The organism is Spirulina major PCC 6313, from assembly GCF_001890765.1.
Classification (GTDB): domain Bacteria; phylum Cyanobacteriota; class Cyanobacteriia; order Cyanobacteriales; family Spirulinaceae; genus Spirulina; species Spirulina major.
Genome location: NZ_KV878783.1, coordinates 116371 through 347056 on the forward strand (window position 1 = coordinate 116371; position 230686 = coordinate 347056).

Here is a 230686-nt window from a genome sequence, read left to right on the forward strand (position 1 = left end):
CACCTTGCCCACCCTCACATTGCAATCCGTCACCGTCAGCGGCCCGCCCCGCCCGTAGGCTGCTGGCCCCGGATTCGCCCCGGCAGAATCGGGCCCAACGCGATAGCGAGCACCGTCATACTGCACAATCGAGCCGCCCCCCGCCGCCACGGTATGAATCGCAAGCATGGGCGATCGCAACCGCACCCCCGCAATTTCCGTCTCTAAACTGCGCTCATACTCCCCGGCATAATGGCTGACATCCGTGGACGTGCCGCCCATATCAAAGCCAATCACCCGGTCAAACCCCGCCACCGCGCAGGTTTTCACCGCCCCGACGATGCCCCCCGCTGGCCCCGACAAAATACTATCCTTGCCCTGAAACTGCTGCGCCGCAGTCAGCCCGCCGTTGGACTGCATGAACATTAAACGCGGCATTGCTTGATCCGTCTCGGTGTGCAATTGCGCCGCAATCCGATCCACATAGCGGCGCAAAATCGGCGACAAATAGGCATCTACCACCGTCGTATCGCCCCGACTGACGAGCTTCATCAACGGACTGACTTGATGGGACAGGGAAATATGGGTAAAGCCAATTTCACGAGCGATCGCACCGATGCGCTGCTCATGTGCCGGGTTGCGGTAACCATGGAGGAGGGCAACGGCACAACTGCGAATGTTGCGATCGTAGGCCGTCTGTAAATCCTGGCGAATCTGGGCTTCGTTTAACGGGATCAATTCTCGCCCCTGGGCATCGTGACGCGCTGCTACCTCGATCACCTGTGCATACAACATCGACGGCCGCACAATCTGCCGCGCAAAAATATCCGGGCGGTTCTGATAGCCAATCCGCAGCACATCTTTAAACCCCTGGGTCGTGACGAAGAGGGTGCGATCGCCTTTCCGCTCCAGCAGCGCATTGGTCGCCACCGTCGTCCCCATCTTAATCGCGTCAATCTGCTCAATGGGCAGCGGCTCATCCGCCCCCAACCCCAGCACCTCCCGCATTCCCTGGATCGGCGCATCCGCATACCGTTCCGGATTCTCCGACAGCAACTTATGCACCACCCGCCGCCCATCGGGCCGCTGCGCCACAATATCCGTAAACGTCCCCCCCCGATCAATCCAAAACTGCCAACCCGTCTGCCTTGGAGTCATCGCTGCGATCGCCCTCATACCAACTCTCTACCGCCACATTATGCCAGCTTGATAGCTCCCCAAACGTTACCCTGGATGGCTTCAACGGCTCAAGCTGTCAGAAATGACAACGGAATCCAACGCTCCCGCCGTTATGATCGTTAATTTAACGGTGAGCGTGTCAACTAATCTGCCCCTATCAATCCCCTGCCCCTGTGGGAGTGGTCAATTATTCTCAGACTGCTGTGCCCCATACCTCCAAGGGCAACGGCCTGCACCCACGGCTGAAACGTTAATGCGATCGCGCTACAGTGCCTACTGCACCAAAAATATTGATTACCTCGTCAAAACCCATCATCCCCAGCACCGCGAACCCCATAGCCGCCACCAAATCACAGCAACGGCAAACAGTGTGACCTGGCTGGGTTTAACGGTCATTGCCACGGAGCAGGGACAAGGGGGCGATCAAACGGGAATCGTTGAGTTTGTGGCGGTGTTTCAAGACGGGAAAAAGGCGGCGCAACTCCATGAGCGATCGCGTTTCCGTCAGGAAATGGGTCAATGGTTTTACCTCGACGGGGATATTTTACCGCCCTTGCAACCCCCAAAAAATGAACCCTGTTGGTGTAAAAGTGGCAAAACGTTCAAACAATGCCACGGCAAGAAACGTTAGAAAACTGACCTGTTACCGTGCCCAGTGATCCACTCTTTTAGTCATGTCATGGCGCTACATTCCCGCCGCAGCATTGCCCCCGCTGTCTTCGGGAGGAGCCGCCTTGTGACATCGGCAGATAGGGTGTGGGTCGCGAAAGGTTATGACATCATATAGCGATCCTCAATCAATCGTAAATCTATAATCCCCGCCAACAAGGGGCTTAAGCCCCTTGCCTGTTCATGAATCAAATAGGATTGTTATGGACTCCAAACCGTCACGAAAATCCGTATGAGTGGGATTGATCGCAAAATCATCCTCGATCGCCGGCACATTGCGAAGCATCTGCCCAATACAGCACAGAGTAATCGGCTTTTGCGGCGAGGGCGATCAGCCCATGTGTTCAATGATGAAAAAACTCTGCTTCGAGTTGCACAGGCTATCATAGTGGGCGGTATTCACACGGGTTTTGCCAGGGGCTACGATCGTTATGGCTTGATGTTCACCGAGGCGATTGGTGTTCGCCTTGACCCTGATGGTTCAACGCTCCTGTTATTCTATGGCGAGGTCAAGATTGATGCAGACAACCAATACCACCCCATCCCCCGCACTCGACCCAGCGAAGCATAAATGGAACTTTTTGGAAGTTTGGGTTGACCCCATGCAGTCACCACCCTACCTTCTGCTGCTTCTGGGTGATGAGTCGGGTGATTGTCAGGTGCTTGATCCTGCTGAGCAATACAAGTTGATCAAACAATGTAGTAGTTACGAACAAGCTCAGCTATGGTTGCTTGAGGATGAGTATGAACCACTCGAAGGTCGCTTATCGGAAGCCGAGTTTTCATAAATCATCAGGTGGACAAAATCTATGGTTTCAAAACCAAAATCACCAGTCATCAGTATTTGCTCACTCCGCCTTACCAAAGCCCGTACTTACGACCACTTGCCCAACAAACCGCAAACCAGTCAAACTGACCTATCTGCACGCATCTAAAACAACATCTTCATTTTAGTTGCGATCGCATTAAGCCTGAGATTGAGTCACTACAGCGATGGTGGCTTACAGCGATCGCACCCTACAGCGATGGTGGCTTACAGCGATCGCGCAAAGTCTAAATATTGCTGACAGACTCCGAGATAATCCAAGGCTTGGGCGCGGGCGTGGCCCTTGGCGCGATAGTCGTGGTAGGTCTCAGGGTTTACTAATACATCCCGGAGGGTTTTCGTTAGGGTGGCGCGATCACCCATGGGGATTAAGAGACCCGCATCGCCGTAGTCGATTAATTCCTTCGCGCCGCCGGGGGCATCGGTGGTGAGTACCAAGGTTCCGCAGGCGAGGGCTTCGGAGAGGGCGAGGGGGCAGCCTTCCCAGGCTGAGGCGAGGACGAAGAGATCGCAGGCGGCCATGTAGGGGTAGGGGTTGACGGTGAATCCGGCGAGATCAACGCGATCGCTCACCCCCAACTGTTCGCACAGATGGGTAAGTTCCTCGCGTAATTGCCCTTCGCCGAAAATGAGGAGGCGGGCGGGAAGGTCGGGGGTGGCAGCGGCAAAGGCTTCAATGAGTAGATCGAGTTGTTTTTGTTTGGCGAGACGGGCAACAGTGAGGATGACGGGCTGGGTTTTGGGGGTGAACCAGGGATGCTGGGGGGATTGTTGGGCTTGGGTTTGGACGCGGCTGAGATGGATCGGGTTGGCGATCGCCACTTGTGGAATCGGTGGGTTGATGTGAAGGGTGTCGTGTAAGTCGGTGAGGGTATCTGTGCAGACGGCGATCAACCCTGCCGCGAAGGGGTAGGTGTGGCGCATCAAAAACGGCATTAGTTGCATCCGCCGTTCCCGGTTGAGTTCAATGCCGGATTCAAGGCTGATGATGTTGTGTTCGGTGATGATCACGCGGGTGGGGACGAAGGCGATGAGTTTTGCCCAGACGGCGACGACATTGAAATACCACGGCATCGAAATCAACACATCGGGACGGGCGCGACGCAGATAGTTCCGCAATGCCCCAATGGAAGCGATCGCCCTCGGCACATCCAATGAAATAACATTCACGTCAGGATAGCGGGCCTTTTCCTCAGCAGTGGCACGCAGGACGACGAGATCGCAGGGATAGCCTAATTCCGTGAAGCCCCGTGCGAGGGTTGTGCCGAGGTTGGTAAACGCGCCGCCTTCGAGGCCGTGGGTAAAAATTGCCAGTCGTTTAATGTTCATGGGGGGATGCTGTGGGGTCGCAGTCGTAGCCGAGGCTGTGGAAAATGGTGGCGGCGAAGCGATCGCCGTGATTGAGATCCGCGAAGGTTTGCATCTGGGTGCGATCGCCGATTGTTTCGGGATCTTGGCTTAAAAATTGCCGGAATCCAGAGGCGATCGCTTCTGGTTGCGTCGAATCCACCGCCAGCCCCAACTGATAGCGCCGCACCAATTCCCCCATCAGGCCATAATCCGAACTCAACACCGGTTTTTGCACCATTGCCGCCCAGACGAGAATGCCGCTCATCCCCACATGACGCTGATAGGGAGCCAGCAACACATCTGCACTTTGTAAGTATCCCTGCAACTCACCCAGGGGCAAAAATCGATAATCACCGACAATTTGCAACATCGGTTTTGCCTGTTGCACCTCGGCAATTTTGGCCTGTAATGCGGCGGCATCGTTCTGGCTCGCCTCCCCGGCAAAGACGATCGCAACTCGTTCGCAGTCTTGATCCGACAGTTGCAACAGGGAATCCAAGAGCGGAAAGATCCCTTTACGGCTGGTTAATGCGCCGAAGAGTAAGAAGACTTGCCGCTCTGGGGCGATCGCTAACTGGGCGAGGAGTTGCTCGCGGGTTAAATCCGACGGGGGTAGGGGTTTGACGGGATCGGCGAGGGGGATAATTTGGGTGTTAGGGCGCAAGGTTTGGAGGCCGTCCACGGCGTAGCGATCGAGGGAAAAAACGGCCGCTAAGCGGGGATGACGCAAGATGCGCCGCAACAGGGTTGTTTCCCGTAGGGTTTGGATTGTTGCCTTGGTGCTGGGGATGTAGCCGGAAAAGTTGCGGTAGTGGAAGGTGGGGCGAAAGTAGATGCCGGAGAGGGGCGCGGCGGCGGTTTTGCCAAAGAAGAGGGGCAGGATGCAGGTGTCAAAATAGAGGATGAGGCAATGATCGGGCTGGAGGCGATCGCAATAGTTCGCGAGCAATGCCCATTCATCAAAATTCCGCTTTGCCCTTGTCCAGCCGTTGGTGCGGGGGCTGAGGGCGGCTTCTTCGGCGGCGGTGATCGGGTGGAAGTGAATGCGATCGCTTGCCAATGATTGCGCGAGGGCGATCGTCTCCTGATGCACCTCCGGAAAACGCGACGACACAACAAAATCGAGATCACCAGGTAATCGCTGCTGGTGCCAATAGTTGATCAGCGTTTCCATATAGGAGGGATGATGACCAAAGACTGACAGGTCAAACAGCATGAGGCGGGGGGCCGGTTTCATAGCACTCGTGGTCACTAAAAACAGGGGATCAAGGGTGCGAAGTCTGAGCGGAGTCGAAGTCTGAGCGATCGGGTTTCGACTCCGCTCAACCCTCGGTTAATGGTCTCAAGCTTCGGCTTCTCATTGTAGCCCTGGGAACGCAGTGGAGCGATCAGAGTGCGGGCTGTGGGGGCGTGAGTACGGTAAACACTACCCCGAAACGAGTTGCCAGGGGATCACGCCGTTCGTTAAATTAGCACTCGTGTGGTGAGAGTGCTAACGCTAAACACAACCACCCCACACCTCAACTATCTCAATCTCTTATGGAGGCTTTTACATGGCTGCTTTAACCATCAATGTTTCTACTGTTAATCCTTTGGGCGATCGCGTTTTCATCAAAGTTAGCCCCAGCGAAGAACAAACCTCTGGCGGTATTTATCTCCCCGACACCGCCAAAGAAAAGCCCCAAGTGGGAACCGTTGCTGCTGTGGGCCCCGGCAAACTCGACAAAGATGGGAACCGCGTTGCAGTGGAAGTGAAAGTGGGTGATAGCGTCCTCTACTCCAAATACGCTGGCACCGACATCAAACTCAACGGCGAAGAATACGTGCTGTTGTCGGAAAAAGACATCCTCGCTTCGGTTGCGTAAGCTTTTCTCTTCAGCAATTTCCACCGACTTCAACAACACTTACAAGGATTTAGAGCACTATGGCTAAGAGCATCATTTATAACGAAGAAGCGCGTCGCGCTCTCGAAAAAGGCATTGACCTGTTGGCGGAAGCCGTGGCCGTCACCCTCGGCCCCAAAGGTCGGAACGTGGTTCTCGAAAAGAAATTTGGCGCACCTCAGATCGTCAATGACGGGATCACAATCGCGAAAGAAATCGAACTGGAAGACCACATCGAAAACACCGGGGTCTCCTTGATTCGCCAAGCCGCCTCGAAAACCAACGATGTGGCTGGGGACGGCACTACCACCGCGACAGTGTTGGCCCACGCCATGGTCAAAGAAGGCCTGCGCAACGTGGCGGCGGGTGCAAACCCCATCGCCCTCAAACGCGGTGTGGATCGCGCTACGGAATTCCTCGTGGGTCGGATTAAGGATCAAGCTCGCGAAATTTCGGACACGAAAGCGATCGCGCAAGTGGGTTCCATCTCCGCCGGGAACGACGAAGAAGTGGGCGACATGATTGCCCAAGCAATGGAAAAAGTCGGTAAAGAGGGTGTGATTTCCCTCGAAGAAGGTAAATCGATGATCACCGAACTGGAGATCACCGAAGGGATGCGCTTCGACAAAGGCTATATCTCCCCCTACTTCGTCACCGACACTGAACGCATGGAAGCGGTGCTCGAAGACCCCTACATCTTGATCACCGATAAGAAAATCGCCCTCGTTCAAGACCTCGTGCCCGTCCTCGAACAGGTGGCCCGCTCCGGCAAGCCCCTGATGATCGTTGCCGAAGACATCGAAAAAGAAGCCCTCGCCACCTTGGTGGTGAACCGTCTGCGCGGTATCCTCAACGTCGCAGCAGTGAAAGCGCCTGGGTTTGGCGATCGCCGTAAGCAAATGCTCGAAGACATCGCTGTCCTCACCGGCGGCACCCTAATCACCGAAGATGCGGGCCTCAAACTCGATGCCACCAAGCTCGAAATGCTCGGCACCTCCCGCCGGATCACGATCACCAAAGAAACCACCACCATCGTCGCCGACGGCAACGAAGCCGCAGTGAAAACCCGCTGCGACCAAATTCGCCGCCAAATTGAGGAAACCGAATCCTCCTACGACAAGGAAAAACTCCAAGAGCGGTTGGCGAAACTCTCCGGTGGTGTGGCTGTGGTCAAAGTCGGTGCCGCCACGGAAACCGAAATGAAAGACCGCAAGCTGCGTCTCGAAGATGCGATCAACGCCACCAAAGCAGCGGTAGAAGAAGGCATCGTCCCCGGTGGTGGGACGACCCTCGCTCACCTCGCGCCTCAACTCGAAACCTGGGCCACGGAAACCCTGAAAAATGAAGAGTTGACCGGTGCGATGCTCGTGGCTCGTGCTCTGTTGGCTCCCCTGAAGCGGATCGCTGAAAATGCCGGTCAAAACGGTGCGGTGATTGCCGAACGTGTCAAGGAAAAAGACTTTAACGTGGGCTACAACGCCGCCACGGGCGAGTTTGTCGATATGTTCGATGCGGGTGTGGTTGACCCGGCTAAAGTGACCCGCAGTGCGCTGCAAAATGCGGCTTCCATCGCGGGCATGGTCTTGACCACCGAGTGCATCGTTGTGGACAAGCCGGAAAAAGAAAAAGCAGCGGCAGGCCCCGGCGGCGGTGACTTCGATTACTAAACCGTAAGGTCTGCGGGAGTGCGATCGCACCTGCTGCGTTCGTCTCCCTAACCTGACTTGATCAAAAAAAGAAGCTGGCCGGGCCAGCTTCTTTTTTTGGGAAATTGCAGAAAATTTGAATTGTGTGCTACAGTTGTTAAGCGCAATTAGAATATTGCCAACGGGGCGTAGCGCAGCTTGGTAGCGCACCACTTTGGGGTAGTGGGGGTCGTGGGTTCAAATCCCGCCGCTCCGATTTTTAAACCAATCGACAACTTCAACTGAAATCACCTATACCTCCAAAAACTCCAGCCGGAACTGGAGTTTTTTTTATGGACCATTGGACTCTAGTGTCTTGTCTCGCTTAAAAAGGTGAGTGGTTATCCAGAGGGGTGAGCGGAGTCGAACCCCGGAGCACCAGACTTCGACTGCGCTCAGTCTTCAAGGTACTTGCCATCTGAGGCTAGACAGTCCACTAGCCACCCCTGTTTTTTGAGGCGAGTCCAGGCTTTTTTGAGGTGTTGGGGCTTGAAAATCTGCTGCTTACGTTCACTCCAGGTTTGGACTGCCATGATCGCAACATCTGGATCTAGCTTTGCTTGAGCTATGGACGACAGCCCCGCGTTGTACCGCTTGCGGTCAACGTCGGGAAGGATAGTCCGCCAAAGCAACGAAGTGAAATTGGCAAGTTCTCAGGTGGGATGTCTACTGAAGAGCGTGGCAAACATTGAGCTGATTTCCCTTCTACGCCTCTCTTTCGGGCAATGCACAGAGTAGACACCCATCGCTGGAATACGTTTTCTGGAAAAGCAAAAAACGAAAGTCAAAAAACAAGTCCTCTAATTGATACAGAGAGAGAGAATTAAAAAGTGGGGCTGAGCATCTTCCTCACTCTAAAAAGCTCAAATCCTACGCTCTAGAAATAGAGATCGTTACCGATGCAGTAGATGAGAGAAGCCAGAAGCGTATACTTGTATCGCTGTCTGGAGTATGTCACGGTTTTCCTGAGCAACCCAGTGAACGGTTGCTAACATTTCCAATCCATAGGGGGTTTCATAGCCTTCGATGAGTTGGCTAACTCAGTTTATGCTAACTGTCGCCCTTGGGATAAGACCGCCATGGAAGAACGTTGAGAGCCATCACCTCAAAAACGTAGCCAGTTAAGGCTTAGGCTGGTCAGCTAACCAAAGCTAGAGGCATGAAGCCCCGTCACTTTAGTGCGGGGTGCTGACCCTTAATGGTGGGGAAGTTGACCGAGTAGGTGTCCCCGACTTTTGCCACGTTCCAATTCTGCTTGTTGGCCTCAGGCAGCATGACGCGATACCGCTTAACCTTTTTGGCAGTCTTGGCTGTAGCATTCCGGATCACCTGGTTGGCTAGGGCCGAAGAGAGTGGAGTGACAACCTTTGCCGTAGTGAGTTTGCGCCGCTCAGTCAAGGGCAACTCAAGCAACCTGTTCGCCAGAGCTGTGCATTCCGCCGTTGTCTGGGCAAACAGTTCAGCCTTGACCTGGTTCAGGTCAAGGAACTTGAGCTTGAGCGTGGTAGTGACTTTTGGCATACGTCCATTATGGCGAGCTATTACCTATCTGGGTAAAGGCGAATACATGCGCCGTTGCTTTTCATCCCTGCGGTTTTAACCCAGGGATGAAAAGCTATCGGGATATTCCGTAATGTTTTCGGTAGGGGTTTGGTCTCCATGCCCCTATTCCTGCTTTAATCCAGCGACTGTGAGCAAAGGTCGTTTTTGCCGTCGTTGAGGGGAGAGGGCGGGTCAAGGGGGGCAGTGGTGAGAGGGGGGGCGAGTGTAGAGTCCTCTGGTTCCGCTGGCTCCGAGATGGGGGATTCCTGAGCGGCGCGGCGGCGTTTGAGGAACAGCGAGATCGCGATCGCCACCACCACAACAGCCAGCACCCCAAACCCAAATTGCGTCATCCAGGCCACCACCTGGGCCAAGGGCACTAGTCGCCCCGCAAAAAATGAAAATGTCACCGTAATCACCGCCCACACTGTCGCCCCACCCAAATTACAGAGCAAAAACTGACGGTAGGGCATTTCCGCAATCCCCGCCATCGGCCCCGCAAAAATCCGCAGCAACGCCACAAACCGCCCAAAAAACACCGCCCGCGCAGCGTTCTCGCTAAATTGGCGACGGCTCTCGATTAACTGAGCCTCAGAAATCCGAAACAGACGACCCACCCGCAACAGCATCGGCCAGCCGCCCCATTTCCCAATCCAATAGCCAAAATTATCCCCCAGCACTGCGCCACTAATCCCACAGAGCAGCACCCCCCAATAACTGAGGTCGTGCATTCCTGCCAAAAAACCACCCACGATGATGATGGTTTCACCGGGAAGTGGAATCCCCGTATTTTCGAGCGCAATCCCCAAAAAAACAACCCAATAACCGTAGCGTTGGGCGAGTTCTTGGATGGCATCAAGGGGCAAAAATTCCAAGGACATCCCTTTTTTACAAATGTTTACGCATCCTCCTTATCTTGACGCGCTAGCCTCGCCTCTGTCAATTGCCCATCGCCTTTCATGGCACGGCAAGCGGGGAATTAGGGTTGAGTTAATCGAGGGTTAATCACCCCTTATGCCAGGGATAACAAGCCCCCCTCAACAGAGATCGCGCAAAATGTTCGCCAGATGGGCGGCACTGTCGCGGCTGGCGAGGGTGGCGGCATTGCGAGCCATGGCGGCGAGGCGATCGCGCTCCTTCAGGAGAGCTAAGACTTCGGCTTGCAGCGTGGCGGCGGTGAGCCTCTCTTGGCGCAGGACGATCGCCGCCCCCGCATCGACGAAGGCTTTGGCGTTGAAATATTGATGATCTTCAGCGGCAAAGGGGTAGGGAATCAGCACCGCTGGGGTTTGGGTAATCGCCAATTCCGTTAACGTCCCTGCCCCAGAGCGACCGATCGCTAAATCCGCCCGCTGCAAGAGACCCGCCATATTGTGGTGAAAGGGTTGAGCGAAGTAATGGGGATGGGTAAAGGTGTCGGCATCGGGGTCGCGATCGCCCGTCAAATGCAGAATATAGGCCCCCGCCGCCAACCAGGCTGGGGCACAGTCGCGCACCAACTGATTCACCGCCACCGCCCCCTGGGAACCGCCCACAATCACCAACAGCGGCGCACCGTCCGGCACTTCAAACTCCAAGGGCTGCGGACTCAAAAACGCCTCCCGCACGGGGGTGCTCGTCCACCGGGTTTTCTGGCGCGGCAGGTAGGCGATCGCCACCTCAAACCCAACCGCCACCTGGGTACAGAGCCGCGCTAACAGCCGCGTCACCTTGCCGGGAATCGCGTTAGACTCATGCAAGACCACCGGAATTCCTGCCCACCGCGCCGCTAAAATTGCCGGAGCCGCAATATAGCCCCCTGTGGTAAACACCACATCAATGTTTTGGCGGCGAATTAATTGCTTCACCTTGAGGGTGGCAGTGATTAAACGTTGGAGAATTTTGAGCCAATGGAGACCCGGTCGCCCTTGAAAACCACTGACCGTAATCGTGTGGAGCGGGTAGTGCGACGAAATTAAGGTTTGTTCGAGGCGATCGGGCACACCGAGCCAATCAATCTTAGCCTCGGTCAGACATTGGGCGACGGCAAGGGCAGGGAAAATATGGCCCCCCGTTCCACTAGCAGCAATCAGAACATGCATGAGTTATAGTGAGTTTGTCTAAACTCCAGTAATTCAACCTATCATCAATGGGTAACTTTGCTCTGAAACCTGTTCTCCTCTCCGGCCTCTTAAGCGCAGGTCTCCTTGGCGTTTTTACCCCGGCTCTCTACGCTCAAACCACCGAATCGCCACAGTCGGATCTTGAAACAACCCTTGATAACCTCGAAGCCGCGGCCAATCGCAAAGACCTCGATGCGGTGATGGGATTTTATAGCCCGACCTTTAAAACCAACGATGACCTCGCCACCAACGGGCTACAAGATGGACTGCGCACCCTATGGCGGGATTATCGGACGTTAAGTTATGACATCGAATTGGAAGATTGGCGCGTTGAAGGGGATGAATGGATCGCTGAAACGGTGACCCGTGTGTCCGGGACTCGCTACGATGGCCGGAAGCCGGTGCGCTTGAGTTCTGTGGTGCGATCGCGCCAACATATCAACCGCCAAACCCAACGCATCCAACACCAAGACATCCTCGCCGAGCGCACCCTCGTTTTCCTGGGCGACAGCCCCCCGGAAGTCGATGTTCATCTGCCGGAACGGGTACAGCGGGGCGAATCCTTTGATTTTGACGTGGTGGTGCAAGAACCCCTCAACGGCGATCTCCTCCTCGGTGCAGCCTTAGAAGAACCCGTCACCACCGCCTACCTCAGCGAGGCGGATTTTGAGTTGGAATTGCTTCAAGCCGGCGGCATTTTTAAACGCGGCCAAATTGACCGCCGGGATGGCGATCAATGGTTTTCCGCGATTTTGATTCGGGGCGGCGGCATTACCCTCGTCACCCAACGAGTCCGCGTCGATTAAGCCTCTTCCCGTTGGGCAGGTGAACCGCATCCGTTACGACGATCGCTTCACCGCATTCAGGAGCGATCGCACCCCCTGATGTAACCAAGGTGTACGGTAAATCCACTGCTTTAATTGAAACTGCAACGCCCGCAGCGGCGTGTAGTCCGAATAGGTGGCGTGGTAGCGCATCCCTTGATACATCTGATAATGGGCCGGGCGGGTCTTAAATAAATTACCAAACTCAAACTGAGCCGGTAAATAATGCGCCGTCAAAGACTTCCGCGAAAAGCGAGGATCTTGGGTCGGCAGGGAACCATGAATCACTTTGGAATTAAAAAACAGCACATCCCCTTTACGCAGATCCGGCGCAATCACCCGGTCTGGGTTCGCATCCACATAATCCCGAATTCGCTGCGCCCATTCACCATGGGATAGCTCAGGATTATCCCCCCGAAAATCCTGATTATCGTCAGCCTCCGCCATCACGTAAAATCGCCCTGCTTCGGCCGCAATATCTTCGAGGGCAATCCAGGCGATCGTTAAATAACCGTGGGGAATGCTGTCAAGATACCACCACTCCTGATGGGGAAACGTGGCAGTATTGGCATCAAAGAGCATCCCTTGCATCAAGTTAAAGGTCTCAAATCCGGAAATTTCGCTAAGGGTATTGCGCATTTCCAAGCTACAGAGCACATCTTTAATGCTATTGCTAAAATTAGGATATTTTTTGTAATTGTGAACGTCTAAAAAAGATTCTTTGATATGTCCATATTTATCAAGGGTGCTTTTTTCATAGGTATAGGTATTTTGGCGAAAAAAGGGATGGCGGGCGGTGACAATATCGTTTTTGTAATAGTGCAGAACATGATCTAAACGCGAGTGTGGAATTAAATTTCTCACCACAACATAGCCATTTTTTTGATAAAACGATTGAAATTCTGACGGAGAAAGTTCTTGTAGCATTGTAATGATTTTCCTCTGTAGAAATGTTTGTAGAGTGACTGGCGAAAGGATGAGAACACCACCTCTCCCTTGAAAACTACTGCTGATATAGCGATCCTAAATCAATCGAAGATCTTATCTCCTCATCAACAAGGGGCTTAAGCTCCTTGCCTGTTCATAAATCAAATAGGATTGCTATACACAACCTGCCAATGGTGACCTACCCTGCGATTGATCCCCTCGCTCCGTCAGGGCAGCGAGCTAGAAGCTCGCACTACATCGGATTCCAGGGTAGTGTGAGCCTCTGGCTCACGTATACCCGCTCTAGACTAGCAACGTGGCGCATGTATCAGCAGTAGCTCTTGATAAGGGGGCTTGAGAGGGGGCTTGATCCCTTATCTTCTAAGAACAACCGCTATAGATAGCGACTCGCCATTTTCATTGCATCAGCGAGATCTACATCGCCATCGCCATCGGTATCGAGGAAGGAATTAAGGACGGCATTATTCGCACCGCCATCGGTGGGTGTGCCGCTTTGGAGAAACTGCAAAACCAAGGGGATCAAACTGGGCAACAAACCCTGAATTGTGGCGGCAGGAAGTCCGGTTTTCTGAGCCACTTCGCTGATTAGGTTTTGGACTTGTTCTTGATTGAGGAGTAGGTTAACTACTTGGGCGTTGGGTTGCGTGCCGCTGTATTGGTTGACAAGATCTTGGGCGGCGGCAGCACCTTGGGTATTTTTCGTTTCCTGAAGACCCGATCGCACATATTTACCGACGATGCCCATGGCGGTTTGCATTGCGTCGGGGTTGGCTTGGGTGGTTTGGCTCAACTGTTGGACGGTGTTTAAAATGCCGCCGAGTTGATTCGGACTGGCTTGGGCGTTGGGGTCTTGGATTGCGCCTAAGAGGGCATTAACTAGACTCATTACATTTGCTGAATAAGGGGTTGAATCTAGGGTAACGAGGGATGGTGGGGGATTGGCGGATTGATTATAAAAAGTAAGGATTTGACCGTCACAAGGAAGGAGGTCGAAACTTCTAGACGGGATGAACGTCGAACCATTACGGAAATGTTAATTTGGAAGGGGTTCAGGGTGTCCCTTGAATGGCTCAACATGGGATTCAGGATTTTCTACGGGGTTTTTATGTTGCGACGATCGCTTGTTCTTGGCCTCAGTACTGTGTTACTCAGCATTGCTATGGAGACTCAGGGGGTTACCGTGCCATCCTTAGAGCAACGGCCAAGTGATGCAGCGATCGCACAAATTCGGCGCGATCGCGGTGCGCCTGATCATACCGAAAGCCATGGCGGCCAAGCGATTCCTGCCCCCCCGGAGGCCAACCAAACCCAACGACGCGATCGCGGCGCACCCGAACGTACCGACAGCCTCGGCGGCCAAGTCTTTACGCCCCCCGATATTTTCGTTCCGGGTGACACCACGCGAGGCGGCGAAACCTTAGAACCCATCCCATCCAAAACTTGCACCACTGACCCCGATGCCACCGTGCAAGTCCTCGCCTCCATCAACGAGTACGGCCAAGCCCACGGCCTGACCAGCACACCCTTTCCCACTCTCTATGCCTACATTCCCCCCAGCACTGCCCCCACGGGTTTCCTTACCCTGATCAACGCAGACTTGGAAACCATCGCGCAAATCCCGATCGACCTACCCGCCCAAGGGGGAATCGTTGCGGTGAACACCGCCGAGGTGGAACCGCCCCTGTCGCCTTTGGTCACGGCTGAATGGTACGAATGGCACGTCACGCTGATCTGTGATGCTGAGATCAGGATCGAAAGTGAACCGGCGTTCTTGATGCGCGTCGAACCTGATTCCACCTTCACAGACCAACAGGCAGCGGCGACGGCCAAAGCGTTACCGGTGCTCTTTGGTCAAGAGGGACTGTGGTACGATGCCCTCGCTGCATCGTTTGAATACCATGGACAAGTGCCGGAGGATGAAGAGTGGCTCCCGGAATGGCAGCAGCTTCTCCTGGATGGGAATCTAGACTCTGTGTTAGAGGCGCTGGATTTGATGCCGGCACTAACCCCAGAGCCGCTTGTCCCCCCCACGTCTCCCGCTCGCTGATTCAGCCTGGGGTTAATCTTGGCCCGCAGCCGGTGGGTTAAACTTGAAGCGAATTAAGCACTATCCAGGCTGACTCTTATGATTTTATCCACCACTGACACGCTTCAAAACCAACCTGTACGGGAATATCTCGGCGTTGTTACGGCTGAGGTGGTTTATGGCAGTAATGCGCTGCGGGACTTTTTTGCGGGGATTCGGGATATTATCGGCGGCCGCACGGGAGCCTATGAGCAGGTGTTTGAGAAGGGCCAAAAAAGTGCGATCGCTGAACTCGAAGAACGGGCCAAAAAAATGGGCGCTGACGCAGTGATCGGCATTGAAATCGACACCGGCACCATCAATCTTGACTCTTCGGGTGTTCTGCTCTTGATCACTGCCACGGGGACGGCGGTTAAATTCTAGGCCAGGGAAACAGGATAATGCAAAGCAGCAGAGAGCGATCGCGATCGCTCCCTACGTTTTTAACGTTAACAACGTCTTAAGGGGTGATGCGTGACGTTACTTTTTCAGCACCACCCGATAGCGAGCCTTGCCCGCTTCGAGATGGGCGATCGCATCATTCACTTGGCTAAACTCAAACACCTCCGTCACAGGTTCGAGCTTGTGACGAGCGACAAACTCCAGCATGGTCGCCGTCGTTGCCGGACTGCCCAGGGGACTCCCAGAAACGGATTTTTGGCCCAAAATCAGCGGAAACGCCCCCAACTGAATCGGACGGGGAACCGCCCCGACAAAATGCAGCCGTCCCCTTGCCCGCAACGCCGTCACATAGGCCCCCCAATCGAGATCCACATTCACCGTCGAGAGGATGAAATCAAAGGAATCGGCCACGGCGGCGATCGCATCGGGATCGCGGGAATTGACGATGTGATCCGCCCCTAGCTCGCGGATTTCCGCCGCTTTCGCCGGATTACTAGAAAACGCCGTTACCTCACAGCCCCAAGCCTTGAGGAACTGCACCGCCATGTGACCCAAACCACCAATCCCAATCACGCCCACCCGATCCGTTGGTTTAACCCCACATTGCACAATCGGGTTAAACACCGTAATGCCGCCACAAAACAGCGGTCCGGCTTTAGCTGGATCAATCCCATCCGGAATCGGAATCACCCATTCCGCTTGGGCACGAACGCGATCGGCAAAACCGCCATACCGCCCCACAATCGTCCCTTCTGCTGTGGCACAGAGGTTTTGATCGCCAGACAGACAGGGGTTGCAATGGAGACAAGACCGGGAAAACCAACCCAAGCCGACCCGCTGGCCAACGCTTAGGGTCGTGACGCGATCGCCCACCGCCACCACCGTTCCCACCACCTCATGCCCCGGCACGAGGGGATAGGCACTCATGCCCCAATCATTTTTAATCATGCTCAAGTCGCTGTGACACAGGCCGCAATACTCCACCTGAATTTCGACTTCTTCGCCAGGCAATGCCCCAGGGTCGTATGCAAACGACTCTAGGGTTCCGCCGGCGGTTGTGGCTGCGTAGGCTTGAATCATGCGATCGCTTTCCTGAATGAAAATCTAATGGTGTTGAACGGGTACAGGAGTCGGACAGCCCCCCACTGCACCCTAATCGATCGAAATGGATTGCGGCCCAGATCCTGCCTCCGTGGCAGCCGCATCGTCGCTACCCTCTGTGGCCATACCGTTTTTCGCGAGCCAGGTTTTCACCGGATCTTCGTTGAGATTGAGCCGGAGCGCACCCGCACAAAAGCCACCGAGAAATGCGACCGGGTTCTTGAGGACTTCTTGACCGAGGGGGGTTAGTTCATCAAACACAGTTCTTTTTTTCCATTAATCGACGCTTGCCTGTTCGCATCTTAGCTTAGAAAAGTTTGCGAGCGTCACAAATCTTAATAGAATCAGAACTGGTAATCATTCCGTTCAGTCCTTAAATCCTATGAATATTCGTGCTTTGCTTGGCCTTGTGGTCGGCCTATTGTGCTGTAGTTTTCTCTGGTTTTCCCCTCTAGCCCAGGCGGGGAGTTCATCATTAATTCGGGCCTATGACGATGTGCGCGTCACCACGAAAGACTTTCATGGTGCAACTCTCAATGAAGCTGAATTTGCCAACACGAGTTTAGATGAGGCGGATTTTGGCGATGCAAAGCTGATTGGGGCGGTCTTCAATGGCTGTAGCCTCCGGGGTGCGACGTTAAAAAACGCCGATTTTCGCACTGGGATCGCTTATCTGAGCGACTTCAAAGGAGCCGACCTCACCAATGCGCGTTTTTCCGAAGCGATGCTCCTGCGCACGATTTTCACCGATGCCACCATCACGGGGGTTGATTTCACCGATGCCGTCCTCGATCGCGACCAAAAAAAGCAGTTGTGTGAACGGGCGACGGGGGTGAATCCGGTGACGGGGGCGGATACCTACGAATCCTTGGGCTGTTATTAACGGCATCGGCATCCGTAGGCGCGATCGCACCTCGAACGACCCAGGGAGAGAACCCGATATCCTAAACCGAGGAATCATTGCTAATGTTGAGCAGGATATGGATCTGTTGACCCTCTGGCTTGATCGTTAATTCCCCTGCCATGCTTCTCGCGACGCTCAATCGATCGGTTAAACGCTACGGATTCCCGTTGGCCCTGGGGGCTATTTTCGGATTTGCGATCGCGCTTCGGTTTTGGCGGTTGGGGCAGTTTAATACCCTGGTGTTTGATGAGATCTATTACCCGGTGTTCGCCAATCGCTATTTAATCGGTGAGCCGGTGTTTAACTCCCATCCGCCCCTGAGCCAAACCCTGATGGCGATCGCGATGTGGATTGGGTCATGGTGGCCCGCGCCGCCGGACATGATCAACGGTTTAACGGGATCGATGCGTTCGACCTTGAGTTATCGATGGTTAAATGCGATCGCCGGGGCTTGGGTTCCGATCATCGCGGCATTAATCACCTATCACCTCAGCCAGCGGCGCAGCTTTGCGATCACCACCGCCCTGCTCTTGTCTCTCGATGGCCTGCTGTTGGTGGAATCCCGCTACGGTCTCAACAATATCTATCTAGTCTTGTTCGGCCTGTTAGGCCATCTCTACCTGATCCGGGGGCTGCGAACCCCGCCCCTGCCCCGGATTCCCGCCCAGCCCAAACGTCAGGTGCGCTGGTTTCGGGACTATCGCGGCACCCGCTTTGCCACCCTGCGCCAGGTGAGCGATTGGGTGAGCGATCGCCTCCATTCCCGCCGTCCGCCCCAACCGTGGCAACAGTTCAGCCTCGCGGGGGTGTGGTTTGGCTGTGCGGCGGCGGTGAAGTGGAACGGGTTGGGGTATCTTTTCGCGATCGCCCTGCTGTGGATCGTCGCGATCGCCCTAGCGTGGATCGTTCCCCACCGGCTCCGCACCGCCCACGCCTTCCCCCTCAATGCCCTCGCCCAGATTCGTCCCCTCCCCGCCCTCCTGTATTTCGCCCTCATCCCCCTCCTCACCTATTGCCTGCTGTGGATTCCTCACCTCTGGCTCAACCCCACCCCCAACTTCTGGCAAGTGCATCGCCAAATCCTCGCCTTTCACCACGCCGTCGGCAGCGGCAGCGCGGTGCATCCCTACTGTTCCCCCTGGTATAGCTGGCTCCTGATGTGGCGACCCGTGGCCTACTTCTACGCCACCGCCCGCAGCCTCGATGAAACCGTCCCTGCCTACCCCCCCCTGCCCAGCAACGCCAGCACCCTGATCTACGATGTCCACGCCATGGGCAACCCGATCCTCTGGTGGGGAGCCACGGGTGCGATCGCTCTCCTTCTTCTTCTTTTTTTTCTCCCCTCCCCCGCCCGACTCTTTCCCGTCCCCTTACCCTGGGGCATCTCTCTCTATCTGCTGATTAGCTACGCCGCCAACCTGCTCCCCTGGGCCCAGGTCAGCCGCTGCACCTTCCTCTACCACTACATGGCCGCCCTCATCTTCGCAGAGATCGCCCTCGCCTACGGGGTGGACCGGTGGTGTTGGCAGCGATCGTGGTGGCGGTGGGCCTGTGGGGGTGTCGTGCTGGGGGTCAGTATCCTGGCATTTTGGTTTTGGTTGCCGATTTATTTAGGGTTACCCCTGTCGCCGGATGCCTATCAACTGCGAATGTGGTTTGCCAATTGGATTTAACTCGTTTACAAGGCTGCGATCGCTCCCCCATCCGCTCCAGCCTTACGAATGTAAAGCGTAAAGCCCCCGTTTTCCAAACGGGGGATATAAGCGAAGGGCTGAATTTATTCAGCCGTGATACCGAGGTATCATAGCAACCATGAAAACGCTCAAGTTCAAGCTCTACCAGCATAAGCGGAATAGATACCTCAAGCGGACAATCAATGCCGCAGGGCGTATCTACAACCATTGTGTTGCCCTCCACAAACGGTACTACCGAATGTGGGGCAAGCACTTGAACTGTGCCCGACTGCAAAAACACATCGCCAAGCTTCGGAAACGGAACCCCTGGTGGTTGCAGGTGGGTTCTCAAGCCGTACAGGATATCTGCCAACGAATTGAGAAAGCGTATCAACTGTTCTTCAAACACAACAAAAAAGGCGTTCGCCTGCCAAACTTTAAGAAGACCCGAAAGTACAAATCGGTAGTGCATTAGATTATTGTGGGGAAGGAGAGGATATCCTGCCAACTCCAGCGATGGTCAGTCAATCCTGCTCGTTGTGCCGCCGTGCTCTTGTAGCGACTGTGCTGCCAGATCCAGTTGAAATAACTCACCACTAAACGCACCGTCACCTTTGCCTGCTGCCACAGTTTGCCAAACTTGTTCTGTCGTCGATGCCACCTACCCGTCTGCTGCCTGATAATTCCATTGGTACGCTCCAACCGTTGCGTTTGGTCTTTGCCAATGTAGTGCTCAATTTCCAGCGGCAGTACCCGCTCATATCCTCCCCAGTTGTCACTATTCCATTGCTGGCAATGGGTCTTTCCCTCCGTGCTCACCACCAGTTCTTCAATCAGTTCATCGGTGTGTTTCCCCACTCGTGCTGTCAAGATTAACCCGCTCGAATCTGCCAAACTCATCGCAATCCAGCAATCGCCTACTTCAACTTCTTCGGGCAAGCATTGTTGTTTTTTTTTTCACGAATGACCACATCTCATCAGCACTCACGTCCTCCGTTTCCACGCCCTGCACTTGGTCGTTATGAACCAGCAAAGCTTTAGCACTGGCGGCACGAATAATACTGACCACGGTGTTATAGGCTAATCCGCTGATGCGGCTGACTCCTCGCAAGCTAGTGCCTTCACTGTGGGCTTGAAGTACTTGCTCAATCTGCTCCGGAGTAACATGGCGATAGTAGTAGAGGGTGTCAAAACTCTCGGCAAAGGTTTGCTGGCAGTGAGGGCAGAAGTAGCGTTGATGACCCATTGGGCATTTTGCCGTGTTGGTGGGTTTTGGATGGACGCAGAAGCCGGCATTCCATGTTTTTAGTGCAGTGGTAAGGATTCCTTTTACTTACCAAACCCACATCATTTTGACGCACTACCTACAAATCCTTCACCCTCAAGCAAGCTGGGTACAAATTCCTCGGTGGCAACCGGGTCAGGATTGGGAACAAAGTCTATCAATATTGGAACTCTCGCCCCATTGAGGGCAAGGTCAAGACCGTGACGATTAAACGAACTCCCTTGGGAGAACTGTTCATGATTGTCACGGTAGATACCCTGTCAGAGCCTGAAGTCAAAACCGAGACAGGTAACATTGCTGGTTTTGATTTTGGACTTAAGACGTTTCTGACCTGTTCGGAGGGATTCAAGATTGATGCCCCCTTGTTCTTCAAGCAGTCACTTAACTCGGTTCGCAAAGCGAGTCGAGAGTTGTCCCGTAAGCAAAAGGGTTCAGCGAATCGAGAACGTGCCCGATTGAACTTAGCCCGCAAGCATGAAGATATTGCCCATCGACGGCGGGACTGGTTTTGGAAGTTAGCCCATCAACTGACGAATCAGTTTGATGTGCTGTGTTTTGAAACCTTGAACCTCAAGGCGATGCAGCGGCTCTGGGGGCGTAAGGTGAGTGATTTGGCGTTTCGGGAGTTTCTGCAAATCCTGGAGTGGGTGGCGACGAAGAAGGGGAAGCGGGTGGTCTATGTTGACCGCTGGTTCCCTTCGAGCAAGACCTGTTCAAGTTGTGGTCATATTTTGGAGCATCTGGATTTAGAGACTCGCCATTGGCGGTGTCCCAGTTGCTCGACAGAGAATGACCGGGATGAGAATGCGGCGATGAATATTAAAGTGGCTGGGGCTTCAGCCATTGGGTTAGGTGATGTCAGACAGGCGTTGCCTGCTATTGCTGTTTGATCCCAGAATCCCCCGTTTTCTAAACGGGGGAGTAAGTCAACCCGATATAGAGCAGAATCATCCTACTGAAACAGCAACAAAGATTGGGGGACGCACCTTAACCGACGGCCAGCAACGTTTGTCCGATGCTGAGACGTTTCCGGCACAATCGATCGTTTAGAACTCTTGACGTTAGGACTTGATGATCTTGACCCAAACTCAATGGATCGCACTAGCCAGAGCGGTTAGGACATTCAGAGACTTTGGAACAAGGGGCTTAAGCCCCTTGTCTGTCCTAATGTTCTTGTTGATTGCTATATCTTTACAAAAGTATTAACTTCTCAATCATCACGCAATTGAGCATTACCTATTCTTTAAGAATGCTTTAAGCTACGATGATCATTCCCATCGTCAATTCATTAAAATTGCTCCCGTTGCTCCCTTTACCTTGAGTGCATCAGACATTGAAACCTTTGCTGCTCTAGAATGACGCACTTCGGCATTCAAAATCAGATCCCCTCAATCCGATCAAACAACAGCCAATCCCCCTGAGATTCCCATGCAAAAAATAGGGGATTTCGGGACACGGAACAGAATCACCAGATCCCCTCAACCTCTTTATTGACAGGGGCTTAGGGATTTTTTGACTCCATTTAGGGGGACAGATTTTGTAAGGATTCAGGTACTTGAAACGCAGTCACAGCAAGGCTTGCACAGTCGAGGTAAGTTCTAAACTAATAACTCATTCTCAATAAGCACGTAAAAGAGGGATTACAGCCTTTTTATTGAGAATAGAGAAATGGCTCAAAATAACTAAACCCTATACTGAGTAGGGCTTATAGCCAAATTCCTGCGACCTGAATGCTTACCAGATTTTCTCTATTCAGGGTTAAAAAAATCACACTGGTTTTCCTGAGGAGCCGGCAAAAGTGGGCAGGGTCAAAAGACCCAACCCGCTTGATTATGTGTAAAAGATCACAATTCTCTGCACGATTCAAAAAAAAATCTTGAGATTCTTTGAGAAAGCTTAAAAAAGAAGCATTGCTGAGATTTTGATTGTAATCTTTGATTTAAGAGGAAACAGTCCACATTTTTTGAATATTCACTGCCCTTGTATGAAAAATTCCTCATCTTAATTAGTTCAGAATCATTGGTTCAAAAATTTGGGCTTGGAAGTCATGCAAAATATTCAACCAATTTCCGAGTGTGTCGGAATTTACGAAAATCAATCGGGAGTGCAGTTCTTGGCATTACTAGAGCCGAATCAAAATCCCCTGAATCCGCCTCAAATGTTATTTGCAATTCAAATTTTAGGGCGTAAGACTCATCAGAATTTGGAAATATAGTGATCTGGCGGTGCAGTGGACAGACAGGATTAGCGCCCATTGGATTAGACTGTGCTGCTGAGCCGGCTCCTTCAAGGGCGGAACTGAAACCGGGTGCAGTCTTGATCGGGATCATGGGACTCCGGCAGCAGAAGGCGGGTGGAGAAAAATCGGTTGTTTTGAGATGGTGATATGAGCAGTCAGTTTTGGGGTCGCAGCGTGGCCCGGTCGGTGGTTTTGAGTTTGGTGCTGTGGGGAGCGTTCCAAATCCCTGCACTGGCTCAACCTTCATCTAACTCCTACCTAGAGCAACTGACAACGACGTACCAACAGATGCTCGATGGGTTTCCGGCGCAACGGGCGGCAGCAGAGGCGGCCCAGAATCCGAGGGAGTTGGGTCGCTTGTGGATGATGTACGGGATTGCGCATCAGTATTTTGGGCGGTTTGAGGCGGCGCAGCAGGGGCTAGAGCGGGCGCTGGTGTTGATGCGGGAGACGGGGGATGTGAGTGAGGCGGCGGTGGTGCAGCAGTTGGCGGCGGTGCATGCCCAGCAGGGTGATGCTTATGGGATTGCGTTTTTGGAGGGGCAGTTACGGCAACCGTTGGCGGTGGCGAGTCGGCGGGCGGTGTTGTATCAGTTGGGGATTGCCTATCTGAGTTTGGGCGATCGCGCCCGGTTGCCCCGTGGTATTGCGGTGATGGAGGAGTACCTAGCCGGGCTGGATGTGGAGGCGGAACCGGACTATTGGATCGGGGCGGTGACGATTTTGGCGGCGCTGCAATATTTGGTGAATCCTGGGGAGGCGATCGCTACGCTGCAAGGGGCGATCGCCTCCCATCAATCTCTCCTGTCCCAACGCGCCCAATGGACGAGTTTCACCAGTCAACTGGCCCACTATCTCCATCAACAACAACGGGGCCTAGAGGCGATCGCGGTCGTCCAAGCAGCCCTCGCGGCCCTGCCGACCGATGCTAACCCCCATGTCCCACAAGCCCGGTGGCAACTTTTGGGCCTGTTAGCCGATTTGCAGGCGGATCAAGAACAGTTTGCGGCGGCCCATCGGTTGCACCGCGAACGTTTAACCCTGGCTCAGTCCCTCGCCCCCCACAACGCCACGCATCTGAGCCTGACGTGGGCGGCGTTGGCACAAACAGCCTTTTGGCAGGGGAATCTTGCCGAGGCGTTGCAATTTCAAACCGAGGCCTATGGGCAATACGACCTTAGCCCCGACCCGCTACAGTGGCGTGAGACAGATTTAACCGCGTTAGTGCAGGGGAGCGATCGCCTCCAACATTTGGGTTTTTTGCAGTGGCAGGCGGGCCAATTGGCCCAAGCTGAAGCGACGTTACGGCAGGGGCTGGCGATGGATCGCGAGGCGCGGCAGATGTTGCTAGACAACACCAACTTCTACGCGATGACACGGGACGAGTTGACGGTGACGAACTACGGGCCGAGCACCGATGGTTATCGGACGTTGCAACAGGTGTTGGTGGCCCAGGGGCAGCCTGAAGCCGCCCTCGTCGCAGCAGAAGCGGGGCGGGCGCGGGCATTGTTGCAGTTGTTGATCAATCGTCAGGCGAATACGAACCAGTACATTGATGTGCAGACCCTCACCTTGGCGCAGATTAAAGCGATCGCCCGTCGCGAAAAGACCACCCTCGTCCAATACAGCGTCGTCTATGATGCCCCGTTTACCTACCGGATTGCCTTTGCTGATCAAAATCCTGACGTTGTCACGAGCACAATCTTAATTTGGGTGATCACGCCCGATGGGGAGATTCATCACCGCACGGTTCCCCTCGATCAGAGTTTATCCCTGCTGGTGGAACGTGCCCGTAATCGGATCATTTCCAGCGATCGCGCCAATCGAGCGGGGCCCCCACTCCAAGACCTCCATCGCCTGCTCATTGATCCCATCGCCCCCCTCCTGCCCACCGATCCGACGGCCCGCGTCACCTTCATTCCCCAAGATATGCTCTTTTTTGTGCCCTTTCCGGCCCTCCAAGATGCCAACGGGGTGGAGTTGATCGATCGCCATACGATCTTGACGGCTCCCTCGATTCAGGTGTTGGATGTGGCCCGCCGCACGAAAGAACGCTCGCCGCCGCAGGATCAGGCGTTGGTGGTGGGCAATCCGACAATGCCCCCATTTCCGGGGGGAACCGGGACAACACGCAACGCCTTAGCTCCCTTACCGGGGGCGGAAGCGGAGGCTAAGGCGATCGCGGCCCTGTTCCAAACGGAGCCACTGATCGGGGATCAAGCCACGGAAGCCGAGGCGATCGCCGGGATGCAAAACGCCCGGATCATCCACCTTGCCACCCATGGCCTGCTCGATTCTGATCTGCGTTACGGTAGCTCCCTCGCCCTTGCCCCCACCCGCGATACTGACGGCTTTCTCACCCTCCGTGAGATTAATCAATTGGACTTGAAGGCCGATTTAGCGGTGCTCAGTGCCTGCGATACGGGGCGGGGCTGGATCGGGGCCGGGGATGGGGTGATCGGGCTGTCGCGATCGTTCATTGGGGCGGGGGCGGCCAGTGTGATGGTGTCGCTGTGGGCGATTCCGGATCAACCCACGGCCACCCTGATGACCGAGTTTTACCGCAATCTCAACGCGGGCCAAGATGGAGCTAAAGCCCTGCGGGAGGCGATGCTAACAACGCGCGATCGCTACCCCAGCCCCAGCGCTTGGGCCGCCTTCACCCTCACCGGAGCCGTAGATTAGCGCCCCATTTATCCAGAACTCATGACCCGCCTTAAACGGTTGTTCAGATATTCGGTTGCGCCCCCCTTTGCCCCTTAACCTAGGAAAGATTTATCAGAGTCGCAGTCCAGAATTTTTCTACGCTGACCCGTGCGATCGCAGTCGCAACCCTGCCCGCCCTTTTTCCTGAATGCATTTGGAGTGAAGCCTAATCCTATGACTCGATTTTTAACCCGTATGGTGCATGGCCTGCACTTCAAAAACATTCGCGGCGACTGCTTTGGCGGCTTGACGGCGGCGATCGTGGCCCTGCCCCTCGCCCTGGCCTTTGGGGTATCCTCCGGTGTCGGCCCCATTGCCGGACTCTACGGCGCAGTATGCGTGGGCTTTTTCGCCGCCCTCTTTGGGGGGACTCCCTCCCAGATTTCCGGGCCCACCGGGCCCATGACCGTGGTGATGGCCTCCACCCTCGTCTCCCTCACTGCCCGTTATCCCGACACCGGCCTCGCCATGGCCTTCACGGTGATCATGCTGGGGGGGATTTTTCAGATTCTCCTAGGGGTCTTCAGCCTCGGTAAATACCTCACCCTGATGCCCTACACCGTGATTTCCGGCTTCATGTCCGGGATTGGGGTGATTATTATCCTGCTGCAAATCGGGCCGCTATTGGGCCACGCCGGCAGTGGCAATGTGGTGGACAATGTGATGAAATTGCCGAGCCTGATCAGTCACCTTGACCCGATCGCTGCCGGATTAGGGGCCTTAACCTTGGTGATTGTGTTTGCTGCGCCGCCCCGGTTGAATCGGATTTTACCCGCTCCCTTGATTGCCTTGGTGGTGGGTACTGTGGTGTCGGTGGTTGTCTTTCCCGATGCGGCGATTCCGCGCATTGGCACGATCCCCTCTGGTTTACCCACCCTCCACCTGCCAACGATGGAGTGGGCCACCCTCAAGGATATGCTCGGTTACAGTGTGATGCTGGCGATGTTGGGGGCGATCGATTCCCTGCTCACCTCTCTGGTGGCGGACAATATTACCCGCACCCAACATGATTCCAATCGCGAATTGATTGGCCAAGGGATTGGTAATCTCGTCTCTGGCCTCTGTGGGGGTCTGCCGGGAGCCGGGGCAACGATGCGCACGGTGATCAACGTCCAAGCCGGGGGCAAAACGCCGCTATCGGGGATCGTCCATGCGTTGGTCTTGGCGGTGATTGTGCTCAAAGCCGGCTCCCTGACCGAGCCGATTCCCCATGCGGTGTTAGCGGGGATTTTGATTAAGGTGGGGATCGATATTATTGATTGGGGCTTTTTGCGGCGGGCCCATCGGCTCTCGGCTAAGGGGGCGGGGCTGATGTATCTGGTGTTGGGGTTGACGGTGTTTGTGGATCTGATTACGGCGGTGGCGGTGGGGGCCTTTGTGGCGAATCTGCTGACGGTGAAGCATATGACCGATGTGCAGGAGCGGGAAATGCGGGCGGTGACTGATGGGACGGCGGAGGATTGGTTGTTACCGGAGGAGCGATCGCTCCTGCACCAAGCCCAAGGCCGGATTCTCATGTTCCGCCTCAGTGGCCCGATGAGTTTTGGGGCGGCGAAATCCATTTCGCGGCGGATGGCGATCGTGGGAAATTATGATGTGTTGATTTTGGATTTAATGAATGTGCCGCGCTTGGGGGTGACGGCATTGTTAGCGATCGAAATGATGATCAAAGATGCGATCGAAAAACGGCGAGATGTGTTTGTGGTTGGGGCCCATGGTCAGGTGTATCGACGATTGCATACCCTTGAGGTGATCCAACAATTGCCGCCGACCTGTCGATATTCTGACCGATTATCGGCGTTGCAACAGGCGGTACAGTTAGTCCAGGGCTATTCTGTGGTGGTGGAGCCTGGGGACTCTTTGGTGGCGGACTCTGAGGTGCGATCGCCCTCTCACCATTCCGTTTCTGCGTCAGCCTATGCTGAAGATTGAAATCAGAACAGGCTCTGTCCGTTGTACTTCTACCACGGACTACCCACCAGCATGAACGCGCTCCAATAAAAGGGATGGCTAAAATTAGCCCGCTGGATCGCGTCTAATCCTGCGATCGCATCCCCTACGCCCGCTAACTGACTCTGTTGAATTAACGCCAACTGCGCCCGCCGCAACGCCTCCGCCTTAATCGTCACCTCCGGATCAGTGAGATGCCGATAAAACTCACCCATCAACGCCATTGTCCCCCGATCCGACACTTGCCACAAACTCGCCAACGCCGACTTCACCCCCGCCTGCACCGCCAACCCCGCAAACCCCAATTCAGCATTCACATCTCCCAACGCCGTCTCACAAGCACTCAACACCAAAAGCTCAACCTGCGGATTGTCATACCAGCGCAACTCTCGCAATTCATGGGGCTGCAATTGTTCATCGCCCCACAGTTGAATATACGAATCATCTAAACGACCCGCCTTGAAATCCGCATGGGTCGCTAAATGCACCACATCAAAATCCCGTTCCCGGCTCTGATCTGTCAAATTCTGATAGGTAAATTCTGCATTGAGATGGATTTCGCTGGGGATAACTTGGGATAATACGCTGGCTTCTTGCTCCACCCCCGGCAAAGGATCAAGCGCTTGAAATTCCGACGCACCCATGATCAAGAGATGGGCATCCTGGAGAGATTGATAATCACTATTGGTCAGACTCAGACTCGGAATTTGCCCCAGACTGTACTTTTCAATTAGGAATTGCTCACCGTCATAAAGTGCGGCAAGAGGCACATGGCGCAGTCCTTCCCCCATGGCAAAAATCAGCGTATCCACCGCCAATTCATCCAGGGTGGAAGCCAAGGGAGCGATCATCCATTCATAGAGTTGTTGAGCCGGTTGCACATAGTCAGTGCGGCGACGTTGATTGAGAACACCGCGACGGAATTGGGACACAGTACGCATTAACTCCTCACGGGATGCGGCGGGGATCACATGACGGCGGAACTGGTCATCCGGGGTGATTAAAATCAATTCGAGATAGTCCGGTTGACTGAGGATGTAAACCAATGCCGGATTGGTTCCGGTTTGGGTTTGAATGCGCCTAAAGGTTTCCCGCAGATTGCCAATACTGGATTCTTCACCCTCGTCACTCTCCGATTCGTCAGCCCCATCAACCCCTTCTACATTGACGCTGTTATCCGCTAGGACCGTGAGAGCCGCATAGGCATCTGCCATCGAGTCATCCAGCCTGATCAATTCTTGCAAGACGGCATTATCTTCTAAAGACCCCCCCAATGCTTTTTCACCCGGTAAGCTCCAGGTAAACCCCCCTTCGGCATCAAATCGGGTTTCTCCCCCTAGTTGTCGTCCGACGCGACGCACAAACTCTTCGTTATCTAAAAATTGATTTTTAACATCGGAGCCGGAAACCGCATGCACAATTTCCGGCGGGGTGGCTGGATTTTCCGGCGGGGTGACTGGATTTTCCGGCAAGGTGACTAAATTTTCCGGCGGAGCACTATTGGTGAGGATTGAAATCCCCGGTTGGGTATGACTGGTGAGATAAGCCTGGGTGGGGAGAATGGTAAATCCTGTTCCGGCGGTGATGGCGGCACTGGTGCCGTTTGTTGTCGCATCCCCAATGAGAAAGGGGGTGGATTCGTTTCCGCCATGACGGATCACGATCGCGCCGCCGGAGACTGCACCCGCACTGGCAATACTGGCATTAAAACTATTAAACGAACTATCCGCCGATGCGATCGCCCCTGGAACGCGCACAAAACCATTCACACTTTCGAGGGTAACGGCTCCCCCCGCCCCCGCCGTAGCTTCAGTATTAATCAACCCCACGGCGATGCCCTTGGGGGCTTGGAGGGTAACGGTTCCTGAATTTCCCGTGGGGCTTGTGGTATTAATCGCCCCGGTGCCGCTGAGGGTGTTGATCGTGCCATTGGTGCTAATCAGAGCGACATTGCCCCCGTTGCCCGTCCCTAAGGATGCCGCATTTAAGCTCCGAGTCTGAATCTCTGCTGCGGCGTTCAGAGTAATCACGCCCCCTCCCGTCGCACTGCTGGTATCCAAGGTTAAGGCCGTAGTGTCGATACCCTGGGTAGCGTTAAGGGTTAAGGGGTTCCCCGTGGTTTGGACAGAGCCGGTGAGAGTGATATCACCCAAAGCACTGAGCGCAACAGCACCATTATCAACAAACAGATCTAAATCTAAGTTCCCTGGATGCTCTGTTATCGCTAAACTGCCATTCTGCACCCAAATCCCGCCACCATTGTTACCCGCAACATTCCCCGCAATGGTGGAGTTGATTAGGCTCACATCACCCACGCTCCTGATCCCGCCGCCGTTGCCGCCAACGACCCCCGCCGAATTCCCCGTAATCGTGGAGTTCGTCAGGCTCACATTACCGCTACTGGAAATCCCACCGCCGTTACCGCTGCCGAACCCCGCCGCATTCCCCGTAATCGTGGAGTTCGTCAGGCTCACATCACGATCGCTGTAAATCCCACCGCCGTCGAAGTTACTCGTAAAATTCCCGGAAACGGTGGAGTTGGTTAGGCTCACATTCCCCACGCTCCTAATTCCGCCGCCGCCGCTACTCGCAATATTACCTGAAACGGTGGAGTTGGTCAGGCTCAAATCACTACCGCTAAAAATTCCGCCGCCGCTGCCAGTGACCCCCCCGCCTGCGATCGTGAGGTTGTTGATCGTGGTTGTCCCTAGCGTTGCAATGCTCTCAAAAATCCGAAATGTGTTGTTTCCCTGAACCGTGGAGCCATTGCCATCAATTGTCACTCCGATTTGTGCCCAACTAATCGTTGAGAGGAGGTTTACCGTACCGCTCACACTAAACGTTACCGACTCATTATTTCCCACGAGAGCTAACGCTTGGCGTAGGGAGCCTGCACCAGCATCATTTAAGTTGCTGACGGTTTGATTGGCTAATGTTCCCTCCCAACGGCTCAGGGTTAGGTCAGTGAATGGCGTGACGGCTTCAATGGTTCCAGTCCTGCGTTCTAAGACCCAATCTCCGCCGTAATTGCTGCTCCCGGTCAGATTCGTTGACGCTGCCACATCCGCCCCGGTGATCGCGGCAAGACTCGCCATTAATGCCTCACCCGTGGCCCCCAAGGCCGTGAAGCAACTGTAAAGCAGTAAATCCGCCCCCTCGGTGAGGGAATCTGACCAGGTTTGTAGCTGGGTTTGATAATTCTCGACGTTCTCGCTGTTGATCCATTGATTGCCCAGCCAGAAATTCCCCTGATTTCCTTCGGCAACGATCGCAACTGAATCCAATTTCCCCACCGCAGCACGGATCAGGGATAGCTGTGCGGTGATCGTTGCCATGCCGTTTTGATCACGATCGATAATTTGTGCGATCGTTCCCGCCTCAGCCCCAAACAATAACGCCTCTGGATTGTCCGCCCGTGCATCAATGAACACCGCCTGATCGGGATTGTCCCCCGACTCCGAAAAGCGCACCACCCGCGCATTCCCGCTCACTAAATCCGGCGCATCTACGGTCACCCGCCCCGCCGCGAATAAATCCGCCTGCTCTGCGACCACCTGCCCGATCAGATGCACATCACCCGTCACAATTGACCCTTGTAATTCCACCCCGCCCGCCGTTAGCAAACTGGGTAAATCCATGGGTGAAATGCCGGCGGTTAGAGCCTCTTGGGGTAAATCCAAACTCAGCAACATTCCCGCTTGGGCCACATTCACCAAACGAGACCCCGGTACGGCTGCGAGCGTGACGGTAGGGGCTGCGATCGCCCCCGCTTGAATCACGGTTCCACCCAAAAGCGTGATGTCCTGGTTTGAGGTGAGGGTTCCGGCGTTGATGATCGCGCTGGGTGCTGCACTTAAAAAGGAAAACTGATTGGGGTTGCCGATTAGGGTGGTGTAGTCATTCGCACCCATGGCATTAAACCACCCTCCCTCGAAGCCAATGCGATCGCTCGTTGTCGCCAAGAAATCCCCGCCCACATTCAAACTCGCCCCCACGCCGAACACAATCCCCGCCGGATTCATCAGGTACAGATTCGGGGTAGCTTGAATCAGCCCATTAATCACGGAGGGATCGCCCCCGGTCACTCGCCCCAAAATATTCGTGATCCTGGGATGACTTAAGAACTTGGCAATTTCGCCGCTGCTTAACCCAAATTCTTGAAAGGAGTGAAACAGATTCGCCCCGGCTTGGGTTCCCCCGTCGATGTAATACCTGTTGCTATCGAGGGTGACGATTGTGTCTGTGCCGTCTGGGGCAGGGGCGATCGCTTGGGCGAGGACTGGGTTAGCACAGCAGAGGCTGCTCATGCCAAGCAAAACGGCGCAATGGAGAGTGTTCATGAATCGGGGGGGCGATCGCTTTCGTTTGGGATGAATTCAACAACTCTCCCTCAGTATAAACAGGGGATTTTCTGAACTAATACCCAATCCCAACTAATACCCAATCCCAACTAATACCCAATCCCAACTAATACCCAATCCCACAATCAGAAACCCCAGATCACGGTGGGCAAGATCGGAAAAAACGTGAATCTCGATGATGAGAGAGGGTTACCGAGATTCACGCTTCAGGATATTGCGGTGCGATAGGTGGCTTCGCGATAGGTGGCTTCGCGATAGGTGGCTTCGCGATAGGTGGCTTCGCGATAGGTGGCTTCGCGATAGGTGGCTTCGCGATAGGTGGCTTCGCGATCGCGCCTAATCAGTCCAACTATCGAGACTGAGGGGAACAAGATCGCCGCTCGTGGTGAGGCCGAGGAGCATGGCGGATTGTTCCGGGATGAGGTGGCCGGTGAGGGCGCAATGTTCATCTTTTTCGGCGGTGGCAGGCAGGGAGGCGCGGATATCGTGGCGGGAAAATTGGGGGCGATAGTCGCCGGATTTTTGTTGGACGTAATTCCACAGGATGCTGCGGATCAGGGCTTGATAGCCGGTGTTGCCGGATAGAGTTTTGAGTTTGTCTTTGAGTTCGCGTTCTAAGCGAATGCTCGTGACTTCCATCTCGGTGGTTGAGGTGCGGGTCATTGTTTGCATGGGTGTTGCAAAGCCTCCAAAAAAAGGTGTGGACATTCTAGTATTACAAGTGTAGTATTTAAAGCATGGGTTGATCCAACCCCCAGCGCAAATCTTTAAATTCGAGAAATTCGAGCAATTTTGCTTAAATTCGCGCTGACACTTCGTTTTTTTGAGCCGATCGCCTTTGGCGCGATCGCACCCTTGGAGGCTACATGCGTTCTTTAACCCTTCTACTCCCCAACCTTAACTCCGGCCTGACCTTGACCTCTGGCGGCACGTTTAGCAACGTCGGCCGCGAGCCATGGCAACTGTTGGGATCGAACGCTGATGCCGTCGAGAGAACATTTTCGACCGGGTGTGATCATAGCGATCTCAACGCATCTATGGCGCTGAAGTCGGACTATGGCCGAATTAGCGATCGCCCGAACCCCTCGATTATTATTTCACCCCCCCGAAGCGGGCAAGCGCCCCGAACTGACCCCAGTTCTGCCCCTGGCGCTTAACCTCCAGAGTCTGCCCTTAAGACCCCGCTTCTTCCCCATGAGAAGCGGGGTTTTGGTTTGGATTCTGACCCCGGATCATGACCCGCCCCACCAGAGTAACCAGGACGTTGAGCCATGACTGCCACAGAAGTTTTGAACCGTTCCGTTGTTGTGTTTTCCCAAAACTACTTACCCCTGATGCGGATTACGCTGCGGCGAGCGGTGACGTTGATTTTGACCGGGAAAGCCGAGCCGATTTTACTGTACAACCCCGCTGTGTGGGCGGTGCGATCGCCCTCCGTCAGCCTGCAAATTCCCGCCCATATTCGGCTGATCATTCCCCACCGGGAACGGGGCTGGAAGGTGCCCCCAGTCAGTCGGCGCGAAGTGCTCAAGCGCGATCGCTCCACCTGCCAATATTGCGGCAGTCGGCACCATCTCACCCTTGACCATGTTCTACCCCGATCCAAAGGCGGTCAACATACTTGGAACAACGTCGTTACGGCCTGCGCAACCTGTAATGGTCGCAAGGGCGATCGCACCCCCGAACAGGCCAAAATGCTCCTGCGCACCATTCCCAAAGCCCCCATCCATCCCACGGTGATCTTCGCCGAACAGTTTTGGGACAGCGTTCAAGATCGCCCCACCGGCTAGAACCCCTTAAATCTCCTTTTGATCCCTCTGCCTTCAAAACACCGATGTTGAAACTGATTTACCACGAAGATGGCTTCTGGTTGGAACACTTGACCACCCCACTCGAACGGTGGTTAAACACCCGCCTCATGGTTGCGGTGCGTTCCGCCCACAGCCTCACCCTCGAACCCAGCACCGCATCGTTCATCCTGCCGGACACCGTCCCCCACTGGGATGAACTGGATCGCCTCTCTCGCCAAGAATCCCCCTGTGCCTTACTCGTGGAACCCTGCGATGAAGGCTATGTGGAAGTTTGCCTGCATGGGATTTGGGTGGGCGAAAATCCCGAAGCCGAAGCAGGGGTATTTGTGGCTCGCCTGAGCGATCGCACCGAATTCCTCATCTACAAACTCTGGCAAACCGCCGAATCCCTCGCCCAAGTCAGCGGCGATTTCCTGGATTAACGAGCGATCGCATCCATCATGATCCGATGGGTGGATGCGATCGCCCATGGATTTCCCAAAGCTTGATATCAGTCCAGCCAATCAATAGCTAGAACGCGCTTTCGTGCGACGGTGATCTCGTTCTTTGCCACACGGCTGGGAAACCGACTGTATTGATTCGGATTATTTGCCGTGAACTTGAATCATGATTTCTCGGCGATCTAGCCGCTGTTGAACAAGCCTATCATCTTAGGACTCAGAGCCTCAGTCAACGACAAACTCAGCGCCAATTTCGCGATCCGGATCGGCTTAATTCTGCGCAACAAGAACTGAAACGCGGCAACCCATGCTAAGGCGATCGCGCCCTATTTATCCCTCACCCACAATACATCCCGCAGTGTTCACCTTTTCCTAGCGGGCATCCGCAACTGCAGTGCAGATCTCGTCTAGAGGAGGTCGCGCACGTCTTTGACTTGGCCGTGAATGGCGGCAGCCGTGACCATGGCGGGACTCATGAGCAGGGTGCGGCCTTGGGGGGAACCTTGGCGGCCTTTGAAGTTGCGGTTGGAAGAAGAGGCGCTGATTTGGTTGCCTTGGAGTTTATCCGGGTTCATGGCGAGGCACATGGAGCAACCGGCTTCGCGCCATTCAAATCCGGCGGCTTGGAAGATCGCGTCGAGGCCTTCGGCTTCGGCCTGTTGTTTGACGCGCTCGGAACCGGGGACAACAAAGGCTTTCACCTGGGGGGCAACCTTGTGACCTTCGGCAATTTTGGCGGCTTCGCGGAGGTCGCTGATCCGGCCATTGGTGCAACTGCCGATGAAGCAGACATCGACGGGCGTACCTTGGATCGCTTGGCCGGGTTGGAGGTTCATGTAGCTGTAGGCTTCGTTCATGACGGCGCGATCGCTCTCCGCCACATTGTCCAAACTGGGAATGCATTCATCCACGCCAATCCCCTGACCCGGCGTAATCCCCCAAGTCACCGTCGGGGCAATTTCCGCCGCCTCAAAGGTCACAATATCGTCATACTCGGCATTGGCATCGGAGCGAATGCTCTCCCACCAGGTCACCGCTTGATCCCAGTCCTCACCTTTGGGGGCAAAGTCGCGCCCCTTCAGGTAGTCGTAGGTGATTGAGTCGGGGTTGATATAGCCGCAGCGTGCGCCGCCTTCGATGGACATATTGCACACGGTCATCCGCTCTTCCATGGACATCGCCTCGAAGGTCGTCCCCGCGAATTCGTAGGCATAGCCCACGCCACCCTTCACGCCCAATTTCCGGATGATATGCAAAATCACATCTTTGGCGTAAACTCCAGGGCGCAGCGTGCCGTTCACTTCGACGCGGCGCACGTTCAATTTTGAGAGGGCGAGGGTTTGGGAGGCGAGGACATCGCGGACTTGGGACGTACCAATCCCAAAGGCGATCGCACCAAAAGCCCCATGGGTCGAAGTGTGGGAATCGCCGCAAGCGACGGTCATCCCCGGCTGGGTTAAACCCTGTTCCGGGGCGATGACATGGACGATGCCTTGGTTGCCAGAGCCAACATTATAGAAGCGGATGTCGTGCTCTTGGCAGCTTTGCTCTAGGGCTTGAATCATTTCTTCGGCGAGGACATCGGCAAAGGGGCGGGCTTGGTTTTCCGTGGGGACGATGTGATCGACGGTGGCGACGGTGCGATCGGGAAACAGTACGGACAGGTTGCGATCGCGCATCATCCCAAAGGCTTGGGGGCTGGTGACTTCATGGATCAGATGCAGACCAATGAAGAGTTGGGTTTGCCCGGATGGCAAGGTCCCGACGGTGTGCAAGTCCCAAACTTTATCAAACAGCGTGCCCTTACTCATAGTCCCGTGAAGTTCTCAATGGTGCGCGATCGCAACAGCCCCACCTGTGATGGTTTCTACTGTTGTGGTCATAGACTCCAAATTATATCGCCAGTTCGAGCGATCGTGCTACAATGCGGGACGGTAAGCGGACGTGGCGGAATTGGTAGACGCGCTAGATTTAGGTTCTAGTATCTTTGATGTGAGAGTTCGAGTCTCTCCGTCCGCATTGAATTGAAGAGGAAAAGAAATCATAAATTATAGATTTTGGGTCTTCCGAGTTTAGGGTGGGAGAAAAACGAGTCTAACGAGATATGAAGGGTTTCAGTGATCAAAATCCTGAAATTCTGTATTAGATTACACATTCTGTACCTCAAACCCCGAAGATCCGAGCTTTTTTATAACAAGTTGTTACGCTCATCGCACTTCAAACGGACTCCAGGGGCCAATGACGGCGGCTCCGGCTTTTTCTTGGGCGGCGAGGTGCAGATTCAGGTTTAACAGTTTTTCGAGCAGGTCATCATCGGGGGAGAATCCGTAGGCTTGCAGAACGAGGGCATCAAGTTTTTGATGGAGTTTATACAGTTGGCTGGCGGGTTCGTCGAAGTAGGCGTTGTAGAGTTTGGTGATGCCCCATTGTTTTTGTTCCATTTGTTGGCTGCGGTAGTCATGCAATGCCACGGCAGCGGCGCGAATTTTTTCGACGATTTCCCGTGATGGGGTTTGGGGAAAGGGGAAGGTTTCAAAACAAGTTGTTGGAGTGTATGCAGGAGTATTTCCTAAAGTAGAGTTTTGTGCGCTCATCCATTCACGATGAATAATAGAAATAAGAACGCCTAAAACATAAAAATCCTCAGTTGCTACACTCACAGACTTGTCACCTAGTAACCAGGTTGTGGGTATGGAAATAAATATTGACCATTTTGAAACTCTGGGTAATGCAAAGCAAAATGAAAGTTGTTCAATTGCTTTTCTCATCTTTGGTGCATTTTCTCCATACTTCCACCAGTTAATCCGTCTTGTCTCTCTTCTATTCTTATCTCTGACTGGCTTAACTGTTGTTTTAATTCGATTAAAAGGAATTTTGTAGTTAGCAGCCTCTTCCAAAGTAAAATCATTAAAATCAATTATCCACCGATCTGGCGTTCCATGAGGATTTTTAGCTAGATTTGCCCCCATTGAAAATAATTTTAAGACTTCTGAATTTTTTGGATCTAGCTTTGTCCATTTCAATGCTTCATCTTCGGACACAAAAAAGCCCATTCCGTTAGGTTCAACACCTCTAAAACTAAACTCTTTATTGGCTCTTATTTTTTTTGCTTTCGATACATCAATATGTGTCTTCAAAGATGAAGAAATGAAATTCACTTGAATGTTATCAAGATAATATTCTGGTGGCTTTTTCTTTGCCCAATTAACTATACTGACATATACAGCGGCTTCTCCTGACCATTTTTGAGTAGAGATAGCGTCATGAATATAACCTTTTTTATCTGAAATGTAATCAAGGGCTTCCGTCCTTCCTTTTCCTTGGCTTATAGAATTAGTTGCTACAAGACCCGCACGTCCTAAGTCCTCAAGATTATCATGTGCGAGACGAAACCAGTAAGTTGAAAAATCAACTTGTTGATTTTTGACTTCAGAGAATTTTTGAAATAGTTTTTCTGTGTATTGATCACCTAGTTCTTTTCTAAGCCAATGCCCCCCTAAAAACGGCGGATTACCGATGATGGCGTTTGCTTTCGGCCATTCCGTAAATAACGCATCCTTGCAAACAATATTGTCATCCAACGTATCCAACGGTAACGCAGGCTCCACCAACTCCAACCGATCGATCGCCACCTTTCGCGCAATCATCAACGTCACCCGCGCCAACTCCACCGCAAACCGATTACTATCAATCCCAAAAAACTGTAACGGCGTGACAAACCCGATCTGCTTTTGTCCCGTATTCGACCGCCGCCGCTCCGCAATCTTATCCAGCAAATCCTGCTCAATCCGCTTCACCTCCTGATACGCCAAATACAGGAAATTCCCCGACCCACAAGCCGGATCAAGCACCCGATAATTGCGTAACTCCTCCTGCAACATAGACAACTCTTCCAGCGTCGTCGCCCCCTCGATTTTCTCCTCCCAATAGCGCGAAATCGTCGGCCGGACAATCTTCATAATATCCGCCTCTGATGTGTAGTGAATTCCGTGGGCGTGACGCTCCCCCGCATCAATCGCCGATTCAAAAATATTCCCAAAAATCGCCGGGCGAATCTGACTCCAATCCTCCAACGCCACCGCCTCCAATACATTTAACTCCTCACGAGTTAACTCCACACTGTCAATCGTCGCAAACAACCCCCCATTAAAATAATCCACCCCCTTAAACTCCCCAAACAGCGTCATTCCCGGCTGATTCATCGCCCCAAATAACCCCTGAGAAAGCACATCATAGGAACTCTTGCCCCCAATGCAATCCTGCACACACCGAATAAACAAACTATCCGGCAACAAACCGCGATCTTCCGCGAACATCGCCAGCACACATTGCAACACAAACCGCTGCGCCATCAATGCCGCTTTCGGCTGCGTCAGTTTCTGTTGGCGTTGGATGCGATCGCGCAAATAGGGGTATAAATCTTGACCCAACCGCCGCGCCGCCTTTTCCGTCACCTCCACCTGATTATTACCAAACACCGACACCTGCTCACGGGGAAACATAAACCCGAAGGGACTGGTGCGATCGGGCAATTCTGTTAACAAAACCGTGTCAATCGGCGTATCAATTTGAATATCAAAATCGTAAATCCAAAACTGATCAAAATTGCACAACATCACATAACGCGGCCGGTTTGGAACCGCCCGCTGCCAATAGTCAAACGCCTGAGAATAATGTTTAGATAAATCTGCCCCGCGCCGCTTCATTTCGATCAACACACGCGGCTTCCATACCAGGTCAGCAAACCCCGTTTTTCCCTTCTTACTCCCCTTCTCGATTCGCTTTTCATACACCGCCCCCGCCTCCATCGCCCCCTCATGACCAAACGCCCGAAAGAAGCGATCGAGAAACACCTGAGCCTCGCCCTTTTCATCCCCCGTAATATGAGCCTGGCAAAACTGGACAAACGTTTGCAACTGTTCCGCAATAGACATACTCAAAACCACACAATCCCCGTTGACATCCTCACTATAGCAATCCCACAGCGACGACCCTCAGGGTGCGCTGAATGTCCTAACGATCTACTCGCACTGCTATAAAAGCCTCGTAGGGAGTTGGTCACCAACCCCCTACTTTCGGGAATCTTAATCCGGGAGTTCGTATTGATCAACGATGCGTTGGGCGAATTCGGGGACGTGGTCGGCGAGTTTTTCGGGATGGTTGCGCTTGACGTAGAGATAGTTGCGGGTGAAGTGGGAATCGATGGAGAAGCGGGCGTATTCTAAACCCTTGGGGCCGATGCGTTCGATGACCACGCCCATTAACTGAGCGGCCCACATCGGGAGGGTCACGCCTTGGTCGTAGGCGGGGATGCTTTGTTGGACGGCGGCTTTGCGATCGCCCTTCGACATCACATCCTGAGTTTCGATCTGGTCTTGAATCAGGTCGAGCATTTCCTGACCCGTATCATTACGCACCACAATCCACTGCCAGCCGAAGGGCGCACCCATATACCCCACCACCAAATCCGCCAACCCATTTACATAGTCAAAACAACTCATGCAGGAGGGCGCAAATACATCTTTGAGTTTGTTCGTTTTCAGCCCGAAAAAGGGCACGGTTTCCGTGGAGCCGTCGGAATGTTTGAAATGCACCCGGAAATCCTGCATAAACTCGTAATGCACCACCGTTTCCGGGGAGCGGCTCGTGGTGTCGAGGAATTTTTGTAACCCCTCCCGCGTGACGTTATCAACGCAGGGCGTGCCGAGGACGTAGAGTTTTTCGAGGCCCAATTGTTGCTCCACGGCCCGCAGGGCTTGGATTTGACAACCGACACCAATCACCAGCAGCCGTTTTAACCCCGATTGCTCGATCTGTTCTAAAACCGAAAGATTCGGGGAGAGGGTGGGTTTATTGACACGGGCGGCGAGGACTTCGGCGGGGGTGCGGGCGATGACGGGCATCGGTTGGAAGCGATCGCGCTCCGTATTCTGCACACAGACCACCCCTTCCACGAGGTTTCGGGTCAACATTTCACAAGCGATCGTGCTGACGATGCCTGTCCATTGTGCGCCCTCGATCGGTTCTGTTTTCCGGGCCGCCATCATCTGCTGATGCACGCCAAAATACAATTCATCGGGATTATCGAGATCCCGACTGCGGGCATGGGCGGCGGCTTCCAACGCCGCCATCTGTTGGTTGAGAAAGGCGCAGGCTTCTTTGACGTAGTGGACATAGTAGGTGTCACAGAGACCGCACTCGCTACAGAGTTCTTTGGCGGGGCGACGGCTACCGGGTTTGAGGGCTTTGGCTTTTTTGTGGGGGGCGATCGACGCAGTCATAAGCTCGCAGGTAAGGGGGATGACTCGAAGGGACTCGAAGTTAAATTTTGTCAGATTCTGGGAAGGGACGGGGGGATTTGATGAACGATTGTGACAAAGGCGTTACTGTTTGTGAGGGAATTTGCGGTTAATTCCGGGGGTTTGCTAGCCTGTGGAGGGATTTCGTCACGGTTCCGGATAATGCTCAACGTCTATTTTTAGGGTTTTCAATTATGGCTAAAACGGAAGTAAAACGCCTCTTTCAAGCGGCACAACAAGATCCGAGTTTGCGCGATCGCCTCAACACCGCTGCCAATCCGGAAGCGTTTGCGGCCATGGCTCAGGAACTGGGCTACGATTTTTCGGTGCAGGAATGGGAAGAGGTGACGCGCTTTGCTGTGGAAGAGTTGGAAAGTCACGTCTCGGAAATTCCCGGCGCTTAATTGAAAAGGTCTCATTGATATTTAGGGACATAGCGAGCTAGAAGCTTTAGGGACATAGCGAGCTAGAAGCTTTAGGGACATAGCGAGCTAGAAGCTCGCACTACAGAAGCCCAATGTAGGGGGAGTGTGAGCCTCTGGCTCACTCACACACCATAAAAAATGGGGTGCGATCGCAAACTTAGTCTCATCGCGACAGTAGCCGGGGATTTCAATCCCCGTCTCAGAGCAAAAGTAGGCTTACGCCTACTCATTCCCAACCCGTTTTAACGGGTTTTGGTCATGAGCCAAGAACTTCAGTTCTGGGCGGAATTGGGTTGCCTAACGAACTAAGGTTCAGCGCAGCGTTACGTTGAGCGTCAGGTTACTCATGCCCCACACATCGAAGAATTGATCAAATAAAACTTGGCTGGCTTCGGTCATGCTGCCATCTTCACCGACGGGGCCGCCTTGGACGTGGCGGCCGCCATCGGTTTGTAAATCGAGCCGCCATGCCCCATCCTCGATTGGGGTGAGGATTAACTGTCCACGGGCGAGGACTTGTCCGGCTCGGCTAATGATGGCGCAACGCATGAAGGTTCTAGAATTGAGACTGTTGTTCATCATACCAGCGATGCTTCGAGGGGTTGGGGGGATGGGGTGTTAAATCAGGGCTGGGTGTATCACGATCGCATTCGGGCCCGCCATCAGGGTCAAACGGTGCTGGCGTTCTATACCCAGGCCTATCCCCATTGGAGCGCGGCTCAGTGGCGCGATCGCATCTGGGCGGGTCAAATGCGCCTTGATGATCAACCCGTCACGCCGGATACGGTTCTCACGGCGGGGCAAACCCTGAGCTATCATCGCCCCCCGTGGCAAGAACCCGCCGCCCCCCTGAATTTTGAGATTTTGCAGCGCGATCGCGCCTTTCTCCTGGTGAATAAACCGTCGGGTCTGCCCGTGTTGCCGGGGGGCGGTTTTTTAGACCATACCTTGCTGCATCAGTTGAAACAGATCGAGCCGGAGATCGCGCCGATCCATCGCCTCGGACGGGGCACATCGGGGATCATGCTTTGGGCGCGAACGGCCCACGCACGGGTGCAGTTGAATCAACAAATGCGCGATCGCACGATCACGAAAACCTATCGCGCCCTCGTTCCCCACTGGTCGCACCCCGACACCCTCACAATCACCGATGGGATCGGGAAACTTCCCCACCCCACCCTCGGCACTATCTACGCCGCCACTCCCAGCGGCAAACCCTCCGAAAGTCGTGTGCAGGTGGTGGCGCGTCGCGTTGATGGGGTCTTGCTCGATGTGACGATTCCCACGGGCCGCCCCCACCAAATCCGCATCCATCTCGCTGCTGTGGGCCATCCCCTCCTGGGTGATCCCCTCTACGCGCCTGGCGGTCAGCCCATTTTGACCCCCCATCCCCACACCGGAACCTATCCCGTCCCCGGCGATTGTGGCTACCATCTCCACGCCCACCGCCTCACCTTTACCCACCCGGAAACGGGGGACGCGATCGCCGCCCATTGCCCGCCGCCGCCCCGCCTTTGTGCAGCCACTGAGGGAATCACGGGTTAATCACTGTCTCTTCAGGATTGCAGTCGTTGGCAAAGATCCACACACAAACCGTCAAACATGGACAATGTGAGGCATTTTACCCGCGTACTCTGAACTCAGGCTGATGTTTCCGATCCCCATGGGATTGTTGAGATCCTGAAAGGTGGGGAAGTCTAACCCGATCGGCGTGACTGAAGCCACTGTGCAACGGTGATCCAGGCGCGATCGCAGCACACTATCCCGATCCCCACACAACCATGCACCTCCTACTTGCAGAAGACGATCAACAACTCGCCGCCTCCCTGGTGGAAGTTCTCGCCACCCAACGCTACTGCATCGATGTGGTCAACGATGGTGAACAGGCTTGGTATTCGGTGCAGTCCAGCCAATATGACCTGCTCCTGCTGGACTTGACCTTACCCAAACTTGATGGCCTGAGCCTTTGTCGCCGTCTCCGGGCTTCCGGCTACCAATTCCCGATCATGATGCTGACGGCACGAGACACCACCGAGGATAAAATTTTGGGACTGGATGCGGGGGCGGATGTGTACATGGTGAAGCCCTTCGCGGTGCAGGAAGTGCAGGCGCAGTTACGGGCCTTGTTGCGGCGGGGTCTTGCACCGTTGCCGCCGAGTTTAGCCTGGGGGGCAGTGAGTTTAAATCCGCAGACCTACGAGGTGCATTACCGCGATCGCCCGATTCACCTCACCCCAAAAGAATTCGCCATCCTCGACCTCCTCCTGCGCCACCGCCCCCAGGTGGTGAATCGCGATCGCCTCCGCAATAGTCTTTGGTCGGTGACCGACTATCCCAGTGATGCCACGATCAAAGTCCATATTAAAAGCCTACGCCAAAAACTCCGGGCCGCCGGTGCGCCCCGCGATTGGCTCCAAACCGTCCACGGCGTGGGCTATCGCCTCAACTCCACCCCCCCCTAAGCCGCCAAGGGCAACATGATCCGCACGATCGTGCCTTGATTCGGCACACTGTCAAGAGCGATCGCCCCTTGATGGAGATCCACACAGGTTTTCACCACCGCCAACCCCAGCCCCGTACCGAGGATCATCTCTGCATTGCTGCCGCGATAAAACGGCTCAAACACCTGCGTTTGTTCCGCTTCACTCATGCCAACCCCTTGGTCTTGCACCACAATTTGTAATTCTTCCGAATGGCCGGTAATCACCAGACTAATCACGGGGTCAGCGGGGGAATATTTAATCGCATTACTGAGTAAATTCATCAAAATCCATTTCACCAACTTTGGATCAATAAACACGTGATCATAGGGATAATAATTATGGTAAAAGATACAATTTTCATGATCAAAATTATGATCCACTTCGTCTAGAATGGCCTGGCAAAATGAATTTAACTCAACAATTTTTGGATGAAAGACTAAATGCCCCGCTTCAGCCCGTGAGAGCATTAAAATATCTTCGAGAATTTGGCTCATGTAGCGGGCCACGGACTGAATCCGTTGATAAATACTGAGCCGTTTCCGGTCGGATAATTCCGGGGCATGGGTGATTAGAAATTGACTGGAAATCAAAATCGTACTGAGGGGATTGCGAAATTCATGGGAGGTCATGGCAAAAAACTTGAGTTTGGCCTCACCCATGGCGCGGGTTTGCTTGAGTTGTGTGTCCCAATGCCACCCCAATAACCCGACGATCGCGGTTAACAATAGCCCAATGATGAAAGTGGCTCCCATCGCCCAGGGTGTGGTGAATGGGTAGGTGGGGGCGGGGAAAAAATGTAGTTGCCATTGACGCTGGCCAACGGCGAGGGGTTGGGTACATGGTTGGGGGCAGAGGTAGGCGGATTCCGGTCGGGGCGGGAGGCTGGGGGTGCTGTTGAACTGTTGGGTTTCGGCGTGATAGAAGCCAAGCGGCTGGGGAGGGGTGGCAGCGGTGCGATCGCGAATCACCACATCAATGGGGATCTGCAACGATCGCCAGGCTTCTTCAACGAGATCATTGACCTGAAACACGCCGAGCAAGACCCCGCCCGGCTCCTGCGGCACTGGCAAAAAAACCAGAAACCCCCATTGATTTTCAGGCTCTTGGACGAGACGAATCGGGGCGGTGGCGGTGAGTCTGCCCGTGCGGCGGGATTGTTGGAGGGCTTGCGATCGCACCCGATCGGAGAGCAAATCAAACCCCAAGGCCACCTCATTCCCCGGCCAGGGTTCAATATAGGTGACCGGAAAATATTCCGGCCGTTGACCCGCCGGAATCAGTTGCCCCGCCCCGTTTTGTTCCGTGATCTGCCTTGCCCCTAATCGTTGGGCTTGTAACTCGCCCTCGTAGGCGGTGCGATCGCGCTCCAACACCTGCGGGGCCCACTCCAACGCCTGAATCCCAGGGTAGGAAGTCGTGACGCGCTGCACAAACTGGCTAAACTCCATCGCCGTCACCTCCGGGCCCGAGGCGGCATAGAAATCACTCAAAGCCAGCAATGTTTCCGTGTATTGATTTAAACGGCCGGCGAGGGCAATGGTTAAATTCAGCGTCTGACGCTCAAACTCTAGCTGACGCAGCGATCGCTCCCAACGCCCCACCCACCAACCCGCGCCCCCCGACACCGCCACCCCCACCACCCCAATCACCAGCAACAACCAAGGGCGCGATCGGCGCACCATCCCCCCCGACTCCGCCACAATCAGGGGAGAGCGTTGACCCATTTTCAATCGATTGGAACCCATCACACGGGCCGCCAAGAGCTTGAGCCAATGACCATGTTGATTCATGCTTAGAAACTGATTCGAGCACAGTTAATGAATACAGCGACCTCAACCATTGCTGAACCAAGGAGAGGTCTGAGGACATTTCGTTTAAATGCAGAACATTCAAACCCAGATGTCAAAAATTTAACGCATTGCAGCGACGTAAATTGTTTATCTTTGAGAAACTCTCACATCCTTTCGGACATCATCAAGGGGAGATCTACCCGAAATCTTTACCAAGATTACCCAAAATACTTTACGTCTTTTTGGTAATCTACCAACCAATAGTTTGTGGTTGCGAACCATAAAAGTCTAAAAATTGTAGCCATTTTAACAATTCATTGATCAATAATCCACAATGAAACGACGCGATTTACTCAAGACCGGCACTGCATTTTCCCTCGGACTTTCCCTGGCTGCCACCCTCAAAGGTTGCACCCCAAACACCACCGATAGCGCCGACACTCCCTCGGACTCCAGCACCGAGGATGGCGACAAGATAGTCTTAACCATCGTCCAAGGGGGAGGCTTTCCCAACAGTCTCGACCTCCATCGTCCCGGCACCAACCGCCCCGCCTACGGGATTTCCTGGAGTATTTACGATCGCCTCATGACGTTTGGAACCAAAACCCTCGACGACGGCACGCTCTCCTACGACTACACCGACCTCCAGCCAGAACTCGCCGAATCCTGGGACATCGCCGAAGACGGGATGTCCGTCACCTTCACCCTCCGTTCTGATGCGGTGTTTCACGACGGAACCCCCGTCACCGCCAATGATGTGAAGTGGTCCTTTGATCGTGCTGTGAGCATCGGCGGATTTCCCACCTTTCAAATGAAAGCCGGAGCCTTAGAAAACCCCGAACAATTCAGCGTCGTTGATGATCAAACCTTTAAAATCGACTTCCTGCGCCCGGATAAATTGACCATGATTGACTTGGCCGTCCCCATCCCGGTCATTCTCAATTCCGAACTCGTTAAGCAACATCTCACCGACGAAGACCCCTGGGGCGCGGAGTGGGTGAATAATAACGACGCGGGCGGTGGAGCCTATCAAATTGCTAGTTTTGAACCGGGCGAGCGGCTCACGTTAGAACGGTTTGAAGATTGGAAATCGGGACCCTTACCGGCGATCGCAGAAGTGATTGTTTTAGATGTGCCAGAATCGGGCAATCGTCGGGCCTTGTTAGAACGAGGCGATATTGATATTAACTTTGAGGTGTCCGAAAAAGACACCGAAGAACTCACCGCCACCGGTGATTTCACCATCGTCTCAACCCCCATTGAAAACTGTGTCTATTCCATCGATATGCACAGCAATCCAGAGTTAGGCGGTGAACCGAATCCCTTTGGTGATGTGAAGGTGCGGCAAGCGATCGCCTACGCCATCCCCTACGAGGAAATCATGCAAACCGCCTTCTACGGCCAAGCCATTCCCCTCTATGGTGCAGAATCTGAAACGGTGACAGACACCGCTTGGCCCCAGCCCAGCCCCTACAGCACCGACCTGGAGCAAGCCAAAACCCTCCTCGCGGAATCCAGCTACCCCGACGGCTTTAGCACCACCCTCGCCTTCGACCTCGGCACTCAAGAATGGGCCGAACCCCTCTGTGTTCTCGTCCAAGAATCCCTCGCGGAACTTGGCATCACCGTCACCCTTGAAAAAGTCCCCACCGCCAATTTCCGCAGCGTGTTAACCGAGAAAACTCGCCCGATGATCGTCAATAACTTTGGCGGTTGGTTGAATTTCCCCGACTATTTCTTCTTCTATGCCTACCATGGTCAAGATGCCACCTTTAACGGTAGCTCCTATAAAAATCCTGAGATGGATGCGCTGATTGAAACAGCCTTAGAATCCGAACCAGGGGACGCAGAATATGAACAAGCAGTGAAAGATTTCATCACCTTAGCCTGGGAAGAAATGCCCCGGATTCCGATTGTTCAACCCACCCTATCCGTAGCCATGCAAACCAATGTCGAAGGCTATCAATATTGGTTCCACCGTCAACTGGATTTCCGCCAACTCATGAAGGCTTAAAGTGAGTCAATAATTCGTAGCCCTCACCCCAAACCCCTCTCCCCAAGAGGGCGAGGGGATTCAGGATATAGCCTATGGATTGAGAAAGCACTATCCCACCATCAAAGAGTAGATACCTCAGTCATTCATCGTGACAGATTAGCGATCGCACAACCCGATCATTAATGGGCAATATCTGCTCGAAAAATGACTCATTTTGAGAGTTGCATGATTCGTGCTTGTTTCCCATTTCCTGAGAAGATCATGGCCCAACAGTCTAAACTGCGCTTTATTATTCAACGCTTACTAGCTGCGATTCCAAGCATTATCGGGGTTGTGGTGGTGACGTTTATTTTGACCCGCGCCCTACCGGGTGATCCAGCCGTATTTTTCGCCGGGCCTTCCGCCACCCAAGAAGCGATCGATCAAGTTCGTGCCAGTCTGGGCCTTGATCAAAGCCTGCCCGTCCAGTTTTTGCGCTACATCCAAGACCTGCTCAAAGGCGATTTTGGCGAGTCGATCACCACGGGGCAAACGGTTTTATATGACCTCACCACGCGCCTCCCAGCTTCTCTGGAATTAACGATCGCTGCCTTAATCTTTGCCCTTGCGATCGCGCTTCCCCTCGGTATCGTTGCCGCCCTTTATCCCAACTCCAAATGGGATCACCTGATTCGCTTTTTAATGACAGCGGGTGTATCGTTGCCCACCTTTTTCACCGGGCTATTTTTACTCTATGTCTTCTACTATCGTCTTAACATTGCCCCCGCCCCCACGGGACGTTTAGATCTCCTCACCTCTCCCCCGGATCGAATTACTGGCTTATTCTTAATTGATAGCCTCGTGACGGGAGATTTTGAAGTATTTATTCAGGCATTTCGCCAATTAGTCATGCCTGCCATTACCCTCGGAATTTTCGCCCTTGCCCCCGTCGCACGGGTGACACGAGCCTCCATGTTAGCGGTACTCAGTAGCGACTACATTCGCACCGCCCGCAGCCATGGATTAGCCCCGCTGAAAATTCTGTGGAGCTATGCGTTTCGCAATGCGTTGCTCTCGATTTTAACCACAATGGGGGTGGTATTTTCGTTTCTATTGGGGTCGAATGTTTTAGTCGAAAAAGTGTTCGCCTGGCCGGGGATTGGTTCCTATGCAGTGGAGGCGTTGATTTCCTCAGACTATGCTGCTGTCCAAGGTTTTGTCTTGACGATGGCGTTGCTTTATATCGTGCTGAATTTAAGCATTGATATTATCTACGGCATGATTGATCCGCGAGCAGGTCAGTGATGATTAGTGATGATTATTCACCACATTAACAAGGGGTTTAAGCCCCTTGCCCGTTGCAAAGTTTGAGAACGTTGAGCGACTAATTTTATAGCTGAGGAAGAGTAGAAACATGACACTTTCATTACGCCATACCCGCTATGTGATTGGAGAAAATGCGATTACGTTTGGGGCGTTTCTCCTGTTTTTGGGGTTCGTGTTGTTGGCAATTTTCGGTGATGCGATCGCACCCTATGATCCCCTCGCCAGTAATGCCAGTATGGCCCTCAATCCCCCCTCGGCGGCCCATTGGTTTGGCACTGATGCCCTGGGGCGCGATATTTTGAGCCGGGTTTTAGTGGCGACGCGGTTAGATTTGGGGATTGCGATCGCGGCGGTGGCGGCATCCTTTGCGGCGGGGAGTGCGTTGGGAATTTTGGCGGGATATTGGGGCGGCTGGGTGGATGCGATCGCAGGCCGTGTGATCGACACAATTATGGCGTTTCCGTTGTTTGTCCTAGCGATGGGGATTATGGCCGCCCTGGGAAATTCTGTCGAAAATATTATTTATGCCACGGCGATTATTAATCTCCCCCTCTATGCGCGGGTGATTCGTTCGGAGGTGTTGGTGATTAAAACAGCGGGTTATATTGAAGCCGCCAAATTATCCGGCAATACCGATATACAAATTATGTTGCGCTATCTTTTCCCCAATGCCTTACCCGTGATGATGGTGCATATTTCCCTCAATATGGGCTGGGCGATTCTCAATGCGGCGGGTCTATCTTTCATTGGTTTAGGGGTGCAACCCCCAACGCCAGAATGGGGAATTATGGTAGCCGAAGGAGCGACCTATATTATTTCGGGAGAATGGTGGCTGGCAATGTTTCCCGGCTTGATGTTGATGATCGCGGTGCTTTGTTTTAACCTCCTCGGTGATGGCTTGCGCGATTTGGTTGATCCTCGTAAACGCACCTAAAACGTAGGTGGGCAATGCCCACCATTCCCCGTAAATCATGATTATGCGTCTCAATCAAACAGGTTTAATATTTATTGGAGAATGCTAAGCGGTTTTCATAAAATTGCGGTACAAAGATCCCCCTCAATCCCCCTTAAAAAGGAGGAAGTAGCGTTCTCATCTTTTCGCAATTCGCTATAGTAATTCTAGACGGTTAAAGCTTTAAAACGGTGAGTTATAGAAATAGTGGGTAATGCTCACCCTACAGATTCAACTATTAACCAAAAGTTGTGAGTTTTTGAACAATGACTGTAGCAACGATTCCAAAAACGCAATTATTAACGATTGAAAATTTAGCGGTGGAATTTCGGACGCGCTCCGGAATTGTGCAGGCATTAGATCAGGTGAGTTTTGCCGTGGCGGCGGGGGAAACCGTGGGTTTGGTGGGGGAAAGTGGGTCGGGGAAATCGGTGCTGTCCTTGGCGATTTTGGGGATTTTGGATGCGGCGGCCCGGATTACGTCGGGAACGATCGCATTTAACGGCGAAAATTTACTCACCATGCCGCGATCGCAACTGCGGGCCAAACGCGGCACAGGAATCGCGATGATTTTCCAAAATCCCCGTGTGGCCCTGAATCCGATCCGCCGGATTGGCCAACAGTTGCGGGATGTGTTGATCGCCCATGGTGGCCTCAGTAAAGCCCAATGCCAAGCGCGAGCCTTGGAACTGTTGACCCAGGTGCGGATTCCGGACCCCAACCAACGAATTAACGCCTATCCCTACGAATTGTCGGGGGGGATGTGTCAGCGGGTGATGATTGCCCTGGCGTTGGCGGGGAAGCCCAAGGTGTTGATCGCCGATGAGCCGACGACGGGGCTGGATGTGACCACCCAGGCGGCGGTGATGGAGTTGATCCGTGACTTGGGGCGCGAGGGGCAGATGGGGACGATTTTGATTACCCATGATTTGGATTTGGCGGCGCAATATTGCGATCGCATCCTCGTCATGCACGCTGGGCATATTGTCGAAACCGCCCCCACCCGCACGATCTTGACTCAACCCCGCCACCCTTACACCGCCAAACTCCTCGCCGCCACCCCTGACCCCCACAAAAGCCTCGCCGAACTGACCCCGATCGCGGGCCATCTCCCGGATTTACGGGGCACATTGCCGCCCTGTCGCTTCCGGTCGCGGTGCGATCGCGCCATTCCCGACTGCGATCGCGCCCCGTTAAACCGCCAAGCGATCGCCCCTGATCACACCGTTGCCTGCTGGCATCCCTTACCTTCTGGAGTTGAATCATGATCAGCCTTGACCCGCCTCCCCTCCTCACGGTTCACCAATTGCGCAAATATTTCCCCACGGCCCGCCGTTCCTTCCTCAACCGTGACGCAGCCCCCCGCCTCCTCCATGCGGTGGATGATGTGTCGTTTACTGTGCAAGCCGGGGAAAGTGTCGGCCTGGTGGGGGAATCGGGTTGCGGTAAATCGACGCTGGTGCGGTTGTTGACCCGCCTGCTTGACCCGACGAGCGGCGAGATTCGCTTTGAGGGGCGCGAGATTGGCGCGATCGCAGCTCCGAAATTTGCCCGGCATCCCTTGCGATCGCAATTACAACTGGTGTTTCAAGACCCCCACGACAGCCTCAATCCTCGCCATACCGCCTTTGATAGTATTGCCGCCCCCCTCAAACAGTTGGGCGGGTTTCAACCCTCGCCCCTGCTCAATGCCCGCGTTGAGGAATTAGCCGAACTTGTGGGACTCCCCGCCGCCCTGCTGTCCCGATTTCCCCATCAACTGTCCGGCGGCCAAAAAGCGCGGGTGGGCATTGCGCGAGCGATCGCCCTCCATCCCAAACTATTAATCCTCGATGAACCCACCTCCGCCCTAGATGTCTCGGTGCAGGCGGTGATTTTGCATCTGTTGCAGGATCTCCAAGCACGGCTAGGGATGAGTTATCTCTTTGTGTCCCATGATTTGAATGTGGTGCGGCTGCTGTGCGATCGCATCATTGTCATGTATTTGGGGCAAATCATCGAAATGGGCCCCACAGATGCTATTTTTGACAACCCCCGCCACCCCTACACCCAAGCCCTGATCGCCGCCATCCCCGACCCCGGCACACCGCCCCAACCCCTCCAACTCCAAGGCGAACCCCGCAGCCCCATCGACCCCGACCCCCAGGTCTGTCGCCTCTACGGCCGCTGTCCCCACGGTGTCGAAGCCTGCACCACCACCACCCCCCACCTCGAACCCATGGGCCCCGATCATGTGGCCGCCTGCCATCGCGCCGATGTGCTCAACCCGGCTCAATTGCGCTAAAGCGATCGCCCTCTTTCCCGGATTGCTTCGCAGTTCCGCGCAGGTCAGAGGGTTATACTTTAGCGAGTCGCAGGATCTAGCCCGTAGCGGGCAAGATGCCCGCACTACAGCCCGGAACGGAGCCTAATGCGTGTTTTAGTGCAACGAGTCACAGCCTCAGCCGTTGCGATCGCCGGCCAAGAAGTGGGCCGCATTGGTCGTGGTCTGACGCTGCTTGTGGGCATTGCTCCCACCGACACCGAAACCGAAGTAGCCTGGATGGTGCTTGACTTACTCCCCCGTTTAGAAAACGGGGGATTCTGGGATCAAACAGCAATAGCAGGCAACGCCTGTCTGACATCACCTAACCCAATGGCTGAAGCCCCAGCCACTTTAATATTCATCGCCGCATTCTCATCCCGGTCATTCTCTGCCGAGCAACTGGGACACCTCCAATGGCGAGTCTCTAAATCCAGATGCTCCAAAATATGACCACAACTTGAACAGGTCTTGCTCGAAGGGAACCAGCGGTCAACATAGACCACCCGCTTCCCCTTCTTCGTCGCCACCCACTCCAGGATTTGCAGAAACTCCCGAAACGCCAAATCACTCACCTTACGCCCCCAAAGCCGCTGCATCGCATTGAGGTTTAAGGTTTCAAAACACAGCATATCAAACTGATTCGTCAGTTGATGGGCTAACTTCCAAAACCAGTCCCGCCGTCGATGGGCAATATCTTCATGCTTGCGGGCTAAGTTCAATCGGGCACGTTCTCGATTCGCTGAACCCTTTTGCTTACGGGACAACTCTCGACTTGCTTTGCGAACTGCATTGAGTGACTGCTTGAAGAACAAGGGTGCATCAATATTGAATCCCTCAGAACAGGTCAGAAACGTCTTGAGTCCAAAATCAAAACCAGCAATGTTACCTGTCTCGGTTTTGACTTGGGGTTCTGACAGGGTATCTACCGTGACAATCATGAACAGTTCTCCCAAGGGAGTTCGCTTTAATCGTCACGGTCTTGACCTTGCCCTCAATGGGGCGAGAGTGCCAATATTGATAGACTTTGTTCCCAATCCTGACCCGGTTGCCACCGAGGAATTTGTACCCAGCTTGCTTGAGGGTGAAGGATTTGTTATTTTCGGGTTTTCTTGAAGTTGGGCGGTCGAACGCTTCTATCTTTGTGTTTGAAGAACAGTTGATACGCTTTCTCAATTCGTTGGCAGATATCTTGTACGGCTTGAGAAACCCACTTGCACCCACCAGGGGTTCCGTTTTTAAAGCTTGGCGATGTGTTTTTGCAGTCGGGCGCAGTTCAAGTGCTTGCCCCAGATGCGATAGTACCGCTTGTGGAGGGCAACACAATGGTTGTAGATACGCCCTGCGGCATTGATTGTCCGCTTGAGGTATCTATTCCGCTTATGCTGGTAGAGCTTGAACTTGAGCGTTTTCATGGTTGCTATGATACCTCGGTATCACGGCTGAATAAATTCAGCCCTTCGCTTATATCCCCCGTTTGGAAAACGGGGGCTTTACGCTTTACATTCGTAAATGCCTCAACCTCCGCATCTTTCCCAGCCCAGACGGGCAAGCCTGGGCCCAATCCGTCCAGGAGATCGGCGGTGAATTGTTGGTGATCAGTCAATTTACGCTGTACGGTGATGGGCGCAAAGGGCGGCGGCCGTCTTTTAGTGGGTCAGCCCGTCCGGAGCAGGCTGAAATCCTGTACGATCGCTTCGTTGAACTCCTCCGCGCTGAAGGTATCACCGTCGCCACCGGCCAGTTTGGCGCGATGATGCAGGTGGAGATCCACAACGACGGCCCCGTGACCCTCTGGCTCGAACGGGATGCGGCGACAGCCTAACGATCCCTCCATTCGCGCCCCAAAATCTCAACAAACTCCGTAAAATCACGAGGATTAACCCAGAAGCCGATACAATAAAACGGGTTTTCAAATGCAGCGAGTTGAGGGGAAATTCAGCATGAAAATGCGCCGAGTCGCTTGGGTGCAGCGAATATTAGCATTCCTCTACTTACTGTTAATGGTGTGGGGTTTGGGTGTTGGGACATTGGCTTGGATTGTTCGCGATGGCCTGGGCCCGGTTCCGGTTGCCTCCCAAGGCCGAGATGCCCTGGAGAATTTTTTCTTCACCTTTTCCTGGGGGCCGGTGATGTTTATCCTCTGTGGTGCGATCGCCCTCCTTTACTGGTATCTCACCGAACTGAAGCGAGCCGAATAACCCGATTCCATCCCATTTCGTCCCCTCAACCCAGCCAAAATTCCTGATTTTAAGCCCGATTCAGCCCTCAAACGACCCATTTTCGTCATCTTTCCAAACTTCATCCCGCAAAAGGTGGAAGTTAAATGTGTAGAGATGTAAACTATTCATTAAAAATAAGTTAAACCCTACACAGTTCAACGCGCACCCTTTCGCGTTTACTGTACAAAACAGCGGGCGGGAAACATCCGTAAGCCCGCAACACAACTACACTAAGGTTCTAGAGGTCTGAATTGGATGAAACAGCTTGCTATTGCAGAGCGTTCTTTGCTCGCCGGTCATATTCTATCGATGGTGTTTGGCCTGGCAGGACTGCTGCTCGTCTTGCCGAATGCCGAACTGATTGCGAATCTTCCTGAAATAGGGAAAACCGTTTTTCAATGGTCAATGGCGGGCGGGGGTGTCGCATACATGCTGTTGGGAACCGCAGCCGTTGCCATCTATGTCTTCCGGACAATCGGAACCCGTCAAGGTCTGACGTTTATGCTGCCAGCGGTGTTTCTGTCCTTGGGGAGTGAACTCCTCGGCACGAGCACCGGCTTTCCCTTTGGCCATTACCGCTACCTGAGTGGCCTGGGGTATAAAGTGGCGGGCTTGGTTCCCTTTACCATTCCTCTGTCGTGGTTCTACCTCGGCATTTCAGCCTATCTCTTAGCCCGTGTGGGGTTAGAATCTCGCTTTCAGTGGTCGGCATGGCTGCGGTTGCCGATCGCGATCGCCCTCGGTGCGCTCCTCCTCACCTCCTGGGATTTCGTTCTAGATCCCGCCATGAGTCAAACCAATGTTCCCTTCTGGATTTGGGAACAACCCGGCGCGTTCTTTGGCATGCCCTATCAAAACTTTGTGGGCTGGATGGGAACCGGCATAGTCTTCATGTCCGTCGCTACCCTGCTGTGGCCCAAGCAACCCCTCGCCCTTTCACGCCAGCAACTGGTTTTCCCCCTCGTGGTGTATCTCAGTAACCTGGCATTCTCCACGGTGATGAGCCTTGGGGCTGGGTTTGTGGTTCCGGTGTTGTTGGGCATGGTAACGGGTGTTATTCCAGCGATCGCCCTCTATTGGATGGCTCGCACCCCCGAAGCTGCGATCGAGCAAACCCTCGCCAACACCATGCGCGAAACCGCCGTCGTCAACCCCCCCGCGACGCTTCCCGTTGTTTCAACAAAATAGCCTCAAACACAGCAACGCTCAAAATCCTTAAACAGCACAGCATGGGGGTGTATTCATTGATGAATCATGAATACACCCCCATTTGATCAACCTTTGCTCACAACTCACAGGGACTTATGGAGCAAGATTCGTGGCCCCATAGACTCATGGGCATCGATCTGACCCACGAGGGAGAAACCACCGTTCTGAAACAGCCGTAACGATCCTGTGTTGTCCGGATGGGCAGTCCCAAAAAGGTGCTTTAAACCTTGCGCTTGCGCATAACCCATGTGGAATTGAAATAACGCTGAACCAATGGCGTTTCTCCGATAGGATGCTGCAATGATGATGGAGCGACAGGCCCCACACTGTTCTCGCCGAATCCCAAGATCGTCCAAATAAGACACCCAGATCGCAGGGATGAGTGCCGAAAACCCAAGCAAGGCAAAACCAACTAAGGTTTCACCGATCAACGCGCCTAAAATAGATCCGTCAGATGTCCAGAACTGTTCATAAAACGAAGGTGACCAACACTTCAGGAGTGACTGAGGTTGCTGGGATTCTGCATGAACTAAGGTCAGAATAGTTGGGAAATAAGTAGATTTGTCTTGAAGTGTGAGGGGCCGATATTCAACGTGGCTTGATTGCAATTCGATGCTGTCCATGGTGGGCCGTGGGGAAGGTAGATAACCGATGTTGATTGATTTTCTCACACCTTTACAGCATGGAATGCCTGATCAGGTGATATTTCCAAAGGCCTAAAACTAGGTTTTTTGGGGGTCAAATGGTGTCACGGGCGAGTTTGGTTAGATTATTTTGGGGGATAGTTTTGTTGGTTCCGGAATCAGTAGTGACGGTCTGACCGTACTGTTGTCAAAACCATCACGAAATCAGGGGGCGATCGCACCAGGGCGGGAAACCGAACGCGATCGCCCCCATCACGCCTTAACCTTTCGTTACCTTCAGGACGGTTTTCCCAACATTTAGACCAAAGTCTAATAACCCTCATCGCCATTTATCGGTACGCTGAAATCCGAAGCTTCTCCTTCCAACCTTAGATTGACTCATCAGCAGCTTGTCAGGGTGGAAGATAGTAGCCCCTGATTGGCTTGAACTCAAACCAACCATCCACCTCAGCGCATTGATGTGCATGCCTTGAAACATCGCTAATTCCAGACGGAGGATAGCCCCCTATGGCCTTGGACTATTTTGCACCCGGTGTCTACGTCGAAGAAGTAGACCGTGGCAGTCGCCCTATTGAAGGGGTCAGCATGAGTGTTGCGGGCTTCATTGGGTACACCGAAGACGTTCGCGGCGACGCAGAACTCTTCAAACCCATGATGATCACCAACTTCGATCAATACCTAGAATATTTCGGCAAACCCGGCTCGGACGGCTTCACTGAATTCAAAAAAGCCGCCGACGACGGCAGCGAAGAAACCTACTATCCCTACCTTCCCTTTGCAGTTCAGGGATGGTTTCTCAATGGTGGCGGTCGCTGCTGGATCACCAGCATCGGCACCAAACTGCCGGGCACGCCTGCCCCCCCGCCCGAAGAAGTATCCACCCCCGTCATGACCGCCGGGGGGAAACCCTCCCTCGCCTTTAATGTTGCCACCAGTGAAGAAGATGGGGCTGCGTTGGCTCCCGCTGGCAGCGAAGACGCTCGCCTGCGGGTGGTGATCACAGAAAGCACCCCGAAACCCCCGGAATCCGAGGACGACGAACCGCCCATTGATGACGGTCAATTCTTCCAACTCAAGGTTGTTCTGGGCGAAACCGTCCTCGAAGAGTACGACCACCTGAGCATGAATCCTGAGGTGGAAACCGCTGTGGCAAACTATGCGGTAACAGCGATCGCCGACTCCGAATATGTCACCATCAACGACATTTCCGTCAGTGGTCAAGCCCTCTCCCGCCGCCCCGCCAACGGCGTTTTTGAAATCGCACCGCCCCCCTACATCTCCCCCGTCAACAACGCCACCCGTGACATCACCGGGAACCGTAACGACAAAACCGGGATGCAGGGCATTTTCGAGGTGGATGAGGTCGCCATGATCGCCTTCCCCGACCTGATGCTATTGTTCCAAGCCGGAATTTTAGACTTAGATCAAGTTCATGGCGTGATGGAATTGATGGTGAGCCTCTGTGAAAACTCCTTCCCAGGGCCGCCCTACCGGATGGCAGTGATCGATCCGCCGCCGATTAAACCCGGCAAGAGCAATGATCCAGTAGCCCCCGAAACCCAAAAACCCCAAGATGTGGACGCTTGGCTCACCAGCTTTAACCGTCGCTCCATGTTTGGCGCTCTCTACTATCCCTGGATTAAAGTCGCCAACCCCGCGAATGCCGGTCGTCCTATTATGGTTCCCCCCTCCGGGCACATGATGGGCGTTTGGTGTCGCGTCGATGGCACACGCGGCATCTTCAAGGCTCCCGCCAATGAAGCTCCCCGTGGTGTCTTGGGTCTCGCCTACGAAACCAACACCCGTGAACAAGAACTGCTCAACCCGAAAGGCATCAACTGTATTCGGAACTTCGCCAACTACAACCGAGGCTACCTGATTTGGGGCGCACGGACGTTGGTAGACCCGACGAATATCCAATGGCGTTATATCAGTGTGCGCCGGTTGATGAGCTACGTTGAGAAGTCCATTGAGATTGGAACGCAGTGGGTCGTTTTTGAACCGAACGATGCCGATCTGTGGTCACGGGTGACGCGCACCGTGAGCAACTTCCTCGAAGGGTTGTGGCGTGCGGGTGCGCTCCAAGGTGGTTCACCGGGTGAATCATTCTACGTGAAGTGCGATGCTGAACTGAACACCCACGAAACCATGATGATGGGTCGGCTGTATGTCGAAGTGGGGGTCTGTCCTGTCCGCCCGGCTGAATTTGTGATCTTCCGGGTCAGTCAGTGGGCACCAGGAGCGTAATTGATCACACTGGGAGCCGTTGATGATTCGATGGCTTCCAGTTTCCTTGGCTCCCATGATGGGCTGGGGCCAGATGAAATAGTATGCGGGTTCGTGTTTAGCAGGAGGCTGTAATGGCAGAGTTGAATCCAATTCCAACAAGTCGATTTTATTTAGAGTTTGATGGTCTCACTGAAAAGTTTGTGGCCAGTGTGGCGGAGTTTTCCTTTGAGGGGAAAACCACCGGCCATGAAAAGCCGTTAGCCTCAACGAAGGACGGCAAAACCCTTTGGCAAAGTACCTCGGCTGGGTTTACGGATAACCCAGATTTTGCGGTGGAAACCTATCTCGTCGAAGGGGATATGGATTGGTATAACTGGATGAAGTCCACAATGCCGAAGAGTGAAGGGGGGGATGGCAAGTGGAAGGAAAGCCGCAAAGCCGGAACCCTAACCGCCTACAACAGTATGGATGAGGCGGTGATGGAGTGGAAAATCGTCAATGCTTGGGTGAAGAGCTACAGCGTTTCGGATTTTTCGGCGGATGGGGCTGAATTTGTCAAAGAAACGTTTGAGATCGTCTGTGAAGATGTGAACCGGACGAAGTAAATCGGGATTGAGGGGGAGCGATCGCACCCCGATCTCCCCCCTCATCTCACCCCTATCACTTTTAACTTGGACAGCTTACTGGGAGCAAGATTATGGCAAGCGGAGAGCTTCTAGCCAACTCGAAATTTTACATCACGATTGACGGCTATGATGAACTGATCGTCAAAAGCGTCAGCGGTTTAAGCATTACCCTAGAGGTCGCCGGCTCAGATTCATCCTACGGGGTCACCAAAGACGGCAAAAGTGTCGTCCAAGCCACCGTCACCGGGGTCAGCAACTCCAACATCACGGTCGTTTTTGTCGGCACTGCTGACGATCGCCGCCTCTTCGACTGGTGGGATGCCTCCCACTCACGGGAAATCACCGGGGGCGGTTCCGGCAGCAAAGGGGAACGCAAAACCGCCAGTGTCACCCTCTTCAACCAAGGGGGAGCATCAGCCGCACAGTGGGACATGACCGGGGTGTTTCCCGTGAAATACACCGGCACACAATTCAGCCCCGACAGTGCCGACCTCTACACCGAAACCATCGAATTTGCTTACGAAAACTTGCATCGTATCAAGTAAGCAAACCTGAATCGCAGATCAGGAGGAGGGGGCAACCGGATTGACCCCTCCCATTCGTGTTTTAGACCCCCAAGGGGAGGTTAAGGAGATGGCCAAAAAAAAGAAAAAAACGGGAGAATTGCCCGAAATTCTCAGTAACAGCAAGTTTTACGTGGAATTATCCCTCGACGACAGCGAAGAAATCGATGCCTTTTTCATGGAATGCAGCGGGATGAATCGCGAACTCGACGTGATTGAACTTGCAGAAGTCACCCCGAATAAATGGGGGAAAGGCGGCAAAGGAACCTACGGACGGATTCGTCACACCAAACTCCCCGGCAATGTGAAAAGCAGCAACATCACCTTAAAGCGGGGACTGTGTAACTCCACCACAATTTGGGATTGGTTCACGGCGGTGGCGGTGGGTCGATGGTTTGAAAAATTTCGCGATGGGGATATCACAATCTACGACCAAGGCCATATCGAACAGGCCCGCTTTCGGTTTACGGGGGCTTGGCCGAGTAGCTATACGATTGGGGATTTGTCGGCGGGGGGCAGCGAGTTGGAAATTGAAGAAGTGGAACTAGTGGTGGCGCAGTTTTATCGAGTCAGTAACTAAAACCTGGGAAAACGCCATCAGATTGAGTGCCGCTACTGGGTTGGGCCGCACGGTCCCGTAAGATAGGTATTCCAATTGATTAATCCTGCATAACATTCGACAAGCATTATGATTCAAACCGAGTTTGAATTTACCCTGCCCAAGGGATATCTAGACCCGGAGGGTAATTTGCATCGCACGGGGGTGATGCGTTTAGCGCGGGCCATGGATGAGATTGTGCCGATGCGCGATCCACGGGTGAAGGGTAACCCCGCCTACGCCACGGTGATTATTTTGTCACGGGTGATTGTGCGCTTAGGTGCCTTAGAAGACATTAGCCCTAGTGTGATTGAAGATTTTTTTGCGGCGGATTTGAACTATCTGCAAACGTTTTATCGCCAGATTAATGAACTTGAAGACGAAGCGTAGGATAGGGGTTGATGATGCAACGTGAATTTGAATTCACCCTCCCCAAGGGCTGGCTCACGCCGGACGGGGAACTGCTGCGTTCTGGGATGTTGCGATTGACGACGGGGCAGGATGAGTTAGTGGCGCAAGCTGATCCGCGTGTGCTTGATGATCCGAATTATGTGCCGTTGGTGTTGCTCTCGCAGGTGATTACCCGCTTGGGCCATTGGACGCAGATCACGCCGGAACAGTTAGAAACGCTGTTTTTGCGGGATGTTTATTATTTGCAGTCGGTGTACCAGTTTATTAACCAAGATGATCCGGATGAGGTGATGCCGATGGGGGAATTGTAGGCTACCCCTTGGCGCAGCTTTATCAAGAGGTAGCCTATATTGCCCTGCATTTTCACTGGTCACGGGATGAGATTTTGGCGTTGGATCATCGGGAGCGACGGCTGTGGGTGGCTGAAATTAGCGCGTTGTTGGCGTAAGGTTGTGTGAGCAGAAGTATGCAGGTTTGGTATGACTCGGAATGATTTGCTGGTAGCGGCTCGACGGGGTGAACCGGATGCGATCGCATCCCTGCTCAACCGCCAACTCCGCACCAAAGACATGACCGTGCGCGTCACCGCCCAGGGCAAACAGATCACGCTTCTCGTTGAAGCAGTAACGCCACCACCCCAAGCCCCCCTCGTTAAGTATCTCCGCCACGCTTTTACCCAGCTTGCCGCCCCTGCCATTCATCGCCTCCGCATCTGTGGCACGCAACAGGGAGCCGCAACCGTCGCTTGGACCACTGAACTGGAGCTAACCCCGCCCCCTCCCCCGTCCGTGGAGGAGATCCCCTCACCGCCATCGGAACCCCTCCCCCCTCCCCCCAAGCCGTCCGACTATCCACCCCCGCCCCGCCCCGATTCGCCATCGCCGTCCCTAGATCCCTTACCACCGCCGAAACCCCCCACATCTGCGCCCACCGCATCTGATACCCCTGCGCCTTCCGGCGCAAAAACACCCCGGCTGTTGGTGGAATGGTTTCTGGTGTCCGGTGGGGCGGGGTTGGTGGCGGTGGTGGTGCATTCTGGGTTGGGCGCGATTTTAGAGGGTTTGCCGGGGGCGATCGCACCCTGGCTCGTGGATGCAGTAACTGGCCTCGTGTTGGGCATTGCCCAAAGCTATGCTTTGACGCGCTATCTCGAAAAATCCCATTGGTGGGCGGTGACCTATCTGGTGCTGCCCATATTGGCGATGGTTCCCACCTTGATTGCGATTTTGGGGATTTGGGGCCTGCAAGCGTGGATTTTAGGAACCCAGGTGCGGCGATCCTACTGGTGGATTTTGGGGAATATGGCGATGGTGGTGGTGTTTGCGGGGGTGGCGATCGCTGGCATTATTCTGCTGCGGGCGTTAGTTTTTTTCCTGAGTTTTGCCACGGTGTTTTTATATTGGCTGGCGGGGGTGATTCTCGCGGCCTTGATGCTGTTAATTCAAGGGGCAATTTTAGAACGACTGTTCTACGGTGTGCCGGAGCGATCGCGCCCTGCCCCGGATCAATACCTCCAGCACCTCTATGATCATCTTCAGGAGGACTTGCAACGCCTCATCGCTCGATAGCACCCTAGGGCAGCCATTGGGGATCAAGGCCCGGCGCGAGACGTTCCGGCGGGTCGAGGGTGTCCGCCATGGGCGCATTGAGGAGATTCGGCAGCGGTAAGATCCAGAGGCTGCCGGGGGGGAAGGCGGTGGAGTTGCGATCGCGCTCCGTTTCCTCTGCATTGGCAGCATCAATCACCTGATCAAACACGAGATAACGCCCATCAGGAGCCATATCCATCCGCACATTGAGGTCATCGGTGAGGGCCACCAGGGGCACTTCTCGCCCAGTTTGCAGATTAATCACGGTAATAAACGGGGTCAGGATTGCCTGTTCTGTGTCGAGGCGTTCGGTTTGCAGACAGTAGAGAAAGGTTTGGTGACGGGGTTCAAAATTGCAGGCCAGGATAAATCCGGCAGTGGTGAGGAGTTCCCGTTCTCGCCCTTTGGCATTGAGCAACACCAGCGATCGCGCTGTATCCCCCTGGGGTTTCACCATCACCTTAACCCGATGATCCTGGGGATCAAAGGCGATCACCCCTTCATAGGCGGGGAAAAATTCGCGGGTGTTAGCGGTGGCGGTGAGGGGCAAGATGGTCACCCCATTGCGATCGCTAATCGCCAACACTTGACCATCGGGGGAAATCGTAAACGACTCCCCTTGAATCCCCAAGGGTTGCGCCTCCCCCTCCGGCGGCAGCAGCCACAGCCCCCCATCAGCAGGGTTTTGCCGATTCACCCGTTCGAGGATCACCACCCCGCTTTGAGGGGCGAGATCAAACTGGACATTTTGATACTGTTCCGCATCCAGTAAGCGGGTGATTTGACCCGGCGGCGGCCCATTGTCCCCCAAGCGATCGAAGGCGGTGGTGATGCGATAGAGTTGCTGGGTGCTGAGGCCGTCGGGATCACCCTTTTCAAAGGCAAAAAAGAGGATGCGATCGCCCTGAGCCTCGCTGCTAAAATTCGTCACCACCAAATCCGGCGGCGTGAGGATTTGTTTGCGCTCACGGGTCATGTTGTAAAGCACGAGGCGGCCCGATTCGTTCCCTTCGACACCGATATAGGCCAGGATGCGATCGCGACTGCGCACCGTGGCCGTAAAGGGAACCATGGTACGGGCGGGCTGGCGGGCGGTGCGGGGCTGGTCGGTGGCAGTGTTGAGGGTGATCGTGTATTCCGTACCGTAGGCGGGAATATCATCGAGGGTATAGGCGAACCGTTGCCCCAGGCCCGCCCCTTGGCCCGGCAGTTCGGGGGTAATTTTTAACTGTTGGGCGACCGTGTCCCAATCCATGGTGCGGTTAAAATCCAGTAAAAAATGGTCGTGGTTCGCACTGAGACGTTGCTCGGCCCAACTCCATTGCTGCACTTGGGGGAGGGTGCGATCGCCCACCGTCAACACCCCCCCGACCCCCAACAGCAAGATCCCTAGGGCAATCCCCGCCGCCCGGTCTAGGGGCAAATTAAGGCGATCGCGCCATTGTATCCATTGTCGTTTCATACTCACACCACAAAAACAGCACTTTGCGCCCGTAACGGGATTGCGCCGAGAACGCACCGCAGTCAAACCGATCTTGCCATGACTCTTTCCCGGCTGCGGTTCGGTTTAGCCCACGGGCAGCGCATATTGGGTGAGATCATCAAAGGAAATCCAATCCAAGGCGTTTTCATGGGTAGCGGCTAAAATCACCGGCGGTGCGACTCCGGCCTCTAGGGCCTCTTGCCAGCGAACCGCACAGAGACACCAGCGATCGCCCGGTTTTAACCCCGGAAAATTAAACTCCGGCCGCGGCGTGCTCAGATCATTGCCCTGGGCTTTGGTGAAGTCTAAAAACTCCTCGGTCATTTCCGCACAAACCAAATGCCGCCCGACATCCTCCGGCCCCGTATGGCAAAATCCATCCCGATAAAACCCCGTCCGTGGCGCACCACAACACAACTCTAGCGGTCGGCCCAAAACATTTGTTGCATCTCTCATGAGCGTGAATTCTACCCGTATTCTTCAATTCAACCGTTCTCAATTCTAGAGGGTTGCGGCAGTGCTGAAATGGTTAAGCGGTTGAGGGGCAGTCGTTTAGAAATACCCAGATATTACTCTATAGTAGAAAAGTCAAGTCATTCCACCTGCACCCATGACTCGCGATCGCCCCCCGTTAACCCGCTGGTTGCCAATTTTAGAGTGGGGTCGCCACTACCAGGCTGCTGATTTCACCGGCGACCTCACCGCTGGCCTGATTGTGGCCAGCCTCCTGATTCCCCAGGCCATGGCCTACGCCCTCCTCGCCGGTCTGCCGCCCCAAGTGGGACTCTACGCCAGTATTGCGCCGCTGTTCATCTACGCGATTTTTGGCACGGGGCGGGCCCTGTCGGTGGCTCCAGCGGCCTTAGATTCGATGCTGGTGGCGGCGGGCATTGGCGCGATCGCAGCCAAAGATAGCCCCGATTATCTCTCCCTTGCCATTACCCTCGCCCTCCTCGTCGGGGGATTACAGATCGTGATGGGATTGTTGCGCTTGGGGGTGTTGGTGAACTTCATCAGCGGCAGTGTGATCACCGGGTTTACCAGTGGTGCAGCGGTGATCATCGCCCTGGGTCAACTCAAGCATCTGCTCGGACTTAAAATCCCATCGGCGAGTGTGATCCTGCCACTGCTGCGCGACACGATCCAAGCCCTCCCCCAGACCCAAGCCATAACGATGGCCCTGGGGGGTGGCGCGATCGCTCTCCTCTGGTTAGGCAATCAACCCTTTTCCCGGTGGCTGCAAAAACGCGGGGTGAGGGCGATCGCCCAAATCCCCCTCGTTAAAAGCGTGCCCCTGTTGATCGTCATCCTCAGCACCGTCCTCGTCGCCACCCTCCGCCTCGATCAACAGGGCGTTGCGATCGTCGGCTCCATCCCCCAAGGCCTGCCCCCCCTCACCTTCCCCACCCTCAGCCTCGATCGCATCCAAACCCTCCTCCCCCTCGCCCTCACCCTCAGTTTCATCGGGTTTATGGAAAGTTTCGCCGTCGCTAAATCCCTGGCGAGTCAACGTCGCCAATCCGTGGAAGCGAATCAGGAACTGGTGGCGATCGGTTTAGCCAACATCGGGTCAGCCGTGACCGGGGGCTACTCGATCGCCGGGGGATTGAGTCGCTCGGTGGTTAATTTTTCCGCCGGAGCACAGACGGGGGTTGCGTCAATGATCACGGCGGGGGTGATTGTGTTAACGGTCTTATTTCTCACACCGCTGTTTTTCTATCTGCCCCAAGCCAGTCTCGCCGCGATTATTTTCATGGCGATTTTAAAACTGATTGATCTCAAAACATTACGCAAACTCTGGCAGTACAATCGCGCCGATGGGTTGGCGTTTATGGTGACGTTTTTTGGGGTGTTGGGCCTAGGCGTTCAGGCGGGGATTTTCATCGGGGCCGGATTTGCGATCGCCCTCTACCTCTGGCGCACCAGTCGCCCCCATATTGCGATCGTCGGTCGCCTCGGTGAAACGGAACAATTTCGCAATATCCAACGCCATCAAGTCCTTACCTGTACCGAAGTTCTCGCCATTCGCATTGATGAAAGTCTCTATTTTGCAAACACAAAAGTTTTAGAAGAAAGTCTCCTCCAAGCCGTTGCAGACTATCCCAAAATCGAAAAACTACTCCTCGTCTGTAGCGGCATTAACGCCATTGACGGCAGCGCCCTCGCCACCTTAGAACAGTTGCGCTTAGCCTTAAAATCCTTTGGCGTAGAGTTGTATTTTTCTGACGTGAAAGGCCCGGTGATGGATGGCTTAGAACGGATTGGCTTTGTGGAGGCTGTGGGGCGCGATCGCTTCTTCCTCTCCGCCGCCCAAGCCATGCAACAATTCGATTGTCAATTAGCATGATCCCCAACCTCAGACCCACTCCCCAAGCCGACTTTTTCCCGGAATGGCAAATCAACCCGGACACCATGACCCACAGCGAAGCCCTTGCGCTCGATCGTGTCAAAGAGAATTACCTTGATCTCCTTGAAGACCCGCCGCTCCTGGAAAATACGGTTAAATTAGTTATTCTCGCTCCCCTGCTTGACCTTGCCGGCTTGTATCGCCGCCCCTACCGCATTCAAACTGAAACCAGCATCGCCATTGAACTTGAAAATGAAGGCGCGATTGTCCGGGGCAGAATCGATATTTTAGTGCTAAATCAAGCCCTCTGGTTGGTTGTGATTGAATCGAAACGCAGTGATTTTTCAGTCAGTCGAGCGATCGCCCAAACCCTGTCTTATATGCTCAGTAATTCCACCCAAACCATCACCTTTGGTCTGATCACCAATGGCACAGAATTTCTATTTCTCAAAAGTCAAACCCAGCCCGATCCATCCTATGCCACATCCAGACTTTTTCTCTGATTAACCCAGATAACGAACTCCATCACGTCTTATCAATTCTGAAACATTTAGCCCAACAGGTCATCACAGTTTAAATCGTGAAGATAGAAAAATAAATTAGTTTAATTTGATAAAATTGGGTGTTAACGTTGATGAATTCATAATTGATTAACACAGCGAAATGGCCCTTGAGATGATGCAGCAACGTAATTTGATCTCGATGAGTTGTGTGGGTCTAGGCAGTGCGATCGCACTCTTCACTCTCGCTCCAGCCCTGGCACAACTCACCCCCGACCAAACCCTAGGGACTGAATCGTCACGAGTCACACCGCAACACCATCGTGACCTGATCGAAGGCGGTGCAATTCGGGGTCAGAGCCTCTTCCACAGTTTTCAAGATTTCAATGTGGGCGCGGGTCAGGCGGTGTATTTTGCGAATCCGGCCGCGATCGGCACGATTTTCACACGAGTCACTGGGCCGAATTTTTCGAGCATTCTCGGCACGCTGGGGGTTTTGGGGACGGCGGATCTGTTTTTGTTGAATCCCAACGGGATCTATTTTGGCCCCAATGCTCGCCTGGATCTGAAAGGGTCATTTCATGCCAGCACTGCCGACCAATTCATCTTTAATACTGGGGAAACCTTCAGCGCCACTGACCCCAACGCTGCCCCATTGTTAACCGTCAACGTTGCGCCCGGTGTGCAATGGAACGGCCACACGATCGCAGATATCGTCAACGAAGGGGAATTAATTGCCACCGAGGGCGATCTCTCCCTGAGTGGGGGGCGGGTGATTAGTACCGGGCTGGTGGCGGCTCCGGACGGCAACGTCATGATCCAAGCGATCGCAGGGGATGGGGTGGTGAGTGGTGCGATCGCGCAAACCGCCACGATCAGCGCCACCGGAAACCTGATTCTCCCCAGCAGCCAACTGATCACCCAAGGCGACCTCACCCTCCTCGCCGGCGACACCCTCACCGTCCGCGACACAAAAACCTCGCCCTTTCTCGCCCACGCGGGGGGAAACCTTTGGGTGCAGGGGAATCAAGATATTGATATTCTCGCGCTGAATCACCTCCACATCACCCCCTTCGCCAGCTTCGGCGCGATGACCTTCGTGAGTGATGGTGTGGTGTCGGGGGATGCCCATTTCACCAGCGGCGGCAATTTTAATGTGTTGGATCTGGCGGGCAATCCGGGTACTTTTCTCTCGCTCTACGACCCGATTATCAGTTCAGCCGGGGACGTGACGTTTAGTAATTACAGCGGCGCGGCGTTGAAAATTGAAGCCCTCGGCAGCATCACCATTGATAACGTATCGATTACCAGCCCGGATACCGCTCTGACGGGAACTGATCCCGACATCGCCATCCTCACCAGTTACCCCGCCCTCATTCTCCGGGCGGGTCTCGATACACTCCTCAACCCCGTTACCACGGCCACCACCACGACTTTTTACAGCACGAATTTTAACAGCACTGTGGGATCAGAATGGTCAGACAATCGCACCGATACCACTGGGTATGGAATACAGTTTCTCGGTCGGTTTGGCACGGGTCAAAGTAGCACAACATTCACCTTCACGGGATTACCCAGCCATGAACAATTAACCTATAGCTTTACGCTTTTCATTCTGGGGAGTTGGGACGGCAATGGTCCTGATTTTGGGCCGGATTATTGGTCTTATTCTGTGGATGGCACCGAAGTGCTTGACACAACATTTTCATCATCTGGGAATCCGCTGAACACTCAAAACTATCCGACACCGGGTTCAGCCGCTAACGCAGGGGGTGTAGTGGTTGACCTCGGTGAAGACTATTCAACAATTTATGCGTTTAGAAACTCGATCGCCCACACCAGCAATACGATTACGTTTTCGTTCAGTAGTTCAGGACTAGAGACCTTAGATAACGAAAGTTGGGGCATTGGTAATTTTTCCCTCTCAAATGGGCTGTTACCGGCATCGACTACATTTAACTCCACATCCAGTTCCTCGACGGGCAATATTACCGCCTCTAATCTCGCTACCGCTAACGGGCCGATCATCCTGTCTGCCCGCGATCGCATCTCCCTTTCTGATGGTGTCGAATCCAATGGGGGCGATATTTCCTTAAGTGGTGCGGAGATTGATATTGATGGCGCGATCGTGCGGAGTCGAGGCGGCGATATTGCCGTGACCAGTAGCGGCGATCTGGCCTTAAGTAATAACACAGCACTGATCAGTGAGGCGGGGACTATTTCCCTCAGCGGTACGGATATTGACCTGACCAATAACGTCGGTCTACAAAGTACAACGGGCGCGGTATCAGTGCAGGGAAGTGGCGCGTTAACGTTGAACAAGGTGGCTGTGCAAACGCAGTCCGGCAATATTGCTCTAGACGGCGCAACGGTGGCCCTCACAGAAGCAGATTTTGATAGCACAAGCGGCACAATTGCTCTCGATAGCAGCGGTGCGCTCACCTTACAAACCGCAACGTTTGACAGTCAGAATAATATTAATCTCGATGGCGCAACGGTAGCCCTCACGGAAGCAAATCTCGAAAGTGCCAACGGTGCGATCGTAATCGATAGTGACAGTACGCTAACGCTAGACACTACTAGGGTCGGAAGTGTAGTCAGTGACGTTACGTTGAATAGCCAGGGTGATCTGACCGTTAATCGTTCTTTGGTCGGCAGTCGAGGCGGGGCAGTTACAGTACAAACCCCAGCCGATATCTCCGTCACAAACACTCTGATCGGATTACGGGTCAACACCACATCCGCCACCGGAGCCTTGACCGTGTCCGGCAACACCATCACCCTTGAACAACAAGGTCAGTTGGTCACACAGGCCGATGGAGCGGCTGATGCTGCCCCGATTAATGTGACAGCGAATCGATTGGTGATGCGGACTAATGGTTCGATTGGTGCGCTTAGTAATAGTAGCGGGCGGGGGGGCGATGTCACCGTCACGGTGGATCAGCTATTCATGATCGATAACCCAACCCAGATCGGGACACGCGCTCAAAAGAGCGGGGCTGGCGGCAATCTGACGGTGAATGCGCGGACGGTGGAGATTTTGCGTGGGGCGAATGTGGGCAGTAATACCAGCGGCGACAGCACAGGTGCAGGCGGCTCCACCGTGGTCAATGCCAGTGAGTCGATTGTGCTCGATGGGGGTGATCCGGCGGACTATGTGCCTAATCCCCAAAATTTATCTCAGGTGTTAAATGATATAGACACGGGGATGAGTACGTTTACGCGAGGATCAGGTCAAGCGGGTGAGTTGCGGGTGAATACGCCGCGCCTGGATATTCGCAACAGTGCTGGGTTGACGGTTGCAACCTTAGCGGATGGGGATGCGGGGGTGTTGACGGTGAATGCGGATACCGTGCAGATTGAGGGTCGCGGTGGCTTGGCGAGTTTTTCTCTGGCCGGGGGAGACGCGGGCGATATTCGTCTGACGGCAAAGACGGTCAATGTGGATCGGGGGGCGGTGATTAGTGCGGATTCTCTCCAGGCGGGGGATGGGGGGAATTTGACGGTAACGGCGGATACGCTGACGGTGCGACAGGGGGCGCGGATTGGGGCGGCGACCACTGGCGCGGGACAGGGCGGGACAATCACCCTCAACACCCAAGCCCTTGAAGTTACGGGCCGAACGAGCGATCGCACCGTCGCCAGCGCCATCACCGCCTCCACAGCCGGGGCGGGTAATGCGGGACAGATCACGATGAACGGCGAGCAGATCACCATTGCCAACGGTGCAGAGGTGAGTTCGAGCACCTCAGGGCGGGGTGATGCCGGACGGATTATGCTCCAAAGTCGTGGAGGCATTGAGGTGAATAATGCGTCGATCGCGGCTTCCGTGGGAGCCAACGCCACCGGCAACGGCGGCACAATTTCCCTCACCGCACCCAATATCACCCTGGCCAATGGGGCAACGGTGAGTAGCAGTTCCCAAGGCCAAGGGGTGGCGGGGAATATCAACACCGAGGGCGATCGCCTCCGATTGAGCGATCGCGCCGCCATCCGTGCCGAAACGAGCCAAGGGGACGGCGGCAACATCAACATCATCTCCAACCTCTGGGTGATTCTCCGCAATAATGCCAACATTTCCACCACCGCAGGCACGGCTGCATCGGGGGGCAACGGCGGCAATATTCGCATTGCCACGGGGTTTTTATTAGGCGTGCCCATTGAAAACAGCGACATCACCGCCAACGCCTTCACCGGCAACGGGGGACAGATTGACATTGAGGCGACGCAGATTTACGGGTTTAGCACCTTGGGCTACCTGACGCGATTTAGTGATATTACCGCCAGTTCTGAGTTTGGCGCGGCGGGGATTATTGCCCTGGATACGAATTTCGATGCAGCCCAGGGGGTGAATGAACTGCCGACGGATTTGAGCGATCGCACCGACCAAATTTTTGATGCTTGTTCTGTAGTAGGTCAAGACCGCTTCACGATCACCGGACGGGGCGGTGTGAGTGAGTTTCTCCAGCCGACTCTCAATAATTCCGAAGATTGGCAAGACACCCGCACGATCACGCCCGGTTTATTCCCTCAACCCCTCACCCTCGACCCATCCGCAACCGTGCCCCTGCCGCCGACCTTTTTCAGTTTGAGACGCGGATCAGGCTGTGGGACATCGGCTCAGTCGCTTTAGGTGAGGAGGTCTTGCAAGCGTTGGGCCAGTTGCGATTTGCCGAATTTTGCGATCGCTTCTGCCCGTAACCATTCGCCCCGACAGCGAGGATCATCCCCTTGGAGCATGGCGATACAGCCTTGGGCGATCGCGCTCACATTGCGATGTTCCACCTGCCAGCCGACGCGCCCATCCTGCAACGGATCAGCCGAGCCATCCCCCAACCCCGACAGCACCGGAATCCCCGTCACCATCGCCTCTAGATAGACAATGCCAAACCCTTCTTGGGACGGCATCACATAGGCATCGGCCACCCGATAATGATCCGGCAGTTCCGCCGTGGGGACAAACCCCGCAAAGACGACGCGATCGCTCACCCCCGCCTCGGCGGCCAACTGTGCCAAACGCGGTTGATCGCCCCCGCGCCCGATCACCAAATACTTCACCGTCGGCATCGCCGCCGCAATCTCCGGCAGAGCCTGGATCGTCACATCCACGCCTTTATAAATATCCTCCGGCCAGAGTCGCGCCACCGTCATCAACACCGCCGCCCCGTGGAGGTTGTAGCGATCGAGGAGGTGGGGCGGTTTGGGGCCGGGGGTGAATTGGGTTTCATCCACAACACAGGGTAAAAAGTCCACCTGAGCCTGGGGGATATCGTGAGAGGCACAAAGGCGATCGCGGCTATGGCGGCTAATCGTCCAAATCCGCGCCGCGCCTCGCAGGGCGTTAATTTCCCACGGGGATAAATGCTCCCACACCCCCCACACCTCTTTACCGTAGGTCATCACCAGGTAGGGAATCCCCAAGGGGTTACAAATCAACTGCACCAAAGGCGCGAGCTTCACATGACCGCAAATCACCCGCTCCGGTCGGGACAACAGGCAGATTCTGAGGAGGTAGAAGGCAAGGCGAAGGCGTTGGATCAGGCTAGAGCGGTGATGGAGGTACGTGAAGGAGAGGCGATCGCTCACCAACGGATTCACCGAGGGCGGGCGATCGTGAAGCAGCGCCACCGTCCCCCGATGATCATCCTGCTTCGCCCCTTGACTATAGGCCTGCAAGACATCCTTAACATAGGACTGAATCCCACCCTCGCGGGCAAACAATTCCAAAAACACAAAGAGATGGCGCATAAATCTAGCTTAATGGTCTTTGCTCTCCGCAATTATGCAAGCATTCAACCCCAAAAATGATCAGATTGATGTATGGAGAGGTTTTCTCGATCGTGGCAGTCTCTCAACACAACCCCGGATGGATGCTGCTGGAGCGGGCGATCGCAGCCCTTCACAAACCGGCATCCCCACTGGATTTGAGTTCCTGCCCCGCAGGACTCGCTTCGAGTGATATACTGATGAAGTAAACAAAGTAACATTTTTTTACAGTTACTCTAATCGCTGGCCGTTATTGGTTAGCCCAGAGTCTTCCCCTGGTGAAATACGAACCGCCATCTTTTGAACAATGCAGCATAGTTAAATCCTTGCGTTGTTCATTAAGTCGTGCGCTGCAATTCTTTTCCCTAAGCATGATGTTCAGCACACCTCAGTTTTTTGAAGCAGGTGTGTCCATACGTTTGTTATTTCATCATTCGCAAACCTGTGTGAACAGATTCCATGAGTGACCATTTCCCTCGACAGCGGGCCATCATTACCGGAGCCAGTAGTGGCATTGGCAAGGCAACCGCCCTCGCGTTTGCCCATGCCGATATTGATGTTGCCCTTGTCAGCCGTTCTGAATCGAAGTTAAACGCTGTGGTTGATGCGGTTCAAGACATTGGTGTACAAGCCAAAGCCTACTGTTTGGATCTCGCCAATGTGGATCGTGTAAAAGCAGAGTTTGAAGCGATCGTTGCTGATTTTCAACCCATCGATATTCTGGTGAACAATGCTGGTATGGGCTATACGGGCATTCTGGCCGAAACCCCTCTCCAGGATTGGCAACAGGTGATGGCGTTGAACCTCACCAGTGTGTTCCAATGCACCCTAGGGGTTTTAGCGCACATGCGCGATCGCCACAAAGGAACCATCGTTAACGTGGCCTCTGTGGCGGGGAAAACACCCTTTCCAGGCTGGGGAGCCTATAGCGTCAGTAAGGCCGGGCTGATCGCCCTGTCCAAAACGCTCGCCGCAGAAGAACGCGCCCATGGCATCCGTGTGGTGGCATTCTCGCCCGGTGCAGTCAATACCCCCATTTGGGACACCAATACCGTCCAGGCTGATTTCAATCGAGCGGCAATGCTTACGCCTGAAATCGTCGCCCAATCCATTCTTCACACCGTACTGTTGCCAGAACAGGCAGTGGTGGAAGATATCACCCTCATGCCCAGTGCGGGTGCATTGTGATCCCTTAGTGGTCACGTTCTCGTTTCACGTTCACGCTCAAAGTCACACTTTTTGGATTTAGCTTTGTTATGACAATCGCGTCTTCCAACGGTTCTTCTCAATCTTTCACGCTGGACACAAATGGAAATCGGTTACGTACCGAGACTGCCAGCCTCACCTCCCGCCCCGATCGCTCAACCACTGAGCATCCAGCCACAGCACCTCAGCCCACCCCGGAACAAGATACAGAAAACATGATGGATGCGGTGCGCATGATGCTAGAAGGGGTCGGGGAAGATCCAGAACGAGAAGGACTCCTCAAAACGCCGAAGCGAGTTGCTGAAGCGATGCAGTTTTTGACCCAAGGCTATCACCAGTCCTTAGAGCAATTGGTCAATGGGGCAATTTTTGATGAAGGCCATAATGAAATGGTCTTGGTGCGTGATATTGACGTGTTCAGCCTCTGTGAACACCATATGCTGCCGTTTATGGGCAAAATTCACGTCGCCTATATTCCCAATCAAAAGGTGGTGGGCTTAAGTAAGCTGGCCCGGATTGTGGAAATGTATGCCCGTCGTTTGCAAGTGCAAGAACGCTTAACCCGTCAAGTGGCCGAAGCGGTGCAAGAAATTCTCGACCCCCAAGGTGTGGCGGTGGTGATGGAAGCATCGCACATGTGTATGGTGATGCGGGGGGTGCAAAAACCGGGGTCTTGGACGGTCACCAGTGCCATGCTCGGCACATTCCAAGATGACTCGAAAACCCGCGAAGAGTTCTTGAGTTTAATTCGCCACCAACCGAGTTTCCGCTAGCTAGGGATAGGGGGGCGATCGCTCCCCCGTCCTTGCGCTCGAAACCCTAATCGCCCATCGGTTAGGGTTTCACTTTTTAATGTGATGATGTCAACATGGAAAATTGATCTGGATCTGACCCAACGATGACCCCCCCACCCAGCCAAGCGATCTACCGTATTCTCGATGCCAACCTCGACCGGGCCCGCGAAGGGCTGCGAATCGTGGAAGAATGGTGTCGATTCGGGCTTAATAATGCCCACCTCACCCAAGACTGCAAAGCGATGCGCCAAGAGCTAGCCCAATGGCATAGTCTTGAACTCCGCGCCGCCCGCAATACCCCCGACGACCCCGGCACCGCCTTCACCCATCCCCACGAAGAAACCCGCACCGATATCCAAGACCTCCTCCATGCCAACCTCAGCCGCGTTCAAGAGGCGCTGCGTGTGCTCGAAGAATATGCCAAGCTCTATCAGGGGGAGATGTCGGCGGCCTGTAAGCAAATTCGCTACCGGGTCTATACCTTAGAAAGTCAATTGGCCGGTGATAATGGTCTGACGCAACGGCTGAAGGCGGCGAGTTTGTACTTAGTAACGGCTCCATCGCAGCACCTTTTTGCTACGGTTGAAGCGGCGCTACAAGGGGGCTTAACACTGGTGCAGTATCGGGAAAAAAACGCCGATGATCAGGTGCGTCTGGCCCAAGCCCAGAAGCTCCGGGATCTCTGCCATCAATACGGGGCGTTGTTTTTAATTAACGATCGCATCGATCTCGCCCTCGCCGTCGGGGCCGATGGCGTTCACCTCGGTCAACAGGATGCCCCGATCGCCGTCGCCCGCGCTCTCCTCGGTTCCGATCGCATCATTGGCCGCTCCACCCATGATCCAGGGGAAATGGAGCAAGCGATCGCCGAAGGAGCCGACTATATCGGCGTGGGCCCGGTGTATGAAACCCCCACCAAACCCGGCCGCACCGCCGTCGGCCTCGACTACGTGCGCTATGCTGCCCAGCATTGCCCGATTCCCTGGTATGCGATCGGCTCCATTGACCTCGAAACCCTAGGGGATGTGATGCAGGCTGGAGGCCGACGAGTGGCCGTGGTGCGGGCCTTGATGCAAGCCGAAGACCCCACCCTGACGACACGACAGTTTTTAATCGATTTGCAACGGATGGGTTAGGGGGTGACGCATGACTGAAATTCTCTTACAAGTCAATGGCAAACCCGTCACCTGTGCCCCCCACACACCCCTGTTGCAACTCCTTGACCAATTGAGCCTCAACCCGCGCCTGATCGCCATTGAATACAATGGCGAGATTCTCCATCGGCAATTTTGGCCAGAGACCTGGATGGGAGAGGGCGATCGCCTCGAAATTGTTACCATCGTCGGCGGAGGTTAAGCCATGTTCAACGCCCTCAAAACCCACTTTGCCACCGCCACCAACCGCCGCCGCTTTAACCTCGCGGTGTTGGCTGTGCCGGCCACCGTGTGGCTCCTGTTCTTCTTCGTCTTGCCGTTGGTGATTGTGCTGCTCTATTCCGTCCTCGAACGGGGCATCTATGGCGGTGTGGAATGGCAATTCACCCTCGAAAATTATCAACGCCTCTTGAATCCGATCTATTGGGGAATTTTTGGGCGATCGCTTTGGCTGGCCTTCATGACCACCCTCGCCTGTCTCCTCCTCGGCTATCCCCTCGCCTTCTTCATCGCCAGCCGTCCCCCCCAATGGCGCAACACCCTGCTGCTGCTAGTGATTATTCCCTTTTGGACAAACTTTCTCGTGCGCATCTATGCCTGGATCGTCATCCTGCGCCAAGAAGGGGTGATCAACGTGTTGCTGCAAAGTTTTAACCTGATCGATCAGCCATTGGATTTATTATTTAATTCCTTTGCCGTCACCGTGGGCCTGATTTATGGCTATCTCCCGTTTATGATCTTGCCTCTCTACGCCACCCTCGAACGCTTTGACTTTTCCCTGCTCGATGCGGCGCAGGATCTAGGAGCCAATGACCTCAAAACTTTGATTCGGGTCGTGATTCCCTTGACTCTGCGCGGTGTGATTGCCGGATCGCTCCTGGTGTTCATTCCCGCCGTGGGAGAATTTATCACCCCGGATATTTTGGGGGGCGCGAAAACGGTGATGATGGGGAATTTGGTGCAAAGTCAGTTTCTCAGTGCGCGGAATTGGCCCTTTGGGTCGGTGCTGTCGATTGTGATGATTGTGATTGTGCTGATTCCCATCGTGATCTATTTTCGAGTGGCAGAGGAAAAACTCAATGCTTAAGTTGGAGCAAGTCTCGTTAAATCCTCTCGTTTGACGGCGGAGCCGCCCATGGCCATGACCTGTTAGAGCCAGGTCACGAGAAACAAGGAGACCGTCAATGAACCACCCGATTAATTCCCGCAACTTATGAATTCTGCTGCTTCTCCTGACTTCAAACGCACCGTTGATCTGGCGATTCGTCATGTTGGCCGGTTTGGCCTTTGGGTGATCACCCTTGGCGGTTTGGCGTTCCTGTATCTGCCGATCGCAATCTTGGTGGTCTATTCCTTTAACGCTTCGCGGATGAATGCGGTGTGGCGGGGGTTCACCCTGGATTGGTATCGCAGCCTCTTCGCGGGGGTGACGGAAAGTGGCGTAGATGTCACCAATGCGCAGATCTGGGATGCGGTGTGGAATAGCCTCTGGGTGGGGGGCATTTCGACGGTGGTGGCGACGGTGTTGGGGACGTTCGTGGCCTTAGCCTTGGAACGGTTTCGGTTTAAGGGTCGTAATGCCCTCGAAGCGTTGCTCTTTTTGCCGATTATCATCCCCGATATCACCATGGGAATTTCGCTGCTGGTGTTGTTTAGCCTCCTGTTTCAACTGCTGCAAACGGTGCTGGGGGTGCGATTGGTGCTGGACTTAAACACGGTGATGATTGGTCATATTACGTTCAATATTTCCTATGTGGCGGTGACGGTGCGATCGCGCATTGCCGAACTTGACCCCGCCCTCGAAGAAGCCGCCATGGATCTCGGCGCTGACGAACTGCGCACCTTCTGGCGCGTCACCTTACCACTGATCTTCCCCGGCATCCTCAGCGGGGCACTCCTGGCCTTCACCCTCTCCCTCGATGATTTTGTGATTACCTTTTTCACCGCTGGCGTGGGATCAACCACATTGCCCGTATTTGTCTACGGCATGATTAAGCTGGCCGTCACCCCCGCGATTAACGCCATTTCCACCTTGATGTTGCTCGCCTCGTTGCTCATTGTGCTGCTATCCCTCGCGCTCCAACGTCGCTCCACCTAACCTAAAACCAAAATCAAGGCCAGAATCTCTTGACCAACCTGATGGGGTTCGCTGGAGATTGTGTCAAAATGAATTAGCCAAATTGAATACGGTTAATTCACTTGGCGATCGCCTTAGTTGAATCATCCATGAGGGGTTACGGGTTATGAAACGATTGCTTGTCTTTGTGCTCCTATTTTTGTTTGGAGTCACAATGCCCATCGGCTGTGCTGCCAACAGTCCAGATGCTGCTGACAGTGGTAGTGCCGGAAATGGAGCAAGCGAAAATGTTCTCAGCATCTACAACTGGTCTACCTACATTGATCCCGACGTGATCACCCAGTTTGAAAAAGACTTTGATGCAACGGTTCAGTACGACACCTACGAAAGTAATGATGCCCTCTTCGCCAAAATTCAGCCCGGCAATCCCGGTTACGACATCATTGTGCCCACCGGAGATTTTGTCGAAAGCATGGCAGCCGAAGGGTTACTTGAAGAACTCAATCACGAAAATATCCCCAATTTAAAGAACGTTGATCCCCTGTTTCTCGACCAGGATTTTGATCCGGGCAATAAATACAGCGTGCCCTATCAATGGGGAACGATTGGCATCGGCTACGACATTGAAGCGACAGGCGAAGAAATTACCCGTTGGCAGCAGATTTTTGACCCGAAATATGCGGGTAAAGTGTCGCTGATCGAAGATTCTCGCGCCACCTTGGGGGCTGTCTTAATAGCCCTGGGTAAAGACCCCAACACCACCGATCCCGCTGAATTGCAACGGGCGGTAGACTACATTGTTGAACATAAGGAGGTAATCGCGACCTTCGCACCGGATACGGGTCAAGATTTGCTCAACCAGGGCGAAGTTGCGATCGCAGTGGAATGGAGTGGCGACATCTTCCAAGTCATGGAAGAAAACGAAAACATCCGCTACGTGATCCCGGAAGAAGGCACGATCGTCTGGGTGGACAATATGGCCATCCCCAAAGATGCCCCCAACAAAGAACTGGCTGAACAGTTCATTAACTTTGTTCTAGAGCCGGAAATCGGCGCGAAAATCTCGGCCTATGTCCAGTTCGGCAGCCCCAACAAAGCCGCCATTGATCAGGGTCTGATCCCAGCCGAAGATCTCGAAAATCCGGGAATCTATCCTGCTGCGGCAACCTTCGCTCGCTTGCAATATGCCAAGGATCTAGAGGCAGATACCCAACTCTATGATGATGCTTGGACTGATTTAAAAGTGGCCGTCGGCGAGTAATCTCTGCCATCGGATCAGGGGGTTTAGATCACAAATCTCTGCGGCAAAACCCCCTACCATAGACTTGAGTCGAGGCGACAAGCGCGATCGCGCTAACGATGCCGATTGTGCCGCCCCAGGGCGATCACCCCTCCCCACCGAAGGCAACTCTTCGGTCTCTGTTTCTCACTCCATTGCTAACGGTCATCTTCACAATAGCGAGGCAAAAATTGATGAATCATGCAATTGAACTGGTCAACGTGTCGAAAACCTTCCGGGGTCAAAACAACCGAGAATTTCGAGCTATTGAACAGTTAAACTTGCAGATTCACGACGGAGAGTTTTTCTCGCTCCTCGGGCCGTCCGGCTGTGGCAAAACCACCTTGCTCCGGATGATCGCAGGGTTTGAAACCCCCACCGCTGGTGAGGTGGTCATCCATGGCGAGGCCATGCGCGATCGCCCCGCCTTCCACCGCCCCGTCAACACCGTCTTCCAAAACTACGCCCTTTTCCCCCACCTCACCGTCGCCGAAAACGTCGCCTTCGGCCTCGAAATGGACAACCTCCCCAAAGCCCAAATCCGTTCCCGCGTCGGGGATGTCCTCGCCCTCGTCAAGCTCAACGGCCTCGAAAACCGCCGCCCCCGCCAACTCTCCGGCGGCCAACAGCAGCGCGTCGCCCTCGCCCGCGCCCTCGTCAAAAAACCCCAAGTCCTCCTCTTTGACGAACCCCTCGGTGCCCTTGACCTCAAGCTCCGCAAAGCGATGCAGCTTGAACTCAAACACATGCAGCAACAGATAGGCATCACCTTCGTCTACGTCACCCACGACCAAGAAGAAGCCCTCACCATGTCCAACCGCATCGCCGTCATGTCCGACGGTCACATCCTCCAAGTGGGCACACCCACGGAAATTTACGAAGAACCCAACTGCCGCTTTGTCGCCGACTTCATCGGTGAAAGTAATTTCCTCATCGGCCAAGTCATCGAACAATCCATGGGCGGCATTGTCGCCCTCATTGACGGCGAACTCACCCTCTCCGTCCCCTACGAACCAGAAATCCCCGTCGGCAAAATCATCACCCTCGTCATCCGCCCCGAAAAAGTCACCATTCACCCCGACACCAGCGGCGAAAACCTCGGCCTACGCGGCACGGTTAAAGATGTGGTCTACATCGGCACCGACACCCGCTTTGTCATTCAACTCACCTCCCGCAGCGAACTAATCGTGCGCCGCCAAAACATCCACCATGGCAACCTCGACACCTTCACCCTCGGCGAACAAGTTCAAATCCGGGTCGCCCCGAACAGCATTCGCGTCCTCGAAGAAGGCTCCCTCAGCCCCGATCTCGCTCAAGGGGCAGTGAACCTGCCCCCCAAGTCCGCGTGAGGTGATTCATGGGGCGATTCACTCCGAAATCACTTTCCGATCGCCACCGGGTTTTCTAGGGTGATTGCTTGGGGGATTGTGTTCTAGAAAACCCGATGATGTGAGTCTATGCGCCGCCGCGTAATTTATCGAGGACACTGCGATCTTCGAGGGTGGAGGTGTCGCCGGCGATTTCTTGGCCGGAGGCTAAATTCCGGAGCAAGCGCCGCATGATTTTGCCCGATCGCGTCTTCGGCAGCACATCGGTAAAGCGAATATCTCCCGGACGGGCGATCGCGCCGATTTCCTTCGCCACATGCTGCTTTAGTTCATCGATCAACGCATCGCTGCCGGTGTAATCCCCTTCGAGGGTGACAAAGGCAAACACATCTTCACCCTTGAGATCATCGGTGCGCCCCACCACTGCGGCTTCGGCGACGGCTGGATGGGACACAAGGGCCGATTCGATTTCCATCGTGCCGAGGCGATGCCCCGACACATTGATCACATCATCGACGCGACCCATGACCCAAAAATAACCATCCGCATCGCGCCGCGCTCCATCGCCGGCGAAGTAGAAATGCTGGCCCTCTTTGGGTTGGATATGCTCCCAATAGGTGCGACGGAAGCGATCATCATCGCCGTAGACCGTGCGCAGCATACTCGGCCAAGGATGGGTAATCACCAGATAACCCCCTTCGCCATCCTTGACCGGATTGCCTTCGAGATCCACCACATCCGCCAAGATACCGGGGAAGGGCAATGTGGCCGAACCGGGTTTAGTCGGGGTTGCACCGGGTAAAGGCGTGAGCATAAAGCCGCCGGTTTCCGTTTGCCACCAGGTATCGATAATCGGGCAACGCTCACCGCCAATCACCTTGTGATACCACATCCAGGCTTCGGGGTTGATCGGTTCGCCCACGGTTCCCAAGAGGCGCAGGGAGGAGAGGTCGCGGGCGTTGGGGAGGTGTTCGCCCATTTTGATGAAGGCGCGGATGGCTGTGGGGGCAGTGTAGAAAATGGTGACCCCGTATTTTTCGATCACATCCCAAAAACAGCCGGGATTGGAGGGGCGGGGCACGCCTTCATACATCAAGCTCGTTGCTCCGTTGGAGAGGGGGCCGTAGACAATGTAACTGTGGCCGGTGATCCAACCCACATCGGCGGTACACCAATAGACATCGGTGTCTTTGAGATCCAATGTCCATTTACAGGTCATGTGGGTGTAGAGGTTGTAACCGGCGGTGGTGTGGACAACGCCTTTGGGGTTGCCAGTGGTGCCGCTGGTGTAGAGGATGAAGAGGAGGTCTTCGCTATCCATGGGTTCGGCGGGACAGACGGCGCTGGCTCCGGCTTGGAGGTCGTGCCACCAGTGATCGCGCCCTGGTTCCATGGTGATTTTTTCATGGGTGCGTTGAACGACGAGGACGTTTTCGACGCTGGGTACGCCGTCATGGGCGAGGGCTGCATCGACGGCGGGTTTGAGGGGGATGGTTTTATCTTTGCGAAAGCCGCCATCTGCCGTCACCACGAGTTTCGCCTCGGCATCGATGAGGCGGGTTTTGAGGGCTTCGGCACTGAACCCGCCGAAAACGACGCTATGGGGCGCACCGATGCGGGCACAGGCGAGCATGGCGATCGCTGCTTCGGGAACCATGGGCATATAGATGCCGACGCGATCGCCCTTCTTCACCCCTAAGGATTTAAACACGTTGGCCATTTTGCACACTTCGCGATGCAATTGGGCATAGGTGAGGGTGACGCTTTCGCCGGGTTCCCCTTCCCAGATCAACGCCGCTTTATTTTTGCGCCAGGTGGTGAGGTGGCGATCGAGGCAATTGTAGGAAATATTCAGCTTGCCGCCAACGAACCATTGCCCATGGGGCGGTTGCCAATCCAGCACCTGATCCCATTTTTGAAACCAATCGAGTTCGGTTGCCGCGAGTTCTGCCCAGAATGCGGCAGGATCAGCCTTGGCTTTGTCGTAGAGTTCGCGGTACTGCTCCATGCTGCCAATGGTGGCCGCTTGGGAAAATTCCGCAGGCGGGGCAAAGGTGCGATTTTCCTGCAAGATGGACTCAATAGTGGGTTGGGTCATGGCTGCTATTTGTTTCAAAAGTCTGCTGTCATCTACGATACGGCCTGCCCTGCGGTGGCATCCTATTTGTTTCGTTTCTTTAAACAGCAGCGGCCAGGGGGGCGATCGCATCCGCCATCCCCCGCCCATTCCACCTCACCCCCAGGATCGCCCCCTGATGATTTGTCCTATTCTGGGCCGTGATAAGGAGCTTAAGCCCCTTGCCTGTCCTCATGCCCTTGTTGATTGCCATAGATGCGAGTTGGGGCCTCGAAGCCGCAGGATGTGCCGTCGATGTGGATCACCTCATCCTCCCAGGGGAGGCGATAATTACCCTGCACCATGTCCTGCATATAGGTGTAGGGGCAATCCTGCGCCCCGCCCTTGACGGCCACATAACCGCGATGGCCGAACTGATAAATATTGTTTTCCACGCCCCAATGGCGACGGGCTTCCCGGACTAGATCCGGCCGGACTTCTGCGGTGATGATTTCATCGGGGCGATCGCTCCCCATCACCAAGGGCACACCGTCAAAATTAACGATCATCCCCTCACCCATGGAATCAAAAGAGCCATCACTTCCACACATGCAAACCGAAGCCGTGTAGATCAGATTACAAAAGGCGTTGGCTTGGTTGGTAATCCGCCAAGAGTGGCGGATCGGGGCAGTATAGCCAGCGGTGCGAATCATGATCTCCGCACCTTTGTAGGCACATTCGCGGGCCATTTCCGGGAACATCCCGTCATGGCAGATGATCAGGGCGAGGGTGCTGCCGTTGGGGCCCTCACAGACGGGAATGCCGAGGTTGCCCGGTTCCCAGGGTTCGACGGGAACCCAGGGGTGCAGTTTGCGGTAGTAGAGTTTGATCTCGCCCTGGTCGTCGATGATGATGCCGCTGTTGTAGGGGTTGCCCTGGGGGTTGTATTCCATGATCGAGAAGCAGCCCCAGATTTGGTGATCAAGGCAGGCCTGTTTGAAGGCGGCGACTTCGGGGCCGTCGAGGCGGCACATGATATCGGGGTTGGTGTCCATGGAGAGGCCGTGGAGGGCATATTCAGGGAAGACGACCAAATCCATGCCGGGGAGGTTGCGCCGCGCTTTGCCGACGATGTCACAGATGCGTTGGGTTTGCTGGGCGAGGTCGTCGGGGGTGACGACGGTGGGAAGTTGGAGTTGTACCATGCCCAAGACGACACCGTTGGGAGTTTTGTTGAGGCCGCAAAGTCCGCTCATGTGGTTTTGAGAATCAAGGTTTGCAGATTCAGCCTAGGGGAGGGCGATCGCGCCAAACTGTATCAAGCACCACGAAAAAGCGACCCAAGATGGTAATCATCTTGGGCCGTCTGTTCGCCATGAATGGTGGGGATTTAGCCCCGGCATCGGGGAGCCTTGGAACGGAGAGGGAGGGATTCGAACCCTCGGTACGGTCTTGCGATTCGTACAACGGATTAGCAATCCGCCGCTTTCGACCACTCAGCCACCTCTCCAGAGGTTGACGTATCGAACTAACAGTATAGGGGGAATGGTTGAGACTGTGCAAGGGTCACGAGCAATTATTTTTGACATCAGGACTAGGGAGTGCGAGCATCCTGCTCGCTACGGCTCCACCATCAGGACTAGGGAGTGCGAGCATCCTGCTCGCTACGGCTCCACCATCAAGACTAGGGAGTGCGAGCATCCTGCTCGCTACGGCTCCACCATCAAGACTAGGGAGTGCGAGCAGGATGCTCGCTACGGCTCCACCATCAAGACTAGGGAGTGCGAGCAGGATGCTCGCTACGGCTCCACCATCAAGACTAGGGAGTGCGAGCAGGATGCTCGCTACGGCTCCACCATCAAGACTAGGGAGTGCGAGCAGGATGCTCGCTACGGCTCCACCATCAGGACTAGGGAGTGCGAGCATCCTGCTCGCTACGGCTCCACCATCAAGACTAGGGAGTGCGAGCATCCTGCTCGCTACGGCTCCACCCCAGCGGGCACGATGCCCACACTGCGATCGCGCTTGCATCACCGCGATACGCTACGATCCACGGGGCAAATCCTTACTCCCTGTGACGTTATGACCCTTTGGCTCTATCACTATCCGCCGCTCTTGGCGGGACGATTGATTAAACGCTACAAACGCTTTTTTGCGGAGATTGAACTGGATACGGGGGAGGTGATCACGGCCCATTGTCCGAATACGGGGCCGATGACGGGGGTGTATCAACCGGGGCAGCCGGTGCAGGTGTCGCGCAGTGATAACCCGAAACGGAAGCTGGCCTACACCTGGGAGTTGATTCAACTGGCAGACCCGGAGCCGGTTTGGGTGGGGGTAAATACGAATTTGCCGAATCGGATTATTAAGGCGGCGTTATTGAATCAGCAATTGCCGGAGTTGGCGGGGCGGTATTCTCAGGTGCGGCCGGAGGTGGCCTATGGGCGCGATCGCAAGAGTCGGATTGATTTTCTCCTCACCGATGACCAGGGTGAAAATCCGATCTATGTAGAGGTGAAAAATACCACTTGGACGACGGGACGGACGGCGGTTTTTCCCGATACGGTGACGACGCGGGGCCAGAAACATCTGCGGGAATTGATCGCGATCCGGTCGGAGGCGGCGGCGGTGATGCTCTATTTCATTAATCGGGGGGATTGTGGGGATTTTGCACCGGGCGATCGCGCTGATCCCACCTATGGCGAACTGTTTCGGGAGGCGATCGCGGCGGGGGTGGAAATTTTGCCCTATCGGATGCAAGTGAGTCCGGCGGGGGTGGTGTTGGATGCGATCGCACCGATTCAACCCCATCAACCGGCTGAAATTTTGAAACCAGGCTAAGATATGCGGGGGGATCATGAAAAACCCGTTGGGGATCATCCCATTTGACAGTGCCAGACCTGACATTCTTACCGTCGCTCAACTCAATCATGGCTCAATCTCTGCACCCTTTGCTCCTTAGCGTTGGCTTGGCCAGTACGTTGATGGGCTGCCAAACGGCTAAACCCTTGGTTACGGCTGTGTCCACCCACACAACCGAATCGGAAGCCCTCCCAGCCCCGACGGACGCGGAAGCCCTCGCCGCTGGGTTTCACACCGTGGTTGGGGACGGGGTTTCTCTGGCCCTCCCGATGGGCTATGAGGGAGGCAACCCAGAGCAGGATCTCGAAGCTGTGGCGCAGCAGCTTGATCAAGCGGGGGAAGAGCACCATTCCCTCAGTGAAGCGTTACGGGAACGGAAGCAAGCGATCGCCCTGATTGCCTTTGATGAATCCAATGACCCATCCGGCTTTGTCACCAATGTTAATGTGACGCGCCAACGCCTCGATCACGATACCTCCATGGCGGTTTTCTTAGCCGCCGTCGTCACCCAGATCGAAACCTTGGGCTATCGTGTGGCAGCATCGGGGATGACAGATCTTCAGGGTGAAACAGCGGGCCGGCTCGTTGTGGAAATGACCGCCGGGAAGCAAGACATTACCCAATTGGTCTATGCGATCCCCGCCCCGGAAGCCGTGTGGCTGATCACCTATTCCACCCCCCAAACAGAATTTGAGCAACGCCTCGCTCAGTTTCAAACCAGCGCCCAAACCTTTACCGTGCTCCCCTCCGATGCCATGGGTGGAGTGCGCTAGGCAGAAGGGCAGCAGGGCTTAAGCTTCGGCTATCCTGGGGTTAGTGCTGTTGCGATGAATTCCAGTGTGATTGATGCCAATGTCCCGCCGTTCAGCCCTAGGGTTAAAAATTGGTCAAGTGGCTCAAGCCAGTGGCCTATCGGTGAAAACCATCCGGTTTTATACCGAGGCTGATTTATTAAATCCGGTGATGCGGCGATCGCCTTCTGGTTATCGGTTATTTGACCCGGATGTGTTGAATCGGTTGGCGTTTATTAAGCGATCGCAAGCCCTCGGCCTCAGTTTGCGAGATATTCATGATCTGCTGATGGTGCATGATGGGGGAACGCTCCCCTGTGGCGCAATCAAAGAACGCCTGCAGCAAAAACTCGACGACATTCACGCCCAAATCGCCAATTTAGAAATTCTCCGCACCGAACTCGAAGGCATTCTCTCCGGCTGGGAAGATCAACCCCCAGCCCATCTGATTGAACGAACCATTTGCCCCAATTTGCAATCATGATCCAGCGTTGGTGGGTGGCTCCCTTGGCCCTTCTGTGTTGGCTGCATCCCTTGGCCGTCAGTCGTGCTGAGGAGTTCAACGTTGAGCGCACCTTTCAAGCCCAAGACACGGCAGTGAATGCGATCGCCTTTAGTCCCGACGGTCAGGTGTTGATCAGTGGCGGCGGCCATAATGACGGCCGCTTACGGATTTGGAGTCTGAAGTCCGGGAAACTGGTGGAAACGACCCGGAGCCAGAGTTTAGGCGTGGTGGATTTGCTCTTGAGTGCGCGTCAAGGGTTGCTGATCAGTGCGGGGGAAGATAGCGAGGTGCATCTGTGGGCATTTCCCGACGGTGAATTCCAGCAAACCCTCCGCTACCATACCGCCAACGTCCTCGACCTCACCCTCACCCCGGATGAAACGGTGCTGATTAGTGCGGGGCTGGGGGGCGTGCGATTGTGGGATTTAGACCAACAGCGTCCCCTTTATACCTTGGTGCGGTTTCAAGCGATCGCAGCGATCGCGGTGCATCCCAACGGCTACACCCTCGCGGCGGGCACCTTGGACGGCACGGTGCAATTGTGGAATCTGCGCACGGGTTCTCTGCTCACCTCGTTTCCTGCCCACACCGCCGCGATCGCCGCTCTCCAGTTCAGTCCCGACGGCGACACCCTGATCACCGCCAGCGAAGACCGCACCCTCATTCTGTGGGATTTGGCCACGGGGCAGCAACGCGCCACCCTCCGGGGCCATACGGGAGGGGTGAGGGCGATCGCCCTCACCCCCGACGGCGACACCCTGATCAGCGGCAGCCATGACGGGATTCGCCTTTGGTCGATGCTCGATGGGGCTTTGTTGCAGCATTGGAACGGGCATCAGGATTGGGTGATGTCCTTGGCGGTGCATCCCAATGGCCGCCAATTTGCCAGCGGTGATCTTCAGGGTCAGATTAAACTGTGGTCATGGCCCCCTGATCTTCCTAATGTTGCCGCCGATGACCCAAACCAATGACCAACGCCACCCCCAAGAAGGTCGCGATCGCCTCATCCTCGACGCGATCAAACGCGATGGCGAACTGTCGGACTACAACAAAGTCGAACTCGCCCGCCTCATGATTCGCTACCAGAATTTTCCGGGGGCGCGAGCCTTTCAAGCCGAACTCGCCGAACTCCTCAGCTCCTACAGCCTGACCCCGGATGAACTCTTCGCCCAAACCCGCACAATCCACGCCACGGGGCAAATTTACCGCCGCACCAAGGGGGGCGAAGAGTCCCAAGATTGGAGTTAATGCAGGGTGTGGGAGATGGGGATTTTTGAAGGCAGAAGGTTGAATGGTATTTATTGGATGGGAAAGCCGCCATGTTTTTCGATAACCTGATCGATATCGTTCATGAGTTCTTTTGTTCGCTTCAAAATCACGACGATTTGGCTATAGTGTTCAAAGTCATCATCGGTAAATTCTCGTTTTTTGCGGTCTTTTAGCCATTTATTGCAGACTTGATAGCCGCCAATTTGGAAGTTATAAATGTCTGGGGGAACGTTGTCGATGTATTGGGTTTTATTGATGTAGACTCTGCCGTTTTGGTCTTGGGTGGGTTCGGTGTAGCGGAGTTTGTCGATCATATTATCGCCTTCGATCGGGAAGCCTGTGATGGTGTCGAGTTGGCGATTCATGAGGTGAATTTGTACGAGTTCGTCGCCTAGGGTTGCGAGTTGCCAGAAGAGTTTTTTATTGCTGGTGAGGGGAACGCGGGGAAAGTCGATTTTGAGGAATTCGGCGTAACGGCTGCGATAGGTGGGGGAATGGAAGACGGCGTAAATGTAGTTAAAAATATCTTCGGGTGCAAAGGTTTTCTGGGTTTTCTTTTGGTCGCCTTTACCGTCGGGAATAAATTCTAAGTTTAGTTTTTCTGTAAATTCTTGGATGAATTTTTCGTCTAAATTCGGACGGCGACCACCTAAAGCTGAACTTGGAGCAGGATCAAAAAGTGTCGGTTCATCAGATGGATAAAGATACAAAGGGGCGAAAGTAGCATATCCTTTATTGCTTAAAGTCAATCGATTATCGATTATAAAATTACTAACTAAAATATGATTAAATACTCCTTCTGCTACCTGCCGAACCGAGATCAGAGCTAAATTCTTATTCCCAACAATATGTCTCATTACCTGATGTCGTGGCATACTGTGAAAACCTTTTGTTTTTCCCGTGTAATACGTATATTTGACATCAAATGGACGATACAAAATAGGATTTATTTTGTCTTTTAATAATTTTGATTGTTTAATGTCTTTTTGTGCAAGAAGAATTTTCCAATCCCTACTATCTTCCGGTAATTTATACTTGACAGTTGCTTCGTCAATAGAAAGTTCAGAAAAATCCAATATAGTATTCAACACTTGTTCAGAATTATCTTGAATTGTCAAATGATCTCTTGCTGTAACGATACCAGGTGTATTGACCAAAAAGATGTCTTTAATATTCCAAAAATTTTCTATTTCTTTTGATAATTCACTATTTTGATTTTGAAAAAGATGAAAATGTAAATCTGGATTTATTTGATTCCATTCTGTTGATTGAATGTTATGCTCATTTAGAAAATAATATTTTCCTCCTGTTAATATTTTATTTTGCTTTATTTCTCGTATGCCATATAAATCATGATGATAGACAGTTGCAAGATTATTTTTACTATCTTTATATTTTATAAAAAAGCCAATCGCTACACCTTGCTGAATATCAAAGACATTTTGATCAGGTGAGCCATCAGGAGAGACTTCTTTTTTCTTACTATTTCCATGTAAATCTAAAATATAAATTTCATCAAAAGTCTGCATCAAATTTTGACGCATACCCCGAAACGTTGGGTTATCCAAATAACCATGATTCGTAATAAATGCAACAACCCCATAACCCGTTTCTTGGATTCGATGTTGAGCAAACCGAATAAACTTTACATAATCATCCTGTAAACCCTTTGGATTTCTTTCGCCTAACGGTTTACCATCCACTTGATAATAATCCCGCACTAAATTCACAATCCAAGGATCAATATTAGACGACTGATAAGAATAAGGTGGATTACCCAAAACAACCATCACCGGACGTTCCTGTTTGACCTCCTTCGCCGCCTCCGCCTCATCCTTAATCCGAGTCATAAAACCCGACGCTTGAGGAATTTGAAACGCCTCCTGTAACGTATTCGTCAGATAAATCTTTAACCGTTCATCCGAATCAAACTCATAACCCAACTCCTGCAACTGTAAACCCAACTTCATGTGAGCCACCGTATAGGGAGCCATCAACAACTCGAACCCAAACAAACGCGGTAAAAGATGCTGCCCCACATAACTTGACCACATCCCCTTTTTATTTTTAAAACTCTCATAAATATGATCAATCACCCCATGCAAAAATGTCCCCGTCCCCACCGCCGGATCAAGAATTAAAACCTGATGTGATTCAATCATTTTTTGCGGATCTTTCGGGTCAAGAATCGTCACCTTTTGCTTACTCGCCAAACCATCCTTAATCCCAAACTTTTCCTTTAAAATATAATCCACACTCCGCACAATATACGAAACCACAGGCTCCGGCGTATAGTAAACCCCCCGTGATTGCCGCATTTTCGGATCATATTCTGCCAGAAACGTTTCATAAAAATGCACCACCGGATCTTCTCGGCGCGTCCGTTTCCCAAAATCCTGTAAAATCGCCGCCATATCCGTCAGCTTGAGAATATTCGCCAGAATATCCACCGCCCACGCAATACTATCATCCAGATCAATCCCGGCAATCTTATCAAAAATATCCCGTAAAAAAGGATTTGTTTTCGGCAATTCAAAGGCTGCCGTTTTTCGTGAAAAATCTTGAGGCGTTTTTGTATTGCACCGTGCCGCAAATAACCCATAACAAATTGTTTGGGCATACATATCCGCAAAATCAGCCCGCGTTAAACCCGAAATTAAAACCTTTTGGAATGACTCATATTGATCAAACAAAACTCCTTCCGTTGCATCCTTTAACTTGATGGCGATCGCATCCCGAATTAACTGTGCTAAACTTGCCATCTTTTGTGCTAATTCTTTCGGCGTTCTTGCCTGTGAAACTTGCGCTTCTAGAAACCCTTTTAATAAAAGTTCAACCTGTTGTTGACCCTCTGGATCTACCTTAAACTGACCTTTTTTATCAAAACTCCCTAAACTCGCAGCCGAACGAAACACGCCCCCCACATACCACCGAAATTCTACATAATCCGTTAAGATCAAATTTCCCAAAGCCGCCAAATACCGCTTCATTTGATCCGACTTTTCTACTTTTTTTAATGCAATCCCCACATCCTTCGCTTCAAGATAACCAATCTCCTGCAACTTCCGAATAATGACAAAGTCTGGCGCACCACACTGAATCCGCTTCGGCTCATTCGTAACCGTTAACCCAGACTCTAAAGACTCTAATAACCGTTGCAAAGTGGGGCGGTGAGTATGTTCTGTTGCATTACCCTTTTTGACCGCTGCAATTAATTCTTTCAGATAAAGATCAAACACTAGACAATCTCAATATGATGAATTTTTTATTACGGTTTCCGCTCGCTGGAGACCTTCCGCTCTTCCCATCTTAGACGAAACCCGCCCTATCAACCCCCCTCATCCACTACCGGAGACTCTCCCCAAACCCACAGGCGAAAAGGCGGGTTAGAATGCTAAAGCGTACAAATTAACTATTGTGGTGGCTGGAGAACGGAGAACGTTTTATGTTGCGATCGCTGCGTATTGAAAATTTTGCCTTGGTGGATCAGTTGGAACTCGAACTGGGGCCGGGGTTAACGGTGCTGACGGGGGAGACAGGGGCCGGGAAGTCGATTATTCTCGATGCCATTGATGCGGTGTTGGGGGGGAAGGTGACGAGTCGGCTGCTGCGGACGGGGTGCGATCGCGGCTGTGTGGAGGGGACATTTGCCCTGTCAGACGACCTGAGCCTCTGGTTACAAGAGCAGGAAATTGATCTGATTGATGATGATAGTGTGGTGTGTAGTCGGGAATTTTCCGCCACCCAGGGCAGTTTACGATCGCGATCTCGGATTAATGGCGTGTTAGTGAATCGAAAATTGGTGAGCCAATTGCGCGATCGCTTCGTAGAAATGACCGCCCAAGGTCAAACCGCCCAACTCCTGATCGCCAGTCATCAGCGGGAACTCCTCGACAGCTACGGCGGCGCAGCGGTAATCAACACCCGGAGCCAAGTGGCCGAAGCCTTCACCGCCTCTCGCCAAGCCCAACGCGCCCTTGATGCCCACCGCCAATCGGAAAAAGACCGCCTCCAACGCCTCGATTGGCTCCGCTACCAACACCAAGAACTCACCGACGCGGAACTCGATGACCCCGACGAATTGACCCACCTCGAACAGGAGCGCGATCGCCTCTCCCATGTGGTGGAGTTGCAGCAGATGGGCTATCAGGCCTATCAAGACCTCTACCAAAATGAGCACGGCGGTGAAGCGATCGCCGATCGCCTCGGTCAGGTACAGGCCCAAGTGGAAAACATGACCCACTACGACAGCCAACTAGCGGGGGTCTTGGAAATGGTGCAAAGTGCCTTAAACCAAGTGATCGACGCGGGGCAACTGCTCAACCGCTACAGCGACAGCCTCGAATCCGACCCGGAACGCCTCGCCGAAGTCGAACGCCGCCTCACCACCCTGCGGCAGATTTGTCGTAAATATGGCCCCGATCTTCCCGATGTGATCGCCCATGCCGATGCGATCGCATCAGAACTTCATGACTTAACCGACGGCGATCAATCCCTCGATCAATTGGCACAGGCCCAGCAGGAATGTTATCAAATCTTAATGACTGCCTGCGAGCATCTCCACAACCAGCGCGATCGCGCCGCCCACCGCCTCACCAAACAACTCGTCCGCGAACTCAAACCCCTCGCCATGGACAAAGTGCAGTTTGACTGTCGCCTCCTCCCGATTGAACCCACCGCCCACGGCGCGGATCAGGTGGCGTTCTACTTCAGCCCCAACCCCGGCGAACCGCTGCACCCCTTGGCCGAAACGGCATCGGGGGGGGAAATGAGTCGGTTTCTCCTCGCCCTCAAAGCCTGTTTCTCTGGGGATCAGACCCAGGCCGGGAAAACCCTGATTTTTGATGAAATTGATGCGGGGGTGTCCGGGAAAGTGGCCCAGGCGATCGCCGCCAAACTCCACCACCTCAGCCAGAGCCATCAAATCCTCTGTGTTACCCATCAGCCCTTGATCGCCGCCCTGGCCGATGCCCATTTTCGCGTTGATAAACAGGTGGACAAATCCCAAAAATCCGCCCCCCGTACCCTCGTGCGCGTCACCCGCCTCGACCACCACGACAGCCGCAAAGCCGAACTCGCCCAACTCACGGGCGGTCACTCGGCCCAAGATGCGATCGCCTTTGCCGAATCCCTCCTCAGCCAAGCCCATGCAAAACGCACCTAACCGCGCCGCGTCCCCCCAACCCGTGGGATCGCACACCGAGGCGGAAGCTGCGATCGTTCCATGCCTGTGTGAAGATTGATGAAGGATTAAGATCAGGCGTAAACAGGGGGCAATGGGTAGACTAAAGGAAAATTGTCAGTATTATAAAGCTGAGTTGATGATCGCGTCCGAAGTTTAACCGTTAAAATAATCCCAACTCGATCCAAGACCTAGACACTGTAGAGAGCTATGACTGCTGCATCTCAACCGCCCACAAAACTTGAGTATACCGGGCAAACCGTTGACGTTTTTCCTGAACAGGATGTCGATGTAGTGCAGAGCGGCGGGGGAGAAAGTAACGGCTCTAGCAGTGCGTTAGTCACACCCACGGGAACCTTCTCTAACTTCCTGGCTCCGCTGAACAAAGACAGTTTTCAGCAGGTCGTGGTGGAGGTGGAAGACAAGCTGAAAGTGGTGAATCAAACCCTGGGCTTGCTCGATAACATCATCGACAGCCAGGGGTTTGACGCGGTTCTCGATGAAATGTTGCGATCGATCACCCTCAAAACCGGGGAACTCCTCGGCGCAGATCGTACCACCATCTATCTCCTCGACGACGACCAAGACGAACTGTGGTCGATTGTCGCGAAGGGCAGTGATGGCAAACCCATCGAGATTCGGATTCCCGTGGGGCGCGGCATCGCCGGGGAAGTGGCTCAGTTCAGGCATGTCATCAATATTCCCTTTGATTTCTACGATGATCCACGCTCCGAAGCCGCGAAAGAATTTGATAAGCGCAATCACTATCGCACCTACTCCATGTTGGCCCTGCCGCTCCTGAATGAGGACGAGGAATTGGTGGCGGTGGTTCAACTGATCAATAAGCTAGAGCCGGGCTTTGATCCCGATGCGCCCCTAGACGATCGCATCTCCCACACCGGCTTCACCCAAAACGATCTTGATGTTTTCGAGAACTTCGCCCCCTCGATTCGGCTGATTCTGGAATCGTCGCGATCGTTCTATAAAGCCACCCAACGTCAACGCGCCGCCAACGCCCTGATCGAAGCAACCAATTCCCTCAGCAAAGGGAATTTAGACCTCGACACCACCCTCCGCACGGTGATGGACGCGGCGAAAAAACTGATGAACGCCGATCGCAGCACCCTCTGGCTGATCGACGATGAGAAAAATGATCTCTGGACTAAAATTGCCCTGCCCGATGGCAAAACCTTAGAATTGCGAGTTCCCCTAGGGGTCGGGTTTGCCGGTCGAGTGGGCGCAACGGGAGAAGTGCTCAATATTGGCTTTGACCTGTACAATCACCCCGACGCGGAAAACTCGAAGAAAACCGACGCAACGACCAAGTACCGCACCTGTAGCCTGCTTTGTATGCCGGTGTATAACTCCGATAAGCAGTTGATTGGTGTGACCCAACTGGTGAACAAACTCAAGCAGGGCGACCATCCCCCCTACAATCCAGAGAACTGGCCTGAACCGCCGGAATGCTGGAAAGCGAGCTTCAACCGCAGCGACCAAGAATTTATGCGGGCGTTCAACATCCAAGCTGGGGTTGCGCTCCAAAATGCGAAGCTCTTCGCCCGGGTGAAGCAACAGGAACAAATGCAGCGGGATATCCTGCGCAGCTTGACCAATGGCGTGATTTCCACAGATAAAAACGGCATGGTGTTGGCGGCCAATGAACGCGCTAAAGCCCTGCTCGGTTTTTCTGAGGACAATCCCATTGAAGGCAAGATGATGAGCGAATTGCTCGAAATCAAGGGAAAAGAGGTGACGGACAAGGCCGATGTGGCGAAGAAGGGTGAATTCTCGGAATCCTTTGAGCGTGCCCTTGCGCCCAATGACCTCAAAGATCGTCAACAGTATTATCCGGATCAGACCATTATTGCGGCGGGCGGTAATGAACATAGTGTGAACCTGTCGATCAATACGATCGCAGATGCCGCCGACGAGAGCCAAGTCTCTGGGGCGTTGGTGGTGATGGATGACATCAGCGATGAGAAGCGGCTCAAGAGCACGATGTATCGCTACATGAACCAAGAGTTGGCGGAGCAGTTGCTCGATGGTGGCGAGATTCAAATGGGGGGCGATCGCAAAGAAGTGTCCGTCCTCTTCTCCGATATCCGCAGCTACACCAGCCTCACGGAACGCCTCACCGCTGAAGAAGTGGTCAGCATGCTTAACGAATACTTTGAAAGCATGGTGGAAGCGGTGTTTGACCACAAAGGCATTTTGGATAAATACATCGGGGACGCGATGATGGCGGTGTTCGGAACGCCGAACAAGCTCGAAGATCACGCCCTCATGGCCTCCAAAAGTGCCTTGGATATGCGCCGCCGTTTGAAAGTGTATAACAATGAACGGGCTGAAGCCGGCAAAGATATCATCAAAATCGGGATTGGGATTAACTCCGATACGGTCATTAGCGGCAACATTGGTTCGAGTAAGCGGATGGAATTCACCGCGATCGGGGATGGGGTTAACCTCAGTTCCCGCTTAGAGGCGGCTAGTAAGCAATACGGCTGTGACATCGTGATCAGCGAAAACACCTATCGCCAATGTCACGAACACCTGATTGTGCGGGAACTCGACTGCATTCGGGTGAAAGGAAAAACCCAGCCGGTGAGCGTCTTTGAACTCGTCGAAGAAGTGGGGCAGCCCTTGCCCTCCCACCATGAGCAGGTGATCGAACTCTATAGCCGGGGTCGAGACCTGTATAAGTCCCAAAACTTCTCCCTGGCACTGCCCTACTTTGCCACGGTTCTCGAAGTGTTCCCCAATGATAAAGCGTCGTACCTCCATATGGGTCGCTGTCAGCACTTCATCAAAAACCCGCCCGTGAAGGATTGGGATGGGGTTTGGACGATGACAACCAAATAAAATGACTGTGCTCTAAGCGTGCCAGGGCTTAATCTACATCGATCGGTGCTGGCGAGTTGGGACTGTATCCGTTCTCTGGGGGGAATGGGGGAAGTGCGATCGCACCTCCTTTTCCGAAAGGATCTTGATAACTATCCGAATCATCCTGACTTTCTTGAGTAGAGTAGTTATGGAGAGGCGATCCTCTTGATACCCGTTTGGGAGTGGATGAATCTATGGCGGAGAATCTATGGCGGAACTGAAGCTCCGTATTCATATAGACGGCAATCCAGAGCGAGTCTTGAGCCTGAGCCATGGAGAATTAATCGTCGGCCGATTGCCAGAATGCGACCTCTGTTTACCCTTTTCAGAAGTCTCTCGCCACCATAGCCGCATTTATCAAAATCGTGACGGGCAGTGGTTTGTTGAAGATCTCGGCAGTACCAACGGCACCGTGGTGAATCAAGTGCTCCTCCAAGGCCCCCACTGCATTGAACATAATGATGCGATCCAGATCGGCAATGCATTCATCATGGTCTACCTCGTGGAAACCCACGCCGCCCGACGCACCCAAGTCTCGTCCCGCACCCAACACACCATCCTGCGCAGCGCGGAAGAACTCCAACAGCAATGGCTCAATGTCGATTATGCCGACGAAACCTTTAGTACCCAGCAGCGGATGATCGCCCGTCTGCAATATCTTGTGGAAATTTCTAAGGGTTTGAGTTCAGCAGAATCCATTGATGCCATCTTTGAGAAAGTGCAGAGCATTATTTTTAAAGAACTGAACGATATTCAACGCCTCGCCCTCCTCGTGGATGTGGAGGGTGACGGCACGCTGCGCCTCGTGGATGCCGCCGCCCGCCATCAAAGCAACGCCACCGAAACCCATAGCCATAGCTGGATCAGCCGCAGTATTTGCAAGAAAGTGTTTAGCGATAAGGTGGCGATTAAAACCGTCGATGCCCAAGCCGATGAACGATTTGAAGGGGAACAGAGTATTCTGGCTAAGGGCATTCGGGGGGCTTTGGCCGTTCCCCTTTGGGATAAAAACCAAGTGGTGGGGGTCTTGTATGCCGATGCGAATTTACGGCTGATGGAGTCGGGCGATGCAGCCAACGATGAAGAAGACCTCAGTTTTTTCTCGACGGTGGCGAATTTGGTGGCCTACAGTGTGCAGCGGTGGTTGTTGCGCCGTCGTTTGCAGGGGGAAGAACGGATTCGCCAACAATTGGAGCGTTACCATTCTCCGGCGGTGGTGCAGCAGTTGATTGCTCGCGGCAAGATCGATCAGGGGCGTGTTGATCCGATTGAGACGGAAATTAGTATTATTTTCGCGGATATTGTCGGGTTTACGGCGATGGCGGAACGGATGACCCCGTCCCAAATTGCCCAGATGCTGGATCGCTTTTTTGAGGAAATGTTGCAGTTTGTCTTTGCCATGGGCGGGACGTTGGATAAGTTTATTGGCGACTGTATTATGGCGTTTTTTGGTGCGCCTGACCCCCAAGAGGATCATGCGGATCGGGCGGTGCGGGCGGCGTTGGGGATGCTGAAGCGTTTGGATCAACTTAATGCGTCGGGGGCCTGGGCGGAGCCGTTGGAGTTGCATGTGGCGATTAATAGTGGTCGGGCGGTGGTGGGCGATGTGGGCAGTTCTCAACGGGTGGACTATACGGTGTTGGGGGCGACGGTGAATTTGGCGGCACGGATGGAGGGGATTTGTCCGCCGAGTGAATGTGTGATTTCCGCTGATACCTATAACCGCTTGACGAGGCGGGCGGGGTTTTATCTGTTGGGCGATCGCAACTTTAAAGGCATCGATCGCCCCGTCCCCATTTACCAAACCCGCCGCCGTAAAACTACGATGCAGAGCGAAGATCCCTAGAAGGGAATGTGCAAAAATAGGGCGTTAGCTTATCCGCAATCAGCCCCACTGTCCTATGTCCGAAGCGACTCCTATTCAGCGCGATCGCGAACCCCTCATTAGCCTGGCCCTCTTCTCCGGCACGAAATGGTCAATCATCGCCCCAGTCTACAACACCTATTTTCAAGGTCGGATCTACAATGTGGAGCGCGTGCCCCGCTCTGGCCCCCTCGTGGTCGTCTCAAACCATGCCAGTTATTTTGACCCGCCCCTCCTCTCCACCTCCCTAGAACGCCCCGTCGCCTTCATGGCCAAGGAAGAACTGTTTAACGTTCCCATTCTCGGCCCGATGATTCGCCTCTACGGTGCTTATCCTGTCAATCGCCAAGCCGCCGATCGCAGCGCCATCAAAGCCGCGATCCAAGCCAGTCGCGACGGTTGGGCCGTTGGGATCTTTCTCCAAGGTACGCGCACCCCCGATGGTCGCGTCACCGATCCGAAACTGGGGGCGGCACTGCTCGCCGCCAAACTCAACGCCCCCCTTTTGCCCACCAGTTTGTGGGGAACCGAGAAAATTCTCGTTAAAGGGTCGCCCCTACCCCGCCCCACCCCCCTCACCATCCGCGTGGGTGAACTATTGCCCCCCCCCGCCTCCAGCAAGCGGGCCGATCTAGAGGCGACCACCGCCCTCTGTACGGAAAAAATCAATGCTCTCCACGCCTTGGGGCGTTAATCACTCCAGCGTTGAGCGTCTTCAAACTATCCTAACCACCCAGATCATGGGAATACAGAGCCGTGGGATGTGCGATCGCGCCGCTTCGATCAAGCGACAGCAGGCAAACATTGCACAGATTCGGCCTTAACCCAAATCCTCATCAATCGTTTTATCGCGCACCCCCCGCACAATCCGGGAAAGCTCGGTTTTTTCATCCACCATAATGCGAGTCGGTGAACCACTAATTAAACGCTCATAATTCCGGAACGAATCCTTAATATCAGGGCCTTCAGAATTAATGCTATATTCTCGAATCCCCTTATCATGCCACGATCCCCGCATTTTAAAGACGTTGATCGCCCGTGACATTTCACCCCGAATCTCCACATATTGGAGCATGATAATCGTGTCGGTAATCGTTGAAATGTGGGACTCTGTAATGGAGTTTGACCCCATAAATTGATCCGTTGTATTCGTGAAAAATCCGGTAATTTCTTCCTGTTTTGCATAGCCCGTCACGCCAATCACAAACTGACGGAACGCATTATTGGTAACCCCCCGCGCCAATGCCGATAGGGAATCGATCGCAATCCGCGACGGTTTGAATTCCTCAATTTCTGACTTGATCATTTGTAAATGATCCTCTAATCCTGCCGATTCAGGATAGTTACAAAGCAGCTTGAGATACCCTTTCTGCTCCATTTCTTCAAAGTTCACCCCCCAAGAATTCGCATTTCGTGACAGTTGGGCCCGTGATTCTTCATAGGCAAATAAAATCGCCCGCTCACCCTGGTTGCACCCTTCCTGTAAAAACTTACTCACAAGGAGGGTTTTCCCAGTCCCCGTCGCCCCTGTAGCGAGAATAATTGAATCTTTGAAGAAGCCGCCGCCGCACATTTCATCCAAGGTTTTCACCCCGGAAGAAATCCGGACATTCGACGACCGTTGGGTTAAGCGCATCGCACCGAGGGGGAAGATGTTAATCCCATCATTGGTAATGGTGAAGGGGTATTCCCCTTTCATGTGGGTTGTCCCCCGCAATTTTAAAATCTCAATGGTGCGCCGCCGCCGTTCACCTTCTAAAACGTTGCGAATAATGATCACATTATCCGAGACAAATTCTTCAACCCCAAATCGGGCCACCGGCCCATATTCTTCGACGCGCTCCGTGGTCATGATCGAGGTGACCCCAATTTGCTTGAGGCGAGCCACTAATCGAAAGATTTCGCGCCGGACAACCGATGCCCCTTCGTATTGTTGGAAAACGGCTGTGACGGAGTCAATGGAAACCCGCTTGGCTTTATATTTCCGAATCGCATATTGAATCCGTTCAATGAGGGCAGACAGGTCAAAGTTACCCACCACTTCTTGCCCTTCAGGATCGGGGGAGGCATCGAGAATAAAGAGCTTGCCATCATCGACTAGCTCTTGTAAATCCCAGCCAAAACTATAGGCATTGGTGATAATGTCGGCGGGGGATTCTTCAAAGGTGACAAAAACACCGGATTCGCCGAAATGCTTGATGCCGTTATAAAGAAACTGGATCGCCAGTAATGTTTTTCCGGTTCCGGATGTTCCACTGACGAGGGTTGTCCGCTCCACTGGCATGCCACCATGACTAATCTCATCAAATCCTTCAATTAAAGTTTGGATTTTGCGGACACCAACCAGAGTTTTTTCCGATGTCGGTGATTCACTAGAATCAAAATGACTCATTCTTTTTTAGGTGCAGCAATAATGGTTTTAAAAGTGTAATGGTGGGATATGTTTTTCGCCAGAGATCAATCACTACTCATCATTGATCTCTTCATATAGTAAGTCTAGACCAATCAGCACTTTTTCGCGATCTGATAAGTCGCCGATAATTTTACGGACGGGGGGCGGGAGAACTTTTGAAAGTGTTGGTGTGGCTAAAATTTTGTCTTCTTCTGCTAGTTGGGGATTTTTGAGGACATCAATCACCTTCAAGGCGTACACTCCCTGAAAGTCATGCTCAAGGATGCCTTTCAATGTTTTGAGGGCCCGTGCTGAGTTGGGTGTATTTCCGGCAACGTAGAGTTTGAGAACATACGTTTTTTTGGGAGGACTCATAGATCATGTGGTGGGCAATGGGAAACGGAATTTGAGTATAGATAATTCTAAGGGATTAAGGCTAGTTATCCATGGCGAGAGAAGACTTCAAAGGGAATGTCTTCGCGGGGGATGGAGCGGCGGTACATTTCACAGAGGTGGGCGATGATGTCGATGAGGGCAAGGCGATAGTCGAGGAGGATGTCTTCACTGCGGCCTTCGAGCTTGAGTTGTTGGGTGAACTGGTCGATGAGATCCATGTGAATTTCGAGGATTTGGGAGACGGAGAGGTCGGCGAAGAAGGCGCGGTTAACGAGTTGATCGATGAGTTGATTGAGGGGGTAATCGGTATCGAAGTAGTTGAGGATGATGTCGCGATAGTTGGCTTTGAGTTCGGTGATTAGGGTTTGTTTGTCGTGGCGGGAGAGGTTGCGGAAGAAGTCTTGGGGGTTGCGTTTGTAGTAGATGCCGAGGTAGCCGAGGCGTTCTTGGAGTTTTTCGGCGAGGCGGCGTTGTTGGACGATGAGGAAGCTGGGGGGATCCTCTTGGGGGGCTGGGCGGGGGGGGTCGGTGCTGGGGGGACGGGTGGGGGTGAGTTTGAGGAATTGGGCGATCGCCCGATCAATGGTGGTGGCAATCTGGGCGATTTCGCTGCCGAGGAGTCGCACTTCTCCGGTGTGATAGAGGTATTGGGTGGGGTTGAGGAGTCGTCCGTGATCCTTGTGCTCGGTGGCGGTGTTTTGGGATTGAGCGGGTTCGATGATGACGATGGGCAGGAGGATGCCGTGGGCGTAGAGTTCGTTGAGCACGCTAAGATCTGCCTCGGTGTTTTGAATAATGAGGCAATCAATGTCGGTTTTTTGATCTGCGATGAAGCTGAGGAGTTCAGCTTGTTGACTAAAGAGATGGCAGATGTAGCGATCGCTCCCTAGCTGCTGCGAAAGAGACCGAATCAGGGGATCGGCCTTGGCGTAAATACAGATAGAGAGTTGAGCATCCAATGGTATGTTTTAGCGGTGCGATCGTGGGTGGGTCAAGGGCTGGCGGTCTGTGTAAATGATTGTATAGTTTTCTAGGAAACTGTTGCGTTACTTCATAAAAGTTAAATTTAGCACTAATCCTCAAAAAAGTTCATTTTGATACATTCTCCACGGGGGCGATCGCCCGCAAGCCTTGGATCATAGCCGACTGAACCTCAACCCGCCCCAGGGATTGGGGCGATTGAGGATCTGCCCTCAAACCGCTTAGAGCAACAAACTTGAGGGGATTATTGATGCCTCAGCCCGCGTTACGCAGCCAAGGTGCGAAAGAGGTGTTCCCAAGACTGCGGCTGGGCCTCCGGTTGGGCAACAGTTTCAATAACTTTGTACTGGCTATCGTCATAGAACAGAGATTCGACCGCCAACTCAGCCACCTTCCGGCGGGGAATGCGCCCCTCAAATAAGGTATCTGCCTGAGCCACCACCAGCGGATCAGCATTATCTGTATCAAGGAGTCCACCGGGTCGCACGATCGTAAACTTCAGTCCTGTTTTTTGCAGGTACTGTTCCACCTGCTGCTTCCAAAACAACACGAGCCAAAAAAGATTAAGCGGATGGAAGAACTGCGAAACACAGAGGGACGAAATTAAAATAAAGCGTTCGATGCCCTGTTTTTCCGTGGCATCAATGAGGTGTTTTGTGCCAACGTAATCGACTTGGTAGGGTTCTGTGAAGTTTAGGGATGGTGCTGCACCAACGGCACAAAACACCACATCACAATCAGCTAACGCCGCCTGCCAGGATGGGGGGTTAAGGAGATCTCCTTCGACGAGTTCAACCCCTTGAGGTAATTCAGTTTGACCCTTTTCAAGACTGCGCACGAGGGCACAAACGGCGATGTCCTTTTCGAGCAAAACTTGGACAATTTGACGGCCGGTGCGTCCGGTTGCGCCAGCAACAAAAGCTTTCATTCGTTACGTTCCTTACAATTAAATGGGTTGAGTTTAGGATAATAGAGTAAGTTGAAGTCATTCTGCCCTACTCTCAGGTGTCCTATGCAGTTTCCGTGTGCAGACTCATCATCCGTCGATGCAATTCCAGATCCTGTTGCGTTGGGAGAAAACCATTCATCCACCCAGTCCACGGATCACGGCGCTGCGGAACAGGAGCAGGCGGCTGGGGAGGCTGTGTTTGCGTTTAGGACCCAGTTCCGGGGCAATATGGATATGTATGGTGAACCAGAGCGGGTTGAGAATTACCTCAATGCCCATGAACATTGGTTCAAGCACTGCGCCCAGCCAATGACGGCTGAACCGTTGGGGAATAATGGTTATGTGTTGACTGTGGGGCATTTTGGGGCGTTTGGCTATGAGGTTGAGCCTAAAATGGCGGTGGTGTTGGCCCCTCCGGAAGACCGGACGTACACCATGTACAGTATTCCTGTCCCGGACTATACGCCGCCGGGTTATGACGTGGACTATCGGGCGATGATGACGATTGAGGGGGTGAATTCGACGGAGTTGGATTGGCCGGTGAATCAGGCGATCGCATCTCAGGTGACTAAGGTGGAATGGGGATTAACCCTCAATGTCCGCTTGCGGTTTCCCCTGTTTATCGAAAAACTGCCCCGCGATTTAATCCAAAAGACCGGCGATCGCCTCCTCACCCAGATTGTCCGTAAAATTTCGCCCCGCCTCACCCAGACCGTCCAAAAAGACTTTCATGACCGGATGGGCTTACCGTTGCCGCCGAAGCGATCGCGCCGTCTTGTTCACATCACCTCAAACGATGCTGCCGACGGTGAGACCGAAACCACCGACGCTTAGAAGCTCCCCAAAATCCGAGTCACAATATCCATCCCACTAAAGGCCTGCCAGCCAAACAGCCCCAAGAGGAAAATATTCAGGGAAATGTGGGTAATTCGTGCGAGATTATTGCCCTTCTGCATGAACGGCACAAGAGACGCAGAGATCGCAATCATTGCGGTCATGCCCAGACCCGCGATTAAATGGGGGCCAACGAAAAGCTTGCCATTGTTAATGTAGGTCACTGCCATACCGCCCACTGTGCCCGTCACCATCAACGCCAGCAAAATCGAACCGATGCGGTAGTGACGCTCCGTGAATTTTTTGCCAATCATTTCTTTGCGGACTTCTTTATCGGCTTTGCGCAGTTTGCGACTTTGGGAGCCAAGATAAAACGCATAAATGGAGAGTCCGAGTAAGACCCACATCAGAATCGGGTGAAAAAATTGGGAATAGACTTTTACAGATTCCGGTAGTTCAAAGCTCATCATGTCCCCTTATCAGACCTAACAATTATTGAAACTCAAGTTAACATAAACTTGCGAATCTGGGGTGGGAGTGACTTAAGGCAATGTGAGGCAGGCGATGCGAGGGCAATGGATCGCGTTGTGATGGGTCGTGATGGGTTGGGTTTGCAACTCATTACCCGCGCAACCAGTGCAGCAATTCCTGTTGGAGGCGATCAAGATCGCGAGAGACTTCTTGCTTTACCCATTGCCCGATCGCATCGAGGGGGGTAAAGGCTTTACCGGCTTTCCAATTCAAACGTTGGCTGAGGGGGGTGGTGTGGGTTCCGGGCAAGATTTGAAAACGGGTCTGCTCGGCAAAACGGGCTTCAAAAATCGGCGCGAGGTCGTAGGTTTGGTCGATGTCATCGCGGCGAAATTTGATCAACAAGTTACGCTGAACTGGGTAGTCCGTTTTGATCACCGTTAGGGTTTCGGCGGGGGTGGGAGTAAAGTCAAGGTTAAAACTGGTGCGGAGTTGGAGGCGATCGGCAAAGGGGATGGAGCGGTCAATGGGAAAGTTATTAAAGGAGATGAGCGCGTTGCCCACCCGTTCAACGGGGTAACGGCTGTTGATCAGCAAGTGCAGTTTGCAGCCCATGCTGTGACCGATGCCGTAGATGGGCAGATTGGGCGGTAGGAGTTGACGCTGGATGAGGCGATCGCAGGCCGTTTCAAAACGATTCAAGACATTGCGGGCAATGGCTTGATGATCAAGAGTTTCGAGGGTAAAAAAAGGTGTGGCGATAATCCCATAGCCAGCCTGGGCGAGGGCTTCGAGCAAGCTGCGATAGAGCAAATGCGGCGCTGTGGCCACAAACGCCCCGCCCAGAAAATGCACTATCCCCACGGGCTGGGGCGGAATTAACACCCAGTTATTACTCGTTTCCTGCCAATCCATTGCGATCGTTCAGCGTGAAGGTTCCCCATCCTAGGATAACGTTCCCCTTCGCCCAGGCTCGTTCCATCCCAGCAATGATCGCAAAAATCGCCGCTAAGATAAAGAAGCCTCCTGTGATTGATAGACTCAAACAGCGATCGCAGTCAGGCTTGTTGTATGTGAAATCGACCAATTACTATGAACTTAATGCCATCGAACGCCGTTAAATGGGTTCTTCTCTCCAGCCTCTGCCTCAGTGCCCTCAGCGCCTGTAGCCGTTCAGCAGGAACCAATTGGCAAGGCACCTGGGAATTCGTTAACCCCGATACCGGCGAATCGGTGCAGTTTATCCTCAGCGACGATGAAAAAGTGTACTTCATCGCCCCCGAAGGCCTGAGTCCTGAAAAAATTGCCTACGAAATTCCCATCGAGCGCGTGTCCGAAGCAACCGCCGTTCCCGAAGACACCAAAATCATCAGCCTCGCCGAAGAACTCGAAAACAACGCCGCTCGCGCCGCTGCCTCTGAAGGGGTCTTATCCGTCAGTGCGCTGATGAGTGGTCAACAGGCCTACTACGCCGAAAACGAAGCCTTCACCGACAGCTTTGAAGACCTCGGCTTAAGCATCAGTCCCGACAACGAAAACTACGCCTACGAAATGGCTTTAGCCGACAACAGCGTCATGATCACCGGCTCTGCCCAAGGCGACGAGGCCAAGAGCTTCACCGGCTTGGTCTACATTGATGACGAGGGCATCACCCAAGGCATTCTCTGTGAAACGGAAGAAAACAGCACCACCGCCCCCGAAATGCCCGAAGTAACCGCAGACGGCGCAAGCTGTGCAGCGGGTTCTGTGTCGGTGCAGTAGCAGGTATCTGAAACAAAGGTGAAAAAACTGCCTTGTCTACGCTTACCGCCAGACAAGACGGCTTATATAGCGGTTTTCATAAAATTGCGGTACAAAGATCCCCCTCAATCCCCCTTTTAAAGGGGGAAGTCGCGTTCTCATCTTTTCGCAATCCGCTATAAAACTTAAGCCAATAATTCGGTCATTTCGCAGTGCGAGCATCTTGCTCGCTAGAGGTTGAGATCCTTTTCGTTGACCGGATGAAATCGTTAACCTCCATCAGCCCCTGGCTCTTTCGTCAGGATGACCCCAAAAGCAGGTGATAACGCTCCGGGGTTAAGTCCATCACATTCGCCAAAACACAGGCCGCGCCATGGGTTTTGAGGGTGTCCCGGTAGGCGGCGCGATGGTGGGGATCGGTTTGGACGTGGGGCGGTAGGATGCCGATGCCGATGAATGAGCGATCGCGGCTTTGGGCTTGGGCCTGGGCCTGGGCTTGTTGTACGGTTTGTAAATCGCCCACGGTGTCCCCCACGTAGCAGACGGGCTGGGTGCTGCTGGGGTCTAAGTGATTCATCACCGCGAACAGTCCGGTGGGGTCGGGTTTGCCGGGGCCGTCTTCCATGGCAAAGAGGGGGGGATGATCGAGGCCGAGGCGATCGCTGAGGGCGTAGAGTGCTTCGTCTCGCATTGCGCCACTGAAGAAGCCCCAAGGGATTTGAGCGGCGGTGAGGGTGTGGAAATATGCTGGGGTGACGAGGAGGGGTTCGGTGGTGATGTAGCCGTCCCAATTTTGGCCACGGTAGCGGGCTTGGAAAAAGTCGATGAGGGCGGCGTAGTCGAGGGGGTGGGTGGGGCGATCCCACCCATCGCGCCCCTGCCCCTCGTAATATCGATAGATCAGTTCTTGGGACGCTTCCCAGTCATTGTTCCAAGCCCCTTCGCTTTTGAGTTGATCAATATCATGGAGGGTGGGGCGAAAATTGCCCTCGGTGTAATGCTCGACGGTATCTGCGATCGCTCGTCGATAGGATTGAGTCACATCCCGAATCACCCCATCAATATCAAAAATAATCATGCTCGTTTTGTACTGTGCTTCAGACTATCTAGACGACAGTGCCGCCGAATTTTGAAAACTGCGATACAATTGTAAAATTGTGAACTTATAGCTTAACCCTACACAGAACATTAATTTCGGAGGTTTACTTGGAGTCAGCGCGCTTTATTCTGAAAATTTTATGGCTCGATGCCAATGTGGCAATTGCCGTCGATCAAGTTGTGGGCAAAGGAACAAGTCCCCTCACCCCCTATTATTTCTGGCCCCGTAACGATGCCTGGGAACAACTCAAAACCGAACTTGAATCCAAACACTGGATTAACGAATCTGAGCGGATTGCCCTTCTCAACCAAGCCACCGAAGTGATCAACTACTGGCAAGAAGAAGGCAAGCGCACGCCGATGAATGTGGCTCAAGACAAATTCCCGGAAGTGGTCTTCACGGGCAGCAACTAGGCTCAATGCCTGTGGAATGCTGCATCAGTCTAGGCTGAAGGCATGAACCCGCCAAAAAAGAAGACGTTAGAGCATTGCACTCTAGCGTCTTGTTTTTGGCGGGTTCTCTAAAATTGTTTAGCTTTTAGTCATGCCGCCAGCGGCTTGAAACCGCGATCGCGTCCGTCGCAGCGCTTGATTCGCTTGGATTTTGCCTTGGCGATCCTCAGCACCCACCGCATTCACGGCAGCTTGGGCCGCTTCATACTCTTGTTTGGCGGTCTCTTGGTCAATCTTGCTGCCTTGTTCAGCCCCATTGACTAAGATCGTCACTTGATCTTGTTCCACTTCGGCAAACCCACCCATGAGGGCGATCGCCTGCCAATCTTTCTCAGCCCGCACACGCATCACCCCAATATCTAGGGCCGTTAATAGCGGCGCGTGACCACCTAAAATTCCAATTTGCCCCGTAATGCTTGGCAGAATAACCTCTTGGGCTTCTCCCTTCCACACGGTTTTATCCGGGGCAATTACACGCACACTTAATGACATTGCTCTTACTTCACTGCGGATTAGTTCAACCAAATTGAGAACGCTGAACCCTTCTGTTACCGAGCATTGACCCCGGCAACAGAAGGGTTATGGAGTCAACGTTTAGCCTTTTTGCTTCAGTTTCTCGGCTTTTGCGATCGCTTCATCGATGTTACCCACCAAATAAAACGCTTGCTCCGGCAGATCATCCAACTCACCCTTCAGGATCATTTGGAAACCCTTAATCGTTTCATCAAGGGGCACATATTTACCCGGAGAACCGGTGAACACTTCCGCCACAAAGAACGGTTGCGACAAGAAACGCTCAATCTTCCGAGCGCGATCCACCGTGCGGCGATCGTCTTCCGACAATTCATCAAGACCCAGAATCGCAATGATATCTTGCAATTCCTTATAGCGTTGCAGCGTCGATTGCACCGCCCGCGCCGTACCGTAATGCTCATCCCCAACGATATTCGGTTGCAACATCGTCGAGGTCGAACCCAAGGGATCAACCGCCGGATAAATCCCCTTCGAGGCCAAGCCCCGTGACAACACCGTCGTCCCATCCAAGTGAGCGAAGGTGGTCGCCGGAGCCGGGTCAGTCAAGTCATCCGCAGGCACATACACCGCTTGAATCGAGGTGATCGAGCCTTCCTTCGTGGAGGTAATCCGTTCTTGCAGATCCCCCATATCCGTCCCCAAGGTAGGCTGATAGCCCACAGCGGAGGGCATCCGACCCAAGAGCGCCGACACTTCCGCACCCGCTTGCACAAACCGGAAGATATTGTCCACAAACAAGAGCACATCTTGCTTATTGGCATCCCGGAAATGTTCCGCCATCGTCAAGGCCGACAGACCGACCCGCATCCGTGCCCCAGGCGGTTCATTCATTTGCCCGTACACCAAGGCAATTTTAGAATCATTGAGGTTTTCCGCGTTGATTACGCCGGATTCGATCATTTCGTTGTAGAGGTCATTCCCTTCACGGGTTCGTTCCCCCACACCACCGAAGACCGACACCCCACCGTGGTTAATGGCAATGTTATTGATCAATTCCATCATGATCACGGTTTTGCCAACCCCGGCTCCCCCAAACAGACCGATTTTGCCACCCCGACGATAGGGGGTGAGGAGGTCGATCACCTTGATCCCGGTTTCAAACACCGTGGGCTTGGTATCAAGTTCAGTCAGGAGCGGTGCAGAGCGGTGAATCGGGGCGGAGGCTTCCGCGTTCACATCCCCTTTGTTATCGACAGGATCACCTAGAACGTTGAAGATCCGTCCTAGGGTTGCTTTCCCCACCGGTACGCTGATGGCACCGCCGGTGTCCACAGCTTCCATGCCGCGCACGAGTCCATCGGTGCTGCTCATCGCAACGGCACGAACTTGGTGATCGCCCAGCAGTTGTTGAACTTCGCAGGTGACAGCGACTTCATTGCCCGCTGCATTTGTACCGGCGATGCGGAGGGCATTATAAATTTGCGGCATTTGACCGCTGGGGAACTCGACATCGATAACAGGGCCGATTACTCGTGTAATTCTTCCGATGTTTGTCTTTTCTGTTGTGGCTACCATGCTCAGATTTGCTATACAGTCTTTAGGTGAGTCTTAACGGATCTTCAAGGGGTCTGACGTACCGTGCAACTAGGGTTGTAGGGGCAGCGGGTCAGGGGTCTCAAGACGATGAAAACCGAACCATCACCGTCTGTGTTGACAGATCGCGATGATTGCCGACGGGGGGAACGCTCACGGGCTGACCGAGAAATGGGGGCAGGCGAGGCGTGTTCGTCACGGCAGGCTTTCAACGGAGTGAGCAGGATGCTCAGGATGATTGCACAAGGTGTTTTTAGGGTGTGCGACTCCGGAACGGATGACTCACACGTTGTTAAACGAATGTGAAATTTTCCACTCTACAGATTATCATTCTTTCGCCCTCTTCCTCGCATTTGACCTCCAGATCGATTGGGGATAGGAGGGTGGCGGGCTGGGATGAAATTTTAGATTCTCCGTGAAAGCCCCGCACTCTGCCGAAGGCGAGTGACGGGATGAAAGCGGGGCGGGTGCGAGTCCCCCTCGTAGTTATGCCAAGCACTTGCGGGGCGATGGAGAGAGGAGACGAGTAACCGCCAATCTTTTGACGTACTCTCCCGCATAAATGACGGGGGATTCTGGGTTCAGACAGCAATTGCAGGCGTAGCCCGTCTTATCTTGCCTAGCCCAATGGACAACGCCCTGCCCATAAGGTGCTCACCCCGGAATTTTACTTCGCGCTAGCGAACGCTTTTATTGTATCACCACCGAATCAATTCGGTTATTCGCTTATATCCCCCGAATAAAATTCAGGGGGCTTTACGCATCACGCTCGTAAAATTGAATTGGCACGGCAGCAATGCCCATGATGGCCAAGACTAGCGGCAGCTTTTTGTCCCGACACAAACGTACAGGCTTGCCTGGTGAACAGTGCGGCGGATCAGAAATGCATGAGTCCTCAAAAAAGATAATTGAATCATCTGCGGCTGGATAGGTCGTGGATGTCAAAAAAACGCCTGTGAACGGGTTCTGTCGGGGGCTTTGCCTAGACAAGACCGGATGAAGCAGGAACTTCCCAAGATGCCGGGGCAGATGGACTTCTGTCCGTGAGGTGGGAAGCCCGTGCTGTACCCGTAGGGTCAGCGTCGGGAGAATGTCACCTGCTCTGGTCGGGGATACGGATGGATTTTCCCGTCGGGCTGATGCAGCACTAACGTCTACGGCTACTATAGTATGAGAAAACGCTTACTCTGCTCCTGTTGTGGGTGAGGCTGTGGCGTTCTCCTCTATTGCCTGCGCTTGTTGACCGCTTTCGTGCTTGAGTCAGATTGATGAAACAGACGAATCAGCCATTGCACCTCGAATTTGATACCGACCGTGCGTATATTCCAATTATCTATGAGGAGCGGGAAGTGGGGTTTTGTACGCCCGAAATTGCGGCGCGGATTGTGGAGACGCTGAATGAGGATGAGCAACTCCATGAGGATAATGAGACGCTGACGAAGGCGTTGCAGATGGTCTGTCGGGATTTGCTGAAAAAAACGGGGGGGAATCCGGCGAATGTGACGCGGTTGATGGAGCGGTATTTGGAGAATGCGAAGCGGCCGGAGCATGGGACGCGGGCGATCGCATTCCTGCTGCGCGATCGCCAACAGGAACTAGATGTCAGTGATAAAGAGTTTGTCTTTTTTTGTAATTCCTATCGCCTGTCGCCCCAAGAGTTGCGGGATATCTATCGCGGCAAGGATATTACGGATAATCAAATCAAGGTCTTGTCGCGAATTTTGGGGAAATCGGTTGAAGATATCCGCAATATCCGCGATGGCTTTAGCAATAATGAGATGAATACCCTGGCGCGGATTTTGGGGACATCGGCCCAGGAATTAACGGAATTACTGAAGTAGAGACGTGGCGATCGCACCTTTTGCCATCCCATCGATTCGGGGAATATGGCACAATAGGGGACGTTCTCTTGATCCTGACCCCTCAACCTATGGCTAAACGTCTTCCCTTTGACTCTAGTGAAATTACGACCCGCGCTGATGAATTAATGGGCGCAGCGTCGAACCGCTATCGGATTACGGTGCAGGTGGCCAATCGGGCTAAACGGCGGCGGTATGAGGATTTTGAAAATTTGGATGATTCGTTGATGAAGCCGGTGATTCGGGCGGTGATTGAAATGTCCGATGAATTGACGCAGCCGGAAATTATTAGCGATTAATGGGCCGCGACGGAAAATGGGGGCGATCGCGCCACTGCAATGAAGTAACCATGGGGAAACAGATGCGAAAATTCATCCTGATTTGGGTGCTGACGATCGCCGCGATCGTGAGTCTCCCGTCCTGGCAACCCACCCCCCAGCACCTCGCCCTCGCCCAGTCGCCGCGCTTGGTCAATGTGGCGGAGGAGGTCTATCGTCAATTTCCGGATCTTCCCCGCGCCAATGACTACGCCCTCCTCAATGGCACACCCCAACCGGACAACACCCTGCTCTATCGCCTTGTGTACTACCACACCCGGATTAAGCGGCGATCGCCCCGCTATCGCCTCGATTGGAAATTAACCCTCGCGGACTATCTCGGCGACAACGAAGACATCATTCCCGATCAATATCCCGGCAACACGACCCTGACGGAAAATCCCCTCCGGGGCGATCGCACTGCCCTCGATCGCCTCAACCTCCAGCAGCGCACCGCCCTCGTCAACCTCCTCGCCGCGATCCATCGTCCCCCCTCCGATCGCCCCGCCGCCCCGCCCCCACCTCAACCCCAACCCACACCCCCCACACCCCCCACCGCACCCCAACCCCCCGCCCTGCCCCAACCCGGCGACTCCCGCCTCCTGCTGTAAACTGCTGTAAACCGCGTGGATTGCCGCACCCCAACGCCTATGACCACGGTTGCAATTGATTTTGGTACCAGCAACACCCTCGTCAGCCTCCTTGCCCCTGACACCCAACGCCCAGAAAGTATTCAAATCGACGGCATCACCCGTCTGTTTTCCCCCGCCACCGGGCCCCAAATTCCCATCATTCCCAGCCTGGTGTATGTGCAAGACGCTCACACTCAGGTGGTCGGTGAACCGGTGCGTCGCCATCGCCTCGGTGAACGCAATCCCCAACGCCGCTTCCGGGGCTTTAAACGGGATCTGGTCGCTGCCTTCCCAACGCCGCCCCGCAGTCTAGATGGGGTGAGCTACAGCAGTCGGGAGATCGCCGAGCGGTTTTTAACCACGATTTGGCACGGTCTTCAACCCTTTGAACCGTCCAGTCTGATCCTAACCATTCCCGTCGGAGCGTTTGAACGCTATCTCCATTGGTTTAAGGCCTGGGCCATGCAGCACGGGATTGAACAGGTGCAGTTTGTCGATGAATCGACAGCGGCGGCGTTGGGGTATGGGGTGGAGCATCCCAATGCGATCGTTTTGGTGGTGGATTTTGGCGGGGGGACGCTGGATCTAAGTCTGGTGCGGACTCAGCAACACCCGACAGCGGCAACCCTCCAGGCGCAGGTGATTGCCAAAGCCGATGCGGTGCTGGGGGGGGAAGATGTGGATATTTGGATTGCGGAGGACTATCTCCAACGGCGAGGCATGGCGCGGGAATCCTTGACGATGACGGCCTGGCAGCAATTGCTCGAACTGTCGGAACGGTTAAAAATTCAGCTTTCCCAGACGGCGATCGCTTCCGAAACCTGGCTTGATGACGAGACCTTAAGGGCCGATGTGGTGGATTTAGACCGCGATCGCCTCGCCGCCATCCTCGAACGCCATTTCTTCCTTGACCATTTACGCGATGCCCTCGATACCGTGCTCCAACTCGCCCTCAATCAAGGCGTGCATAAAAGCGACATTGAACAGGTGTTACTTGTCGGCGGCAGTTGCTTAATCCCCGCCGTGCAGGACTTGATCACGGCCTATTTTGGGCGATCGCGCCTCAAACAAGACCAACCCTTCACCGCCGTCTGCCATGGTGCCCTCAGCCTTCAGCGCATCCATCACATCGACGACTACCTCCACCACAGCTACGCCATCCGCCTCTGGGAACCCGCCACCCGCACCTACACCTACTTCACCCTCTTCACCCAAGGCCAACGTTATCCCTGTGTCCGTAGCGAAGTCCTCACCCTCCAAGTCGCCAGCACCGGCCAAACAGAAATCCGCCTTGATATTGGCGAACTCGGCAGCAGCGTCGCCGCCACCGTCACCTACGACGACCAGGGGCGCATGGTCAGCCAACAACTCCAGCATCAAGCCCAATACCAAGCCCTCGAACCCCACAGCGCCACCCGAATCGCCACCCTCACCCCACCCGGAGACGTGGGCACTGACCGGATTACCGTCCAGTTTGAAGTCAACGAACAGCGTCTTTTATTGGCCACCGTTTACGATCTCCTCACCCAAACCACCCTCTTGAATCGAGGCGCGATCGCTCAACTGCAATAGCCCCTCTAGTCCCGATCCCTACCAACAGGGATTGCTCCGCAGCAACAATTCCGCCGCCGCCGCCGGCAACGGCCGCGCAAAAAAGTAACCCTGACCATATTCACACCCCAACGCCCGCAAATGTGCCAATTGATGGGCCGTTTCAATCCCTTCAGCAATGGTTTCAATTCCCAAATTATGCCCCAAGGCAATAATCGCCTGCACAATTTCTAAATTCTTCGGAGCCTCCCCAATGCGACTCACAAACGACTGATCAATCTTCAACGTATCCATCGGAAAGCGATGCAAATAACTCAGCGATGAAAACCCCGTCCCAAAATCATCCAAACTTAATTGCAGTTGGCGTAATTTTAGCTCCACTAACAACGACATCACCGATTCTGGCTGTTCAATTAACACGCTTTCCGTCACTTCAAGCTTGAGGCATGAACTATCGACTTGACTGCGATCGAGGGTGGCATCAATCCGACCGAGAAAGTTGGCTTGGGAAAATTGACGCACCGAAAAGTTAACACTCATGATTAACGGTTCCGGCGTAATTCGACTATCATGCCAATGTTTTAATTGATGGCAAGCCGTATGAAACACCCATTCACCAATGGGGACAATTAAGCCGGTTTCTTCAGCCGCAGGAATAAATTCTCCCGGCGAAATGAAACCCTTTTGGGGATGATTCCACCGGATTAAGGCTTCAAATCCAATAATTTTTCCCCGTTGCAGTGAAATAATCGGCTGATAGTGCAGCGTAAATTCATCCTGCTCTAGGGCACGACGTAAATCAGTTTCTAGTTCCAGTAAGTAACGGGCTTGATGATGGAGTTCTGCATTGAAAATTTCATAACATCCTTTACCAACGGCTTTGGCTTGATACATTGCCGTATCAGCATCGCGGAGAATATGCTCCGGATCGGTGTACAGAATCGGTTGGGTCTCTGCTGCGATCGCAGGGTTTAATTCGGTATAAAAGCGATCGCGGTTAAACACAACCCCAATACTGGCATTGATGAAAATTTCATAATCCACCAGATGAAAGGGTTGAGCAAGTTGCAGATTGAGCGAATGCGCTAAGTCGATCACCTCCTGGGCGCGATCGATGCCATCCACAAGAATCGCAAACTCATCCCCACCGAGGCGAGCTAAGGTGTCTTGACTGCGGAGACAGGTAGACAAGCGGTGGGCGATCGCCACCAGCAGACGATCGCCCACGCTATGACCCAGGGAATCATTGACCCGCTTGAAGCGATCGCAATCTAGAAATAAAACGGCAAAGCCATAACTTTCACGATCTTGGCCATACAGCAACATTGCCTGTAATCGCTCCATCAAGAGGGCACGATTTGGTAGTTTTGTGAGGGAATCATGGAGAGCGAGATACAGTAAATCTTGTTGAGCTTGCTTGCGTTCTTGAACTTCACGCTCTAGGGCTTGTGTTCGCTCACTAACCCGCGCTTCAAGTTGTTCATTCAGTTGTTCCAGGGAGGTGCGAAGTTGACGAATGATCAGTTGATTTTTAACCCGTGCTAATACTTCACCGAAATGAAATGGTTTGGTAATGTAATCAACCCCACCAACCGAAAATGCTTTGACTTTATCCAACACCTCATCCAATGCACTGATGAAAATAACCGGGACATTGGCAGTGTGTTGATCCGCCTTGAGATGTTGGCACACTTCATAGCCATCCATCCCTGCCATACAAATATCAAGCAAGATTAAATCAGGCGGCAGAGCTTTTGCGCCCATAATCGCCATCTTGCCATTAATGGCACTCCGAACTTTATAACCGTGCTGGGTTAATGCTGTTGTTAACAGTCGCAGATTTTCGGGTGTATCATCAACCAGTAAAATATCTGCTTTTGCAGTCTTCCCATGTTTCATGCTCATGACAACTTGAAGACAAACGAATCCCGAATACTGAACGGAAAGAACACGGTAATGATCTTGACTGAATTATAGTGCAAATCTAGGGCATTCTGGCGCAGGCTAAATCTCATTTTAAGGGGAGGATGACCAGAAAGTCGGTGATCCTATTTTGCAATACTTTATCTTTGAAGACTGTAGGATGGCAACTATTTCGCCATTACCATGATAGATTGTTACGTCCAGTCAAATGGTGGGAAGGCTAGGCTTAACTCTCTCGCTGCTGTTCTGTTACTGCGTATTCATCACGCTCAATTGTTGGACTCGCTTGTCTTTGATTCCCTTGAATCTTCTTGAAAAAGGGGGAATTGCTAGGTAAGGGCTTTCCGAAATCTGGCTAATGTTGTCAGTCAACCAGGGGGAATTGATCCCCAATCCACAGGGGTTATTTCAACGAGTAACGTCCGGGCAGCGAATGAGGCGATCGCACCCTAGAAGAGTTCAGCCATGGGCGGTAAGTCTCTGGCTCACCCATATCCGATCCAGACTCGCAACTTGGATTGTGTCTCAGCGATCGCTGTTGTAGTGTGAGGTGTGTTGATAACAACTACAGCGCATGCAGGAACGAAAACTAATGTCCACCGGCCCCAGAGGTGCGGCTTGGGCCACCATTATCTTGGTCAGGCTCAAACTTTTTCTGGGTGGAAGGGTTCAGGGGGTGGTCTTGCACAAAGGATATTGAGCCAAAAGCCTCTTGATGAGGTTGCTCTTGCAAATCCCATGCCTTAGCACCGGACGAACCCAACGTAATCTGGAGTCCGACCAGGGTCAAAATGCTAGTGGTGCGCAAAAGAGTCAACATGGCCTTAGATGGGTAATACAGCCTTATGGGAGACTTGTCTATACTCTTCAGTATATTCACGTACTCCGCGAATTGCAATGCGTAAATGTTAAAAAATCACAAATGTTATGGTTTGGGTAAAAATGCAGGCACTGTCACCTATGGCCAGGGTCGCACTTTATGTACCTTTAAGAAAACTTAATGCATTCATTAATAGCTTAGCGTACAACGCGATGGAGGGGAAATGTCAAGCACCGTTGCCATCCACACCAACTTGAGAGATGGATGACGGACGGATCATCGGGGATATGGGGGTTAGGCAGCCGGACGGTTCAGGGATTGCGAGAGGGTTTGGACGGTTTGCAGGATGGGCATCAGGGTTGGGCTGATGGCGGTGAGGGATTCACTGTCTTGACGGCTAAAGCCGCGCCCGGATTCATGGTTTAACAGACGAACGATCGCAACGGGCATGTTGTCAGCATCAAAGACAGGCAATAGTAACACACTTTGCAAACTGCTGAGTTGCGATCGCCGCAATCCGATTCGCACCAGATTATCGGGTAACTGGGCGGCTTTATTACTTTTTTTCGCCTCGGCACTGGCGAGCACCCGCAACGCAATGCCTTGTCGGGCAGACATGCGCAGTTCACGGGGGCATTTCCGCTGCGGATCGATCACCAATGTCCACAATTCTTGGCGGGGGCGATCGATCAGAAAAATATGACTGTGTTCGGCGGCAAATTTCCGCTGGAGGGCCAACCCTAAGCCCCGCAATACACCATAAAACGCATCATATTGGCCATCCCCCGCATCGGGGTCAATGGCGTTACCGAGTAAAATCAACGCTTGTTCGAGGATGTCCTGAGTGTCCCCTTGGGCGTTGGATTCTTTCAGGGTTTCGTGGGTTTTGGCGAATTGAAGAATCGCCCCAACGCGCTCGTTAAAGACCTGCATGGATTGGCGATCGTTGCGGTCGAAGCTGGCTTTAAAGAAGGGGGGGACTTTGGGATATTGGGCTTTTTGGTAGGTTTCGCCTTCGTAGCCAGGTTTCCGTTTGTTGATCAGTTGGCTAACGCCGAGGAATTGTCCATCGGGGCTGAGGATGGGCATACAGAGGAGGCTACAGGTGCGGTAGTGGGTTTGAGCGTCGGTTTTTTTGGCGTTTTCGGCGTTGGGGTCTTCGTAGAGGTCGTAGCCGATCACCATTGGTTCGCGACTTTGGGCCACTTGACCGGCGAACCCGATGCCCACGGGACAGCGGATCACCCCTTCTTTCGGGAGTCGAGTCCAGAGGTCGCCGCGCTTGTCGTCGTAGAGCCAGAGGGTGGAGCGATCGGCGTTGAGGAGTTCTTTGGCGGCATCCATGACCCGTTGCAGGATCATGGAGGTGTCGAGGTTGACTTGATCGAGCGATCGCGTTGCCTTAGCCAGGGCGGCGGAGGCTTGGGCGCGCTTGATCGCTTCGTAGGAGGATTGGCAACTTTCCAGGATGCGCCGAATCGGGATCACGCATTTAGCGAGTTGTTCAAGATCGCGGTGGCTAAAGCCGGTGGCTTCGCCAGTTTTGGTGATTTTGTTGAGGAGTTGGACGACGGCGATCAGGTCGAGGGCATCGTTGAGAATGGGGAAGGCGAGAATGTTGCGGGTGTAGTAGTTGTATTTTTGGTCGGATTCTTGGACGAGGCGCGATCGCGGATCATCATAGACATTATCTGGAATATGAATCACCTGTTTATGCTTCGCCACCGCCCCGGCAATCCCTTCCCCCACCCGCACCCGAATGTCTAATAACTGCCCCGTGGCATCTTCGGCAACCAGGGACCAAAGCTCTGTTCGCTCATCATTTAATAAAAAAATGCTGGTGCGATCGGCTCCCACCAATTCCCCAATTTTTGAGGTCACTTCCCGGAGAACTTCGTGGATCAGTTGATTGGCATTCACCTTTTCCTCGCCGTTTTCAATCCGGGCAATGATCCGGCTCTGGGAGGTGAGGAGGGTGCGCTCTAGTTCTTCAAAGATGCGCAGAAATTCTTCATCATCGGGGCCGAGACTGGTTTCGAGCTTTTTGATCTCGGCGCTCACCCAATCTTCATTGAAGATGGTTTCATAGATCCGGTTATGAACTTGGACGCGGCCCCGTTGTTTGGCCACCAACCCCAGGAGGCGCAGTTCTTTTTGTTCCGGGCTGCTGTCGGCGAAGACTTCTTCTTGGCGGAGAATCTTGAGATAGTACCGTAGGAGACTAAGGCTTTTGCGTTTATCCCGTTGGCTGGTGAGGCGATCGCGCAGCATTTGCAACGGTTTGAGTTGCGGATCGGTGTCCCACACCTTTAACAGGCGCGATCGGATTAAACCATCCACCCACTTTGCCTCTTCCCCGGCAATGGGGGGGCGATCGGTCTCCAGCATCATCTTGAACAGAATCTGCGTCAGCAGCGGCTCTCGCCCCGTCCATTCCAACACAAATCCCAACAACTTTTTATAGTTTTGGGACTGCGACATCAACTGTTCGGTGATTTGGATGTCGTGGTTATCCGTGCCGAACTGGGATGAAGCGGGGAAGGAATCGGTACTCATGAGATCGCACTCAATCAGACGAAAGGGGGAGTTTAAGCCTTCATTTTAGCTCACTCAGTGGAACACCCCTGGTTCTCGTCACCGGATCAAAGACAATAACATCGTAATCTTCGTTACAGCACCGCACGAAAAAATTCGCCACAGTAAACGGATCAAAATTATCAGTCCTTACTTGAAAAGCGAACTTGTGTTATGACTGCTTCCAATGAACCCACCCTTGAAACCGAATCACCTACGGAACCGGTACGGCTAGAATCGGATTTGATCTACAACTTAGAAGATCGCCCTCCTTTAGTCGAGACCGTGTTTGTCGCTCTTCAGCATGTTTTAGCAATTTTTGTCGGGATTATCACCCCCCCGTTTATTATCTGTAATGCGCTTGAACTCGAAGGCCCCGATACGACCTTCATTATTTCCATGTCGTTGATGATTTCGGGGGTTGCCACCTTTATCCAGGCGAAACGGATTGGCCCGATTGGGTCTGGATTACTCAGCATCCAAGGCACAAGTTTTGCCTTCCTCGGCCCGATTTTAGCGGCGGGGTTTGCAGCGATCGCAGCCGGTAAAACGAAAGAAGAAGCCCTCGCGGTGATTTTCGGCCTCTGCTTTTTTGGGGCCTTTGTGGAAATCTTCTTTAGTCGGTTTCTGCACTTAGCGCGTCAAGTGATCACGCCCTTGGTGACGGGGGTGGTGGTGACGACCATCGGGTTAACCCTGATTAAAGTGGGGATCACGAGCGTCGGGGGTGGAGTTCCGGCCCTGGGGACGGAATCCTTCGGCAGTGCCCAAAACTGGGGACTGGCGGCGTTGGTGTTGGTGGTGATTTTGGTGATGAATTCCTTTAATCATCCCTATCTGCGGATGAGTGCGATCGTTGTCGGCTTGGCGGTTGGCTATGCAGTGGCGATTCCGATGGGGTTAGTGGATTTCGGTCGCCTCAGTGGCTTGACAATTTTCACCGTGCCGATTCCCTTTCGCTACGGCCTAGGGTTTAGTTGGAGTGCGTTTATTCCCTTCATTTTTCTCTACCTGATTACCACGATTGAGTCCATTGGCGATTTAACCGCAACTTCAGCGATTTCGGGGGAGCCGATTCAAGGGCCGGTGTATATGCGTCGTCTCAAAGGTGGGGTCTTGGGAGATGGGGTTAATTCTTTGATCGCGGCCTGTTTTTCCACATTCCCGAACACCACATTCAGCCAAAATAACGGTGTGATTCAGTTGACGGGGGTGGGCAGTCGCTATGTGGGCTATTTTATTGCCGGGTTTTTGGTGTTGCTGGGCTTGTTTCCCATTGTGGCCGGGGTGGTGCAAATCATGCCTCAGCCGGTGCTAGGGGGGGCGACGATTTTGATGTTTGCGACGGTAGCGGTGGCAGGGGTGAAGATTCTCTCCTGTGTGAACCTGACGAAGCGTAACTCGATGATTCTGGCGGTGTCCCTGGGGTTGGGGTTAGGGGTCACGTTTGTGCCGGAGATTTTGGATAATGCTCCGGATTTGATCAAAAGTATCTTTGCGTCGGGGATTTCGACGGGGGGTTTGTCGGCGCTGGTGCTGAATCTGGTGATTCCTGGGCCGCGGGAGTGATGGGGGGCGATCGCATCGCTCATTCCTTAACCCCATCATCCAACCTTAAAAAATCGGGGTGGGGTTGAACCACAATCCAGAGCACAGAGGGCTTCAGGTGTTACCCTGAAGCCCTGTCTATTTGCTCAAGTTTCGATATCGTGGAAGCAGGGCCACAGGATGGCTCACTACTGTTGAAGCTTGGAGTTAATGTGATGCCGAAACGCCGCAATATCTTAATCGCGGGGGCTGCCTTTGTCGGTGGGCTAGTGGGCGCGACCCAACTGCCTCGCCTGGGCAAGCAAGAGCCGGATTCATCCCTAGCATTGTCGCCGGACGTGGAATCTTCAACGTCAACAGCCCCATCAACCCTGACCCTACCAGCCGATGCCACGATTCCGGAGCGGGTTTTGGGGAAAACGGGGGTGAGCGTGCCGATTTTGGGACTCGGAGGGGCGGGGCCAACGACTCCAATTAATGAAGCCGGGCGACGGGGGGAAGCGATCGCCCTAGTTGAAGCCGCCCTCGCAGCGGGAGTGCGTTATTTCGACACGGCCGCCAGTTATGGCGCAAGCGAGGAAAATCTAGGGCTGGTGTTGCCGCCGTACCGCGATCGCCTCTTTCTGGCCTCCAAAACCGCCAAGCTCGATCGTGATGGCGCATGGCGTGAACTGGAACAGTCCTTAACACGCCTCAAAACGGACTATCTCGACCTCTGGCAACTCCATCACATTTCCTTCACCGACGAGATCGATCGCTTCACGGGTCGCAACGGAGCCGCCCAAGCCTTCACCGAAGCGAAAGAGCAGGGCATTGTCCGCCATCTGGGTATTACCGGCCACCACGAACCTGATGCGATCATCGCCGGTCTGCGCCGCTACCCCTTTGATACGACCTTAATCCCGGTCAATGCCGCTGATCCGCACCATCCGCGCCCCTTTATTCCGTCGGTGTTGCCCGTTGCCCAGGAGTTAAATGTGGGGGTAATTGCGATGAAAGTGCCCGCCTACGGACGGTTGTTGAAGCCGGGGGTGCTGGCTTCGATCACCCAGGCGTTTGGGTTTTCCCTGTCGCAACCGGGAGTCCATAGCTCGATTATTGCGGCGGATAGCCCGGAACAGTTGCGGGAAAATGTGGCGGCGGCGGCGGCGTTCCAACCCTTAACGGCGGAGGAACAGGGAGCGATCGCAGCCCGCGTCCAAAACCATTGGGAAGATAACAGCTTTTACCGGGCTTGGACTTAGGTTCGGCTGGCTGTGAACTTGAAGACCCATCTGCATGGTTCAATTCGTTTACATTTCTTAGGGAAAACGGGGCATTTGCATGAACAATTGCAACGCTATGTAATGAAAGCCGATGTTTCGAGATAAAACTTGAGCATTACACACTTATTTGAATGACGGTTTTCAGGAGTTTTAGAAATCATGGTTTTATCCCTACTTGCAACGATGCCGACCACAGTGGAATGGACTCCGATGGTGGGTGTCGTGATGATTGTTTGTAATGTGGCTGCGATCGCGATCGGTAAGTTCAAAATTGATCAGCCCAGTGCAGGCCCCACCTTGCCCATGAGCAACATGTTCGGCGGCATGGGCTTCCCGGCATTGTTGGCCACCACCAGCTTTGGCCATGTCCTGGGCATTGGCGTGATCTTGGGCTTGGCCAACATGGGGATCATCTAGTCCCGTTGATTCTGACGTGCCATTGGCGTTGAGCTTGAATTCCATCAGACTATCGTAGGACGCGATAGTCTGTTTTTTTGCAAGCTGCTCGTAGTGCGAGGGTCTAGCTCGCTGACCTCGTTCAGATTCGGAATGAGTGAGCCAGAGGCTCACACTCCCCTCGCTGTCATTCTTTTGAGCTGAATTGTGAATCAATTCAGGGTGAGAAACCGTTCTAATGCTGCGGCCACTCGCGGGGGCCAGCGGCGCACCGTTCGCACCCATTCAATATCGCTGTAGCGGCGATCGAGACCCATGGCCGCCACCCAATTACTTTCGGCCTCGCCCTGCTGATGACTGTCCCACAGCACAGCGGTGAGGGCGGCACGCAGATCGGGGAACATGGGATATTTCCGCACGAGATTCCGCATGGTTTGGATCGCGGTTTGGTCGTCGCCGAGTTCGTAGAGGCTGAGGGCGTTATTGGCTTGGGCGAGGGAAAATTGGGGTTCGAGTTCGATGGCGTGGTTGTAGTCGGCTTGGGCGGCGGCCCAATCGCCCCGGCCCGCTTCGGCGTTGCCACGATTGTTATAGGCGATCGCATCATCGGGATCGAGTTCGAGGACGCGGTTATAGTCCGCGATCGCATCATCCCAGCGGGCTAACCCTTCATAGGCAATCCCCCGGTTTAAATAGGGGTCAGGCGCATCAGGGGCGAGGCGCATCGCTTCATTAAAGTCCGCAATGGCGGCCTCTAACTTATTTTGACTGACCCGCGTGCTGCCGCGATTGCTCCACACAGCGGGATTGGTGGGAAATTGTTGAATTAATTGCGTCCAAATGGCTTCGGCGGCCGTGAGGTCGCCCTGTTGCAACGCCTCGATCGCCTCACCGGCCAAGGATTCCCCGGCGTTGACGGCTTCGGCGGTTAAGGGGGCAGCGATCGCCCCCTCAAAACTCCCTAGGCAAAACAGCAGCACCAACCCCAACCCCGCGATCAGCATCGCCCTGATTGTCTTTGTCCCCCACTGTCTTAATCGTTGCACCGCCCCACTCCTATTGTTGACTGATGATCAATCCTGTTGAAAGCGATCGCGCTCTTGAGCCGGTGCGATCGCCTTCAACATAATAACAAGCGAATTTTCTCGCCTAAGACCTCATCGATAGTTTCAAGAAACTCAAACCGAGGTGACAACTCCGTAATATCAAGCATATAGCGCACCGACTGCTTGACATGGATCAAGTACAGCCGGCAGTGATGTTGACGGGCAGCCCGGCGAATCATCATCAACGCCGTCAAGCCAAAATGATCAATCACATTCACTTCGACGAGATCAATCACCCAAATGGAATGTTCTGCGATCGGCTTCAAATTCACCACCCGCTGTTGCAGCATCGAAGCCCCTTTAATATCTAAATTTCGCTGAGGACGAAGAACCACATTCATCAAAAATGCTCCTAAACAGTATTCTGGTTCAATATCGCTCACCCTGATCCAAACGTTCCACAGGTTGCCCCGCCGCTGCTGCACAGGAACGGTGCTCGACATTATCTCCTCAACATGCCCAGTATGTATAGCACTAGCCAGGGCAGTTAGGACATTCAGAGACTCTGGAACAAGGGGTTTAAGCCCCTTACCTGTCCTAACGAATTTGTCCACTGCTATTAGTCGAGCACTGGGGCGAATCTTGGTTGCGCATCAAGCCGGAACTGACAGGCTTTGTTGATCGCTGCGCTCAGGAACCCGCCCTCAAGATTAGGCCAAAATGAGGTGACGATGACATCTGCGATCGCAATTCCCCACCAATCCATTGATCCATCAACGTGGGAAAACTCCCTTGGTAGTAAACTAAACCCTATTGATACGAGTAGAATCTAAAAAATTAAACCTGTTGAACCAATAGCGGAACTTCCTGTACCTGTGGCTAGTAACACACCCTTTAATAATCCGGGGTTATCCTTGCCCCACTCCAACGAATATCCAACCCCTGAACCTGATCAAACACGGCCAGATACGATCATGCCTACTAACGTTGCTCGCATTAAAGTGATTGGTGTCGGCGGCGGGGGCTGCAATGGCGTCAACCGCATGATCGCCAGTGGGATTACTGGGGTCGAGTTTTGGGCGATTAATACAGACTCCCAAGCCTTAGAAATGTCCTCTGCCTCCAAATGCCTCCAGATCGGTCAGAAGTTGACCAGAGGACTGGGCGCGGGTGGTAATCCGGCCATTGGCCAAAAAGCAGCGGAAGAATCTCGCGATGAAATTGCGGCCGCCCTCGAAGGCACAGATCTCGTCTTTATTACATCTGGGATGGGGGGCGGTAGTGGTACCGGAGCATCGCCAATTGTGGCCGAAGTCGCCAAGGAAATGGGCTGTCTCACGGTGGGCATCGTTACACGTCCCTTTACCTTTGAAGGCCGACGGCGCACCACCCAAGCCGAAGAAGGGATCGCCGCCCTCCAAAGTCGGGTAGATACCCTGATTGTGATTCCCAACAACAAACTGCTGTCGGTGATCTCGCCGGAAACTCCTGTGCAGCAAGCCTTTTTCGTGGCGGATGATATTCTGCGCCAAGGGGTGCAGGGGATTTCCGACATCATCACGATTCCGGGCTTGGTGAATGTGGACTTTGCCGATGTGCGGGCGATTATGGCCGATGCGGGGTCGGCGTTGATGGGGATTGGGGGCGGATCGGGTAAGTCCCGTGCCCGTGAGGCGGCGATCGCTGCCATTTCTTCCCCCCTCTTAGAATCTTCGATCGAAGGGGCCAAGGGAGTCGTCTTCAACATCACCGGGGGGGCAGACATGACCCTCCATGAAGTGAATACCGCCGCTGAAACCATCTACGAAGTGGTTGACCCCAATGCCAATATTATTTTTGGGGCCGTGGTGGATGAAAAAATGCAGGGCGAGTTGCAAATTACAGTGATCGCCACGGGGTTTAACCTGGGTGATGCCCCAAAAACGCCGAGCAGTAGTCGCAGTAGTTCAGCACCCAAAGCCCGCCAAGCCATGAATCCATCGGGGGCTTCATTGCCGAAGCAGCCGCCCGTACCCCCGATGCCGCCGCCCCAAGCGCCGACGATGCCGCCCCCCCCTCAACCGCAACCCGGCGGTGGGGGCTTGGATATTCCGGAGTTTCTGCAACGGCGACGGTTTCCGCGCCGCTAACGAGCCATGACGATCCCGACGGTGTTGACGATCGCAGGGTCTGACAGTGGTGGTGGGGCGGGGATTCAGGCCGATCTCCGCACCCTGGCGATGCATTGTGTCCATGGCATGACGGCGATCACCTGTGTCACGGCTCAAAATACGATGGGGGTGAGTCGCGTCGATGCCCTGCCGCCGGAGGCGGTGGTGGCCCAAATCGACGCGGTGCGATCGGATATCGGCATCACGGCGGCGAAAACGGGCATGCTGTTGAATGGCGAGATTATGGCGGCGGTGGCGGCAGCGTTGACGGCCCATCCGATCGCCAATCTGGTGGTTGATCCGGTGATGGTGTCGCGGGCGGGAGTGCAGTTGATTGAGGATGGGGCGATCGCAATTTTGCGCGAGCAGATTTTTCCCCATGCGGTCTTGCTCACCCCGAATCGCTACGAAGCCCAAATTTTGGCCCAGATCGAGATTCATGACCCCGACACCATGCAGGCTGCCGCCCAGCGAATTTACCATGACAGTCAAATTCCGGTACTCCTGAAAGGGGGCGGTTTTACGGATGAACTGCGGGGGGTGGATCTCTGGTACGACGGGCAACAGTGGGATTGGCTACGGGTTCCGGCGGTGGCGACGACGCACACCCACGGCACGGGCTGCACGCTCTCGGCAGCGATCGCCGCGAACCTCGCCTTGGGGTACGATCGCCTCACCAGTGTGCGCCGCGCCAAACAGTATGTGACCCAAGCCCTCCACCATAGCCTCGCCATCGGTCAAGGCACTGGCCCTGTGGGGCATTTTTACCTGAATAGACGATAGCTTGAAAGCCCTGTGGCTTTAGCCCAGGGATGAAAAGCAACGGCGGCTTTAGCCGCATTCTTACGCCAGATACGCTAGCACAAGGAAATGATTGTACTTGAGTTCAAAGCACGGGTAAAGCCTGACCAGGCTACCACTATAGACGACGCTATCCGGACATCTCAGTTTGTCCGTAATAAGGCGTTGCGCTATTGGATGGATAGCCAAGATGTCGGCAAATACGACCTTAGCAAGCTCTGCAAAGCGTTAGCTGAGGAGTTTCCCTTTGCTAAGAAACTCAACTCTATGTCCCGTCAAGCAGCAGCAGAACGGGCCTGGAGTTCCATCAGTCGCTTCTATGAGCATGGCAAGAAGGGTATTAAGCCCGTAGGATTTCCCAAGTTCAAGAAGCATTCCCGCTCGGTGGAATACAAAACCTCTGGCTGGAAACTACTGGGGCCGAAGCGCATCAAATTCACCGATGGCTTCGGGATTGGGGAATTGCGGTTGATCGGCACCTACGATCTGGCCCGCTATGACGAATCCCTAATTAAGCGGGTTCGTCTCGTTCGTCGTGCCGATGGCTACTATGTTCAGTTCTGCATCCAGGTTAATGTTCAGGTGCAGAGTGAGCCGAGTCAAAAAGCTGTTGGCCTCGACCTCGGTTTGCGCTATTTCATCACTGCCAGCGATGGCACTGTCGTTGAAACACCGCAGTTCTATCGCCAGGCCGAAAAGCGGTTAAACAGAGCCAATCGGCAGAAGTCCAGAAAGTACCGTAAGGGGATAAAACCACAGTCGAGGAACTATCACAAGGCCAGGAACCGATACGCCCGGAGGCATTTAAGGGTAAGTAGGCAACGTAATGAGTGGGCGAAGAGCATCGCCTACTGCGTCATCCAATCTAACGATTTGGTTGCCTATGTTGGCGAAGCCTGCACGAAGTGCATAGATTTGAATGTGAAAGGGTTGGTTCGCAATCGGCATCTGGCTAAGTCGATTAGTGATGCGGGATGGTCAACGTTTCGCTGTTGGTTGGAGTATTTTGGCAGGAAATATGGGAAGGTAACGGTGGCCGTTCCTCCCCACTATACGAGCCAGGATTGCTCAAACTGCGGCGAACGAGTCAATAAGGCACTCTCAGTCAGAACCCATCGCTGTCCGCATTGCGGCGATGAGGCTGACCGAGATGTGAATGCTGCCATCAACATCCTGCGCCTTGGACTCACTACCGTGGGGCACACGGGAAGTTATACGCTTGGGGAGATTGGGCCTCTGGCTGAGTTGGAGCAATCCTGCTGAGTTAAGTCCGGTCGATGAACCAAGAATCCCCGTCGCTGTCTTCGCGGGGAGTGTCAACCCCTCCTCACGGCATCAGACTCACCAGCGGCGTGATGTTTGGTTTGATTTGGTGCGATCGCATCCGTCCCTTTGCTTCAACACCGAACGTTCTAGGGTTATTTGGGCTATGACAAACAAACCGCGTTTTAAATATCAACTCGAACAGCAAAAGCAGGCCCAGTCCCAAGCTGCGCCCGCGGCCAAACCGCGCCCTGAAAAAGGAGGCCCCCTAAAGCTGGCCAACCCGAAAACCCCGCCAGCACCTCCTCCCCCCGAAGACTCCAAAAGCGGCTATCAAGCCGCCGTACCGATCACGGTCTACCGCCAACTGGCCGACGAACTCCAAACCCTCAAAGCCCAACTCCACCACCTCCAAGGCGAAAACCAACAACTCCACCAGCAAAACCAGGTGATGGGCCAGGCACTCCAGCAAATTGCCGGGAGCTTGCAGCCCTTCCAAACCCTGGCAGCACCTCCCGAACCCCCCTACACCCCCGAACCCCTCTACACCCCTGATCCTCCCGTCACATCGGAGGCGATGCCATCCCCCCATGATCCGGTCATGCCCGCCTTTTTTGAAGCCGATCCGGCCCTCGATGATCCCGTCGCCACGATTGCAGAACCCATGCGTCGCTCCCGTTCTGGCCAATCTTCGGCAGAAATGAGCGGGTGGCTGTTGTGGGTGGCCGTGATTTTGATGATCGCCACGGCCCTAGGAGGGGGATTTATTTTTGTAAGATCATTGTTATCAAATCCGACTCAAAACTAAACGGTGGGGGTGCGATCGCATCGAGAGTACCTCTAGAGTGCTCAACGGCCTCGCCCCCACCCCCCCTGCATCGTGCCCGCTGAACCTATCCTGCTCATTTTTCCTGTAAGCACCCGTGATCTCACCCAATTCATCCCTTCCCAATCCCCATCAGTCATGGCATAGTCACCCAGTTGCAGACACTCTGAACACCTTGCAGAGTGACCCAACGAAAGGCCTAACCTCCGCAGAAATTGAACGCCGTCGCCTCCATTACGGCAGCAATGAACTGGTGGAAACCGCCGGTCGCAGCCGCTGGGATATCTTAGTGGATCAATTCAGTAACGTCATGTTGCTGATGTTAATTGCCGTCGCCATCATTTCTGGGGTGCTGGATTTTATCTCCCTCCAGGATGGCACGAGTGAGGGATTGCCCTTCAAAGATACGATCGCCATCCTAGCGATCGTGGTACTCAACGGTCTGCTGGGCTATATCCAGGAAGTCCGCGCCGAGGCAGCCCTCGCCAGCTTGAAGCAGATGTCTTCACCCCAAGTGCGGGTGATCCGCAACGGCCAGACCCAAGAAGTGGAAGCCCATGAACTGGTGCCAGGGGATATTTTCCTAATGGAAGCCGGGGTGCAGTTGGCGGCGGATGGCCAATTGATCGAAATGAGCAATCTACAAATCCGGGAAGCCGCCTTAACCGGGGAATCCACCGCCGTGAATAAGCAGGTGGTGTTGGACTTGGACGAGAATACCCCCTTGGGCGATCGCCTCAACATGGTGTTTGGCGGTACAGAGGTGGTGCAAGGGCGTGGCAAAGCGATCGTCATTGCCACCGGGATGGACACCGAACTCGGCAAGATCGCCACCCTAATCCAAGGCGTGGAGAATGAACCCACCCCCCTCCAAAAACGGATGACCCAACTGGGGAATGTGCTCGTTACCAGTTCCCTGGTGTTGGTGGCTTTGGTGGTGGGCTTTGGCTTTATCCAAGCCGGTAACTTTAGCCGTCTCCAAGAACTGGTAGAGGTGTCCTTGAGTATGGCGGTGGCGGTGGTTCCCGAAGGTTTGCCAGCGGTGATCACGGTCACGTTAGCGATTGGGACGCAACGGATGGTAAAACGCCATGCCCTGATCCGGAAATTGCCCGCCGTGGAAACCCTCGGCAGCGTCAACACCATTTGCTCGGACAAAACCGGGACGCTGACCCAAAACAAAATGGTGGTGCAGATGGTGCAAACCCTGGGCAATCAATTACGAGTGACCGGGGAAGGTTACAGCCCCGACGGTAAATTCTTTGCCCAGGAAGCCCAGGTGGTGGCGACCAAAGCCTATTCCGAAATTCAAGGGGTTTTGGTGGCGGGGGTGCTCTGTAATGATGCCCTGTTGCAACAGGATGAAGCGGGAAACTGGGGGATTTTGGGCGACCCCACCGAGGGGGCATTGCTCACCTTGGCGGGGAAGGCGGGATTGTTTCAATCCCAATTGGATGAGGTGTTTGAGCGGGTGGATGAAATCCCGTTTTCCTCCGAGCGCAAACGGATGAGTGTGATCTGTTGCGATCGCAAAAAAACCGATGCCTATACCCTCTTCTGCAAAGGCTCCCCCGAACTGATCCTTAACTGCTGCGACTACTATCAATTCGGCGACCATGCCCACCGGATCACCGCCAAAGAACGGGACGAAGTCCTCCGCATGAACGCCGAAATGGCCAGCCAAGGCCTGCGGGTCTTAGGGTTTGGCTATCGTTTTCTCGACCACCTGCCCGCCGAGGGCGAAGGTGCGGAGCAGGGGATGGTGTGGCTGGGACTGGTGGGGATGCTCGATGCGCCCCGCCCGGAAGTGGCCGAAGCCGTGCGCCGCTGTAAGGCTGCGGGCATTCGCACGATCATGATTACTGGAGATCATCAACTGACGGCCAGTGCGATCGCCCAGCGTCTCGGCATTGCCGAGGCCAACAGTCACGTCCTCACGGGTCAAACCCTCGAAGCCATGTCCCAAGCGGATCTAGAACTGGAAGTCGAAGCCGTCAGTGTCTACGCCCGCGTTTCCCCTGAACATAAACTCCGCATCGTCAAAGCCCTGCAAAAGCGCGGTAAATTCATCGCCATGACCGGCGACGGGGTCAACGATGCCCCCGCCCTCAAACAGGCCGACATCGGCATCGCCATGGGCATCACCGGCACTGATGTCAGCAAAGAAGCCAGCGACATGATCCTGCTCGATGACAACTTTGCCACCATCGTCGCCGCCACCGAAGAAGGGCGCGTCGTCTATACCAATATTCGCCGCTTTATTAAATACATCCTCGGTAGTAACGTCGGCGAAGTAATCACCATTGCCGCCGCCCCCATTCTCGGCCTGTCCTCTGTGCCCCTCACCCCGCTGCAAATCCTCTGGATGAACCTCGTCACCGATGGTTTACCCGCCCTCGCCCTCGCTGTCGAACCCGCCGAACCCAATGTGATGCAGCGTCCCCCGTTTCATCCCAACGAGAGTATTTTTGCGCGGGGGTTGGGGTCGTATATTGTCCGGATTGGGATTGTCTTTGCGATTTTCTCGATTGTGCTGATGGTGTGGGCGTATGAAAACCATCCCGACAGTTGGCGGACGATGGTGTTTACCACCCTCTGTTTGGCACAAATGGGCCATGCCCTGGCGGCGCGATCGTATACCCAACTCACCATTGAAATGAATCCGTTTTCCAACGTGGCGCTGCTCGCGGCGGTGATTGGCACAACGGCGCTGCAACTGATGCTGGTGTATGTGCCCGTGCTCCGTAATTTCTTCGGGACGAGTGTGCTGACCCAAGAGGAACTGCTGATCTGTTTTGGGTTTAGTAGTTTGATGCTCCTCTGGGTGGAAGGGGAAAAGCTCTTTGTGCGCTTCTTCATGCAGCGACGGATGCGCCCAATGCGCCCCGAATAAGCGTTGGGGTGCGTCATCCGCGATCAGAGAGAAAACAATGTTCTGGGATACTAAATTATGATGCAGCAACCATGGATGATGACAGGTTTGATGGCCCTAGTCTTGTTGTTGAGCAGTTGTGGATCGAGCACCAATACCACAACGCCAGCGGGAGAGCCTGAGGCTGTCACAGAAGAACGTGTTGAAGACGATAGCGAAATCGCCGCGACCCCTGCCGAGACCCCAACCCTCACCCCGGAACAGGAGGCAGAAAACGCCGCCGAAGAAGCCGTGCTCCCTGAAGATCGTGGCTACCCTAGTATTGGCGCGATTACCGCAACCCAAAATGGTGATCTGATGTGCTACACGACGGTGATGGATCGTCAGGGGCAGGTGTTTGAGATTGGGGCGGGGTTTGAGATTTGCGATCGCAATGATGCCCTGATCAATCAAACCGTCCGCTTTGTCTACAGTGACGAAAATGTCGCCGACTGCGAAAGTGCCGAACCCTGCGGCAAAACCCGCGTTGAAACCCTGATCACCGATACGGTGATGTTGGGGGACAGTTGGCAGGTGTTGAGTAATGGTCAATGGACGGTGACGATCGGCCAGTTGGACAGTTGGGACGGGGTGAATGGGACGGGGGGCCTCACCTATTACGGCTGTGATACCCAAGGCAATTGCTTGGCCCTCGATGGGGGCGTGACGATCTGCCGCAATGGGATTTGTAATATGGCTTGGGAAAATGGCGACTATGCCTACACCCTCTCCACGGAATTGACGGAAAACGGGGACGCTCCCACCACGCTCTTAGTCTGGCAGGGGGAAGAGGAAATTCTCAACTCGCCCGGTTTGGAGTTGGTGGATTCCAGCGACTGGTAATCCCGACCCGGTTAAACGTTACAAAACGTTTCAAGCTGAGGCGATCGCAGCCGGGAAGGGATGCGATCGCCCTACACTGTTAACCTTAATGCGATCGAATTAACCAAATTTTTAAAAATTCTCCTATGTTTCCCACCCATCGCCCCCGCCGCCTGCGCCAAACCGACCCCCTCCGCCGGATGGTGCGCGAAAACACCCTCACCGCCGATGATCTCATCTATCCCCTCTTTGCCGTCCCCGGTGAGAGCATCGCCAACGAAGTCACCTCAATGCCGGGGGTCTATCAACTCTCCATCGACAAAATCGTCGAAGAAGCCAAAGAAGTGCGCGACCTGGGCATTCCCGCCGTCATCCTCTTCGGCATCCCCGACAGCAAAGACACCGAAGCCACCGGAGCTTGGCACGATTGCGGCATCGTCCAAAAAGCCGCCACCGCCATCAAAGAAGCCGTCCCAGATCTCACCGTGATCGCCGATACCTGCCTGTGCGAATACACCAGCCACGGCCATTGCGGCTATCTCGAAGTAGGCGACCTCACCGGCCGCGTCCTCAATGACCCCACCCTCGAACTCCTCAAAAAAACCGCCGTCTCCCAAGCCAAGGCCGGAGCCGATATTATCGCCCCGTCTGGGATGATGGATGGGTTTGTCACCGCCATTCGCCAAGGGTTAGACGAGGCGGGCTTTACCCAGATTCCGATCCTGTCCTACGCGGCTAAATATGCCTCGGCCTACTATGGCCCGTTCCGGGATGCCGCCGATTCGTCGCCGCAATTTGGCGATCGCCGCACCTACCAAATGGACCCCGCCAACGGTCGCGAAGCCCTCAAAGAAGTGGAACTCGACATCCAAGAAGGCGCAGATATGCTGATGGTCAAGCCCGCCCTGGCCTACATGGACATCATTTGGCGCGTTAAGGAAATGACGAATCTTCCCGTTGCTGCCTACAACGTTTCGGGGGAATATGCCATGGTCAAAGCCGCCGCCCTCAACGGCTGGGTGGATGAAGAGCGGATGGTGCTCGAAACCCTCACCAGCTTTAAACGCGCCGGGGCTGATTTGATTCTCACCTATCACGCCAAAGATGCCGTGCGCTGGCTGCGGGGCTAAGATTGCCGCGCCGCGATCGCCGGCTGCCCTCCTGACGGCTCAGGGTGGCGGCATGATTAGCCTTGAGCGTTCCTGATCACACCTCCCCCCCGATACCCCATCGTTCATCCGGTATGCTGATGCTCTATTGTGCGATCGCTGTCAACATGAGGGAGGGATAAGGGCGTGGCGTGGTTTCCGCTGAATCGGTATATTTGGGATTTTTGGTTTGCCTGGCAGGGGGAAACCTTGCATTTGTTCTATCTCCAGGCAGATCCGGCGGCCTGTGGGTACAATCCCGATCGCCGTCACGATCGCGCCACTGTCGGCCATGCGGTGCGGACGGCTTGGGGCTGGCACGCCCTCGCAGCACCGGCGTTAACCCCCCACCCTGCGCCCCACCGCTGGGATAATCTCGCGATTTGGACGGGGAGCATCATCCAACATCCCGAAACCGACACCTATTATTTTTTCTACACGAGCCGCTGCCGGGAAACAGAACCGCGCTGGACTCCCCACGGAGCGGAGCGATCGCAACAGATCGGCCTCGCCCTCTCGTCGGATTTGCACGAGTGGAAACGGTGGCAGGCGGAGCCGATCTTACCCAATCCGGGCACGGCGGGCGGGTTTGATGGCGTGGCGTGGCGTGATCCCGATGTGGTGCAGGGGGAAGCTGGGCAGTTTTATAGTTTCATCTGTGGGCGATCGCAATCCCTCACCGCTGGCGGTCGCATCGCCTATCACGTCAGCGATGACCTGATTCACTGGTCGGCCTCCCCCCAACTCCTCTACGAATCGACGGAATTTTATCAGATGGAAGTGCCCCAAGTGTTTTGGCGACGCGAGGGCAAGCAAAAACGGCTCTACGTGATCTTTTGTGCCCAAGCGGGGGATTGTGATCATTCCCGCTACGCTCGCCTCGGTGCGGCTCACTGCGTCACCGGAACCTATTACCTTCATTCCGATCCGGTTCCCCTCGATACCCTCACGTTCCCGCCCCTGCCCACCACGGCCCGCTGTCTCGCCCCCAACCTCTACGCGGGGAAACTCCTCAACCCCACCGCTGCCAACCCGCTCTTTTTCGGGTTCTACTGGGCGGATCAGGGGGGACATTTTGCCAATGGTCTGGCGGAACCCCAGGTCTGTCACTTCGCCCCGGACGGTGCGATCGCGCTTTCTGCTCTCGGTTGATTGCCTCTGTGCAACGCTTGGCTGCTTTTGAGTCTTTAAGCGACTGTGGCACTGTCGGCGGCGTGCCAAGCTTGGATGCCGTCGCTTTCGTGGGCAATCACAAGGCCGAACCATTCTAAGCGTTCGAGGTTTTGGGCGATCGCATCCAATCGTTTCTGTGTAATCTTGCCTTTGAATTGGGCGGCGATTTGGGGGGTTGTCCAGTGGCCGGGGGTGGTGCGGAGGAGGTCACGGATGGCGGTGAGTTGGTCTTTGGGTTGGGTGGGCCATTTTTGGGGTTCGGTGGGTGGGGTGGGGGTTTCGGTTTGCAGGCCTTGGAGTTCGGTTTGTTGGCTTTGGGGTTGGTGGGGGGCTTGGTAGTCGGGGCGGAGCCAGCGGATGAGGCCGTTGCGTTCTTCTTGGGCGCGTTGGGTGTTGAGTTGGACGAGGTTTTCGAGGATTTGTTCGTTGGTGATGGTTTGGGGCCAGCCGTAGGCATCGAGGACGGCGGTGTCTAGGTCGTCGTGGATTTGTTTGAGGGTGGAGACGAGGGCGCGATCGTTGTATTCGCGGTCTTGGTCGGTGAAGGGTTGTCCGGCGCGGAGTTTTTCGAGGAGGTTATACATTCCGGTGATGGTGATGTCGGGATGGGCGGCTTGGACGTTTTTTCGATGGGTGTCGAGCCGTTCGCCCAATTCGCGGATTTTCTGTTTTTGTTCTGGGGTTGGATCGGGGAAAGGGAAGGGATCAAAACAAACTGTTTTGTTATACCGAGGTGTATTGCCACCTAAATTTCCACCTGTTTCAAGTGCCCAACATACATGAGTATGACTTGAGAGAATGCCCAGAAAATATCCATCCTCCAGGGCAATAGTCACAATCATATTATCAGGTAATATTTGTCCATCAAGGAACACAAATACTCTATGTTTTGTGGTTTCAGGTGTTGCAATATAACGCCTCAATTCCTTCAGTGCATCTCGCGTTTTGATCGCATTTTCACCAAATAACCACCAGTTATCTTTTCTACTTTTACGTTCATTCACATCACGTTCTGGCTTTACCTCTTGAAGCACTTTTTGAAAAGGATGGCTGTATTTTGAGGCTTCAAGTATATCTAGACCATAAAAGTCAATCACATATAAATCTCTAGAATTTCTAACCAAATCTTTACCATTTAAATACGGTCTAACAATAGTTTTTGAATATTGTCTACCCCATTCATTAAATTGCTCTTTTGTTAAACAAAAGCCCGCACCATGTAGACATACTCCCCTACCAGTCAGTAGGTTATTGCTTTTTAATTTGCTGGCTTTTATTATGTTAACTCCAGAACGAAGATTAGCTAGAATTTCACTAACATTGTTCCAATTTATTTTGATTTTATCAGCTTGGATCTCTGGGGTTTCAGATTCAACCTCAAAAAATACTGAACCAATACTTGCAAAATTTTTTAAATCTGGTTTATTAATTTCGGCAACAGTCATTGAAATACGTACAGCCGCTTCTCCATCCACCCAAGGATGATCGGGAATAACAAATATTAATCGAATAGACTTCTTTGAATTCAAATGAGATTCAATGACTTTTCTTTGCCATACTTGACAAATACTATTTGTTGTAATAAAACCAAATCTATTTAATTTAGATTCCTTTAATAAGCTTGCTGCTTTGTGCCACCAATACATTACATAATCGACAGTTTCGGATACATCTTTATAGGTGAATCGGAGGATTTCTGTATATCCATCTCCTAGTCTTTCTCGCATATAAAAGTTCCCAATAAATGGCGGATTTCCAAGGATATAATCCGCTTCCGGCCATTCTGCTGGGCGAGGATTCAAATACTTATAAATCACTACCTGATCAGAGGGATCAGGGACATTTTCCCCCGTCACCGGATGCACCATCATCCGCCCACCCCACCGCGTCCTCACCTCCCCCGTCTTCCGATCAATATCCGGCTCCACCCCGTCATAAGCCAAAATCGCATCCCGACATTCAATATTGCCAAACGCCTGCAACACCGGCTCCGGCGGCTCCGTATTCCCAAACCGCTTAAAAAACCACTGCAAATAACCAATCCAAATCACCAACTCCGCGATCGCCGCCGCCCTCGGATTAATCTCAATCCCCAAAAACTGATGGGGCCGCACCTGCGCCAACAAATCCAACTGCACCTCCCCCACCACATCCTCCAACCGCTTCAACACCTCCTGCTCCAACCCCTTCAACAAATCCAACGCCACATAAAGGAAATTCCCCGTCCCACAAGCCGGGTCAAGAATCCGAATCCCCCGCAAATTCCCCAGAAACCCCTCAATACACAGCCCCGCCTGCTTCCGCTTCGCCGCCGTCGGCTCCACCCTCCCCACCGCAGGCTCCAACAACCGCTGCACCTCAAACTCCACCTCATCCCACGCCCCACGTAACGGCTCCATCACCACCGGCCGCACCAACCGCTCCACATACGATCGCGGCGTATAATGCGCCCCCAATCGGCTGCGCTCCCGCTTCTCCAACGCCCGCTCCAACAACGTCCCAAAAATCGCCGGCTCCACCTGACTCCAATCCTTCGCCGCCGCCGCGTAGAGAATTTCTAACTGCGCCTTGGGTAAATCAAACGCTACAGCCTCCTCAAAAAACGACCCATTAAACCGCAAAACCCGCTCAAACCCAAAACTCCCCCCCGTATTCATCGTCTGCCAAAGCTGCTCAATCTCCGCCTTAAACCGCGACGGGTTCGGAATCCAGCGATCGCGCAACGCCACCGTAAACACCTCCCCCTTCAACAGCCCCACATCCTCCGCAAACATCGTAAAAATACAGCGCATCAAAAAATTAGCCGTCGCCTCCGCCTCATAGCCCTGCTCCTCCAACCACCGCGACAACTTCGCCAACTCCGCCGCCACCTCCCGCGTCACCCGCGCCCGATATTTCGCTGGGTTGAGGGATTGCGGATCGGTGAAAATTTTAACGAAGCGATCGAACACCTCCGGCTGGGCCAGGTCTGCTAAATTGACCCGTTGCCGCGCCCCATAACTGCCATACTCCCCACTAAACCCCTCCCACACCTCAAAATGTGACCCAAGATCACACACGATCAAAAACGGCGGCAAATCCCCCAAGGTGCGATTGTAGGCGTAGGTTCTCGCCTGATTAAACGCCTTGTGGAGATTGTCGTGATAGACCTTTGTGCCGCGCTTGCCGTGTCCTTTGCTTGAGGAATCACTACCCTGTTTTGCCTCGATTAAAAAACAGCCTTCTTTATAAAAATCTGCAAACCGCGTCGTTTCCGCTTTCTCGCTACTGTAAAACTTGATATCTTTGTCAAAACAATAGGGATCACCCGCGATCGCGCCCTTCGGCGGCGGACTCTCCACCCCCAACGCCACGCACAGATCCCCGAAAAAGGTTTGATAGTTGGCCCGCTCATTGCCTTCGGAGCCGAGCCATTTCTCTAAAAAGATCTGAATCCGGTCTTGATCGGTGCTGTTCATCATCTCTGCGACTGGCCGTGATGTGTATCGACTTAACGCACCATGCTACCGTGCTGCCTGATTTCCCTCGGTTAATGTAACGAAACATTTGAAAAGATCTGGGTATGAGAAGAACAAATAGACTATCTCTTATGGATTTGTGATGCCTTGGTTCACCGATCGCACCCCACTGCCGCCAAAGGGTTCGCCGTAGCCACTCCAGTTAAAGTCTCCAATCTTGATCTGAAATGCTCCTAAACCCACCACGGGGTTGAATTGGATGGAGATATTGTAGGTGCGGCGGCTATATTCCAGGCTGTAGTTGGTGCTGATTTCTTGATTGGTGTCGAGGTTGATGGCGGATTGAATCCCGATGCGGAAGGGGCCGTAGATTTGCTGAGTGATGCCAAAGGAGAGGGTTTTGGAATCGGCGATCCGATCGAAGAGGAAGGGGGATTGATTATCAAAAACGGTTTGGCCATAGCCGAGGTTAAAGCCGGTGTAGTCAAACCAGGGGCGGGAAAAATGCCCAAATTGACCTTGGAGGCTGACACTGCCACTGATCGACTGTTGGCGATCGCCATTACTATAAAAACTTGACACCGCACTCAGGCCGGTACTCAAGCTCACAAAAGGCTGTACGGGGCGGTTGGTGTAGCGCAAACCTTCTTCGGGGGTGGGGGGTAAGGTGTCCCCTTGCCAGAGGGTGAAGCCCCGACCGAGGAAGGTGGCAGCTTGATAGCGGGTGAGGGTGATGCGGTTATTGCGGCGCACGGGCGCGAGGAGATCGGCGCGATCGCTGTCGGCATTAATGGTTTGAAATCCCCCTTGGTATCGCACCGTCACACCGCTATCACCGAGGACATAGGTGGGAGAGGTGAGGACGAGGCCGAGGCTACTTTGAACGGTTTGGAAACCGAGGGAGCCGTTGAAGAGGCGATCGCGATAGCTGTATTCCGCTGTGAGGCTGTGGGGTTTTTCGATCCAACCGATGAGGCGTTGGAGGCGCACACTGGCCCGCAGTTCCGTTTCCACCTTATCGAGATCCAAACTGGTTAAGGCCGCCGAACCCACCAAAGAGGTACGCGGATCAAAACGGGCCGTCAGTTGGCTTTTCACCCCAAAGGAATCCGGATCGGCAAACCCTTCGTCAAACACAGCCCGTTGGACTAAATATTGAGGCGTGACCGTCCAGCGCACGTTTTGCGTCTCCACCAGGGTAAACGACCGTTCAATGAACAACCCACCGCGATCGCCGTCATCAATGCCGATATTGAATAAACCGGGGCGCTGATCTTCCTGGCGGCGATCGAAAACGAGGCGACGCTGAAACGTGGGTAATGAAAATTTTTGGTCGAAGAAGATGCGGGAATTCGTGAGCAGCAGTTCATCCACGAGGGGAGAGAGGCGATTGAAGTCGGCTTTTTCGGCGCGAATTTCCAATTCTGGGGGCGAAAACGGGTCATTGGTAATCCGAATATTGGTCGCTTCCCAGCCTTGGGAGTCAAAATCAACGCGATCGGCTTCAAACCGAAATCGATCCACATTCCCCGTTACCCCCGGAATCGCCCCGATCGCACCGGACAAAGTCCCACTCGTTGCACCGGATAGGCCCCCGACGGTAAATTCATAGCCTTCGACGGGAACCACATCTTGGATCGGCTGCTGTTGCACGAGGCGATCGCTCAACGGCCGTTCCGGTAAGCCCACCGCCGTTTCGCGGGAAATATCCCAATCTCGCGCCGAGGTGGTTTGATAAATTTCCCCCCGCGCCTCGTAGATCACCCCTTCATCCTGCACCAGTTGATATTCAAAACTGTCGCCCCGAAACACCTGCTGGCCCCGCCGCATCGCAATATTGCCATCCCCCACGGCCACCCGATTGGTTAAGTTGACCCGGACGCGATCGCCCGTCAACACCCCCCGCGCAAACCGAACAATCACATTTCCCGTCGCCGTCACGATCTGCCGAACTTGGTCATAGTCTTGATGATCCGCGTTGATTTCCACCACATCGAGGGGGTTGGGGGTCGGTTGTGGATCGGTGGGAATGGTGAGTTCCAGCTCTGGTGTCGCTGCGTCGGGATCTGCGTCAGGGTTTTCGTTCGGATCGGTGCTAGAGTCCGGATCGGTGGCGGGATCAGCCTCAAGCTCCGGATCGGGGGGAGCTTCTGGAGCGGTGATCTCAAATTCGCGCACCGTGCCATCTTGGGTTTGCACCCGGAGTTGGCGGGGCGGAGAAGGCGGGAGGACTGGGGTTGAAATGCCGACGGACATGGGTTGACCGAGAGCACTGGATTGGGCGTAGGGGGTGGAAAATGATTCTAGCGGGACGGCTTGGGGAGTGGCAGCACTGAGGTCAGGGGGGCTAAAGGTGGGCGGGGTAATTTCGGGGACGGCGGGCTGAATCTGGGTTGCGTGGCCCGTTGCTGCGCTGAATAATCCAACGGGTTCTGTCACCTCTGCGGGCGCGACATGGGGAGATGGGGGAACGTGGGGAGGCACGCTAGGCTGAGGCATAACGATTTGCAGATGACCGAACAGGAAAACGTTTGAAATATTTCATTCGCCAGGGTTCTACGACTTGTGGCGATCGCAAAAGGTTGCTAACCCCTGCTCAGTAATTCCAGCTTTAGAATCAAGGAATCCGGTGACTTTCCGTAGCCAGGGCCCAGTCTGGCACAGAGGAGAACGGGGGCAAAGGTGATTCCCTTGTCCCCGTAATCAATAGCGTGAACACCAAACGTGATGGTTTATTCCATGTTGTTGCGGCTCGGAGTCCGGGAGGGATCACCCGATAGGAACCCAAAGACAAAGAGGCTCACAAAGGATGCCACCACGAGAGAAACAACAATTTTAAGGGTCAGCATGGATCAATACTCCTAAAATGAGGGCTGCAAGGCATGGTTACCTGGCAAAACGTTAAAAAATGACGACAAATGTAACCATATTCTACAGGAATTAGGCCCGAGGCTGGGCGGGTTTGGCGGGAGGGAGCGATGGACTCAGGGATGATGTTGGGTGATTAAGGGCAGCACCCCGGCCGCCGGAACCGGTTCCGCAAATAGATAGCCCTGGCCATAGATGCAATGGAGCGATCGCAGCATGTCCAACTGGGCTGTGGTTTCAATCCCTTCCGCAATCACATTAATCTTCAAACTTTGGGCCAAGGCGATGATAATGCGGATAATTTCGAGGCTATCGGCATTGTCGAGCATCGTATTCACAAAGGATGCATCAATTTTCAGGGTGTCGATGGGGAGATTGTGGAGATGTTGCAGGCAAGAATAACCAGTGCCGAAGTCATCCACGGCGAGTTTGACATCGAGATTTTGGAGTTGATCGAGGATGTTGTTTGTGGCGGTTTGGTGCTCGAACAGAATTTGCTCGGTGACTTCGAGTTTGAGGCTACCGCGTTTGAGTCGATTGCTGAGGGTGACTTGGCGGAGGCGATCGCGAAACCCAAACTGATTCAGCAACGCCCCCGACACATTCACCGTCAACACCAGCGGCGTTGCCCCTGTCCAATGCTGTTGCCATTGGCCCAATTGCCGACAGGCTTCTCCCAACACCCACCAATCAATCAACCCCATCAGTCCGGTTTCTTCGGCCACGGGAATAAACCGACTCGGCGTAATCCAACCCAGATCGGGATGTTCCCAGCGCATCAAGGCCTCAAACCCGACTAATTGTGCTGAGGCAATGTTGAAGATGGGTTGATAGAACACCACAAAGTCTTGTTTTTTAATCGCTTGGCGCAGTTGAGCTTCGAGGGAGAAGCGAGCGATCGCATCTTCTGACATGCGCGGCTCAAAAATGGCATGGTTCGCCTGGTGATAAAAGCGAGCATAATTCATCGCCGTATCCGCCGCTTGCAGCACGTCTTCCGCGTCTTGTTGGGTGCGCTCTGGGGTGTCGATAATCGCAATCCCGATCATGACACTGGAAAATAATTCTTGACTGTCAACTTCGAGGGGTTGATTCAATTGTTGGTGAATATATTCTGCGATCGCCGTCGCATCCAGCGTCGTATGTAAATTCGTCAACACCAACGCCAAGGAATGATCCCCCACCCGCGCCACCGGATCGGCCAAATTCAAACAAGTGCTCAACCGTTCCGCCGTCGCCACCATCATCTGTTCCGCCCAGTCATGGCCGAGGCTATACTTCACCGCATTAAAGCGTTCCAACTCCAAAAAGAACACCGTAAAAAAGCCCGTATTCCCCGATTGGCAAGCGCTTAAATGACCGTGAAGCTGCTCTAGAAACCAGGCCTTATTCGGTAACTGAGTCACCGGATCGGTGTAGGCATAGGCATGGAGTTGCGCTTCTAGGTGTTTACGCTCCGTGATATCTTGCACCAAACTCATCGCTTGGCTGATCGTGCCGTGGGTGTCATAGAGGGGAGCCAGAGAGGTGAGAAAGGTGCGTTGATCCAGGGTTAATTCTGTGGTTAAGGATTCCCCCGCCAAGGCGCGGCGATAGAGGGGTTCGAGTTGTTCACAGGCTGCGGCAGAAAAAGCCTCGGCAAGGGTACAGCCTTCAATTTGGCTTTGATCAATGGGGAGGCGATCGAGGGTGGTGCCAGCGGCGAAGGTATAGCGCAATTGCGGATCGATAAGCAAGACGGCACTGCTAGGCACTTGATTCGCCAGCGTCCGATATTGCACCTTCTGATCTTGGAGTGCCAAAACCGCATTTTGTTGGGGGGTCATATCCTGCACAATGGTGAGGCGGGCATTGCGGTTTTGATAGGTGCAATCAATGTGGGTCAAATCGACGGTAAGTTCTGTGCCGTCTTGAGTGCGATGGGTGATCGGGTTGGTGGTGGAACGAGAAGCGTCTGAGGTGAGCAAATCCCACAGGGTTAACTGCAAAAATTCGGCGCGGCTGTAGCCGTAGGTGTCGATCGCGGCTTGATTCACGGCTAAAAATTCTTGACTGCGTGCGTCACAGACCCATACGGGGCAGGGATTAGCCGCAAAGAGGTGTTCAATATAATCGCTTTGTTGGGTGAGGGCTAGAGTCCAACGGCGCAAGACACCATAGGCGAGACCGCCACTGAGCCAGATCGCACCCCAGCCAAAGCTCAGATGCAGCCACGCCATCGCGGGCGGGATTTGGAAAACTTGGTTCGCGATCGCCCCGACTCCGGTCACTAATCCTGTGCCAATGCCAAGGTATGCCCCAATCAGGCGGAGCAGAGGGCGAGAGTGAGGGTCACGAAACTGGAGCATACTCATGGGTGGCACAGTAGCAGTTTCATTATCGTACGTTTGCGGGATGATGGCTGTACTGGATTGCACGGGACAGGGTTGGGGGTGGGGATGGTGTTATTGTTCCGTGGATTGGTACGCTACGGGTTGGGGGGTTCCCCCCTGAGTCAGGGATTGACTGAGGGCGGTTAGGGTGGCAACCAACTGCTGCGCCATTTGGCCAGAGGCGGCGGGGTCGGGGGTTTGGGTGTGGATGCTGTTGAGGAAGCGATCGCACACCATCGCCAACGGTTCACCGGGGAGCACAGGAACGCTCTCCGTAGCCAGATCCAAGGGCGGAAACTGAGCAGCAGCCGGCCCCACATGACCCCGCTGCACGATTAACGGCTGCTCCCGCTGCATCTCATCAAAAATGAGGACACCGCGATCGCCCACCAACACCGACCGCCGCTGCTTATCCGGATTCGCCCAACAAAACTGTAACTGCACTCTTACCCCCGTGGGATAGGTTAAGGTCGCCCACACCTGATCCCAGATTCCCGGCTGTAGCCAACCCTGACCCACCCCCTGCACGACTTCCGGCCGTTGCCCCAGCCAATGGTTAAAAATCGCCAGATCATGAATCGCTAAATCCCACAACACATCCACATCCTGCCGCACGGGCCCTAAATGGGTTCGCGCCCCATAACCATAACGTAGTGTCCCTAACTGCTGCGATCGCACCACCTCCCCCCCCGCCAACACCGCCGGATTAAAAAGATAAGTATGGTCAATAAATAACTGCTTGCCCTGGCGTTGGGCGAGGGCGATCAGGGTCGCGCAGTCCTGGGGGTCAAGGGTGAGGGGCTTTTCTGCGAGGACATGGTAGCCCCGTTGAAGGGCGGTGGTAATTAGGGCGTAATGGGTCGTGGCGGGTGTGGCGATCGCCACAGCATCCAGCGTTACATGATCCGGCAGATCCTCCCAACGATCCACAAGCCACAGGTTTCCATCGAGATTAAACGCAGCTTGACAAGCCTCCCGGTGTTCCCGGTGGGGATCAATCACCGCCACCAGATGGGCATCGGGATGGTGGGCAAAGGTGCGAATAAAATGGCGACCCCAGCGGCCAGCCCCGAAAACAGCGATCGCAATAGACATCTCTCCTCCTGCATTCCCAACAATCTGGCTAGGCAAATCTTGAAACCCCGCAATGATCACCCCCCTAGGGGCTTCACTCTCCCCTACGCTATCATCATCGAGGTTAGCCCATGGAACCCAGCACAATCATGGATTCTGAATTCCTGTCCCCCGCCACCCCCTGGCTCGATCAACTGGCGATGCTCGCCTATCTCGGCTTTGCGGTAGTGATTGCTTGGCAAGTGTTTACCCGGTCGAAGTGAGCCGCTAAAATGATAATTTACCGTGGGGTGAGTTAGGCGGCTTAAACTACCGCCATCACTGCAATTCAGCAATCCACCGTAACCCACCGCTTAACCTGTGTCGGAACACAAGCAGCGGGCAAGATGCCCACACTCCTTAAATCCTTCGCTATGACTGGAGTGGGAGCGTCTCGCTCCCTAGCTGTTCAATCGCGTCTCACTCCCTAGCTGTTCAATCGCGTCTCACTCCCTAGCTGTTCAATCGCGTCTCACTTCCTAGCTGTTCAATCGCGTCTCACTCCCTAGCTGTTCAATCGTGTCTCGCTCCCTAGCTGTTCAATCGCGTCTCACTCCCTAGCTGTTCAATCGCGTCTCACTCCCTAGCTGTTCAATCGCGTCTCGCTCCCTAGCTGTTCAATCGCGTCTCGCTCCCTAGTGTTGTTGATCGATCCCCCAGCAGGAGAACCTCGCCCCACAGACCATCAAACCGGCAGGAACCTAATCGGTGAATCTGTCAATGTAACGATTTACAACGTTACCTAATCCTGACACAAATGCCCCGATTCTTCGCCCTGATCCCCACCAATCCGATGGGCAATAACACTCCCAACATTCCGTGTAGTCTTGTTTTGGTGCGATTTCAATCGTCACGAAACACAATGTAAAAAAAATCATCAGTTCGTTAAGAAATTGATAAATTTTCCAGCATTGTTTATCTTTGCGCTTCACTAGAGAAAAGCACGACGCGGCAGAATCCCTCACGTTATAGACATTCAGCGATCGCGATCTGGCTACCCACGACGCTCATCATTATCCCTAAAAATCTTGCTGCAACCCTTGGCCCATCAGGCATTTTTTGACTTCTCTCCGATCAGCCATGCACGATCCTGCACCCTTAACTTTTTTGCTGGCGAGTCACAACGGCTTACCGCTTGTTCAGAAATCATCATGCACAGATTCAGAAGCCCCTCGCCCCATGGGAGAGGGGTTTGGGGTGAGGGTAATGCGTGAACAAGCGGTAATCATGCAGAATCAGCCCCAACGTTGTCCCACTATTTTTAATACGTTGATCAATTCACCCTAGGGTTTAACCCTGCTGCTCTCTTTGCACCTTATTTTCCTTCTTTGATCTCAGCTTAATCCTTTTATGACTACCCAATTAATGTCTGATTCCTCTTCCACCCAAGCCACCGAAACACAGAATGCCGTGGCCACGGGAGTTTATATCACCATTCACGGACATTTTTATCAACCGCCCCGCGAAAATCCCTATTTAAATGTTATTGAACGTCAGCCCAGTGCCTACCCATTCCATGATTGGAATGAGCGCATTTTATATGAATGCTATCGCCCCAATGTGTTCTCACGGATTTTGAACCATCAGGGGGAAGTGGTCAGTATTGTTAATAACTTTGAATATATGAGTTTCAATGTGGGGCCGACCTTGATGTCGTGGTTGGCAAAACATGATGAGGAAGTGTATCAGGGGATTATTGAGGCCGATCGCAAGAGTGCAGAACGGTTAAACGGCCATGGCAATGCGATCGCCCAAGTCTTTAACCACATCATCATGCCCCTCGCCAATGAGCGAGATAAATACACCCAAATTCGCTGGGGCAAAGCGGATTTTCGGGCCCATTTTGGCCGTGACCCCGAAGGGATGTGGCTCGCCGAAACAGCGGTGGACTATCCCACCCTCGAAGCCCTGGCCAACGAGGATATTCGCTTCATTATTCTCGCCCCCTCCCAGGCCGAACGCTGCCGTCCGATTCCCACGGACAACAACCCTGATCCGGATTGGTTGGCCGTGGGTGGCGGTCAAGTTGACCCGACGCGCCCCTATCGCTGTTTTCTGCCCAACGGCAAGCACATTGATATCTTTTTCTACGATGGCCCGATCTCGAAAGGCATGGGCTTTGATGATGTGCTGAGTAGTTCGCAAAATCTCGCCGATCGCTTTGGTCAGGCGGTGCGCATTGACGATCGCCCCTCCCAATTGATTTGCGTGGCCACCGACGGCGAAACCTTTGGCCACCACAAAGGCGGCACGGAAAAATGCCTCAGCTATGCTTTTACCCAAGAGTTTGCCCAGCGTCAATGGCAGGTGACCAATGTGGCCCATTATCTGAGCATTTGCCCGCCGACCTGGGAAGTGGTGCTCAAGCCGGTGACGGCCTGGAGTTGTATGCATGGGGTGGATCGCTGGCAGAGCGATTGCGGCTGTGGAGGCGGTGGCACTTGGCAGCAAAAATGGCGGCGACCGTTGCGGGATAGTTTGAATTGGCTGCGCGATCGCCTCGCGGACGTTTACGAAACCCACGCCCGAAAATACCTCCATGATCCCTGGCTCGCACGGGATGAATATATTCAGGTGATGCACAATCGCACCCCGGAAAATACGGTGCATTTTCTCTACCGCCATCAACAGCACCCCCTCACGGAGTCTGAACAGGTGGACACCCTCTGTCTGTTGGAAATGCAACACCAGGCGTTATTGATGTTCACCAGTTGTGGCTGGTTCTTTGATGAATTGTCGCGGCCCGAAGGGGTGCAGATTTTGCGCTATGCGGCGCGGGCGATTGAATTGGCCGGAGAGGTGGCAGGGATTCAGCTTGAGGCGGAATTCCGCGATCGCCTCCGCGCCGCCCCAAGCAATGTGGAACAGTTCCGCGATGGAGGACGGGTCTATGATGAGTTAGTGGTCTCCTCCCGGATTACCTTTGAACGAGTGGCGGCCCATTATGCGATCACCTCCCTCTTTAGCCGCTACAACACCGAAGATCGCGTCTATTGCTACGAAGCCACCCAACTGGAATACGCCAAGCAACGGATCGGGACGCAAACCCTCGCCTTGGGTCATTTGCAACTGGTGTCAGAAATTACCCGCGAATGCAAGGAGTTTACCTTTGCGGTGCTGCACCTCGGCGGCTGGGATTTCCACTGCTGTATTCAGCCCTTTATCGGTCGTCTGGCCTACGCTCAACTCAAAGAAACTCTGTTTAATTCGATTCAGCAGGCCAGCGTGTCGCAGACCATGTTTAGCATGATGCGGGTGTTTGGCGATCGCATCTTTAGCCTCGAAACCCTCTTCGCCGAAGAACGTCAATGGATCATCCAAAAAATCGCCGACAAGAGCAAAACCACCCTCAACCAACTCTATAGCCAAGCCTACCGCGACAATTACAGCATTGTCCGCGCCTTCCACCGGGAAGAATTGCCCGTCCCCCAAGAACTCCAGGTAGCAGCAGATATTGCCCTGTCCCACCGCTGCTTACAACTGCTCAGTGAGTTGGACACTTGCGAGGATTGCACCGAAAAAGAAAGCCTCTTAGCAGAGCTAGACAGCACGGTGACTGAAGCCCACAGTATGCGCAGCACCCTCACCCTACCGGGGGCAAAGCAACTGCTAGAAGCCCTGATTTTACGGTCATTACAGGCGCTCTTGTTTAGTAATGCGTCGGACTCGGTGATCGAAGATCAACACCACATTGCCAAGCTGATCGATGTGGGCGATCGCCTTGAGGTGGGGCTGTCCCTCGATCGGGCTCAGGAACTGTATTTCCGCTGCTTCCACGAGGTGATCGTGCCCCAATGTGTGGAAACCGAATCCGGCTTAACCTGTCCCTGGGATGATTCCCAAATGCCGCTGCTGCTCGATCTCGGTAAACGTTTAGCGGTGGATGTTTCGACGCTGCTCTAAGCATTGAAGGATCGCAGAGCCACCCAATCGAATCATCAGCGATCGGATCGGCGGCGATCGCTGACGTTCTCACCCTTCAACCGGATGGGTCGAATTCACCCGTTGATCAATCGGGGGGAATTTAGGCAGAGACGGAAGTCTACCCCACTGGATTTCTAGATTTCGAGGATCTGATAAGTCATTTCTACAAAGGCTTGGGCGGCGGTTCGGGGGGTGTAGGGTGCGATGATTTGGCGCGATCGCTCCCCCATCGCCCCTAACTGTTCTGGGTGATCCAAACAATAGGCCATCTGAGCCGCTAATTCTAAGGAATCATGGGGATCGAACCGAAACCCGTTTTCACCCATCTGTACAAGCTCACACACCGCCGCCCCCGTAGAACATAACACCGGTTTCCCAAAAGCCATCGCCTCTGACACCACCATCCCCCATCCATCTTCATAGGCGGGAAAAACAAACACATCCGCCTGCTGCAAGTATGATCCGAGGTGCTCCGGGGCGACCCCACCCTGCCAATAAATCTGGGCAGCCATCCCGTTTTGAACCACAAGTTGCTCCAGTTCGGGCCGCTGCTTACCCGTCCCAATAATCGAGACGGCGTAATGGGTGTAGCCGCCCCGCTGCAAGAGTAAGCAAGCATTAATCAGGGTGATTAAGCCCTGGCGCGGGATAATCTGGCCCACATAGAGAAAAATGGGCCGGGCCATGGTGCGCGGTAGCGGGGGCGCGATCGCCGTAGCCGATCCAGCCCTAACCTGGATGCTGAGATGGGGAACAAGATAGATCCGTTGCCGAATTTTAGTGATCGGATAGTTCAGCACATCAATAAAGTATTGGCGGCCCAGTTGACTATTGACAATCACACTATCAACACCGATCAGCATCAGTTGGCGCATCAGCGTGCGCCACTGCATCAGCCGAAAATCACGACGGGGAGCATTCCCACCCTGGATCAACACCACGCGCCATCGCCCCACCCGTTTCAGCACAATCACCAAAACCGTCCAGAGCGAAAACCCTTGGGAATACACCACATCGGGCTTAAACGCTAACAAACGCGTCATGATTTGGAGTGTAACCCACAGACGATGGCGGCGATATCGAAGCGGCAGGGCGTTGATGGTGAGCGATGACGGATCATCCACCACCTCGATCCGGTCTGCCCCCGGCTGAGTCGAGTCATAACTCGAATCTACGTGCCCCGTATAGAACACCGCGTCAGGAATATACTCAATAAAATGGGATAGAACAAACTGCCAAGATGCGCCACGCTGAATTGCAGGCACGAGCCAAGCCACACGCGGATTCAGCATGAATAAGCTTTTGATTCATTAATTTTGTCCAAGAATATCACAGGGGAGTTGGGTGCGATCGCCCATCCTCCCCCACACAAAACTCCCCAACCACAGGGGCTGAGGAGCTTTATTCATTGGGATGCGTTGCATGGAAGATAATTCCAAAACTATAGGTCTCTTCAGCCAGTGAGTACGGTGTTTCTGGGCTGAACCCACTCCCTGAGATTCCAGGGCCTTACAAATAATCCGATTTAGAGAAGCAACCGGAAGTGTTGCCGTACTAACCTTGGTGGCCTATTCGCAGCTACGACCGGGTTATCTCCGGTCACTCCCCCACCTCGGCGGATGCCAGGTGGGGGTCATTGAATCAACTAACGAACCCAAAATCAGATATAGCAATCCGATTTGATGAGGAGACAAGATCTCCGATTGATTTAGGATCGCTATAGCTAGGACAGCGAGGCTATTTATTCTTCCTCATTGCCTGCGGCTGAATCCACCGCCACTGTTTCCATCACTTCGGGTTCATCATCCACTAATACCTCATCCGCATCACCTTGCTGTTGTTGCAGCAGTTTTTGGCGATACTTTTCGGCCATCTCATCAGCCTTCTCAAAGACTAAATCACGGTTTTTGAGCATATCACCCGGTTCCGGTTCGAGTTGCTTCGTGGACAGAGAAATCCGTCCCCGTTCAGCATCCAGGTCAATGATCATCACCTTCAGTTCATCATTCACCGCAAAGACACTGTGGGGCGTGTCAATGTGGTCATGGGAAATTTCCGAAATGTGGAGCAAGCCACTAACCCCACCAATATCAATGAAGGCCCCATAAGGTTTGATGCCGCGCACCATACCGGTGACCACTTCACCCACTTGCAGACCATTCATCTTCCGTTCCACCAGGGCGCGGCGATGGCTGAGGACAAGACGGTTCCGATCTTCATCCACTTCTAAGAATTTCAGCGGCAGATCTTGACCCACCAAGTCTTCTTTGGCTTGACGAGTGCTGATGTGAGAACCGGGAATAAAGCCGCGCAAGCCTTCGATCCGCACCAAAGCCCCGCCTCGGTTGGTGGCGAAAACATTAGATCGAACGGTAGCATCCTCAGCTTGTAACTGACGAACCCGTTCCCAAGCCCGCAGATATTCAATCCGACGAATGGACAGGGTTAACTGACCATCTTCATTCTCATCAGTCAGAATAAAGAACTCTCGCGTTTCATCCGGTTGTAGCACTTCACTGGGATCATCGACGCGGTTGATCGACATCTCTTGAATGGGAATATAGGCGGCGGTTTTAGCGCCAATGTCGATTAATGCACCTCTGGGTTCCATGCTAAACACTGTCCCCGGTACGATATCTCCTGGGCTGAAATGATAATCGTACTGATCGAGCAGTGCGGCAAAATCTTCGTGCGTAAAACCAATGTCTTTGTTACTAGCGGTGTTCTTCTGACTGACCATGTGTGTTAGTGTGTCCTAGCTTTTAACTCCGTGACGTTTCAATGCGACGGAATCACGATTGACATATTCCCCTGCGATCAACGGCATGGGATTTTGGGATGCTGGTGCAAGACGTGGATAAACCCGTCTGGTTTGTCTCTCCCCCTCGACGATGCCCCGCCGAGTTGAAGGCGTTATTGCCGTCTAGAATACGTTGGGATTGAAGCTTCTGTATGCTCAAGTTGGGCCCGATCATACAGGAGTTGATACTTCAACTCCGAGTGTATCATTTTCTTGCAAATGCACAGGATTTATATTTTAGCCCAATCGGGACATTTCGATCCAATGATGATGGTGAAATTAGGGGCTGAATGAACTGCAATGGCTCAATGAGGGGTAAGGGGGGATGGGGTTTTAAGCCGCTGGGTATCTTGTTCGGCTGGGTGAATCTGGAGATGGCTGAGGGTGTCGATAAAGTCTTGAATGCCGGTGAATTGGCGATAGACGGAGGCAAAGCGCACGTAGGCAACTTCGTTTTCGTGGCGGAGGGTGGAGAGGACGAGGTCACCGATTTCGGCGCTGGTGGCTTCGCGGCGGCTGCGTTGTTGGAGTTGGCTTTCAAGATCATCAACGATCGCTTCGAGGCGATCGTGGGACATGCCGGTTTTTTCGCAGGCTCGGACAATGCCCCGCAAGAGCTTTGAGTGGTCAAAGAGTTCCCGATGGCCATCCCGTTTAATCACTGTGATCGGGACGAATTCGATCCGTTCGTAGGTGGTGAAACGGTGCTTGCAATCCATACATTCTCGCCGTCGTCGAATGCTTTTCTCGCTGTCGGTGGAGCGGGATTCGAGGACACGGCTTTCAGTGTGCTGGCAGTGGGGACATTGCATGGTGCTTGGGGTATCCCTGATCTTGAACACACACAACCACAGTAGGCTTTCACTTCCGGTTAGGAAAGCAGGGGCATACTGTGGTGTTGGGTCGTGTGTTGATTTGCAAAACAGTGGATAACAAGAGAGGTTATCTAGGGTTGAGCGATCGCATGAATTCAGTACAGTGATTGAGGAACTGAATCCTGATTCGATCAATTTTGGGGGTTATTTCTCAATTTTGGGGGGTTCACGGAAGGCGATCGCAAAGAACAACACGCCGATCATAGCCGCAAGAACCAAGATATATGCTACGCTTTCCATCTTAAATTGTTAAAAAAATACAGCTAGCTATTAGTTTAGCAGGAAATTGTCGGGAACCAAACGATTGAATTGAAAACAAAAGGGAGAGAAATGAGTTCATTTCTCTCCCTTTTCTTCAGCGTTGTCAGGGGCGATCGCCCCTGACAACAGTCTCAAGCATCTTAGGCTTCGTTTTTGATCCGAGTGGATTTATCACCCACTTTCGCAAACACACCCCATTCCACTTGTTCTTCGAGATCTGCACCCACCCCCGCGAACACGTCACGGTAGAGCGTACGAGACCCGTGCCAAATATGGCCGAAGAAGAAGAGCAACGCAAAGACGGCGTGACCGAAGGTAAACCAGCCACGGGTCGAGGTACGGAAGACCCCATCCGATCCCAAGGTTTCCCGATCAAAGTTGAAGGGTTGACCTAATTGGGCTTTCCGGGCAAATTGCTTCACTTGTTGGGGGTCGGTGAAGGTTTGACCAGCCAGAGACCCACCATAGAAGCTAACTTCTACACCAGCTTGCTCGAAGCTGTACTGCGATTCTGCCCGTCGGAACGGAATATCAGCACGCACCACACCATCCGCATCGGTTAAGACCACGGGGAAGGTTTCAAAGAAGTTCGGGAGACGACGCACGAAGAGTTGACGACCTTCGCTGTCTTTGAAGACGGGGTGACCCAACCATTCTTGGGCAATACCGTCCCCGTTCACCATCGGCCCAACGCGGAAGAGACCGCCTTTGGCAGGGCTGTTGCCCACGTAGTCGTAGAAGGCGAGTTTGTCGGGAATTTTCGACCAAGCTTCAGCGTAGGTTTCACCGTCAGCCAGGCTGGCTTCGATCCGGTTTTCGATTTCAGCTTGGAAGTACCCTTGATCCCATTGATAGCGGGTGGGGCCAAACAGTTCGATCGGGGTGGTGGCGCTGCCGTACCACATCGTTCCAGCCACCACGAAGGCAGCAAAGAAGACGGCGGCAATACTGCTCGACAGCACGGTTTCGATGTTCCCCATCCGCAGGGCTTTGTAGAGCCGTTCGGGGGGACGTACCGTGAGGTGGAACAGTCCGGCGATGATGCCGACGATACCCGCTGCAATGTGGTGGGCGACAACTCCCCCCGCGTTGAAAGGGTTAAAGCCGGCGGGGCCCCATTCTGGGGCGACGGGCTGGATATGCCCGGTCAGCCCGTAGGGGTCGGATACCCACATTCCTGGCCCGAAGAGGCCGGTAAGGTGGAATGCACCAAAGCCGAAGCAGAGTAAGCCGGACAAGAATAAGTGAATCCCAAACATTTTGGGCAAGTCGAGGGCGGGTTCGCCGGTGCGGGAGTCGATAAAGAGTTCGAGATCCCAATAGACCCAGTGCCAGCAGGCAGCGAGGAATAGTAAACCGGAGAGAATGATATGAGCGATCGCCACCCCTTCAATGGACCAAAAACCCGGATCAACATAGGGTTCGCCGGTAACGTTCCAGCCGCCCCATGAGGACGTTACACCGAGTCGCGCTAAGAACGGCATCACGAACATCCCTTGCCGCCACATCGGGTTGAGGACGGGATCACTGGGATCAAAAATGGCGAGTTCGTAAAGTGCCATGGAACCGGCCCAACCCGCAACGAGGGCCGTGTGCATTAAATGCACAGAAATGAGCCGCCCCGGATCGTTTAGGACGACTGTATGTACTCTGTACCAAGGTAGTCCCATCGACTACGCTCCTCCTATTGAAAATAGTGTCTAGTCAGATTTTGTTTTTAACTGAAGCTTAAGCAGCTATCGGTCGAAATCATCTTAGACGGAAGATTTCGAGTTTCAAGTCTGCCAAACTACGGACAAAGCTGAAAGTTGTTTAAAGAAGTGTAAACGATTGTGAGAGGGAATCGCAAGGTAATTTTAGGGATCAGAGGGGCGGGAGAAGAGTACGGGATATCAGGGCTTGCGGGGGAGTGACGGGGGGGAAGCGCGATCGCCCTCTCACACCCATCCCCCAGCGCTGACCCAAAACCGCGCCCGGTTTCACCCCTGAATGCCCCCAGACCCTAAGGGCGCAACAGACTCTCCGCCGTGGTCAGTCGATGAATGACCTGATCCGCATCCATCAGCCGCTTCAGCATGACCTGACCAATGGTCGCCGCCGCCGGGTGAGCCGGTTCCGGACGCACCTCCAACATCAAAACCGCCTCTTCTGCCTCGTAGAGCCACAGGGTTTCCCCTTGTTCCACTAAACCCAGGCTGAGCCGTTGAATCTTGGGTTTTCGCCGCCAAGTGGCTTCATTCCAAATTCCGCCGAATTCCCACACTCGACCCACTAGCCACCCTTCCGATAGAAAAAAATAACGAGTCATTGTTCTAGTACCTCACCATGAATCAACACGTCAGCCTGCGGCATTCCCTTAATCTCGCCCCCCTCAACCATTACCGCAGCCCCAATTGCACTGAGGATGATTTTTTTGCCGCGAAACCGTTAAAACTTTCTAAAAAGAATCTATCTATCACGCGGATCGTCCGTAGCCTAACGTCATAGAATACCAGTAACCTACTCCTCGGCTCTTGGGGACTGGCATGGTACTGCGAACACAGAGGAACAGATAATGGGGCAACTGGATAGATCATCGAACTTACATGCTGACTCACCAGAAACAACAGATCAGAGCCTTTCGTCTCTTACCCAAGAGCTAGAGAATCTTAAACACAGTCTCGTGATGCAGCTCAAGCAGGAAATCAATCAACTGCAAGAGCGCAAAACTGAACTCATCAACGAGACATTAACCCTAGAGCGCCAGCGAGACGAGCAGATCAAGCAACAGCAAACCATCTCGCAAGAACTCGCTCCCATGATTGCGGAGCAACTACTCGATTACATCCGGAGCCAATCCCACCCCAATGCTGCGCCACCGGGAACCCTGGCCAATGGGGCCCTCGACAACTACAACGATAATGCCTATCGCCTGATTAGCTCCCTCGATACGACGCTGCGCACCACCTTTCGCACCCTCCAGCAGGATCTGAATAGCTACCAAAGCACCCTATCGCAGCAGTTGGGGCAAATGTACAGCTTGGAGCAGCAGGGAGAGGCGATCCTCGAAGCGTTGGTCAGTCGGTTAAAAACGGAACTGCGGACAGATGGGGTTCCAGACGGGGATGCCGCCACGGCCATTCAGCCCCCCCACACCGTCGGCCAACCCGAAACGACCCCAACGACTCAGCAGACTGCTCCTCAACCCCAAACCCCTGCCCCTTCTGGCCGTACACCCTCTAGCCCTCCCCCCCCGAAAAAAGTCAAGTTCTCCACGCTCCAACTGGGTTTCCTTTTGGTGATGTTTTCCTCCTTGGCGTTGTCGCTGCAAAATGTCGTGATTTCGATCATTTTGAACGAGTCGTCCCTGTTTGGCGTGTTCACCACCGGGGGCTATATTTCGCCGAGTTTTGGTAACTCCCTAATGATTCTGTTCATGCGGATGGTGGTGGTGGTTCCACTCATGGCGGTGCTGGCACAAATTCTTTACCCCAATAGTTGGTCAGATATTCAGCGATTTCTAAAAGCGAAAGACTGGATCGGCTATGCCTATGTGACAGGCTGTGGATTTTTCCTCTTTGTCTCATCGGCGTTGATTTATATGGCCTTGGGGGCATTGTCTCCGGGGGTGGCGCTGACCCTGTTTTTCATTTTCCCGATTGTGACGGTGTTGTGTTCCTGGCTCTTTTTTGGGGAGCAGCCCTCTATTGTGCGCTGGGGGGCAACCTTTACGGTGTTTTTAGGGGTGGTGTTGATCGCGTCTCCCGGTGGGGCAGCCACTGCCGCCATGAGCACCGAAGGCATTGCCGCTGCCATTGGCGCGGGGGTGACGTTTGCCTTTCATGTGCTTTTGATTCAGGCTTGTACGAAACGACTGCACCCGGTGCCGTTTAGTGTGGTGAATTTTGTCGTGATTCTGATTTTCTCGGCGTTGAGTCTCTTTTTGCCCTTTACCCAAAGCACGATTAATGTTGATCCGGGGATGTGGCCGAATCTGATTATTAGTGGATTTGTGTTGGGGGCGTTGACGCTGTTGAGCTATCTCTCGAATAACATCGGGATTAGCTATATCGGGGCGGCACGGGCTTCAATTTTCGGCGCATCGGGGCCAGCCTTAACGTCGTTGTTGGCTTGGATTATGATTGGTCGGGATATGAGTTCGATGCAGTTGGTGGGGATGGTGATTGTGTCTCTGGGCGTGCTGGGGCAGAACTTGGAGCGTTTTTTAAAAAAACCGGCGAAGTGAGGTGAACTGATGACCAGTGCAGAGTTTGACGGTGCGGTGCGGTGGACACCGGCAGCCCGCCAAAAGTTGAATAATATTCCGTATTTTGTGCGATCGCAGGCTCGACAACGGATCGAAGCGTTGACCCGTGAAACTGAGGATGGCATCGTGACTGAGGCGATCGTGGAGCAGGCGCGGCTGGAATTCGGGCAGTGAGATTGCAGGATGAAGCGCGATCGCCCCACAATAGAGTAAAGAACTGTAACATTTCTGACGGCTCTAGAACCGCTTATGTTGACCCTTGATCCTGCTCCCCACCCTGCCCATGACCCCCTCGCCCTTGATTGTGATCTGGCCATCATCGGGGGGGGGATTGTGGGCGCAACGTTAGCGGCGGCGCTGCGGGGGTCGGGCTTGCGGATTTGTCTGTTCGAGGCGAATTCCCTCAATGGCTTAAAACAGCGTCAACGAGCCTATGCGGTGTCGCTCCTGTCGAGCCAAATTTTCACCGGCATCGGGATTTGGAACAAAATCGCCCCGCAGATCGCTCCCTTTCGGCGGATTCAACTGTCCGATGCGGACTATGGGCGGACGGTGGGCTTTGGGCCGGAGGATGTGGGGTTACCCGCCTTGGGGTATGTGGCGGAACATCAGATCTTGACGGCGGAACTTCAAGCGTTCCTCGCGACTTCACCCCAGGTGCAATGGCGATGGGAGGCCCAAGTGACCCAGGTTGAACCCGGAACCGATTACACCGTGGTGCATTACCACCAGGGGGAAGAGGCGAAACAGGTGAAAACGCGGTTAGTGGTGGGTGCGGATGGGGCGCGATCGCCCATTCGGCAACAGGCGCAGATTCACACCAAAGGCTGGAAATACTGGCAGTCCTGCGTTACCTTCACGATTCGCCACCAAAACCCCAGTAATGATACTGCCTACGAACGCTTTTGGTATGACGGGCCGATGGGGGTGCTGCCCCTGCCGGGGAATCGCTGCCAGGTGGTCTGGACGGCTCCCCATGCGGAGGCTCAAGCCCTGCAAGCCCTGGCCCCGGATGAATTTTTAGCCCGCTTTGCAGAACGGACGCAACACAGTTTTACCGGGCTAGAAGTGATTAGCGATCGCTTCTTATTTCCGGTGCAGTTGATGCAGAGCGATCGCTACAGTCAGCCCCGCCTCGCCCTGATCGGCGATGCCGCCCACTGTTGTCACCCCGTCGGCGGCCAAGGCTTAAACCTCGGCATCCGCGACGCGGCCGCCCTCGCCGAAGTCCTCACCACCGCCCACCGCAACGGCGAAGACCTCGGCTCCCCCGCCGTCCTCAAACGCTACGAACGGTGGCGCAAGCCAGAAAACTGGGTCATTCTCGCCTTCACGGACTTTCTCGATCGCTTCTTCTCCAATCGCATCGCGCCCATCGTTGCCCTGCGCCGCCTCGGTCTTTGGGGTTTACATCTCATCTACCCGGCGAAAATTCTCGCCCTGCGTTTGATGACGGGCTTCCTCGGACGGCGGCCACAATTGGCGAAGTTGGGGGAATAGTGGCGAGACTGCTGATTGAACGTGGGTCGGTTTCGGTTGTTTCCCTTCGGTTCATTCATGAAATTGAACGGCGCGATCGCACCGTCACACCCCTTCCTGTCGCCGTGCCGGATAACTCACATTACTCGTGCTTGGTTTGGGTGATTAATTAGCGGTATTGTGCAAAGAGATAGTATTTGTCTTGATTACCTCTTATGATTGCCTCCTCACACACGCCTGTCAGTTCTCATCTGACCATCACGCATCTCGACCACACGCCCGCTAGTGAAATCACCCCCGCTGGCGAAGATGTTATGGCTGGATTGAGCCAGCCCCAAAAAACCCTGCCGCCCCGCTATTTCTACGACGAGCGCGGCTCGCAACTGTTTGAGCAAATTTGTAGCACGCCGGAATATTACCCCACCCGCACCGAGGCGAGCATTTTACGCAAGTATGCCCATGATTTAGCCCAACGCACGGGCAGTTGTGAATTGGTGGAATTGGGGAGCGGTAGCTCAACGAAAACCCGTTACATTCTCAGTGCTTACGATCAACTCGATGCGCCGTTTTACTATGTGCCCATTGATGTGAGCCAAGAAATTCTCGTCGCCAGTGCCGAGCAACTGTTACAGGACTATCCCCGCTTGCAGGTGCAGGGGTTGGTGGGAACCTATGAGCAGGCGATCGCTCATTTGCCAGAGTCCCCCGTCGGCGCACGGTTGGTGATCTTTCTCGGCAGTACCTTGGGAAATTTTTCGGCGGCGGATTGCGATCGCTTCTTTGTTGAGCTAGATAACGCCCTTAACCCCGGTGATTATGTGCTCTTAGGGGTGGATTTGCAAAAACCCAAGGAGATTTTAGAAGCGGCCTACAACGATGCAGCAGGGGTAACGGCAGCTTTTAACCTCAATATGTTGGCCCATTTAAATTGGCGGTTTGGGGGAGATTTTGACCTCAACCAGTTTACCCATCGCGCCCTGTATAACGAAGCGGCGGGCCAGATGGAAATGTATTTGGATAGTCAGCGATCGCAAACCGTCCACCTCCGCGACCTAGATTTCACGGTCAACATTGCCGCTGGGGAAAGTCTCCACACGGAAATTTCGCGCAAATTTAACCTCGACCACCTCCAAGCCGACCTCCAACGCCACCATCTCACCCCCCGCCAAGTGTGGACCGATGACCAAAACTGGTTCGGCCTCGTGCTCTGTCAGCGTTAATGCGCTGAGGGTTGAGTATCCGAGGGCTGAGCGAGTCGTTCGCGTCGCGTCTCCGCAGGAGATAGCCCGGCCACCCTTCGACAGACTCAGGGTGCAGGGGTGTTAAGAATCCGTACAACCGCGTGAAAACCATCACAGAAACAGGCTAGCCTCAATCATTACTGATGCTGTCGCTGCGATTTTTTCAGATGCTAAACCGTCGTCATTTCCTTAACACCGCTGCCCTCACCACCACCGCCAGCCTTGTCGCCTGTAGCCAAGGGGCGACCCCCTCAACCTCCGCCACCGCTGAAGATAGCCTGCCCCGCGTGGAGTGGCGCATGGCCACCAGTTGGCCCCAGTCCCTCGATACGATTTTTGGGGGGGCACAATCGGTGTGCGATCGTGTGCGTGAAGCCACCGGGGGACGGTTCGACATTACCCCCTTTGCAGCAGGGGAAATCGTCGGCGGTCTTGAAGTGATGGATGCAGTGCAAAATGGAGCTGTAGAATGTGGCCACACCGCCGACTATTACTACATCGGCAAAAGTGCCGCCCTCGCCTTTGGGGCCAGCGTCCCCTTCGGCCTCACCGCCCAACAGCAAAACTCCTGGCTCTACTATGGCGGCGGCTTGGAACTCATCCAAAACATCTACGCCGATTTCAACATCATCAACTTCCCGGCGGGGAATACAGGCGCTCAAATGGGCGGCTGGTACAAAACAGAAATTCAATCTGTGGCTGACCTCAACGGCCTCAAAATGCGGATTCCCGGTTTAGGGGGAAAAGTGATGGCGAAGTTGGGGGTGAATGTGCAGGTGTTGCCGGGGGGCGATACCTTCGTGGCGTTGGATCGAGGCGCGATCGATGCGGCGGAATGGGTGGGGCCTTACGATGACGAAAAGCTCGGCCTGCACCAAGCCGCCAAATTCTACTACTACCCCGGTTGGTGGGAACCGGGCCCGACCTTGGATTTGTTAATCAGCCGCGCCGCCTGGGACAAACTCCCCCCCGAATATCAAGCCATTCTCCAAGCTGCCGCCAAAGAAGCCAACCTGAATATGCTGGCCCAATACGACAGCCTTAACCGTGCCGCGTTGATTCGTCTCCAAGGGGAAGGCGTGCAATTGCGCACCTACAGCCCAGATATTCTCGCCGCTGCCCAAACTGCCACCCAAGAATTATTTGAGGAAAGCAGTGCCGAGGATGAAACCTTCCGCACGGTGTATGAGCAGTGGGAGCAGTTCCGGCAAGAGGTGGTGGCGTGGAATGCGATTAATGAGTTGAGCTTTACCCGCTTCGTGGCTCCGGAAAGCTAGACGGTAGTGAGTTAGGCGGCAGCGAGCTAGCAGCCCGCACGACAGAGGATTAATACCACCCAATCTCGATGCAAGTTGTAATGAACTGCTTCAGCTAAAATAGTGCAATACATATTGGTTGGGAGATCGTCAATCATGGGAAGAGGGCGCAGAGATAAAGTCTATTTAAAAATCGAGGATAGAGAAAACTTAGAACGAATTAGTCGAAATGGCTATGCTCCCGCGAAAAAGATCTTGCACGCCAGAATTTTACTGATGTGTGATGAAGGAGAAAATACCAAGAGAAAATGGACGGATGGCGAAATAGCGGAAGCATTGCAGGTGCATAGAAATACTGTCGGTCGGATTCGTCAAAGATTTCTTCAAAACGGTGAAAAACCTGCGCTAGAAAGAAAAGTAAGGAAAACTTCCCCCACTCCTCCCAAGGTTGATGGCTCTAGCGAAGCCCAAATAATCGCCCTCTGTTGTTCAGACCCACCAGAAGGGCGAACTGCTTGGACGATCAGACTATTAACGTCAGAACTCAAGGAAAGACAAATAATCACTGAAATTTCCGCCTCGACGGTTTGGCGTACTCTAAAAAAAACGAATTACGACCTTGGAAAACCCAGAGATTTTGTATTCCCGAAAAAGATTTAGCAAGATTCGTGGCAGAGATGGAAGTCGTCCTTGACTTGTACAGCATGGACCATGTGCAGAAGAACCTTTGATTGCGATGGATGAAGCATCCAAGCAACTGCTTGGAGAGGTTTACGAATGTAAAGCTTATATCCCCCGTTTTCCAAACGGGGGATATAAGCGAAGGGCTGAATTTATTCAGCCGTGATACCGAGGTATCATAGCAACCATGAAAACGCTCAAGTTCAAGCTCTACCAGCATAAGCGGAATAGATACCTCAAGCGGACAATCAATGCCGCAGGGCGTATCTACAACCATTGTGTTGCCCTCCACAAGCGGTACTATCGCATCTGGGGCAAGCACTTGAACTGCGCCCGACTGCAAAAACACATCGCCAAGCTTCGGAAACGGAACCCCTGGTGGTTGCAGGTGGGTTCTCAAGCCGTACAGGATATCTGCCAACGAATTGAGAAGGCCTATCAACTCTTCTTCAAGCACAACCAAAAAGGCGTTCGCCCGCCAAACTTTAAGAAGACCCGAAAATACAAATCCTTCACCCTCAAGCAAGCTGGGTACAAATTCCTCGGTGGCAACCGGGTGAGGATTGGGAACAAAGTCTATCAATATTGGAACTCTCGCCCCATTGAGGGCAAGGTCAAGACCGTGACGATTAAACGAACTCCCTTGGGAGAACTGTTCATGATTGTCACGGTAGATACCCTGTCAGAGCCTGAAGTCAAAACCGAGACAGGTAACATTGCTGGTTTTGATTTTGGACTTAAGACGTTTCTGACCTGTTCTGAGGGATTCAAGATTGATGCCCCCTTGTTCTTCAAGCAGTCACTTAACTCGGTTCGCAAAGCGAGTCGAGAGTTGTCCCGTAAGCAAAAGGGTTCAGCCCATCGGGAACGTGCCCGATTGAACTTAGCCCGCAAGCATGAAGATATTGCCCATCGACGGCGGGACTGGTTTTGGAAGTTAGCCCATCAACTGACGAATCAGTTTGATATGCTGTGTTTTGAAACCTTGAACCTCAAGGCGATGCAGCGGCTTTGGGGGCGTAAGGTGAGTGATTTGGCGTTTCGGGAGTTTCTGCAAATCCTGGAGTGGGTGGCAACGAAGAAGGGGAAGCGGGTGGTCTATGTTGACCGCTGGTTCCCTTCGAGCAAGACCTGTTCAAGTTGTGGTCATATTTTGGAGCATCTGGATTTAGAGACTCGCCATTGGCGGTGTCCCAGTTGCTCGACAGAGAATGACCGGGATGAGAATGCGGCGATGAATATTAAAGTGGCTGGGGCTTCAGCCATTGGGTTAGGTGATGTCAGACAGGCGTTGCCTGCTATTGCTGTTTGATCCCAGAATCCCCCGTTTTCTAAACGGGGGAGTAAGTCAACCACCGATAGCGATGCCAGAGTGAAACTGAAACATCTTTATCTAGTGTTTGAACAGGAAGAATAGCTATATCTATTACATCACTTTAGCTGAAACGGTCTAGTAGGGCGGGTTAGGCGGCTAGAATATTAGGCCATAACTGCAATCCCACAATCCGCCGTAACCCACCCATTTAAAGGGACAGCAGCAAGTTGGGCGGCAGCGAGCTAGAAGCTTGCACGACAGAGCCTCTGGTTTTCTCCCGATCGCACCCTTCGCTATTTCTCACCGTCAAAACTGCATCCAGCAAAATCGGTGATGTCGGTGAGGCTGGCCATGTAGCCTAAGAGGCGAGGGCATCGATCGACGAGGCGATTAAAGCGTTTGCGGGAGAGGGAGAGGAGGCTACAGTCGGTTTGGGCGATCGCCCTAAATTGCACCCTGGCATCTTCCCACAGTCCGATCGCGCCAAACCCTTCCCCCTGGGTCAGAATACAGGCGTGTTCTTTGAGCAACACATCACCGTCGTAGATCAGATAGAACTTTTGGAGGCGATCGCCCGGTGAGCAGATCACCTCGCCCGCCTGAAAATCGTGCTGATTAAACCCCACATTCACGGTTTCGAGTTCGTCTAAGGTCAAGCGACCTAACCACGACTGGGTTTTTAAAAACAAAAGTTGCTTGAGGAACCAATCGTGCTCCGGAATGCGAGTCTGTTGGCCACTGTGGAGGGACTCCGCGAGGCGTTGGACGAGGGGGTGAGGGTCACTACAGAGGGGGAGGGGAACCGGGTCGCCGCCGTGGGAAAGGAGCAGAAGACCACTAAGGCGCAGCCAAGGATCATCCGCAGCGAGGAGTTCTTGTACGAGGATGGAGCGTTTGGTGAGCAGGTTGGCGGCGGGTTGGGGAGCAATGGGGTCATCGGTTTCGAGGAGATGGATGATCGGGACGATGAAGCGGCGCAACGAGCTAGCGGCGAGGGTTTCGATCGCATTGGCCCGACGGCGGCGATCGCGGGTGTGCAGAGCCTGCTCCAGTTGCGGCAGAAGATGGTTGCGATCCACCGCCCGAAGAACAGCAAAGACACGATTGATAATGCGCTGCTGGGCATCGAGGAGAATCGCCCGCACGATCTGCCACGGGGGGGAATCGCTGGGCAGTTGTATTAGCCATTGTTCGATTTGGACGGCGCGTTGGTAATCGGGGCGGAGCAAATGATAGAGGGTGTCGGTGGCTTGGCGAGTATTAATCCGACCGATGGCGGCGATCGCAGCTTCCACCACCTCAAACCGTCGTGACGCGAGATACACCTTGCTCACCCGCAGGCTTTTGTTGCCATAGTTCCCCAACGCCTGCGCCGCCCAGAGCCGCACCGATAGATAGGGACTTTCTAGCCCCACCGCCACATCCAAGAGCAAGCGCGGATTTTGCAACACGCCCACCAATTGCAGCGCGATCGCCCGCACCAAGGGGTCAAAGGTGGTGAGTTCTCGCTCCACCAACTTCACCAAGGCCGTTTCCCCCGGCCGGGCCAAGAGGGCCAAGGTTTCCAACCCAGACCGCACCACCTCCACCGACCCATCTTGCAACAGATGCTGCACCATCGGAATGAGGCGATGATCCCGTGCACCCCGAATGGCCCGAATCATCTGTAATCGATCCTCGGAGGTTAATGACAGCGTCGTCCAAATTTGGGAGCAATGGTGCTGAAGGGAAGGATCGGCGGGGTGGAAGAGTTGAGCGGCGATACAGGTGAGGCCTTGGGTGATGGGGTCGTCATGGTCGGCGAGGAGGCGCTGAAGTTGGAGGGTGGAGAGGGGAGTTCGTCGGGTGATCAGGGCTTCGAGACTGAGCGATCGCACCTGAGGCTGCTCACGGTCGAGATGGCACTGGAGATAATGGGTCAAGGTGGGGTGAGGGTTCCGCGCCAAAAACCGGATCAAATGCCGCTGCAAGACAGGATCATCCGTGGTGAGGAGGGGTTCAATATCCGGGAAACAGTTTTGAGGGTTTTTCAACTGAGTGGCGAGACTCAAGCCCAAGATTTGGGATTGACGATCCTCGCTGCGCAGCAGGGTATCCACTTGGCTGTTGTACTGGGTCGAAAGTCGTGCCAACCCGTCGCGCACCTGTTCCCATTGCACCGTTCCCGTTTGCAACATCCGCAGCAGCGATCGCACATAACTCCGCCCCATCCCGTAGCGCACCCCCACAAACACCCCACTCAACCCCATGCCAACATAGGCAATTTGGGTTAAGCTCAGGCCCCGCTGGGCCGCCGCCAACACCAGACCCGCCGCCGCCAACCCCATCGCATAGGCCAACCCATTGCTCATCGCCCGCACTTGCCCCACCCACCCGTAGGGCACAGCATTGTAATTCAAAGAATGGATCGGTTGATTGAGACTGTCATCTAAACCATCATTGGTGAGGTTAGCCCACACGGCCCAGGGGAGCGAGAGAGCTGTGCCTAAGCCGGTAAAGGCGATCAGCGTGGCTAGCGGATAGACCAGATTCATCATTCCCACCCCGAACCAGCGCAACAGGGGCCGCGTCAGGCAATAGAGCACCACGAAGGGGATGATATTGTTCACCATCCGGAGCGTGCCGAGGAATTGGGTGAGTTGTTCGCGATCGCCAAAGGTCTGCATATAGACCGCGAAGTAAATATATTCCCCAATGCAGTAGAGGAGGATAAACAAAAACGTACTAGCCGCCAGAAAAAACACGATGGGATAACTGGGTAAGGTGGCCCAGGTTAACGGCAGTGAGGGGGGAGCAGCCTCATCCTCCGGGGTTGAAGCGGTCAGGGGCGTGAGCGATCGCTCCACCCCCCACAACTGGCCCCACAGTACTCCCGCCAACACCGGCAACACCCAAAGCAAATTAGGGGTACTCAGCCAACGGGCTAGCCCCGTCGCCAAACCCCCACCCAATAGGCCCCCCACCGCCATCGCCATCCGCAACGCCGCCCCATAGCGATTCCAATCCAAACTCGTAAAATAGTCCGTCACCAAACTCGGTAACATCACCTCCAACATCAAAATCCATTGGATATAGAGGCCCACATAGAGGAGGTAGTAGGTCACGGGAGGATACAGCCCCAACCCCAACCGCAGCAGCACCGTGAACGCGATCGCCACCAGCACGATCCGCCGAAATAAGCGCGGTCGATGCACCTGATCCACAATTCGCGCCAACCCCAAATAGATCGGCATCGACACCCCCCCCATCACCACATAAGCCAAGGGTAGACCCGTCGTCCCCACGGTCGTTAAAAACAACGCACTCCCCACCACCAACCCCATAATGCTCAGGGCTGTCGTCGTCACTGACAATACCAACAACTGCATCAAGGTGCGCTGCTGTTCTGTCGCCCACAGGGAGCGATACCAGTCTTGAATGATCATGGTGCTACGCCGCATCAGATGGGTTACTGACCCCATGGCCAAGCACCCGATACACCTGTTTTTGTAAAAAGATCTGGACTAAGTCAAAATTCAGACGGCCTTTATCGGCCTCTTCCCCTAAGACGTTCACAACGATGTGTAAAGGCAGGGGACGTTTATAGGGGCGATCCGCAGCGGTGAGGGCATCGTAAATATCAGCGATCGTCATCATCTGGGTTTGAATGGGGATTTGATCACCTTTGAGTCCTTGGGGGTAGCCGCTGCCGTCGAGTTTTTCATGGTGACCGTAGGCAATGATCGGCACGGCTTTTAATTGTTTCGTCCAGGGAATTTGCTTGAGGAATTCGTAGGAATAGGTGACATGGGCCTGAATGACCTGCCATTCCCTGTGGGTGAGATTGCCCGTGGGCAGCATTAACTGCTCAATTTCCTGGGGGGTGAGGAGGGGTTGTAGTTCACCGTTCACGTCGCGGTACTTGTATTCGGCCAGGGCGGTGAGGTCGGCTAACACATCATCGGCTAGGGCTTCAAAGCGTTTGTTGGAAAGGGCTTCGGGTTCATTGAGTTCCCACAACAGAGCTTGGTATTGGTGTAGTGTTGCGATCGCCCGTTCCAGTTGCTGATCCAACCCCTGGAGGTAGTCACAATGGGAGCAGGTTTGACCCTCTAGATGCTGATGGCTGGCATGGTTAACGAGGTAGGCATATTTCGCCTCGGCGCATTCGAGTTGTAGGGTGCGCTGGGCCACCGCAAAGCGTTGCTGGATCACTGCCAGTTGTTCCGGATAGAGCTTTTTCCGTTTATTGAGAATCGCTTCGGGTACGCCCACTTTCCCGAAGTCATGGAGTAACGAGGCGTAGCGAATTTCCTGGATCTGGCGGTGATCAAACTGGAGATGACGGAGCGGGCCTGTGTTCACATCGGTGATCGTGTGGGCGAGGGCAACGGTGAGATCGGCGACCCGTTCGGAATGGCCTGAAGTGGTGGGATCACGGGATTCAATCACCTGTACTGAGGCTTTCACGAACCCCTCAAATAGATGCTCGATATTGTTTTGGAGGGTGTTGCGCTCGATGGAAATGGCGGCTTGGGAGGCGAGCGATCGCACAATCCGCTCTTCCCACACGGAATAGGACTGTGTCACATGGAGGGTGTTGTCCGGCGTGAGCTTAATCGTGGCATCAATTTTGCGGTTAATGAGTTGCAGCACCCCAATGGTCTCGCCGGTATTGTCTTGCATCGGCAGCACCAACACCGAACAGGTGCGATAGTCAAAATCTTGGTCGAAGTTGCGATCGAGGGTGTAGGGCAAGCCAGGCGGAATCGTTTGGGCATCGGGAATATTTAACGTGCGTCCGGTGAGGGCCACATAGCCCGCCAAACTGTGGGGGGTAATCGGAATCGCAAACTCCCGCAGCGGCACATGGGGAATGGAATCATTTTGAGCGACTTTAAACAGCAGGCAGGTGCTGTCATCATCCATTCGTTCAACAAGAAAGACGCTCCCCGCATCACTACAGGTGATCTCGCGGCTTTTGGTGAGAATGAAGGCTAAGAGTTCTTCGAGATCCTGCGCGACCGATAGGGCACTGCCAATGGACAATAGTTTTTCTACTAACTCAATGCGATCGCCTGAAATAACTGACAGGTCTGACCCTGAACTGTGCGATACATGAGAAGTCATGACAGTACCGAAGAGTGAATGAAAAGAATGCAACTATATTTTTAAGGATAGTACCCTACAAGCTGATGGGGATAGAGGACAATACTAATTGTATCGAGTGCGATCCGAAGGATTAGCCCGGATCATTCATCATCAGGGTTGAATTGGTGAGCGTCGTTGCTGAACGGGTCATGGGTTTTGGCATGGAAGGAGATAGCGTCGATGGATCGACAACAATGGCGACGGGTGTTGATTGGGGAATGGTCGTGGAAGCGTTTGGGGCGATCGCTGGTGCTGATCTATGCGATCGTTGCCCTCTACGTTTTTTTCCGAGCCGATGCGATGATCTTCGTCCCCGGCCCTGCGAGCTATCGAGATGATGCCCAGATTTTAAAACTGCCCGTCTCGCCCCAGGAAACCATCAGCGCCGTCTTTTATCCCAACCCCAACGCCACCTATACCCTGCTCTATTCCCACGGTAACGCCGAAGATCTCGGTGATATTGACCCCATTCTTCAGACACTCGTGGCGGCGGGGTTTAACGTTTTGGCCTACGACTATCGCGGCTATGGAACGAGCGACGGCAGACCCTCAGAGGCCAATACCTATGTTGATATCACCGCCGCCTACGACTACCTCACCCAAGAACGCAACATTGAGGGCGATCGCATCCTCCTCCTCGGTCGTTCCGTGGGCGGCGGCCCCGCGGCCGATCTGGCGACTCGCGTTCCCGTGGCCGGTCTCATCCTCGAAAGCACCTTCACCACTGCGTTTCGTACCGTCATTCCTATCCCTATTTTTCCCTTTGAAAAATTTAACACGATCGCCAAACTCGCAGCGGTGAATTGTCCCGTTTTAGTGATCCATGGCACAGCGGATCAGACCATTCCCCTCGATCATGGTCAACAACTTTGGGCTGCCGCCCCTGATCCCAAACAATTCTTTTGGGTACCAGGAGCCGGGCACAATGATTTGATCTGGGTCGCCGGTTCCGCCTATGGACAAACCCTCCAGAATTTCACAAAACCCTAGAAGATCGTGATCTAAAATAGAGATCCAGCCGAGATAAATTCTGGGACAGCTTGATAGTTACTGGGAGATTATACCCGATGGGATTTTCACTATCCTTAGGGAACAACCCAGATCTTTAGACGGTTAAACTGGGGTAGAGGTTGATCCTATACTCCGGCCAGCTAGTGGTCTGGGTTGGCTTGTTTGTCCGATTCAATCACTGAAAACCGCCGCCTATGCTCCACGGTTTTACCGGAATAGACGATAGCTTGAAAGCCCTGTGGCTTTAGCCCAGGGATGAAAAGCAACGGCGGCTTTAGCCGCATTCTTACGCCAGATACGCTAGCACAAGGAAATGATTGTACTTGAGTTCAAAGCACGGGTAAAGCCTGACCAGGCTACCGCTATAGACGACGCTATCCGGACATCTCAGTTTGTCCGTAATAAGGCGTTGCGCTATTGGATGGATAGCCAAAAAGTCGGCAAATACGACCTTAGTAAGCTCTGCAAAGCGTTAGCTGAGGAGTTTCCCTTTGCTAAGAAACTCAACTCTATGTCCCGTCAAGCAGCAGCAGAACGAGCCTGGAGTTCCATCAGTCGCTTCTACGACAACTGCAAAAAGGGTATTAAGCCCGTAGGATTTCCCAAGTTCAAGAAGCATTCCCGCTCGGTGGAGTACAAAACCTCTGGCTGGAAACTACTGGGGCCGAAGCGCATCAAATTCACCGATGGCTTCGGGATTGGGGAATTGCGGTTGATCGGCACCTACGATCTGGCACGCTATGACGAATCCCTGATTAAGCGAGTTCGCCTCGTTCGTCGTGCTGATGGCTACTATGTTCAGTTCTGCATCCAGGTTAATGTTCAGGTGCAGAGTGAGCCAAGTCAAAAAGCTGTTGGCCTCGACCTCGGTTTGCGCTATTTCATCGCTGCCAGCGATGGCACTGTGGTGGAAACGCCGCAGTTCTATCGCCAGGCCGAAAAGCGGTTAAACAGAGCCAATCGGCAGAAGTCCAGAAAGTACCGTAAGGGGGCAAAACCACAGTCGAGGAACTATCACAAGGCCAGGAACCGGTACGCCCGGAAGCATTTAAGGGTAAGTAGGCAACGTAATGAGTGGGCGAAGAGCATCGCCTACTGCGTCATCCAATCTAACGATTTGGTGGCCTATGAGGACTTGAATATAAAAGGGTTGGTTCGCAATCGGCATCTGGCTAAGTCGATTAGTGATGCGGGATGGTCAACGTTTCGCTGTTGGTTGGAGTATTTTGGCAGGAAATATGGGAAGGTAACGGTGGCCGTTCCTCCCCACTATACAAGCCAGGATTGCTCAAGCTGCGGCAAGCGGGTACATAAGGCACTCTCAGTCAGAACCCATCGCTGTCCGCATTGCGGCGATGAGGCTGACCGAGATGTGAATGCTGCCATCAACATCCTGCGCCTTGGACTCACTACCGTGGGGCACACGGGAAGTTATACGCTTGGGGAGATTGGGCCTCTGGCTGAGTTGGAGCAATCCTGCTGAGTTAAGTCCGGTCGATGAACCCAGAATCCCCGTCGCTTCAGCGCGGGGAGTGTCAAAATCACTCTTAATGTCAAACGTGAATACAGACCAGGGATCATTCATTGAGTTAACGGCTTGGGATTGCCTGCGATCGCCCCTGTGGATTGTTGATCCTGAAACAGCACGGATTCGCTGGGCCAATTCTGCCTGTTTTGCCCTGATTGGCATCGAACCGCTCGATGCATTGACCCAATACCTCACCCCCTGCCATGAAGCCCTCGTCCGTCAGTGGCTTGCCTCACCCGCCCAACCGCCATGGGTGGTGACTCAATCCCTCGACCTCCCCAGCCAAGGGCCGGTGGCACTCACCCTCCAAGCCTCACCGTTGCCCTCAGCATTGGGGTCAGGATGGTTAGTGGAAGGGGTGGCGGCGATCCCCGTTCCCCTAGGGATTGTAGCGAATCAAGCCTTGTCTATCCTTGACCATAGCCCCGATAGCCTGCGGCTATATTATTTAAACGGTGAATTTCTCTGGCAAAATGCGATCGCTGCCCAACGGCATCCCGATCCCCAGTCTCTGCCCGATGACTATGCCCATACGTCAATTCTTCACGATCTCCTCGCCCACCTCCAGACCAGCACCCCCTACTCCATAGAATTTGAACAAACTCTGCCAGCAGAATCCCGCTGGATTGCCCTGGATTTGACCATCATTCCCGGTCAAGACCCGGCCTATCCCCTCGCACTCATCCGCGAAAGAGACCGCACCGAGCATCACCAGCAAACCACAACGCAACAAAACCTCAACGCCAAGCTCACCTTTATGATCCAAGCCACAACGGACGGGTTTTGGGAATGGGATCTACGTCAGGATCATGTCCTGTGGTCAACGTCATTCTATCGGTTGCTGGGTCTTGATGAGGAAATGGAGCTTTCCTTTGATGTGGTGCAGGCATTAGTCCATCCCGCTGATGCCGATCGCCATCAGCGAGTGGTGCAAGAGTATTTGCAAACCGGTGGACTGTATCAAATTGAGCTCCGGATGCGTCACGAGGAAGGGCATTATCTGTGGATTTTGGCCCAGGGCGCAAGTTTGCGGGATGGCGAACAGATTTTGGGCATGGCAGGGACGATTCAAAACATTACCGAGCAGAAGCGCCATGAGGCCCTCTTGATGGGACAAAAAAAAATCCTCCAAGCGATTGTGACGGATGTCCCCCTCACCAAAATTCTCACCGATTTAATTCTGGTGATTGAAAGTCAATTGTCTGACCTCCGGGGGGCCATCTTAATCTACGATCCGGCGAGCCATACCTTGCAGAACGGGGTTGCGCCAAGTCTCTCGCCGGCCTATTCAGCAGCCATCAACGGGTTGCCGGTGGCGGAAAATCAGGGGTCTTGTGGTACGGCAGCCCATCGTCGTGAGCCGGTGATTGTGGCGGATCTTGCCACCCATCCCGCCTGGGCAAACAGTCGCAAACTTGCCCTCAAGTATGACTTGCAGGCTGCCTGGTCGATGCCAATCTTGACGGCGACGGGGGACTTGTTAGGGACGTTTTGTTTTTATGCCGCCACGCCTCGCCATCCCACCGTTGCCGAGCGGCAATTGTTGTGGGAAGCGACCCACCTGGCGGGGATTGCCCTCGAACGCCAACGGGCCAAATTTCAGCAACAACAGTCAGAGCAGGCGTTACGCCAGAGCGAGCAGCGGTTTCGGCATTTGTTTGAGGAAGTGCCCTCGATTGCGGTGCAGGGGTATAGCCGCGATCGCCGCGTCATTTTTTGGAATCGTGCCAGCGAAAAACTCTACGGCTACAGCGCCGCCGAAGCCCTAGGACAGCGGATCGAAGACCTCTTAGCCTTGCCCGATCAACGAGAGGTGTTGATGGCGTTTATGGACGACAGCTTCCAAAACCCCACGGTTCCCCGCAGTCAAGAAGTGCAACTGCGCACCAAAACCGGTGCAACCCTGACGGTCTATGCCAGTGCGGTGTTAATTCCCAATTTAATGGGAGAGTTGGAACTGTATTGCTTGGATGTGGATTATAGCGATCGCGCCCGGGCCGCCCAAGCCCTCCGCGAAAGCGAAGCCCGGGCCCGCGAAACCTCCCAAATGCTCACCCAATTTAGCCGCAACCTCAAAGAACTCCACCGCCTCAGCACCCACTCCTATAACCGCTTTGCCGAACTCTGTCAGGCTTACCTGACGGCCGGGTGTCAACTGTTAAATTTGCCCGTGGGCATGATTCTGCAAATTCAAGGCGGCCACTGTCACCTTGACTCTTTTCAGACCGAGCGGCCCAGCTTGAGCGTGGCAGTAGATGGCTTGTTACCCCTCAGCCGCACCTATGAACAAGTCGTGATCTTTGAGCGCCGGACTCAAATTAGTACAACCGCTGAAACCGCAGCGATCCACCCCTTGGCCCCGCATCTTCCCATCGCGACTTGCATTAGCACCCCCATCCAAATTGAAACGGGGATCTATGGAATCTTGAGCTTTGCCAGTCCTGTCCCGCGTCAGTGGCCGTTTATGGATCATGAGCAGGAGATTCTCGAACTGATGGCGCGGGATTTGGGGCGGTTCATCATGACCTATCGCAGCGAACTCCATCGCCAATCGGTGGAATCGGCGCTGCGCCATAGTGAAATGAAGTACCGCAGTATTTTTGAAAATATTAACCAGGGCATTTTTCAAACCACCCTAGAAGGACGCTATCTGGATGCCAATCCGTTTTTAGCCCGGCTCTATGGCTATAAATCGCCGGTGGATTTGATTCGCAATTTAACGAATATTGGCCGTCAACTGTACGTGAACCCTTCCCGTCGCTGGGAGTTAATCCAAAAAACCCAGACCGATGGGATGATCTACCATGAAGAATCCCAGGTCTATCGGCGCGATCGCACCGTGATTTGGATTGCCGAAACCCAACGGGCTGTGTACGACAATAACGGCAATCTGCTCTATTTTGAAGGCACAGTGGAGGACATCACCGCCCGTCGCCACGCGGAAGCAGAACTCCACTACAACGCCTACCATGACCCGTTAACCCAACTGCATAATCGCACTTGGTTTACGGAGCAGCTTCAGCAGGCGATCGCCGTCGCCCCCACCGAGGCAGCCTACCCCTATGCGGTGTTGTTCATTGACCTCGATCGCTTCAAAATTATTAACGATGGTCTGGGGCATATTGTCGGGGATCACCTCCTCAAAGCGGTCGCCCAACGCCTGCGCGACTCCCTCACCGCACCGGCTAAGTTGGCCCGCTTTGGGGGGGATGAATTTGCCGTTTTACTAGAAAACCTCGACCCGGAGGCGGTGAAAGCGATCGCCACCCATCTTGTGCAGCAGATGCAATGCCCGATCTGCCTTGACCAACGCACGTTTTCCGTCTGTGCCAGCATCGGCATTGTCTTTAGCGATACCGCCACCTACGAACGCCCCGACCAACTCCTGCGGGATGCCGACCTTGCCATGTACCGGGCCAAAGGCCAAGGGGGCAACAGCTATGCCTGTTTTGAACCGTCGATGTTCCCCCTCGCCCTCACCCGGTTGAACCTAGAGCACGATATCAAACGCGCCCTTGAGCTTCAAGAACTCCGACTCCACTATCAGCCGATCATGGATCTGAAAACCCATCGGGTCTACGGCTTTGAAGTGCTGCTGCGGTGGTGTCATGGTGAACGGGGGTGGATTGCCCCCGATGAATTTATTCCGGTGGCGGAGGAAACGGGAGAAATTCAAAGCATTGGCCTCTGGGTGCTAGAACAATCCTGCCGCCAGTTGGCCCAGTGGCGATCGCAGATCCCAGCCATGGCCGACCTCGTTCTCACGGTCAATGTCTCGCCTGTGCAGTTGAAATATAGCGATCTGGTCGATCGCATTCAACACCTTCTTGACCGTTTCCACCTGCCTCCCACTCAGCTAAAACTAGAAATCACTGAAACCGGCTTTCTTGCCATGACCACCGTAGACTGTGCCATTTTCCAACAGATGCGCGATCTGGGCGTGGGTCTTTGTATTGATGACTTTGGAACAGGCTATTCCTCCTTGAGTCGCCTCCACACATTACCGATCAGCACAATTAAAGTAGACCGCTCCTTTGTTAATGACATTGATACCGATGATGCGAAAGTGGTGATCGCCCAAACAATTATTGACCTGGCCCATAATATCGGCACGGATGTGGTGTCCGAAGGGATTGAAACCGAAGCCCAGCGCGATACCGTCTTGGCGTTGGGGTGTGAGTTGGGGCAGGGCTATTGGTTTTCCCGTCCAATGGATGCCGAACGGGCGGAGCGGTGGTTTTGCGATCGCCTCCCTTAACCCGGCTACTGCCCATACATAACCCAAGTGATGAATGTGGAGGGGGTATGCGTGATAAATGTGGAGGGGGTATGCGTGAGCCAGAGGCTCACACTACCTTCCTGGCATTTTATGTCGTGCGAGCTTCTCGCTCGCTGTCTTGACGGAGAGGGAGATTAGACGCAGGCGAGGTCAACATTAGACGTTGTGGATAAGCAGTGGCTTAACCCGGTCGTTGCCGCTGCCCATAGGCGATCAACCCCGTCAACAAGCCCGTCCCCAACAGATATTTAAACAGATCCGGAATCAGCGGTTGCGGTGAGAAAAACGCCTCAATCACCCCCGCCCCGATCAACAACACCACCCCCCCAAACAGCAGCCGCGCCGCTTCGCCCCCGTAATATTGCAACGCATCCCGCCGCCCATAGGCCCCCGGCCAGAGCAACGCCCGCCCCAACAACAGCCCCGCCGCCCCCGCAACGAAAATGGCCGGCAGTTCTAAGGCTCCATGGGGGAGCACAAAGGCCCAAAACGGCATCGCTAAGCCCTGTTGAGCGACGAGGGTGGCGGCAGTCCCCAGGAGAATGCCATTGATCACCAAAATATACACCGTCAGCACACCCCCCGCGATCCCCCCAGCGGCGACGGTGAAGGAAACCCGCAAATTGTTGATCATAATGTTGGCGGATTGCACGGGTTCGCTGCCGAGAATGATCGACCCCATCCAGAGTTCGCCGCGATCGCGCACCTGTTCAATCAACCAGGGCGGCAACATCAACGCCACAAACCCCGGATCACGCCAGGCAAACCACCAGCCAACCACCCCACCGAGGAGAAACAAACCCGCTGCGATCGCCACCGTACCGCGATTGCGCTGAAGCGTCGCCGGAAACCCCCAGCGCACAAAATCCCACACCGCCCCCCATTCTTGCTGCCGGTTGCCCTGGTAGATCAGGGCGTAGCCTTGGGTGGTGAGGTGTTGCAACTGTTCGGTGAGGCGCGGTCCGGCGGCGTAGGTCTGGGCCCGGGCCAAGTCTCCCGACACCGAACGATAGAGGCTCGCCAGTTCCCGCAGTTCCGCCGCCGTCAGGGTCGCGATGCCCTGCTTCTGGCTGCGGTGGAGGAGGTGTTCAAGGCGTTGCCAATTGGCTTCACGGCGTGCAATCCAGCGTTTGAGATCCATAAACGAGAGGGAAGGGAGGAGCCGCAATCTTAACCGACGGCTCATGGCGGTTAACTATTTAATCCGGTCATTGACAAAGGCTCTAAACCTCTAGCGAAGATGCTCGCATTGCGGAATTACCGGATTATTTCCTTAAGTTTCATAGCGGTCGGTTAAGATTGCCCAATACCCCATTGTTGTATCGTTTTTGGTCAGGGTCATGCCCAATCTACACAAATCCACAGCGGGGCCCTTGAGCATTGGTAATGTGATCAATGCCACGGTGACGCTCTATCGCACCCATTGGCGGCCCTATCTTTCGTTGTCGTTTCAGTCCAGCGTCTGGATTTTGATTCCGTTGGTGATTGGGGCGTTTGGGGTGATGGCAGCCCTGGCAACCGATGCCCCGGAACTGTGGTTTGGGGCTATTCCGTTTTGGATGGGTGGGGCGGTCTATTGTTGGGGGCGATCGCTGATTGCCGTCGGGGCGATTACCCGCCTCGCGGTTGAAGCCTTACAGGAACGCGAGGAAACCGTACCGACGGCCTATCGTTGGGCGCGATCGCGCCTCTGGGGGTTAATCGGGGCCACCTTCTTGTTAGGCTTACTGTTTTTCGTGGCCTATGTGGGTCTGAGTTTCATTTTCCTGTTGGGTGGGGTGCTCATTGCTGCCCTCTTCGGTGTTTCCCTGATCAACCTTGCCACAACCACCACCATCGAACCAGAAACCGCCGTCCTCATTGGCTTGACGATTCTGGGGGTGACGGGGCTGTTTTTGTTGGCTATCCTGAGCTTATTTTTTTGGATCGGAGCGCGGTTGTTCATTTACGATGTGCCCATCATGGCGGAAACCGAGAGCAGTGCCACCCGCACCCTCGGCACCAGTTGGCAACTCACCCAGGGCAACACCTTCCGGGTGATGATGGTATTACTTTTGGCAACGGTGGTCACCATCCCGATCTTGAGTGTTGTCCAGGTGTTGAGCATTGTGTTACAAGGGATTCTGATGGTTTGGGTAGACCCGATGAATCCGGTGTTTACCGTGGTGGTGGTGGCCAGTAGTGGGGGCATTGGGGCGATCGCCAACATCCTCTTGATTCCATTTTGGCAAGTGTTAAAAGCCGTTGTTTATTATGATCTGAAAATCCGTCGCGAGGGGATTGACCTGTCCCTTTAACGCGATCGCCCTCTTTACCCCCATGACTCTCCTCAATCGGATCACCCTCCGCACCCCCGAAAGCGTTGAACTCACCTTTACCCTCGCGGGCATTGGCAACCGCATCTATGCACTGCTGATTGACTATCTGATTTGGGGCGCGATGCTTTTGGGGTTCTTGACCTTTTGGGCGGTGAGTTTGGAGCGACTCACCGCGATCGCAGCGGTACTGCCCTGGGATGAAGACACCCTGCGCCTTTGGGTCATCGCGCTGGGGATGGTGATCGGGTTTGGGCTGTACATGGGCTATTTCATCGGCTTTGAGGTGGGGTGGCAGGGGCAAACACCGGGCAAACGCTGGGTGAAAATTCGGGTGATTCGGGACAATGGCCGCCCGGCTCGGTTACCCCAAGCCACCCTGCGATCGCTCCTCCGCCCCATTGATGACCTGTTTTTCCTGGGCATGGTCTTGATTCTTTTCGGCCAGCAGGAAAAACGCCTCGGTGATTGGCTCGCCGGTACGCTGGTCGTCCAAAATGCCCCCCTCAGCACCGCCACCATCCCCCCGCCATCGCCCCCCGTCCAAGCCTACGCCGCCGAACTGCGCACCCAAGCCGATCTCGACCACCTCACCCCGGAACAGTTCGCCACCATCCGCAGCTACCTGCTGCGATCGCCCCACCTTAGCCCCCGCGCCCGCCACAGCAAAAGCCAAGCCCTCGCCCGCCAAGCCAAACACCTCCTCCACCTCACCACCCCGCCCCCGCCCCCCCTCACAGATCACCACATCCTCGCCGCGATCTACTGGGCCTACCAAGGGGAGGGCGATCGCGGCTAATTTTTCGGAGTGAGAGTTTAAAATAAAAGAATAGCTCCTCAATCGCTCCCGCCATGTCTTCCCCCGTTGCGCCCTCCCTCCCCGATGTTCTGATGCTCGGAGCCGCCAAAGTCGGGTCAACCTCCCTCCACGAATACCTCCGCGACCATCCCGGCGTTTGCCTCAGTCACGCCAAAGAACTTTATTATTTCTTACCCCCCGCCGAGCGAGAAAAACACAAGCCGTGGGGCGCGATCGCCACCCCCGAAGCCTACGCCCAACAGTTCGCCCACCGCACCCCCGGCCAAATCACCGTCGAACTCTCCACCAACTACTACGCCTATCCCGAAGCCGCCGCGATCATCAAACACCATTGCCCCCAGGTGAAACTGTTTATGATCCTGCGCGACCCGGCGAATCGGGCGTTTTCCTCCTACAGTATGCGGCTGCGGAATGTGGGGGATATGCGACCGGTGGCGGAGGAATTGAGCGATCGCACCTCGCAATTTGTCCAGCGGGGGTTTTATTTCGCGCAGATCCAAGCCGTATTAGCCCACTTCCCCCCGGAACAACTGCGGATCTTTTTCTTTGAAGACCTGATCGCCGACAAAGACCATTTTTTTAAAACCCTTTGCGACTATCTCGGCATCGAACCGCGATCGCCCCAACGCAACTACCACGGCCGACCCGGCGGCATCCCCAAACGCCCCTGGCTCCATGCCCTCGCCACCCGTGATAATCCCATCCGCAGGGCGATCGCCACCACCCTCAAACCCTTCATTTCGTCCGAAAAACGCCAAAAACTCCGTGAAACCCTCGTCCAAGCCAACATCCAAACCGCTAAACTCCCCGCCCCCGTCCGCGCCCACCTGATCGACCTCTACCGCGACGACATCACCCACCTCGAAACCTTCCTCGACCGCGATTTATCCGCCTGGAAAACGCTCTAAATCCGGCTCATCTCCCCAAAAATCGCTCAAAAAAGCCCTCTCCCACGGGAGAGGGTTGGGTGAGGGAAAACTCCCCAGTTTTGATGCCTTTACGCCTTAGCGTTTGCTGAGAAAGCCTTGCACTTGACCGAGTGCCGCCGCAAAAATGTTGAACCCTGCCCAGCCTGCGGCGAGGAGAAGGGGGCCAAGTACAATCACGAGCCGCCAATCAAAATCCATGGTGTACTTTCTCCGTCAATAATTAAGTGAATCTTAAAACTGCCCGTATTGTATCACTTCCGATCGTCTGTGGATTTGTTCGGGGCTGGGAGTCTGGCCTCTGCGTTGGGTCTTGATCGATTTCGGGGGGAAGCTGGGTATGCTAACCAAGGGATGGTGCTCCTGGTTGAGGGACAGCGTGGAACAGTGCGATCGCACTGTGTGATCCGTACCGCCCCCCTCAACCGATTAATCCATCAGCACAAAAAAAGATTCACGAGTTGCTCTGGAATCATCCGGATCGGCGGTGTAGTCTTACTCCAACTCGGTTTCCTCCCTGTGCATCGACCGTGATCATCACGTTGATCGGGGGGTTCCCATTCTTTACGAACGTTACTCAGGAACGTTGCTATGTTAAAACGACTCCTCAAAAGTCTAAAAATTCTCTGGCAGGAGTTGATCCGTCTTCCCCAGCGCGGGGTGCGATCGCTACAAACTCTCCTGCGCCAGATGACGGGCCAAGAACGCGGCACAACCGCCGGGTTTGTCTTGCCGACGGTCACAATGGTGACCTTGGTGGTCGTTTTAACCAGTGCAACCCTTGTCCTGCGATCAATGGATCGGGCCAAAAACGCCAGTAATTTCCGGGTCAGCCAAGTGGTGATGAATGCCGCTGCGCCTGCGATCGACCGGGCGAAAGCGAAGGTAGAAAACCTTTTCGCTGACCCCAGTTTGCCACGGGGTACACCCTCCGATTCTGCCCTATCCGGGGTGTTTGAGCGCGACAAATATACTCTTGAAGATGAGGTACGGCTTCAGGTGGCTTTTGATGCTGATGGGGGTGGAGTTAACCCAACAGAAGAGGCTGTTAAAACAGCGTGGCGTTTTCCGGTGGATACGGACAATAACGGGAAATTTGACAGTTTTACCCTCTATGGCGTTTATTACCAATCCACGGACGATCGCGCCCGTGTGCCCTTTGAAGCCCGGACGCGGCCCCAAGTGTTAAATGCGACGGAAAGTAACCCTGCTTGTCCGGATGCGTCGGGAACCAGTGCAAGTTTGGTGGAAACGGATGGCTGGTACGAGCAAGATGGGGTCTTGAAAAAGGCGTTTTTCACCTATGTGGCGACCGTGCCGATTAGCAATGTCAATGAAGCGGGGTTGTTGGCGGGGTATAGTGCTGCGCCCTACAATTCCATCGGCAATTATGAGAATTTCAAAGGCAATCCGGGGTTTACGGCCTTGGAATACCAACAGGATCGGGCGCGGATTCCCTTGGGGAATAATGCGATCGTAACGGAGGATGATTTAGACTTCACCGCCGGGACAGATTTCCGCATCAGTGGTCGGATTCTGACGAATAGTAATTTTGTCGCATCGGAACGGGGTGGGTCTGCACCCATTAAGTTGGAATTCTACCAAGTTAGTAGTCCCCATTCCTGCTTTTATGAGGAAGAAAACGGCAAAATAATTGTTCAAGGTAATGTTGGGATGGGGCGCATTCAAGATAATGCCAATGCAGATCGAGATGTCGATGTTCATCTATTCAGTGGTATTGGCAACGAAACTCTGGCAACAGGCAAAATCAACACAACCAATCGTTCTGTAAACAACGGCTCGAACAAACTTGCTTACAACACAAAAGCATATGAAGACCGAATTTCTGCTCTGGTTGATTTAGCTAAGAATGAGCCTGTTGATCCCCCAGCAGTTACGAATCGGATCAATGAACGTCTTGACGACAATCCAGAATTCAAGGGTAATGCTGACGAGATTGATCGTATTCGGTCTGAAGAACTAGAAATCTGGTTCCGAAATCGAACTCGTAAGGTTCCCGCGATTGAGGTGCCTTTCAATTCTTCGCGAAGTACCGCAATCGCCAACATTGGGCTGGAAGACACAAGAACTGACAATATGCGTCCGTCCAAGGCATGGATTCTGCCTGCCGACGGAAACACTAAACTTCAACTTAAATCAGATCAACTTCATCAAGCTAATCCGGATACCGTTGAAAATGAAGCTTTTCTGGGCGATCGTATCCTTGTTGGGAATAATCTTCCTGCTATTTGGTGGGATGGGTCTGCTTTTGCAGGAGACGAGTCGGAAAACACGCTCCAACTCGATCCCACTGATGAATTTCCACCCATTAATCCTGGATCTGCTCAATATTGGTATAAACCTGGTGGTGGCCAAGCTGCCAGTGAAGGAAATCGTTATCGCCTCACCCGCGCCCGTCGTCTCGATGATGTGGGAGTCACAGGCCGTGATGGTTTCTGGGAATTGATGGCGCAGAAAGTACCTGAGAAGAAAAACGAAGCAGTTGGTGGTTTACGCATCGTGACCGGAGCAGGTATTTATCTCCCTGCGAATCTTGGTGCAGCAGACAACCCAGCATCAGGGAATTACGAGTATATTGTTTGGCCGGACTGGATGCCTCAACCCCCTGATCCAAAATCCGGACTGTCTTACCTTGACACTCACCCCTACCGCAATAAAGTTGTCGAGCGATACAGTTCTACTGGTGCTCCGATCTATATCGATGATGAATTAGCCACGGGAGCAGATACACCCAAACGTCCCTACTTGAAAATGCGAGCTAGTGCGGTCTATCACTATCGTTATCAAGATGGCAAAAAACCGATCGCCTGTGTGAGTAGTTTTTACGATCCCACTGATTGGAAAACGGCGCGAAATCGCAGCGGTTTAGAGAAGGTAAGTGGTGAAGTTGCCAACAACGCCGCCTTATCTGGTGATGGCTTTTCTAATAATGGAATTGTGTACGGCCCACCCCTGCCGTCCGGATATGAAGACGAAATGAAATATCAGGCAAATTTGGTTTATCCCAATGGTCGTCCTGTTAACCCAATGCTCAAGAAGGCTCTGAGCAACACAGGAACGAAAACCATTGCAGAACAGAGTGCGCTGGATGCCGCACGGTGCGGTTTCAAAATTCTTGCAAATCCAACCGATGACATCAGAACAAACCTCCCTGATGGTTTTAACTTAGCTCATGGAACCATTCAAGAAGTCGCATTCTTAGATGGTCGGCAGATCAAGAGCACTGAAAAGCCAAAACAACAAAAAGATGGTAATCCTTACAATGATCGCTACAATGTCCAACCCTCTGATAAGGGTCAATCTGAGGTGAATGGCACAAATCCTCGCACCTCTCAATATGACCTTGAACTAGAACATCGCCTGCCGATGGAAATTCGTTCCACGGTGATTGATTTTTATAAACTCCGTCAACAACCTCTACTCCCGACAGCAACAGGTGATGTTTTGCCGAGCCCTGAATACATGTTTCCTGTCAGTGGCATCGTTTATGCAACGCGGAATGATGGTTTAGCCGATGCGAGCAATCGTCCTGGAACACCAGCAGGTACAGATCCTGCTAAGGCTTTGCTGGATAACGAACCTTTCATGCAAAAGCCAGTTGACAAGGTCAGTGCAACGGACTATTGGCTTGATCCAACGCGCCGTCCTAATGCCATCATGATTGTCAATGCTCGGCGGCTCAACCGGGAAAATGGTAATAATTTCCAAGAGACAGAAAAGGGTTTAACTCTAGTCAGTAATTTGCCAGTCTATATCAAAGCAGAATCGGCTAATAGCGGGCTAAATGATGGTGCCTTACCTGGGTTTAATATTCATGACCATGAGGAGTTCACTACAAAACTGGCTACGGATTGGGGGAACTTCTACACACGCGGTCGAACTGAAAATGACTTTAATAAACAGTTTGCTTGCCGTAAAGGAGATGACCGCTTGCCGAAATGTACTGAGGGCGATAAGTGGCGACCGGCGAATATCTTGAGTGATGCCGCAACATTACTATCAGACCAGTTCCGTTTCGGTTTCCGAAATGAGGGTGATTATGACATCCGTAATAACCAAAGTGATAACTTCTTCCGGAACCCTCGAATTTATAAAGCGGATGAAGGTGTTGACACCTTGATTAATACGGCCAAACTCTATCCTGAAACGTCGCAGGCGCTGCTGCCAGCGAATGGCGCGATGCGTAATGAGGAGTACACGAGTTTAATTCCAAATACCTACAAACATATTGGTCAACTTCGGAGTAATAATGGGTTTCCAACAGATGCTAGCTTCGCTGTGAATGGTTTGTCGAGTGAACAATCAGGTGATGTCTTTGTTACTGCTGGTCAAAATCGTAAGGATGAATATTATTCACGAGCAGATAGCACAATCAATAGGAATGATGTTCTCAACAGCACGTATTTCAATAACTTTGTGAGTCCGGTACAACGTCGTGTTAATGACCGTTACGAATATGTAATGGAGACTTGCTTAAAGTTGCCAGTGTCTCAATGTAAGCCAGAAGATTGGTATTTCTCACCAAATGTTCGGGCTTCAGACATCATTGATTCTAAGGTTGAAACTTTAATTGCTGCTTCGCCAAATGAACATGCAGGCACAACAGCACGCCCACCCGGTAAAAATTGGCAGTATTTCCCACGCCGCGTTGCCTTTTTGCGAGGCTCTAAAAGCATCAATGGTGATCCTGTAGCAACAACACTTTCTGGCACAAAATATGAGTTTCACTATCCATATCTCAAAGATGTGACAGGGTTACGAACTAAATCATGGACTAAACCAGCACCATCTACCGAAAAAGAATACTGGGCTCCCCCCATCGGAAGTTTGTTTGTTAGTCAAAACAGTAATAATCAGCGACCTATCCCTATTGCAGTTAAAGCCAATGACTCTAATAAAGCCAATGACTCTGTCACTTGCTACACCTATGATTCAGTGACCGCGACCTTCTTATACAATGGTGATTCTACAGATAGCCATTCCTGTCAGTCATTTGGGGCTGCCAAATCAAACCTCAAAAAGGCAAACAATACCCTATGGTATTTTCCTGGAAAAGATGATGCTAACTTTACAATCAATAATGGTGATGCAAAGGCAAACAATCTTCCACTAGGATTAAGACCAGATATAAATGCCTACAATGGTGACAAATTTTACTCCAGTGCCTATGATCTTCGAGCTGCGAATTATAACGATGAAGGAGCTAATGATCAACCCTCTGTGCTGCCAGTCCCTCAACTGAATTCTGTATCTAATGGAAATAATAATCCGGCAGATCCTCGTAAACCAGATGATGATAGTAACGGTGGACAACCCTATAGTTCAACGGCTTGGCTTCCGCAGGTTGCTGACTATAACAACAATATTCACTTCAATATGGTGTTGGCGGCAGGTGATAGCCCCATCCGTGATGGTGAAGGGGCTGGTGGAATTGGTAATATTCCACGCTTACTAGAGAACTGGTCACCCGGCGGTGAACAGAATATTCAAGCCACCGAAATCAGAGGTTCCTTGATCCAACTTCAGCGTAGTGCTTATGCTACCGCTCCATTTTTCCACCTGTCTGGCTGGAATTTTGACACGAACAATGCCACAGCCTATGGATTCCGGCAAAAGTATCGTACCGGAAGTGGTCGGTTCCAATACTATGAACCCTCTGGCCGGCAATGGGGGTTTGATGTGGGGATGCTCTCCCAACTGCCGGATCTGTTCTCCCAACAATTCTCCCTGCCGCCCACCGACGAACCCAACGAATACTTCCGCGAAGTCAGCCGGAACGACGATTGGATTCGCACCCTCCTCTGTGCAGAACAGATCAAACCAAATCCCAATTACGACTCCTCTGATCCCAACTCTCCAAAATTCATCAGAACTCAACGACGTGCCATCAATGGAGATCAAATCCCTAACAATTTCTGCGATAGCAACCACCCCTTACCCTAGCCCTAATCATGCTCACCCAACCCAAACCAACCAACACCGAATCTGGATTCACCATCATTGAATCCCTCCTCGCTGTGATTGTGATTGCCATTGTTTTGGTGGGCATTGGGCCGATCATTGCCTTCTCCGCCTCCACCCGGCTCCAGTCCCGCCGGATCGAGGTGGGGATTCAATCGGCACGGGGCTACATTAGCGGCGTGCAAAGCGGCACGATCGCACCTCCCCCGATCACCGAAGCCGGAGCCGGCGACACCGTTGCCCTCAAACTCAAAGATGTCAACGTCCCCGCCAGTGCGGCCCTCGCCTGCACTAGCAATGCCTACTGCACCGCCCCCGCACCCACCACCGAATTCAGTCTCTACTGTATCGACCAAGATAACGATGGACGCTGCACCAGCACCAGTAGCAACGATCTGATCATCCAAGCCTTCGGTAAACAAGCCCCCCTCGGCAGCGCCACCACCCCCACCGCCGACCAACGAGCCGAAGCGGGCTATCAACTGGGAATTCGTGTTTATCGGGCCAACGGTTTTCAATCGGATGTGACTCTCAAGAAAAGCTCAGATAATACCAGCACCAGTGGCGGGCGGAACCAAGCCAGCATCGTCACCGGAGGTCTAGGGAGCCGCAATTTACCCGTGGTGGAAATGACCACTGAAATGGGGATTGATGGGTCGGGTGGCACTCGTTATGAAGACTTTTGTAAACGGATCAACCGTACCGCGTCTGGCAGTTGTAATTAATCCATCAGGAGAACCATGGCTCGATTGCTGAAATTCTTGCTCATTGCTCGGCTCAAGCAGCGCAAAACCGCAGGGTTCACCCTGATTGAACTGCTCGTGGCGATGATTATTGCGGTGTTGATCATGATTCCGCTGATGAGCTTGGCGGTGAACCTGATCGACACCGATCGCAGAGAACAAGCCAAGTCCACTTCTGAGCAGGAATTACAGGCGGCGGCGGACTTTATCGCCCGCGACCTGGAACGCGCCATCTATGTCTATGATGCGATCGCCCTCACCACCAACAACAACGCCACCGCCGCCAACTCCGGCATCCGCGACCAAATCCCCCCCGTCAAACCCGCTCCCGGCTGCACTGATGCCAATTTATGCCAACCCGTCCTCGCCTTCTGGACGCGCCGCCCCGTCCACGAAGCCGTTCCCTCCCTTGACCCCCAAACCCGCCGAAGCAGAAATGTCAACTGTAGTACAGCCAGCGATGCAGTCCGCGAAGCCTATTGTGATGACACCTTTGTCTATTCCCTGGTGGTGTACTATTTGATTCTCAACAATGGGGAAGATAAAGTCTGGTCTAACACCGCCCGCATCGGTCGCTTTGAACTGTCCGATGGGGTGAAGAATGTTGATAATGTGTATCTTGAAGATGTCGATCCCAACAGCGTGAAAGACGGAAATAAACGAGATCCGGGGTTTGTGCCGTTTGATTTGGGACTAGATGAGAGTATTCGCCTCAGTATGAATCAGTGGCGATCGGGCAACAAAGATAACAATAATCAAATTAATGCTGAAGCATTCGATGCTAGTAGTACGGTGCAAGTCTTGGTAGACTACATCGACCAAACTACGATCGCAGATAACAACGCCCTCCCCCGCACCGCTTGCCCTGCACCGGTGACAAACCCCCAAATTCCCCAAGAAGGCTGGATACAATCCCCCTACTACGGATCTCAAAACCCTGCGCCAAACCCTGCCCCTACTTCCCCGCCCACCGACTTCCAAACCTATAGTTTTTATAGCTGTATTAATGCTGAAGAAGGGATTGTTAAGCTCTTTTTGCGGGGGAATGCCTACGCTCGGATTCAAAATCGCAACAATCCGGGTGAATGGGTAGATACCATTACCCGCCGTAGCTTTTTCCCCAGTACGTCTGTTGAGGTCAATGCCGAAGGGGTGATTAATCAATAATTCTGGTCGTCCTTAGTTCTTGCAGTTTATTCCGGTGAGTCATGAAACAGCCCAACAAATCACAATTAGAACGCGGCTTTACGCTCATCGAGCTATTGGTTGTGGTGGTCTTAATCGGCATTTTGGCGGCGATCGCCGGGCCGAGTTGGCTTGGTTGGGTCACCCAACGCCGGATTAATGCCGTCAATGGTCGTGTGTTGCAAGCTGTTGAAGAGGCCCGCAACAACGCCCAAGCGAACAAAGTGCCCTATAGTGTCGCGTTTCGGGTGATTGATGGTGTGCCGGAAATTGCGGTGTATCCCGCAACATTAAATGATGCGGCCATCACCGATGCGAATACGAAAGCCAGTGTAGACCGACTCTTTGAACAGGGTCGCACTACGGATGTGAAGCCCAACGAGGTGATGATCATGACGAACCTCGACGGGGAAAATACCGCTGCGGAGACAGGGGGATTAGCTCTCTGGACGGGAGCGCAGGGCGTGGCAACCATCCGGAGCTATCCAGCGAATACGGATTTTTGGTCGGGAACAGGTAACCAAATGCCAACGCAACGGATCACCTTTGATGAGACGGGGGCGTTAGCGGGGGATGATGCGGAAACGGGCCTGTTGATGTTGGTCTCGATGCCGGTGAATGCCGATCGCAACAATGCGGCAACGGCCACAACCCAACCCATTACAAGTAAGATCCGCTGTGTGCGGGTGGGGACGCTGTTGGGCGGTTTGCAGTTGGGGCGATCGGCGGATGAGTGCGAGCGATTTTATGAAGGTGACAATATTTAGAGCACCCTGTTCACAGGTAAGGGGCTTATGGAGGTTAACTATATTAATCTAGTAATTGAAAAAGGCTCTAAATCTCTAGCGAGCAAGATGCTCGCACTACGGAATGACGGATTATTTCCTTAAGTTTCAAAAGCCCTTTGTTGGTGTGTCCTCAATATTACTGATCGGGGCCGTCGTATTCCCAGACGACACCGCCGCTTTGCCGCAGCATTAGTTGGGTGGAGATGGCGTAGGAGACGGCTCCGATTTCGGAAATGTTGGGGATATTTTGGGTTTGGCGGGTGAGGAGTTCGAGGCGGCGGGCGAGTTCAAGGTTGGCATGGGGGGAGGCGATCGCACTCTGACCAAAACCCAAGAGCCAATTGACCCAATCCGTGAGGGTGGTGCGATCGCTCACTTGGTCGAAAAACTTTTCAATCCGGGGCGCAGTCCAGCCGTGGGATACCCCTTCGAGGAGTTGGGTAAAGAGAAATTCGTAATCGGTGGCGCTGAGGGGTTGGGAGGCTGCGGGGGTTGGGGGAACAGAAGCAGGTGGGGGGGGAGTTCGTCGTCCGGTGAGCCGTTGCCAAAGCCGTTTGAGCCAATTCCAAAAGGCATTTAACATTTAAGACTCCGAGTCGTGAATGAGGGCGGACAAACTGTAATGGCGGCGAATATCGAGTTGATCCGCAAGATCGAGGCTATCACCCGGCGGTAGGGGCATTTCATCGAGGGGAGTCAGTTCTTCGGGGGCGAGGACGGTGACGCGGGGCTGCTGGGGTAGGCGAGCGGCGACGGCTTTCGGGGTCGCGGCCACGGTAAAGGGGGCGGTTTGGGGGTGAAATTGGGGCGATCGCGAGGGGGGCAAGGGGGTAACACGAGCCGAGGGCAGCGGTCGAGGGGGGGTAGCAGGGAGGGAAGAGAGCGATCGCAAAATCAGCGTCACCACAAACGACGTGGTCGCACAGCCCACCGTTAACAACACCAACAGCCGCAGCGAAAACCACGATGACCCCGATGGTGCTTCAGGGGCCGGGGATGGCGGTACGTTACTCGGATCTTGATCCGCAGCCGGAACGGGTAGGGGGACAGGTTCGGGGCTAGGTTCTATTTCAGGAACCACCTCTAAGGCGGCATCATCTTCGCCCAAGGTGCGATCGGCCGGATTCACCTCCACAGGTTCTGGCAAAAGAATCGGGTCAGGCTCTAATCGTCCCGGACTCAAAAGGCTCATGGTTGCCGACACCGTCACCGACAAGGCCACAAGCCACGCACCACCCCAGAGCAAAATCGGGGGAATTTTAAACCGAGGGGATGGGGGCAACGCCTCTGCAATATTCGGGTCGTCGGAAGGAGAATGCAACATGGGCGCAAAAAAAATCCAGAAGAGCGAAAGACGACGTACCTATTGACGTGCTTAGACGTGCTTATTATAGGAGACATCCTCAAAATATGGCAGTGCGATCCTGCCCCACCGATTTAATTTCCGAGACCGAGGGATTTCAAAAGACCCTTTAAGATAATGGGTAAGCCACTCGATCGCCTTGATCCATTGCATCTGGAATCCGTGCTCTTGATGTGGTAGTGCAATGCGTGCCTGAAATCCTGAACCAGGTTCGCACCCATAACAGTCTCTGCTCTTCTCGCTTGAACCGTACTTTTATGCAACTTTCATCCCTGTTCCGCCGGATTCCTGTGGTGGGTTCACTGCCACAGCGTTTGATGAATCTCCCACGCCCAGAAACGGAGGAGTCTTTGACCCTCCGCATTTTTGTGCAGGTGTTGGTGGTGGTGGGGATTGTGGCGACGGATGTGGCTGCGTCTACACAGATGAGTGTGTGGGCGATTCCCCTCAGTTTTGCTGGGACGGGGTGGAGTTGGGTGCGTCGCAAGCACCGGAATATTACGGTGAAGTTTTTACTGGCGATCGCGATGCTGGCGGCGTTGATGTCGTTCTTGGGGAATTTGCTGGCGAATTTGAATGATACCCGCTTGGTGTTGGCGCAATTATTGATTCAGTTGCAAGTGTTGCACAGCTTCGATTTACCGCGTCGTAAGGATTTAGGCTATTCGATGGTGATTGGTTTGATCCTGATCGGGGTGGCGGGGACCTTGAGCGAAACCCTGCTGTTTGGGCCGTTTATTGTCGTGTTTTTAGCGATCGCCTTTCCGATTTTGATCCTCGACTATCGCTCTCGGTTAGGCTTTTCAGGGGGTGCGATCGCGGGTTTTCGTCCCCATCGCCCCGCGAACTCTGGAACCGCTGCGCCGCAATTCCGCCTCCCCCTGCCCCTCTCCCTCCAGCAATGGGGCGGCTTTTTTGCCTTAACCCTCCTGTTGGGCTTGGCCGCCTTTGCCCTGATGCCCCGTTTTCCCGGCTACCAATTGCAAACCCTGCCGGTGTCTAGTTCCATCGCCTTTGAAAATCAACGCTTTGGGGCGGACAATCGCGGCATCCTCAATCCAGGTACAGCGGACGGAAGCGCCGCCGAGGGGGATGACGCTTCGGGCACGGAGGGAGCCGCCGGAGCCGAAGAAACGACGCTGTATTACGGCTTCAGTCGTCAGATGGATCAACTGGGACGAGGCAAGCAAACCCTCACACCGAAAGTGGTGATGCGGGTGCGATCGCAAGCCCCCGGTTTTTGGCGCGTCCTCGCCTTTGACCGCTACACCGGCAGCGGCTGGGATGTGTCACGAGACGAGCAACTCATCACCGTTGAACGCCCCGACTGGTCTTACCGTTTCTACATGGGAATCCCGAACGGCCCCAAACTTTCCCAACAGGTGATCCAAACCTTCACGATCACCGCCCCCATGCCCAACCTGATCCCCGTCCTCACCCATCCCCAAACCCTTTACTTTCCCACGCCAGAAATTGCCTTTGACCCGGAAGGAGGCCTCCGCGCCCCCATTCCCCTCACGGAAGAATTAACCTACACCGCCATTTCTGACGTGCCCCGCCGCGATCGCACCGCCCTCGGCCAAGCCGGGACGAACTACCCCGACACGATCCGCAAATACTATCTTCAAGTCCCCCCCGCCCAACTGGATTCCCTCCGCCTCAATGCCGAAACCCTCCTCAGTGAAGCCAAAACCCGCCCCGAAAATCCCTACGAAATCGCTCTCTTTCTCGCCCAAGAACTCAAACAGCAATACAGCATCAACCCCGACGGCCTCGCCTTTCCCGGCGAAGACCTCACGGAAATGTTTTTTCGCAATGGCGGCGGCTATCCTGACCACTTCTCGACGGTGTTAACCCTGATGCTGCGATCGCTCGGCATCCCTGCCCGCTTAAGTGCCGGGTTTGGCCCCGGTCAATTTAACCCCTTCACCGGCTTCTACGTCGTGCGCAATACCGATGCCTTTGCCCTCACTGAAGTCTATTTTCCAGACCATGGCTGGTATAGTTTTGACCCCCTACCGGGCCATGAAATTATTCCCCCCTCCATCGAAGAAGTGGAAACCTTTGGCGTGTTGCGGCAGTTTTGGAATTGGATCGCCGGTTGGCTGCCGTCTCCCGTAGTGGGGGCGATCGCTGTCCTTTGGAGTGTCACCGTCGGCGTTGCCGTGGAGGTAATCGCAGCACTGTGGCAAGTGATGTCGAACAGTGCGATCGGGTTCTTGTTCGGGAGCATTAGCCTCGCCGGTTTTGGTCTCTTAGTCTGGCTGGTCGGACAACAGGGGCGACGCTGGTGGCAACAGCAACGTCTCCGGACGCTACCCCCGATGGAGCGAATCTATCGACAAATGATCCTCCTCCTCGATGCCGCCGGCGATCGCACCGCCCTCCATCCCCCCAAACACCCCAGTCAAACCCCCCGCGAATATGCAGACCACCTCCGATCACACTACCCCCCAGACCTCTGCACTATCATTGACGAAATTACACAAGCCTACTTGCAGTGGTACTACGGCTCCCACTCCCCCAATACAGCCCATCTCCAAGCGCAACTCAAACGCCTGCGTCCACTCTTGCGATCGCCATCTCGCACCCCGATCAATCTGGGAACGCAGTCATAAACCAGCCATTTCTCCAATCAAACGTGCTGTAAATTACACCGACAAAAAAACAGGATTGATTTAAGATCAAGGCAATCCGTTTGCTGGTGTTAGGAAGTTAGACTCTACTTTTTAAGGTGTTGATTGACCGTATCCAGCATAACCTCTAAACCATGGTGTCGAAACAAAACACACACAGCAAAAAATTAGGACGACCCATCCAAATTTTATTCTTGTGCTACCTAGGCTTTATTTTCGTCTTAAGTGGCTTATTTTTCTACCTAATGTGGCGGCAAACCAAAGCAGAAGTTGAAACAGAACTAGCCTATCAAAATCAACTAGCATTACGCTCAACCGAAAGTATTTTTAACTACTTTGAAAGTGCCCTAGACGTAGTAGGCCGTCGCTTAGCCGAACTCGATCAACAAAATAAAATCAACGAATCCTATCAACTCATTCAGCAAATTAATGCCATCAACGAAGGCATGGCCGGCTTTGGATTAGCGCGAACAGATGGGCAACTATTGATCGTCTCTAATCTCAATCCCGATCAATCCTTACCTAATTTGCTCGACAATCCAGCGAATGTCGAGAGTTTTCAAACCACCCTTGATCGCCCCGGCCTCCATCCGGGGCGAACTTACTATATGGAAACCCTCGGAACTTGGGTCATTCCGGTACGTTTAGCCCTCAGAAATCCGAACGAAATAACCCGCTATGTGATGACCGCTGGACTTAATATCATGGGAGGAAATACCGCCTGGCAAACGGTTCATTGGTCAGAGAAAACCCTCTTCCAAGTGATCCGTAACCAGGATGGCTACATCCAATTCCAAAACCCCATTGCCCCCACCCTAGAGTACGAAGACATCTACAATCAGCCCATTCCCGCTGCCCAAATGGAATGGCTCCGTACCAAAACCCCCACCACCCACGACACCACAAGCACCTATTGGAATGTGTCCTGGTCAATGACCGCTGCAAGAAATGTCAGTACCCCTCAAGTGGTCAATGTCACCTATCTACCTGCCTATGATTTGTATTTAGTGGTGTCACAACCCATGTATTTAGTGTGGCAACGCTGGCTGATTAATGTGCAGATTAATGTGATCGTGATGACCTTATTAATCGGGTTATCTGTCCTTGTGTATTTCTATGTTCGCCAGCTTCAATCTCAAGTCCAGACCGATTGGATCTATCATGCCACACACGATCTATTGACTGGTTTACCCAATCGTTTATTTTTAAGCGATTATCTTGAACAAGTCATTGCACAAGCCCAACAACAAGGCAGCCTAGTCGGAATTTTCTTCATTGACTTAGATCACTTTAAGCGAGTGAATGATTCTTTTGGCCATGATATGGGAGATAAGTTACTTCAAGATGTGGGTCAGCGCTTACGCATGACCTTTGAGCCTCAGATTATGGTGGCGCGTCAAGGGGGAGATGAATTTATTGTGGTGTCTGCGCCGACGAACGATCATGAGGGCATTGAAGACATTGCCCGCCAAGTGATTCAACAGTTTCGTGAGCCGTTTTTGATTCAGCAGGAGTCCATCACGATCACGCCGAGTATTGGCGTTTCAATTTTCCCCATTGATGCTCAAAAGTCATTTGATCTTCTGCGCCACGCTGATACTGCTCTGTACAACTCCAAGGATAATCAGCGGGGGATGTATCTTTTTTATAACGAGGGGATGAACCAGGTGGTGCAACGCCGTTTTCAAGTGGAAAATGCGTTACGCTGTGCGGTGGAACGGAAGGAACTTCAGGTTTACTATCAACCGAAAATTGATATTATTCAGGGTCAGGTTGTGGGTTGTGAGGCCTTGGTGCGTTGGTTCCACGAGGAACTAGGTCAGGTGAGTCCGGCGGAGTTTATCCCCATTGCTGAGGATATTGGGGTAATTGATCAGATTGGGGCTTTTGTGTTACAAACAGCCTGTGACCATTGGGCGACCTTTCAAACAATGCTTGGGCATGAATTTAGGCTCTCGGTGAATGTGTCTGCAAAGCAGTTGCTGAATACCAATGTGGTGGAATTAGTGCAGGCTGCGATCGCATTCTACCAAGTTCCTCCCCATGCCCTCGTTATCGAAATCACTGAATCTGTATTTATTCATGATTTTCTCCATACCCGAAAACTGCTCCAACGTCTTTCATCCCTGGGGGTGAGTATCTCCATTGATGACTTTGGGACGGGCTACTCATCCTTAAGTTATCTCAACCGTTTACCGGTTTCTGAGTTGAAAATCGATCGCAGTTTTATTCGTGATATTTTAGTCGATGAAAATGATGCCAAGCTCGCCCAATCGATTATTAATCTAGGGTTGATGATGGGGGTTGAAGTCATTGCCGAAGGGGTAGAAACCGCTGCCCAAGCAGAACTCCTCCAAGCCTATCATTGCCGTTATATTCAAGGCTATTATATTAGTTGTCCACTTTCATTTAAAGAATTTCAAGAGTTCTTAATAAAGCATAGTTGCTCGTTAGATTATGATCGTATTCCCCTCACTTGAATTAATGTGATACCAGCATCATTGCAGGGAGAAAGCTTGGACGCAGATATGGAGCGATGTCCTGATCTCCTCGGTATTGATCAATTCCAGGCTCAGGTTTGGCGAGAATCATCACTGTTTGATTGCAATCCCCAATGATTGGTGAGTAGGCAAGGATCTGAATCCCCTTGTTAATAGAAGTCCAAGACTTACAATTGATTGAGGAACGCGAGATGAAATTGCCCTATCTTCGATCCTAAACGGATCTTGGTGTTGATTTTGCACAATGCTTGATCTCATCCGGCTTAATCGTGAAGTGGCCTAAGCTCACAACTTGCAGGGAAACTGAATCAATGGGGATCGCATGGAGAGGAACACTATCGGTACAATTAAGAGATGTCGGCTCCAGGTGACACAATTTGTGACCAAGACCATTCCTAAACTTTCATCCTGTCGTCCCCGCCGTTCTTGGTGGCGCAAGCAGGTTCATTATTACTACTATCAGATTCTACGGTTGCGGGGAACACCGAAGGCGATCGCGCGGGGTGTGGCGATCGGGGTGTTTTTCGGCTGTTTCCCGTTTTTTGGGTTGCAGACGCTGCTAGCAGTGGTCGGGGCGACGCTGTTGCGGGGCAATCGCTTGACGGCAATGGCGGCCACTTGGATTAGTAATCCGCTCACCTATGTGCCGATTTATGCGTTTAATTTCCATATGGGTCAGGAAATTCTGCGGGTTAAGGATGTGGATCTCTCGGCGATTGATTGGACTTCGTCGGATTTGTTTTATTTGGGGTGGAAATTTGCGCTGACCTTGGGGGTGGGGTGTTTTGTCGTGGGGACGATCGCTGCCGTCCTCAGTTATTGCCTCACGATTCCCCTGGTGCTCCGCCTCCGCAAATCCCGCCACAAGAAGCGCCCGAAGTTGCCCCGTCGTTAGGGGATGGCCCGCTAAACTAAGCGGGTGAGTTGGATGCGGTAGCGTTGCTTTTTCGTGATCGCTACTTCGCCCACTTCGAGGCGACCTTTGCCGCGCATGGCGATGAGATCCCCGGCTGCGACGGTGTGGCTGGGTTGGGTGATGTCTTTCCAGTTGACGCGCACATCACCGGAACTGATCGCATCGGACATTTTGCTGCGGGACATGCCAAATCCGGCAGAGGCGATCGCATCCAACCGCATCGAAGCTTCAACGGTGGTCATTTCCTTGCGTTTCGGGGGGCGAATTTTGAGGGCTTCCAGGGGGATGGGATGGGTTTTCACCGGAACTGATCGCACTTGCACCAGACTTTGGCAGAGGAATTCCACCAATTCCGGCACAACGATCATCTGTGCCCCCCGTTCCCCCAGGACGATAATATCTCCGACCTTTTCCCGCACAATTCCCGTTCCCAAAATCGAACCGAGAAAATCCCGATGGGTCGCCGGGTCAAAGAGGAAATTCCCAGCGACATCAAGGGCGGCCAGTTCGACTTGGCTGGGGTCAAGGGGGAGTTCGGAGCGAGCGATCGCTAGCCGTTGCCGTTCTGCCTGGGGATAGCCACCGCCTGCGCTTAACTCAATTTCCGTCAGCTTGGCAAAGGCGCGTTGAGCCTCAATTAAGACCGGCGGCGAAAGGAAGTCCGTCATCACCACTTCCCAGGTGCGTAGGGCTTGTTCTGCCTGGTCAATCACACGAGTCACAGCATCGCGATTTTCAACACCTTTGAGGAGATCGTCTTTAGGCAACATGATGGTTGAGAAAATTTGAGCACCAATCCAGGGTATCGCGCTCAGTCAATGCATTCATCTAGACAAGGTGGCCGATGGAGGTTAATTCTTGAATCCGAGCATTGAAACAGTCTATAAAATCTCTAGCGAGCAAGATGCTCGCACTACGGAATGATCGGATGATTTTCATAAGCCTCTTGTGAGATACGCGGCGGGATTAGGGCGATCGCCGCCGTTGATCGAGCCAGGTTTGCAGAATAATCGCGGCAGCTTTGCGATCGATCAGTCCCTTATTTTGACGAATTGAAATCCGCTGGGCTTGCATTTGTGCCTCAGCTTCCAGGGATGTGAGCCGCTCATCCACGTAGTCTAAGGGCAGTTGGAGAGCATGGGCGAGACGTTGGGCGTATTTCTGCACCTGTTTGGCTTGGAATCCGATCGCTCCATTCATCGTGTAGGGCAACCCCACCACAAGCTGCTGTACCTGCCGCTCTGCCACGAGAGCTTGAAACGCCGCCACATCCTGAGAGAAGGAATGGCGGGTGATCGTGGTTAGCCCCGTGGCAATTAGCCCCAGGCCATCACAGCCAGCGACTCCAATCCGTTTTTTGCCCACGTCCAATCCTAAGGCGGCAATCCGTTCCATGGCGGCAGGGGCCTAGGCTTGGGTTTCGGGCGGGTTCGGGCGGGATGAATCGGTGCGATGATCCCGTTTGGGTAAAAACTTGGCCCAGGACATCCGGGTGGGGATGGGGGTGCGGGCGGGTTGGAGTCCGAGCATATCGGGCAGTTGGAGGCCTTCGAGGGGCTTGGTTTCCCGCAGTTTGTGCCACACGGAACGCGACATCAGGAGGGTGTGCTCAATGCGCTCGGCTCCGAGGTGCTCGAAGTAGTCTTCGCGCTCGGTTTGGTAGTCGGTGGAGGTGATGTGGAGGGGAGTGCCGGGGACGGTTTGGGCAACTTTGGCGATTTGGGCTATCAGTTCAGGGTAGAGCCAGGTGTAGGCGGGATGGACGGTGAGGAGGGCTTCGTGGGGGCGATCGCCGTCTCGATGGAGGGTGAGGGAAAAGTGACCGATCGCGGCTTTTCGTTGGGGTTCAAACACATAGCCACTCACCACTTCTGTTTGGTTAATCCAGTTGTGGATATTGTTGGCGATCGCACTCCAAAAGGGTGTTTTAAAATCTTCGACATGGCGATCGAACACCTGACGCAACAAGGGCGGCATCGACACCGTATCCAGTTGATAAAGTAACTGGGCATCGGCATTGCTCACCGGCAGCAGGTTCGGCAGGGAGGGTTCATGCTGGGCAATGCGTTGCAATACGTCCGGGCTGATGTTCCAGTTAGTGACTTGGGCCAGGGGTTGAAAGCCATTTTGCCGATAGAGGGCGAGGGTTTGCTTGTCTTGGATATTCACCTCTAACACCCAAGTGCGAGCTTCCCACAACACTTCAAAACAGTGGCGGAGGAGGTGTGAGCCGGTATTTTTGAGGTTTAAGCCGCTATTAATCGCCGCGGCTGCGGCATCAAACATCACTTGCTCAACACGCCAGGTGGTGCGAGTCCGGTTGCAGGGCATGACATGAATCAAGCCGCACAGTTGGCCCTCTTGCTCGGCTACGTAGATGCAAAACTGATGTTGGGTCAAGTTGGGAAACAGACGCAGCACATTCAGCAGGCCAAACCAATGCTGAAATTGGTTGAGTTTACGATTCAGACTCTGCCACTCCCGAAGTTTGGAGTCATCCCACACCCGTTGTGCCAAGGTTGCGATCGCTTCCACATCCCGCAATTGCAGGGGACGGATGGTGGGGGACGCATGGCCAAAGGGGGTGCGAGATTTCATAGCAGCTCACCAAAAATTGAGACAGAAAGGAACCAATGTTGCTCCGATCTTAACCTACTATTCTCTGATTCCCTAGGTTTCCGGATCGGTAAGGCAGGGAAGTCGCCGCCTTGGATGGGGTTCAGCCTCAGGCCGGGGGATGTGTGCCGTCAACCGTTCGAGAGGCGATCGCCCTGGGGAGTCAGGAGATTTTCTCCCGATCCTGGGGATTTTCAAAGTCTGATATACAATTAAAGATCGCGGCTCACCTGACGATTTTTAGGAGGTCTTGGTAACCATGGCACGTCGCTGTCAAATCACGGGCAAAAAAGCCAACAACGGCTACGCCGTTTCTCACTCTCACCGTCGCACGAAGAAGTTGCAAGAAGCAAACTTGCAATGGAAGCGGATTTGGTGGGCAGAAGGGAATCGCTGGGTACGGATTAAGTTATCCACGAAAGCGTTGAAAACGGTTCAAAAGAAAGGATTACACGCCGTTGCTAAAGAAGCAGGTCTTAATCTTAATAAGTTCTAATAATCTACCTTGGCTGGTTGATCATCTTGAAGGGAAACGGATTTGCGAATCGGTTTCCCTTCTTGGGTCTAGGGAAGCGATCGCACCCCTGAATCCTAAAGTTCCGTGATACTGTGAAGTTATATTGCAAGTTCGAGCAACAGCATCCGAAATCATGGAAGAGTCTGCATCCCAAGTTACGCCGGAAACCAGAGCCACCGATGAACCTGCGGCCGATGCTCCGGAAGAAGAGCAAGCCAGTTATGTGAAGTTAGCCATGCGGAACATGGTGCGCAAAAAGGGCACATCCCTGAAACATTTTTTCCTCTCCACGGCGGGTCTGTTGGGGCTGCTGATCGGTTTAGCCTATTTAACGCGCTAGGGGTGATGGAGTCTCAGCCACCGATGACAGTCACCGTTAATCTTCAGGATGATGGAGGGTATGGTGCGATCGCCCCGGCACAATGGTCACACTGGCTCAGCCATTGGTTTGCCCAGCTTAACCCGGAACTTCCCCCCGCCCCCAGTTATGAATTGAGCCTGCGGTTCACCGATGATGCTGAAATTCATCAGCTTAACGCCCAGTATCGCGCCATCAATCGCCCCACCGATGTCCTCGCCTTTGCCGCCTTAGAACAAACATTAGCCTGGTATCCCCCCGATGAACCCGTGGATCTCGGCGATGTGATCATTTCCGTTGAAACGGCACAACGGCAGGCCAAGACCCAAGGCCATGGGCTGGATCGAGAAATCCTGTGGCTTGTGAGTCATGGTGTTTTACATCTGCTGGGCTGGGATCATCCCACCGAGGCAGAGCTTGCCCAGATGCTGGCTCAACAGGAGACCTTGATTGCATCACTCCAAAACCTGCCCGCCGTGGATGCCTCAACCCCAGGGAGTTGTTGCTAAAACAGGTCAAAGGACTTGAATGTCATGATTTTGTTGCTCAAAAACCACGGGAATCGCCCTAGGATGCTAAAACTGTGGACAGCGATCAGGAATAGGACTTCAACAATTGTCTTGGGTTCACTGGGGTACAGTTTGACGATTATCCCGCTGCCCGGTTCTGTTTCTGTTTCGTGTTCTGTGCCGCTTCCCATGAACAGCCATGACCCTCAACTCCCATCGTCCTCCCCAATGCGACGTAACCCCCGTTGTTCCCTCGCTTTACGCTGTGATGCCCCAACGTAGTTCCAACTCTCGCCCCCTGGCCTGGCAAATTGCCCCGAATTTGTGGGTGAGTTTTCGTTATGCTTGGGCGGGGGTGATCTACGCCTTCAAAACCCAGCGCAATTTTCGGATTCATACGGGAATTGCGATCGCTGCGATCGCCTTAAGTTTGGGATTACAGATTAGTCGGGTGGAAATGGCGGTGGTGGCGCTCACCTGTGCCCTTGTGATGGTGTTGGAATTGGTCAATACGGCCCTCGAATCGGTGGTGGATTTGACCGTTGAACAGAGCTATCACGAACTGGCAAAGGTGGCGAAAGATTGCGCGGCTGGAGCGGTATTAGTAGCAGCGATCGCCTCTATTTTTGTCGCCGGAGTGATTCTGTTGCCCCCCCTCTTTGCGGCGATCGCCCCCTTGTTCTGACCACGACAGTCTCGACCTTAATTTACGCTGACGAAAGGAGTACCGTTTTTGCTACTGGTTATTGATAATTACGACAGCTTCACCTACAACTTGGTGCAGTATTTGGGGGAATTAGCGAGTGAATTCCCCGTCGCGACAGATATCCGCGTCTATCGTAACGACCAAATTGATCTCGACGCGATTACTGCGATCGCCCCCGATGGCATCGTCATCTCCCCCGGCCCCGGCCGTCCCGATGACGCAGGCATTTCCGTCGCTGTCATTGAAACCCTTGGATCTCAGTTTCCCATTTTGGGTGTTTGTCTAGGGCATCAAAGCCTCGGCCAAGTCTTCGGCGGGACGGTAGTGGCTGCACCGATCTTGATGCACGGCAAAACCTCCGAAATTCACCACACCGGCCAAGGCGTTTTTCAGAACCTCCCCAATCCCTTTTCAGCCACTCGTTATCATAGCCTTGTGGTTGATCGCCAAACCCTACCGCCCACGCTCGAAGTGACCGCCTGGGTAGACGACGGTACGATCATGGGACTCCGGCATCGGGACTATCCCCACCTCGAAGGTGTACAATTTCATCCCGAAAGTGTCTTAACCCCGGTCGGAAAAAACCTCCTGCGGAATTTTCTTGCCGCTCTCCATCCTCAACCTGCAAAGAATTCATGAAGCGAAGCACCTTTCTCCGTTACCTAGGGGCCAGTACCATTACCACCCTCGGCCTGAGCCAAGTCTCAGGTTCCCCAGCCCAAGCCCAAGGCGCAGGCCTATCGATGCGCTGGTATGGCCATACCTGTGTGCTGTTTACGGGCGGGGGACAACGGGTGTTAGTGAATCCCTTTCGTGCCCTCGGTTGTACCGCTGGGTATCCCGTCCCTAATCCGGCCGTGGATTATATTCTGATGAGTAGCCGCCTTTTTGATGAGGGCGCACCCGCAGCCGATACCCCCGGAAACCCACGTATTTTGTTCCAGGCGGGGGCCTATACGGTGGGGTCAAGTCAGTTTGAAGGGATTGCGATCGCCCACGATCGCAACGGTGGCCGCCGCTTCGGCACGAATGTCGCCTGGAAATGGCAACAGGGCGGCGTGAATATCCTCCACCTCGGCGGCGCGGCAGCCCCCATTGAGTTTGAGCAACGAATTCTCATGGGACGGCCTGATATTCTCTTTGTCCCCGTTGGCGGTGGCCCCAAAGCCTACAACCCCCAAGAAGCCCAAGCCGCCATCCAAGCCCTCAACCCCAAAATTGCCGTTCCCACCCATTACCGCACCAACGCCGCCGATGCCGCCGCCTGCGACATCACAAGCCTTGATACCTTCCTAAGCCTCTATTCCCCCGATCAAATCCGTCGCTTGGGCAGTCAAACTCTCTCCCTCAGCGCGGGCAGTCTACCCAGCAGTGGAACCGCCATCTATGTGTTCCGCGACCCTGTCTAGGAGCGATCGCCCAACGCCATAATCCGCGCAGCCAAGCAATCTGCTCCCCTCCGGTGTAGGGCATCCTCAGCCGCTTGATTGCTGCGCCCTAGGGCCATGGCGATAAACTTTATCAGAAGTTTATACAAAATTTGATGGGAGCTTCATGGTAGGGGGATCAACCCCCCAGCCCCAGCCAGTATAGTGAAATTCAGTAGATGCACCCTGATAGTAAGGAGGCTCCCCAAGGGGAAGCCTCCTTTTTTTGTCTTGCCGTAGCCCCTGGTAGCCTCTGACCTTCGATCTAGGTTTCTTGCGGATCACCAAAGACCATTTGCAGCACCATGGTGGGATTGCCTTGTTCATGCCATTTATCGGCCCATGCCCGGATGACATGGTCTAAATCGGCCTTGGCGGCTTCGAGGTTTTCGGGGGGAATGTCGAGTTCTTCGAGGAGACGCATGGCGTGGGGTTTTTCCTCGGCCCAATCGCGCATCATGCGGAAAAAGCGGGCGGTATCGTCCACCATGGTGTAGGTGCGCTCTTCTGGGCCGCTGGGGGAATAGGTGGGGCGCAGGAGGGCATAGAAGGGGAGGCCCCAGGGGTTATCGACGCGCATCACCGTGCCGGAGTAGATGAGGCGGCGTTTGATATGTTCGCCGAGGGCTTCACTCATGGTCATGCGACGTTCGGCGGGGAGTTCTTCTTGCGATCGCAAATGCAAAAACTCAATCAATTCAAAAAACTGAAATGAGTTGATCAATTGCGCATTGGGTAAATCGGCGGGGAGTTTATCTTCAATGTATTGTTTTTGTTCCCCGGTGAGATTGGTTTGGACAAGGCGCGATGGGTGCGCTAACGCGGATTGCCCCGCTTCCCAGGGGTATTTTTCCAACCACACATAGGGAAATTGAATCAGATAGCGTGGTTCTTGGGAACCGAGCATCTTCAAAAGCTTCCCTTTCGTCAATGCCTGGCGGATTTCATTGACAATCACCTTCACCCGCTTCGGCTCAATGTGGTGCAAATGCCCCGTCATGCGGATGTTTTCACCCTGCTCGATGTAGGTTGTGTAGATCGCACATTTCGCGGCGGTGGCGGCGGCATCTAAAAATGCACCGTGGCGATGGCCACCCACTCGCATCGCACTAAACGCTAGATAAAACAGAATCTGATCCATCGCGCTGGGATCAAGGCTGTTGATCAAATCTTGATCGGTTGAAAGTTGGGGAGATAAGGACATGGTTAGGGAATTTCGGATGACTGCGTGTTCCAATCAAGCTCGGCATGACTCACAATAGTAACTGCCCAGCCCACTCAACTTCAGCACCCTAATGCGACGAGATGGCTATTGCGGTGTAAGGGCTAGACATTTAAGACACACTCAGAGCATCTAGAGCGAATCTTACATACCCTAAACATATCACACTGAAATTCATCCAGTTTGCCGGTATGAGCGCGAAAAAGCGGCTATAGAGGGCGATCGCAGCGATCGCCCTCTATACCCCAAAAGCCCCCACACCATCCCGAAGGATGGCAGCACCGACAGAGCATATAAAACTGACCCAGTGCCACGCACCGGATCAGTTTTATCGGGATGAGCGTGATTCTATCGTTGCGATCGCTGCAACAGCCAGAGGCAATTCTAGCGTTTGGCCAGCTTCTTCATGTCGATTTTGCGTAACCGGATCGATTGCGGTGTAATTTCCACCAACTCACCGGGGCCAATGTATTCCAACGCCCGCTCCAAATTCATCTCCACCGGCGTTTGCAGTTGCACCAATTCATCCCCACTCGCGGCGCGATGGTTGGTGAGTTGCTTCGCTTTGCAGATGTTGAGGTCGAGGTTTTGGGGGCGATTGTGCTCCCCGATGATCATGCCTTTATAAACCCGCGTGCCCGGTTCAATGAAGAACACACCGCGATCCTCCGCATTTTTCAAGGAATAGAATGTCGCCGTCCCCTCTTCAAAGGCCACGATCACACCGTTGTAACGGGTATCAACATTACCCAGAATCGGCCGATATTCAAGGAAACTATGGTTCATAATCCCTTCGCCACGGGTGAGGCGAATGAATTCACCCCGGAAACCAATCAGCCCCCGCGCCGGAATCACAAATTCCAATTGGGTGCGGCCGTTGATTCCCACTTGCATATCCTGCATTTCACCCTTGCGCTGCCCTAAGCGTTCGATGCAACTGCCCACAGCAGCTTCAGGCACATCAAGCACCAAATATTCAAACGGTTCGCAGGGTTGGCCGGAGATTTCGCGATAAATGACCTGGGGTTGAGACACTTGGAACTCGTACCCTTCGCGGCGCATGGTTTCGATCAAAATCCCCAGGTGCAATTCACCCCGACCGGAGACGGAAAATTTATCCGGGGAATCGCTTTCTTCGACACGGAGGGCGACGTTGGTTTCCAATTCGCGGTAGAGGCGATCGCGCAATTGCCGCGACGTGACAAACTTCCCTTCCTGACCCGCAAAGGGCGAATCATTAATCGAAAACGTCATCTGTAACGTCGGTTCATCAACGCTAATCAGCGGCAACGCCTGGGGATTATCCGGACAGGTAATCGTTTCGCCAATATTGGCATCGGCAAACCCCGCCACCGCCACAATATTACCGGCAGAGGCTTCGGGGATTTCCACCCGCGCCAAGCCGTTAAAGCCCAGGAGTTTAGAAATTTTGGTTTTCACAATGCTGCCATCATCTTTATAGAGGGCGGCCTGTTGTCCTGCGAAGATCGTGCCGTTGTGGATGCGACCAATCACGATCCGGCCCAAATATTCGGAATAGTCCAGGGTGGTGACTTGGAGTTGCAGGGGCTTTTCGGGATCACCAGCCGGCGGGGGAACGTGCTGCAAGATGGCATTAAACAGCGGCTCCATATCTTGGCCGTCTTCGGCTAGGGTTTCTTTGGCGTAACCGTCGAGGCCAGAGGCGTAGAGGGTGGTGAAATCACACTGATCATCGTCTGCGCCCAGTTCGACGAACAGGTCAAAGACTTTATCCACGGCGATATCAGGATCGGCGTTGGGGCGATCAATTTTGTTGACGACGACAATGGGGCGTAGGCCTTTTTCGAGGGCTTTTTTGAGGACAAAGCGGGTTTGGGGCATCGGGCCTTCGTTGGCATCGACGATCAGGATGCAGCCGTCTACCATGCCGAGAACGCGCTCGACTTCACCGCCAAAATCAGCGTGGCCGGGGGTGTCCACGATGTTGATCAGGGTTTCTTTGTAGCGGACGGCGGTGTTTTTGGAGAGGATCGTGATGCCGCGCTCCCGTTCCAAGTCGTTGGAGTCCATGACGCAGTCGGGCACATCTTCGCCTTCGCGGAAAATTCCGGATTGTTTGAGCAGGGCATCAACAAGGGTGGTTTTGCCGTGATCGACGTGGGCGATGATGGCGACGTTGCGAATAGGAAGCGACATGGTTGACCTCAAACGGGGCAAGGAAACTATAGATTTCTTAACATTCTACACTGATTCCGGTCGGGAATTTCGGAGCGGAATGGGCGGCGAGTTGGGGGATGGGGATCTTTAGGGGCGATCGCTCTCCTCTACTTCATTTTCATCCGGGCTGGGATTCTCCATTTCGTCTTTAAATCCCCGCAATGTTTTGCCGAGGGCACTGCCAAATTCAGGAATTTTTTTCGGGCCAAAAATGAGAATCCCCACCGCTGCAATCACGGCTACTTCGGGCCAACCTAAACCAAACATATTGCTTTCATCCTGACTGAACTTAATGTTTTGTAATCTCTCGGCCAGGCCGGGATCACCCCCAGTATATGCTTGATGTTGCACGCTGCTGAAGGAATGAAAACCCCATATGTCCCCGATCGCCAACCCACCCCAACTCCGCACCGAACTGCATCCCCTGATCGAACGATTGGCGAATTGCATTCTTCAGGTTTGGCATCAGGAACTTGACCTCGAACCCTATCCCCTGCCGGAGGAGTTGGGCTATGTGGAGGGCAAGCTAGAGGGGGAGCGGCTGCGCATTGAAAACCGTTGCTATCAAACCCGCTCGTTTCGCAAGCTCCATTTAGAACTGGCCAAGGTGGGGAAAAACCTCGACATTCTCCATTGTGTGATGTTTCCCAATTTAGACTACGGTTTACCGATGTTTGGCTGTGATCTGGTGGGGGGACGGGGCCAAATTAGTGCGGCGATCGTTGATCTGTCCCCCACTCAGCTTGATCGACAGTTACCCCTCGGTTATCAAACTGCATTGCATGCCTTACCTACGCCGCAGTTTTCCCAGGTGCGTGAGTTGCCGGACTGGGGAGATATTTTTTCGGAATTTTGTTTGTTTATTCGCCCGGAGGGGGAGACGGAAGAAACGGCGTTTATTGAGCGGATTGAGAGCTTTTTAACGATTCATTGTCAGCAGGCGATCGCTGCCTCACCCCTCCCCCCCGATCAAATTCACGCCAACTGGCAAGGGCAGGCAAACTACTGCACCAAACAACGCCAAAACGATAAAACCCGTCGCGTGCTCGCGGCTGCCTTTGGGGATGACTGGGCAGATTTTTACATGAATACCGTGCTGTTTGATTTACCAGATTCTCCTTAATCTATCGTCAGTCAATAGTGACAGCCCATTGTTTGTGCTGAATCCCATCGATCAGGTTCGTATTTTGTCATGGGGAAGGAGTCAAAACCCCGCTGGGGTGAATCGTGACCCGCCACCGCTCTAGAATTGTTGTGAGTTCTCCAAACCACGCATGAGCCTTGATTCGTCTCCCCCGCCCTTTTCAGCCCTACAGCACTCTATCGCTGTTCAAACACTGGTTAAGATGGCGTTTAGTCTGGTACTGGTCATTATTGTCATTTCAGGGATTAGTTATTGGCATTTGATGCGCGAACTGGATTTGGATACCCGGACTCAACTCCTGGGCTATATTGCCGAGCGTGGCCAACGAGAAGAGAGTATTTTTAACCTGGCTCAGGATAATCATGGTCTGTTGCGGGCTGAATTTCTCCGCGAGTTCTATGCCTTAGACCATCAGACTCCGGTAGCCCTCGATCGCCTTGTGTCCTGGTCGGATGGAACGGAGCGTAATGCACCAGAGGGCATTGATCCGAAGACTTTTGATACTGTTCATGAACCGACGGTGTTTGTGCAGCCGGGGGTGGAGATGACGGCGGATGTGCAGCAGCGGTTGGCCTTGGCTTGGGATTTGGTGGGGCGCTATGGGGCGGCTTGGCGCGATCGCTTTTTGAACACCTACATTTCCCTGCCCGAAGGAACGATGACGGTGCTCTGGCCCGGTGCAGCTTGGGGGATCAACGCCGATCCTCACCTCAATTTCCAAACCGAAGAATGGTTTTACTTGGGCGATCGCACCCATAATCCCCAGCGGCGCACCCTGTGGACGGGCCTGTATGCTGATCCTGTGACCCATGATTGGATGGTCTCCGCTGAAACCCCGATTGATGATGCAACCGGTCATCATGTGGCCACGATTGGCCATGACATTGTTTTAACCCAGTTAATTGATCGGGTCATTGCAGATCATCTAGACGGAGCCTATAACCTCCTGATCCGTGCCGATGGGCAAATTATCGTTGATCCTGATTTAACCGACCAGATTCAAGCCGCTGACGGACGCTTAACCGTGCAAACCGCCGAAGATGCACACTTATCACGCCTGTTTGCCCTTATTCAACAAATGTCCGGCAAATATCGCGTGATCTACAGTGCTGAGGATCAAGAATATTTAGCGATCGCCCATCTTGCCGGGATCAATTGGGACTTAGTCACGGTCTATCCCGCAACCCTCATCCACCGCCAAGCCCTCCATACAACCTGGTTTCTCGTGGGTTTAGGCTTGGTCGCCCTCGGTCTAGAATGCCTCTTGCTCTTCACCATCCTGCAATACAATATCGAACGCCCGCTCTACTCTCTCCTCGGTGCCACACAACAAGTCACCCAGGGCAAATTCACAGTGTCTCTCGATACCGAGCGACCGGATGAATGGGGTCAATTAGCGATCGCCTTCACCCAAATGACCCACCAACTCCAAACCGCCTTCACCGCCCTAGAACAAAAAGTGGTGGAACAGGAACAGGCCCAAGCCATCATCCTCGAAAAAAGTCACGCCCTAGAAGCGGCTTTTCAAGAACTGCAACAGATGCAACTGCAAACTGTTCAGAGCGAAAAAATGTCAGCATTGGGTAATTTAGTCGCGGGTATAGCCCATGAAATTAATAATCCGGTGGGGTTTTTAAAAGGCAATCTTAAACCAGCCCAAGACTATGTTCAGGACTTACTGGATTTAATTGATCTCTATGCCCTCAAACTGCCTGTCCCCGATGCGGACATTGAGGACAAAATCGACGAGATTGATCTCGAATTTGTGCGAAGTGATCTCCTGCAACTCCTCAACTCAATGCATCTCGGCGTGGAACGTATCCAGATGATTAGTCATAGTCTGCGAATTTTTTCCCGTGAAGATCAAGAATATAAAATTGCCTTTGACATTCATCAGGGTCTGGATAGTACGGTATTGATTTTAAAACACCGGACCAAGGCGAACGAACTGCGCCCCACGATTGAAGTCGAAAAACACTACGGTCAGATCCCGGAAATTCAATGCTTTTCAGGACAATTAAACCAAGTGTTTATGAATATTCTCGCCAATGCCATTGATGCTCTTGAAGAATCCAATCAGGGCAAAACCTATCGAGAGATTGACCAGAACCGGAATCGGATTACGATTCAAACCGCTGTGGTGGCCGAACAGGTGCAGATCCAGATTCACGATAATGGCTGTGGCATGCCATCGGAGACCGTAAACCGCATTTTTGAGCAGGGATTTACCACCAAAGCGGTGGGCAAAGGGACGGGCTTAGGGATGGCGATCGCCCATCAGATCATCACAGAAAAACACGGCGGTGCGATCGCCTGCACCTCAACGCTTAATGTGGGAACGACGTTCACGATCACCCTGCCATTGATTCCCTAAATTCAAAATCTAGCCATCAACAATTCAGCCATCAAAAAAGGAGTGCGATCGCACTCCTTTTTTCGCAAGTCATCATGAACAGTCTGGCTCAATCATTCACGCGACTAGACTTCGTAGGGAGCTTGGCCAGAGAATTTGATCGTCACTGGTTCAGGATTGCTGCCAATGTTGCGATCTTTTTTCCCGGCAAACTCGCGGCCTTCATTCACTTTTTCAGGGAACACGCCATCTGCGGGATGCAGATATTGAGTTTCCCCGTTGGGAAAGACGCGGTAGATTTTAAACTCTTCCAGTTTGGGCTTGAACTTGGTGCGTAGTTGCGTGCCTAGGGCAAGGCATTGCTCCTTACGGGCAAAGTACAAGAGGTTTTCGCCTTCGTGCATGATGGCAGCGCCACCCGTCGGCATTTCAAACACTTGCTCTTTGTCGCTTGTCCAGGTGATCGCGTACTTCTCTTCCGTTTCCGCTTTCGTCAACAAGCCGCCTGTGCTGCCACCAAACTTGGGAGTTTGTCCAGAAAGTGCTTCTGTCATAAACGTCTCTCTAAACGATGTGATGTTTAGTCGAATGCTATCACTGTGGGTGAAATTCACCGGGGTATTTGTCAAGAACTGTAACAGTTCGTGAGAAAGTCGTCTTGAAAACGGGGCTTGGGGTTGGGGAGGCGCGGGGAGGGGAGCGATCGCACCTCCAGTTCCATCGGGCAAAGATAGCCCCAATAAACGCTAGGGCGTGGGTTTTCCTGCCATTGCACCGCAAATATTAAATTATATTTCAGCATTTCCGTGACTCCCATGCAGATTTGAGCGATCGTGATACCGTCTAGAAGTGTTGACCCAGTGTCATTCTTTTATTTGGAGGACGTTTATTTTGATGACCCCTGCATCTCTTCCTGAAACCGAAGTCTGTCGCGAAGATATCTGTGAGTATGTTGCCCAACTTCAGCTTCACATGACGTTGCAAGCCCGTAATTTAGTCCCATCCTTAACCCAATCTCCTCAACATCAGGACAGTCGCAGTCAACTGCTCCACGACACCCAAGTCCAAATCGAAAAATTTGCCTCGCGTCAATGGCTCTAGGGTTCACGCTCTCCACTCCCTGAACCAGTTTTGCCCGTAGTTTTTTTGAACGTTAAGTGGCGTTGTGCCACGATCCCGCATCCCACGGCAGCCTGTCGGTGGGTTGTTTCTTTGGTGGGGTATCCTCATTGTTGTGTTAACCGGAGTTTGACGATCCGCTGATGTCTGTGACGAGTTTACGCAATACCCTCTATAACCTTGATGGTGCGAGTTATGGCGCGTATAAATCCCTGAAGGGTCGCTACGAGTTGGATGATTTTACCCTCTCGATTGATCATGTTCAGGGCGATCCCTTCGCCGCACCGAGTCGGGTGCATGTGGAAGTGCCCCAAGCGATCGCCCAATTCCCCCCCCACTTGTTTAACCATCCATCCCGTGAAATTGCCCTGCGGGACTATCTGCTGCGGCGATTTGCGCGGGTGGCGGCGGATTTGAGCGGACGGCGGGGTAGTGGGAAAAGTGGCGCAATTGAAATTCTCTCGGTGGGGCAAGAGGTGCTAGAGCAAACGGCGGTCTGGGTGGATGCGCAGCGGGTGGAGGCTCGGTTTACGGTGGGACTGCCGGCCCAGGGGCGACGGATTTTGGGGCGACAGGCGGCGGCGTTACTCTGTGAAGATGTGCCGGAACTTGTGGCGCGATCGCTCCTCGCCCCATCCCTCGATCTCACGGCTGTACAGCGCCATGTCGAAACGGTTGAAGATGCCGACGCACTGCGGGGCCAACTGGCAGCGCGGGGCTTGATCGCCTTTGTGGCCAATGGGTCAATTTTGCCGCGCCGCAGTGGGGTGGATGCGCGACCTTTGGGCCAAGAGGCGATCGCTTTTCAATCCCCCTCAGAGCTTGAATATGAACTCATCACCCCCAACCGCGGCCCAATCCGAGGCATGGGCATCCCCCAGGGCATCACCGTGATCGTCGGCGGCGGTTATCACGGCAAATCAACCCTGTTAAAGGCGGTGGAATTGGGGGTCTATAACCATATTCCGGGGGATGGGCGGGATTATGTGGTTAGCGATCCGGCGGCGGTGAAGATCCGCGCCGAGGATGGGCGATCGATCGTGGGGGTGAATATTTCGCCGTTTATTAACCATCTGCCCCAAGGCCGCTCGACGCGCCATTTTTCCACCCCCAACGCCAGCGGCAGCACCTCCCAAGCGGCCAATATTATCGAAGCCCTCGAAGCGGGGGCGCAGGTGTTGCTGATTGATGAAGATACGGCGGCGACGAATTTTATGATTCGCGATCGCCGTATGCAGCAACTGATCGCCAAAGCCAACGAACCGATCACGCCCTTGATCGATAAGATTCGCCAACTCTGGACAGAGCAAGGGGTATCGAGCCTGTTGGTGATGGGGGGGAGCGGCGACTATTTTGATGTGGCGGATCGGGTGATTGCCTTGGATAATTTTGTGCCCCAGGATGTGACGGCACAGGCCCACGCGATCGCCCAAGCCCACCCCACCGATCGCCAACCCGAAGGCGGGGCCAATTTTGGCGAACTCACCCCCCGGATTCCGATCCCCAGCAGTCTTGATCCCAGCCGGGGTAAGCACGATGTGAAAGTGCGCGTCCGAGATCTGGATGCGATCGCCTTTGGCAGCGACGATATTGATCTGAGCGCGGTAGAACAACTGGTGAATCCGGGGCAACTGCGTGCGATCGCCGCCGCCCTCGTGGAGGCCAAATCCTCCGCCCTCAATGGTCATACCCCGATCCCCACCATCCTTGATACGATCATGACCCAGATTCACGCCACCAGCCTCGACAGCCTCACCCCCAAACCGCTGGGGGATTCCGTCGCCTTTCGTCGCTTTGAACTTGCCGCCGCCCTCAACCGTCTCCGCAGTCTCCGCGTCCAACCCTAAACCCGACGATTTTTGGGTCATCTCAGCTACACCTGAGCCTAGAATCGCCAAATCACACTGAAATAGAAGCCATCATCCTGGGCATTCTCGCCGCGATCATCGAGATTCACAAGGGGAAAACCATAGTCAACGCGGACGGTGAAGTCGGGGTAGGGATTCCAAATCAGCCCACTGCCGATGCCAGCGATAAAACGCTCGGCGGCGAGGGAGTTGGGGTTATTTTTGGCATTCCAGACCCAGCCCAGATCGAGAAATGGGGCGAGGACAAGGGTGGCACTCCCAGCTTCATCTCGCACAAGAGTCAGCCGATTCTCAGCGGAGAAACGCACCCCATTATCCCCCGCTCGCACGTTTTGCCGAAAGCCCCGCACCGATTGCCCGCCGCCAATCACGAACTGCTGCGACGGCAGGAGAGGGGATAGGGCGTATTGAAGATCTGCCGACAGAATGAGGAAGTTGTTTTCGTTGAGGACTTGGGCGCGTTGGACTTGGCCGAGCCAACTGAGGAATTGCCCGTCGGGGATGGAGCCGCTGTTGCTGGTGGCATCAAGAAGATCGAGGCCGAGGCTGAATTGCGATCGCAACGCCCACGCCCCCCGCGCATCCCGTCGAATATAGTCTTGCCCAAACTTCAACACCGTCGTTGTCGTGCTGCCGTCCGCCTCCGGGCCAAATCCAAAGGGAGTCGGCCCCGCAAAGGTAAAGGTTTGACCCGTTTGATAGGTCAACCCCATTGACAGGGCAAACTCTTCGCGGGGTGTACGTTGCAGAGGTTGGCGATAACTGATTTCGTAGAGTTCAGAATTACCGCGAATATCTAAAATATTGAACGGCTCCTGCACCACATTATTACGGTTAAACGAGGCCCGCAATTGCAGCATGCCATCCAGCGCATTGAAGGGATACCGATAACTCAGATCAAAGGTATCGGAACCGCCTCTCGTGGTACGCTTCATGCCGCCGCTCAGTTCATCCCCCGCCCCCGTCAGGTTTTGATAGCTGAGATTCACCCCCATCCGCTCTGACCCCACACTCGGCGGTGAATAGTTATCCACCGTCGCTGCCCCCCGGAATTGCCGCGCTTCGGTCACCCGCACCACGAGAATACTTTTCGCGGGTTCGGTGCCACTGCGGAGACTCGCTTCAATATTTTCGATCAGGGGATCGGTGCGCAACAGTCGGAGTTGATCTTCTAAGCGGCCCGTGTTGAGGGGAGTACGAGCGCCTAACGCCACCCGTTTCTTAATGTAGCCAGGTTTGAGGTTGGTGGTTCCTTCCACTTCAATATCTTGAATTCCCCCTTCGAGGACGTTGATCTCAATCGTGCCGGTGTTCAAACTTTCAGGGCTGAGGATGGCGCGGGAGGTAATGTAGCCGTCGGATAGGTAGCGTTCGGTCACAAGGTCAGCGAGCCGTTGTAGGGAGGCTTCGCTGACACGTTGGCCGATGAAGGGCGCAAACTCGGCTTGAAAATCTTCAAGGCTAAATAGGCTGCTGCCCGTGATTTGGATGCGATCGACACGGATGGGACCGGGTTCGGGGGCGAGGGGATTGGTGGGGGGGGCGGTGGGGGGCGTTTCGATGGAGTTGCGATCGCTCCCCTCCAACGGCTGCGGCGGGGCTTCATTGGGCTGCAAAAAACGCTCATCATTGGACTCTGGAATTTGGGCAATCAGGGCAGGGAAAGACGTGGCTTGTAATGATGTCGCCTCGCTAGTCGGGCAGAGCAAAGTCGTAAGACAGGCTGTTCCCCAAAAAACAAGACTGTACTGTGGCTGCTGAACCATAATAAATTCCCTTAATTGTCATCACCATGTTGCTCTCACCCACGATCGCGCTCGGAGTGCAAGACTTCCTCTCGCCCCCAATCATAGGTGCTTTTACGGAAAAGCCCGCCCGCCGGGCTGAACTTTTTCCATTAACGTTGGGGTGTCTGGATTGGAACTGAGTTGAATGAGATAGGGATGATAGCGATCTTTGCGATAGGAGCCGACCCACACCTCATACTGACCGGCTAACCACGCTCCAGAAATGGCGGGATTGCGCCCCGCGTAGTCATCATTACACCACAGGCCACCAGGGCCGCGCACCAGGAGGGTCGTATCTTCGGGGCTGGCGACTTCAAGGCTAAGAAAGTCGAAAAAATCACGCAACACCACCACATGATCCGGCTCACTATCAATAAAACCGGCGCAGGTTCCCGTTTGGGTGCTGTCCTGGGCGGTGACGGTGCGCACTGCCAAGGCTCCCCCGCTAATGCCTCGGATGATCACACTTTCGGGCCCGGATTGACTGAGTTGAATATCTTCAAAAATGGTTTCGCTGCTCTGAATTTGTGCCTCACTGGGGAGTGAGAGACTATGGGGGATCAGGGTCAGCAGGGCAAGGATTAAGGTTGAGCGCAACATGGGTTAAGAGTCCCTAATATCATCATCAAAACGGCTTTTTGGGCAGATTGTTCCCCACTGTACCCTGATTGTTGGGTTTGTTCCGGTGATTTGGGGGATCGCACCCCCATCATCCCAGACCCTTGAAATGCCCTCACGTTTCCCCGACAAAAAAGGCGGGTCGCCCCGCCTGCTTTGGTTTAACGTTTTTCTCCGTAGTGCGAGCTTCTAGCTCGCTGCCCTGAATCAGGGGAATCACACCCAGGCTAGGTCAACAGTTGCACGTTATGTCTCAGCAGTAGCCAGCGGGGGAGGTGCGATCGCTTACAATGCCGCCATCACCGTCCGGGCGGCAGCTAGGGTTTCTTCCACTTCCGCATCCCCATGGGCCAGGGAGGTAAAGCCCGCCTCAAACTGCGACGGTGCCAGGTAAACCCCCTGCTCCAACATGCCCCGATGGAACCGGGCAAACTTCGCCGCATCCGACTTTTTCGCATCCTCGTAGTTATGCACCGGATCAGCTTGAAAGAACATCCCGAACATGCCGCTAATATTGCCCCCATAGGCCGCATGTCCTGTTTCCTTGGCAATGTCCAACAAGCCCGTGATCAGCGTATTCGTCACCCGTTCGAGGTGTTCATAGCTGCCGGGTTTTTGCAGCAATTCCAGGGTTTTAATCCCCGCCGTCATCGCCAAGGGATTCCCCGATAATGTCCCGGCTTGGTACATCGGCCCCGCCGGAGCCACCATCGCCATAATATCCTTACGACCGCCGTAGGCCCCCACGGGCAACCCACCGCCGATCACCTTACCCAACGTCGTCAAATCCGGGGTCACGCCGAATTTTGCCTGCACGCCACCGTAGGCAATCCGGAACCCGGTCATCACTTCATCAAAGACCAAAAGGGCCCCGTTTTCCTCCGTCAAGAGTCGCAGCCCTTCGAGGAAGCCCGCATCGGGGGGAATGAAGCCCGAATTACCCACAATGGGTTCCAGGATCACCCCCGCCACTTCGCCGGGATTTTCCGCAAAGAGGGCTTTGACGGCTTCGAGGTCGTTGTAGGGGGCGGTGAGGGTGGCGGCGGCGGTGCTTTTCGGCACACCGGGGGAGTCGGGCAGGCCGAGGGTGGCAACCCCTGACCCTGCCTTCACCAAGAACATATCGGCGTGACCGTGGTAGCAGCCCTCAAACTTGATGATTTTTTCCCGACCGGTAAAGGCCCGCATCAGGCGCAGAACGGACATACAGGCTTCCGTCCCGGAGTTGACAAACCGCACCAGTTCAATGCTGGGGACGGCATCAATGACCATTTCCGCCAACACATTTTCTAAGATGCAGGGCGCACCGAAGCTCGTGCCTTTGAGTAAAGCGTCTTGGAGGGCGGCGATCACCTCAGGATGGGCGTGGCCACAGATGGCGGGCCCCCAGGTGCCGACGTAGTCAATATATTCGTTGCCGTCTACGTCCCAAACGCGAGCGCCATTGACGCGATCGAAAACGATGGGCTGACCGCCGACGGATTTAAAGGCCCGCACGGGGGAACTTACGCCGCCTGGCATGAGTTTTTGGGCAGCGGCAAAAATTTCTTCGGATTTTGTGGTGTTCAAACTCGACGTTACAACCAAAATGCTCTCCTTTGTCCTTGCACAATCACAACTGGAATGACTCGTTTTGATCTCACGCAACCCATTGGGCGACCGTTGCGGTGGTTGGGGGTGGGGTGAGATGGTATGGCCAGTTTCTATCCTATCGGCCTTGGCGGGGCGAAAATGTGGAGAAACGTTAAGGAAGAGGGGCGATCGCCCCTGAACCCCGCCCCCCAAGGGCAGCCCAAAAACAGGTTAGGATAGGTTTTCGGTGAATATAGGGACCAATGAGTGACGGGTTAGCATTACATACCACCACGGGCGAGTTGGGGCTAGCGGCGATCGCATCCTCAGAACCAATGCGATCGCAGGTGTGGGACTTGGGGCGATCGCTCTCCACGGAACTCCACAGCTATCTCGCCGCCTTCCTCACTCCCCTCGCCTGGACAGACCTCGACTTTCTCGCCGTCGCCAAAGGCCCCGGCGGCTTCACCGGCACGCGGATCGGTGTCGTTACTGCCCGCACCCTCGCCCAACAGTTAGACCTGCCCCTCTTTGCCATCTCCACCCTGGCCGCCGTGGCCTGGCAACAATTCACCGCTGACGCTGTGGCAACGGCGACCTATGCGATCGCCTATCCCGCCCGCCGAGGCGAACTTTTCGGCGGCATCTACACCCTTACCACCCACGGCATCGACCCCACCCAATCCCAACCCGATGCCATCTACACCCCGGAGCAGTGGGCCGACACCCGCGCCACCCTGCCGCCCCACACCGTTATCCAGGCTCCGGACTCCCTCGCCGCCTCCGTTGCCCCCCTCCTTGACCTCGCTGCCCGTCGCTATGCGGAGGGCGATCGCCCCCATTGGTCTGCCGCCCTTCCCTTCTACGGCCAACATCCCGTCACCCTGTGAACGAATCACCCCGGCATGGGATAGCGCCTTGGCAGATCCCCGGTGGATTCGTTCGTAGCCTGAGTGCGGTTTTTGTAATGATTCGCTTGTTTGGATAAGTCACGATGGACATGATCACAGTTGAACAATTGAGTAAGGTGTATCCCGTTGCGGTCAAAGAGCCGGGATTACGGGGGACATTGCAGCATTTTTTCCAGCGGAACTATCGCCAAATCAAAGCGGTGGATAATGTGTCCTTTAGCCTGCAACCGGGGGAAATGGTGGGATTTTTGGGGGCCAATGGAGCCGGAAAAACCACAACATTGAAAATGTTAACGGGGTTGATTCATCCCTCGGCGGGAACGGTGCGAGTGGCGGACTATGTACCCTTTCGCCGTCAGCCGCAATTTTTGCGCAAGATTAGCCTGGTGATGGGGCAAAAGCAGCAATTGTTGTGGGATTTACCGGCGTTGGATTCGTTGCGGATTAATGCGGCGGTGTATGAATTGTCGGAACGGGAGTTTACCCAACGGTTGGGAGAGTTGAGCGAGATGCTGAACTTGGGGGGCAAGTTGACGCAGCCGATGCGCAAAATGTCCTTGGGGGAACGGATGAAGGCGGAATTGTTGGCGGCGTTGCTTCACCATCCTCAAGTTTTGTTTTTAGATGAGCCGACCTTGGGGCTGGATGTGAATGCCCAGGCGGCGGTGCGGGAGTTTCTCCAGCTTTACAACGATCGCTACGGGGCGACGGTGCTGCTGACCAGTCACTACATGGCGGATATTACGGCACTGTGCGATCGCGTCCTCCTCATCCATCAAGGGGGGTTAATTTATGACGGCAGCCTCAAGGGTTTACTCGAACGATTTGCCCCCTATCGTGAAGTGCGGTTGCAATTGGCGGCAACGCTAGAGGCCGAGCAACTCGCCGCCTATGGGGAATTGGAGTCCCTCGATGGGCGGGATGTGCGGCTTTTGGTACGGCGGGAAGCGTTGACGCAAACGGTGGGGCAATTGCTGGCCCAGTTGCCGATCGCAGACTTGAGCATTACCGACCCTCCCATTGAAGAGGTGATCGGGCGGTTATTTGCGGCGGGGACGGTGGCCTAAGGGCGGAAAAGCGTTGCTAAGCTGGCGTAGATTGCGTTAAAACGGGCGATCGATGGCCCACAATCCGGTTTAAAATTTGGGCTAAATTGTTCGTGCCCTGCTGTTTGCTTGGCTTGCTGTGTTGTATCAGGATTGATCCCATGCTCAACGTCCCTATCCCCTCCGTCGTGTCCCCTGTTCTGCGCCGTGGCTCATATTTCCAGTGGCAACGGTGGCTAGTGAGGAATTGCCTGTGGGGGACGGTGGCTGTGATGGTGGGGGCGATCGCTCCCCTACCCCTCCTCGCTTCGCCCCATCGAGTCGAGGCAACGGTGATCAGTCCCGCCAAGCTGACCCAAACGAAAATCATTTTGAAAAAGGGCGATCGTGGCGATGCCGTGCGTCAACTCCAAACCCAACTGCGTCAAGTGGGGTCTTATAACGGGCCGATCACGGGCTTTTTTGGTGACCAGACCGAAACAGCAGTGCGGCATTTTCAGCGATCGCGCAACCTCAACGCCGACGGCATTGCCGGCCAAAGTACCCTCGACGCTCTGGCCGCTGTGATTGCCGCCCGCAATCGGCAACCGCAATTTCAACCCTTTGGCCAAGGGGCAAAAGGCGATCGCGTCCGACAAGTTCAATTGCGTCTGCAACTGTTGGATTACCTCCCACGCAACGCCAACGGCAACTTTGATCGCACCACCACCGAAGCCCTGGCCCGCTTCCAACGGTCTCGCGGCCTGGCCGGAGATGGTGTCGTTGGTCAACAAACCTGGACGGTCTTACAAAATGCCATTACCCAAGCTCAAATTCGTGATATGCAAGAACGTCTCCGGGGCGCAGGCTTTTACCGAGGCTCCATTGACGGTCTCCTCGGCACAACCACGCAACGCGCCATCGAAGCCGCCAAACGGGTCTACGGGGTGAGTGCTGCCGCCGTCCTACGAGGTAGCTATTAATAACCTAATCACCTGATTTCTCTCTCCCTCACCCCAAGCCCACCATGACCCCCCCAGCCCCCGCCTTTCTTCTCATCCAGGCCAAAATTAGCGATCGCACCCAGTTCAGCCACTACGCCGCCGCCGTTTCAGCGTTGGTCGTCGTCATGGGGGGCCAATACCGGGTTTTAGGGGGTGAGCAAACCTGTCTCGAAGGGGAAACCGCCCCCGGCGGGCGGGTGGTCATTTCTGAATGGCCATCGCGGGCCGCCGCCTTAGCCTTTTGGCAGTCACCGGACTATGCCGCCCTCAAACCCCTGCGGGCGGGCGCGGCGGACGTGACGGTGCAACTTCTCGATGGATTGCCGTTGACTCTACCTAAAGACTGAGCACAATTACTCAACCCCACGACATAATAAACCTGACCATGCTTCACGGTGCGAAAGAGTTTATGCGAGGTTTAATGATCGGCAAATTACAACGGTGGATCAGTCTTTTTCTGCTGACTGTGGTCGGGGTGATGGGGGTTGCGATCGCCACTCCCGCCCAGATTAACGGCTTTGATTTTTCCATTGAAGAAATCAACAGCCGCCCCAGCATCCCCACGGTGGCCATCGGCACCTTGGAAATTGCTCCGGTTTTTCTCGATGGGTATCCAGTCTTGCGGGTGGCCACCGAAACCCTCGGCCCCAACGCCCAACGATCCGGCGAGGCGGCGCTGCGATCGCAGCAAATCGGTCAACGGCTACAGCGCATCCTCGAAAGCATGACCGACTATGGTCAAAGCGACCTCCAAGGCGTGACCAATCTCAAGGAAAAAAAACAGCAACTAGCGGAGCAACTCGTTCTCACGTCCCATAGCGTTAATGACTCAGCCTCGGTGATCAAAGCCACGTTCCCCCAGGACACCGCCCCCCAAATCATGATCACCATTACCGCTGCCGATGCCCTCTATTCCCGCTCCACCTTGGATGATCTCGCCAATCAACTTTCCGACAAAATTCACCGCGTCCTCCTCGAAGCCTGGGAAAAACGTCAGCCCACCGTTCTTATAGAAGCTGGGCTGAAAGCGTTGCTCCTCCTGGGGCTGACCATTTTTACCAGCTTTGTGTTTGCCCTCTGGCAACGTCGTTTAATGCTGCAACGGCGACGGCTGCGATCGCACCCCGGCCCCGACCTTGAACTGGATTACGATGCCAGCGAAACCGTCAACGCCCTTGACCTCCTCAAACTGCAACTCAGCCGCTTTGCCTCCCAACGAGACTACAGCGTCAACGCCTTCCTGCGGCGCAGCGTCTTTTGGGGACAAATCATGCTCTGGGTCATCAGTATCGGGCTGCTGAGCCGTTCGTTCTACTTCACCCGCCCCTTTGCCAACTGGTTACTCGGCGTTTGGCCCAAGGAATGGCTCCTCAGCCTCGGCCGCAGCGGCGTTTTAGGCACACCGTTATTCCTCCTGCTCATTTTCCTCGCCGTCAGCCTCCTGGATCGATTCATCGATCTGATCATCGATCGCCTCGCCCGGCAATGGCTAGAAGCCCAAACCGAAACGATCCAAGCCTCCCATCGCTTTTCTCTGCGGGTTCCCACCCTCGTTTCCGCCGCCAAAGGGGTCAGCACCGTCATCGCCTACGCCCTCTTTATCCTCATCGCCCTCCAGCAATTTCGCGCCATCAGCACCCCCATCGCCACCTTTTTGGGGATCATCACCTTTGCCATCTCCCTGGGCGCTCAGAACTTCATTAAAGACGTGATTAATGGGGTCTTACTGCTGCTCGAAGACCAATATGCCGTCGGGGATGTGATTGCAATCAACAATCAGGTCGATGGACTGGTGGAATATGTCAACCTGCGCATCACTCAACTGCGCAACCTTGACGGTGAACTGATCACCATCCCCAACGGGACGATTAGCATTGTCCGGAACATGACGAGCAGTTGGTCTCAGGCTAAACTCGCGGTGACCGTCAGCCATGATACGGCGGTGGATCACGCCATTACCGTGATGGAACAGGTGGCCCAGGAGTTATACACCGATCCTGAATGGCAAACGCAAGTGATGGAACAGCCCGTGATGCTGGGGGTGGATAAACTCGATGCCGACGGTTGCCAAATTCTCATGCTCTTGAAAACCCAACCGATGCGCCATTGGGATGTGGCGCGGGAATATCGCCGTCGCCTGAAATCTGCCTTTGAACGCGAAGCGATCGCCCTAGGGATGCCCCGCCAACGCATTTTTGTAGACTCCAGCCCCCGCGATGCCCATCGCCACGATGCGATCCGGATTGGGGAGGTGCGATCGCCCCATATCACACAAAACAGCCACCCGTAGGCGGCCGTTTATCCGTTGGTCATTCAAGAGGTGCGATCGTCGATCATGAACGATGAAATCAGCAGCAACAACAGAACAGTCCTTAGACCTTCGCCGCCACCTTATCCGCCCCGCTCGTCAAGCGTTCATACTTATCCCGCATCTTCAGACCCACCAACACCTGGAACAAGCCTGTACCATTATCCGACCCCGGATAGTCCTTATGCTTCAGCACCAACTCCGTCATCTCGCCGTAATAGCGCGTCGAAGTGCTGCTCAGGTGGCTCTCAATGTAGATCATCTCTTCGAGATTATCGAATTGGCCATCCACTTCAAGGATCGAGACTTCATGCCCCATGTAGGCATCGGGCCCGTAGTACATCTTGATACCAGGATAGGTGCAGGTCAGCTTCCGACCACAGGGCCGCCAATCAATCGTAGACCCCTCATCAAAGAGATAAACCGGCTCAAAATGCTCAACTTGGTCTTTCTGGATCAAGCGAACCCGCAGATACTTCCCTTCCTTATCTTCCACCAACTGCGTCGGCAAGACCTGAATCACCACATCCGCAAATTCTTTTTGGGGTTCGATGTAAGCCGAAAAATCTGGTTTCCGAGCATTAATCGAGGCCAAAACGTCTTCGTAGGTGTGACCCCGTTCTGCCATGTCCCGTTGGATTTTCCATCTGATTTTGACCTCATCACTGATGTCTAAATAGACGCTGAAATCTAACAGACTCCGCACTCGTTCATCGAACAAGGGGTGCAAGCCTTCAATCACCACTACCTTATTGGGATTAATGCGTTCGGGAGGATCGAGCTCCCCGGTTTCATGGTTGTAAATCGGCTTATCAATGGGATTCCCTTCCTTCAAGGCTTTGATCTGCTCATACATCAGATCAAAGTTGTTTGCTTTGGGGTTCAGTGCTGTTACGCCGGCTGCTTTTCTTCCCTTCCGATCCAGACTGTGATAGTCATCGAGACAAATCACCGTCATGAATTCTTCCCCAAACAAGTCTATAAGGCGGCGGAGAAATGTAGATTTTCCGCAGCCTGAGTCACCAGCAACTCCAATAAGAACAACACGGTCTGATTGCGCGATCATACCTTTCCTCTTTACAAAACTGATTTCTAAAAAGTAGCTTAGGCAAGCGTGACATCCTCCACTGGACGCAGGTTACGATGCAGTATGGTTTAGGCCTCTGAAAGATCGGGATTTTGTCCAATAAACCAAGATCTAACACCCTAGTTTAGGTGAGATGGGTTGATCCATATTGGTCGGTACTGATCTCAATCCTGACCAGACTGGAACAGTTCAGAGGATCATAAACCAATGGGGTGAATCGCACCTTATGCTGATCGTTAACGTTCAGGAAAGACGACAATTGTGCCGAGTGCCTAGTAAGTATTTAATACTAGAGATGTACGCCCGATTGTATCAGAACCGGAAATCTCCTACAAGACTCCGACAGCCCTAACCACTGCCTGCCCAGTACCTATGCTACGGCAGGCTGGGCGTTTTTGCTGAAGAAAACCTAAAAAAGATAGGTTCGCTACAGTCTCCCCTGGGTGGGATTGTTAAGTTAGGCGTGCGATCGCATCTAACTCCCGCGTCCAAACCGTTGCCCGCTCTCCAAGCCACCCATTGAAGCTGTCCTTAATCCGGCTAAAGCGTTACGTACCACACAATGCTAGGCTTGATATCGAGGCAAAAAGTGCTCTACTGCGCACCACTTTATCTGGATAGATAAGAGGGTTTGACTTGAATCGCAGTATGTAAAGCTCCGTTTTGCTGAGAGAATAGCACCTTTAAATTGAAGTTTTGGAGATTGGCAGCGTATGTACGGACAAAGTTCTACTTTGGCTCAGAATACTGAGTCTGGGAGTCGGATGTTTATTTATGAGGTTGTCGGTCTACGCCAGAACAATCAGACGGATAGGCTGAACTACTCCCTCCGTCGCAGTGGCAGTACGTTTGTTACGGTTCCTTACAGCCGGATGAACGAAGAGATGCAGCGAATCCTGCGCTTAGGCGGCAAAATCGTCAGCATCAAACCCCTGAGTGGCGAACCCCCGACGCAACCGGCAGGAACGACAACCTCAGTACCATCCTCGGACGATACTGTGAGCCAAACCATGATTGTTCATCCCAAACCCACTGACAATAAAATTCCCGTTAACATCTACAAGCCTAAAACCCCCTTCACGGGGAAATGCTTGGACAACTACGAACTCGTCCGAGAAGGGGGGACGGGGACTGTGCGCCATCTGACCTTTGATCTATCCGGGGGTGATCTTCACTACCTCGAAGGGCAAAGTATTGGGATTATCCCGCCGGGAACCGATGACAACGGCAAGCCCCACAAATTGCGTTTATATTCGATCGCCTCGACCCGTCATGGCGATCGCGAAGACAACAAAACAGTGTCCCTCTGTGTGCGTCAGCTTGAATATCAGCACCCCGAAACCAACGAAACCGTCTATGGGGTTTGTTCGAGCTACCTCTGTGGCCTTGAAACCGGTGCTGATGTCACCATCACCGGGCCCGTTGGGAAAGAAATGCTGCTCCCCGATGACGAAGATGCCACCGTGGTGATGTTAGCCACCGGCACGGGGATTGCACCGTTCCGCGCTTTCCTGTGGCGGATGTTCAAAGAAAAGCACGAAGGGTATCAGTTCAAAGGGTTGGCCTGGTTAATCTTTGGCATTCCCTACAGTGCCAATATTTTGTATCAAGAAGAACTCGAAAAACTGGCGGCTGAATTCCCGGATAACTTCCGGCTTACCTATGCGATTAGCCGGGAACAACAGAACGAAGATGGCAGCAAAATGTATGTTCAAAGCCGCGTCAGTGAATATGCCGACGAACTGTTTGAAATGATCCAGAAGCCCAAAACCCATGTCTATATGTGTGGGTTGAAAGGCATGGAGCCGCCGATTTCGGAAACCTTTACCCAAGAGGCCGAAAAGCGTGATATGCATTGGGATGACCTCCGCAAGCAGATGAAGAAAGAGCATCGCTGGCATGTGGAAGTCTACTAAACGACGGGTCTGCTAGCGATCGCGCTCACCCCTGACATGAAAAAAACAAGGAGTCTTGACCCCTTGTTTTTTCATGTTTGAGCGCCTTGATGCTCCCCGTCTAATGATGTCGGGTGGGTGGATCACGTTGAGCGTTGAGCGTTTGTTTTGACGTGCAAAAGATGGGACAGGGGGGATAAATCCACAGACCCCCGATAGATACTGCTTGCAAGCTGGTAATTTTCCAAAACCTGAATCAGCCAGGCGACATCCTGCGGCGGGAAGGTTTGATAGTGGAGAAAAAGGCGGGTCAGGCGTTTTTCCAGTTCCGGGACAAGGGGGGGCGAGAGGAGAGTGAGTTTCATCAGCATACCGATGGTGTAGGTGGCCCCCAGGTTGGCGACGGCTTCGATGAAGCGATAGTGATCGGGGTTATTGTCTTTTTCGATCATCAACAGTCCTAAGAGTTTGGTGGCCGTGCGGAGGCTTAGGGATTCGTCGGGGCGACGCTGATCGTAGCGCGGCAAAATGTTGTGGAGATAGGTTTGGAGTTGATTACTCATTGGGTAGGGACTTGAGGAGGGGAGGGAGTGGATGAGGTATTGATGGAGTTGGGCTTTGAAGGAGGCGTAGGAGGAAAAGTGACTAATGCCAAATCGGAGCCGCTGGGCGAGTTCTTTGCTGGTTTCCCGGCCGGGTCGTTTGTCCCAAAAATGGCGGAGGGCGGTGGCGAGTTCGCGATCGCTCAATAACGTCGGATTTTTCTCCCGCCGAATCACCCGCCCCGCTCCCTGGCTCAATTGTCGAGCGCGGGCAATATCGGCTAACCGGGCTTGATAGGTGACAAAGCGGTTGAGCTGAAACTCGTACCGCTCCTGATGCCGGGTGTAAAGATAGCGAACCGTTTGCTGCTGTTCGTAGTCACTCTCATCATTGAGCAGCAGCGTTTTATAGAGGAACGGATAGCGGCCCAGCAATGCCCCTAGGGGGTGATGGTCGGCGATTGGGGTGGGTTGATAAATTTGAGCAATGCGATGGAGGATCGTGTACTGCTCCGTTTTCAAGAATTCCGCCACCAATTCCCGGAGACGATGCACCGCTCTGGCTTGTTTATAGCCAGGACTGGGAAGGTGATCGAAGCAGGCGACTAACTGAGGAATGAAGGGATGGGCCTTGGGGTCAAGTTGCCAAAAATCGATCACGATTAAGCAGCAATGGAGGAGAAACTGCGGAAAAACCGTAGGGGCATTTTTGGCCAGAACAATTTGATCGAGGGTGGCCTTGAGCTTGAGATCCTGAATATTGTGGGTATCCACGATGAGGTGTTGAAAGCGGTCAATTACCTCAAGGGGAGGATGGGCCTGCACAAGCATGGCGAAGGACTGATAAATCAGGGTTTCGGGGGATTGTGCGGGCAGGGTGATGGGGGGAGAGGGGGCCGCCGCATCGGGTTCACCATCGATGGGGGCAACGTCTTTGACGGGTAATTGGAGGAGGGTGGTGAGTTGGTGGGTTTTGCGGAGGGTGCGGATGCGCTGGAAGCCGGTAAATGTGCCGGCAAAGACGAGGGTGGGGCGATCGCTGCTATCGAGATCAAGGCGAATCAACTGGAGCGAGGCATCATTTGCCAACTTGCGCAATTGGCGCAACACCTTCAGTTGATGAACACTCGTCAGCTCTAAGCCTCTCAGCAAACGCAGTTCCCAATGAATCGCCCCAGATGGAATGGATTCCCGATCAGACATGGTGAAAATGTCCTGTTACGAAAATAGTGAGGGAGTCTGAAAGCCCGTCAATTGATTGCGGGGATGAAAGACGACACGAGCGACGTTAGTCGCTCTCCTTGGGCCAGTCATGTTATGTCGATTATATTGGATTGCAAACGTCCAGGAACTCTCACAAGGCTAAAAACCGATAGGCCTGGAAGCATTTCAGGGTAAGCAGGCAGCGGAATGAGTGGGCGGATTGCCTACTGCGTCATCCAATCTAACGATTTGGTCGCCTCGGAAGACTTGAAGGTGAACGGGTTAGTTTGCGATCGGCATCGGGCTGAGTCGATAGTGAAGCGGGTTTGTATCCTGCGCCTTGGACTAACTACCGTGGGGCACAGGGGAAGTTATCCGCTTGGGGAGATTAGACCTCTGGCGGGGTTGGAGCAATCCGGCTCGGTTAGGTCCGGTCGATGCACCAAGAATCCCCGTCGCTGTCTTCGCGGGGAGTGTCAATCAAGAGTTAGCCCGTCTCAGCCATCGTAACAAGTTCAGGCTACGGGGTATCCTTGCCAGCTTCACCCCAACCATTGGCGTATCTACCGCCCTGAAGCGCGATCGCCGCCGCGTCGAACCCAGACGCAACGGCTATTCTGGCAGGATTAGGTGCTGACTCCATGCTCGGTAAGTTGTAGGGTTTGGCCGTAGGCATTTTCGAGATAATAACCCTCCTCATTGGCCTGTACCCATTCTTCCGTGAGGGGAATTTTACCGAGCTTCGTGGTGATGATGTATTGAGGCACAGCGAAGCCGGTGATTTCCCCCTGGAGGCCGCGCATGATCTCGCGACCGGCGGCAATGGTGGTGGCAAAGTGGGACACACCGGTCACATTGTCGCAGTGATACAGGTAGTAAGGGCGCACCCGAATCTTCAAGAGGTCTTTGAGAAGGGTTTTCATGGTGTCGAGGCTGTCGTTGATGCCCTTGAGGAGGACGGTTTGATTTTGGACAATGACCCCATGGCGCAGAAGGCGATCGCAGGCCGCCGCCGCCTCCGGTGTGATTTCCTTCGGATGGTTGAAATGGGTGTTGAGCCACACCGGCTGGTAACGATCGAGCATCGCACAAAACGCTGGAGTAATCCGCTGGGGCAGCAGCACCGGATAGCGCGTCCCAATGCGGATAATTTCCACATGGGGGATCTGCCGCAGCCGAGCGAGGATCGGCTCTAGCTTTTCATCACTGTAGGTTAAGGGATCACCCCCGGTCAGCAAGACATCCCGAATTTCGGGGTGGGCTTCGATGTAGGCAAAATCCGGCTCCCAACTGACGGCTTCATTTTGTTCAAAATACGTGCCGTTGACATCGGTGGTGTGATATTTCCGGGTGCAATGGCGACAGTACACAGCACAGGCTTGGGTGACCAAAAGGATGATGCGATCGGGATATTTATGCACCACACGATTGGTTTTGCGGTAGATGGTATCGCCGACGGGATCATCCTCGGCCCCGGCAAAGGTGCGAAATTCATCGAGTTGGGGCACGGCTTGTTGACGGATGGCGCAGGTAGGATCATCGCGATCCATCAAGGCGGCGTAGTAGGGAGTAATACTCCAGCGATATTTACCCACACATTGAGCGATCGCGGTTTCTTCAGCAGGAGTGAGATTGATCCAATGGCGCAGGGCCTCAACGGTGGTAATGCGGTGCTTGAGTTGCGATCGCCAATCCTGCCAATCCAACTCTACTGGCAATTCTGTAGAAATCATGGTGCTACCGATGGGAGAATACATTACATTGAAGACGACATGATCTTGAACTGAACGACGACACACCCCTGAAAAATGTTCATATCCACAATCTTAGTGAATTTGACAATTTGCGTTGCCTAAGCCCGATTTATTGTGCCTCTCCCTGCCCACCATGCCCCAAGAGTTTCCCCTCACCTGCCACGTTCCTGAAGCCTGGCTGAGCGCCCTCGACCACTATGCGAGCACCCATAACCAATCGCGTAGCGACGTGCTCAAACAAGCGATCGCTCACTACCTCGACCTCGAAACCGCCGCCCCCTGGCAGCCCCAACTCGACACCCTCAACACCACCGTCACCACCCTCACCAAACAAGTCCACAGCCTCCACAAACGCCTCAAAACCCTAGAAGCCCAAACCCTCGACATTGCCTCCGTCACCGCCGAAATTGTCACCCCACTGCCTGCCCCCCGCGATCGCCCCACCCTCGCCGCTGCCCCAGAGCGCGATCGTCCCGACTCTCGCCCCTTCGGAGCCATCCGCCTCGACGAACTCAGTCAACTCGTCCCCCTCAACATGCCCAAAATTCGTCACCATGCTGAAACCGCTGGCCTCTCCCTCTACGAAGCGATCGAAATCGAAACCGGCTGGAAATATGACCCCAAAAGTCACACCTTTGCCCCACCCCTCTAAATCCCCTCAGACTTGTAATCCTACTCAGTCCGTTTAGTTACGAGCGCAGCAATTCTCATTATGGGCATGGTCTGCGCTGAAACAATAGTTTTCGGAGAATCTAATCGCCCGAAACTCTCATTCTGCCGTCCAGAGAATTGGGATCGAAAGATTCAGAATGTCATTAATTCAGTACATATATTCTAAAATGAGAATTGCTCACACGAGCGACTTTAGTCGCCCTCCTTGGGCCAGTCGCGTTAGGCTGATTACCTTGGATTGCAAACGTCTAGGAACGATCACAAGGCTAAAAACCGACAGGCCGAGAAGCAGTTAAGGGTAAGCAGGCAGCGGAATGAGTGGGCGGATTGCCCACTGCGTCATCCAATCTAACGATTGGGTCGCCTCGGAAGACTTGAAGGTGAACGGGTTAGTCTGGGAGCGGCATCGGGCTGAGTCGATAGTGAAGGGGGTTTGTCTCCTGCGCCTTGGACTAACTTGGGACTAACTACCGTGGGGCACAGGGGAAGTTATCCGCTTGGGGAGATTAGACCTCTGGCGGGGTTGGGGCAATCCGGCTCGGTTAAGTCCGGTCGATGCACCAAGAATTCCCGTCGCTGTCTTCGCGGGGAGTGTCAAATAACGTTAAGAGAATGAGATAAAAAGAGACGTATCCTAGGACAATAGACAGGATAAAGATTGTGTTGAAGCACCCCAACCCAACACGACGGTAGAGGACATAATTAATGATTAAAAACGTTTTATTAGCAGACTCTGGCATCGGCAATTCAAGAGAAATCTTCCAATCAATGCAAGATTTACCCGCCATGCAAGGAGTAAACGTCACGATTTTGCACGTCGTCCCCCCCCAAGTGTCCACCGAAGCCATGGAAAGCAAGCTAGCCGCTGGGGATGAGATCTTAGAAACCGCTACGAAAACCCTCAACCTTGACCCCCATCAAGTCACGACGTTAAAGCGGCAAGGTGAACCCAAAGACACCGTTTGTAAAGTTGCCGACGAAATTGATGCTGACCTGATCATCATGGGGTCACGGGGCTTAAAGCGCCTTGAGTCCATTCTTGAAAACTCGGTCAGTCAATACGTCTTTCAACTGGCGAATCGCCCGATGTTGTTAGTCCGTGACGACATCTACGTGCGCAAAATCAAGCGGATCATGGTGGCGCTGGATAAATCCGAAAAGTCCCAAGCAAGTTTAGACTTTGCTCTTTTCTTAGCAAATGGTGCTCCCGGCGTTGAATTAGTCGTCGCACGAGTCAACCCGGATCTAGACCCCAACTTTGCCCCCACCACCAAAGCCGACATCGAAAGCAATACAGTCATCGCCCAGGCCCTCCCGAAGCTGAAGCGGATGGGGGTGAAATATCGGTGTATTGTCGAAGGCGGTAAACCAGGGGCACAGCTTTGTAAGCTCGTAGATGATCAGTCCATTGATCTCTTGATTTTAGGGTCTCCGGATCGCCGCCCCTCCGTTGCTCGTGCCTTACCGGACTTGGATCGTTTGTTGGGGACATCCCTGTCGGATTATGTCCGGGTTAATGCCAATTGCCCCGTATTGCTGGTGCGTCAACCGGAGGAATAAACCCTGCGACCCTTGCAACCCATTGATCCCCCAGTTTTCTTGAAAATGTAGAGATTCCGGGAGAGCACCACGGGCAATGGGCGATTGGGTCTCTGGTGATTTGGCTTCAATGTTCGTTGATTCGGGTCAATCAGTTCAGCCCCACTCTTCTCCATGGCAGATCACGCCTTTTTCATGCAGCGTTGTCTAGAATTGGCACGCCAAGCCGCAGGATACACTGCCCCGAATCCCCTCGTGGGGTCTGTGGTGGTGAAGGATGGCGCGATCGCAGGGGAAGGCTATCACCCCAAGGCCGGGGAACCCCATGCGGAGGTTTTCGCCCTCCGGGCAGCGGGAGAGGCTGCCCAGGGGGCCACGGTCTACGTCAATCTTGAACCCTGCAACCATACCGGCCGCACGCCCCCCTGTACCGAAGCCTTGATTCGGGCAGGGGTTAAAACGGTGGTGGTGGGGATGGTTGACCCCGATCCACGGGTGGCGGGTCGCGGGATGGCGCGGCTACGGGCGGCGGGGATTGAGGTGATTACGGGGGTGGAGGAGGGGGCTTGCCTGGCGTTGAATGAGGGGTTTATTCAGCGCGTCACCACGGGGCGACCGCTGGGGATTTTGAAATATGCCATGACCCTTGATGGCAAGATTGCGACGACAACGGGCCATAGTGCCTGGGTGTCGGGGCCGGAGTCGCGGCGGGTGGTGCATGGGGTGCGGGCATTGTGTGATGGGGTGATTGTGGGGGGAAATACGGTGCGGCGGGATAATCCGCAGTTGACGAGTCATGGGGTGAGCGATCGCAATCCGGTGCGAATTGTCCTCAGTCGCAGCTTGGAGCTACCCGCTGAGGCGCAATTGTGGGAGGTAACCCCCGCTCCCACCGTGATTTTCACAACCCAAGGGGCGAATCCGGTGCTCCAAACGAAACTGCGCGATCGCGGTGTGGAGATTCTCGAACAGCCTCACCTCACGATTGAGGCCGTGATGAAAACCCTGGGCGATCGCGGTATGAATCAGGTGCTGTGGGAGTGTGGCGGGGTCTTAGCCGCCGCAGCCCTTCAAGCCGGAGCCGTGCAGAAAGTGATGGCCTTCATTGCCCCGAAAATCATTGGCGGTCAGGGCGCACCGTCGCCGGTGGGGGAACTAGGACTCCAACAGATGACCGCTGCGATCGCCCTCCACCGCACCACCCTGACCCCCATCGCCAACGATTGGCTCCTGTCCGGTTATCTATCGCCTTAACATTTTTCGAGCATCCCTCACCAGTCCCCTTAATCGCTGCTCCCAGCGGGCGCAACGATGAGATGGGGACGTTCTCCTAAGGTTCAGAGGGATTGCAGGGGATCATCCTGCCCAACTTGCTGAAAACCGCGCTCAATGGCTCGTTAGAGTCAAGGATGCGATCCGGCTGCTTGCATAATTTTGCCGGGTTTGTTTAGACAATACATTAAGACAATTTCAGTTTTGCGAAATACTCTCGTAGTTTGCTTTCCCACTGTGATGGGGCGATTGTGGGCTATGTCATCCCCTGGGGTGATGTTTGCCCCTATTCATCCTCGATGCGCTGAAACTATGTTTAATTTCAAACGGAAACCTTCTCCTCGCGATCGCATCAACCGTTGGCAGGGTTACGCGATCGTGTATCAAACCATTTATCCGGATCGCCCCGGTCGTGTGCGCTTCAACGCGATTTCCTGGGGAGCCCAATCCAAAACGGGGGAACTCATTCCCATTGATGCACGGGTTGAAGTGCTTGGCCACGAAGGGATTGATCTGGTGGTGCGTCGCTGTTAACTCCCAGGGAAAGAAGCGGACTGTGCGGATCTGGTTAAATCATCCGGAGCACTGCCAGTAGAATTGCACAATACGAAATATTTTCACCAACACAGAAGGATAAACCGATCATGATGCGACGGATGGAACATGCGGGGAGGCGGTGGTTTTATGGTGTGTTGAGTAGTGCGATCGCACTCTTGAGCATTGTCAGTTGTGGGACAGTACCAGAAGCTCAAGCACAGATTGAGGATACGGGCGATATCGCGGTTTTCTATGACGAGAGCGATGATGAAGAATTCCAGGCGATTCAGGCAGTGCTCGAAGATACCGCATTTTTTGATAATTTAGTCGCTGATTTAAATGAAAATCTTGCCTTTCCTAACAATATCGAGGTGATTTTTACCAGTTGCGGTGAATCGAATGCCTATTACGATCCCGAAGATATTACGATCACCATGTGTTATGAACTGATCGCGGACTATCTCACGATTTTTGAGGAAAATATTGAAACGGAAGAAGACTACGCGAATGAAGTCATTGATGCGAGTTCATTCACGTTTTTCCATGAATTAGGCCATGCGTTGATCGATCAATATGAGCTACCGATCACGGGCAACGAAGAAGATGCTGCCGATAATTTTGCGGCGATCGCCCTCCTCGATGCCTACGAAGATGATTTTGGCGTGTTGAGTGGGATGTTTCAGTTTGACATGGAAGCGGCGGAGGAACAGGAAAATCTGGAAGATCTAGCCTATTGGGATGAACATGCCCTCAGTACCCAGCGATTTTATAATACGGCGTGCTTGATTTATGGCAGCGATCCGGATGAATTTAGCTTCATTGTTGAGGATGAATATTTACCGAGCGATCGCGCCGAACGCTGTGAAGAGGAATACGACCAAAAATCATCGGCTTGGTGGACTTTGATCGATCCATTTCTCAAGTAAAATGGTGGCAATTCTCAGGATTGTCTAGTCTGCCTGAGTCTATTCGATTGTTGTAATTTTTTAGACTCTCAATATACGATGACTGCAAGTGCTTGGGCTACATTAATTCATCCTGCGATCGCGGTTTTATTCGTCTTCCCGATGTTGGGCATCGTCTGCCGCATGGCATGGCAAACCCGTCAGCGTCGCCTCCAAATCAAAGACACGAAGAAAAGCAAGCTCCCCCCCTCCGTCGGGAAAGAACACGTAGACATGGGCAAATGGCTGACCGGTGGCGTGGTTGGCGTGTCCCTTGTGGCATTAGCCTATACCTTAATTAGTAAACAATTCATTGCTGAAAATTTAATTACAGAACGCCCATTTCAAGCCCTCTTTATTGGGTTGATTTTTGTGTTTACCATTGCCACATTGATCCTGCTTTACCGGGCAAAAACGTCCAATTGGCGCGTTACTTTTTCGGTTTTAAGCAGCATGGGTTTAATTATTATTGGTTGTCAGGATGGGGTATTTCGGCGCACCAATGAATGGTATTGGTCTCATTATTATTACGGGATTGCTGCGTCCATTTTGATGATCATTTCCTTGGCGGTGGTGCAGGAAATTTATCGGGATAAATCCCTACGGTGGCGCAATGCTCATATTATTTTAAATTGCGTAGCGATGGCGTT

At 53.7% G+C, this 230686-nt stretch carries 187 protein-coding genes, 3 tRNA genes and 8 pseudogenes (2 of these 198 running past the window's edge); 121 read left to right on the plus strand and 77 right to left on the minus strand.

Annotated elements, in window-relative coordinates; genetic code table 11:
* Positions 1-1137, minus strand: the start of a protein-coding gene (locus tag SPI6313_RS00750) for a hydantoinase B/oxoprolinase family protein (protein WP_072622932.1). The gene continues 2487 nt to the left of window position 1, outside the view; only the first 1137 of its 3624 coding nucleotides appear in the window; it begins with the start codon at positions 1135-1137; the stop codon falls past the left edge of the window.
* A 133-nt stretch (positions 1138-1270) separates the two neighbouring features.
* Between SPI6313_RS00750 and SPI6313_RS00755 the strand changes: the two genes are divergently transcribed.
* The 3 genes from SPI6313_RS00755 (at position 1271) to SPI6313_RS24960 (ending at position 2615) form a co-directional block, all read left to right on the plus strand.
* Entirely contained in the window at positions 1271-1789 is a 519-nt protein-coding gene (locus SPI6313_RS00755) for a YchJ family protein (RefSeq protein WP_072622933.1), read from the plus strand.
* A 270-nt stretch (positions 1790-2059) separates the two neighbouring features.
* Positions 2060-2398, plus strand: a complete 339-nt coding sequence (locus SPI6313_RS00760; RefSeq protein WP_072619277.1) for a DUF6972 family protein — start codon at positions 2060-2062, stop codon at positions 2396-2398.
* Positions 2346-2615 carry a hypothetical protein gene (locus tag SPI6313_RS24960; protein ID WP_072619278.1) on the plus strand — a complete coding sequence of 90 codons (270 nt, stop codon included), beginning with the start codon at positions 2346-2348 and terminating at the stop codon, positions 2613-2615. The genes SPI6313_RS00760 and SPI6313_RS24960 overlap by 53 nt, the downstream gene beginning before the upstream one ends.
* Before the next feature lie 245 nt (positions 2616-2860).
* Here the strand turns inward: SPI6313_RS24960 and SPI6313_RS00770 are convergent, their stop codons facing one another.
* Together SPI6313_RS00770 and SPI6313_RS00775 are read right to left on the minus strand one after the other, a co-directional pair.
* Positions 2861-3982, minus strand: a complete 1122-nt coding sequence (locus SPI6313_RS00770) for a glycosyltransferase (RefSeq protein WP_072619279.1) — start codon at positions 3980-3982, stop codon at positions 2861-2863.
* Positions 3972-5240 (minus strand): glycosyltransferase, encoded by a 1269-nt coding sequence (locus tag SPI6313_RS00775; RefSeq protein ID WP_084668823.1) that lies wholly within the window; start codon positions 5238-5240, stop codon positions 3972-3974. The genes SPI6313_RS00770 and SPI6313_RS00775 overlap by 11 nt, the downstream gene beginning before the upstream one ends.
* 316 nt (positions 5241-5556) lie before the next feature.
* On the opposite strand from SPI6313_RS00775, the gene groES reads away from it, so the two are divergent.
* The 3 genes from groES (at position 5557) to SPI6313_RS00790 (ending at position 7788) form a co-directional block, all read left to right on the plus strand.
* Complete coding sequence (gene groES, locus SPI6313_RS00780; RefSeq protein ID WP_072619280.1) at positions 5557-5868, plus strand: co-chaperone GroES; 312 nt, start codon at positions 5557-5559, stop codon at positions 5866-5868.
* 59 nt (positions 5869-5927) lie between these two features.
* The gene (groL, locus tag SPI6313_RS00785; protein WP_072619281.1) at positions 5928-7553 is read left to right on the plus strand and encodes a chaperonin GroEL; all 1626 of its coding nucleotides are present in this window, start codon (positions 5928-5930) and stop codon (positions 7551-7553) included.
* Between the two features lie 161 nt (positions 7554-7714).
* Positions 7715-7788 (plus strand) — tRNA-Pro (locus SPI6313_RS00790).
* Between the two features lie 178 nt (positions 7789-7966).
* On the opposite strand, the gene SPI6313_RS23235 is transcribed toward SPI6313_RS00790, so the two are convergent.
* The 4 genes and pseudogenes from SPI6313_RS23235 to murG all read right to left on the minus strand — a co-directional run bounded on the left by SPI6313_RS23235 (position 7967) and on the right by murG (position 11194).
* Positions 7967-8104 (minus strand): hypothetical protein, encoded by a 138-nt coding sequence (locus SPI6313_RS23235; RefSeq protein WP_175551028.1) that lies wholly within the window; start codon positions 8102-8104, stop codon positions 7967-7969.
* Positions 8105-8741: 637 nt separating this feature from the next.
* Complete coding sequence (locus SPI6313_RS00800; protein WP_072619283.1) at positions 8742-9092, minus strand: hypothetical protein; 351 nt, start codon at positions 9090-9092, stop codon at positions 8742-8744.
* 296 nt (positions 9093-9388) lie between these two features.
* A pseudogene (locus SPI6313_RS00805) lies at positions 9389-9994 on the minus strand (DedA family protein); the annotation flags it as partial.
* Positions 9995-10150: 156 nt separating this feature from the next.
* Complete coding sequence (murG, locus tag SPI6313_RS00810; RefSeq protein WP_072619285.1) at positions 10151-11194, minus strand: undecaprenyldiphospho-muramoylpentapeptide beta-N-acetylglucosaminyltransferase; 1044 nt, start codon at positions 11192-11194, stop codon at positions 10151-10153.
* Positions 11195-11241: 47 nt separating this feature from the next.
* Here murG and SPI6313_RS00815 point away from each other — a divergent pair, with 47 nt between their 5' ends.
* On the plus strand, positions 11242-12021 hold the full coding sequence (locus SPI6313_RS00815) for a Cif family virulence factor (protein ID WP_072619286.1): 780 nt from the start codon (positions 11242-11244) through the stop codon (positions 12019-12021).
* A 33-nt stretch (positions 12022-12054) separates the two neighbouring features.
* Here SPI6313_RS00815 and SPI6313_RS00820 read toward each other — a convergent pair whose 3' ends face one another.
* Both SPI6313_RS00820 and SPI6313_RS00825 read right to left on the minus strand, forming a co-directional pair.
* The gene (locus tag SPI6313_RS00820; protein ID WP_072619287.1) at positions 12055-12966 is read right to left on the minus strand and encodes a phytanoyl-CoA dioxygenase family protein; all 912 of its coding nucleotides are present in this window, start codon (positions 12964-12966) and stop codon (positions 12055-12057) included.
* Positions 12967-13360: 394 nt separating this feature from the next.
* Positions 13361-13873: a DUF937 domain-containing protein gene (locus tag SPI6313_RS00825; protein WP_072619288.1), complete on the minus strand. Its 513-nt coding sequence runs from the start codon at positions 13871-13873 to the stop codon at positions 13361-13363.
* Positions 13874-14092: 219 nt separating this feature from the next.
* Here SPI6313_RS00825 and SPI6313_RS00830 point away from each other — a divergent pair, with 219 nt between their 5' ends.
* Together SPI6313_RS00830 and SPI6313_RS00835 are read left to right on the plus strand one after the other, a co-directional pair.
* Positions 14093-15034 carry a DUF928 domain-containing protein gene (locus SPI6313_RS00830; RefSeq protein ID WP_175551029.1) on the plus strand — a complete coding sequence of 314 codons (942 nt, stop codon included), beginning with the start codon at positions 14093-14095 and terminating at the stop codon, positions 15032-15034.
* A 78-nt stretch (positions 15035-15112) separates the two neighbouring features.
* A complete protein-coding gene (locus SPI6313_RS00835) occupies positions 15113-15436 on the plus strand; it encodes a YbjQ family protein (protein WP_072619290.1) in 324 nt (107 codons plus the stop codon).
* Positions 15437-15532: 96 nt separating this feature from the next.
* On the opposite strand, the gene ahr is transcribed toward SPI6313_RS00835, so the two are convergent.
* Together ahr and SPI6313_RS00845 are read right to left on the minus strand one after the other, a co-directional pair.
* Positions 15533-16534 (minus strand): NADPH-dependent aldehyde reductase Ahr, encoded by a 1002-nt coding sequence (ahr, locus tag SPI6313_RS00840; RefSeq protein ID WP_072619291.1) that lies wholly within the window; start codon positions 16532-16534, stop codon positions 15533-15535.
* A 72-nt stretch (positions 16535-16606) separates the two neighbouring features.
* Entirely contained in the window at positions 16607-16816 is a 210-nt protein-coding gene (locus SPI6313_RS00845) for a ssl0294 family protein (RefSeq protein WP_072619292.1), read from the minus strand.
* Between the two features lie 121 nt (positions 16817-16937).
* Between SPI6313_RS00845 and SPI6313_RS00850 the strand changes: the two genes are divergently transcribed.
* From SPI6313_RS00850 to SPI6313_RS00860, 3 genes and pseudogenes are all read left to right on the plus strand, one after another.
* Positions 16938-17438, plus strand: a complete 501-nt coding sequence (locus SPI6313_RS00850; protein ID WP_072619293.1) for a pentapeptide repeat-containing protein — start codon at positions 16938-16940, stop codon at positions 17436-17438.
* A gap of 140 nt (positions 17439-17578) precedes the next feature.
* Entirely contained in the window at positions 17579-19132 is a 1554-nt protein-coding gene (locus tag SPI6313_RS00855; protein WP_072619294.1) for a phospholipid carrier-dependent glycosyltransferase, read from the plus strand.
* A gap of 139 nt (positions 19133-19271) precedes the next feature.
* Positions 19272-19595, plus strand: a pseudogene (locus tag SPI6313_RS00860) (RNA-guided endonuclease TnpB family protein); the annotation flags it as partial.
* A gap of 8 nt (positions 19596-19603) precedes the next feature.
* Here SPI6313_RS00860 and SPI6313_RS24280 read toward each other — a convergent pair.
* A pseudogene (locus tag SPI6313_RS24280) lies at positions 19604-20433 on the minus strand (IS1 family transposase).
* A gap of 64 nt (positions 20434-20497) precedes the next feature.
* Between SPI6313_RS24280 and SPI6313_RS00875 the strand changes: the two are divergent.
* The 3 genes and pseudogenes from SPI6313_RS00875 to SPI6313_RS00885 form a co-directional block, all read left to right on the plus strand.
* A pseudogene (locus SPI6313_RS00875) lies at positions 20498-21307 on the plus strand (RNA-guided endonuclease InsQ/TnpB family protein); the annotation flags it as partial.
* Between the two features lie 1496 nt (positions 21308-22803).
* Positions 22804-25341 (plus strand): CHAT domain-containing protein, encoded by a 2538-nt coding sequence (locus SPI6313_RS00880; protein ID WP_072619297.1) that lies wholly within the window; start codon positions 22804-22806, stop codon positions 25339-25341.
* Between the two features lie 195 nt (positions 25342-25536).
* Entirely contained in the window at positions 25537-27294 is a 1758-nt protein-coding gene (locus SPI6313_RS00885) for a SulP family inorganic anion transporter (protein ID WP_084668827.1), read from the plus strand.
* A 29-nt stretch (positions 27295-27323) separates the two neighbouring features.
* Here the strand turns inward: SPI6313_RS00885 and SPI6313_RS00890 are convergent, their stop codons facing one another.
* The 3 genes and pseudogenes from SPI6313_RS00890 to SPI6313_RS00895 all read right to left on the minus strand — a co-directional run bounded on the left by SPI6313_RS00890 (position 27324) and on the right by SPI6313_RS00895 (position 32345).
* Positions 27324-31652, minus strand: a complete 4329-nt coding sequence (locus SPI6313_RS00890) for a CHAT domain-containing protein (RefSeq protein WP_084668828.1) — start codon at positions 31650-31652, stop codon at positions 27324-27326.
* Between the two features lie 210 nt (positions 31653-31862).
* Positions 31863-31952: pseudogene (locus SPI6313_RS25310) on the minus strand (hypothetical protein); the annotation flags it as partial.
* A gap of 57 nt (positions 31953-32009) precedes the next feature.
* Positions 32010-32345, minus strand: a complete 336-nt coding sequence (locus tag SPI6313_RS00895; RefSeq protein WP_072619299.1) for a hypothetical protein — start codon at positions 32343-32345, stop codon at positions 32010-32012.
* A 194-nt stretch (positions 32346-32539) separates the two neighbouring features.
* Between SPI6313_RS00895 and SPI6313_RS22620 the strand changes: the two genes are divergently transcribed.
* The 3 genes from SPI6313_RS22620 to SPI6313_RS00910 all read left to right on the plus strand — a co-directional run bounded on the left by SPI6313_RS22620 (position 32540) and on the right by SPI6313_RS00910 (position 33906).
* The gene (locus tag SPI6313_RS22620) at positions 32540-32830 is read left to right on the plus strand and encodes a hypothetical protein (RefSeq protein WP_139276420.1); all 291 of its coding nucleotides are present in this window, start codon (positions 32540-32542) and stop codon (positions 32828-32830) included.
* Positions 32831-32944: 114 nt separating this feature from the next.
* The gene (locus SPI6313_RS00905) at positions 32945-33463 is read left to right on the plus strand and encodes an HNH endonuclease (RefSeq protein ID WP_072619301.1); all 519 of its coding nucleotides are present in this window, start codon (positions 32945-32947) and stop codon (positions 33461-33463) included.
* Positions 33464-33507: 44 nt separating this feature from the next.
* Positions 33508-33906 carry an alr0857 family protein gene (locus SPI6313_RS00910; protein WP_072619302.1) on the plus strand — a complete coding sequence of 133 codons (399 nt, stop codon included), beginning with the start codon at positions 33508-33510 and terminating at the stop codon, positions 33904-33906.
* Between the two features lie 425 nt (positions 33907-34331).
* Here the strand turns inward: SPI6313_RS00910 and leuC are convergent, their stop codons facing one another.
* Entirely contained in the window at positions 34332-35735 is a 1404-nt protein-coding gene (gene leuC / locus SPI6313_RS00915; RefSeq protein ID WP_072619303.1) for a 3-isopropylmalate dehydratase large subunit, read from the minus strand.
* Between the two features lie 127 nt (positions 35736-35862).
* Here leuC and SPI6313_RS00920 point away from each other — a divergent pair.
* Positions 35863-35943, plus strand: a tRNA-Leu gene (locus SPI6313_RS00920).
* Between the two features lie 188 nt (positions 35944-36131).
* On the opposite strand, the gene SPI6313_RS00925 is transcribed toward SPI6313_RS00920, so the two are convergent.
* Entirely contained in the window at positions 36132-38858 is a 2727-nt protein-coding gene (locus SPI6313_RS00925) for a DNA methyltransferase (RefSeq protein WP_072619304.1), read from the minus strand.
* Between the two features lie 150 nt (positions 38859-39008).
* Complete coding sequence (locus SPI6313_RS00930) at positions 39009-40205, minus strand: Coenzyme F420 hydrogenase/dehydrogenase, beta subunit C-terminal domain (protein ID WP_072619305.1); 1197 nt, start codon at positions 40203-40205, stop codon at positions 39009-39011.
* Between the two features lie 212 nt (positions 40206-40417).
* Between SPI6313_RS00930 and SPI6313_RS00935 the strand changes: the two genes are divergently transcribed.
* On the plus strand, positions 40418-40627 hold the full coding sequence (locus tag SPI6313_RS00935) for a Nif11-like leader peptide family natural product precursor (protein ID WP_072619306.1): 210 nt from the start codon (positions 40418-40420) through the stop codon (positions 40625-40627).
* Positions 40628-40960: 333 nt separating this feature from the next.
* Here the strand turns inward: SPI6313_RS00935 and SPI6313_RS00940 are convergent, their stop codons facing one another.
* Positions 40961-41230 carry a hypothetical protein gene (locus SPI6313_RS00940; protein ID WP_217650455.1) on the minus strand — a complete coding sequence of 90 codons (270 nt, stop codon included), beginning with the start codon at positions 41228-41230 and terminating at the stop codon, positions 40961-40963.
* A gap of 33 nt (positions 41231-41263) precedes the next feature.
* On the opposite strand from SPI6313_RS00940, the gene SPI6313_RS00945 reads away from it, so the two are divergent.
* Positions 41264-42193 carry an RluA family pseudouridine synthase gene (locus SPI6313_RS00945; RefSeq protein WP_072619308.1) on the plus strand — a complete coding sequence of 310 codons (930 nt, stop codon included), beginning with the start codon at positions 41264-41266 and terminating at the stop codon, positions 42191-42193.
* 236 nt (positions 42194-42429) lie between these two features.
* Positions 42430-43110 (plus strand): response regulator, encoded by a 681-nt coding sequence (locus SPI6313_RS00950; RefSeq protein ID WP_072619309.1) that lies wholly within the window; start codon positions 42430-42432, stop codon positions 43108-43110.
* Here SPI6313_RS00950 and SPI6313_RS00955 read toward each other — a convergent pair.
* The gene (locus SPI6313_RS00955; RefSeq protein WP_084668829.1) at positions 43107-44921 is read right to left on the minus strand and encodes a CHASE domain-containing sensor histidine kinase; all 1815 of its coding nucleotides are present in this window, start codon (positions 44919-44921) and stop codon (positions 43107-43109) included. The two genes, SPI6313_RS00950 and SPI6313_RS00955, sit on opposite strands and share 4 nt — an antisense overlap.
* A 334-nt stretch (positions 44922-45255) precedes the next feature.
* On the opposite strand from SPI6313_RS00955, the gene SPI6313_RS00960 reads away from it, so the two are divergent.
* From SPI6313_RS00960 to SPI6313_RS24630, 6 genes and pseudogenes are all read left to right on the plus strand, one after another.
* Positions 45256-46935 (plus strand): ABC transporter substrate-binding protein, encoded by a 1680-nt coding sequence (locus tag SPI6313_RS00960; protein WP_072619310.1) that lies wholly within the window; start codon positions 45256-45258, stop codon positions 46933-46935.
* Between the two features lie 243 nt (positions 46936-47178).
* Positions 47179-48201: an ABC transporter permease gene (locus SPI6313_RS00965; protein WP_072619311.1), complete on the plus strand. Its 1023-nt coding sequence runs from the start codon at positions 47179-47181 to the stop codon at positions 48199-48201.
* A 109-nt stretch (positions 48202-48310) separates the two neighbouring features.
* Complete coding sequence (locus tag SPI6313_RS00970) at positions 48311-49156, plus strand: ABC transporter permease (RefSeq protein WP_072619312.1); 846 nt, start codon at positions 48311-48313, stop codon at positions 49154-49156.
* 284 nt (positions 49157-49440) lie between these two features.
* Entirely contained in the window at positions 49441-50442 is a 1002-nt protein-coding gene (locus tag SPI6313_RS00975) for an ABC transporter ATP-binding protein (RefSeq protein WP_072619313.1), read from the plus strand.
* Complete coding sequence (locus SPI6313_RS00980) at positions 50439-51458, plus strand: oligopeptide/dipeptide ABC transporter ATP-binding protein (protein WP_072619314.1); 1020 nt, start codon at positions 50439-50441, stop codon at positions 51456-51458. The genes SPI6313_RS00975 and SPI6313_RS00980 overlap by 4 nt, the downstream gene beginning before the upstream one ends.
* 126 nt (positions 51459-51584) lie before the next feature.
* Positions 51585-51716: pseudogene (locus SPI6313_RS24630) on the plus strand (D-aminoacyl-tRNA deacylase); the annotation flags it as partial.
* Positions 51717-51763: 47 nt separating this feature from the next.
* On the opposite strand, the pseudogene SPI6313_RS23835 reads toward SPI6313_RS24630, so the two are convergent.
* Positions 51764-52696, minus strand: a pseudogene (locus SPI6313_RS23835) (RNA-guided endonuclease InsQ/TnpB family protein).
* Positions 52697-52714: 18 nt separating this feature from the next.
* Positions 52715-52891, minus strand: a complete 177-nt coding sequence (locus SPI6313_RS23845) for a hypothetical protein (protein WP_217650458.1) — start codon at positions 52889-52891, stop codon at positions 52715-52717.
* A gap of 62 nt (positions 52892-52953) precedes the next feature.
* On the opposite strand from SPI6313_RS23845, the gene dtd reads away from it, so the two are divergent.
* The 3 genes from dtd (at position 52954) to cruF (ending at position 54886) form a co-directional block, all read left to right on the plus strand.
* Complete coding sequence (gene dtd / locus SPI6313_RS00995; RefSeq protein WP_281248333.1) at positions 52954-53301, plus strand: D-aminoacyl-tRNA deacylase; 348 nt, start codon at positions 52954-52956, stop codon at positions 53299-53301.
* A 118-nt stretch (positions 53302-53419) separates the two neighbouring features.
* Positions 53420-53677 (plus strand): hypothetical protein, encoded by a 258-nt coding sequence (locus tag SPI6313_RS01000; protein ID WP_139276422.1) that lies wholly within the window; start codon positions 53420-53422, stop codon positions 53675-53677.
* Between the two features lie 276 nt (positions 53678-53953).
* Positions 53954-54886, plus strand: a complete 933-nt coding sequence (gene cruF / locus SPI6313_RS01005) for a gamma-carotene 1'-hydroxylase CruF (protein WP_072619317.1) — start codon at positions 53954-53956, stop codon at positions 54884-54886.
* Positions 54887-54990: 104 nt separating this feature from the next.
* Here cruF and SPI6313_RS01010 read toward each other — a convergent pair whose 3' ends face one another.
* Positions 54991-55530 (minus strand): GNAT family N-acetyltransferase, encoded by a 540-nt coding sequence (locus SPI6313_RS01010; RefSeq protein ID WP_072619318.1) that lies wholly within the window; start codon positions 55528-55530, stop codon positions 54991-54993.
* A 528-nt stretch (positions 55531-56058) separates the two neighbouring features.
* Between SPI6313_RS01010 and SPI6313_RS01015 the strand changes: the two genes are divergently transcribed.
* From SPI6313_RS01015 to SPI6313_RS01045, 8 genes are all read left to right on the plus strand, one after another.
* Positions 56059-57798, plus strand: a complete 1740-nt coding sequence (locus SPI6313_RS01015) for a phage tail sheath family protein (RefSeq protein ID WP_072619319.1) — start codon at positions 56059-56061, stop codon at positions 57796-57798.
* Between the two features lie 113 nt (positions 57799-57911).
* Entirely contained in the window at positions 57912-58385 is a 474-nt protein-coding gene (locus tag SPI6313_RS01020) for a phage tail protein (RefSeq protein WP_072619320.1), read from the plus strand.
* A 92-nt stretch (positions 58386-58477) separates the two neighbouring features.
* Positions 58478-58951 carry a phage tail protein gene (locus SPI6313_RS01025; protein WP_072619321.1) on the plus strand — a complete coding sequence of 158 codons (474 nt, stop codon included), beginning with the start codon at positions 58478-58480 and terminating at the stop codon, positions 58949-58951.
* Between the two features lie 88 nt (positions 58952-59039).
* Positions 59040-59549 carry a phage tail protein gene (locus SPI6313_RS01030; RefSeq protein ID WP_175551030.1) on the plus strand — a complete coding sequence of 170 codons (510 nt, stop codon included), beginning with the start codon at positions 59040-59042 and terminating at the stop codon, positions 59547-59549.
* Positions 59550-59657: 108 nt separating this feature from the next.
* Positions 59658-59957 (plus strand): hypothetical protein, encoded by a 300-nt coding sequence (locus SPI6313_RS01035; RefSeq protein WP_072619322.1) that lies wholly within the window; start codon positions 59658-59660, stop codon positions 59955-59957.
* Between the two features lie 11 nt (positions 59958-59968).
* The gene (locus tag SPI6313_RS01040) at positions 59969-60289 is read left to right on the plus strand and encodes a hypothetical protein (protein WP_072619323.1); all 321 of its coding nucleotides are present in this window, start codon (positions 59969-59971) and stop codon (positions 60287-60289) included.
* Positions 60290-60297: 8 nt separating this feature from the next.
* A complete protein-coding gene (locus tag SPI6313_RS24635; protein ID WP_272116852.1) occupies positions 60298-60426 on the plus strand; it encodes a DUF6760 family protein in 129 nt (42 codons plus the stop codon).
* Between the two features lie 31 nt (positions 60427-60457).
* Entirely contained in the window at positions 60458-61546 is a 1089-nt protein-coding gene (locus tag SPI6313_RS01045) for a hypothetical protein (RefSeq protein WP_072619324.1), read from the plus strand.
* 4 nt (positions 61547-61550) lie between these two features.
* On the opposite strand, the gene SPI6313_RS01050 is transcribed toward SPI6313_RS01045, so the two are convergent.
* Together SPI6313_RS01050 and SPI6313_RS01055 are read right to left on the minus strand one after the other, a co-directional pair.
* Positions 61551-63029: a hypothetical protein gene (locus SPI6313_RS01050; RefSeq protein ID WP_072619325.1), complete on the minus strand. Its 1479-nt coding sequence runs from the start codon at positions 63027-63029 to the stop codon at positions 61551-61553.
* A 105-nt stretch (positions 63030-63134) separates the two neighbouring features.
* Positions 63135-63506, minus strand: a complete 372-nt coding sequence (locus SPI6313_RS01055; protein ID WP_072619326.1) for a DUF2237 family protein — start codon at positions 63504-63506, stop codon at positions 63135-63137.
* Between the two features lie 154 nt (positions 63507-63660).
* On the opposite strand from SPI6313_RS01055, the gene SPI6313_RS01060 reads away from it, so the two are divergent.
* From SPI6313_RS01060 to SPI6313_RS01070, 3 genes are all read left to right on the plus strand, one after another.
* The gene (locus tag SPI6313_RS01060; protein ID WP_072619327.1) at positions 63661-65397 is read left to right on the plus strand and encodes a SulP family inorganic anion transporter; all 1737 of its coding nucleotides are present in this window, start codon (positions 63661-63663) and stop codon (positions 65395-65397) included.
* Positions 65394-65900, plus strand: a complete 507-nt coding sequence (locus SPI6313_RS01065) for a type I restriction enzyme HsdR N-terminal domain-containing protein (protein ID WP_217650459.1) — start codon at positions 65394-65396, stop codon at positions 65898-65900. Before SPI6313_RS01060 ends, SPI6313_RS01065 begins: the two co-directional genes overlap by 4 nt.
* A gap of 172 nt (positions 65901-66072) precedes the next feature.
* Positions 66073-70530, plus strand: coding sequence for a two-partner secretion domain-containing protein (locus SPI6313_RS01070; RefSeq protein ID WP_175551031.1), 4458 nt, complete (start codon positions 66073-66075; stop codon positions 70528-70530).
* On the opposite strand, the gene SPI6313_RS01075 is transcribed toward SPI6313_RS01070, so the two are convergent.
* Entirely contained in the window at positions 70527-71645 is a 1119-nt protein-coding gene (locus SPI6313_RS01075; RefSeq protein ID WP_072619329.1) for a glycosyltransferase family 4 protein, read from the minus strand. The two genes, SPI6313_RS01070 and SPI6313_RS01075, sit on opposite strands and share 4 nt — an antisense overlap.
* A 477-nt stretch (positions 71646-72122) precedes the next feature.
* Here SPI6313_RS01075 and SPI6313_RS01080 point away from each other — a divergent pair, with 477 nt between their 5' ends.
* The 8 genes from SPI6313_RS01080 (at position 72123) to SPI6313_RS01115 (ending at position 79522) form a co-directional block, all read left to right on the plus strand.
* Positions 72123-72851, plus strand: coding sequence for an SDR family oxidoreductase (locus SPI6313_RS01080; protein WP_072619330.1), 729 nt, complete (start codon positions 72123-72125; stop codon positions 72849-72851).
* Between the two features lie 68 nt (positions 72852-72919).
* Entirely contained in the window at positions 72920-73642 is a 723-nt protein-coding gene (gene folE / locus SPI6313_RS01085; RefSeq protein ID WP_072619331.1) for a GTP cyclohydrolase I FolE, read from the plus strand.
* A gap of 125 nt (positions 73643-73767) precedes the next feature.
* The gene (locus tag SPI6313_RS01090; RefSeq protein WP_072619332.1) at positions 73768-74799 is read left to right on the plus strand and encodes a thiamine phosphate synthase; all 1032 of its coding nucleotides are present in this window, start codon (positions 73768-73770) and stop codon (positions 74797-74799) included.
* A 10-nt stretch (positions 74800-74809) separates the two neighbouring features.
* Positions 74810-75019 carry a sulfur carrier protein ThiS gene (gene thiS, locus SPI6313_RS01095; RefSeq protein ID WP_072619333.1) on the plus strand — a complete coding sequence of 70 codons (210 nt, stop codon included), beginning with the start codon at positions 74810-74812 and terminating at the stop codon, positions 75017-75019.
* A 3-nt stretch (positions 75020-75022) separates the two neighbouring features.
* On the plus strand, positions 75023-75904 hold the full coding sequence (locus tag SPI6313_RS01100; protein ID WP_072619334.1) for an ABC transporter permease: 882 nt from the start codon (positions 75023-75025) through the stop codon (positions 75902-75904).
* 126 nt (positions 75905-76030) lie between these two features.
* Complete coding sequence (locus SPI6313_RS01105; RefSeq protein ID WP_072619335.1) at positions 76031-76915, plus strand: ABC transporter permease; 885 nt, start codon at positions 76031-76033, stop codon at positions 76913-76915.
* Between the two features lie 145 nt (positions 76916-77060).
* The gene (locus tag SPI6313_RS01110) at positions 77061-78155 is read left to right on the plus strand and encodes a polyamine ABC transporter substrate-binding protein (protein WP_072619336.1); all 1095 of its coding nucleotides are present in this window, start codon (positions 77061-77063) and stop codon (positions 78153-78155) included.
* Between the two features lie 212 nt (positions 78156-78367).
* On the plus strand, positions 78368-79522 hold the full coding sequence (locus SPI6313_RS01115) for an ABC transporter ATP-binding protein (protein ID WP_072619337.1): 1155 nt from the start codon (positions 78368-78370) through the stop codon (positions 79520-79522).
* 106 nt (positions 79523-79628) lie between these two features.
* On the opposite strand, the gene acs is transcribed toward SPI6313_RS01115, so the two are convergent.
* From acs to SPI6313_RS01130, 3 genes are all read right to left on the minus strand, one after another.
* Complete coding sequence (gene acs, locus SPI6313_RS01120) at positions 79629-81599, minus strand: acetate--CoA ligase (RefSeq protein ID WP_072619338.1); 1971 nt, start codon at positions 81597-81599, stop codon at positions 79629-79631.
* A 191-nt stretch (positions 81600-81790) separates the two neighbouring features.
* Positions 81791-82813, minus strand: a complete 1023-nt coding sequence (locus SPI6313_RS01125; RefSeq protein ID WP_072619339.1) for a formamidase — start codon at positions 82811-82813, stop codon at positions 81791-81793.
* 162 nt (positions 82814-82975) lie between these two features.
* Positions 82976-83067, minus strand: a tRNA-Ser gene (locus SPI6313_RS01130).
* A 572-nt stretch (positions 83068-83639) separates the two neighbouring features.
* On the opposite strand from SPI6313_RS01130, the gene sfsA reads away from it, so the two are divergent.
* The 5 genes from sfsA (at position 83640) to SPI6313_RS01160 (ending at position 86963) form a co-directional block, all read left to right on the plus strand.
* A complete protein-coding gene (gene sfsA / locus SPI6313_RS24965; protein WP_072619341.1) occupies positions 83640-84398 on the plus strand; it encodes a DNA/RNA nuclease SfsA in 759 nt (252 codons plus the stop codon).
* Positions 84399-84487: 89 nt separating this feature from the next.
* Positions 84488-85192, plus strand: a complete 705-nt coding sequence (locus SPI6313_RS01145; protein ID WP_072619342.1) for a DcrB-related protein — start codon at positions 84488-84490, stop codon at positions 85190-85192.
* Between the two features lie 79 nt (positions 85193-85271).
* Positions 85272-85694 carry a heavy metal-responsive transcriptional regulator gene (locus tag SPI6313_RS01150; RefSeq protein WP_072619343.1) on the plus strand — a complete coding sequence of 141 codons (423 nt, stop codon included), beginning with the start codon at positions 85272-85274 and terminating at the stop codon, positions 85692-85694.
* The gene (locus SPI6313_RS01155; protein ID WP_072619344.1) at positions 85691-86686 is read left to right on the plus strand and encodes a WD40 repeat domain-containing protein; all 996 of its coding nucleotides are present in this window, start codon (positions 85691-85693) and stop codon (positions 86684-86686) included. The genes SPI6313_RS01150 and SPI6313_RS01155 overlap by 4 nt, the downstream gene beginning before the upstream one ends.
* Positions 86670-86963 (plus strand): DUF3288 family protein, encoded by a 294-nt coding sequence (locus SPI6313_RS01160; RefSeq protein ID WP_072619345.1) that lies wholly within the window; start codon positions 86670-86672, stop codon positions 86961-86963. Before SPI6313_RS01155 ends, SPI6313_RS01160 begins: the two co-directional genes overlap by 17 nt.
* A 50-nt stretch (positions 86964-87013) precedes the next feature.
* On the opposite strand, the gene SPI6313_RS01165 is transcribed toward SPI6313_RS01160, so the two are convergent.
* The gene (locus SPI6313_RS01165) at positions 87014-90223 is read right to left on the minus strand and encodes a type ISP restriction/modification enzyme (protein WP_072619346.1); all 3210 of its coding nucleotides are present in this window, start codon (positions 90221-90223) and stop codon (positions 87014-87016) included.
* A 206-nt stretch (positions 90224-90429) separates the two neighbouring features.
* Here SPI6313_RS01165 and recN point away from each other — a divergent pair, with 206 nt between their 5' ends.
* The 4 genes from recN (at position 90430) to SPI6313_RS01185 (ending at position 97604) form a co-directional block, all read left to right on the plus strand.
* The gene (gene recN, locus SPI6313_RS01170) at positions 90430-92148 is read left to right on the plus strand and encodes a DNA repair protein RecN (RefSeq protein ID WP_072619347.1); all 1719 of its coding nucleotides are present in this window, start codon (positions 90430-90432) and stop codon (positions 92146-92148) included.
* A gap of 228 nt (positions 92149-92376) precedes the next feature.
* The gene (locus tag SPI6313_RS01175; RefSeq protein ID WP_072619348.1) at positions 92377-95025 is read left to right on the plus strand and encodes a GAF domain-containing protein; all 2649 of its coding nucleotides are present in this window, start codon (positions 92377-92379) and stop codon (positions 95023-95025) included.
* Between the two features lie 229 nt (positions 95026-95254).
* Positions 95255-96892, plus strand: coding sequence for an adenylate/guanylate cyclase domain-containing protein (locus SPI6313_RS01180; RefSeq protein WP_072619349.1), 1638 nt, complete (start codon positions 95255-95257; stop codon positions 96890-96892).
* Between the two features lie 73 nt (positions 96893-96965).
* The gene (locus SPI6313_RS01185; RefSeq protein ID WP_072622937.1) at positions 96966-97604 is read left to right on the plus strand and encodes a 1-acylglycerol-3-phosphate O-acyltransferase; all 639 of its coding nucleotides are present in this window, start codon (positions 96966-96968) and stop codon (positions 97602-97604) included.
* Between the two features lie 126 nt (positions 97605-97730).
* Here SPI6313_RS01185 and kaiC read toward each other — a convergent pair whose 3' ends face one another.
* From kaiC to SPI6313_RS01205, 4 genes are all read right to left on the minus strand, one after another.
* Positions 97731-99302, minus strand: a complete 1572-nt coding sequence (gene kaiC / locus SPI6313_RS01190; protein ID WP_072619350.1) for a circadian clock protein KaiC — start codon at positions 99300-99302, stop codon at positions 97731-97733.
* Positions 99303-99374: 72 nt separating this feature from the next.
* Entirely contained in the window at positions 99375-99677 is a 303-nt protein-coding gene (kaiB, locus tag SPI6313_RS01195) for a circadian clock protein KaiB (protein ID WP_072619351.1), read from the minus strand.
* 65 nt (positions 99678-99742) lie between these two features.
* On the minus strand, positions 99743-100657 hold the full coding sequence (locus SPI6313_RS01200; protein WP_072619352.1) for a circadian clock protein KaiA: 915 nt from the start codon (positions 100655-100657) through the stop codon (positions 99743-99745).
* Between the two features lie 287 nt (positions 100658-100944).
* A complete protein-coding gene (locus SPI6313_RS01205; protein ID WP_072619353.1) occupies positions 100945-101607 on the minus strand; it encodes an NAD(P)H-binding protein in 663 nt (220 codons plus the stop codon).
* An 84-nt stretch (positions 101608-101691) separates the two neighbouring features.
* Here SPI6313_RS01205 and SPI6313_RS01210 point away from each other — a divergent pair, with 84 nt between their 5' ends.
* Positions 101692-102462 (plus strand): DUF1997 domain-containing protein, encoded by a 771-nt coding sequence (locus SPI6313_RS01210; protein WP_072619354.1) that lies wholly within the window; start codon positions 101692-101694, stop codon positions 102460-102462.
* Here SPI6313_RS01210 and SPI6313_RS01215 read toward each other — a convergent pair.
* Positions 102459-102929: a DUF4079 family protein gene (locus SPI6313_RS01215; protein WP_072622938.1), complete on the minus strand. Its 471-nt coding sequence runs from the start codon at positions 102927-102929 to the stop codon at positions 102459-102461. The two genes, SPI6313_RS01210 and SPI6313_RS01215, sit on opposite strands and share 4 nt — an antisense overlap.
* A gap of 154 nt (positions 102930-103083) precedes the next feature.
* Positions 103084-103848, minus strand: a complete 765-nt coding sequence (locus tag SPI6313_RS01220) for a DUF1350 family protein (RefSeq protein WP_072619355.1) — start codon at positions 103846-103848, stop codon at positions 103084-103086.
* 177 nt (positions 103849-104025) lie between these two features.
* Here SPI6313_RS01220 and SPI6313_RS01225 point away from each other — a divergent pair, with 177 nt between their 5' ends.
* Positions 104026-104694 carry a type IV pilin-like G/H family protein gene (locus SPI6313_RS01225; protein WP_084668833.1) on the plus strand — a complete coding sequence of 223 codons (669 nt, stop codon included), beginning with the start codon at positions 104026-104028 and terminating at the stop codon, positions 104692-104694.
* A gap of 277 nt (positions 104695-104971) precedes the next feature.
* Here SPI6313_RS01225 and SPI6313_RS01230 read toward each other — a convergent pair whose 3' ends face one another.
* On the minus strand, positions 104972-105751 hold the full coding sequence (locus tag SPI6313_RS01230) for a TIGR01548 family HAD-type hydrolase (protein WP_072619357.1): 780 nt from the start codon (positions 105749-105751) through the stop codon (positions 104972-104974).
* A gap of 128 nt (positions 105752-105879) precedes the next feature.
* On the opposite strand from SPI6313_RS01230, the gene SPI6313_RS01235 reads away from it, so the two are divergent.
* A complete protein-coding gene (locus SPI6313_RS01235; protein ID WP_072619358.1) occupies positions 105880-106185 on the plus strand; it encodes a 30S ribosomal protein PSRP-3 in 306 nt (101 codons plus the stop codon).
* Between the two features lie 117 nt (positions 106186-106302).
* On the opposite strand, the gene atpC is transcribed toward SPI6313_RS01235, so the two are convergent.
* Both atpC and atpD read right to left on the minus strand, forming a co-directional pair.
* Positions 106303-106716, minus strand: a complete 414-nt coding sequence (gene atpC, locus SPI6313_RS01240; protein WP_072619359.1) for an ATP synthase F1 subunit epsilon — start codon at positions 106714-106716, stop codon at positions 106303-106305.
* A gap of 102 nt (positions 106717-106818) precedes the next feature.
* Positions 106819-108273 (minus strand): F0F1 ATP synthase subunit beta, encoded by a 1455-nt coding sequence (atpD, locus tag SPI6313_RS01245; RefSeq protein WP_072619360.1) that lies wholly within the window; start codon positions 108271-108273, stop codon positions 106819-106821.
* 1286 nt (positions 108274-109559) lie between these two features.
* On the opposite strand from atpD, the gene SPI6313_RS01250 reads away from it, so the two are divergent.
* The 4 genes from SPI6313_RS01250 (at position 109560) to SPI6313_RS01265 (ending at position 112671) form a co-directional block, all read left to right on the plus strand.
* Positions 109560-110132, plus strand: a complete 573-nt coding sequence (locus SPI6313_RS01250) for a hypothetical protein (protein ID WP_072619361.1) — start codon at positions 109560-109562, stop codon at positions 110130-110132.
* Between the two features lie 89 nt (positions 110133-110221).
* Positions 110222-110449 (plus strand): DNA-directed RNA polymerase subunit omega, encoded by a 228-nt coding sequence (locus SPI6313_RS01255; RefSeq protein ID WP_072619362.1) that lies wholly within the window; start codon positions 110222-110224, stop codon positions 110447-110449.
* Positions 110449-111078, plus strand: a complete 630-nt coding sequence (locus SPI6313_RS01260; protein ID WP_084668834.1) for a hypothetical protein — start codon at positions 110449-110451, stop codon at positions 111076-111078. The genes SPI6313_RS01255 and SPI6313_RS01260 overlap by 1 nt, the downstream gene beginning before the upstream one ends.
* Positions 111079-111117: 39 nt before the next feature.
* The gene (locus tag SPI6313_RS01265) at positions 111118-112671 is read left to right on the plus strand and encodes an Hsp70 family protein (RefSeq protein WP_072619363.1); all 1554 of its coding nucleotides are present in this window, start codon (positions 111118-111120) and stop codon (positions 112669-112671) included.
* An 18-nt stretch (positions 112672-112689) separates the two neighbouring features.
* Here the strand turns inward: SPI6313_RS01265 and SPI6313_RS01270 are convergent, their stop codons facing one another.
* The 3 genes from SPI6313_RS01270 to SPI6313_RS01280 all read right to left on the minus strand — a co-directional run bounded on the left by SPI6313_RS01270 (position 112690) and on the right by SPI6313_RS01280 (position 117949).
* Positions 112690-114555, minus strand: a complete 1866-nt coding sequence (locus tag SPI6313_RS01270; protein ID WP_072619364.1) for a two-component system response regulator — start codon at positions 114553-114555, stop codon at positions 112690-112692.
* Positions 114556-115162: 607 nt separating this feature from the next.
* Positions 115163-115393: a hypothetical protein gene (locus SPI6313_RS01275; RefSeq protein WP_139276428.1), complete on the minus strand. Its 231-nt coding sequence runs from the start codon at positions 115391-115393 to the stop codon at positions 115163-115165.
* Between the two features lie 294 nt (positions 115394-115687).
* Positions 115688-117949, minus strand: a complete 2262-nt coding sequence (locus SPI6313_RS01280; protein WP_072619366.1) for a GAF domain-containing protein — start codon at positions 117947-117949, stop codon at positions 115688-115690.
* 192 nt (positions 117950-118141) lie between these two features.
* Between SPI6313_RS01280 and SPI6313_RS01285 the strand changes: the two genes are divergently transcribed.
* The 3 genes from SPI6313_RS01285 to psaK all read left to right on the plus strand — a co-directional run bounded on the left by SPI6313_RS01285 (position 118142) and on the right by psaK (position 121197).
* On the plus strand, positions 118142-119536 hold the full coding sequence (locus tag SPI6313_RS01285; protein ID WP_072619367.1) for a uracil-xanthine permease family protein: 1395 nt from the start codon (positions 118142-118144) through the stop codon (positions 119534-119536).
* A 194-nt stretch (positions 119537-119730) separates the two neighbouring features.
* Positions 119731-120759, plus strand: a complete 1029-nt coding sequence (locus SPI6313_RS01290; protein WP_175551032.1) for an aldo/keto reductase — start codon at positions 119731-119733, stop codon at positions 120757-120759.
* A gap of 180 nt (positions 120760-120939) precedes the next feature.
* Complete coding sequence (gene psaK, locus SPI6313_RS01295) at positions 120940-121197, plus strand: photosystem I reaction center subunit PsaK (protein ID WP_072619369.1); 258 nt, start codon at positions 120940-120942, stop codon at positions 121195-121197.
* Positions 121198-121388: 191 nt separating this feature from the next.
* Here psaK and SPI6313_RS01300 read toward each other — a convergent pair whose 3' ends face one another.
* Positions 121389-122189 carry a tetratricopeptide repeat protein gene (locus tag SPI6313_RS01300; RefSeq protein WP_425443118.1) on the minus strand — a complete coding sequence of 267 codons (801 nt, stop codon included), beginning with the start codon at positions 122187-122189 and terminating at the stop codon, positions 121389-121391.
* A 107-nt stretch (positions 122190-122296) separates the two neighbouring features.
* Positions 122297-122725 carry an STAS domain-containing protein gene (locus tag SPI6313_RS01305; protein ID WP_245788527.1) on the minus strand — a complete coding sequence of 143 codons (429 nt, stop codon included), beginning with the start codon at positions 122723-122725 and terminating at the stop codon, positions 122297-122299.
* A 411-nt stretch (positions 122726-123136) separates the two neighbouring features.
* On the opposite strand from SPI6313_RS01305, the gene ftsZ reads away from it, so the two are divergent.
* The 8 genes from ftsZ (at position 123137) to SPI6313_RS01345 (ending at position 133295) form a co-directional block, all read left to right on the plus strand.
* Positions 123137-124351: a cell division protein FtsZ gene (ftsZ, locus tag SPI6313_RS01310; protein WP_425443120.1), complete on the plus strand. Its 1215-nt coding sequence runs from the start codon at positions 123137-123139 to the stop codon at positions 124349-124351.
* A gap of 6 nt (positions 124352-124357) precedes the next feature.
* Positions 124358-125155 carry a bifunctional hydroxymethylpyrimidine kinase/phosphomethylpyrimidine kinase gene (gene thiD, locus SPI6313_RS01315; protein ID WP_072619372.1) on the plus strand — a complete coding sequence of 266 codons (798 nt, stop codon included), beginning with the start codon at positions 124358-124360 and terminating at the stop codon, positions 125153-125155.
* Positions 125156-125242: 87 nt separating this feature from the next.
* Positions 125243-126436, plus strand: coding sequence for an RNA-guided endonuclease InsQ/TnpB family protein (locus tag SPI6313_RS01320; RefSeq protein WP_139276430.1), 1194 nt, complete (start codon positions 125243-125245; stop codon positions 126434-126436).
* A gap of 166 nt (positions 126437-126602) precedes the next feature.
* Entirely contained in the window at positions 126603-127244 is a 642-nt protein-coding gene (locus SPI6313_RS01325; RefSeq protein ID WP_072619373.1) for a hypothetical protein, read from the plus strand.
* Positions 127245-127359: 115 nt separating this feature from the next.
* Positions 127360-130155, plus strand: a complete 2796-nt coding sequence (locus SPI6313_RS01330) for a cation-translocating P-type ATPase (RefSeq protein ID WP_139276432.1) — start codon at positions 127360-127362, stop codon at positions 130153-130155.
* A gap of 57 nt (positions 130156-130212) precedes the next feature.
* Positions 130213-131016 carry a hypothetical protein gene (locus SPI6313_RS01335; RefSeq protein WP_139276434.1) on the plus strand — a complete coding sequence of 268 codons (804 nt, stop codon included), beginning with the start codon at positions 130213-130215 and terminating at the stop codon, positions 131014-131016.
* A gap of 125 nt (positions 131017-131141) precedes the next feature.
* Positions 131142-132125: a porphobilinogen synthase gene (gene hemB, locus SPI6313_RS01340; protein WP_072619375.1), complete on the plus strand. Its 984-nt coding sequence runs from the start codon at positions 131142-131144 to the stop codon at positions 132123-132125.
* A 165-nt stretch (positions 132126-132290) separates the two neighbouring features.
* On the plus strand, positions 132291-133295 hold the full coding sequence (locus SPI6313_RS01345; protein ID WP_072619376.1) for a glycoside hydrolase family protein: 1005 nt from the start codon (positions 132291-132293) through the stop codon (positions 133293-133295).
* A gap of 35 nt (positions 133296-133330) precedes the next feature.
* Here SPI6313_RS01345 and SPI6313_RS22625 read toward each other — a convergent pair whose 3' ends face one another.
* The 5 genes from SPI6313_RS22625 to SPI6313_RS01370 form a co-directional block, all read right to left on the minus strand.
* Positions 133331-136777, minus strand: a complete 3447-nt coding sequence (locus SPI6313_RS22625) for a DNA methyltransferase (protein WP_217650462.1) — start codon at positions 136775-136777, stop codon at positions 133331-133333.
* Between the two features lie 126 nt (positions 136778-136903).
* On the minus strand, positions 136904-139273 hold the full coding sequence (locus SPI6313_RS01355; protein WP_084668835.1) for a DUF3769 domain-containing protein: 2370 nt from the start codon (positions 139271-139273) through the stop codon (positions 136904-136906).
* A gap of 233 nt (positions 139274-139506) precedes the next feature.
* On the minus strand, positions 139507-139623 hold the full coding sequence (locus tag SPI6313_RS01360) for a photosystem II reaction center protein I (RefSeq protein ID WP_072619378.1): 117 nt from the start codon (positions 139621-139623) through the stop codon (positions 139507-139509).
* Between the two features lie 135 nt (positions 139624-139758).
* Positions 139759-141996, minus strand: coding sequence for a putative bifunctional diguanylate cyclase/phosphodiesterase (locus SPI6313_RS01365; RefSeq protein ID WP_084668836.1), 2238 nt, complete (start codon positions 141994-141996; stop codon positions 139759-139761).
* A gap of 90 nt (positions 141997-142086) precedes the next feature.
* Positions 142087-143109: a Gfo/Idh/MocA family protein gene (locus SPI6313_RS01370; RefSeq protein ID WP_072622943.1), complete on the minus strand. Its 1023-nt coding sequence runs from the start codon at positions 143107-143109 to the stop codon at positions 142087-142089.
* Positions 143110-143219: 110 nt separating this feature from the next.
* Here SPI6313_RS01370 and SPI6313_RS24640 point away from each other — a divergent pair, with 110 nt between their 5' ends.
* The gene (locus SPI6313_RS24640) at positions 143220-143351 is read left to right on the plus strand and encodes a hypothetical protein (protein ID WP_281248336.1); all 132 of its coding nucleotides are present in this window, start codon (positions 143220-143222) and stop codon (positions 143349-143351) included.
* Positions 143352-144477: 1126 nt separating this feature from the next.
* Positions 144478-147030, plus strand: coding sequence for a DUF3536 domain-containing protein (locus tag SPI6313_RS01375; RefSeq protein WP_072619380.1), 2553 nt, complete (start codon positions 144478-144480; stop codon positions 147028-147030).
* Between the two features lie 155 nt (positions 147031-147185).
* On the opposite strand, the gene SPI6313_RS01380 is transcribed toward SPI6313_RS01375, so the two are convergent.
* The 6 genes from SPI6313_RS01380 to SPI6313_RS01405 form a co-directional block, all read right to left on the minus strand.
* On the minus strand, positions 147186-148343 hold the full coding sequence (locus SPI6313_RS01380; RefSeq protein WP_072619381.1) for a glycosyltransferase family 4 protein: 1158 nt from the start codon (positions 148341-148343) through the stop codon (positions 147186-147188).
* Between the two features lie 449 nt (positions 148344-148792).
* Complete coding sequence (locus tag SPI6313_RS01385) at positions 148793-149791, minus strand: 30S ribosomal protein S1 (RefSeq protein ID WP_072619382.1); 999 nt, start codon at positions 149789-149791, stop codon at positions 148793-148795.
* A gap of 365 nt (positions 149792-150156) precedes the next feature.
* A complete protein-coding gene (gene nrdR / locus SPI6313_RS01390; RefSeq protein ID WP_072619383.1) occupies positions 150157-150663 on the minus strand; it encodes a transcriptional regulator NrdR in 507 nt (168 codons plus the stop codon).
* 207 nt (positions 150664-150870) lie between these two features.
* Positions 150871-150966 carry a photosystem II reaction center protein T gene (locus SPI6313_RS01395; RefSeq protein WP_072619384.1) on the minus strand — a complete coding sequence of 32 codons (96 nt, stop codon included), beginning with the start codon at positions 150964-150966 and terminating at the stop codon, positions 150871-150873.
* Between the two features lie 161 nt (positions 150967-151127).
* Positions 151128-152657, minus strand: coding sequence for a photosystem II chlorophyll-binding protein CP47 (psbB, locus tag SPI6313_RS01400; RefSeq protein ID WP_072619385.1), 1530 nt, complete (start codon positions 152655-152657; stop codon positions 151128-151130).
* A 332-nt stretch (positions 152658-152989) separates the two neighbouring features.
* The gene (locus SPI6313_RS01405; RefSeq protein WP_072619386.1) at positions 152990-153295 is read right to left on the minus strand and encodes a hypothetical protein; all 306 of its coding nucleotides are present in this window, start codon (positions 153293-153295) and stop codon (positions 152990-152992) included.
* A gap of 357 nt (positions 153296-153652) precedes the next feature.
* Between SPI6313_RS01405 and SPI6313_RS01410 the strand changes: the two genes are divergently transcribed.
* From SPI6313_RS01410 to SPI6313_RS01440, 7 genes and pseudogenes are all read left to right on the plus strand, one after another.
* On the plus strand, positions 153653-155212 hold the full coding sequence (locus SPI6313_RS01410; protein WP_245788956.1) for a DMT family transporter: 1560 nt from the start codon (positions 153653-153655) through the stop codon (positions 155210-155212).
* A gap of 9 nt (positions 155213-155221) precedes the next feature.
* Positions 155222-155407 (plus strand): PCP reductase family protein, encoded by a 186-nt coding sequence (locus SPI6313_RS01415; RefSeq protein WP_072619388.1) that lies wholly within the window; start codon positions 155222-155224, stop codon positions 155405-155407.
* Positions 155408-155482: 75 nt separating this feature from the next.
* Positions 155483-156733, plus strand: a complete 1251-nt coding sequence (locus tag SPI6313_RS01420; RefSeq protein WP_072619389.1) for an FAD-dependent hydroxylase — start codon at positions 155483-155485, stop codon at positions 156731-156733.
* A 194-nt stretch (positions 156734-156927) separates the two neighbouring features.
* Positions 156928-157932: an L-histidine N(alpha)-methyltransferase gene (egtD, locus tag SPI6313_RS01425; protein WP_072619390.1), complete on the plus strand. Its 1005-nt coding sequence runs from the start codon at positions 156928-156930 to the stop codon at positions 157930-157932.
* A 164-nt stretch (positions 157933-158096) separates the two neighbouring features.
* Positions 158097-159230: a TRAP transporter substrate-binding protein gene (locus SPI6313_RS01430; protein ID WP_245788529.1), complete on the plus strand. Its 1134-nt coding sequence runs from the start codon at positions 158097-158099 to the stop codon at positions 159228-159230.
* A 135-nt stretch (positions 159231-159365) separates the two neighbouring features.
* A pseudogene (locus SPI6313_RS01435) lies at positions 159366-159984 on the plus strand (helix-turn-helix domain-containing protein); the annotation flags it as partial.
* 93 nt (positions 159985-160077) lie between these two features.
* Positions 160078-161202, plus strand: a complete 1125-nt coding sequence (locus SPI6313_RS01440; RefSeq protein WP_072619392.1) for an RNA-guided endonuclease InsQ/TnpB family protein — start codon at positions 160078-160080, stop codon at positions 161200-161202.
* A 296-nt stretch (positions 161203-161498) separates the two neighbouring features.
* Here SPI6313_RS01440 and SPI6313_RS01445 read toward each other — a convergent pair whose 3' ends face one another.
* Together SPI6313_RS01445 and SPI6313_RS01450 are read right to left on the minus strand one after the other, a co-directional pair.
* Positions 161499-164630 (minus strand): cyclic nucleotide-binding domain-containing protein, encoded by a 3132-nt coding sequence (locus tag SPI6313_RS01445; RefSeq protein ID WP_175551034.1) that lies wholly within the window; start codon positions 164628-164630, stop codon positions 161499-161501.
* Positions 164631-164634: 4 nt separating this feature from the next.
* Positions 164635-166314, minus strand: coding sequence for an HD family phosphohydrolase (locus SPI6313_RS01450; protein WP_072619394.1), 1680 nt, complete (start codon positions 166312-166314; stop codon positions 164635-164637).
* 201 nt (positions 166315-166515) lie between these two features.
* On the opposite strand from SPI6313_RS01450, the gene SPI6313_RS01455 reads away from it, so the two are divergent.
* The 3 genes from SPI6313_RS01455 (at position 166516) to SPI6313_RS01465 (ending at position 173132) form a co-directional block, all read left to right on the plus strand.
* Positions 166516-167325, plus strand: coding sequence for an alpha/beta hydrolase (locus SPI6313_RS01455; protein ID WP_072619395.1), 810 nt, complete (start codon positions 166516-166518; stop codon positions 167323-167325).
* Between the two features lie 334 nt (positions 167326-167659).
* On the plus strand, positions 167660-168829 hold the full coding sequence (locus tag SPI6313_RS01460; RefSeq protein WP_084668838.1) for an RNA-guided endonuclease InsQ/TnpB family protein: 1170 nt from the start codon (positions 167660-167662) through the stop codon (positions 168827-168829).
* A gap of 76 nt (positions 168830-168905) precedes the next feature.
* On the plus strand, positions 168906-173132 hold the full coding sequence (locus tag SPI6313_RS01465; RefSeq protein WP_175551035.1) for a sensor domain-containing phosphodiesterase: 4227 nt from the start codon (positions 168906-168908) through the stop codon (positions 173130-173132).
* Between the two features lie 202 nt (positions 173133-173334).
* Here SPI6313_RS01465 and SPI6313_RS01470 read toward each other — a convergent pair whose 3' ends face one another.
* Positions 173335-174339: a stage II sporulation protein M gene (locus SPI6313_RS01470; protein ID WP_217650463.1), complete on the minus strand. Its 1005-nt coding sequence runs from the start codon at positions 174337-174339 to the stop codon at positions 173335-173337.
* A 154-nt stretch (positions 174340-174493) separates the two neighbouring features.
* Between SPI6313_RS01470 and SPI6313_RS01475 the strand changes: the two genes are divergently transcribed.
* Genes SPI6313_RS01475 through SPI6313_RS01485 form a run of 3 tightly spaced genes read left to right on the plus strand, consistent with a single transcriptional unit; the run spans position 174494 to position 177196 of the window.
* A complete protein-coding gene (locus SPI6313_RS01475) occupies positions 174494-175450 on the plus strand; it encodes a hypothetical protein (RefSeq protein ID WP_072619398.1) in 957 nt (318 codons plus the stop codon).
* A gap of 22 nt (positions 175451-175472) precedes the next feature.
* Positions 175473-176267 carry an RDD family protein gene (locus SPI6313_RS01480; RefSeq protein ID WP_072622945.1) on the plus strand — a complete coding sequence of 265 codons (795 nt, stop codon included), beginning with the start codon at positions 175473-175475 and terminating at the stop codon, positions 176265-176267.
* Between the two features lie 53 nt (positions 176268-176320).
* Positions 176321-177196 carry a sulfotransferase family protein gene (locus SPI6313_RS01485; protein ID WP_072619399.1) on the plus strand — a complete coding sequence of 292 codons (876 nt, stop codon included), beginning with the start codon at positions 176321-176323 and terminating at the stop codon, positions 177194-177196.
* A gap of 96 nt (positions 177197-177292) precedes the next feature.
* Here SPI6313_RS01485 and SPI6313_RS01490 read toward each other — a convergent pair whose 3' ends face one another.
* Positions 177293-177415 carry a photosystem II protein Y gene (locus SPI6313_RS01490; protein WP_072619400.1) on the minus strand — a complete coding sequence of 41 codons (123 nt, stop codon included), beginning with the start codon at positions 177413-177415 and terminating at the stop codon, positions 177293-177295.
* Positions 177416-177805: 390 nt separating this feature from the next.
* On the opposite strand from SPI6313_RS01490, the gene hpsA reads away from it, so the two are divergent.
* The 4 genes from hpsA to SPI6313_RS01510 are packed head-to-tail and all read left to right on the plus strand — an operon-like array spanning position 177806 to position 185891.
* Positions 177806-183178 carry a hormogonium polysaccharide biosynthesis protein HpsA gene (gene hpsA, locus SPI6313_RS01495; RefSeq protein WP_072619401.1) on the plus strand — a complete coding sequence of 1791 codons (5373 nt, stop codon included), beginning with the start codon at positions 177806-177808 and terminating at the stop codon, positions 183176-183178.
* An 8-nt stretch (positions 183179-183186) separates the two neighbouring features.
* The gene (gene hpsB, locus SPI6313_RS01500) at positions 183187-183921 is read left to right on the plus strand and encodes a hormogonium polysaccharide secretion pseudopilin HpsB (RefSeq protein WP_072619402.1); all 735 of its coding nucleotides are present in this window, start codon (positions 183187-183189) and stop codon (positions 183919-183921) included.
* Between the two features lie 15 nt (positions 183922-183936).
* Positions 183937-185106: a hormogonium polysaccharide secretion pseudopilin HpsC gene (gene hpsC / locus SPI6313_RS01505; protein WP_072619403.1), complete on the plus strand. Its 1170-nt coding sequence runs from the start codon at positions 183937-183939 to the stop codon at positions 185104-185106.
* A gap of 41 nt (positions 185107-185147) precedes the next feature.
* Positions 185148-185891: a prepilin-type N-terminal cleavage/methylation domain-containing protein gene (locus tag SPI6313_RS01510; protein ID WP_072619404.1), complete on the plus strand. Its 744-nt coding sequence runs from the start codon at positions 185148-185150 to the stop codon at positions 185889-185891.
* A gap of 157 nt (positions 185892-186048) precedes the next feature.
* Here SPI6313_RS01510 and SPI6313_RS01515 read toward each other — a convergent pair whose 3' ends face one another.
* Positions 186049-186495: a hypothetical protein gene (locus tag SPI6313_RS01515; RefSeq protein WP_072619405.1), complete on the minus strand. Its 447-nt coding sequence runs from the start codon at positions 186493-186495 to the stop codon at positions 186049-186051.
* Positions 186496-187236 carry a hypothetical protein gene (locus SPI6313_RS01520; protein WP_072619406.1) on the minus strand — a complete coding sequence of 247 codons (741 nt, stop codon included), beginning with the start codon at positions 187234-187236 and terminating at the stop codon, positions 186496-186498.
* Between the two features lie 296 nt (positions 187237-187532).
* Between SPI6313_RS01520 and SPI6313_RS01525 the strand changes: the two genes are divergently transcribed.
* From SPI6313_RS01525 to SPI6313_RS01535, 3 genes are all read left to right on the plus strand, one after another.
* Positions 187533-189893, plus strand: coding sequence for a transglutaminase TgpA family protein (locus tag SPI6313_RS01525; protein WP_072619407.1), 2361 nt, complete (start codon positions 187533-187535; stop codon positions 189891-189893).
* 152 nt (positions 189894-190045) lie between these two features.
* Complete coding sequence (locus SPI6313_RS01530) at positions 190046-192391, plus strand: putative bifunctional diguanylate cyclase/phosphodiesterase (RefSeq protein WP_072619408.1); 2346 nt, start codon at positions 190046-190048, stop codon at positions 192389-192391.
* Between the two features lie 400 nt (positions 192392-192791).
* On the plus strand, positions 192792-193307 hold the full coding sequence (locus SPI6313_RS01535) for a DUF2062 domain-containing protein (RefSeq protein WP_217650464.1): 516 nt from the start codon (positions 192792-192794) through the stop codon (positions 193305-193307).
* Between the two features lie 11 nt (positions 193308-193318).
* On the opposite strand, the gene SPI6313_RS01540 is transcribed toward SPI6313_RS01535, so the two are convergent.
* The 3 genes from SPI6313_RS01540 to SPI6313_RS01550 all read right to left on the minus strand — a co-directional run bounded on the left by SPI6313_RS01540 (position 193319) and on the right by SPI6313_RS01550 (position 195926).
* A complete protein-coding gene (locus SPI6313_RS01540; RefSeq protein WP_072619410.1) occupies positions 193319-194098 on the minus strand; it encodes a photosystem II electron transport protein, Sll1252 family in 780 nt (259 codons plus the stop codon).
* Positions 194099-194294: 196 nt separating this feature from the next.
* Complete coding sequence (ruvX, locus tag SPI6313_RS01545) at positions 194295-194723, minus strand: Holliday junction resolvase RuvX (RefSeq protein ID WP_072619411.1); 429 nt, start codon at positions 194721-194723, stop codon at positions 194295-194297.
* A gap of 12 nt (positions 194724-194735) precedes the next feature.
* On the minus strand, positions 194736-195926 hold the full coding sequence (locus tag SPI6313_RS01550; RefSeq protein WP_072619412.1) for a GNAT family N-acetyltransferase: 1191 nt from the start codon (positions 195924-195926) through the stop codon (positions 194736-194738).
* Between the two features lie 277 nt (positions 195927-196203).
* Between SPI6313_RS01550 and rpmB the strand changes: the two genes are divergently transcribed.
* The 6 genes from rpmB to SPI6313_RS01585 all read left to right on the plus strand — a co-directional run bounded on the left by rpmB (position 196204) and on the right by SPI6313_RS01585 (position 199443).
* Complete coding sequence (gene rpmB, locus SPI6313_RS01555; RefSeq protein WP_072619413.1) at positions 196204-196440, plus strand: 50S ribosomal protein L28; 237 nt, start codon at positions 196204-196206, stop codon at positions 196438-196440.
* 154 nt (positions 196441-196594) lie between these two features.
* The gene (locus tag SPI6313_RS01560; protein ID WP_072619414.1) at positions 196595-196801 is read left to right on the plus strand and encodes a DUF3285 domain-containing protein; all 207 of its coding nucleotides are present in this window, start codon (positions 196595-196597) and stop codon (positions 196799-196801) included.
* A gap of 23 nt (positions 196802-196824) precedes the next feature.
* Entirely contained in the window at positions 196825-197328 is a 504-nt protein-coding gene (gene ybeY, locus SPI6313_RS01565; RefSeq protein WP_245788530.1) for an rRNA maturation RNase YbeY, read from the plus strand.
* 199 nt (positions 197329-197527) lie between these two features.
* Positions 197528-198013 carry a diacylglycerol kinase gene (locus SPI6313_RS01575; RefSeq protein WP_072619417.1) on the plus strand — a complete coding sequence of 162 codons (486 nt, stop codon included), beginning with the start codon at positions 197528-197530 and terminating at the stop codon, positions 198011-198013.
* Positions 198014-198061: 48 nt separating this feature from the next.
* Complete coding sequence (locus tag SPI6313_RS01580) at positions 198062-198673, plus strand: anthranilate synthase component II (RefSeq protein ID WP_072619418.1); 612 nt, start codon at positions 198062-198064, stop codon at positions 198671-198673.
* Positions 198670-199443, plus strand: a complete 774-nt coding sequence (locus SPI6313_RS01585; protein ID WP_072619419.1) for an MBL fold metallo-hydrolase — start codon at positions 198670-198672, stop codon at positions 199441-199443. Before SPI6313_RS01580 ends, SPI6313_RS01585 begins: the two co-directional genes overlap by 4 nt.
* On the opposite strand, the gene SPI6313_RS24645 is transcribed toward SPI6313_RS01585, so the two are convergent.
* The 4 genes from SPI6313_RS24645 to tatA form a co-directional block, all read right to left on the minus strand.
* Complete coding sequence (locus SPI6313_RS24645) at positions 199440-199571, minus strand: hypothetical protein (RefSeq protein WP_281248337.1); 132 nt, start codon at positions 199569-199571, stop codon at positions 199440-199442. The two genes, SPI6313_RS01585 and SPI6313_RS24645, sit on opposite strands and share 4 nt — an antisense overlap.
* 155 nt (positions 199572-199726) lie before the next feature.
* Positions 199727-200665: a heterocyst differentiation master regulator HetR gene (gene hetR / locus SPI6313_RS01590; protein ID WP_072619420.1), complete on the minus strand. Its 939-nt coding sequence runs from the start codon at positions 200663-200665 to the stop codon at positions 199727-199729.
* Between the two features lie 402 nt (positions 200666-201067).
* A complete protein-coding gene (gene typA, locus SPI6313_RS01595; protein ID WP_072619421.1) occupies positions 201068-202861 on the minus strand; it encodes a translational GTPase TypA in 1794 nt (597 codons plus the stop codon).
* A gap of 108 nt (positions 202862-202969) precedes the next feature.
* Positions 202970-203149, minus strand: coding sequence for a twin-arginine translocase TatA/TatE family subunit (gene tatA / locus SPI6313_RS01600; RefSeq protein ID WP_072622946.1), 180 nt, complete (start codon positions 203147-203149; stop codon positions 202970-202972).
* Positions 203150-203258: 109 nt separating this feature from the next.
* On the opposite strand from tatA, the gene SPI6313_RS01605 reads away from it, so the two are divergent.
* Together SPI6313_RS01605 and SPI6313_RS22140 are read left to right on the plus strand one after the other, a co-directional pair.
* Complete coding sequence (locus SPI6313_RS01605) at positions 203259-204005, plus strand: phycocyanobilin:ferredoxin oxidoreductase (protein ID WP_072619422.1); 747 nt, start codon at positions 203259-203261, stop codon at positions 204003-204005.
* A gap of 223 nt (positions 204006-204228) precedes the next feature.
* On the plus strand, positions 204229-206400 hold the full coding sequence (locus SPI6313_RS22140; RefSeq protein ID WP_175551036.1) for a sensor histidine kinase: 2172 nt from the start codon (positions 204229-204231) through the stop codon (positions 206398-206400).
* 104 nt (positions 206401-206504) lie between these two features.
* Here the strand turns inward: SPI6313_RS22140 and psaD are convergent, their stop codons facing one another.
* Together psaD and SPI6313_RS23245 are read right to left on the minus strand one after the other, a co-directional pair.
* A complete protein-coding gene (psaD, locus tag SPI6313_RS01615; RefSeq protein ID WP_072619423.1) occupies positions 206505-206933 on the minus strand; it encodes a photosystem I reaction center subunit II PsaD in 429 nt (142 codons plus the stop codon).
* A gap of 71 nt (positions 206934-207004) precedes the next feature.
* Positions 207005-207181, minus strand: coding sequence for a hypothetical protein (locus SPI6313_RS23245; protein WP_175551037.1), 177 nt, complete (start codon positions 207179-207181; stop codon positions 207005-207007).
* A 92-nt stretch (positions 207182-207273) separates the two neighbouring features.
* Here SPI6313_RS23245 and SPI6313_RS01625 point away from each other — a divergent pair, with 92 nt between their 5' ends.
* A complete protein-coding gene (locus SPI6313_RS01625) occupies positions 207274-207480 on the plus strand; it encodes a hypothetical protein (RefSeq protein ID WP_072619425.1) in 207 nt (68 codons plus the stop codon).
* 161 nt (positions 207481-207641) lie between these two features.
* On the plus strand, positions 207642-209345 hold the full coding sequence (locus SPI6313_RS01630; protein WP_072619426.1) for an ABC-ATPase domain-containing protein: 1704 nt from the start codon (positions 207642-207644) through the stop codon (positions 209343-209345).
* Positions 209346-209383: 38 nt separating this feature from the next.
* Here the strand turns inward: SPI6313_RS01630 and SPI6313_RS01635 are convergent, their stop codons facing one another.
* The 3 genes from SPI6313_RS01635 to hemL all read right to left on the minus strand — a co-directional run bounded on the left by SPI6313_RS01635 (position 209384) and on the right by hemL (position 213358).
* Positions 209384-211132, minus strand: a complete 1749-nt coding sequence (locus SPI6313_RS01635; protein ID WP_072619427.1) for a ShlB/FhaC/HecB family hemolysin secretion/activation protein — start codon at positions 211130-211132, stop codon at positions 209384-209386.
* A gap of 93 nt (positions 211133-211225) precedes the next feature.
* Entirely contained in the window at positions 211226-211753 is a 528-nt protein-coding gene (locus SPI6313_RS01640; RefSeq protein ID WP_072619428.1) for a hypothetical protein, read from the minus strand.
* 303 nt (positions 211754-212056) lie between these two features.
* Positions 212057-213358: a glutamate-1-semialdehyde 2,1-aminomutase gene (gene hemL / locus SPI6313_RS01645; protein WP_084668840.1), complete on the minus strand. Its 1302-nt coding sequence runs from the start codon at positions 213356-213358 to the stop codon at positions 212057-212059.
* A gap of 248 nt (positions 213359-213606) precedes the next feature.
* Here hemL and tsaB point away from each other — a divergent pair, with 248 nt between their 5' ends.
* The 5 genes from tsaB to SPI6313_RS01670 all read left to right on the plus strand — a co-directional run bounded on the left by tsaB (position 213607) and on the right by SPI6313_RS01670 (position 218573).
* Positions 213607-214233, plus strand: a complete 627-nt coding sequence (gene tsaB / locus SPI6313_RS01650; RefSeq protein ID WP_072619429.1) for a tRNA (adenosine(37)-N6)-threonylcarbamoyltransferase complex dimerization subunit type 1 TsaB — start codon at positions 213607-213609, stop codon at positions 214231-214233.
* Between the two features lie 104 nt (positions 214234-214337).
* Positions 214338-215321 (plus strand): ABC transporter ATP-binding protein, encoded by a 984-nt coding sequence (locus SPI6313_RS01655; protein ID WP_072619430.1) that lies wholly within the window; start codon positions 214338-214340, stop codon positions 215319-215321.
* Between the two features lie 140 nt (positions 215322-215461).
* Entirely contained in the window at positions 215462-216262 is an 801-nt protein-coding gene (locus SPI6313_RS01660) for a peptidoglycan-binding domain-containing protein (RefSeq protein ID WP_084668841.1), read from the plus strand.
* Between the two features lie 44 nt (positions 216263-216306).
* A complete protein-coding gene (locus tag SPI6313_RS01665; RefSeq protein ID WP_072619432.1) occupies positions 216307-216630 on the plus strand; it encodes a DUF1330 domain-containing protein in 324 nt (107 codons plus the stop codon).
* Between the two features lie 74 nt (positions 216631-216704).
* A complete protein-coding gene (locus tag SPI6313_RS01670; RefSeq protein ID WP_175551038.1) occupies positions 216705-218573 on the plus strand; it encodes a mechanosensitive ion channel family protein in 1869 nt (622 codons plus the stop codon).
* Positions 218574-218655: 82 nt separating this feature from the next.
* Here the strand turns inward: SPI6313_RS01670 and SPI6313_RS01675 are convergent, their stop codons facing one another.
* Positions 218656-219657, minus strand: coding sequence for a phosphoribulokinase (locus tag SPI6313_RS01675; protein WP_072619434.1), 1002 nt, complete (start codon positions 219655-219657; stop codon positions 218656-218658).
* 734 nt (positions 219658-220391) lie between these two features.
* Between SPI6313_RS01675 and petH the strand changes: the two genes are divergently transcribed.
* Complete coding sequence (gene petH / locus SPI6313_RS01680) at positions 220392-221594, plus strand: bifunctional rod-capping linker CpcD/ferredoxin--NADP reductase PetH (RefSeq protein WP_072619435.1); 1203 nt, start codon at positions 220392-220394, stop codon at positions 221592-221594.
* A 122-nt stretch (positions 221595-221716) separates the two neighbouring features.
* On the opposite strand, the gene SPI6313_RS01685 is transcribed toward petH, so the two are convergent.
* The 3 genes from SPI6313_RS01685 to blsG all read right to left on the minus strand — a co-directional run bounded on the left by SPI6313_RS01685 (position 221717) and on the right by blsG (position 225051).
* Complete coding sequence (locus SPI6313_RS01685; RefSeq protein ID WP_072619436.1) at positions 221717-223318, minus strand: hypothetical protein; 1602 nt, start codon at positions 223316-223318, stop codon at positions 221717-221719.
* A 520-nt stretch (positions 223319-223838) separates the two neighbouring features.
* Positions 223839-223961 (minus strand): hypothetical protein, encoded by a 123-nt coding sequence (locus tag SPI6313_RS24650; protein ID WP_281248338.1) that lies wholly within the window; start codon positions 223959-223961, stop codon positions 223839-223841.
* Positions 223945-225051 carry an arginine 2,3-aminomutase gene (blsG, locus tag SPI6313_RS01690; protein ID WP_072622949.1) on the minus strand — a complete coding sequence of 369 codons (1107 nt, stop codon included), beginning with the start codon at positions 225049-225051 and terminating at the stop codon, positions 223945-223947. Before blsG ends, SPI6313_RS24650 begins: the two co-directional genes overlap by 17 nt.
* A 154-nt stretch (positions 225052-225205) precedes the next feature.
* Between blsG and SPI6313_RS01695 the strand changes: the two genes are divergently transcribed.
* The 6 genes from SPI6313_RS01695 to SPI6313_RS01720 all read left to right on the plus strand — a co-directional run.
* Entirely contained in the window at positions 225206-225724 is a 519-nt protein-coding gene (locus tag SPI6313_RS01695) for a ribbon-helix-helix domain-containing protein (RefSeq protein ID WP_217650465.1), read from the plus strand.
* Positions 225725-226449: 725 nt separating this feature from the next.
* Positions 226450-227304: a universal stress protein gene (locus SPI6313_RS01700; RefSeq protein ID WP_072619438.1), complete on the plus strand. Its 855-nt coding sequence runs from the start codon at positions 226450-226452 to the stop codon at positions 227302-227304.
* Between the two features lie 153 nt (positions 227305-227457).
* Positions 227458-228537, plus strand: coding sequence for a bifunctional diaminohydroxyphosphoribosylaminopyrimidine deaminase/5-amino-6-(5-phosphoribosylamino)uracil reductase RibD (gene ribD, locus SPI6313_RS01705; RefSeq protein WP_072619439.1), 1080 nt, complete (start codon positions 227458-227460; stop codon positions 228535-228537).
* A 330-nt stretch (positions 228538-228867) separates the two neighbouring features.
* Positions 228868-229089: an NfeD family protein gene (locus SPI6313_RS01710; protein ID WP_072619440.1), complete on the plus strand. Its 222-nt coding sequence runs from the start codon at positions 228868-228870 to the stop codon at positions 229087-229089.
* Between the two features lie 110 nt (positions 229090-229199).
* Positions 229200-230018, plus strand: coding sequence for a DUF4344 domain-containing metallopeptidase (locus SPI6313_RS01715; RefSeq protein WP_139276438.1), 819 nt, complete (start codon positions 229200-229202; stop codon positions 230016-230018).
* Between the two features lie 78 nt (positions 230019-230096).
* Positions 230097-230686: the 5' portion of a DUF4079 domain-containing protein gene (locus SPI6313_RS01720; protein ID WP_072619442.1), read on the plus strand. It continues 70 nt past the right edge of the window; the window shows 590 of its 660 coding nt (coding positions 1-590); it begins with the start codon at positions 230097-230099; the stop codon falls past the right edge of the window.

Excerpts from the sequence above, each read along its gene's own strand:
- SPI6313_RS00755 (WP_072622933.1), top strand. The coding sequence starts at position 1,271 with ATGATCGTTAATTTAACGGTGAGCGTGTCAACTAATCTGCCCCTATCA.
- SPI6313_RS00760 (WP_072619277.1), top strand. The coding sequence starts at position 2,060 with ATGAGTGGGATTGATCGCAAAATCATCCTCGATCGCCGGCACATTGCG.
- SPI6313_RS24960 (WP_072619278.1), top strand. The coding sequence starts at position 2,346 with ATGCAGACAACCAATACCACCCCATCCCCCGCACTCGACCCAGCGAAG.
- SPI6313_RS00770 (WP_072619279.1), bottom strand. The coding sequence starts at position 3,982 with ATGAACATTAAACGACTGGCAATTTTTACCCACGGCCTCGAAGGCGGC.
- SPI6313_RS00775 (WP_084668823.1), bottom strand. The coding sequence starts at position 5,240 with ATGAAACCGGCCCCCCGCCTCATGCTGTTTGACCTGTCAGTCTTTGGT.
- groES (WP_072619280.1), top strand. The coding sequence starts at position 5,557 with ATGGCTGCTTTAACCATCAATGTTTCTACTGTTAATCCTTTGGGCGAT.
- groL (WP_072619281.1), top strand. The coding sequence starts at position 5,928 with ATGGCTAAGAGCATCATTTATAACGAAGAAGCGCGTCGCGCTCTCGAA.
- SPI6313_RS23235 (WP_175551028.1), bottom strand. The coding sequence starts at position 8,104 with ATGGCAGTCCAAACCTGGAGTGAACGTAAGCAGCAGATTTTCAAGCCC.
- SPI6313_RS00800 (WP_072619283.1), bottom strand. The coding sequence starts at position 9,092 with ATGCCAAAAGTCACTACCACGCTCAAGCTCAAGTTCCTTGACCTGAAC.
- murG (WP_072619285.1), bottom strand. The coding sequence starts at position 11,194 with ATGCATGTTCTGATTGCTGCTAGTGGAACGGGGGGCCATATTTTCCCT.
- SPI6313_RS00815 (WP_072619286.1), top strand. The coding sequence starts at position 11,242 with ATGGGTAACTTTGCTCTGAAACCTGTTCTCCTCTCCGGCCTCTTAAGC.
- SPI6313_RS00820 (WP_072619287.1), bottom strand. The coding sequence starts at position 12,966 with ATGCTACAAGAACTTTCTCCGTCAGAATTTCAATCGTTTTATCAAAAA.
- SPI6313_RS00825 (WP_072619288.1), bottom strand. The coding sequence starts at position 13,873 with ATGAGTCTAGTTAATGCCCTCTTAGGCGCAATCCAAGACCCCAACGCC.
- SPI6313_RS00830 (WP_175551029.1), top strand. The coding sequence starts at position 14,093 with ATGTTGCGACGATCGCTTGTTCTTGGCCTCAGTACTGTGTTACTCAGC.
- SPI6313_RS00835 (WP_072619290.1), top strand. The coding sequence starts at position 15,113 with ATGATTTTATCCACCACTGACACGCTTCAAAACCAACCTGTACGGGAA.
- ahr (WP_072619291.1), bottom strand. The coding sequence starts at position 16,534 with ATGATTCAAGCCTACGCAGCCACAACCGCCGGCGGAACCCTAGAGTCG.
- SPI6313_RS00850 (WP_072619293.1), top strand. The coding sequence starts at position 16,938 with ATGAATATTCGTGCTTTGCTTGGCCTTGTGGTCGGCCTATTGTGCTGT.
- SPI6313_RS00855 (WP_072619294.1), top strand. The coding sequence starts at position 17,579 with ATGCTTCTCGCGACGCTCAATCGATCGGTTAAACGCTACGGATTCCCG.
- SPI6313_RS00880 (WP_072619297.1), top strand. The coding sequence starts at position 22,804 with ATGAGCAGTCAGTTTTGGGGTCGCAGCGTGGCCCGGTCGGTGGTTTTG.
- SPI6313_RS00885 (WP_084668827.1), top strand. The coding sequence starts at position 25,537 with ATGACTCGATTTTTAACCCGTATGGTGCATGGCCTGCACTTCAAAAAC.
- SPI6313_RS00890 (WP_084668828.1), bottom strand. The coding sequence starts at position 31,652 with ATGAACACTCTCCATTGCGCCGTTTTGCTTGGCATGAGCAGCCTCTGC.
- SPI6313_RS00895 (WP_072619299.1), bottom strand. The coding sequence starts at position 32,345 with ATGCAAACAATGACCCGCACCTCAACCACCGAGATGGAAGTCACGAGC.
- SPI6313_RS22620 (WP_139276420.1), top strand. The coding sequence starts at position 32,540 with ATGCGTTCTTTAACCCTTCTACTCCCCAACCTTAACTCCGGCCTGACC.
- SPI6313_RS00905 (WP_072619301.1), top strand. The coding sequence starts at position 32,945 with ATGACTGCCACAGAAGTTTTGAACCGTTCCGTTGTTGTGTTTTCCCAA.
- SPI6313_RS00910 (WP_072619302.1), top strand. The coding sequence starts at position 33,508 with ATGTTGAAACTGATTTACCACGAAGATGGCTTCTGGTTGGAACACTTG.
- leuC (WP_072619303.1), bottom strand. The coding sequence starts at position 35,735 with ATGAGTAAGGGCACGCTGTTTGATAAAGTTTGGGACTTGCACACCGTC.
- SPI6313_RS00925 (WP_072619304.1), bottom strand. The coding sequence starts at position 38,858 with ATGTCTATTGCGGAACAGTTGCAAACGTTTGTCCAGTTTTGCCAGGCT.
- SPI6313_RS00930 (WP_072619305.1), bottom strand. The coding sequence starts at position 40,205 with ATGACTGCGTCGATCGCCCCCCACAAAAAAGCCAAAGCCCTCAAACCC.
- SPI6313_RS00935 (WP_072619306.1), top strand. The coding sequence starts at position 40,418 with ATGGCTAAAACGGAAGTAAAACGCCTCTTTCAAGCGGCACAACAAGAT.
- SPI6313_RS00940 (WP_217650455.1), bottom strand. The coding sequence starts at position 41,230 with ATGATGAACAACAGTCTCAATTCTAGAACCTTCATGCGTTGCGCCATC.
- SPI6313_RS00950 (WP_072619309.1), top strand. The coding sequence starts at position 42,430 with ATGCACCTCCTACTTGCAGAAGACGATCAACAACTCGCCGCCTCCCTG.
- SPI6313_RS00955 (WP_084668829.1), bottom strand. The coding sequence starts at position 44,921 with ATGAATCAACATGGTCATTGGCTCAAGCTCTTGGCGGCCCGTGTGATG.
- SPI6313_RS00960 (WP_072619310.1), top strand. The coding sequence starts at position 45,256 with ATGAAACGACGCGATTTACTCAAGACCGGCACTGCATTTTCCCTCGGA.
- SPI6313_RS00965 (WP_072619311.1), top strand. The coding sequence starts at position 47,179 with ATGGCCCAACAGTCTAAACTGCGCTTTATTATTCAACGCTTACTAGCT.
- SPI6313_RS00970 (WP_072619312.1), top strand. The coding sequence starts at position 48,311 with ATGACACTTTCATTACGCCATACCCGCTATGTGATTGGAGAAAATGCG.
- SPI6313_RS00975 (WP_072619313.1), top strand. The coding sequence starts at position 49,441 with ATGACTGTAGCAACGATTCCAAAAACGCAATTATTAACGATTGAAAAT.
- SPI6313_RS00980 (WP_072619314.1), top strand. The coding sequence starts at position 50,439 with ATGATCAGCCTTGACCCGCCTCCCCTCCTCACGGTTCACCAATTGCGC.
- SPI6313_RS23845 (WP_217650458.1), bottom strand. The coding sequence starts at position 52,891 with ATGAAAACGCTCAAGTTCAAGCTCTACCAGCATAAGCGGAATAGATAC.
- SPI6313_RS01000 (WP_139276422.1), top strand. The coding sequence starts at position 53,420 with ATGAAAATGCGCCGAGTCGCTTGGGTGCAGCGAATATTAGCATTCCTC.
- cruF (WP_072619317.1), top strand. The coding sequence starts at position 53,954 with ATGAAACAGCTTGCTATTGCAGAGCGTTCTTTGCTCGCCGGTCATATT.
- SPI6313_RS01010 (WP_072619318.1), bottom strand. The coding sequence starts at position 55,530 with ATGGACAGCATCGAATTGCAATCAAGCCACGTTGAATATCGGCCCCTC.
- SPI6313_RS01015 (WP_072619319.1), top strand. The coding sequence starts at position 56,059 with ATGGCCTTGGACTATTTTGCACCCGGTGTCTACGTCGAAGAAGTAGAC.
- SPI6313_RS01020 (WP_072619320.1), top strand. The coding sequence starts at position 57,912 with ATGGCAGAGTTGAATCCAATTCCAACAAGTCGATTTTATTTAGAGTTT.
- SPI6313_RS01025 (WP_072619321.1), top strand. The coding sequence starts at position 58,478 with ATGGCAAGCGGAGAGCTTCTAGCCAACTCGAAATTTTACATCACGATT.
- SPI6313_RS01030 (WP_175551030.1), top strand. The coding sequence starts at position 59,040 with ATGGCCAAAAAAAAGAAAAAAACGGGAGAATTGCCCGAAATTCTCAGT.
- SPI6313_RS01035 (WP_072619322.1), top strand. The coding sequence starts at position 59,658 with ATGATTCAAACCGAGTTTGAATTTACCCTGCCCAAGGGATATCTAGAC.
- SPI6313_RS01040 (WP_072619323.1), top strand. The coding sequence starts at position 59,969 with ATGATGCAACGTGAATTTGAATTCACCCTCCCCAAGGGCTGGCTCACG.
- SPI6313_RS01045 (WP_072619324.1), top strand. The coding sequence starts at position 60,458 with ATGACTCGGAATGATTTGCTGGTAGCGGCTCGACGGGGTGAACCGGAT.
- SPI6313_RS01050 (WP_072619325.1), bottom strand. The coding sequence starts at position 63,029 with ATGAAACGACAATGGATACAATGGCGCGATCGCCTTAATTTGCCCCTA.
- SPI6313_RS01055 (WP_072619326.1), bottom strand. The coding sequence starts at position 63,506 with ATGAGAGATGCAACAAATGTTTTGGGCCGACCGCTAGAGTTGTGTTGT.
- SPI6313_RS01060 (WP_072619327.1), top strand. The coding sequence starts at position 63,661 with ATGACTCGCGATCGCCCCCCGTTAACCCGCTGGTTGCCAATTTTAGAG.
- SPI6313_RS01065 (WP_217650459.1), top strand. The coding sequence starts at position 65,394 with ATGATCCCCAACCTCAGACCCACTCCCCAAGCCGACTTTTTCCCGGAA.
- SPI6313_RS01070 (WP_175551031.1), top strand. The coding sequence starts at position 66,073 with ATGATGCAGCAACGTAATTTGATCTCGATGAGTTGTGTGGGTCTAGGC.
- SPI6313_RS01075 (WP_072619329.1), bottom strand. The coding sequence starts at position 71,645 with ATGCGCCATCTCTTTGTGTTTTTGGAATTGTTTGCCCGCGAGGGTGGG.
- SPI6313_RS01080 (WP_072619330.1), top strand. The coding sequence starts at position 72,123 with ATGAGTGACCATTTCCCTCGACAGCGGGCCATCATTACCGGAGCCAGT.
- folE (WP_072619331.1), top strand. The coding sequence starts at position 72,920 with ATGACAATCGCGTCTTCCAACGGTTCTTCTCAATCTTTCACGCTGGAC.
- SPI6313_RS01090 (WP_072619332.1), top strand. The coding sequence starts at position 73,768 with ATGACCCCCCCACCCAGCCAAGCGATCTACCGTATTCTCGATGCCAAC.
- thiS (WP_072619333.1), top strand. The coding sequence starts at position 74,810 with ATGACTGAAATTCTCTTACAAGTCAATGGCAAACCCGTCACCTGTGCC.
- SPI6313_RS01100 (WP_072619334.1), top strand. The coding sequence starts at position 75,023 with ATGTTCAACGCCCTCAAAACCCACTTTGCCACCGCCACCAACCGCCGC.
- SPI6313_RS01105 (WP_072619335.1), top strand. The coding sequence starts at position 76,031 with ATGAATTCTGCTGCTTCTCCTGACTTCAAACGCACCGTTGATCTGGCG.
- SPI6313_RS01110 (WP_072619336.1), top strand. The coding sequence starts at position 77,061 with ATGAAACGATTGCTTGTCTTTGTGCTCCTATTTTTGTTTGGAGTCACA.
- SPI6313_RS01115 (WP_072619337.1), top strand. The coding sequence starts at position 78,368 with ATGAATCATGCAATTGAACTGGTCAACGTGTCGAAAACCTTCCGGGGT.
- acs (WP_072619338.1), bottom strand. The coding sequence starts at position 81,599 with ATGACCCAACCCACTATTGAGTCCATCTTGCAGGAAAATCGCACCTTT.
- SPI6313_RS01125 (WP_072619339.1), bottom strand. The coding sequence starts at position 82,813 with ATGAGCGGACTTTGCGGCCTCAACAAAACTCCCAACGGTGTCGTCTTG.
- sfsA (WP_072619341.1), top strand. The coding sequence starts at position 83,640 with ATGACCCTTTGGCTCTATCACTATCCGCCGCTCTTGGCGGGACGATTG.
- SPI6313_RS01145 (WP_072619342.1), top strand. The coding sequence starts at position 84,488 with ATGGCTCAATCTCTGCACCCTTTGCTCCTTAGCGTTGGCTTGGCCAGT.
- SPI6313_RS01150 (WP_072619343.1), top strand. The coding sequence starts at position 85,272 with ATGTCCCGCCGTTCAGCCCTAGGGTTAAAAATTGGTCAAGTGGCTCAA.
- SPI6313_RS01155 (WP_072619344.1), top strand. The coding sequence starts at position 85,691 with ATGATCCAGCGTTGGTGGGTGGCTCCCTTGGCCCTTCTGTGTTGGCTG.
- SPI6313_RS01160 (WP_072619345.1), top strand. The coding sequence starts at position 86,670 with ATGACCCAAACCAATGACCAACGCCACCCCCAAGAAGGTCGCGATCGC.
- recN (WP_072619347.1), top strand. The coding sequence starts at position 90,430 with ATGTTGCGATCGCTGCGTATTGAAAATTTTGCCTTGGTGGATCAGTTG.
- SPI6313_RS01175 (WP_072619348.1), top strand. The coding sequence starts at position 92,377 with ATGACTGCTGCATCTCAACCGCCCACAAAACTTGAGTATACCGGGCAA.
- SPI6313_RS01180 (WP_072619349.1), top strand. The coding sequence starts at position 95,255 with ATGGCGGAACTGAAGCTCCGTATTCATATAGACGGCAATCCAGAGCGA.
- kaiC (WP_072619350.1), bottom strand. The coding sequence starts at position 99,302 with ATGAGTCATTTTGATTCTAGTGAATCACCGACATCGGAAAAAACTCTG.
- kaiB (WP_072619351.1), bottom strand. The coding sequence starts at position 99,677 with ATGAGTCCTCCCAAAAAAACGTATGTTCTCAAACTCTACGTTGCCGGA.
- SPI6313_RS01205 (WP_072619353.1), bottom strand. The coding sequence starts at position 101,607 with ATGAAAGCTTTTGTTGCTGGCGCAACCGGACGCACCGGCCGTCAAATT.
- SPI6313_RS01210 (WP_072619354.1), top strand. The coding sequence starts at position 101,692 with ATGCAGTTTCCGTGTGCAGACTCATCATCCGTCGATGCAATTCCAGAT.
- SPI6313_RS01215 (WP_072622938.1), bottom strand. The coding sequence starts at position 102,929 with ATGAGCTTTGAACTACCGGAATCTGTAAAAGTCTATTCCCAATTTTTT.
- SPI6313_RS01220 (WP_072619355.1), bottom strand. The coding sequence starts at position 103,848 with ATGGATTGGCAGGAAACGAGTAATAACTGGGTGTTAATTCCGCCCCAG.
- SPI6313_RS01225 (WP_084668833.1), top strand. The coding sequence starts at position 104,026 with ATGAACTTAATGCCATCGAACGCCGTTAAATGGGTTCTTCTCTCCAGC.
- SPI6313_RS01230 (WP_072619357.1), bottom strand. The coding sequence starts at position 105,751 with ATGATTATTTTTGATATTGATGGGGTGATTCGGGATGTGACTCAATCC.
- atpC (WP_072619359.1), bottom strand. The coding sequence starts at position 106,716 with ATGTCATTAAGTGTGCGTGTAATTGCCCCGGATAAAACCGTGTGGAAG.
- atpD (WP_072619360.1), bottom strand. The coding sequence starts at position 108,273 with ATGGTAGCCACAACAGAAAAGACAAACATCGGAAGAATTACACGAGTA.
- SPI6313_RS01250 (WP_072619361.1), top strand. The coding sequence starts at position 109,560 with ATGAAACAGACGAATCAGCCATTGCACCTCGAATTTGATACCGACCGT.
- SPI6313_RS01255 (WP_072619362.1), top strand. The coding sequence starts at position 110,222 with ATGGCTAAACGTCTTCCCTTTGACTCTAGTGAAATTACGACCCGCGCT.
- SPI6313_RS01260 (WP_084668834.1), top strand. The coding sequence starts at position 110,449 with ATGGGCCGCGACGGAAAATGGGGGCGATCGCGCCACTGCAATGAAGTA.
- SPI6313_RS01265 (WP_072619363.1), top strand. The coding sequence starts at position 111,118 with ATGACCACGGTTGCAATTGATTTTGGTACCAGCAACACCCTCGTCAGC.
- SPI6313_RS01270 (WP_072619364.1), bottom strand. The coding sequence starts at position 114,555 with ATGAGCATGAAACATGGGAAGACTGCAAAAGCAGATATTTTACTGGTT.
- SPI6313_RS01275 (WP_139276428.1), bottom strand. The coding sequence starts at position 115,393 with ATGTTGACTCTTTTGCGCACCACTAGCATTTTGACCCTGGTCGGACTC.
- SPI6313_RS01280 (WP_072619366.1), bottom strand. The coding sequence starts at position 117,949 with ATGAGTACCGATTCCTTCCCCGCTTCATCCCAGTTCGGCACGGATAAC.
- SPI6313_RS01285 (WP_072619367.1), top strand. The coding sequence starts at position 118,142 with ATGACTGCTTCCAATGAACCCACCCTTGAAACCGAATCACCTACGGAA.
- SPI6313_RS01290 (WP_175551032.1), top strand. The coding sequence starts at position 119,731 with ATGCCGAAACGCCGCAATATCTTAATCGCGGGGGCTGCCTTTGTCGGT.
- psaK (WP_072619369.1), top strand. The coding sequence starts at position 120,940 with ATGGTTTTATCCCTACTTGCAACGATGCCGACCACAGTGGAATGGACT.
- SPI6313_RS01305 (WP_245788527.1), bottom strand. The coding sequence starts at position 122,725 with ATGTCGAGCACCGTTCCTGTGCAGCAGCGGCGGGGCAACCTGTGGAAC.
- thiD (WP_072619372.1), top strand. The coding sequence starts at position 124,358 with ATGACGATCCCGACGGTGTTGACGATCGCAGGGTCTGACAGTGGTGGT.
- SPI6313_RS01320 (WP_139276430.1), top strand. The coding sequence starts at position 125,243 with ATGATTGTACTTGAGTTCAAAGCACGGGTAAAGCCTGACCAGGCTACC.
- SPI6313_RS01325 (WP_072619373.1), top strand. The coding sequence starts at position 126,603 with ATGACAAACAAACCGCGTTTTAAATATCAACTCGAACAGCAAAAGCAG.
- SPI6313_RS01335 (WP_139276434.1), top strand. The coding sequence starts at position 130,213 with ATGATGCAGCAACCATGGATGATGACAGGTTTGATGGCCCTAGTCTTG.
- hemB (WP_072619375.1), top strand. The coding sequence starts at position 131,142 with ATGTTTCCCACCCATCGCCCCCGCCGCCTGCGCCAAACCGACCCCCTC.
- SPI6313_RS22625 (WP_217650462.1), bottom strand. The coding sequence starts at position 136,777 with ATGATGAACAGCACCGATCAAGACCGGATTCAGATCTTTTTAGAGAAA.
- SPI6313_RS01355 (WP_084668835.1), bottom strand. The coding sequence starts at position 139,273 with ATGCCTCAGCCTAGCGTGCCTCCCCACGTTCCCCCATCTCCCCATGTC.
- SPI6313_RS01360 (WP_072619378.1), bottom strand. The coding sequence starts at position 139,623 with ATGCTGACCCTTAAAATTGTTGTTTCTCTCGTGGTGGCATCCTTTGTG.
- SPI6313_RS01365 (WP_084668836.1), bottom strand. The coding sequence starts at position 141,996 with ATGAGTATGCTCCAGTTTCGTGACCCTCACTCTCGCCCTCTGCTCCGC.
- SPI6313_RS01370 (WP_072622943.1), bottom strand. The coding sequence starts at position 143,109 with ATGTCTATTGCGATCGCTGTTTTCGGGGCTGGCCGCTGGGGTCGCCAT.
- SPI6313_RS24640 (WP_281248336.1), top strand. The coding sequence starts at position 143,220 with ATGGAACCCAGCACAATCATGGATTCTGAATTCCTGTCCCCCGCCACC.
- SPI6313_RS01375 (WP_072619380.1), top strand. The coding sequence starts at position 144,478 with ATGACTACCCAATTAATGTCTGATTCCTCTTCCACCCAAGCCACCGAA.
- SPI6313_RS01380 (WP_072619381.1), bottom strand. The coding sequence starts at position 148,343 with ATGCTGAATCCGCGTGTGGCTTGGCTCGTGCCTGCAATTCAGCGTGGC.
- SPI6313_RS01385 (WP_072619382.1), bottom strand. The coding sequence starts at position 149,791 with ATGGTCAGTCAGAAGAACACCGCTAGTAACAAAGACATTGGTTTTACG.
- nrdR (WP_072619383.1), bottom strand. The coding sequence starts at position 150,663 with ATGCAATGTCCCCACTGCCAGCACACTGAAAGCCGTGTCCTCGAATCC.
- SPI6313_RS01395 (WP_072619384.1), bottom strand. The coding sequence starts at position 150,966 with ATGGAAAGCGTAGCATATATCTTGGTTCTTGCGGCTATGATCGGCGTG.
- psbB (WP_072619385.1), bottom strand. The coding sequence starts at position 152,657 with ATGGGACTACCTTGGTACAGAGTACATACAGTCGTCCTAAACGATCCG.
- SPI6313_RS01405 (WP_072619386.1), bottom strand. The coding sequence starts at position 153,295 with ATGACTCGTTATTTTTTTCTATCGGAAGGGTGGCTAGTGGGTCGAGTG.
- SPI6313_RS01410 (WP_245788956.1), top strand. The coding sequence starts at position 153,653 with ATGCAGCTCAAGCAGGAAATCAATCAACTGCAAGAGCGCAAAACTGAA.
- SPI6313_RS01415 (WP_072619388.1), top strand. The coding sequence starts at position 155,222 with ATGACCAGTGCAGAGTTTGACGGTGCGGTGCGGTGGACACCGGCAGCC.
- SPI6313_RS01420 (WP_072619389.1), top strand. The coding sequence starts at position 155,483 with ATGTTGACCCTTGATCCTGCTCCCCACCCTGCCCATGACCCCCTCGCC.
- egtD (WP_072619390.1), top strand. The coding sequence starts at position 156,928 with ATGATTGCCTCCTCACACACGCCTGTCAGTTCTCATCTGACCATCACG.
- SPI6313_RS01430 (WP_245788529.1), top strand. The coding sequence starts at position 158,097 with ATGCTGTCGCTGCGATTTTTTCAGATGCTAAACCGTCGTCATTTCCTT.
- SPI6313_RS01440 (WP_072619392.1), top strand. The coding sequence starts at position 160,078 with ATGAAAACGCTCAAGTTCAAGCTCTACCAGCATAAGCGGAATAGATAC.
- SPI6313_RS01445 (WP_175551034.1), bottom strand. The coding sequence starts at position 164,630 with ATGATCATTCAAGACTGGTATCGCTCCCTGTGGGCGACAGAACAGCAG.
- SPI6313_RS01450 (WP_072619394.1), bottom strand. The coding sequence starts at position 166,314 with ATGACTTCTCATGTATCGCACAGTTCAGGGTCAGACCTGTCAGTTATT.
- SPI6313_RS01455 (WP_072619395.1), top strand. The coding sequence starts at position 166,516 with ATGGATCGACAACAATGGCGACGGGTGTTGATTGGGGAATGGTCGTGG.
- SPI6313_RS01460 (WP_084668838.1), top strand. The coding sequence starts at position 167,660 with ATGATTGTACTTGAGTTCAAAGCACGGGTAAAGCCTGACCAGGCTACC.
- SPI6313_RS01470 (WP_217650463.1), bottom strand. The coding sequence starts at position 174,339 with ATGAGCCGTCGGTTAAGATTGCGGCTCCTCCCTTCCCTCTCGTTTATG.
- SPI6313_RS01475 (WP_072619398.1), top strand. The coding sequence starts at position 174,494 with ATGCCCAATCTACACAAATCCACAGCGGGGCCCTTGAGCATTGGTAAT.
- SPI6313_RS01480 (WP_072622945.1), top strand. The coding sequence starts at position 175,473 with ATGACTCTCCTCAATCGGATCACCCTCCGCACCCCCGAAAGCGTTGAA.
- SPI6313_RS01485 (WP_072619399.1), top strand. The coding sequence starts at position 176,321 with ATGTCTTCCCCCGTTGCGCCCTCCCTCCCCGATGTTCTGATGCTCGGA.
- SPI6313_RS01490 (WP_072619400.1), bottom strand. The coding sequence starts at position 177,415 with ATGGATTTTGATTGGCGGCTCGTGATTGTACTTGGCCCCCTTCTCCTC.
- hpsA (WP_072619401.1), top strand. The coding sequence starts at position 177,806 with ATGTTAAAACGACTCCTCAAAAGTCTAAAAATTCTCTGGCAGGAGTTG.
- hpsB (WP_072619402.1), top strand. The coding sequence starts at position 183,187 with ATGCTCACCCAACCCAAACCAACCAACACCGAATCTGGATTCACCATC.
- hpsC (WP_072619403.1), top strand. The coding sequence starts at position 183,937 with ATGGCTCGATTGCTGAAATTCTTGCTCATTGCTCGGCTCAAGCAGCGC.
- SPI6313_RS01510 (WP_072619404.1), top strand. The coding sequence starts at position 185,148 with ATGAAACAGCCCAACAAATCACAATTAGAACGCGGCTTTACGCTCATC.
- SPI6313_RS01515 (WP_072619405.1), bottom strand. The coding sequence starts at position 186,495 with ATGTTAAATGCCTTTTGGAATTGGCTCAAACGGCTTTGGCAACGGCTC.
- SPI6313_RS01520 (WP_072619406.1), bottom strand. The coding sequence starts at position 187,236 with ATGTTGCATTCTCCTTCCGACGACCCGAATATTGCAGAGGCGTTGCCC.
- SPI6313_RS01525 (WP_072619407.1), top strand. The coding sequence starts at position 187,533 with ATGCAACTTTCATCCCTGTTCCGCCGGATTCCTGTGGTGGGTTCACTG.
- SPI6313_RS01530 (WP_072619408.1), top strand. The coding sequence starts at position 190,046 with ATGGTGTCGAAACAAAACACACACAGCAAAAAATTAGGACGACCCATC.
- SPI6313_RS01540 (WP_072619410.1), bottom strand. The coding sequence starts at position 194,098 with ATGTTGCCTAAAGACGATCTCCTCAAAGGTGTTGAAAATCGCGATGCT.
- ruvX (WP_072619411.1), bottom strand. The coding sequence starts at position 194,723 with ATGGAACGGATTGCCGCCTTAGGATTGGACGTGGGCAAAAAACGGATT.
- SPI6313_RS01550 (WP_072619412.1), bottom strand. The coding sequence starts at position 195,926 with ATGAAATCTCGCACCCCCTTTGGCCATGCGTCCCCCACCATCCGTCCC.
- rpmB (WP_072619413.1), top strand. The coding sequence starts at position 196,204 with ATGGCACGTCGCTGTCAAATCACGGGCAAAAAAGCCAACAACGGCTAC.
- SPI6313_RS01560 (WP_072619414.1), top strand. The coding sequence starts at position 196,595 with ATGGAAGAGTCTGCATCCCAAGTTACGCCGGAAACCAGAGCCACCGAT.
- ybeY (WP_245788530.1), top strand. The coding sequence starts at position 196,825 with ATGACAGTCACCGTTAATCTTCAGGATGATGGAGGGTATGGTGCGATC.
- SPI6313_RS01575 (WP_072619417.1), top strand. The coding sequence starts at position 197,528 with ATGACCCTCAACTCCCATCGTCCTCCCCAATGCGACGTAACCCCCGTT.
- SPI6313_RS01585 (WP_072619419.1), top strand. The coding sequence starts at position 198,670 with ATGAAGCGAAGCACCTTTCTCCGTTACCTAGGGGCCAGTACCATTACC.
- hetR (WP_072619420.1), bottom strand. The coding sequence starts at position 200,665 with ATGTCCTTATCTCCCCAACTTTCAACCGATCAAGATTTGATCAACAGC.
- typA (WP_072619421.1), bottom strand. The coding sequence starts at position 202,861 with ATGTCGCTTCCTATTCGCAACGTCGCCATCATCGCCCACGTCGATCAC.
- tatA (WP_072622946.1), bottom strand. The coding sequence starts at position 203,149 with ATGTTTGGTTTAGGTTGGCCCGAAGTAGCCGTGATTGCAGCGGTGGGG.
- SPI6313_RS01605 (WP_072619422.1), top strand. The coding sequence starts at position 203,259 with ATGTCCCCGATCGCCAACCCACCCCAACTCCGCACCGAACTGCATCCC.
- SPI6313_RS22140 (WP_175551036.1), top strand. The coding sequence starts at position 204,229 with ATGGCGTTTAGTCTGGTACTGGTCATTATTGTCATTTCAGGGATTAGT.
- psaD (WP_072619423.1), bottom strand. The coding sequence starts at position 206,933 with ATGACAGAAGCACTTTCTGGACAAACTCCCAAGTTTGGTGGCAGCACA.
- SPI6313_RS23245 (WP_175551037.1), bottom strand. The coding sequence starts at position 207,181 with ATGCTGAAATATAATTTAATATTTGCGGTGCAATGGCAGGAAAACCCA.
- SPI6313_RS01625 (WP_072619425.1), top strand. The coding sequence starts at position 207,274 with ATGACCCCTGCATCTCTTCCTGAAACCGAAGTCTGTCGCGAAGATATC.
- SPI6313_RS01630 (WP_072619426.1), top strand. The coding sequence starts at position 207,642 with ATGTCTGTGACGAGTTTACGCAATACCCTCTATAACCTTGATGGTGCG.
- SPI6313_RS01635 (WP_072619427.1), bottom strand. The coding sequence starts at position 211,132 with ATGGTTCAGCAGCCACAGTACAGTCTTGTTTTTTGGGGAACAGCCTGT.
- SPI6313_RS01640 (WP_072619428.1), bottom strand. The coding sequence starts at position 211,753 with ATGTTGCGCTCAACCTTAATCCTTGCCCTGCTGACCCTGATCCCCCAT.
- tsaB (WP_072619429.1), top strand. The coding sequence starts at position 213,607 with ATGAGTGACGGGTTAGCATTACATACCACCACGGGCGAGTTGGGGCTA.
- SPI6313_RS01655 (WP_072619430.1), top strand. The coding sequence starts at position 214,338 with ATGGACATGATCACAGTTGAACAATTGAGTAAGGTGTATCCCGTTGCG.
- SPI6313_RS01660 (WP_084668841.1), top strand. The coding sequence starts at position 215,462 with ATGCTCAACGTCCCTATCCCCTCCGTCGTGTCCCCTGTTCTGCGCCGT.
- SPI6313_RS01665 (WP_072619432.1), top strand. The coding sequence starts at position 216,307 with ATGACCCCCCCAGCCCCCGCCTTTCTTCTCATCCAGGCCAAAATTAGC.
- SPI6313_RS01670 (WP_175551038.1), top strand. The coding sequence starts at position 216,705 with ATGATCGGCAAATTACAACGGTGGATCAGTCTTTTTCTGCTGACTGTG.
- SPI6313_RS01675 (WP_072619434.1), bottom strand. The coding sequence starts at position 219,657 with ATGATCGCGCAATCAGACCGTGTTGTTCTTATTGGAGTTGCTGGTGAC.
- petH (WP_072619435.1), top strand. The coding sequence starts at position 220,392 with ATGTACGGACAAAGTTCTACTTTGGCTCAGAATACTGAGTCTGGGAGT.
- SPI6313_RS01685 (WP_072619436.1), bottom strand. The coding sequence starts at position 223,318 with ATGTCTGATCGGGAATCCATTCCATCTGGGGCGATTCATTGGGAACTG.
- SPI6313_RS24650 (WP_281248338.1), bottom strand. The coding sequence starts at position 223,961 with ATGGAGTCAGCACCTAATCCTGCCAGAATAGCCGTTGCGTCTGGGTTC.
- blsG (WP_072622949.1), bottom strand. The coding sequence starts at position 225,051 with ATGATTTCTACAGAATTGCCAGTAGAGTTGGATTGGCAGGATTGGCGA.
- SPI6313_RS01695 (WP_217650465.1), top strand. The coding sequence starts at position 225,206 with ATGCCCCAAGAGTTTCCCCTCACCTGCCACGTTCCTGAAGCCTGGCTG.
- SPI6313_RS01700 (WP_072619438.1), top strand. The coding sequence starts at position 226,450 with ATGATTAAAAACGTTTTATTAGCAGACTCTGGCATCGGCAATTCAAGA.
- ribD (WP_072619439.1), top strand. The coding sequence starts at position 227,458 with ATGGCAGATCACGCCTTTTTCATGCAGCGTTGTCTAGAATTGGCACGC.
- SPI6313_RS01710 (WP_072619440.1), top strand. The coding sequence starts at position 228,868 with ATGTTTAATTTCAAACGGAAACCTTCTCCTCGCGATCGCATCAACCGT.
- SPI6313_RS01715 (WP_139276438.1), top strand. The coding sequence starts at position 229,200 with ATGATGCGACGGATGGAACATGCGGGGAGGCGGTGGTTTTATGGTGTG.